At 70.3% G+C, this 219,958-nt stretch carries 221 protein-coding genes, 5 tRNA genes, 1 other RNA gene, 8 pseudogenes and 3 riboswitches (2 of these 238 cut by a window edge); of the genes and pseudogenes, 110 read left to right on the top strand and 125 right to left on the bottom strand.

The features are described 5' to 3' along the window. Nucleotides 1-468: the 3' portion of an acyl-CoA thioesterase gene (locus ACU6WZ_RS19100; RefSeq protein ID WP_447029261.1), read on the top strand. The gene continues 417 nt to the left of window position 1, outside the view; 468 of the gene's 885 nt are visible here — the last part of the coding sequence; the start codon falls outside the window, past its left edge; its stop codon occupies nucleotides 466-468. Between the two features lie 16 nt (nucleotides 469-484). On the opposite strand, the pseudogene ACU6WZ_RS19095 reads toward ACU6WZ_RS19100, so the two are convergent. The 9 genes and pseudogenes from ACU6WZ_RS19095 to ACU6WZ_RS19055 form a co-directional block, all read right to left on the bottom strand. Further along, nucleotides 485-691, bottom strand: a pseudogene (locus tag ACU6WZ_RS19095) (PIN domain-containing protein); the annotation flags it as partial. A 48-nt stretch (nucleotides 692-739) separates the two neighbouring features. After that, nucleotides 740-1,525 carry a phosphatase gene (locus ACU6WZ_RS19090; protein ID WP_447029260.1) on the bottom strand — a complete coding sequence of 262 codons (786 nt, stop codon included), beginning with the start codon at nucleotides 1,523-1,525 and terminating at the stop codon, nucleotides 740-742. Nucleotides 1,526-1,609: 84 nt separating this feature from the next. Then, a complete protein-coding gene (locus ACU6WZ_RS19085; RefSeq protein ID WP_447029259.1) occupies nucleotides 1,610-2,227 on the bottom strand; it encodes an SACE_7040 family transcriptional regulator in 618 nt (205 codons plus the stop codon). Nucleotides 2,228-2,342: 115 nt separating this feature from the next. Beyond that, entirely contained in the window at nucleotides 2,343-2,759 is a 417-nt protein-coding gene (locus ACU6WZ_RS19080; RefSeq protein WP_447029258.1) for an ATP-binding cassette domain-containing protein, read from the bottom strand. Continuing rightward, nucleotides 2,752-3,012 (bottom strand): hypothetical protein, encoded by a 261-nt coding sequence (locus ACU6WZ_RS19075; RefSeq protein WP_447029257.1) that lies wholly within the window; start codon nucleotides 3,010-3,012, stop codon nucleotides 2,752-2,754. Before ACU6WZ_RS19075 ends, ACU6WZ_RS19080 begins: the two co-directional genes overlap by 8 nt. Nucleotides 3,013-3,107: 95 nt before the next feature. After that, nucleotides 3,108-3,551, bottom strand: coding sequence for a hypothetical protein (locus tag ACU6WZ_RS19070; RefSeq protein WP_447029256.1), 444 nt, complete (start codon nucleotides 3,549-3,551; stop codon nucleotides 3,108-3,110). Between the two features lie 120 nt (nucleotides 3,552-3,671). After that, a complete protein-coding gene (locus ACU6WZ_RS19065; RefSeq protein WP_447034133.1) occupies nucleotides 3,672-3,878 on the bottom strand; it encodes a response regulator transcription factor in 207 nt (68 codons plus the stop codon). 279 nt (nucleotides 3,879-4,157) lie between these two features. Next, nucleotides 4,158-4,409, bottom strand: coding sequence for a hypothetical protein (locus ACU6WZ_RS19060; RefSeq protein ID WP_447029255.1), 252 nt, complete (start codon nucleotides 4,407-4,409; stop codon nucleotides 4,158-4,160). A gap of 434 nt (nucleotides 4,410-4,843) precedes the next feature. Beyond that, entirely contained in the window at nucleotides 4,844-6,022 is a 1,179-nt protein-coding gene (locus ACU6WZ_RS19055) for a DUF418 domain-containing protein (protein WP_447029254.1), read from the bottom strand. A gap of 169 nt (nucleotides 6,023-6,191) precedes the next feature. Here ACU6WZ_RS19055 and ACU6WZ_RS19050 point away from each other — a divergent pair, with 169 nt between their 5' ends. From ACU6WZ_RS19050 to ACU6WZ_RS18975, 16 genes are all read left to right on the top strand, one after another. Beyond that, nucleotides 6,192-7,808, top strand: coding sequence for a carboxyl transferase domain-containing protein (locus tag ACU6WZ_RS19050; protein WP_447029253.1), 1,617 nt, complete (start codon nucleotides 6,192-6,194; stop codon nucleotides 7,806-7,808). A 13-nt stretch (nucleotides 7,809-7,821) separates the two neighbouring features. Beyond that, nucleotides 7,822-10,062: an acetyl/propionyl/methylcrotonyl-CoA carboxylase subunit alpha gene (locus tag ACU6WZ_RS19045; protein ID WP_447034132.1), complete on the top strand. Its 2,241-nt coding sequence runs from the start codon at nucleotides 7,822-7,824 to the stop codon at nucleotides 10,060-10,062. Then, nucleotides 10,059-11,003: a hydroxymethylglutaryl-CoA lyase gene (locus ACU6WZ_RS19040; protein WP_447029252.1), complete on the top strand. Its 945-nt coding sequence runs from the start codon at nucleotides 10,059-10,061 to the stop codon at nucleotides 11,001-11,003. Before ACU6WZ_RS19045 ends, ACU6WZ_RS19040 begins: the two co-directional genes overlap by 4 nt. A 2-nt stretch (nucleotides 11,004-11,005) precedes the next feature. Next, complete coding sequence (locus ACU6WZ_RS19035) at nucleotides 11,006-12,166, top strand: acyl-CoA dehydrogenase family protein (RefSeq protein WP_447029251.1); 1,161 nt, start codon at nucleotides 11,006-11,008, stop codon at nucleotides 12,164-12,166. Between the two features lie 262 nt (nucleotides 12,167-12,428). Beyond that, entirely contained in the window at nucleotides 12,429-13,451 is a 1,023-nt protein-coding gene (locus ACU6WZ_RS19030) for an ABC transporter substrate-binding protein (RefSeq protein ID WP_447029250.1), read from the top strand. 103 nt (nucleotides 13,452-13,554) lie between these two features. Next, complete coding sequence (locus tag ACU6WZ_RS19025) at nucleotides 13,555-14,418, top strand: siderophore-interacting protein (RefSeq protein WP_447029249.1); 864 nt, start codon at nucleotides 13,555-13,557, stop codon at nucleotides 14,416-14,418. A 159-nt stretch (nucleotides 14,419-14,577) separates the two neighbouring features. Continuing rightward, nucleotides 14,578-16,047, top strand: coding sequence for a pyridoxal phosphate-dependent decarboxylase family protein (locus ACU6WZ_RS19020; protein WP_447029248.1), 1,470 nt, complete (start codon nucleotides 14,578-14,580; stop codon nucleotides 16,045-16,047). Continuing rightward, nucleotides 16,031-17,305: a lysine N(6)-hydroxylase/L-ornithine N(5)-oxygenase family protein gene (locus ACU6WZ_RS19015; RefSeq protein ID WP_447029247.1), complete on the top strand. Its 1,275-nt coding sequence runs from the start codon at nucleotides 16,031-16,033 to the stop codon at nucleotides 17,303-17,305. The genes ACU6WZ_RS19020 and ACU6WZ_RS19015 overlap by 17 nt, the downstream gene beginning before the upstream one ends. After that, complete coding sequence (locus tag ACU6WZ_RS19010; RefSeq protein WP_447029245.1) at nucleotides 17,302-17,877, top strand: GNAT family N-acetyltransferase; 576 nt, start codon at nucleotides 17,302-17,304, stop codon at nucleotides 17,875-17,877. The genes ACU6WZ_RS19015 and ACU6WZ_RS19010 overlap by 4 nt, the downstream gene beginning before the upstream one ends. A 56-nt stretch (nucleotides 17,878-17,933) precedes the next feature. Then, complete coding sequence (locus ACU6WZ_RS19005; RefSeq protein ID WP_447034130.1) at nucleotides 17,934-19,715, top strand: IucA/IucC family protein; 1,782 nt, start codon at nucleotides 17,934-17,936, stop codon at nucleotides 19,713-19,715. 338 nt (nucleotides 19,716-20,053) lie between these two features. Next, the gene (locus tag ACU6WZ_RS19000) at nucleotides 20,054-20,245 is read left to right on the top strand and encodes an SHOCT domain-containing protein (protein WP_447034129.1); all 192 of its coding nucleotides are present in this window, start codon (nucleotides 20,054-20,056) and stop codon (nucleotides 20,243-20,245) included. An 88-nt stretch (nucleotides 20,246-20,333) separates the two neighbouring features. Then, a complete protein-coding gene (locus ACU6WZ_RS18995; RefSeq protein WP_447034128.1) occupies nucleotides 20,334-20,615 on the top strand; it encodes a hypothetical protein in 282 nt (93 codons plus the stop codon). 48 nt (nucleotides 20,616-20,663) lie between these two features. After that, nucleotides 20,664-22,481 carry a glutamine--fructose-6-phosphate transaminase (isomerizing) gene (gene glmS / locus ACU6WZ_RS18990; protein WP_447029244.1) on the top strand — a complete coding sequence of 606 codons (1,818 nt, stop codon included), beginning with the start codon at nucleotides 20,664-20,666 and terminating at the stop codon, nucleotides 22,479-22,481. Nucleotides 22,482-23,020: 539 nt separating this feature from the next. Then, nucleotides 23,021-23,260 carry a hypothetical protein gene (locus tag ACU6WZ_RS18985; protein WP_447029243.1) on the top strand — a complete coding sequence of 80 codons (240 nt, stop codon included), beginning with the start codon at nucleotides 23,021-23,023 and terminating at the stop codon, nucleotides 23,258-23,260. Beyond that, nucleotides 23,257-23,784, top strand: coding sequence for a hypothetical protein (locus ACU6WZ_RS18980; protein ID WP_447029242.1), 528 nt, complete (start codon nucleotides 23,257-23,259; stop codon nucleotides 23,782-23,784). Before ACU6WZ_RS18985 ends, ACU6WZ_RS18980 begins: the two co-directional genes overlap by 4 nt. Before the next feature lie 11 nt (nucleotides 23,785-23,795). Then, nucleotides 23,796-23,966: a hypothetical protein gene (locus ACU6WZ_RS18975; protein ID WP_447029241.1), complete on the top strand. Its 171-nt coding sequence runs from the start codon at nucleotides 23,796-23,798 to the stop codon at nucleotides 23,964-23,966. Between the two features lie 591 nt (nucleotides 23,967-24,557). Here ACU6WZ_RS18975 and ACU6WZ_RS18970 read toward each other — a convergent pair. Further along, complete coding sequence (locus ACU6WZ_RS18970; RefSeq protein WP_447029240.1) at nucleotides 24,558-25,079, bottom strand: universal stress protein; 522 nt, start codon at nucleotides 25,077-25,079, stop codon at nucleotides 24,558-24,560. A gap of 845 nt (nucleotides 25,080-25,924) precedes the next feature. On the opposite strand from ACU6WZ_RS18970, the pseudogene ACU6WZ_RS18965 reads away from it, so the two are divergent. From ACU6WZ_RS18965 to ACU6WZ_RS18915, 11 genes and pseudogenes are all read left to right on the top strand, one after another. Further along, nucleotides 25,925-27,155, top strand: a pseudogene (locus tag ACU6WZ_RS18965) (helix-turn-helix domain-containing protein). A gap of 5 nt (nucleotides 27,156-27,160) precedes the next feature. Continuing rightward, nucleotides 27,161-27,763 (top strand): oligoribonuclease, encoded by a 603-nt coding sequence (gene orn / locus ACU6WZ_RS18960; protein WP_447029239.1) that lies wholly within the window; start codon nucleotides 27,161-27,163, stop codon nucleotides 27,761-27,763. A gap of 112 nt (nucleotides 27,764-27,875) precedes the next feature. Further along, nucleotides 27,876-27,948: transfer RNA gene (locus tag ACU6WZ_RS18955), tRNA-His, on the top strand. 614 nt (nucleotides 27,949-28,562) lie between these two features. Beyond that, complete coding sequence (locus ACU6WZ_RS18950) at nucleotides 28,563-29,075, top strand: hypothetical protein (protein WP_447029238.1); 513 nt, start codon at nucleotides 28,563-28,565, stop codon at nucleotides 29,073-29,075. 3 nt (nucleotides 29,076-29,078) lie between these two features. Beyond that, nucleotides 29,079-30,308, top strand: a complete 1,230-nt coding sequence (locus ACU6WZ_RS18945) for a poly-gamma-glutamate hydrolase family protein (protein WP_447029237.1) — start codon at nucleotides 29,079-29,081, stop codon at nucleotides 30,306-30,308. A 43-nt stretch (nucleotides 30,309-30,351) separates the two neighbouring features. Continuing rightward, entirely contained in the window at nucleotides 30,352-30,726 is a 375-nt protein-coding gene (locus ACU6WZ_RS18940) for a hypothetical protein (protein WP_447029236.1), read from the top strand. Between the two features lie 64 nt (nucleotides 30,727-30,790). Then, nucleotides 30,791-31,615, top strand: a complete 825-nt coding sequence (locus tag ACU6WZ_RS18935; RefSeq protein WP_447029235.1) for an N-acetylmuramoyl-L-alanine amidase — start codon at nucleotides 30,791-30,793, stop codon at nucleotides 31,613-31,615. A gap of 22 nt (nucleotides 31,616-31,637) precedes the next feature. Further along, nucleotides 31,638-31,862, top strand: a complete 225-nt coding sequence (locus ACU6WZ_RS18930; RefSeq protein ID WP_447029234.1) for a holin — start codon at nucleotides 31,638-31,640, stop codon at nucleotides 31,860-31,862. A gap of 26 nt (nucleotides 31,863-31,888) precedes the next feature. Next, nucleotides 31,889-32,200 (top strand): hypothetical protein, encoded by a 312-nt coding sequence (locus ACU6WZ_RS18925; RefSeq protein ID WP_447029233.1) that lies wholly within the window; start codon nucleotides 31,889-31,891, stop codon nucleotides 32,198-32,200. After that, nucleotides 32,197-33,009: a collagen-like domain-containing protein gene (locus ACU6WZ_RS18920; RefSeq protein ID WP_447029232.1), complete on the top strand. Its 813-nt coding sequence runs from the start codon at nucleotides 32,197-32,199 to the stop codon at nucleotides 33,007-33,009. Before ACU6WZ_RS18925 ends, ACU6WZ_RS18920 begins: the two co-directional genes overlap by 4 nt. Nucleotides 33,010-33,019: 10 nt before the next feature. Then, nucleotides 33,020-34,027, top strand: coding sequence for a hypothetical protein (locus ACU6WZ_RS18915; RefSeq protein WP_447029231.1), 1,008 nt, complete (start codon nucleotides 33,020-33,022; stop codon nucleotides 34,025-34,027). A gap of 56 nt (nucleotides 34,028-34,083) precedes the next feature. Here ACU6WZ_RS18915 and ACU6WZ_RS18910 read toward each other — a convergent pair whose 3' ends face one another. After that, a complete protein-coding gene (locus ACU6WZ_RS18910) occupies nucleotides 34,084-34,569 on the bottom strand; it encodes a hypothetical protein (RefSeq protein ID WP_447029230.1) in 486 nt (161 codons plus the stop codon). 9 nt (nucleotides 34,570-34,578) lie between these two features. Further along, on the bottom strand, nucleotides 34,579-36,030 hold the full coding sequence (locus ACU6WZ_RS18905) for an NsdA family TPR-like regulatory protein (RefSeq protein ID WP_447029229.1): 1,452 nt from the start codon (nucleotides 36,028-36,030) through the stop codon (nucleotides 34,579-34,581). A gap of 162 nt (nucleotides 36,031-36,192) precedes the next feature. Here ACU6WZ_RS18905 and ACU6WZ_RS18900 point away from each other — a divergent pair, with 162 nt between their 5' ends. After that, nucleotides 36,193-36,489, top strand: a complete 297-nt coding sequence (locus tag ACU6WZ_RS18900) for a hypothetical protein (protein WP_447029228.1) — start codon at nucleotides 36,193-36,195, stop codon at nucleotides 36,487-36,489. Nucleotides 36,490-36,786: 297 nt separating this feature from the next. Further along, complete coding sequence (locus tag ACU6WZ_RS18895; protein ID WP_447029227.1) at nucleotides 36,787-37,899, top strand: methyltransferase domain-containing protein; 1,113 nt, start codon at nucleotides 36,787-36,789, stop codon at nucleotides 37,897-37,899. A gap of 44 nt (nucleotides 37,900-37,943) precedes the next feature. On the opposite strand, the gene ACU6WZ_RS18890 is transcribed toward ACU6WZ_RS18895, so the two are convergent. After that, nucleotides 37,944-38,165: a helix-turn-helix domain-containing protein gene (locus ACU6WZ_RS18890; RefSeq protein WP_447029226.1), complete on the bottom strand. Its 222-nt coding sequence runs from the start codon at nucleotides 38,163-38,165 to the stop codon at nucleotides 37,944-37,946. A gap of 218 nt (nucleotides 38,166-38,383) precedes the next feature. Here ACU6WZ_RS18890 and ACU6WZ_RS18885 point away from each other — a divergent pair. The 5 genes and pseudogenes from ACU6WZ_RS18885 (at nucleotide 38,384) to ACU6WZ_RS18865 (ending at nucleotide 41,826) form a co-directional block, all read left to right on the top strand. Further along, nucleotides 38,384-39,734 (top strand): annotated as a pseudogene (locus ACU6WZ_RS18885) (DUF6879 family protein). After that, nucleotides 39,731-40,573 (top strand): helix-turn-helix domain-containing protein, encoded by an 843-nt coding sequence (locus ACU6WZ_RS18880; protein WP_447029225.1) that lies wholly within the window; start codon nucleotides 39,731-39,733, stop codon nucleotides 40,571-40,573. The pseudogene ACU6WZ_RS18885 and the gene ACU6WZ_RS18880 overlap by 4 nt, the downstream one beginning before the upstream one ends. Before the next feature lie 86 nt (nucleotides 40,574-40,659). Next, on the top strand, nucleotides 40,660-40,872 hold the full coding sequence (locus ACU6WZ_RS18875) for a hypothetical protein (protein ID WP_447029224.1): 213 nt from the start codon (nucleotides 40,660-40,662) through the stop codon (nucleotides 40,870-40,872). Continuing rightward, nucleotides 40,869-41,042 carry a hypothetical protein gene (locus ACU6WZ_RS18870; RefSeq protein ID WP_447029223.1) on the top strand — a complete coding sequence of 58 codons (174 nt, stop codon included), beginning with the start codon at nucleotides 40,869-40,871 and terminating at the stop codon, nucleotides 41,040-41,042. The genes ACU6WZ_RS18875 and ACU6WZ_RS18870 overlap by 4 nt, the downstream gene beginning before the upstream one ends. 319 nt (nucleotides 41,043-41,361) lie before the next feature. Next, entirely contained in the window at nucleotides 41,362-41,826 is a 465-nt protein-coding gene (locus ACU6WZ_RS18865; RefSeq protein WP_447029222.1) for a hypothetical protein, read from the top strand. Between the two features lie 51 nt (nucleotides 41,827-41,877). Here the strand turns inward: ACU6WZ_RS18865 and ACU6WZ_RS18860 are convergent, their stop codons facing one another. Next, nucleotides 41,878-42,930, bottom strand: coding sequence for a LacI family DNA-binding transcriptional regulator (locus ACU6WZ_RS18860; RefSeq protein ID WP_447029221.1), 1,053 nt, complete (start codon nucleotides 42,928-42,930; stop codon nucleotides 41,878-41,880). Between the two features lie 261 nt (nucleotides 42,931-43,191). On the opposite strand from ACU6WZ_RS18860, the gene ACU6WZ_RS18855 reads away from it, so the two are divergent. The 6 genes from ACU6WZ_RS18855 to ACU6WZ_RS18830 all read left to right on the top strand — a co-directional run bounded on the left by ACU6WZ_RS18855 (nucleotide 43,192) and on the right by ACU6WZ_RS18830 (nucleotide 49,063). Beyond that, a complete protein-coding gene (locus tag ACU6WZ_RS18855; RefSeq protein WP_447029220.1) occupies nucleotides 43,192-44,526 on the top strand; it encodes an ABC transporter substrate-binding protein in 1,335 nt (444 codons plus the stop codon). Beyond that, the gene (locus ACU6WZ_RS18850; protein WP_447029219.1) at nucleotides 44,526-45,620 is read left to right on the top strand and encodes a carbohydrate ABC transporter permease; all 1,095 of its coding nucleotides are present in this window, start codon (nucleotides 44,526-44,528) and stop codon (nucleotides 45,618-45,620) included. The genes ACU6WZ_RS18855 and ACU6WZ_RS18850 overlap by 1 nt, the downstream gene beginning before the upstream one ends. After that, nucleotides 45,617-46,543, top strand: coding sequence for a carbohydrate ABC transporter permease (locus ACU6WZ_RS18845; protein WP_447029218.1), 927 nt, complete (start codon nucleotides 45,617-45,619; stop codon nucleotides 46,541-46,543). The genes ACU6WZ_RS18850 and ACU6WZ_RS18845 overlap by 4 nt, the downstream gene beginning before the upstream one ends. Before the next feature lie 53 nt (nucleotides 46,544-46,596). Then, on the top strand, nucleotides 46,597-48,057 hold the full coding sequence (locus ACU6WZ_RS18840) for a glycoside hydrolase family 1 protein (RefSeq protein ID WP_447029217.1): 1,461 nt from the start codon (nucleotides 46,597-46,599) through the stop codon (nucleotides 48,055-48,057). Between the two features lie 91 nt (nucleotides 48,058-48,148). After that, nucleotides 48,149-48,517, top strand: coding sequence for a cupin domain-containing protein (locus ACU6WZ_RS18835; protein ID WP_447029216.1), 369 nt, complete (start codon nucleotides 48,149-48,151; stop codon nucleotides 48,515-48,517). Nucleotides 48,518-48,622: 105 nt separating this feature from the next. Beyond that, on the top strand, nucleotides 48,623-49,063 hold the full coding sequence (locus ACU6WZ_RS18830) for a CBS domain-containing protein (RefSeq protein ID WP_447034127.1): 441 nt from the start codon (nucleotides 48,623-48,625) through the stop codon (nucleotides 49,061-49,063). 36 nt (nucleotides 49,064-49,099) lie between these two features. On the opposite strand, the gene ACU6WZ_RS18825 is transcribed toward ACU6WZ_RS18830, so the two are convergent. From ACU6WZ_RS18825 to ACU6WZ_RS18815, 3 genes are all read right to left on the bottom strand, one after another. Continuing rightward, a complete protein-coding gene (locus ACU6WZ_RS18825; protein ID WP_447029215.1) occupies nucleotides 49,100-49,393 on the bottom strand; it encodes a DUF3303 family protein in 294 nt (97 codons plus the stop codon). A gap of 152 nt (nucleotides 49,394-49,545) precedes the next feature. Then, nucleotides 49,546-50,955, bottom strand: a complete 1,410-nt coding sequence (locus ACU6WZ_RS18820; RefSeq protein ID WP_447029214.1) for a HAMP domain-containing sensor histidine kinase — start codon at nucleotides 50,953-50,955, stop codon at nucleotides 49,546-49,548. Next, nucleotides 50,952-51,638 (bottom strand): response regulator transcription factor, encoded by a 687-nt coding sequence (locus ACU6WZ_RS18815; protein WP_447029212.1) that lies wholly within the window; start codon nucleotides 51,636-51,638, stop codon nucleotides 50,952-50,954. Before ACU6WZ_RS18815 ends, ACU6WZ_RS18820 begins: the two co-directional genes overlap by 4 nt. 68 nt (nucleotides 51,639-51,706) lie before the next feature. Between ACU6WZ_RS18815 and ACU6WZ_RS18810 the strand changes: the two genes are divergently transcribed. After that, nucleotides 51,707-52,303, top strand: coding sequence for a hypothetical protein (locus ACU6WZ_RS18810; protein ID WP_447029211.1), 597 nt, complete (start codon nucleotides 51,707-51,709; stop codon nucleotides 52,301-52,303). Nucleotides 52,304-52,364: 61 nt separating this feature from the next. Here ACU6WZ_RS18810 and ACU6WZ_RS18805 read toward each other — a convergent pair whose 3' ends face one another. Further along, a complete protein-coding gene (locus tag ACU6WZ_RS18805) occupies nucleotides 52,365-53,231 on the bottom strand; it encodes a spermidine synthase (protein WP_447029210.1) in 867 nt (288 codons plus the stop codon). Between the two features lie 402 nt (nucleotides 53,232-53,633). After that, nucleotides 53,634-54,119, bottom strand: coding sequence for a hypothetical protein (locus ACU6WZ_RS18800; RefSeq protein ID WP_447029209.1), 486 nt, complete (start codon nucleotides 54,117-54,119; stop codon nucleotides 53,634-53,636). A gap of 223 nt (nucleotides 54,120-54,342) precedes the next feature. Here ACU6WZ_RS18800 and ACU6WZ_RS18795 point away from each other — a divergent pair, with 223 nt between their 5' ends. Further along, entirely contained in the window at nucleotides 54,343-55,683 is a 1,341-nt protein-coding gene (locus ACU6WZ_RS18795) for an NsdA family TPR-like regulatory protein (RefSeq protein ID WP_447029208.1), read from the top strand. 85 nt (nucleotides 55,684-55,768) lie between these two features. On the opposite strand, the gene ACU6WZ_RS18790 is transcribed toward ACU6WZ_RS18795, so the two are convergent. Beyond that, a complete protein-coding gene (locus tag ACU6WZ_RS18790; protein ID WP_447029207.1) occupies nucleotides 55,769-56,365 on the bottom strand; it encodes a histidine phosphatase family protein in 597 nt (198 codons plus the stop codon). Nucleotides 56,366-56,568: 203 nt separating this feature from the next. On the opposite strand from ACU6WZ_RS18790, the gene ACU6WZ_RS18785 reads away from it, so the two are divergent. From ACU6WZ_RS18785 to ACU6WZ_RS18755, 7 genes are all read left to right on the top strand, one after another. Beyond that, on the top strand, nucleotides 56,569-57,501 hold the full coding sequence (locus tag ACU6WZ_RS18785) for a phosphatase PAP2 family protein (protein ID WP_447029206.1): 933 nt from the start codon (nucleotides 56,569-56,571) through the stop codon (nucleotides 57,499-57,501). After that, nucleotides 57,398-58,576 (top strand): hypothetical protein, encoded by a 1,179-nt coding sequence (locus ACU6WZ_RS18780; protein ID WP_447029205.1) that lies wholly within the window; start codon nucleotides 57,398-57,400, stop codon nucleotides 58,574-58,576. The genes ACU6WZ_RS18785 and ACU6WZ_RS18780 overlap by 104 nt, the downstream gene beginning before the upstream one ends. A 397-nt stretch (nucleotides 58,577-58,973) precedes the next feature. Continuing rightward, complete coding sequence (locus ACU6WZ_RS18775; protein WP_447029204.1) at nucleotides 58,974-60,575, top strand: hypothetical protein; 1,602 nt, start codon at nucleotides 58,974-58,976, stop codon at nucleotides 60,573-60,575. After that, nucleotides 60,572-61,927: an AAA domain-containing protein gene (locus ACU6WZ_RS18770; protein ID WP_447029202.1), complete on the top strand. Its 1,356-nt coding sequence runs from the start codon at nucleotides 60,572-60,574 to the stop codon at nucleotides 61,925-61,927. Before ACU6WZ_RS18775 ends, ACU6WZ_RS18770 begins: the two co-directional genes overlap by 4 nt. Nucleotides 61,928-62,215: 288 nt before the next feature. Then, nucleotides 62,216-62,557: a DUF8844 domain-containing protein gene (locus ACU6WZ_RS18765; RefSeq protein ID WP_447029201.1), complete on the top strand. Its 342-nt coding sequence runs from the start codon at nucleotides 62,216-62,218 to the stop codon at nucleotides 62,555-62,557. 178 nt (nucleotides 62,558-62,735) lie between these two features. Continuing rightward, on the top strand, nucleotides 62,736-63,389 hold the full coding sequence (locus ACU6WZ_RS18760; RefSeq protein ID WP_447029200.1) for a bifunctional DNA primase/polymerase: 654 nt from the start codon (nucleotides 62,736-62,738) through the stop codon (nucleotides 63,387-63,389). Next, nucleotides 63,380-63,453, top strand: a tRNA-Lys gene (locus ACU6WZ_RS18755). Before ACU6WZ_RS18760 ends, ACU6WZ_RS18755 begins: the two co-directional genes overlap by 10 nt. 66 nt (nucleotides 63,454-63,519) lie before the next feature. On the opposite strand, the gene ACU6WZ_RS18750 is transcribed toward ACU6WZ_RS18755, so the two are convergent. Beyond that, nucleotides 63,520-64,797 (bottom strand): M6 family metalloprotease domain-containing protein, encoded by a 1,278-nt coding sequence (locus tag ACU6WZ_RS18750; protein WP_447029199.1) that lies wholly within the window; start codon nucleotides 64,795-64,797, stop codon nucleotides 63,520-63,522. Nucleotides 64,798-65,236: 439 nt separating this feature from the next. Here ACU6WZ_RS18750 and ACU6WZ_RS18745 point away from each other — a divergent pair, with 439 nt between their 5' ends. Continuing rightward, a complete protein-coding gene (locus ACU6WZ_RS18745) occupies nucleotides 65,237-67,060 on the top strand; it encodes a putative bifunctional diguanylate cyclase/phosphodiesterase (protein ID WP_447029198.1) in 1,824 nt (607 codons plus the stop codon). A 53-nt stretch (nucleotides 67,061-67,113) separates the two neighbouring features. Here ACU6WZ_RS18745 and ACU6WZ_RS18740 read toward each other — a convergent pair whose 3' ends face one another. The 3 genes from ACU6WZ_RS18740 to ACU6WZ_RS18730 all read right to left on the bottom strand — a co-directional run bounded on the left by ACU6WZ_RS18740 (nucleotide 67,114) and on the right by ACU6WZ_RS18730 (nucleotide 70,109). Further along, nucleotides 67,114-68,175, bottom strand: a complete 1,062-nt coding sequence (locus tag ACU6WZ_RS18740) for an LLM class flavin-dependent oxidoreductase (protein ID WP_447029196.1) — start codon at nucleotides 68,173-68,175, stop codon at nucleotides 67,114-67,116. Nucleotides 68,176-68,523: 348 nt separating this feature from the next. After that, complete coding sequence (locus tag ACU6WZ_RS18735) at nucleotides 68,524-69,246, bottom strand: maleate cis-trans isomerase family protein (protein WP_447029195.1); 723 nt, start codon at nucleotides 69,244-69,246, stop codon at nucleotides 68,524-68,526. Further along, nucleotides 69,243-70,109 (bottom strand): maleate cis-trans isomerase family protein, encoded by an 867-nt coding sequence (locus ACU6WZ_RS18730; RefSeq protein ID WP_447034125.1) that lies wholly within the window; start codon nucleotides 70,107-70,109, stop codon nucleotides 69,243-69,245. Before ACU6WZ_RS18730 ends, ACU6WZ_RS18735 begins: the two co-directional genes overlap by 4 nt. 107 nt (nucleotides 70,110-70,216) lie before the next feature. Between ACU6WZ_RS18730 and ACU6WZ_RS18725 the strand changes: the two genes are divergently transcribed. After that, nucleotides 70,217-71,167 carry a D-2-hydroxyacid dehydrogenase gene (locus ACU6WZ_RS18725; protein WP_447029194.1) on the top strand — a complete coding sequence of 317 codons (951 nt, stop codon included), beginning with the start codon at nucleotides 70,217-70,219 and terminating at the stop codon, nucleotides 71,165-71,167. Then, a complete protein-coding gene (locus ACU6WZ_RS18720) occupies nucleotides 71,160-72,608 on the top strand; it encodes an amidase (protein ID WP_447029193.1) in 1,449 nt (482 codons plus the stop codon). The genes ACU6WZ_RS18725 and ACU6WZ_RS18720 overlap by 8 nt, the downstream gene beginning before the upstream one ends. A gap of 22 nt (nucleotides 72,609-72,630) precedes the next feature. On the opposite strand, the gene ACU6WZ_RS18715 is transcribed toward ACU6WZ_RS18720, so the two are convergent. Next, nucleotides 72,631-73,641 carry a helix-turn-helix domain-containing protein gene (locus tag ACU6WZ_RS18715; RefSeq protein WP_447029192.1) on the bottom strand — a complete coding sequence of 337 codons (1,011 nt, stop codon included), beginning with the start codon at nucleotides 73,639-73,641 and terminating at the stop codon, nucleotides 72,631-72,633. A gap of 421 nt (nucleotides 73,642-74,062) precedes the next feature. Between ACU6WZ_RS18715 and ACU6WZ_RS18710 the strand changes: the two genes are divergently transcribed. The 6 genes from ACU6WZ_RS18710 (at nucleotide 74,063) to ACU6WZ_RS18685 (ending at nucleotide 76,754) form a co-directional block, all read left to right on the top strand. Continuing rightward, complete coding sequence (locus ACU6WZ_RS18710; protein ID WP_447029191.1) at nucleotides 74,063-74,329, top strand: hypothetical protein; 267 nt, start codon at nucleotides 74,063-74,065, stop codon at nucleotides 74,327-74,329. Continuing rightward, complete coding sequence (locus ACU6WZ_RS18705) at nucleotides 74,310-74,822, top strand: DUF6879 family protein (protein WP_447029189.1); 513 nt, start codon at nucleotides 74,310-74,312, stop codon at nucleotides 74,820-74,822. The genes ACU6WZ_RS18710 and ACU6WZ_RS18705 overlap by 20 nt, the downstream gene beginning before the upstream one ends. Before the next feature lie 6 nt (nucleotides 74,823-74,828). Next, on the top strand, nucleotides 74,829-75,677 hold the full coding sequence (locus ACU6WZ_RS18700) for a helix-turn-helix domain-containing protein (protein ID WP_447029187.1): 849 nt from the start codon (nucleotides 74,829-74,831) through the stop codon (nucleotides 75,675-75,677). 89 nt (nucleotides 75,678-75,766) lie between these two features. After that, nucleotides 75,767-75,976: a hypothetical protein gene (locus ACU6WZ_RS18695; protein ID WP_447029186.1), complete on the top strand. Its 210-nt coding sequence runs from the start codon at nucleotides 75,767-75,769 to the stop codon at nucleotides 75,974-75,976. Next, nucleotides 75,973-76,239 (top strand): hypothetical protein, encoded by a 267-nt coding sequence (locus tag ACU6WZ_RS18690; RefSeq protein ID WP_447029184.1) that lies wholly within the window; start codon nucleotides 75,973-75,975, stop codon nucleotides 76,237-76,239. Before ACU6WZ_RS18695 ends, ACU6WZ_RS18690 begins: the two co-directional genes overlap by 4 nt. A gap of 101 nt (nucleotides 76,240-76,340) precedes the next feature. Next, on the top strand, nucleotides 76,341-76,754 hold the full coding sequence (locus ACU6WZ_RS18685) for an NUDIX hydrolase (protein ID WP_447029183.1): 414 nt from the start codon (nucleotides 76,341-76,343) through the stop codon (nucleotides 76,752-76,754). Nucleotides 76,755-76,889: 135 nt separating this feature from the next. Here ACU6WZ_RS18685 and ACU6WZ_RS18680 read toward each other — a convergent pair whose 3' ends face one another. Both ACU6WZ_RS18680 and ACU6WZ_RS18675 read right to left on the bottom strand, forming a co-directional pair. Further along, a complete protein-coding gene (locus tag ACU6WZ_RS18680) occupies nucleotides 76,890-77,465 on the bottom strand; it encodes a maleylpyruvate isomerase N-terminal domain-containing protein (RefSeq protein WP_447029182.1) in 576 nt (191 codons plus the stop codon). A 59-nt stretch (nucleotides 77,466-77,524) separates the two neighbouring features. Continuing rightward, complete coding sequence (locus ACU6WZ_RS18675) at nucleotides 77,525-78,409, bottom strand: NAD(P)-dependent oxidoreductase (protein ID WP_447029180.1); 885 nt, start codon at nucleotides 78,407-78,409, stop codon at nucleotides 77,525-77,527. A 148-nt stretch (nucleotides 78,410-78,557) separates the two neighbouring features. Here ACU6WZ_RS18675 and ACU6WZ_RS18670 point away from each other — a divergent pair, with 148 nt between their 5' ends. Further along, nucleotides 78,558-79,529 (top strand): GlxA family transcriptional regulator, encoded by a 972-nt coding sequence (locus ACU6WZ_RS18670; RefSeq protein ID WP_447034123.1) that lies wholly within the window; start codon nucleotides 78,558-78,560, stop codon nucleotides 79,527-79,529. Nucleotides 79,530-79,704: 175 nt separating this feature from the next. Here the strand turns inward: ACU6WZ_RS18670 and ACU6WZ_RS18665 are convergent, their stop codons facing one another. Further along, nucleotides 79,705-80,607: an alkylmercury lyase family protein gene (locus tag ACU6WZ_RS18665; RefSeq protein WP_447029178.1), complete on the bottom strand. Its 903-nt coding sequence runs from the start codon at nucleotides 80,605-80,607 to the stop codon at nucleotides 79,705-79,707. A gap of 64 nt (nucleotides 80,608-80,671) precedes the next feature. On the opposite strand from ACU6WZ_RS18665, the gene ACU6WZ_RS18660 reads away from it, so the two are divergent. Next, nucleotides 80,672-81,079 carry a heavy metal-responsive transcriptional regulator gene (locus tag ACU6WZ_RS18660; protein ID WP_447029177.1) on the top strand — a complete coding sequence of 136 codons (408 nt, stop codon included), beginning with the start codon at nucleotides 80,672-80,674 and terminating at the stop codon, nucleotides 81,077-81,079. On the opposite strand, the gene ACU6WZ_RS18655 is transcribed toward ACU6WZ_RS18660, so the two are convergent. Then, nucleotides 81,080-81,430, bottom strand: coding sequence for a VOC family protein (locus tag ACU6WZ_RS18655; protein ID WP_447029176.1), 351 nt, complete (start codon nucleotides 81,428-81,430; stop codon nucleotides 81,080-81,082). A gap of 97 nt (nucleotides 81,431-81,527) precedes the next feature. On the opposite strand from ACU6WZ_RS18655, the gene ACU6WZ_RS18650 reads away from it, so the two are divergent. Continuing rightward, complete coding sequence (locus ACU6WZ_RS18650; RefSeq protein WP_447029175.1) at nucleotides 81,528-81,734, top strand: hypothetical protein; 207 nt, start codon at nucleotides 81,528-81,530, stop codon at nucleotides 81,732-81,734. Nucleotides 81,735-81,796: 62 nt separating this feature from the next. Here ACU6WZ_RS18650 and ACU6WZ_RS18645 read toward each other — a convergent pair whose 3' ends face one another. After that, nucleotides 81,797-82,297 (bottom strand): DUF3830 family protein, encoded by a 501-nt coding sequence (locus tag ACU6WZ_RS18645; RefSeq protein WP_447029174.1) that lies wholly within the window; start codon nucleotides 82,295-82,297, stop codon nucleotides 81,797-81,799. A 105-nt stretch (nucleotides 82,298-82,402) separates the two neighbouring features. Here ACU6WZ_RS18645 and ehuB point away from each other — a divergent pair, with 105 nt between their 5' ends. The 6 genes from ehuB (at nucleotide 82,403) to ACU6WZ_RS18615 (ending at nucleotide 86,514) form a co-directional block, all read left to right on the top strand. After that, nucleotides 82,403-83,305, top strand: a complete 903-nt coding sequence (ehuB, locus tag ACU6WZ_RS18640) for an ectoine/hydroxyectoine ABC transporter substrate-binding protein EhuB (RefSeq protein WP_447029173.1) — start codon at nucleotides 82,403-82,405, stop codon at nucleotides 83,303-83,305. Further along, nucleotides 83,302-83,970, top strand: a complete 669-nt coding sequence (gene ehuC / locus ACU6WZ_RS18635; RefSeq protein ID WP_447029172.1) for an ectoine/hydroxyectoine ABC transporter permease subunit EhuC — start codon at nucleotides 83,302-83,304, stop codon at nucleotides 83,968-83,970. Before ehuB ends, ehuC begins: the two co-directional genes overlap by 4 nt. Continuing rightward, nucleotides 83,967-84,617, top strand: coding sequence for an ectoine/hydroxyectoine ABC transporter permease subunit EhuD (gene ehuD, locus ACU6WZ_RS18630; protein ID WP_447029170.1), 651 nt, complete (start codon nucleotides 83,967-83,969; stop codon nucleotides 84,615-84,617). The genes ehuC and ehuD overlap by 4 nt, the downstream gene beginning before the upstream one ends. Further along, nucleotides 84,607-85,389 (top strand): ectoine/hydroxyectoine ABC transporter ATP-binding protein EhuA, encoded by a 783-nt coding sequence (gene ehuA, locus ACU6WZ_RS18625; RefSeq protein WP_447029169.1) that lies wholly within the window; start codon nucleotides 84,607-84,609, stop codon nucleotides 85,387-85,389. The genes ehuD and ehuA overlap by 11 nt, the downstream gene beginning before the upstream one ends. A 210-nt stretch (nucleotides 85,390-85,599) precedes the next feature. Then, entirely contained in the window at nucleotides 85,600-86,358 is a 759-nt protein-coding gene (locus ACU6WZ_RS18620) for an IclR family transcriptional regulator (RefSeq protein WP_447029168.1), read from the top strand. Between the two features lie 82 nt (nucleotides 86,359-86,440). Beyond that, nucleotides 86,441-86,514: transfer RNA gene (locus ACU6WZ_RS18615), tRNA-Lys, on the top strand. Between the two features lie 58 nt (nucleotides 86,515-86,572). On the opposite strand, the gene ACU6WZ_RS18610 is transcribed toward ACU6WZ_RS18615, so the two are convergent. From ACU6WZ_RS18610 to ACU6WZ_RS18600, 3 genes and pseudogenes are all read right to left on the bottom strand, one after another. Then, on the bottom strand, nucleotides 86,573-87,166 hold the full coding sequence (locus tag ACU6WZ_RS18610) for a lytic polysaccharide monooxygenase auxiliary activity family 9 protein (RefSeq protein ID WP_447029167.1): 594 nt from the start codon (nucleotides 87,164-87,166) through the stop codon (nucleotides 86,573-86,575). A 224-nt stretch (nucleotides 87,167-87,390) separates the two neighbouring features. Next, the gene (locus tag ACU6WZ_RS18605) at nucleotides 87,391-89,190 is read right to left on the bottom strand and encodes an SPFH domain-containing protein (protein ID WP_447029165.1); all 1,800 of its coding nucleotides are present in this window, start codon (nucleotides 89,188-89,190) and stop codon (nucleotides 87,391-87,393) included. A gap of 23 nt (nucleotides 89,191-89,213) precedes the next feature. Next, a pseudogene (locus tag ACU6WZ_RS18600) lies at nucleotides 89,214-90,510 on the bottom strand (peptidoglycan-binding protein). A 214-nt stretch (nucleotides 90,511-90,724) separates the two neighbouring features. Here ACU6WZ_RS18600 and ACU6WZ_RS18595 point away from each other — a divergent pair. Next, a tRNA-Lys gene (locus ACU6WZ_RS18595) sits at nucleotides 90,725-90,798 on the top strand. A 134-nt stretch (nucleotides 90,799-90,932) separates the two neighbouring features. Here the strand turns inward: ACU6WZ_RS18595 and ACU6WZ_RS18590 are convergent. Continuing rightward, on the bottom strand, nucleotides 90,933-91,964 hold the full coding sequence (locus tag ACU6WZ_RS18590) for a glycoside hydrolase family 6 protein (RefSeq protein ID WP_447029164.1): 1,032 nt from the start codon (nucleotides 91,962-91,964) through the stop codon (nucleotides 90,933-90,935). Nucleotides 91,965-92,119: 155 nt separating this feature from the next. Then, nucleotides 92,120-92,292: riboswitch (cobalamin riboswitch) on the top strand. 34 nt (nucleotides 92,293-92,326) lie between these two features. Here ACU6WZ_RS18590 and ACU6WZ_RS18585 point away from each other — a divergent pair. Both ACU6WZ_RS18585 and ACU6WZ_RS18580 read left to right on the top strand, forming a co-directional pair. Next, complete coding sequence (locus ACU6WZ_RS18585) at nucleotides 92,327-92,545, top strand: CbtB domain-containing protein (RefSeq protein WP_447029163.1); 219 nt, start codon at nucleotides 92,327-92,329, stop codon at nucleotides 92,543-92,545. 16 nt (nucleotides 92,546-92,561) lie between these two features. Continuing rightward, nucleotides 92,562-93,371, top strand: coding sequence for a CbtA family protein (locus tag ACU6WZ_RS18580; RefSeq protein WP_447029162.1), 810 nt, complete (start codon nucleotides 92,562-92,564; stop codon nucleotides 93,369-93,371). Between the two features lie 216 nt (nucleotides 93,372-93,587). Here the strand turns inward: ACU6WZ_RS18580 and ACU6WZ_RS18575 are convergent, their stop codons facing one another. Then, on the bottom strand, nucleotides 93,588-94,331 hold the full coding sequence (locus ACU6WZ_RS18575; RefSeq protein ID WP_447029160.1) for a class F sortase: 744 nt from the start codon (nucleotides 94,329-94,331) through the stop codon (nucleotides 93,588-93,590). Between the two features lies 1 nt (nucleotide 94,332). Next, nucleotides 94,333-94,881 (bottom strand): hypothetical protein, encoded by a 549-nt coding sequence (locus tag ACU6WZ_RS18570; RefSeq protein ID WP_447029159.1) that lies wholly within the window; start codon nucleotides 94,879-94,881, stop codon nucleotides 94,333-94,335. 184 nt (nucleotides 94,882-95,065) lie between these two features. On the opposite strand from ACU6WZ_RS18570, the gene ACU6WZ_RS18565 reads away from it, so the two are divergent. After that, nucleotides 95,066-95,326, top strand: a complete 261-nt coding sequence (locus tag ACU6WZ_RS18565) for a type II toxin-antitoxin system Phd/YefM family antitoxin (RefSeq protein ID WP_447029158.1) — start codon at nucleotides 95,066-95,068, stop codon at nucleotides 95,324-95,326. After that, the gene (locus ACU6WZ_RS18560; RefSeq protein ID WP_447029156.1) at nucleotides 95,323-95,568 is read left to right on the top strand and encodes a type II toxin-antitoxin system RelE family toxin; all 246 of its coding nucleotides are present in this window, start codon (nucleotides 95,323-95,325) and stop codon (nucleotides 95,566-95,568) included. The genes ACU6WZ_RS18565 and ACU6WZ_RS18560 overlap by 4 nt, the downstream gene beginning before the upstream one ends. Nucleotides 95,569-95,816: 248 nt before the next feature. Here ACU6WZ_RS18560 and ACU6WZ_RS18555 read toward each other — a convergent pair whose 3' ends face one another. The 4 genes from ACU6WZ_RS18555 to ACU6WZ_RS18540 all read right to left on the bottom strand — a co-directional run bounded on the left by ACU6WZ_RS18555 (nucleotide 95,817) and on the right by ACU6WZ_RS18540 (nucleotide 97,815). Then, nucleotides 95,817-96,074, bottom strand: a complete 258-nt coding sequence (locus ACU6WZ_RS18555) for an HAD hydrolase-like protein (protein WP_447034122.1) — start codon at nucleotides 96,072-96,074, stop codon at nucleotides 95,817-95,819. 162 nt (nucleotides 96,075-96,236) lie between these two features. Next, a complete protein-coding gene (locus ACU6WZ_RS18550; RefSeq protein WP_447029155.1) occupies nucleotides 96,237-96,602 on the bottom strand; it encodes a hypothetical protein in 366 nt (121 codons plus the stop codon). A gap of 309 nt (nucleotides 96,603-96,911) precedes the next feature. Next, on the bottom strand, nucleotides 96,912-97,436 hold the full coding sequence (locus tag ACU6WZ_RS18545; protein WP_447029154.1) for a DUF6879 family protein: 525 nt from the start codon (nucleotides 97,434-97,436) through the stop codon (nucleotides 96,912-96,914). Further along, nucleotides 97,408-97,815, bottom strand: a complete 408-nt coding sequence (locus tag ACU6WZ_RS18540) for a hypothetical protein (protein WP_447029153.1) — start codon at nucleotides 97,813-97,815, stop codon at nucleotides 97,408-97,410. The genes ACU6WZ_RS18545 and ACU6WZ_RS18540 overlap by 29 nt, the downstream gene beginning before the upstream one ends. 205 nt (nucleotides 97,816-98,020) lie before the next feature. On the opposite strand from ACU6WZ_RS18540, the gene ACU6WZ_RS18535 reads away from it, so the two are divergent. The 5 genes from ACU6WZ_RS18535 to ACU6WZ_RS18515 all read left to right on the top strand — a co-directional run bounded on the left by ACU6WZ_RS18535 (nucleotide 98,021) and on the right by ACU6WZ_RS18515 (nucleotide 102,544). Next, nucleotides 98,021-98,374, top strand: coding sequence for a hypothetical protein (locus tag ACU6WZ_RS18535; protein ID WP_447029152.1), 354 nt, complete (start codon nucleotides 98,021-98,023; stop codon nucleotides 98,372-98,374). 366 nt (nucleotides 98,375-98,740) lie between these two features. Further along, nucleotides 98,741-99,268, top strand: coding sequence for a glycine-rich domain-containing protein (locus ACU6WZ_RS18530; RefSeq protein ID WP_447029151.1), 528 nt, complete (start codon nucleotides 98,741-98,743; stop codon nucleotides 99,266-99,268). A 205-nt stretch (nucleotides 99,269-99,473) separates the two neighbouring features. Beyond that, nucleotides 99,474-100,817, top strand: a complete 1,344-nt coding sequence (locus ACU6WZ_RS18525) for an IS4 family transposase (RefSeq protein ID WP_447028847.1) — start codon at nucleotides 99,474-99,476, stop codon at nucleotides 100,815-100,817. Between the two features lie 74 nt (nucleotides 100,818-100,891). Continuing rightward, complete coding sequence (locus tag ACU6WZ_RS18520; protein WP_447029150.1) at nucleotides 100,892-101,557, top strand: class I SAM-dependent methyltransferase; 666 nt, start codon at nucleotides 100,892-100,894, stop codon at nucleotides 101,555-101,557. A 207-nt stretch (nucleotides 101,558-101,764) separates the two neighbouring features. After that, nucleotides 101,765-102,544, top strand: coding sequence for an HAD-IIA family hydrolase (locus tag ACU6WZ_RS18515; RefSeq protein WP_447029149.1), 780 nt, complete (start codon nucleotides 101,765-101,767; stop codon nucleotides 102,542-102,544). A 79-nt stretch (nucleotides 102,545-102,623) separates the two neighbouring features. Here the strand turns inward: ACU6WZ_RS18515 and ACU6WZ_RS18510 are convergent, their stop codons facing one another. From ACU6WZ_RS18510 to ACU6WZ_RS18465, 10 genes and pseudogenes are all read right to left on the bottom strand, one after another. Then, nucleotides 102,624-104,162 (bottom strand): alkaline phosphatase family protein, encoded by a 1,539-nt coding sequence (locus ACU6WZ_RS18510; RefSeq protein WP_447029148.1) that lies wholly within the window; start codon nucleotides 104,160-104,162, stop codon nucleotides 102,624-102,626. Nucleotides 104,163-104,317: 155 nt separating this feature from the next. After that, nucleotides 104,318-105,445: a 2-aminoethylphosphonate ABC transporter substrate-binding protein gene (locus ACU6WZ_RS18505; protein WP_447034120.1), complete on the bottom strand. Its 1,128-nt coding sequence runs from the start codon at nucleotides 105,443-105,445 to the stop codon at nucleotides 104,318-104,320. Nucleotides 105,446-105,522: 77 nt separating this feature from the next. Continuing rightward, complete coding sequence (locus ACU6WZ_RS18500; RefSeq protein ID WP_447029147.1) at nucleotides 105,523-106,320, bottom strand: ABC transporter permease; 798 nt, start codon at nucleotides 106,318-106,320, stop codon at nucleotides 105,523-105,525. Continuing rightward, on the bottom strand, nucleotides 106,307-107,326 hold the full coding sequence (locus tag ACU6WZ_RS18495) for a 2-aminoethylphosphonate ABC transporter permease subunit (RefSeq protein ID WP_447029146.1): 1,020 nt from the start codon (nucleotides 107,324-107,326) through the stop codon (nucleotides 106,307-106,309). Before ACU6WZ_RS18495 ends, ACU6WZ_RS18500 begins: the two co-directional genes overlap by 14 nt. Then, a complete protein-coding gene (locus tag ACU6WZ_RS18490; RefSeq protein ID WP_447029145.1) occupies nucleotides 107,319-108,386 on the bottom strand; it encodes an ABC transporter ATP-binding protein in 1,068 nt (355 codons plus the stop codon). Before ACU6WZ_RS18490 ends, ACU6WZ_RS18495 begins: the two co-directional genes overlap by 8 nt. Then, nucleotides 108,383-109,120 carry a phosphonatase-like hydrolase gene (locus ACU6WZ_RS18485; protein WP_447029144.1) on the bottom strand — a complete coding sequence of 246 codons (738 nt, stop codon included), beginning with the start codon at nucleotides 109,118-109,120 and terminating at the stop codon, nucleotides 108,383-108,385. The genes ACU6WZ_RS18490 and ACU6WZ_RS18485 overlap by 4 nt, the downstream gene beginning before the upstream one ends. 5 nt (nucleotides 109,121-109,125) lie before the next feature. Further along, a complete protein-coding gene (locus ACU6WZ_RS18480; protein ID WP_447029143.1) occupies nucleotides 109,126-110,247 on the bottom strand; it encodes a TIGR03364 family FAD-dependent oxidoreductase in 1,122 nt (373 codons plus the stop codon). A gap of 158 nt (nucleotides 110,248-110,405) precedes the next feature. After that, nucleotides 110,406-111,211 (bottom strand): annotated as a pseudogene (locus ACU6WZ_RS18475) (GntR family transcriptional regulator). Between the two features lie 86 nt (nucleotides 111,212-111,297). Next, complete coding sequence (locus tag ACU6WZ_RS18470) at nucleotides 111,298-112,485, bottom strand: hypothetical protein (RefSeq protein ID WP_447029142.1); 1,188 nt, start codon at nucleotides 112,483-112,485, stop codon at nucleotides 111,298-111,300. A 119-nt stretch (nucleotides 112,486-112,604) separates the two neighbouring features. Further along, entirely contained in the window at nucleotides 112,605-113,768 is a 1,164-nt protein-coding gene (locus tag ACU6WZ_RS18465) for an ROK family transcriptional regulator (protein ID WP_447029141.1), read from the bottom strand. A gap of 56 nt (nucleotides 113,769-113,824) precedes the next feature. Between ACU6WZ_RS18465 and ACU6WZ_RS18460 the strand changes: the two genes are divergently transcribed. Both ACU6WZ_RS18460 and ACU6WZ_RS18455 read left to right on the top strand, forming a co-directional pair. Continuing rightward, nucleotides 113,825-114,961, top strand: a complete 1,137-nt coding sequence (locus ACU6WZ_RS18460) for a Gfo/Idh/MocA family oxidoreductase (RefSeq protein ID WP_447029140.1) — start codon at nucleotides 113,825-113,827, stop codon at nucleotides 114,959-114,961. Continuing rightward, nucleotides 114,958-115,422 (top strand): heme-degrading domain-containing protein, encoded by a 465-nt coding sequence (locus ACU6WZ_RS18455; protein ID WP_447029139.1) that lies wholly within the window; start codon nucleotides 114,958-114,960, stop codon nucleotides 115,420-115,422. The genes ACU6WZ_RS18460 and ACU6WZ_RS18455 overlap by 4 nt, the downstream gene beginning before the upstream one ends. 221 nt (nucleotides 115,423-115,643) lie before the next feature. Here the strand turns inward: ACU6WZ_RS18455 and ACU6WZ_RS18450 are convergent, their stop codons facing one another. From ACU6WZ_RS18450 to ACU6WZ_RS18435, 4 genes and pseudogenes are all read right to left on the bottom strand, one after another. Further along, nucleotides 115,644-116,504 carry a fumarylacetoacetate hydrolase family protein gene (locus ACU6WZ_RS18450; RefSeq protein ID WP_447029138.1) on the bottom strand — a complete coding sequence of 287 codons (861 nt, stop codon included), beginning with the start codon at nucleotides 116,502-116,504 and terminating at the stop codon, nucleotides 115,644-115,646. 126 nt (nucleotides 116,505-116,630) lie between these two features. After that, nucleotides 116,631-117,011, bottom strand: coding sequence for a nitrilase-related carbon-nitrogen hydrolase (locus ACU6WZ_RS18445; RefSeq protein ID WP_447029137.1), 381 nt, complete (start codon nucleotides 117,009-117,011; stop codon nucleotides 116,631-116,633). Between the two features lie 69 nt (nucleotides 117,012-117,080). After that, a pseudogene (locus ACU6WZ_RS18440) lies at nucleotides 117,081-117,269 on the bottom strand (hypothetical protein); the annotation flags it as partial. A gap of 6 nt (nucleotides 117,270-117,275) precedes the next feature. Next, nucleotides 117,276-117,860, bottom strand: a complete 585-nt coding sequence (locus tag ACU6WZ_RS18435) for a hypothetical protein (RefSeq protein WP_447029136.1) — start codon at nucleotides 117,858-117,860, stop codon at nucleotides 117,276-117,278. A 224-nt stretch (nucleotides 117,861-118,084) separates the two neighbouring features. Between ACU6WZ_RS18435 and ACU6WZ_RS18430 the strand changes: the two genes are divergently transcribed. Next, a complete protein-coding gene (locus ACU6WZ_RS18430) occupies nucleotides 118,085-119,101 on the top strand; it encodes an SEC-C metal-binding domain-containing protein (protein WP_447029135.1) in 1,017 nt (338 codons plus the stop codon). 105 nt (nucleotides 119,102-119,206) lie between these two features. After that, the gene (locus tag ACU6WZ_RS18425) at nucleotides 119,207-122,341 is read left to right on the top strand and encodes a DEAD/DEAH box helicase (protein ID WP_447029134.1); all 3,135 of its coding nucleotides are present in this window, start codon (nucleotides 119,207-119,209) and stop codon (nucleotides 122,339-122,341) included. Between the two features lie 486 nt (nucleotides 122,342-122,827). On the opposite strand, the gene istB is transcribed toward ACU6WZ_RS18425, so the two are convergent. Both istB and istA read right to left on the bottom strand, forming a co-directional pair. Beyond that, nucleotides 122,828-123,604 (bottom strand): IS21-like element helper ATPase IstB, encoded by a 777-nt coding sequence (gene istB, locus ACU6WZ_RS18420; protein ID WP_447028588.1) that lies wholly within the window; start codon nucleotides 123,602-123,604, stop codon nucleotides 122,828-122,830. Further along, nucleotides 123,604-125,193 carry an IS21 family transposase gene (istA, locus tag ACU6WZ_RS18415; RefSeq protein WP_447033763.1) on the bottom strand — a complete coding sequence of 530 codons (1,590 nt, stop codon included), beginning with the start codon at nucleotides 125,191-125,193 and terminating at the stop codon, nucleotides 123,604-123,606. Before istA ends, istB begins: the two co-directional genes overlap by 1 nt. A gap of 400 nt (nucleotides 125,194-125,593) precedes the next feature. Between istA and ACU6WZ_RS18410 the strand changes: the two genes are divergently transcribed. Further along, the gene (locus ACU6WZ_RS18410; RefSeq protein WP_447029133.1) at nucleotides 125,594-125,923 is read left to right on the top strand and encodes a GntR family transcriptional regulator; all 330 of its coding nucleotides are present in this window, start codon (nucleotides 125,594-125,596) and stop codon (nucleotides 125,921-125,923) included. A gap of 2 nt (nucleotides 125,924-125,925) precedes the next feature. On the opposite strand, the gene ACU6WZ_RS18405 is transcribed toward ACU6WZ_RS18410, so the two are convergent. The 5 genes from ACU6WZ_RS18405 to ACU6WZ_RS18385 form a co-directional block, all read right to left on the bottom strand. Next, a complete protein-coding gene (locus ACU6WZ_RS18405; RefSeq protein ID WP_447029132.1) occupies nucleotides 125,926-126,732 on the bottom strand; it encodes an aminoglycoside phosphotransferase in 807 nt (268 codons plus the stop codon). Nucleotides 126,733-126,812: 80 nt separating this feature from the next. Beyond that, nucleotides 126,813-126,983: a hypothetical protein gene (locus ACU6WZ_RS18400; protein ID WP_447029131.1), complete on the bottom strand. Its 171-nt coding sequence runs from the start codon at nucleotides 126,981-126,983 to the stop codon at nucleotides 126,813-126,815. Beyond that, nucleotides 126,980-128,098 carry a radical SAM protein gene (locus ACU6WZ_RS18395; RefSeq protein WP_447029130.1) on the bottom strand — a complete coding sequence of 373 codons (1,119 nt, stop codon included), beginning with the start codon at nucleotides 128,096-128,098 and terminating at the stop codon, nucleotides 126,980-126,982. The genes ACU6WZ_RS18400 and ACU6WZ_RS18395 overlap by 4 nt, the downstream gene beginning before the upstream one ends. 300 nt (nucleotides 128,099-128,398) lie before the next feature. After that, complete coding sequence (locus ACU6WZ_RS18390) at nucleotides 128,399-128,683, bottom strand: DUF7848 domain-containing protein (protein ID WP_447029129.1); 285 nt, start codon at nucleotides 128,681-128,683, stop codon at nucleotides 128,399-128,401. A 166-nt stretch (nucleotides 128,684-128,849) separates the two neighbouring features. Next, nucleotides 128,850-129,083: a hypothetical protein gene (locus tag ACU6WZ_RS18385; protein ID WP_447029128.1), complete on the bottom strand. Its 234-nt coding sequence runs from the start codon at nucleotides 129,081-129,083 to the stop codon at nucleotides 128,850-128,852. 139 nt (nucleotides 129,084-129,222) lie between these two features. On the opposite strand from ACU6WZ_RS18385, the gene ACU6WZ_RS18380 reads away from it, so the two are divergent. Together ACU6WZ_RS18380 and ACU6WZ_RS18375 are read left to right on the top strand one after the other, a co-directional pair. Then, nucleotides 129,223-130,044 carry a helix-turn-helix domain-containing protein gene (locus tag ACU6WZ_RS18380; RefSeq protein WP_447029127.1) on the top strand — a complete coding sequence of 274 codons (822 nt, stop codon included), beginning with the start codon at nucleotides 129,223-129,225 and terminating at the stop codon, nucleotides 130,042-130,044. Beyond that, nucleotides 130,041-130,253: a DUF397 domain-containing protein gene (locus tag ACU6WZ_RS18375; protein ID WP_447029126.1), complete on the top strand. Its 213-nt coding sequence runs from the start codon at nucleotides 130,041-130,043 to the stop codon at nucleotides 130,251-130,253. The genes ACU6WZ_RS18380 and ACU6WZ_RS18375 overlap by 4 nt, the downstream gene beginning before the upstream one ends. Nucleotides 130,254-130,722: 469 nt before the next feature. Here ACU6WZ_RS18375 and ACU6WZ_RS18370 read toward each other — a convergent pair whose 3' ends face one another. Next, nucleotides 130,723-132,141 carry a DUF445 domain-containing protein gene (locus ACU6WZ_RS18370; protein WP_447029125.1) on the bottom strand — a complete coding sequence of 473 codons (1,419 nt, stop codon included), beginning with the start codon at nucleotides 132,139-132,141 and terminating at the stop codon, nucleotides 130,723-130,725. Nucleotides 132,142-132,327: 186 nt separating this feature from the next. Between ACU6WZ_RS18370 and ACU6WZ_RS18365 the strand changes: the two genes are divergently transcribed. Then, nucleotides 132,328-133,614: an SGNH/GDSL hydrolase family protein gene (locus tag ACU6WZ_RS18365; protein WP_447029124.1), complete on the top strand. Its 1,287-nt coding sequence runs from the start codon at nucleotides 132,328-132,330 to the stop codon at nucleotides 133,612-133,614. A gap of 76 nt (nucleotides 133,615-133,690) precedes the next feature. Here ACU6WZ_RS18365 and ACU6WZ_RS18360 read toward each other — a convergent pair whose 3' ends face one another. Then, entirely contained in the window at nucleotides 133,691-134,389 is a 699-nt protein-coding gene (locus tag ACU6WZ_RS18360) for a DUF1707 SHOCT-like domain-containing protein (protein ID WP_447034119.1), read from the bottom strand. A gap of 114 nt (nucleotides 134,390-134,503) precedes the next feature. Next, nucleotides 134,504-134,992, bottom strand: coding sequence for a MarR family winged helix-turn-helix transcriptional regulator (locus tag ACU6WZ_RS18355; protein WP_447029123.1), 489 nt, complete (start codon nucleotides 134,990-134,992; stop codon nucleotides 134,504-134,506). 133 nt (nucleotides 134,993-135,125) lie between these two features. Between ACU6WZ_RS18355 and ACU6WZ_RS18350 the strand changes: the two genes are divergently transcribed. From ACU6WZ_RS18350 to ACU6WZ_RS18340, 3 genes are all read left to right on the top strand, one after another. Further along, nucleotides 135,126-135,782, top strand: a complete 657-nt coding sequence (locus ACU6WZ_RS18350; RefSeq protein ID WP_447029122.1) for a nitroreductase family protein — start codon at nucleotides 135,126-135,128, stop codon at nucleotides 135,780-135,782. A 48-nt stretch (nucleotides 135,783-135,830) separates the two neighbouring features. Continuing rightward, complete coding sequence (locus ACU6WZ_RS18345; protein WP_447029121.1) at nucleotides 135,831-136,709, top strand: EamA family transporter; 879 nt, start codon at nucleotides 135,831-135,833, stop codon at nucleotides 136,707-136,709. Nucleotides 136,710-136,874: 165 nt separating this feature from the next. Next, the gene (locus ACU6WZ_RS18340) at nucleotides 136,875-139,340 is read left to right on the top strand and encodes a transglycosylase domain-containing protein (protein ID WP_447029120.1); all 2,466 of its coding nucleotides are present in this window, start codon (nucleotides 136,875-136,877) and stop codon (nucleotides 139,338-139,340) included. A gap of 60 nt (nucleotides 139,341-139,400) precedes the next feature. On the opposite strand, the gene ACU6WZ_RS18335 is transcribed toward ACU6WZ_RS18340, so the two are convergent. From ACU6WZ_RS18335 to ACU6WZ_RS18325, 3 genes are all read right to left on the bottom strand, one after another. Next, a complete protein-coding gene (locus ACU6WZ_RS18335) occupies nucleotides 139,401-139,721 on the bottom strand; it encodes a DMT family transporter (RefSeq protein ID WP_447034118.1) in 321 nt (106 codons plus the stop codon). Nucleotides 139,722-139,769: 48 nt separating this feature from the next. Further along, nucleotides 139,770-139,837: riboswitch (guanidine-III (ykkC-III) riboswitch) on the bottom strand. 98 nt (nucleotides 139,838-139,935) lie between these two features. Then, nucleotides 139,936-140,232 carry a GroES family chaperonin gene (locus ACU6WZ_RS18330; RefSeq protein ID WP_447034117.1) on the bottom strand — a complete coding sequence of 99 codons (297 nt, stop codon included), beginning with the start codon at nucleotides 140,230-140,232 and terminating at the stop codon, nucleotides 139,936-139,938. 106 nt (nucleotides 140,233-140,338) lie between these two features. After that, on the bottom strand, nucleotides 140,339-140,659 hold the full coding sequence (locus ACU6WZ_RS18325; RefSeq protein ID WP_447029119.1) for a DUF3618 domain-containing protein: 321 nt from the start codon (nucleotides 140,657-140,659) through the stop codon (nucleotides 140,339-140,341). A 166-nt stretch (nucleotides 140,660-140,825) separates the two neighbouring features. Between ACU6WZ_RS18325 and bcp the strand changes: the two genes are divergently transcribed. The 5 genes from bcp (at nucleotide 140,826) to ACU6WZ_RS18300 (ending at nucleotide 144,628) form a co-directional block, all read left to right on the top strand. Then, nucleotides 140,826-141,293, top strand: coding sequence for a thioredoxin-dependent thiol peroxidase (gene bcp, locus ACU6WZ_RS18320; protein ID WP_447029118.1), 468 nt, complete (start codon nucleotides 140,826-140,828; stop codon nucleotides 141,291-141,293). 107 nt (nucleotides 141,294-141,400) lie between these two features. Then, on the top strand, nucleotides 141,401-142,885 hold the full coding sequence (gene proP, locus ACU6WZ_RS18315) for a glycine betaine/L-proline transporter ProP (protein WP_447029117.1): 1,485 nt from the start codon (nucleotides 141,401-141,403) through the stop codon (nucleotides 142,883-142,885). 130 nt (nucleotides 142,886-143,015) lie between these two features. Next, on the top strand, nucleotides 143,016-143,645 hold the full coding sequence (locus tag ACU6WZ_RS18310) for an HNH endonuclease signature motif containing protein (protein ID WP_447029116.1): 630 nt from the start codon (nucleotides 143,016-143,018) through the stop codon (nucleotides 143,643-143,645). Next, on the top strand, nucleotides 143,642-144,493 hold the full coding sequence (locus tag ACU6WZ_RS18305) for an HNH endonuclease signature motif containing protein (RefSeq protein ID WP_447029115.1): 852 nt from the start codon (nucleotides 143,642-143,644) through the stop codon (nucleotides 144,491-144,493). Before ACU6WZ_RS18310 ends, ACU6WZ_RS18305 begins: the two co-directional genes overlap by 4 nt. A 51-nt stretch (nucleotides 144,494-144,544) precedes the next feature. Further along, nucleotides 144,545-144,628: transfer RNA gene (locus tag ACU6WZ_RS18300), tRNA-Leu, on the top strand. A 42-nt stretch (nucleotides 144,629-144,670) separates the two neighbouring features. Here the strand turns inward: ACU6WZ_RS18300 and rdgB are convergent. From rdgB to ACU6WZ_RS18280, 4 genes are all read right to left on the bottom strand, one after another. Then, nucleotides 144,671-145,273 (bottom strand): RdgB/HAM1 family non-canonical purine NTP pyrophosphatase, encoded by a 603-nt coding sequence (rdgB, locus tag ACU6WZ_RS18295; RefSeq protein ID WP_447029114.1) that lies wholly within the window; start codon nucleotides 145,271-145,273, stop codon nucleotides 144,671-144,673. Between the two features lie 22 nt (nucleotides 145,274-145,295). After that, nucleotides 145,296-145,676, bottom strand: a complete 381-nt coding sequence (locus tag ACU6WZ_RS18290; RefSeq protein WP_447029113.1) for a hypothetical protein — start codon at nucleotides 145,674-145,676, stop codon at nucleotides 145,296-145,298. 172 nt (nucleotides 145,677-145,848) lie between these two features. Further along, nucleotides 145,849-146,586 carry a ribonuclease PH gene (gene rph, locus ACU6WZ_RS18285; RefSeq protein WP_447029112.1) on the bottom strand — a complete coding sequence of 246 codons (738 nt, stop codon included), beginning with the start codon at nucleotides 146,584-146,586 and terminating at the stop codon, nucleotides 145,849-145,851. A gap of 105 nt (nucleotides 146,587-146,691) precedes the next feature. Further along, nucleotides 146,692-146,925, bottom strand: coding sequence for a PTS sugar transporter subunit IIB (locus ACU6WZ_RS18280; RefSeq protein ID WP_447029111.1), 234 nt, complete (start codon nucleotides 146,923-146,925; stop codon nucleotides 146,692-146,694). Nucleotides 146,926-147,159: 234 nt separating this feature from the next. On the opposite strand from ACU6WZ_RS18280, the gene ACU6WZ_RS18275 reads away from it, so the two are divergent. Together ACU6WZ_RS18275 and ACU6WZ_RS18270 are read left to right on the top strand one after the other, a co-directional pair. Next, nucleotides 147,160-148,422, top strand: coding sequence for a PTS transporter subunit EIIC (locus ACU6WZ_RS18275; RefSeq protein WP_447029110.1), 1,263 nt, complete (start codon nucleotides 147,160-147,162; stop codon nucleotides 148,420-148,422). A 246-nt stretch (nucleotides 148,423-148,668) separates the two neighbouring features. Beyond that, entirely contained in the window at nucleotides 148,669-149,934 is a 1,266-nt protein-coding gene (locus tag ACU6WZ_RS18270; RefSeq protein WP_447029109.1) for a PTS transporter subunit EIIC, read from the top strand. 79 nt (nucleotides 149,935-150,013) lie between these two features. Here ACU6WZ_RS18270 and ACU6WZ_RS18265 read toward each other — a convergent pair whose 3' ends face one another. The 11 genes from ACU6WZ_RS18265 to clpS all read right to left on the bottom strand — a co-directional run bounded on the left by ACU6WZ_RS18265 (nucleotide 150,014) and on the right by clpS (nucleotide 158,818). Beyond that, on the bottom strand, nucleotides 150,014-150,766 hold the full coding sequence (locus ACU6WZ_RS18265; RefSeq protein WP_447029108.1) for an MBL fold metallo-hydrolase: 753 nt from the start codon (nucleotides 150,764-150,766) through the stop codon (nucleotides 150,014-150,016). Nucleotides 150,767-151,006: 240 nt separating this feature from the next. Beyond that, nucleotides 151,007-151,957: a PLP-dependent cysteine synthase family protein gene (locus tag ACU6WZ_RS18260; RefSeq protein ID WP_447029107.1), complete on the bottom strand. Its 951-nt coding sequence runs from the start codon at nucleotides 151,955-151,957 to the stop codon at nucleotides 151,007-151,009. Beyond that, on the bottom strand, nucleotides 151,957-152,244 hold the full coding sequence (locus ACU6WZ_RS18255; protein WP_447029106.1) for a MoaD/ThiS family protein: 288 nt from the start codon (nucleotides 152,242-152,244) through the stop codon (nucleotides 151,957-151,959). Before ACU6WZ_RS18255 ends, ACU6WZ_RS18260 begins: the two co-directional genes overlap by 1 nt. Nucleotides 152,245-152,347: 103 nt before the next feature. Continuing rightward, nucleotides 152,348-152,452 (bottom strand): putative leader peptide, encoded by a 105-nt coding sequence (locus tag ACU6WZ_RS18250; protein WP_447029105.1) that lies wholly within the window; start codon nucleotides 152,450-152,452, stop codon nucleotides 152,348-152,350. A 44-nt stretch (nucleotides 152,453-152,496) separates the two neighbouring features. Then, a complete protein-coding gene (locus ACU6WZ_RS18245; protein WP_447029104.1) occupies nucleotides 152,497-153,306 on the bottom strand; it encodes an ABC transporter ATP-binding protein in 810 nt (269 codons plus the stop codon). Continuing rightward, on the bottom strand, nucleotides 153,303-154,361 hold the full coding sequence (locus ACU6WZ_RS18240) for a FecCD family ABC transporter permease (protein WP_447029103.1): 1,059 nt from the start codon (nucleotides 154,359-154,361) through the stop codon (nucleotides 153,303-153,305). The genes ACU6WZ_RS18245 and ACU6WZ_RS18240 overlap by 4 nt, the downstream gene beginning before the upstream one ends. An 8-nt stretch (nucleotides 154,362-154,369) precedes the next feature. Further along, a complete protein-coding gene (locus ACU6WZ_RS18235; RefSeq protein WP_447029102.1) occupies nucleotides 154,370-155,356 on the bottom strand; it encodes an ABC transporter substrate-binding protein in 987 nt (328 codons plus the stop codon). A 61-nt stretch (nucleotides 155,357-155,417) separates the two neighbouring features. Beyond that, nucleotides 155,418-155,522, bottom strand: a riboswitch (cobalamin riboswitch). 115 nt (nucleotides 155,523-155,637) lie between these two features. Beyond that, the gene (locus ACU6WZ_RS18230; RefSeq protein ID WP_447029101.1) at nucleotides 155,638-156,057 is read right to left on the bottom strand and encodes a M67 family metallopeptidase; all 420 of its coding nucleotides are present in this window, start codon (nucleotides 156,055-156,057) and stop codon (nucleotides 155,638-155,640) included. Between the two features lie 78 nt (nucleotides 156,058-156,135). After that, the gene (locus tag ACU6WZ_RS18225) at nucleotides 156,136-157,563 is read right to left on the bottom strand and encodes an amino acid permease (RefSeq protein WP_447029100.1); all 1,428 of its coding nucleotides are present in this window, start codon (nucleotides 157,561-157,563) and stop codon (nucleotides 156,136-156,138) included. Between the two features lie 335 nt (nucleotides 157,564-157,898). Continuing rightward, nucleotides 157,899-158,504: a DUF2017 domain-containing protein gene (locus ACU6WZ_RS18220; protein WP_447029099.1), complete on the bottom strand. Its 606-nt coding sequence runs from the start codon at nucleotides 158,502-158,504 to the stop codon at nucleotides 157,899-157,901. Next, a complete protein-coding gene (gene clpS / locus ACU6WZ_RS18215; RefSeq protein WP_447029098.1) occupies nucleotides 158,504-158,818 on the bottom strand; it encodes an ATP-dependent Clp protease adapter ClpS in 315 nt (104 codons plus the stop codon). Before clpS ends, ACU6WZ_RS18220 begins: the two co-directional genes overlap by 1 nt. A gap of 100 nt (nucleotides 158,819-158,918) precedes the next feature. On the opposite strand from clpS, the gene ACU6WZ_RS18210 reads away from it, so the two are divergent. Both ACU6WZ_RS18210 and ACU6WZ_RS18205 read left to right on the top strand, forming a co-directional pair. Continuing rightward, nucleotides 158,919-160,250 (top strand): nicotinate phosphoribosyltransferase, encoded by a 1,332-nt coding sequence (locus ACU6WZ_RS18210; protein WP_447034115.1) that lies wholly within the window; start codon nucleotides 158,919-158,921, stop codon nucleotides 160,248-160,250. A 154-nt stretch (nucleotides 160,251-160,404) separates the two neighbouring features. Next, nucleotides 160,405-160,989: a nicotinamidase gene (locus tag ACU6WZ_RS18205; protein ID WP_447029097.1), complete on the top strand. Its 585-nt coding sequence runs from the start codon at nucleotides 160,405-160,407 to the stop codon at nucleotides 160,987-160,989. A 91-nt stretch (nucleotides 160,990-161,080) separates the two neighbouring features. Here the strand turns inward: ACU6WZ_RS18205 and ACU6WZ_RS18200 are convergent, their stop codons facing one another. Together ACU6WZ_RS18200 and ACU6WZ_RS18195 are read right to left on the bottom strand one after the other, a co-directional pair. Continuing rightward, nucleotides 161,081-161,407: a hypothetical protein gene (locus tag ACU6WZ_RS18200; protein ID WP_447029096.1), complete on the bottom strand. Its 327-nt coding sequence runs from the start codon at nucleotides 161,405-161,407 to the stop codon at nucleotides 161,081-161,083. A 142-nt stretch (nucleotides 161,408-161,549) separates the two neighbouring features. Beyond that, nucleotides 161,550-163,907: an immune inhibitor A domain-containing protein gene (locus ACU6WZ_RS18195; protein ID WP_447034113.1), complete on the bottom strand. Its 2,358-nt coding sequence runs from the start codon at nucleotides 163,905-163,907 to the stop codon at nucleotides 161,550-161,552. A gap of 429 nt (nucleotides 163,908-164,336) precedes the next feature. Between ACU6WZ_RS18195 and ACU6WZ_RS18190 the strand changes: the two genes are divergently transcribed. Next, nucleotides 164,337-164,639 (top strand): hypothetical protein, encoded by a 303-nt coding sequence (locus ACU6WZ_RS18190; RefSeq protein ID WP_447029095.1) that lies wholly within the window; start codon nucleotides 164,337-164,339, stop codon nucleotides 164,637-164,639. On the opposite strand, the gene ACU6WZ_RS18185 is transcribed toward ACU6WZ_RS18190, so the two are convergent. Further along, a complete protein-coding gene (locus ACU6WZ_RS18185; RefSeq protein WP_447029094.1) occupies nucleotides 164,628-165,377 on the bottom strand; it encodes an RDD family protein in 750 nt (249 codons plus the stop codon). The genes ACU6WZ_RS18190 and ACU6WZ_RS18185 overlap by 12 nt on opposite strands. 75 nt (nucleotides 165,378-165,452) lie before the next feature. Then, complete coding sequence (locus ACU6WZ_RS18180) at nucleotides 165,453-166,964, bottom strand: RDD family protein (RefSeq protein WP_447029093.1); 1,512 nt, start codon at nucleotides 166,962-166,964, stop codon at nucleotides 165,453-165,455. 262 nt (nucleotides 166,965-167,226) lie between these two features. On the opposite strand from ACU6WZ_RS18180, the gene ACU6WZ_RS18175 reads away from it, so the two are divergent. Beyond that, on the top strand, nucleotides 167,227-167,706 hold the full coding sequence (locus ACU6WZ_RS18175; RefSeq protein WP_447029092.1) for an SsgA family sporulation/cell division regulator: 480 nt from the start codon (nucleotides 167,227-167,229) through the stop codon (nucleotides 167,704-167,706). Nucleotide 167,707: 1 nt separating this feature from the next. On the opposite strand, the gene ACU6WZ_RS18170 is transcribed toward ACU6WZ_RS18175, so the two are convergent. The 5 genes from ACU6WZ_RS18170 to hppD form a co-directional block, all read right to left on the bottom strand. After that, a complete protein-coding gene (locus ACU6WZ_RS18170; RefSeq protein WP_447029091.1) occupies nucleotides 167,708-169,075 on the bottom strand; it encodes an FAD-binding oxidoreductase in 1,368 nt (455 codons plus the stop codon). A gap of 358 nt (nucleotides 169,076-169,433) precedes the next feature. Continuing rightward, nucleotides 169,434-170,021 carry a nitrile hydratase subunit alpha gene (locus ACU6WZ_RS18165; RefSeq protein ID WP_447029090.1) on the bottom strand — a complete coding sequence of 196 codons (588 nt, stop codon included), beginning with the start codon at nucleotides 170,019-170,021 and terminating at the stop codon, nucleotides 169,434-169,436. Beyond that, entirely contained in the window at nucleotides 170,018-170,299 is a 282-nt protein-coding gene (locus ACU6WZ_RS18160; protein ID WP_447029089.1) for an SH3-like domain-containing protein, read from the bottom strand. Before ACU6WZ_RS18160 ends, ACU6WZ_RS18165 begins: the two co-directional genes overlap by 4 nt. Beyond that, on the bottom strand, nucleotides 170,292-170,573 hold the full coding sequence (locus ACU6WZ_RS18155; protein WP_447029088.1) for a hypothetical protein: 282 nt from the start codon (nucleotides 170,571-170,573) through the stop codon (nucleotides 170,292-170,294). Before ACU6WZ_RS18155 ends, ACU6WZ_RS18160 begins: the two co-directional genes overlap by 8 nt. A 63-nt stretch (nucleotides 170,574-170,636) precedes the next feature. Then, nucleotides 170,637-171,785: a 4-hydroxyphenylpyruvate dioxygenase gene (gene hppD, locus ACU6WZ_RS18150; protein ID WP_447029087.1), complete on the bottom strand. Its 1,149-nt coding sequence runs from the start codon at nucleotides 171,783-171,785 to the stop codon at nucleotides 170,637-170,639. A 123-nt stretch (nucleotides 171,786-171,908) separates the two neighbouring features. Here hppD and ACU6WZ_RS18145 point away from each other — a divergent pair, with 123 nt between their 5' ends. From ACU6WZ_RS18145 to ACU6WZ_RS18130, 4 genes are all read left to right on the top strand, one after another. Then, nucleotides 171,909-172,391: an Lrp/AsnC family transcriptional regulator gene (locus ACU6WZ_RS18145; protein ID WP_447029086.1), complete on the top strand. Its 483-nt coding sequence runs from the start codon at nucleotides 171,909-171,911 to the stop codon at nucleotides 172,389-172,391. Nucleotides 172,392-172,494: 103 nt separating this feature from the next. After that, nucleotides 172,495-173,064, top strand: a complete 570-nt coding sequence (locus tag ACU6WZ_RS18140; protein ID WP_447029085.1) for an ArsR/SmtB family transcription factor — start codon at nucleotides 172,495-172,497, stop codon at nucleotides 173,062-173,064. A gap of 16 nt (nucleotides 173,065-173,080) precedes the next feature. After that, nucleotides 173,081-173,278 (top strand): hypothetical protein, encoded by a 198-nt coding sequence (locus tag ACU6WZ_RS18135; RefSeq protein ID WP_447029084.1) that lies wholly within the window; start codon nucleotides 173,081-173,083, stop codon nucleotides 173,276-173,278. Next, on the top strand, nucleotides 173,275-174,588 hold the full coding sequence (locus ACU6WZ_RS18130; protein WP_447029083.1) for an MFS transporter: 1,314 nt from the start codon (nucleotides 173,275-173,277) through the stop codon (nucleotides 174,586-174,588). Before ACU6WZ_RS18135 ends, ACU6WZ_RS18130 begins: the two co-directional genes overlap by 4 nt. Here the strand turns inward: ACU6WZ_RS18130 and ACU6WZ_RS18125 are convergent. The 14 genes and pseudogenes from ACU6WZ_RS18125 to ACU6WZ_RS18060 all read right to left on the bottom strand — a co-directional run bounded on the left by ACU6WZ_RS18125 (nucleotide 174,524) and on the right by ACU6WZ_RS18060 (nucleotide 187,860). After that, on the bottom strand, nucleotides 174,524-175,315 hold the full coding sequence (locus ACU6WZ_RS18125; protein WP_447029082.1) for a S16 family serine protease: 792 nt from the start codon (nucleotides 175,313-175,315) through the stop codon (nucleotides 174,524-174,526). The two genes, ACU6WZ_RS18130 and ACU6WZ_RS18125, sit on opposite strands and share 65 nt — an antisense overlap. A 68-nt stretch (nucleotides 175,316-175,383) precedes the next feature. Next, nucleotides 175,384-176,025, bottom strand: a complete 642-nt coding sequence (locus ACU6WZ_RS18120; protein WP_447029081.1) for an IclR family transcriptional regulator — start codon at nucleotides 176,023-176,025, stop codon at nucleotides 175,384-175,386. 244 nt (nucleotides 176,026-176,269) lie between these two features. Further along, complete coding sequence (locus ACU6WZ_RS18115; protein ID WP_447029080.1) at nucleotides 176,270-178,051, bottom strand: DEAD/DEAH box helicase; 1,782 nt, start codon at nucleotides 178,049-178,051, stop codon at nucleotides 176,270-176,272. A gap of 112 nt (nucleotides 178,052-178,163) precedes the next feature. Continuing rightward, nucleotides 178,164-178,547 carry a type II toxin-antitoxin system death-on-curing family toxin gene (locus ACU6WZ_RS18110; protein WP_447029079.1) on the bottom strand — a complete coding sequence of 128 codons (384 nt, stop codon included), beginning with the start codon at nucleotides 178,545-178,547 and terminating at the stop codon, nucleotides 178,164-178,166. Further along, nucleotides 178,548-178,745: an Arc family DNA-binding protein gene (locus ACU6WZ_RS18105; RefSeq protein ID WP_447034111.1), complete on the bottom strand. Its 198-nt coding sequence runs from the start codon at nucleotides 178,743-178,745 to the stop codon at nucleotides 178,548-178,550. Between the two features lie 47 nt (nucleotides 178,746-178,792). Beyond that, nucleotides 178,793-180,238, bottom strand: coding sequence for an MFS transporter (locus ACU6WZ_RS18100; RefSeq protein ID WP_447029078.1), 1,446 nt, complete (start codon nucleotides 180,236-180,238; stop codon nucleotides 178,793-178,795). Nucleotides 180,239-180,699: 461 nt separating this feature from the next. Continuing rightward, a complete protein-coding gene (locus tag ACU6WZ_RS18095; RefSeq protein WP_447029077.1) occupies nucleotides 180,700-183,030 on the bottom strand; it encodes a xanthine dehydrogenase family protein molybdopterin-binding subunit in 2,331 nt (776 codons plus the stop codon). Beyond that, a complete protein-coding gene (locus ACU6WZ_RS18090) occupies nucleotides 183,027-184,433 on the bottom strand; it encodes a (2Fe-2S)-binding protein (protein WP_447029076.1) in 1,407 nt (468 codons plus the stop codon). The genes ACU6WZ_RS18095 and ACU6WZ_RS18090 overlap by 4 nt, the downstream gene beginning before the upstream one ends. Beyond that, the gene (locus ACU6WZ_RS18085) at nucleotides 184,430-185,326 is read right to left on the bottom strand and encodes an FAD binding domain-containing protein (protein WP_447029075.1); all 897 of its coding nucleotides are present in this window, start codon (nucleotides 185,324-185,326) and stop codon (nucleotides 184,430-184,432) included. Before ACU6WZ_RS18085 ends, ACU6WZ_RS18090 begins: the two co-directional genes overlap by 4 nt. 310 nt (nucleotides 185,327-185,636) lie before the next feature. After that, nucleotides 185,637-186,005: pseudogene (locus tag ACU6WZ_RS18080) on the bottom strand (family 20 glycosylhydrolase); the annotation flags it as partial. A 20-nt stretch (nucleotides 186,006-186,025) separates the two neighbouring features. Continuing rightward, on the bottom strand, nucleotides 186,026-186,445 hold the full coding sequence (locus tag ACU6WZ_RS18075) for a zinc ribbon domain-containing protein (protein ID WP_514132732.1): 420 nt from the start codon (nucleotides 186,443-186,445) through the stop codon (nucleotides 186,026-186,028). A 45-nt stretch (nucleotides 186,446-186,490) separates the two neighbouring features. Then, nucleotides 186,491-186,733, bottom strand: a complete 243-nt coding sequence (locus tag ACU6WZ_RS18070; RefSeq protein ID WP_447034110.1) for a glycoside hydrolase family 20 zincin-like fold domain-containing protein — start codon at nucleotides 186,731-186,733, stop codon at nucleotides 186,491-186,493. Between the two features lie 227 nt (nucleotides 186,734-186,960). After that, nucleotides 186,961-187,269: a DUF3039 domain-containing protein gene (locus ACU6WZ_RS18065; RefSeq protein WP_447029074.1), complete on the bottom strand. Its 309-nt coding sequence runs from the start codon at nucleotides 187,267-187,269 to the stop codon at nucleotides 186,961-186,963. Nucleotides 187,270-187,299: 30 nt separating this feature from the next. Continuing rightward, nucleotides 187,300-187,860 carry a YqgE/AlgH family protein gene (locus tag ACU6WZ_RS18060; RefSeq protein WP_447034109.1) on the bottom strand — a complete coding sequence of 187 codons (561 nt, stop codon included), beginning with the start codon at nucleotides 187,858-187,860 and terminating at the stop codon, nucleotides 187,300-187,302. A gap of 253 nt (nucleotides 187,861-188,113) precedes the next feature. On the opposite strand from ACU6WZ_RS18060, the gene murA reads away from it, so the two are divergent. Continuing rightward, on the top strand, nucleotides 188,114-189,454 hold the full coding sequence (murA, locus tag ACU6WZ_RS18055) for a UDP-N-acetylglucosamine 1-carboxyvinyltransferase (protein WP_447029073.1): 1,341 nt from the start codon (nucleotides 188,114-188,116) through the stop codon (nucleotides 189,452-189,454). 132 nt (nucleotides 189,455-189,586) lie between these two features. On the opposite strand, the gene ACU6WZ_RS18050 is transcribed toward murA, so the two are convergent. The 11 genes from ACU6WZ_RS18050 to ACU6WZ_RS18000 form a co-directional block, all read right to left on the bottom strand. Then, complete coding sequence (locus ACU6WZ_RS18050; RefSeq protein ID WP_447029072.1) at nucleotides 189,587-189,748, bottom strand: hypothetical protein; 162 nt, start codon at nucleotides 189,746-189,748, stop codon at nucleotides 189,587-189,589. 202 nt (nucleotides 189,749-189,950) lie between these two features. Next, complete coding sequence (locus tag ACU6WZ_RS18045) at nucleotides 189,951-190,232, bottom strand: HU family DNA-binding protein (RefSeq protein ID WP_447029071.1); 282 nt, start codon at nucleotides 190,230-190,232, stop codon at nucleotides 189,951-189,953. A 335-nt stretch (nucleotides 190,233-190,567) separates the two neighbouring features. Then, the gene (locus tag ACU6WZ_RS18040) at nucleotides 190,568-192,001 is read right to left on the bottom strand and encodes an NAD-dependent malic enzyme (RefSeq protein ID WP_447029070.1); all 1,434 of its coding nucleotides are present in this window, start codon (nucleotides 191,999-192,001) and stop codon (nucleotides 190,568-190,570) included. A gap of 392 nt (nucleotides 192,002-192,393) precedes the next feature. Then, a complete protein-coding gene (locus ACU6WZ_RS18035) occupies nucleotides 192,394-194,802 on the bottom strand; it encodes a HelD family protein (RefSeq protein WP_447029069.1) in 2,409 nt (802 codons plus the stop codon). 128 nt (nucleotides 194,803-194,930) lie between these two features. After that, nucleotides 194,931-195,692 carry an anti-sigma factor family protein gene (locus ACU6WZ_RS18030; protein WP_447029068.1) on the bottom strand — a complete coding sequence of 254 codons (762 nt, stop codon included), beginning with the start codon at nucleotides 195,690-195,692 and terminating at the stop codon, nucleotides 194,931-194,933. Then, nucleotides 195,689-196,276, bottom strand: coding sequence for a sigma-70 family RNA polymerase sigma factor (locus ACU6WZ_RS18025; protein ID WP_447029067.1), 588 nt, complete (start codon nucleotides 196,274-196,276; stop codon nucleotides 195,689-195,691). Before ACU6WZ_RS18025 ends, ACU6WZ_RS18030 begins: the two co-directional genes overlap by 4 nt. A gap of 140 nt (nucleotides 196,277-196,416) precedes the next feature. Next, complete coding sequence (locus ACU6WZ_RS18020; protein ID WP_447029066.1) at nucleotides 196,417-196,974, bottom strand: CGNR zinc finger domain-containing protein; 558 nt, start codon at nucleotides 196,972-196,974, stop codon at nucleotides 196,417-196,419. 95 nt (nucleotides 196,975-197,069) lie between these two features. Next, nucleotides 197,070-197,618 carry a GNAT family N-acetyltransferase gene (locus ACU6WZ_RS18015; RefSeq protein ID WP_447029065.1) on the bottom strand — a complete coding sequence of 183 codons (549 nt, stop codon included), beginning with the start codon at nucleotides 197,616-197,618 and terminating at the stop codon, nucleotides 197,070-197,072. A 202-nt stretch (nucleotides 197,619-197,820) separates the two neighbouring features. Then, on the bottom strand, nucleotides 197,821-198,978 hold the full coding sequence (locus tag ACU6WZ_RS18010) for a uroporphyrinogen-III synthase (RefSeq protein WP_447029064.1): 1,158 nt from the start codon (nucleotides 198,976-198,978) through the stop codon (nucleotides 197,821-197,823). A gap of 100 nt (nucleotides 198,979-199,078) precedes the next feature. Further along, complete coding sequence (locus ACU6WZ_RS18005; RefSeq protein ID WP_447029063.1) at nucleotides 199,079-200,410, bottom strand: nitrate/nitrite transporter; 1,332 nt, start codon at nucleotides 200,408-200,410, stop codon at nucleotides 199,079-199,081. A gap of 105 nt (nucleotides 200,411-200,515) precedes the next feature. Beyond that, nucleotides 200,516-201,514 carry a LysR family transcriptional regulator gene (locus ACU6WZ_RS18000; protein WP_447029062.1) on the bottom strand — a complete coding sequence of 333 codons (999 nt, stop codon included), beginning with the start codon at nucleotides 201,512-201,514 and terminating at the stop codon, nucleotides 200,516-200,518. 121 nt (nucleotides 201,515-201,635) lie between these two features. Here ACU6WZ_RS18000 and ACU6WZ_RS17995 point away from each other — a divergent pair, with 121 nt between their 5' ends. Beyond that, a complete protein-coding gene (locus ACU6WZ_RS17995) occupies nucleotides 201,636-202,973 on the top strand; it encodes an MFS transporter (protein ID WP_447029061.1) in 1,338 nt (445 codons plus the stop codon). Between the two features lie 103 nt (nucleotides 202,974-203,076). On the opposite strand, the gene ssrA is transcribed toward ACU6WZ_RS17995, so the two are convergent. The 5 genes and pseudogenes from ssrA to ftsE form a co-directional block, all read right to left on the bottom strand. After that, nucleotides 203,077-203,447: a transfer-messenger RNA gene (ssrA, locus tag ACU6WZ_RS17990) on the bottom strand. 144 nt (nucleotides 203,448-203,591) lie between these two features. Further along, nucleotides 203,592-204,077, bottom strand: a complete 486-nt coding sequence (smpB, locus tag ACU6WZ_RS17985; protein ID WP_447029060.1) for an SsrA-binding protein SmpB — start codon at nucleotides 204,075-204,077, stop codon at nucleotides 203,592-203,594. A gap of 18 nt (nucleotides 204,078-204,095) precedes the next feature. Further along, nucleotides 204,096-205,286, bottom strand: a complete 1,191-nt coding sequence (locus tag ACU6WZ_RS17980; RefSeq protein ID WP_447029059.1) for a S41 family peptidase — start codon at nucleotides 205,284-205,286, stop codon at nucleotides 204,096-204,098. Between the two features lie 68 nt (nucleotides 205,287-205,354). Then, on the bottom strand, nucleotides 205,355-206,272 hold the full coding sequence (gene ftsX, locus ACU6WZ_RS17975) for a permease-like cell division protein FtsX (protein WP_447029058.1): 918 nt from the start codon (nucleotides 206,270-206,272) through the stop codon (nucleotides 205,355-205,357). Between the two features lie 9 nt (nucleotides 206,273-206,281). Then, nucleotides 206,282-206,970: pseudogene (gene ftsE, locus ACU6WZ_RS17970) on the bottom strand (cell division ATP-binding protein FtsE). Between the two features lie 271 nt (nucleotides 206,971-207,241). Between ftsE and ACU6WZ_RS17965 the strand changes: the two are divergent. Further along, complete coding sequence (locus tag ACU6WZ_RS17965) at nucleotides 207,242-207,433, top strand: hypothetical protein (RefSeq protein WP_447029057.1); 192 nt, start codon at nucleotides 207,242-207,244, stop codon at nucleotides 207,431-207,433. 164 nt (nucleotides 207,434-207,597) lie between these two features. Here ACU6WZ_RS17965 and ACU6WZ_RS17960 read toward each other — a convergent pair whose 3' ends face one another. The 4 genes from ACU6WZ_RS17960 to ACU6WZ_RS17945 all read right to left on the bottom strand — a co-directional run bounded on the left by ACU6WZ_RS17960 (nucleotide 207,598) and on the right by ACU6WZ_RS17945 (nucleotide 213,371). Beyond that, nucleotides 207,598-208,776, bottom strand: a complete 1,179-nt coding sequence (locus tag ACU6WZ_RS17960; RefSeq protein WP_447029056.1) for a hypothetical protein — start codon at nucleotides 208,774-208,776, stop codon at nucleotides 207,598-207,600. Between the two features lie 277 nt (nucleotides 208,777-209,053). Beyond that, on the bottom strand, nucleotides 209,054-210,160 hold the full coding sequence (gene prfB / locus ACU6WZ_RS17955; protein ID WP_447029055.1) for a peptide chain release factor 2: 1,107 nt from the start codon (nucleotides 210,158-210,160) through the stop codon (nucleotides 209,054-209,056). An 88-nt stretch (nucleotides 210,161-210,248) separates the two neighbouring features. Continuing rightward, entirely contained in the window at nucleotides 210,249-211,544 is a 1,296-nt protein-coding gene (locus ACU6WZ_RS17950) for a serine/threonine-protein kinase (protein WP_447029054.1), read from the bottom strand. Between the two features lie 135 nt (nucleotides 211,545-211,679). Further along, nucleotides 211,680-213,371, bottom strand: coding sequence for a serine/threonine-protein kinase (locus ACU6WZ_RS17945; protein WP_447029053.1), 1,692 nt, complete (start codon nucleotides 213,369-213,371; stop codon nucleotides 211,680-211,682). A 450-nt stretch (nucleotides 213,372-213,821) separates the two neighbouring features. Here ACU6WZ_RS17945 and ACU6WZ_RS17940 point away from each other — a divergent pair, with 450 nt between their 5' ends. The 3 genes from ACU6WZ_RS17940 to ACU6WZ_RS17930 all read left to right on the top strand — a co-directional run. Beyond that, the gene (locus ACU6WZ_RS17940) at nucleotides 213,822-217,322 is read left to right on the top strand and encodes an FtsK/SpoIIIE domain-containing protein (protein ID WP_447029052.1); all 3,501 of its coding nucleotides are present in this window, start codon (nucleotides 213,822-213,824) and stop codon (nucleotides 217,320-217,322) included. Nucleotides 217,323-217,557: 235 nt separating this feature from the next. Next, complete coding sequence (locus ACU6WZ_RS17935) at nucleotides 217,558-218,877, top strand: ABC transporter substrate-binding protein (protein ID WP_447034108.1); 1,320 nt, start codon at nucleotides 217,558-217,560, stop codon at nucleotides 218,875-218,877. A 4-nt stretch (nucleotides 218,878-218,881) separates the two neighbouring features. Next, nucleotides 218,882-219,958, top strand: partial view of a carbohydrate ABC transporter permease gene (locus ACU6WZ_RS17930; protein WP_447029051.1) — the 5' portion only. The gene runs 297 nt beyond the window's last position; 1,077 of the gene's 1,374 nt are visible here — the first part of the coding sequence; it begins with the start codon at nucleotides 218,882-218,884; its stop codon lies off the right edge, out of view.

Raw genomic sequence — 219,958 nt, 5'->3', positions numbered from 1 at the left:
TATACGGACAGCTTCATCGACTCAGGTGTGGTGGACCGGCTGCTCGAAGCGCGCGAGGCGGTCGATCTGCGGTACGTCGACGCGCCGCCGTACGGCAGCGTGGGCGAGGCGCGCGAGCCGCGCTCGCAGGTGTGGTTCCGTACGAACGGCGCACTCGACGACTACGCCGACGACCCGCTGCTGCACGTCTGCCTCGCCACGTACGTCTCCGACATGACGCTGCTCGACTCGGTGCTGCTGGCGCACGGGCGGGGCGGCTGGACGGTGGGCGACGTGGTCGGGGCCTCGCTCGACCACGCGATGTGGTTCCACCGGCCGTTCCGGGCGGACGAATGGCTGCTGTACGACCAGGACTCACCGTCGTCGTCGGGCGGCCGGGGGCTGGGCCAGGCCCGGATCTACACCCAGGACGGGCGCCTCGCGATCTCCGTCATCCAGGAGGGCGTGGTCCGCGTCCCGCGGGCCTGACCGGCGCGAGACCGGCTCACGAGGTGCCGGGAGGCGCCACCCACACCGTGGGCTGTCCGGTGACCCGGGCGACGGTCTCGAAGTCCGCGTCGGAGTGCAGCAGCCCGAGTCCGGCCAGTTCGGCGGTGGCCGCGACGAGCAGATCGACGGGACCGGCACTACGGTGCTCGCCGCGCTCGGTCAGCAGCCGCGGCACGGCCCGGGCGCGCCGGACGGCGTCGTCAACCCCGAGCCGCCCCACCGCCACGCCGCCACCACGCCGCCGCCCCGGTCAGGCCGTCGTCAGCCCCGCCGCATCCAGCAGATACGCCGCCATCGGGTCGTAGAAGCGCGGGTCGGTGACGTGGTCGTCGAGCGGGACGGTGACCTGGAGGGTGCCTTCCGCCTCCGCGATGAACAGCGCGGGGTCGTTGCAGTCGGCGTACCCGATCGAGTCGAGCCCGCGCTGACCCGCGCACCCGGCCCAGCCGTGGTCGGCGACGACCAGGTCGGGCTGCGGCCTGCCGTCCCGCTCCAGCGCGTCAAGGATCGCGGCCATCGGCTCGGGCGAGTGGGTGTGCCACAGGGTGGCGCCCCGCTCCAGCATGGCGACGTCGGCGAACTGGAACACCATGCCCTCGTCGGCGGTGAGCCCGCCAGGGATCCGGACGATCTCGCAGCCCGCGACGCGCAGCGCGTCGGCGGTCTGGCGGTGTACGTCGAGGAGCCCACCGGGGTGGCCGGTCGCGAACAGCACCCGCTCCCGGCCGGCGGCGGCCTTGCGCAGCCGGGCCGCCATGCGGTCCAGCGCGTCAACGGTCAGCTCGGGGTCGATGGTGTCCTGGCCACTGCGGTGCGCGGGGTCGTCGCTGACGCCGCAGCGCTCGGCCATGACGGCGAGCACGTCCTGCTCGTCGGTCCAGCGGTCACCGAGCTCCAGGCCGAGCCAGTAGTGACGGTCGCCGTTCGCGAGCTTGCGGTAGTGGGAGAGGTTGTTGTCCCGGGGCGTGGCGACGTCGCCGGCGATGCGGGTACGTACCAGGTGGTCGACGAGGGCGGCGCGGCTGGGTATCGGCATGGCACCCATTGTGCCGTTCGCCGCACGGGGCGCGCGGGGTGCCCGCTCCCTGGACTACTCCTCGGGGCGGAGCCCCGCGGTGGGTTACGCCGCCGCCAGCGCCCCGAACGCGCCGTGTGCCAGCCTCCGCAGCAACGCCTCCATCGCAGCCCGCCCCGGCAGCCCCGCACCGTACGACCCCAGGTGGGGCGTCGAGTTCAGCAGGCCGAACACCGCGTGCACCGCCGACCGCGCCTCCGCCTCCGGTACGTCCGGGTTCAGCTGGCGTACGACGGTGACCCACAGTTCGACGTACTGCCGCTGAAGCTGCCGGACCCGCTTGCGGTCGCTCTCACGCAGCCGGTCGAGTTCGCGGTCGTGGAGGGTGATCAGGGGCCGGTCGTCGAGGGCGAAGTCGATGTGGCCGTCGATCAGGGAGGCCAGGACCGCCTCCGGGCCGCGCGCCGGCTCCGCGTCCGCCGCCCGCCGGCGCCCGCCGTCGAGCAGCCGCTCGCTGATACCGACCAGCAGCTCCGCGAGCATCGCGTCCTTGCCGGGGAAGTGCCGGTAGAGGCCGGGGCCGCTTATGCCGACCGCGGCGCCTATCTCGTCGACGCCGACCCCGTGGAAGCCACGCTCGGCGAAGAGGCGGGCGGCCGCCTTGAGGATCTGCTCGCGCCTGGTCGGAGCCGCGACACGGGCGGCGGCAGCGTGGGTGCTCATGCGGTCATTCTAAACGGCCTCGTTAGCGGTCGTTAACCTGTACGACCTGGAGGGGGGCGGGCCGGACAGAAAGTGCCGGGCGCGCACTTCGGGGTGTGCGCGCCCGGCAGCTGGCTCATGCCGCGTCCCGCCTGCCGTAGACGCACGCCCCAGCCAGCCCGACCTGCCCGAGCATCTCGTCGACTCTGCTGTCGGGCACACCCGCACCGGCGGCCACCATCCGCAGATGTGCACGGACGGTGTGCTTGGGGTGCCCGGCGACGCCGCCGAGGACCACGCCGACGACGGAGGCCGGGGCTTTCCATTCGCGTAGCGACCGCCCGAGGAATTGCGTTTCACCGGACCCGGAAATGAGACCGAGCATCAGCCGGATGGTGGTTGTCTTGCCGGCGCCGTTGGCTCCGAGGAACCCGGTCACTCCACCGGACCGCAGAGTCAGCGATACCCCGTTCACCACCGGCCTGCCGCGGAGTGTCCGGCGCAGCCCAAGGGCCTCTACCGCACTAGAGGCGATGGCTCCAACTTCAGCCATGATTTGCCCAGAAGAAAGCACCCATGAGGATGAGAATTCCACATCCGACTACCGCTCCAATACCGGGGTTACGCCTTGTAGCGGCGGCCCGAACAAGCATGATCAGAGCGGGCACCCAGCCCACCGCATAAACGGTCCACGCGACACGCGAAACGGATGAGTCGTCCGTTTTGAACAATACCCAGGCCACCAGCACGAAGAGCGCGGGTGCGGCCCAAAGATTCCGTTCGATCGTTTCCTGACGTTCCGACATGAGTTCTCCTGAGCCGTGGGGAACGGCGGCCTCCCCACCCCACGCGAGAAGGCCGCCGTGCTGTTCTTCCGGTTGATCCGCCGAGCTTGGGCTGCTTAGACGCGGCTGGCCAGGTAGCTGATGACCTCGTCCAGGACGTACGCGGGAGCGGCCTTGATGGCCCACTTCAGCGGGTTGAAGTTGGAGAGGCTGCTCACCCACCGCTTGAACGCGGCCCGGCCCCTCTTTGCGGCCTTGATGGCCTGCCTTCCGTACCGGCTGTCGACGATCTTCTTGACGAGCTTCTTCGCCAGCGAGCTCATGCCCCTGACCTGGATCTCACCCTGGGCCACGTTTCCGGCAGCTGCCCCGGATTTGCTCTGGCTGGCCGACTTCACGGTGCCGAGGGCACCAACGTCACGGACCGCACCGGTCTGGGCGACCTGAACGGACGACACCGTCTGGCTCCGATGCTCCACTGCCGATGCCGCCGGGGCCGCGACACCGAGTGCAACTGCTGCCGTGAGCGCGGCAGCAGTTATGCGCATCTTGCTGTTCATCGACAAACCTCCTCATTGCCTGGGAGGAAGACCATTCAACGAGCGGTTCTTGAAAGGCCATTCCCCTACCGGTCGTTCCGGCTGGCAAGGAAGAGTCTTCAACTCTACAACCGCTGAACACTATTGGACCTTCGGGAGGTGTCCTGGAGGGCATTGCCCCGGAGGGCAGATGATCTCGTGGTGGGCATAGGCAAAGACAGCCGCTTCGAGCCGCGACGCGACGCCTATCTTGCCCATGATGTTCGTCAAGTGAGCTTTGGCTGTGCGCTCAGCTATGCCCAGTTTCCTGGCAATTTCCCGGTTCCCGGCCGCGCTACCCACCAGCATCAGCACCTCGCGCTCACGGCCCGTCAGCAAGACGACACCGCCGAGGTTCCCGGGCGCGGCTGGACCGCCACCCCCATTTGGTGAAACGTCAACTTCTTTTACGCATGCGTCAAGTGCATCTCGCGTGGTCAATGTGATTGCCTTCTCCCCGTGGAGACGCCGAGTAGGCGCCATTGAGGAGCGTACATCGATACCTTCGCGCGCGAGAAGGGAATCAGGCACTCAGTCCGGCCAACGAGACGGACAGGGAGGGAATTTCGGCCATTGAGCATTTCCGATCTACCCGATGGCCGATGGAGATTGCTTCTGGGCGATGGTGAGGAGTGCGTGGAGCAGGTCGGTGATGCGGTTGGGGCTGATGCGGACCAGATCCAGTACACGCCAGCATTTGAGGACGGTGAAGGCGTGCGCGGAGCTTGGCGTGTGCGGAGTTCGTTCGTGGCCGATGTGGCCCTCGCCTTTGGGGCGTGGTACCGGGGTGCGGATGGTCCCGCCGGATCCCAGGTAGCCCAGGTCGGCCAGGGTGTCCACGTCGGCGTCGGTGACGGCGGTGCTGATGCCGTCAGTGCGGGCGGCCGGCAGGTCGACGGTCGAGCCCGGCCGACCTGGCCGAGGTAGGCCAAATCGCCGTCCAGCTCAGTCAGTGCTTGAACGTTGACGCCGTGATCGTGGTGCTTGCCTCTGTAGTGCGGATCGTTGTTGGTCTCGGTCACCAGAGTCGTGAAGCGTCGATGCGGCAGCACGGCAGTCGCGGTGCGGCCGGGGAGGGTGCCCACGGGGCGCGCGGCGTAGGAGTCGAGTTGGGCAGCCCGAAGACCGCGTGAACGGAGGCTCGGGCATCGACCTCGGCAGTCGGGGGCTGCCGATGGCGGTGCCCATCTCGACATCCACACCGTGGAAGCCGCGATCTGCAGCCTCTTTGAGGATCTGCTCTCGCGGCAGGCCGGGGCCGCGGCACCGGCCGGCTAGCGGTCGCCATCCTCGCAGAAATGGGTGAAGGCCCGCAGCACCCGCTCGACGGGCCCGAGCCGGTACCGCCGCATCAGCCAGCCGCTGAGGGCGAGCTGCGCGGCATACAGGACGAGTGCGATGCAGACGGGTACAGCGATGCCCAGGCGTCCGTACAGGCCAAGCCCGTACCCGGTGAAGATCAGGGCCATCACGAGCGACTGGGTGAGGTAGTTGGTCAGCGCCATGCGCCCGGCGGGCGCGAAGACTTCGGCCACCCGTGCCCCGCTCGGCGAACCGAACCAGAGCAGCAGCCCGGCGGCGTACGCGGCACTGAGTGCCGGGGCCATGACGATGCCGGTCATCGCGGCGAGCGGTTCCCAGCGGGCGGAGAGCGGGCCCACCGCGCCAGCGGCTGAGAAGGCGGCGGCGGGCACGCCCACGCAGAGGCCGGTCGCGAGGATACGGCGCAGGCGGGCGCCATCGGCCCGGGTGAGCCACTGCCGCTTGCCGGCCGCGAGCCCCAGCAGGAAGGCGGCGACGACGAAGCCGCTCATGGTCAGCGAGGCGAGCCCGGCGAGCGGCAGCTGCTCCAGGTTCGCACCGACGACGTCGGCGAAGCCGCCACGGTAGGCGGCGGTGAGTTCGGCAGCCTCGGCGGCCGGCACGGCGTCCACGTCGGGGCCGGCCAGCGTCCCGAGCGCGCCGAACAGCAGCAGTAGCGAGCCGCAGATCCCCCAGATCCAGAGCGCGGCGCGGCACGCCCCTTCGGGGGTGGCCCGGCGGGCGGCAAAGAGGATCAGGCCGAGCAGGGCGTACGTCGTCAGGATGTCACCGATGTAGAGGAACACCAGGTGCAGGGCGCCGAGGACGAACAGCCCCAGCAGGCGCCGCATCGTCCGCGGCCCGAAGGGGGCGCCTGCGCGCTCGGCCGAGGCCGCCTGGAGGGTGAAGCTGTAGCCGAAGAGGAACGAGAAGAGCAGATAGAACTTGCCCTGCGCGAGGAACTCGACCAGCCACATGGCCACGGTGCTGGCGGCGTCGGGCGGACGGCCGCCCAGCAGGCCCTGAGGACCAGCCATGGTCAAGCTGTTGACGAGCAGGATGCCGAGGAGCGCGAAGCCGCGGAGGGCGTCCACCTCCAGGATGCGCTGTCGCAGCTGCGGCTGTATCGCCGTGTCTCGCAGTGTCGTCACAAGCTCCGCCCCCGTGTGTGGTCGGGTCAGATCCTGACATCCCTGGATCTTCGCCGCGTCATACCGAAGGACGAATCCACACCCCTGGACAGCGGAGTTAGCGGTCGTTAACCTGGAAGCGCGTTAACGCTCACTAACATCACATCGACCGGGCAAGGGGGCTCAGGAGATGCGGCAGGCACCGGTGCTGACCAGCACCGCCGATCCGGCAGCCGAGGCGTGGCGGGCCAACGAAGCGGCTCACAGCGAGCTCGTGGAAGGACTGCGAGGGCGGCTCGCGGCGGCCCGGCTCGGCGGCGGTGAGAAGGCCAGGGCCCGGCACACCGCCCGCGGCAAGCTCCTGCCCCGCGACCGGGTGGACACCCTCCTGGACCCGGGCTCCCCCTTCCTGGAGCTGGCTCCGCTGGCGGCCGAGGGGATGTACGGAGGCGCGGCCCCGGCCGCCGGAGTGATCGCCGGGATCGGGCGGGTGAGCGGCCGCGAGGTGGTGGTCGTCGCCAACGACGCCACGGTCAAGGGCGGCACGTACTACCCGATGACCGTCAAGAAGCACCTGCGCGCGCAGGAGGTGGCGCTGGAAAACCGCCTGCCGTGCGTGTATCTCGTGGACTCGGGTGGCGCCTTCCTGCCGATGCAGGACGAGGTCTTCCCCGACCGCGAGCACTTCGGCCGGATCTTCTACAACCAGGCCCGCATGTCGGGGGCCGGCATCCCGCAGATCGCCGCCGTCCTCGGCTCCTGCACGGCGGGCGGGGCGTATGTCCCGGCGATGAGCGACGAGGCCGTGATCGTGCGCAACCAGGGCACGATCTTCCTGGGCGGCCCGCCGCTGGTGAAGGCCGCGACGGGCGAGGTCGTGACGGCGGAGGAGTTGGGCGGCGGCGAGGTCCACTCCCGCACGTCGGGCGTCACCGACCACCTCGCCGAGGACGACGCGCACGCGCTGCGCATCGTGCGCAACATCGTCGCGACGCTCCCGGAGCGCGGCGCGCTGCCGTGGTCGGTCGAGCCGGTGGAGGAGCCGAAGGTCGATCCGGCCGGGCTGTACGGCGCGGTGCCGGTGGATTCCCGTACGCCCTACGACGTGCGGGAAGTCATCGCGCGTACGGTCGACGGCTCCCGGTTCCAGGAGTTCAAGGCGGAGTACGGCCAGACCCTGATCACCGGCTTCGCCCGCATCCACGGCCACCCCGTCGGAATCGTCGCGAACAACGGCATCCTGTTCTCCGAATCCGCCCAGAAGGGCGCGCACTTCATCGAGCTGTGCGACCAGCGCGGTATCCCGCTCCTCTTCCTGCAGAACATCTCGGGCTTCATGGTCGGCAGGGACTACGAGGCGGGCGGCATCGCCAAGCACGGCGCGAAGATGGTGACGGCGGTCGCGTGCACCCGCGTGCCGAAGCTGACGGTCGTCGTCGGCGGGTCGTACGGCGCGGGGAACTACTCGATGTGCGGCCGGGCGTACTCGCCCCGCTTCCTGTGGATGTGGCCGAACGCGAAGATCTCGGTGATGGGCGGCGAGCAGGCCGCTTCCGTGCTGGCGACCGTCAAGCGCGACCAGCTGAAAGGCCGGGGCGAGGAGTGGTCCGCAGCGGAGGAGGAGGCCTTCAAGGCCCCGGTCCGCGAGCAGTACGAAGCCCAGGGCAACGCCTACTACGCCACGGCGCGGCTGTGGGACGACGGGGTGATCGACCCGATGGACACCCGTCAGGTGGTGGGTCTGGCCCTGACGGCCTGCGCCAACGCACCGCTGACCGACCCCGCCTTCGGCGTCTTCCGGATGTGAGTGACAGATGACCATGTTCGACACAGTGCTGGTCGCCAACCGCGGCGAGATCGCGGTCCGCGTCATCCGCACGCTGCGGGAACTGGGCGTGCGCTCGGTGGCCGTGTTCAGCGACGCGGACGCGGACGCCCGTCATGTACGGGAGGCGGACACGGCGGTCCGCATCGGCCCGGCGGCGGCGTCCGAGAGCTATCTGCGCACCGACCGCCTGCTGGCGGCGGCGGCCCGTACGGGCGCTCAGGCCGTCCACCCGGGTTACGGCTTCCTCGCCGAGAACGCGGCCTTCGCGCAGGCGTGCGCGGACGCCGGGCTCGCCTTCATCGGCCCGCCCGCGTCCGCCATCGCGCTGATGGGAGACAAGATCCGGGCCAAGGAGACGGTGCGGGCGGCCGGCGTTCCCGTGGTGCCCGGCTCGTCCGGCAGCGGTCTGACCGACGACGAACTGGCCGCCGCCGCCCGCGAGATCGGCATGCCGGTGCTGCTGAAGCCCTCGGCGGGCGGCGGCGGCAAGGGAATGCGGCTCACCCGGGTCGAGTCGGCGCTGGCCGAGGAGATCGCGGCGGCGCGGCGCGAGGCGCGGGCGTCGTTCGGCGACGACACGCTGCTGGTGGAGCGGTGGATCGACCGCCCCCGGCACATCGAGATCCAGGTCCTGGCCGACGCCCACGGAAACGTGGTGCATCTGGGCGAGCGCGAGTGCTCCTTGCAACGCCGGCATCAGAAGATCGTCGAAGAGGCGCCCTCGGTCCTCCTCGACGAGCCGACCCGCGCGGCGATGGGCGAGGCGGCCGTGCAGGCGGCACGCTCCTGCGGCTACCGGGGCGCGGGCACGGTGGAGTTCATCGTCCCGGGCAACGACCCGGCCTCGTACTTCTTCATGGAGATGAACACCCGTCTCCAGGTCGAACACCCGGTGACCGAGTTCATCACCGGGCTCGACCTGGTGGAGTGGCAGCTGCGGGTCGCGGCCGGCGAGGAACTGCCGTTCACGCAGCAGGACATCGTCCTCACGGGGCACGCGGTCGAGGCGCGGATCTGCGCCGAGGACCCGGCTCGCGGCTTCCTCCCCTCGGGCGGCACGGTGCTCGCGCTGAACGAACCGCAGGGCGACGACGTGCGCACGGACTCCGGCCTCACCAAGGGCACGGAGGTCGGCAGCCTGTACGACCCGATGCTGTCCAAGGTCATCGCGTACGCCCCGGACCGGGCCACGGCGCTGCGCCGGCTGCGCGCGGCCCTCGCGGACACGGTCACCCTGGGCGTCGCGACCAACGCCGGTTTCCTGCGCCGGCTGCTGGCCCACCCCGATGTCGTGTCGGGCGCGCTGGACACGGGGCTGGTGGAGCGGGACGCGGACGGCCTGATTCCGCAGGGGGTCCCGCCGGAGGTGTACGCGGCCGCGGCGCTGCTGCGAGCCGGTGCGGCGGGGGGTGCTGCGGGCGCTGATGTAGGCGCCGATGTGGGTGCTGCCGCCGCTGGTCCCGCCGCGTCCGGCTGGGCGGACCCCTTCGCCGCCCGCACGGGCTGGCGCCTGGGCGGCACCCCCGCCTGGACGGTGCTCCACGCGCACGTACCGGGGCACGACCCGGTGGCCCTGCGACTGCGCACCACGGCGGCGGGACCTGAACTGCTGATCCCCGGCGCGCGACCGCCCCTCACGGACCCCTCCGCGGGCGTAGCCCTGCAGGCGGTCGCGCCGGGCGGGACACAGCAGCCGCCGCACGGCCCGGGGAAGCTGCCCGCTGCCCCTGCCCCAGGCCCTGCCGCTCCCCCGGCCCCTGACCCAGCTCCTGCCCCCGCCCCTGCCCCTGACCCAGGCCGAGACGAGCAACTGCCCGTCCGGGCCCGCATCGTCACCGTCGGCGCCGCCGCCGTGACCGTCGAACTCGCGGGTGTCACCCACACCTTCAGCCACGCCACCAGCCCCGCCGGGATGTGGCTCGGCCGGGACGGGGACGCCTGGCACGTGCAGGACCACGACCCCGTCGAGGCGGGTCTCAGTGGCGCCGCTCGCGGCGGCCTGGACACTCTGGCCGCCCCCATGCCCGGCACCGTGACCGTCGTCAAGGTGGCCGTCGGCGAGCGGGTCGAAGCAGGGCAGAGCCTGCTGGTCGTCGAGGCGATGAAGATGGAGCACGTCATCTCCGCCCCGCACGCCGGCACCGTCTCCGAACTCGACGTGACCCCGGGCACGACCGTCGCCATGGACCAGATCCTGGCCGTCGTCACCCCGGAGCCGGAGGAGGAAGCATGACGCTGCCCCTGCCCCTGCCCATGGCCGTACCGGCCCCCGGCCTCCCCGCCAGGGTCCGCATCCACGAGGTCGGCGCCCGCGACGGGCTGCAGAACGAGAAGACCGTCGTGGCGACCGAGGTGAAGGCGGAGTTCATCCACCGCCTCGCCGACGCCGGCCTGACCACCGTCGAGGCGACCAGCTTCGTGCACCCCAAGTGGGTGCCCCAACTGGCCGACGCCGAGACCCTGTTCCCGATGCTGAGTGATGTCGGCGCCGCGCTCCCGGTGCTCGTGCCGAACGACCGCGGGCTCGACCGCGCCCTCGCCCTCGGTGCGCGCCGCATCGCCGTGTTCGGAAGCGCGACCGAGACCTTCGCGAGCCGCAACCTCAACCGGACCGTCGACGAGTCACTCGCCATGTTCGAGCCGGTCGTCGCCCGCGCCCGGCAGGACAAAGTGCACGTGCGCGGCTACCTGTCGATGTGCTTCGGCGACCCCTGGGAGGGCCAGGTCCCACTCCACCAGGTGGTCAGGGTCGCCAAGGCCCTGATGGACCTCGGCTGCGACGAGCTGAGCCTCGGCGACACCATCGGCGTCGCCACCCCCGGCCACGTCCAGGCGCTGCTCGCCGCCCTGAACGAAGCCGGGGTCGCCACCTCCGCGATCGGTGTCCACTTCCACGACACCTACGGGCAGGCCCTCGCCAACACCCTCGCCGCGCTCCAGCACGGCGTCACCACCGTCGACGCGTCCGCGGGCGGCCTCGGCGGCTGCCCGTACGCGAAGAGCGCCACCGGAAACCTCGCCACCGAAGACCTCGTGTGGATGCTCGACGGCCTCGGTATCGAAACCGGGGTCGATCTCGGCCGCCTCACCGCCACCAGCGCTTGGATGGCCGACCGGCTGGGCCGCCCCAGCCCCTCCCGCACCGTGCGTGCCCTGTCCCACAAGGAGTCCTAGCCATGTCCCTCGACCACCGTCTGACAGCCGAACACGAAGAACTCCGCCGTACGGTCGAGGAGTTCGCCCACGACGTCGTCGCCCCCAAGATCGGCGACCTGTACGAGCGCCACGAGTTCCCGTACGAGATCGTCCGCGAGATGGGCCGGATGGGCCTCTTCGGCCTGCCGTTCCCCGAGGAGTACGGCGGCATGGGCGGCGACTACCTCGCCCTCGGCATCGCCCTCGAAGAGCTCGCCCGCGTCGACTCGTCGGTCGCGATCACCCTGGAAGCGGGGGTCTCGCTCGGCGCGATGCCCATCTTCCGCTTCGGCACGGAGGAGCAGAAGCGGGAGTGGCTGCCGCGCCTGTGCGCGGGCGAACTGCTGGGCGCTTTCGGCCTGACCGAGCCGGACTGCGGCTCGGACGCCGGCGGGACCCGCACCACGGCGGTCCGCGACGGCGACGATTGGGTGATCAACGGCTCCAAGTGCTTCATCACCAACTCCGGTACGGACATCACCGGCCTGGTCACGGTCACCGCCGTGACCGGCCGCAAGCCCGACGGCAAGCCGCAGATCTCCGCGATCATCGTCCCCTCCGGCACTCCGGGCTTCACCGTCGCCGCCCCGTACTCCAAGGTCGGCTGGAACGCGTCGGACACCCGCGAGCTGTCCTTCTCCGACGTGCGAGTGCCGGTCGGCAATCTGCTCGGCGAAGAAGGGCGCGGGTACGCCCAGTTCCTGCGCATCCTCGACGAGGGCCGCGTCGCCATCTCGGCGCTCGCGACGGGTCTGGCCCAGGGCTGCGTCGACGAGTCGGTGGCGTACGCGAAGGAGCGGCACACCTTCGGCCGGCCCATCGGCTCGAACCAGGCCATCCAGTTCAAGATCGCCGACATGGAGATGCGGGCCCACATGGCCCGCATCGGCTGGCGCGACGCGGCGTCACGCCTGGTTCAGGGCGAGCCGTTCAAGAAGGAGGCCGCCGTCGCGAAGCTCTACTCCTCCACGGTCGCGGTCGACAACGCCCGCGAGGCCACCCAGATCCACGGCGGTTACGGCTTCATGAACGAGTACCCGGTGGCGAGGATGTGGCGCGACTCCAAGATCCTGGAGATCGGCGAGGGCACAAGTGAGGTGCAGCGCATGCTGATCGCTCGTGAACTCGGGCTGACGGACTAGAACGGACCGGAAAGGGCTAGAACGGGCTAGAACCGGACCGGCGCCCAGCGAGGCGGGGCGCCTGCCGTGGGCCAGCGGGGGCCTGCACCCCTGTGGGCGCGCGCCTGTTGGCCATCCGCCGGGGGCCTGCCGGGCTTCCGCCGGGCGTGCGCACGGCGCTCTGCGCGGCGACCATCCTCTGGACTTCGTGTGAGGTTAGGCTAACCTATCCTCGACTTGTCCCGTGGTGGTCTCAGCCGCACGTACGAAAGCAGACACCGTCATGCCTCACGCCCGAGCTTCCCACCTCTCCCGCCGCAGCCTGCTGGCCGTGGGCGGCGCCATCGGCATCGGCGCCGCCCTGACCGCCTGCGGCGACACCTCCGCGAAGAGCGAGGAGAAGTCGGCCGGGAAGTCGGGCCCGTGGTCCTTCAAGGACGACCGCGGCAAGCTGGTCAAGACCCCTGCCACCCCCAAGAACATCGTCGCCTTCACCGGAACCGCCGCCGCGCTCCACGACTTCGGCGTCGAGGTCAAGGGTGTGTTCGGCCCGACCAAGACCGCTGACGGCAAGGCCGACGTGCAGGCCGGTGACCTGGACGTCAACAAGGTCAAGATCCTCGGCAACGTCTACGACAAGTTCAACGTCGAGGCCTACGTCGCCCTCGACCCCGACGTGCTGATCACGGCGATGTGGGAGAAGGACAAGCTCTGGTACGTGCCGGAGGCGTCCAGCGCCAAGATCGTCAAGGTCGCCCCGACCGTCGCCCTGTGGGCCGCGCAGACCACGATCCCCAAGGCGATCCAGCGCCACGCCGACCTCGCGAAGTCCCTCGGCGCCGACATCTCGACCAAGAAGGTCACCGAAGACAAGGCCCGCTTCGAGAAGGCCGCCGAGCGCCTGCGCCAGGCCGCCAAGGCCAACCCGAAGGTCAAGGTCATGATCGGCTCCGCGAGCCCCGACATCTTCTACGTCTCGCTCGCCAAGATGTCCGCGGACACGCTCTACTTCCAGGAGTTGGGCGTGAAGTTCGTCGAGCCGAAGGTCGACGCGGCCGGCTTCTTCGAGAGCCTCAGCTGGGAGAACGTCGACAAGTACCAGGCCGACATCATCATGATGGACAACCGGACCGGCACCCTCCAGCCGGCCGACCTCAAGGACAAGCCGACCTGGAAGCGGCTGCCCGCCGTCAAGGCCGGCCAGATCACCCCGCGCACCACGGAGCCGATCTACTCCTACGACAAGTGCGCGCCGATCCTCGAAGAGCTCGCCGAGGCCATCGAGAAGGCCAAGAAGGTCGCCTGACCCAGGCCCAGCCGCCCCGAGCCCAGCGGCCCGAGCCCCAGGCCCAGCCGTCCCACCCCCGGCACAGCCCTTCCACCAGCCCATCACGGCCAGGAGGCCCCGCGTGACCGCGACAGCCGCCGAACCCACCACCGTCCCGTTCCGCTTCTTCGGCCTGACGGTCGTTCGGACGCGGCGGCTCAGCACGTCTCTGGTCAGGGTGACCTTCGGAGGCGAGGACCTGCTGGGCTTCGCCTCCGGGGGCCGGGACCAGAGCCTGTCGCTCTTCCTGCCGCACCCCGGGCAGCCGGAGCCGGTGCTGCCGCCGGAGACCGCGCCCGACTGGTTCGCCGCGTACCGGGCGCTGCCCGACGACGTACGGGCCGTCATGCGCTCGTACACCGTGCGCCAGCAGCGCCGGGGTGACGACGGGGCGAGCGAGGTCGACATCGACTTCGCGCTCCACGAGGACGGCGGCCCTGCCTGCCGCTGGGCGGGCGGGGCGGCTCCCGGCGACCGGGTCGTGGTCCTCGGTCCGGCCGTCGAGGACAACACCGCCGTGCGTTTCCGTCCGCCCGAGGACACCGACTGGGTCCTGATGTGGGCCGACGAAACGGCACTGCCCGCCGCCGCGGCGGCCCTGGAGTGGCTGCCTGCCGGGACCAGGGCGAAGGTGTGGATCGAGGTCGAGCACCCCGACGACCGGCTGGCCCTCACCACCGCCGCCGACGCGGACATCACGTGGCTGGTACGGGCCCAGGGCGCGCCGAGCGCGCTCGACGCCGTACGGGCCGTGCCGGCGGCGGAGTTGCCCGAGGGCACGCCGTACGCCTGGATCGCCGGTGAGTCGTCGAGCGTGAAGGCCCTGCGCCGCCACCTCGTCCAGGAGCGGAGGTTCGACCGCAGGCGCGTCACATTCGTCGGCTACTGGCGGCGCGGGCTGAGCGAAGAGCAGCTGCGCGAGCGGGCGGACGAGGACGAGGCGTAGCGAGAACCGGCCAAAAGCGCCGAACAGCCGTGCTCCGTGGGGGGGCGAGGGTTCATCCCGAACATAAGTTAGGTTAGGCTAACCTTACTTATGCATCGCGCCCTCGCCCCCTCTCCTGTCCTGAGGCGTGATGAATTCCCGTACCCGGGAGGACAGTTCATGCGCTCACACCTGCTCAATGACACCACCGCCGAGCGGTACCGCCGGACCGCCACAGCAGCGGTCGAGCGGGTGGCGGACAAACTCGCCGCGACGAGAAGGCCCTTCACCGGGATCACCCCCGAGCAGCTCGCCCCCAGATTCGACGCGATCGACCTCGACCGGCCGCTCGGCGACACCGCCGCCGCCCTGGACGAGCTGGAATCCGTCTATCTGCGGGACGCCGTCTACTTCCACCACCCGCGCTATCTCGCGCACCTCAACTGCCCGGTCGTCATACCGGCCGTCGCCGCCGAGGCCGTCCTCTCCGCCGTCAACTCCTCCCTGGACACCTGGGACCAGAGCGCGGGCGCCACCCTCATCGAGCGCCGCCTCATCGACTGGACGGCCGGCCGCATCGGCTTCAGCACCAGCAGCACCACCACCGTGAACACCACGCCCGCCGACGGCGTCTTCACCAGCGGTGGCTCCCAGTCCAACCTCCAGGCACTGCTGCTGGCCCGCGAGGAGGCCAAGGCCGAGAACACCGCCCAACTGCGGATCTTCGCCTCCGAGTGCGGCCACTTCAGCGTCCAGAAGTCCGCGAAACTCCTCGGCCTGGGCCCCGAGGCCGTCGTGTCGATCCCCTGCGACCACGACAAGCGCATGCAGACCGTGGCCCTCGCCCGTGAGCTGGCCCGCTGCCAGAGCGAGGGCCTGGTCCCGATGGCCGTCGTCGCCACCGCCGGCACCACCGACTTCGGCTCCATCGACCCGCTCCCCGAGATCGCCGAGCTGTGCGAGCTCTACGGCGTCTGGATGCACGTCGACGCTGCGTACGGCTGCGGCCTGCTCGCCTCCCGCACCCGCCGCCACCTCCTGGACGGCGTCGAGCACGCCGACTCCGTGACCGTGGACTACCACAAGTCCTTCTTCCAGCCGGTGAGTTCGAGCGCCCTGCTGGTCCGCGACGGCGCCACGCTGCGCCACGCGACGTACCACGCCGAATACCTGAACCCGCGCCGGATGGCCGAGGAGCGCATCCCCAACCAGGTCGACAAGTCCCTCCAGACCACCCGCCGCTTCGACGCGCTCAAGCTGTGGATGACCCTGCGGACCATGGGCGCCGACGGCGTCGGGGAGCTCTTCGACGAGGTGTGCGACCTCGCCGCCGACGGCTGGCAGCTGCTCGCCGGCGACCCGCGCTATGACGTGGTCACCGCGCCCACGCTCTCCACGCTCGTCTTCCGCTACATCCCGGCCGACGCCACCAGCCCCGCCGTGATCGACCGGGCCAACCTCTACGCCCGCAAGGCGCTGTTCGCCTCCGGTGACGCCGTGGTGGCCGGGACCAAGGTCGGCGGCAAGCACTACCTGAAGTTCACCCTGCTCAATCCCGAGACGACGCTGACCGACATCGCGGCTGTCCTCGACCTCATCGCCGGCCACGCCGAGCAGTACCTGGGAGAGTCTCTTGTCCACGCCTCGTGAGCCGTACGACTTCATCGGTATCGGGCTCGGTCCGTTCAACCTCGGTCTGGCCTGCCTGACCGAGCCGATCGACGAGCTGAGCGGTCTCTTCCTGGAGGCGAAGCCGGACTTCGAGTGGCACTCGGGCATGTTCCTCGAAGGCGCCCACCTCCAGACGCCGTTCATGTCGGACCTGGTCACCATGGCCGACCCGACCTCGCCGTACTCCTTCCTCAACTACCTGAAGGAGTCCGGGCGGCTCTACGCCTTCTACATCCGTGAGAACTTCTATCCGCTGCGGACCGAGTACAACGACTACTGCCGCTGGGCCGCCGCGAAGCTCAGCAACGTCCGCTTCAACCAGAGCGTCGCCTCCGTCACGTACGACGCCGTGGCCGAGCTGTACGAGGTACGCACCCAGGACGCGGTGCACCACGCCCGCCACCTGGTCCTCGGCACCGGAACACCGCCGTACATCCCGGCGGCCTGCCAGGGAATCGGCGGCGACCTGATCCACAACTCCCGCTACCTGACGAGCAAGGAAGCGCTCCAGGCCAAGGAGTCGATCACTCTGGTCGGCAGCGGGCAGAGCGCCGCGGAGATCTACTACGACCTCCTCTCGGAGATCGACGTACACGGCTACCGGCTCAACTGGGTCACCCGCTCGCCGCGCTTCTTCCCGCTGGAGTACACCAAGCTCACGCTGGAGATGACCTCTCCGGAGTACGTCGACTACTTCCACGCGCTCCCCGAGGCGACCCGCTACCGCCTGGAGTCCCAGCAGAAGAACCTCTTCAAGGGCATCGACTCCGAGCTGATCGACTCCATCTTCGACCTGCTCTACCAGAAGAACCTCAAGGGCCCGGTCTCCACCAGGCTCATCACGAACTCCTCGCTCAACACCGCGCGTTACGACGCGGGCAGCGCGACGTATACCCTCGGACTGCACCAGGACGAGCAGGGCAAGGACTTCGAGCTGACCACCGAGGGCCTGATTCTCGCCACCGGCTACCGCTACCGCACACCCGCCTTCCTGGAGAGTGTGAGCGACCGGATCCGATGGGACGGACAGGGCCGCTACGACGTGGCCCGCAACTACAGCATCGACATCACCGGCCGGGGCGTCTTCGTCCAGAACGCCGCCGTCCACACCCACAGCATCACCTCGCCCGACCTGGGCATGGGCGCGTACCGCAACGCGTACATCATCGGTGAGCTGCTGGGCGCCGAGTACTACCCGGTCGAAAAGGCCATCGCTTTCCAGGAGTTCGCAATATGAGCAGCACCGGCAACACGAACAGCGCAGGCAGCACGAGCAGCAACGCCTTCACGGTCCGTCCCCTCGACCCGTTCGCCGACGCCGAGCTGGTGCACGGCTGGGTCACGCACCCCAAGGCCGCGTTCTGGCTGATGCAGGAGGCGACGCTGCCCGACGTCGAGCGCGAGTACATGGCGATCGCCGCGGCCGATCACCACGACGCCTTCATCGGGCTGTACGAGGGCGAGCCGGCCTTCCTCATGGAGCGTTACGACCCGGCCCACGTCGAGCTGGTCGGGCTGTACGACCCCGAGCCCGGCGATGTCGGCATGCACTTCCTGGTCGCGCCGACCGACACGCCCGTGCACGGTTTCACCCGCTCCGTGATCACCGCCGTGATGCGGGAGCTGTTCGCGGACCCGGCGACCCGGCGCGTGGTCGTCGAGCCCGACGTACGCAATGACGCCGTCCACCGCCTCAACGAGGCCGTCGGCTTCGAGATCGTGGAGAAGATCGCCAAGCCGGAGAAGGACGCGTATCTCAGCGTCTGCACGCGCGAGCAGTTCACCGCAGCCCTGGGAGCCGCCCTGTGACCGCCGCCGAAGCCAGCGCCGCCGAAGCGAACACCACAGAGGCGAACGCAGCAGAGATGGCCGCCGCCGAAGCCGTCTCCCACCTCTCCCCCGAGCGCTGGGCCGAGGCCGGCCGTCTTCTCGTCCGCAAGGCGCTCGCCGAGTTCTCGCACGAACGCCTGCTGAGCCCCGAGCCGCTGGGCGACGACCGGTATCGGGTCCTCAGCGACGACGGCGCCACCGAGTACCGCTTCGCCGCCCGCCGCCACGCGCTCGACCACTGGCAGGTCTTCGCCGAGTCCATCAGCCGCCACCGCCACGGCTCCGAAATCCCCCTCGACGCCCTCGAGTTCTTCATCGAGCTACGCGGCGCGCTCGGCCTGAGCGCGGAGATCCTGCCCGTCTACCTGGAGGAGATCAGCTCCACCCTCTCCGGTACGGCGTACAAACTGACCAAGCCGCCCGTCACCGCCGCCGCCCTAACCCGCGCCGGTTTCCAGGCCGTCGAGACCGGCATGACCGAGGGCCACCCCTGCTTCGTCGCCAACAACGGCCGCCTTGGCTTCGGCGTCGACGAGTACCGGGCGTACGCCCCCGAGGCCGCCACCCCCGTCCGGCTGATCTGGCTGGCCGCCCGCCGCGACCACGCCACGTTCACCGCCGGCGCCGGGCTCGACTACGAGAGCTTCGTACGCGAGGAGCTGGGCGACGCGGTCATCGACCGGTTCGCGGCCACCCTGACCGGGCTCGGCCTGGACCTGGCCGACTACTACCTGATCCCGGTGCACCCCTGGCAGTGGTGGAACAAGCTGTCCGTCACCTTCGCCGCCGAGGTCGCCCAGCGCCGCCTCGTCTGCCTGGGGGCCGGCGACGACCGCTACCTCGCGCAGCAGTCGATACGTACCTTCTTCAACACCAGCGACCCGGCCAAGCACTACGTCAAGACGGCCCTGTCGGTCATCAACATGGGCTTCATGCGCGGGCTCTCCGCCACCTACATGGAGGCCACGCCCGCCATCAACGACTGGCTGGCCGGACTGATCGCGAGCGACGAGACCTTCCGGGCGACCGGCCTGACGATCATCCGCGAGCGAGCGGCCATCGGCTACCACCACCGTCAGTACGAGGCGGCCACCGCCAAGGGTTCCCCGTACCTCAAAATGCTCGCCGCCCTCTGGCGCGAGAGCCCCGTGCCGTCCCTGGCGCCCGGCGAGCGCCTCGCCACCATGGCGTCGCTGCTGCACACCGACCACGAAGGCAACTCCTTCGCCGGCGCCCTGATCGCCGAATCGGGCCTCGAACCCGCGCACTGGCTGCGGGGCTACCTCGACGCGTACCTGACGCCGCTGCTGCACAGCTTCTACGCGTACGACCTGGTCTTCATGCCGCACGGCGAGAACGTCATCCTCGCCCTGGAGGACGGTGTCGTCACCCGGGCGGTCTTCAAGGACATCGCGGAGGAGATCGCCGTGATGGACGCGGACGCGGTGCTGCCGCCGGCCGTCGAACGCATCCGGGCGGACGTGCCGGAGGACATGAAACTGCTGTCGATCTTCACCGACGTCTTCGACTGCTTCTTCCGCTTCCTCGGCGCGACGCTCGTCACCGACGGCGTCCTCGACGAGGCGACCTTCTGGCAGGCGGTCGCCGACTGTGTGGCCGAGTACCAGGAGGCCACGCCTCAGCTCGCGGACAAGTTCAAGCAGTACGACATGTTCGCGCCCGAGTTCTCGCTGTCCTGCCTCAACCGGCTCCAGCTGCGCAACAACAAGCAGATGGTCGACCTCCAGGACCCGGCGGGCGCGCTCCAGCTCGTCGGCACCCTCACCAACCCGATCGCGCGCTACGCACGCGCCTGACCAGCCGCACTCGCGGGCGGGCGCCCGTGTCCAAGGCCCTCACGGCGCCCGCCGGCACCGCCGCCACCGCCGGCACCGGCCGCACCGACCGCGCCGACCGCCTCCTAGGGGGTGTCTGACAATTCCCCGTGGGTCAAGGAGCGGCGTCCGGTGCGTGCGATCGCAAGGCGCCGGACAGTCCTCGTAGCGGAGCTACCAGGGCTTTTCGGCAACGCTGCGAGCGTGCGTGCCGGACGCCGCGACGCCGCGGGGACTTGATCAGACACCCCCTAGCCCTTCGGCCAGGGCACCTTCGCCGACCGGTGGTAGTCGATCCCCAGGGCCGACAGCCGGGGCCCCTGGGCCGCCAGCCGCACCTTGTACGTGTCCCGTCCCCAGCCCCGGCCCCGGCCCCCGCCCCAGCGGCCGGCGGTGACGACCACGACGCGCTGCTGCGCAGACTGCGGGAACTCGGCGCGCTCCGGGACGACGGAATCCTGGACGACGACGAGTTCAGCGCCGCCAAGCAGGCCATCCCCAAGCGTCTCTGACCTGGACTTTCGTTTCTACGGTTGAAATCCTGCCCGATTACGGGCAGATTTCTTGCGTACGACCCGAATCCCACGCAGTATCTACCGGGTGCTGGAACGCCGCCCGTCGTCGCCGTACGACGACCTCGTCGACCATCTGGTCCGCAGCACCGCGCTCCCGCGCGGTGAAGCCGCCCGGGTGGTGCTCGACGTGCTGGCGTACTTCGACGAGACGGCCGAGGATTTCGTGCGCCGCCGCCACCGTGAGCTGCAGTCGCGCGGCCTGGTGAACGCGGAGATCTTCGAGCGGATCGCGGCCGAGCTGCCGCACCGCGCCGTGGCGCCGCCGGAGCTCACGCTCCGCCAGCTGCGCCGCATCGTCTACGGCTGAGCACACACGGCTGAGCACACACGCTACGACTCGAGGGACAGAGACTTTATGTGCGGAATCGTCGGTTACATCGGCAAGCGTGACGTCGCCCCGTTGCTGCTGGAAGGCCTGCAGCGGCTGGAGTACCGCGGCTACGACTCGGCGGGCATCGTCATCACGAGCCCCAAGTCGAGCGGCCTGAAGATGGTCAAGGCCAAGGGCCGCGTCCGCGACCTGGAGGCCAAGGTGCCCAAGCGGTTCGCCGGCACCACCGGCATCGCCCACACCCGCTGGGCCACCCACGGCGCGCCGAGCGACGAGAACGCCCACCCGCACCTGGACGCCGAGAGCAAGGTCGCCGTCGTCCACAACGGCATCATCGACAATGCCACCGAGCTGCGCGCCAAGCTGGTCGCCGACGGCGTCGAGTTCCTCTCCGAGACCGACACAGAGGTCCTGGTCCACCTCGTGGCCCGCTCCCAGGCCGAGACGCTGGAGGAGAAGGTCCGCGAGGCGCTGCGCCACGTCGAGGGCACGTACGGCGTCGCGGTCATGCACGCCGACTTCTCGGACCGCATCGTGGTCGCCCGCAACGGCTCCCCGGTCGTCCTCGGCATCGGCGAGAAGGAGATGTTCGTCGCCTCCGACATCGCGGCGCTCGTCTCCCACACCCGCCAGATCGTCACCCTCGAAGACGGCGAGATGGCCACCCTCAAGGCCGACGACTTCCGTACGTACACCACCGAGGGCTCCCGTACGACGGCCACGCCGACCACAGTGGAGTGGGAGGCCGAGTCGTACGACATGGGCGGCCACGACACGTACATGCACAAGGAGATCTCCGAGCAGGCCGACGCCGTGGACCGCGTGCTGCGCGGCCGCATCGACGACCGGTTCTCCACCGTGCACCTGGGCGGCCTGAACCTGGACGCCCGCGAGGCGCGCGGCATCCGCCGCGTCAAGATCCTCGGCTGCGGTACGTCGTACCACGCGGGCATGATCGGCGCGCAGCTCATCGAGGAGCTGGCCCGTATCCCCGCCGACGCCGAGCCGGCGTCCGAGTTCCGCTACCGCAACCCGGTCGTGGACCCGGACACCCTCTACGTCGCGGTCTCGCAGTCCGGTGAGACGTACGACGTGCTCGCCGCCGTGCAGGAGCTCAAGCGCAAGGGCGCCCGCGTCCTCGGCGTGGTCAACGTCGTCGGCTCGGCGATCGCCCGCGAGGCCGACGGCGGCATGTACGTACACGCCGGGCCCGAGGTCTGCGTGGTCTCCACCAAGTGCTTCACCAACACGGTCGTCGCCTTCGCGCTGCTCGCCCTGCACCTGGGCCGTATCCGCGACCTGTCGGTGGCGGACGGCAAGCGCCTGATCGGCGGCCTGCGCAAGCTGCCCGCGCAGATCGCGGAAATCCTTGAGGGCGAGGACGACATCAAGAAGCTCGCCGAGGAGTACGCGGGTGCCCAGTCGATGATGTTCATCGGGCGGGTCCGCGGCTACCCGGTGGCGCTGGAGGCCTCCCTCAAACTGAAGGAGATCTCCTACATCCACGCCGAGGCCTACCCGGCCTCCGAGCTCAAGCACGGCCCGCTGGCGCTGATCGAGCCGGCGCTGCCGACGGTCGCGATCGTGCCCGACGACGACCTGCTGGAGAAGAACCGCGCGGCGCTGGAGGAGATCAAGGCGCGCAGCGGCCGGATCCTGGCGGTCGCGCACCGCGAGCAGGAAAAGGCCGATCACACCATTGTGGTCCCGAAGAACGAGACGGAGCTGGACCCGATCCTCATGGGCATCCCGCTCCAACTCTTCGCCTACCACACGGCCTTGGCCATGGGGCGTGACATCGACAAGCCGCGCAACCTCGCCAAGTCCGTGACCGTCGAGTAGGCACAAGCGTCGAGTAGGCACAGCCGCAGCACCACCACAGGGGCGGTCCCCACCCGGGGACCGCCCTGCCGTATGCCTTGCTGATACGGGGGTCCGAGTTTGGCGCCTGCGATCCGGCTGCGGTTGGTGGTCCAGTTGCGGCGGGCGCTGGGCGAGGTGACGGACGCGGCGCCGGACGGCGGGATGACCGCGGCGAGGGCGGAACTGGGGGCTGCGACAGATCGGCGCTGAGGCGGCCTGCCGCACGAGAAGGCCTGTTACCCGCTCGCCCAGGCATCGGACGAGTCGGCTCCCACTCGACCGTCCTCGGCTATTTGGCCGGGCCGGATGACGCCTGCACAACACCCGGACGACTGAACCTCATATCTTCCTCAAATGACGTGCCCACTCCACGCAAGTGTCCCTATATTGATCATGCACGAAACGAAACAGCGCGCAGCAGACACTCTTTGACTGACCATCAGAGAGCCCGCGCTGGGCTGGTTATCCAGCGGAGCTTGTATCGCGCTCGGTACTCAAGGGGAGAAGTATCTTGTTCAATGCACGTCGACGAAGCGCGTAGAACTGCAGCCAGTGTCGTGGTGACCTCATCGGCGCTCATGGTTGCGCTGATGCCCACGGCTCAAGCTGCCGAAGTAGCGCCGAACAAGGCTGTTTCGGCAGCTTTGAAGCGTCACGGCAACGGCACATGGACGCAGGCTGATGTCGCTCTCATCCGCTCCATTCCGGAGCTCGCAGCGGTGGTGGAAGACCCCACCAAGCCAGCTGAGATTCTATGAAGGAAGCAGAATTCAGCGCGAACGGCCAGGCCGTCTCACCTATGAACGGCAAGCCTCTCTCGGTCGAGGAGCTGGCGGAAATCAAGCCGCCCAGCCACTTGAGCGGAGAACCCAAGCCGGATGAAGTAACCCTCCCCGCCGAAGATGCCGGACCCAACACCATCACACCGTTCATCACCGGCGGCAAGTGGAAGATGACCCACGTCACACACACCCACCGCAGCTACAGTGGCTCGGTCATCTACAAGTACCAGACGTGGGCGGAGTTCAACTACGGCGGAGGCAAAGTGCGCGCCTGGCGCTTCCGCGACGATGACATCACTAACGCGAGTGATATCGTCAACGTCGATAATCGACTCATCGTCAATTCAAAGACAGCAACGCCCGCCTCTTCTGCCACTTCGAAGATGAAGCGGAAGGTCGAGCTTTGCGTCATGAAGTACGGCTGCTACGCGACCATGTATCCGTACGCTTACACTACCGTCAAGGGCACGGGGAAGACTAGCTTCACCAGCGGCGTCTAAGGGAGCCTCAGATGAGTTCACTCGTCGGTAAAATCATCCTCATCGTTGTTTTGTTCGTGGCCTTTTTGTTGATCTTCGGCGCTCAAGTCGGACAGATCGAACTGGCCATCTGGGGGGCAGCTCTTGTCGCATCCATTACGGTTGCGGCCCGAATGCACAAGCGGCAAAACGCAAGCAGTTAGTCCGACCTCCAACTTCGGCGAGCTGAACTCAATCTGAAGTACTTCTGTCGCCCACTCATACATGTCCTGTCCAGGGCGACAGCTTGGGGTCCTCTCCACGAGGGGTGGAGAGGGCCTTTTCTTTGTGCTGGCCCTGGTCTGCATCAGCCCGAACCGCATCACCGACCTGCTGTACGCATAACGGCGTTTGAGGGCGGCAAAAGCCCCCGCGACAGGCGCGCGGGCTTTTGCGCGCGCTGAGTTGGCCCGTTTCTCTTGGCCGTTGTGTCCCTTGCTCTTGGGACCGCGGACCGGGGTGCCGACGTAGCCCAGGTCGGCCAGGGTCTTGATGTCGGCGTCGGTGACGGCGGTGACGATGCCATCGGCCCGCGCGGCCAGCAGGCGGGTGGTAGAACACGGCCTGGCCGTCCCCGCCGATCAGCGCGACGCCCCCGGCCGGGCGGCTTCAGCGCCCTCGCGTACATGGGAGTGCGCGACCACACCCCTGTCTGTGGGATCTCCTCGGCTCCTCCTCGCGGCTGGCCGCCGCCGGGCTGGTGGCGCGGAACCAGGGCGCCCTGCACGCGGCGGTCGCCGCCGAAGGGCGGCGGATCAGGGAATGACGATCACGGGCCGTTGCGCGCGCCGGGCCAGCCGGCCCGCCACCGAGCCGAAGATCCGCCCCACGATGCCGTGCGTGGAGCCGACCACGATCGCGTCGGCCGCGTACTCCTTGCCGACTTCCTCCAGCTCGTGACAGATGTCGCCGCCACGCTCGACGAGGATCCAGGGGACGTCGCACAGATAGTCCGCACAGGCGAGCTCCAGCCCGAGCACCTCGGTGCGGTGATCCGGTACGTCGACGAAGACGGGGGGCTCGCAGCCGGCCCAGACCGTGGTCGGCAGCCGGTTGGCGACGTGGACGATGATCAGGCCGGAGCCCGACCGCACGGCCATGCCGATGGCGTACGACAGCGCCCGCTCACTGGAGGTGGAGCCGTCGAAGCCGACGACCACGCCATGCTGGAAAGCGGGATCGCAGGAATGGCGTGTTTGTTCCGCCGCTCGGAGGTCGTCCAGGGGATCGGCGACCTGTTTGCGGTCCGCGGGTTCGGGGGTTTCGTGACCGGCCATGGGTGTCTCGGCGAAGAAATCCTCTGGGGAGGGACGCTGTCAAAAAGCGATGCGGTGGCAATTGGCGGTGAAGCTGTGTCCGGGAATCTTCTTCCCAAGCCCATACCCCCAAGGGTACGGCGACAACTCCTCTCCTGCCCAGAGCCCGCCGCACCTCACGCGGCGTTGCAGGGAGCATGCCCGAGCGAAGCCCGTAAGCAATGCCGGATGCCCCATACAGGCGTCTTGTGAACGGCCCTGAGTGACCGGGTCACTCCTCCCGGTGACTCCGCACGCGAGTCGACCGTCAGGTACCCCGGCGCGCGCCGCGCTCGTGAGAAGCCCCGCCGCCCCGGGGGCTTCGACCGCCTCCGCCCGCACCCGAAGCCCCCGGGGCCACCGGGGGACACCAGGGCGCACCAGGAAACACAGCGGGAGATCCCGCCCGGCGCCGGCGCTGGGCGGGCGCCGCACACCCGGGAAGCGACCGAGGAGTGGACACCTCGCACACCCGCACCCGTATATTTTCAGCCAACTTCACGCCACTCCGCAACCGTTGGCGGAACGGCCCCGCAACCCCCGTACACCTAGGCATGAAAGGACCGTTTCCGGGCGCCGCACCCTACGGGGACGGGCCACGAACGGAAGGCGCACTTCCCCGCAAGGCCCTTGCGTGGAACGCTTCGCGATCGAAAGCTTCGCGCCAAGTTGCCTTGTCGACATAGTGCCGAATGCCGAAGTTGTCACGCCGGCGCCACCGGACACAGTAGATTCGATCATGGGTATATACGGCGGGGGAATCATGTCGGACCGAGGGGAAACGTGCAGGACCGAGAGGACGCGAACACCAAGGGGGGCTTAGCGTCATGAGCCAGGACTCCACTGCCGTACCGGAGACCGCACGCAAGCTGTCCGGACGCCGCCGCCGGGAGATCGTCGCAGTACTGCTCTTCAGCGGCGGCCCCATCTTCGAAAGCTCCATCCCACTCTCTGTGTTCGGCATTGACCGGCAGGACGCAGGAGTGCCCCGTTACCGGCTGCTGGTGTGCGCCGGCGAGGACGGACCACTGCGCACCACCGGAGGGCTGGAACTGACCGCCCCCCTACGGCCTGGAGGCGATGAGCAGAGCGGGCACCGTCGTCGTACCGGCATGGCGGTCCATCACCTCGCCACCGCCGCCGGAAGCGCTGGACGCCCTGCGCCGCGCCCACGAGGAGGGCGCCCGCATCGTCGGGCTGTGCACCGGCGCCTTCGTGCTGGCCGCCGCCGGGCTGCTCGACGGCCGGCCGGCCACCACTCACTGGATGTACGCGCCGACGCTCGCCAAGCGCTACCCGTCGGTGCACGTCGACCCGCGCGAGCTGTTCGTCGACGACGGCGACGTCCTGACGTCGGCGGGCACCGCGGCCGGAATCGACCTGTGCCTGCACATCGTGCGCACCGACCACGGGGCCGAGGCAGCCGGGGCCCTCGCCCGCAGGCTGGTCGTGCCACCGCGCCGCAGCGGCGGGCAGGAGCGCTATCTCGACCGGTCTTTACCCGAGGAGATCGGCGCCGACCCGCTGGCCGAGGTCGTCGCCTGGGCACTGGAGCACCTCCACGAGCAGTTCGACGTGGAGACCCTGGCGGCTCGCGCCTACATGAGCCGGCGCACCTTCGACCGCAGGTTCCGCTCGCTCACCGGGAGCGCTCCCCTGCAGTGGCTGATCACTCAGCGGGTGCTCCAGGCGCAGCGGCTGCTGGAGACGTCGGATTACTCGGTCGACGAGGTCGCGGGCCGCTGCGGCTTCCGCTCGCCGGTCGCGCTGCGCGGGCATTTCCGGCGCCAGCTCGGCTCGTCCCCGGCCGCGTACCGGGCGGCGTACCGGGCCAGGCGTCCGCAGAGCGAAATCCACGCGGTGCCCGGCGGGGGCGGCGGGGCGGGCGCGGCGCCGGACCTGGTGCCCGCACAGTCCCGGCGCGCGGCGGCGGCGAGCAGCCCACCGGGGCCCGGTGCGACCGCGTCCGCGGAGCGTGATCCGGGCAAGCCGAGCTCCGACGTCTGGACGCCCGGCCGACCGAGGCTGCCCGGCCAGCGGGAACGCCCCGTAGGGTGACACACATGAACGACCGTATGGTGTGGATCGACTGCGAGATGACCGGGCTCTCGCTGACGGACGACGCACTTATCGAGGTGGCCGCACTGGTCACCGACTCGGAGCTGAACGTGCTCGGCGAAGGGGTGGACATCGTGATCCGCCCGCCGGACGCGGCCCTGGAGACCATGCCCGAGGTGGTGCGGCAGATGCACACCGCCTCGGGTCTCCTCGACGAACTGGCCGGCGGCACGACGCTGGCCGACGCCGAGGAGCAGGTCATGGCGTACGTACGGGAACACGTCAAGGAGCCCGGCAGGGCCCCGCTGTGCGGAAACTCGGTCGGCACCGACCGCGGATTCCTGCTGCGTGACATGTCGACGCTGGAGGCCTACCTCCATTACCGGATCGTGGACGTCTCGTCGGTCAAGGAGCTGGCGCGGCGGTGGTTCCCCCGGGCGTACTTCAACAGCCCGGACAAGAACGGCAACCACCGGGCACTGGCCGACATCCGTGACTCCATCACCGAGCTGCGGTATTACCGGGAGGCGGTCTTCGTGCCGCAGCCGGGACCGGACTCCGACACGGCGAAGAAGATCGCCGCGAAACACGTCCAGCCGACCGGCTGAGCTGCTCCTGAGCACCCCCTGAGCAGTCACGGAGGCCCGGATCAAACCGGGCGCGAGCACCCTCCGGGACCCTGTACACTTTTTCTCAGCCGGTCGGAAACGACCGGCCGCGGTGGGTGTAGCTCAGTTGGTAGAGCACCTGGTTGTGGTCCAGGTGGCCGCGGGTTCAAGTCCCGTCACTCACCCTGAACGATCAAGCCCTGACCTGTAAAAACGGGTCAGGGCTTCTTCGCGTCCCAGGGCATTGCCAAACCGTGGCCAAACCGCACCCCAGAAACCGCCAGCCTCGAAATGCTGTCCCGACCCGGTGACCCGAACCCGCTGACGATCGTCCAGTTCGCGATCCGCGTGCAGGAGCACCAAGAGACGGCCGACCACTGGATCGACACGATCCTCCGCTCCGCCGGGTACAGCCCCGCAACGTTCGGGCGCGGCGGCGACGTACCGATCACCGCAACCGAGGCCACGGCGAAACAGGGCCAGTCGATGACCACCCGCGGCAAGAAAGTGCTCCGGTGGCGACCGAACCTCTCCGACAGCCTGGCCGCGCTCCTCGCCACCGACCAGCGCGTTTTCGGTACCAAGATCACAGTGCAGCGGCCAGCCGTCGAGTTCGGAGACTCGGTGACCGAACCCCGCTCACCCTGGCCACGACCGTGGAGACCTTCAGCCGGGCCGGGGCCATGTCGGTGCAGACGATGGTGCAGGCCGTGCACCCGGACTGGGACGAGGCGCGGTGTGTTGCTGAGGCAGACCGGATTCTGACGGAGACCGGCCGCAAGATGCCGGATCCGATCCGATGCAGATGGGGGCGCTGAAGGCACCGCACCTCATCGACGCGGTGCTGCGGCTGCGCGAGGGTGACCTTCTACGCATCCTGAACCCCCCGATCTGGGTCGGTGCCGACACCTTGGATCTGATCGTGCAGGGGTACAGCGAGGAAATCGGCGTACGCACCTGGGAGATCACCCTCAACTGTTCGCCGGCCATCCCGTGGGTGGTGGGGGTTGTCGGCGATCCGGTCCTTGGGCGCGCGGACACTGACGGGTCCGAACTCACGGCATCGGTCGCGGCCAGCACGACCTTCCTGACGGTGGCGTCCACGGTCGGGCCTGAGTGGACCGCTGACCTCACCGACCTGCCTCTGGACGTGCGCGTGGGCGGGGAGATCATGACGGTCACGAACATCACCGGGGCGCGCGGCGACCGCTTCGAGCGGTCCGTCACCGGCGGCTGGGGCGTATCGACCTCCGGGCACGCGTGGACGACCACCGGCGGATCTGCTGCCGACTACTCCGTACAAGGGGGGTGACCGATGCCGGACCTGTACGCCAACTACGCCGCCCTGGCCGCCGCTGAAACCGAGGGTGTCGACTACTCCCGGACCGCGAGCACCCCCACCGGGGCGACCTGGGCGGCCATCGCCATTCACGGCGGAGGCATCGAAAGCGGCTCCGGTGAGATGGCACGCGAAGTCTCAGCCGGTGGGAGCACGATGGCGTTCTACGAGTTCGCCGGGCTCAAGACCAGCGGCAACACTGATCTGCACCTCACGTCGACGAACTTTGACGAACCGCAGGGCGTCGCCCTCGTCGCCAGTGTCCGCCGCTGCCTCTCCTTCCACGGCTACGTCGGCACCACCGGGGTCGCAGAGACCGCGATCGGCGGGCTGGACACCGCCCTGGTCACCAGCGTCACCACCGCCCTCCAAGCCGCCGGATTCCAGGTGGTCACAGCCCCGTCAGAGATCTCGGGCACCGACCCCGCGAACATCTGCAACGAAACCCTCACAGGCGCGGGCGTACAACTGGAGCTGTCGCGAGCCCAGCGCGACCGCTTCTTTCCCGGTGGCGACACCACACGGGCGGTCCGCGAATCCGGTGCGCGCACAGACGCGTTCTACCGATACGCCTCCGCGATCCGAGCCGCGTACCTCGGCCGCGGCCTGATCTCCCAGGGCTCAGTCAACGCGTCCCGGTACACGCTTGTGCCGGCGCCGTCCGGGGATGTGGACATCAGCGCGACGATAGCCACCAACACTCTGGCCAGCGGCGGTTCCCAGTTCCTCAGCCTCGTCGGCCGGTACACGGACACCAGCAACGCCTACCTGGCCCGGCTGGAGTTCGCCACCGCGCAAGCTGTGTCTTTGACCGTCCGCAAGCGCCTCGCGGGCACAGAGACATCCCTCGCAGGCGGCACCGTCACCGGCCTCACCCACGGCATCAACACCCGTATCGCGATCCGGCTCCAGATTCTCGGCAGCACCCTACGGGCGAAAGCATGGCTGGCATCCGCCCCCGAGCCACCAACCTGGCACGTAGAGACGACCGACAGCAGTCTCACCGGGGCCGGGCAGGTCGGCACACGCGCAATCCTGTCCAGCGCCTACACCGGAACCCTGCCCGCAGTCGCATCGTGGGCGGACTTCACGCTACGGGGAAGCCCGCAGACCATACAGGTCATCCGGTCCGTCAACAGGATCGTCAAGGCCCACCCAGCAGGCGCGGACGTGCGCCTGGCCCAGCCCACCATCGTCGCCCTGTAGGGCCAGATAGAGGAGGTGCGCCATCACAGCCTGGCTCGCTGGTATGCGGATCACCACCGGACGGCTGCTCGCCGACACACCGACCGTCACCACTGCCGGCCTCGACGCTGCTGCAGGATTCTCCGTGACTGATTTCCGGGGGGCGCGCAGCGGCAACGTGATCGTCCTCGACATGTACGTGCAGCGCACCGGGGCGGCCCTCGTCCTGACCTCCGGGAACCTGGCGGACACCCTGATCTGTACGGCGCCCGCCGGGTGGAGGCCCACGCAGGGCACGATCAGCAGCGCATGGGACGACGGGATCGTCGATGGCGGATTCGTCATCGGCACCGATGGGCTGTGCACCCTGCGCACCGCGTCCGGAGACATCGCCACCAGCCGAAACCTTCGCCTCCACATCAGCTTCATCGTCGAGTGACCAGCCCCGCCCCGCCTGCCCCGCGCCTGACGGCCCGGGGCTTTTCTCATGCCCTGGAGGGCTCATGCGCTTCGTTTCCCGTGCCCAGTGGGGTGCGCCCACCACGTCCTCCGCGGCGGCCATGCCGTCAGCCCGAGGGGTGAAATTCCACTACCTCGGCACCGACTACACATCCCGCCCGCACGACCAGTGCGACGACTACGTGCGCAGCATCCGCGCCTCCCACCTCGCGAACAAAGCCGAAAACTACGCCGACATCGCGTACAACCTCCTCGTCTGCGAGCACGGCCACGTCTACGAGGGACGCGGCGCCCACAAGCGCTCAGGCGCCAACGGCACCAGCGAACTCAACCGCATGGATTACGCGGTGTGCGCACTCCTCGCGAAGAAGGGTGGCGGCCTCGACGAGCCCCCTGAGGCGATGCTCGAAGGGCTCGACGACGCCCGCCAGTACCTGCGCGAGCGCGGGGCCGGCGCCTGGGTGGGCGGTCACCGCGACGGGCACCCGACCACGTGCCCGGGTGACGTCCTGTACGACTGGGTGAAGCGCGGAGCACCGCGCCCGTCCGGGGCCACGGGGCCGCCGCCCCCGCCGCCTGCCGGGGTCAAGAAGCCCGTGGTGGACCTGTCCAAGCTCATCGCCGCGGCCAAGGCCGATCCTCCGCGGCGCGGTACGCCGATCTCGTACTACGGGGTGAAGACGGTGGAGTCCGCGCTCGTCGCTGAGGGCCTCCTCGCCCGCGAGGTCGCTGACGGGCATTACGGCACGGCCACGATCACCGCGTGGCAGCGCCGCTGCGGCTACACGGGCAAGGACGCCGACGGTCTGCCCGGCTCCGAGTCCCTCAAGAAGCTGGCCGCGAAGCGCGGCTTCACCGTCACCGCGTGACCTCACCGAAGGAGATTCCCCCATGGCTGCACCCGTAGAGAAGAAGGTGTCCGTCGCCACCGTTGCGGCGTACCTCGGCAGCACTGGCCTGCTGGCCGTGCTTACCGCGCTCCAGGGCGACGCTGGCCTCGTCGACCCGCTGCCGGACCCCATGGAGCCGTTCGCTCTCTCGCTGATCCCGGCGGCCATCACGTTCGTGTCGGCCTGGGCGGCGCGGCACACGCACCTCGGGCCGTCCTCCGTCTGATCGACCACACCCCGGGAGGCACTCGCGTGGACACTGCGACGCTCGGCGCCGTCGGAACCATCGTCGTCGGGCTCGCAGCGGCCACCGCCGCATGGATCGGGCAACGCGGGTCCGCCCGCGCCACCCACCAAGGCGCCGTCATGACCGGCTACGGCGGACTAGTCAACGAACTGCAAGAGGAACACGCCGACCTACGCGAAAAATTGACGGCCGCCTACGCCGAACTCGCAGGCGAGCGAGCCGACAAGGCCGCACTGCAAACCCAGATCGCCACGCTACAGGCGGAGATCGCCGAGCGAGACCGACGGATCGCCGACCTAGGAGGGCCCACGCCGTGACGACCCGCACCCGGCGCCACCGCACACAGGGCGTCCTCGCCCGCAGCTGGCGACAGCTCGCCATCGCCGCGGTCCTCGCAGTCCTGTCCGGGGCCGTGGTCCTGGTGTGGCTACGGATCGACGCAGAGGCGCAGCGAACGGAGCAGGTGGCCGCGGAGGCGGACCGGCGAGGCGACGCCGAGGCGCGGAGGACGCAGCGGGTCGCGGCGGAGGCGGACCGGCGCGGCGACGCGGTGAGCACCTTGGCCGGGGACGTGCGGGTCCTGCGGGCGCAGATTCAGGCGAAGGGCGGCACGCCGGCGGTGCCGGATCCGGCGCGCGCGGTCGAAGACTTGACGGACCGGGTCGAAGTTCCGGTGCCGATACCGGGGCCGAAGGGGGATCAGGGCTCGCCTGGTAAGCCTGGTCGTGACGGCTCGGACGGCTCGGACGGCTCGGACGGGGCGGAGGGGCCGGACGGGTCGCCGGGCGGTGATGGCGTACCTGGCAAGCCGGGCGGCGACGGGGCACCAGGCACGCCCGGTGACGCCGGACCAGCCGGACCGGAGGGACCCGCTGGACCAGAAGGACCGGCCGGACCAGAGGGACCGCGGGGACCGGCTGGCGACAGAGGAGCGCAGGGCGAAAAGGGCGAGCAGGGCGAACGCGGCCGCGACGGTCAGACCTGCCCCGACGGGTACAGCCTCCAGCCCCCGCCCGACGACCCCGACGCGCTGGTGTGCCGCCGCGACGGAGCCCCACCGCCGGACGAGCCTGACCCCGCACCGCCGACCGCGTTCGGTCTGCCTGCCGACAGACGACGACTGTAGGAGCACCCCCATGCCGTTCCCTCCTGGTGTCCAGACGGTCACCCTCACTGGTCATCAGACCCTCGCGGATGGCGACGGGGTGCTGCTGCCGGTCCGGATTCGCCCCGCCCCGGCGCGCGTGGTCTCTGCCACGCACGGCGTCATCGTCAGAAATGACGAGCCAGTCGTCGTCATCCCCGATGCCGACGGTCAGTGGACTGTCACGCTCCTCGCGACGAACGCGACCGGCTGCACTCCGACAGGGTGGACGTACCACGTCGGGTCGGGAAGCACCGGCTGGCACATCTCGCTCCCGGCGTCGCTCGGTACGGTCGACCTGTCCGCACTCATCCAGGCAGGAGCCGACGAGGGCGACTACGTCCTCGTGCCCGGTCCGCCGGGCCCCGCTGGTCCGGCAGGCGCCACGGGGGGCACCGGCCCAACCGGAGCGACGGGGCCAACCGGGGCCACGGGACCTCAGCCGCCCCTCGGCGCGGCCGGGGCGGGCTCCACGGTCGCGCTCCGCTCCGACGACCCCACCACCACCAATGCCCGCACCCCGACCGCGCACAAGACGTCGCACGCCACCGGCGGTGGCGACGCCCTCACCCCGGCGGACATCGGAGCGCTTACCCAAGCCCTCGCCGATGTCCGGTACCTCCTCCAGGCCGGCGGGACGGTATCCGGCACACTCACGGTGAACGTGGCCACCTCGACCACGGCCGCAGTGGGCGGCGGCGTCACGGGCGACGCCTTCGACCGATGGCGGATGACCGCCGACGGAAGGCTCGCAGTCGGCCCCGGAACGGCGGCCAGGGACACGCTCCTGTACCGCGACGGCGTCAACTCGCTCCGCACCGAAGGGGCGTTCGTCGTCGGTGGAGACCTCAAGCACCTCGGCACCAAGGTCGGCTTCAACGGAGCGACGGCTGTCACTAAGCCCACCGTCACCGGGAGCAAGGGCGGGAATGCGGCCCTCGGTTCGCTGATCACGGCGCTGGCCGCCCTGGGCCTGATTACCGACAGCACCACGGCGTGACCACAGTCCCCCTGTCTGGCCTCCGGGCCAGGCAGGGGGCTTCTTTGCGTCCGGGGTCACGCTCGGCGTGCTGCCCCATCCGGCCACACCACATCCACCGGCAGCCCGGCGGCACGGGCCCCCTCGACAGTGTCGGCTGTGCCCCCGCCCTTCCCCGAGGGCGGAGTCCCGTCCCACACCGCGACCAGCCGATCGGCGCGCGTCAGCAGCTCGGCGTTCGCAGCCTCGTACGCCGCCCGGTTCGCTGTCTCGTACGGCAGCGTCACCACCTCAACGGCCGCCTCGACGAGGTGGTCGAAGACCGGCGCGTGCCCCGGTTTCACCTTCGCGGCCCGGTAGTCCTGCGAGGGGATCACCACCACCAGGCGCCCACCGAGCGCGACGACTTCCTCCGCGAACAGGGAGTCGGCCCCCGCAGCGATGCACGACACTCCAGTCAGATCCGCACCGTACGCAGCCAGCAGGCCCCGCAGCGCCGCCCGCACGAGGGGGACGCTCTCTCCGGTCAGATCCATGTGCCCGGTCACAGCGAGCGCCGCCATGCGCCCTCCTCAGCTCGACAGCAAGTCGCGGATACTATCTCGCGCTTCCCAGACAGGGCGCGACACCTGGTGCCCCACGGTGTACGGGTAAAGGTGCCCAAGCTGCGCCCGGACCCGACCCGACTGGGTGCACCGCGCGGCAGCGACCGCACGGTGCGTCTCCTCCGCTCCTCCGCTGACATCGCCGACGAGGAAGTGGCACTCGGCGAGGCCGATCCGGTCGAGCGCGTGGGAGCGGCCAGCCTCTGCGCCGCGCGAGGAAAGCGCCGCTCGGATCTCAGCGGCGGCCTGGTCCGCATGCTGCCGGGGGTTCTGCCGGGCGAGGTCGAGGAGCCGACCGCCAGTGACCCCGGCCAGCTCGGCCTCGTCGAAATAGGCGATCCAGTACGGCTCGGCCTCGGCAGGACCCGCGTCAGCGAGGGCTTCGGCCGCCTTCATGGTGGCCCGCTTGAATCCGGCGGTGCGCCCCTGCGCGGCGTACGCCCACGCCTCACGGGTGTGGAGCATGGCCCGGACGCGGGGGCCGATCGAGTCGCGGGCGCCTTCCTGGGCGAGCTGGATGAGCTGAAGCGCGTCATCGGGGCGGTCGCGGTAGAGCATCTGCCGGGCCATCCCGGCGAGGACGTTGGCGCCGAGCACCTGGTCTCCGCCCGCATGCGCGGACCGCAGGGCGAGCCGGTAGTACTCCTGTGCCCGACGGTGCAGGCCCGAGTCCCACGCCATGGTCGCCGCGGTCCCGGCGAGCTGCCCCATGATCCGGTAGAGGCGCGTCTCGATCTCGGGTGCCTGGTGGTCGTCGAGCGCGCCAGCCACTTCGGCGAGCTGTCCGAGCACCGCTTTGCGGCGGAGTCCGCCGCCGTACTGGTGGTCCCACTGGCGGAACGCGCGGGCGGTCGTCTCCAGTTCGTCTATCTCGCGGAGTCCGAGACGACCACGGCGCGCGGGAGCGGGCAGCCCGGCAGCCGGCTGGAGCCAGCCCTCCAGGGAGTCGAGTAGCGCGGCGCCGGTCACTGCCGCTCCGGCCAGGGCGCGTGTGATCGCGCGGCGGTCCATCACGAGATCGCTCCTCGTCAGGTCTGCGGCCAGGTCGGTGGTGGCATCCGGTCGCCACGGGACCTCGCTGGCTGCTGGGCGAGCGCCCGGCGACTCTGGCGGGTGCTGTGTCTGCTGTTGATGCTCCCAGGGGCGCGGAGCGAGCCCGAGCAGGCCGCCCGGGATGCGGAGGCCGTCGGCGATCCGACGCACCACGTCGAAGCTGGTGACGCGCTGGCTGCCGCTGATGATCGTGGACACCTTGCCGGGGGTGAGCTGGCAGGCGGACGCGATGCGGTTCTGGGAGAGCCCGCCCCACTTTTTGATCAGGGCGAAAGCGGCGGCGAAGTCGTGCTCAATGAGTGCTGCCCGTACGTCTGCTCTGTCGAGTACGTCGGAGGCGAGCGGGCCGGGGGTGATGGCATCCATGGGGGCCGACTTCCGGAGCGATCCTATGCACGCGTGGGCGCCTTACTGGAGCAGAAACGAGTGTATTACCGGCTCGGTAACCCCCGCTGGTCATCCCGCAGTTGCGTGTCCCGGACGACACTATGGGCAACGGCAACCGGCTACGACGGGGGATGACCCACCGTGAGAACAGCAGCAGCGGCAGCGTTACCGCCCGTAGAGACGCTGTCCCAGCGCCAGCAGCGGGGCATGGACTGCGTCTGGTGCGGCATCACCCTGACTCCGCGCACGGCCCTCGACCTCGGCCCGCAACCGCTCCGCATCCTCGACCACGCCACCCACTGGTACCCGCGCGCCTGCGTGTCCCGCTGCGGCGCGTACCGGGCACTGCTGGCACACACCGCCGGATGCCCCCGCTGCCTCGACGGGTGCCCGACCGGGGACCGGCTGCGGCAAGCAGAACGCGAGGCACAGCGATGACACAGTGCCCCATGGGCAACCACGCGTTCCCTGTCGAGGACGACGACCGCGCCCACTGCGACGAGCACGGGGTCACCCTGCTCTGGCGCGGCGACCCCATCACCGAGAACGACCTCGGACGCCGGCCACCGGCCCGACCGAAACAACCGACACCAAGGAGCATCATGAGCGAGCAGCCACGCATGACTGATTCCGGAAAGCACGGCGGCGCCCCGTCCGATAAGCCGTGGACGCCGCCACCGTCGCCGCCGTCCCCCGATGGCAGCGGCCCTGGCAAGTACACCCCCGGGAGCTGATGTGACGACCGCCCACCAGGGCGGGCACGCCGCGCTCGTAGAGACCCTCTACGAGCGCGGCCTGCTCGACGAGACATGGCGCGCAGTCTGGCACGCAGTACCCCGCGAACCGTTCATCCCCCAGCAGGCGTGGCGCCAAGGCCCCGCGGACTGTGAGCCGCTCACCACAGACGCTGAGCGCCTCGCCCTGATTCACTCGGACGAACCGGTCGTCATCCAGCTCGACGACGGACGACCGGGCGGCCCTGGCATCGCAACGTCGTCCAACAGTCAGCCCTCAATGGTCGCGCGCATGTTGCGGCTGCTGCTCGTCGAGGACGGCCACCGCGTGCTGGAGATCGGGACGGCGTCCGGGTACGTTGCCGCGCTCCTCTCCCGACGACTCGGGGATCCCTACGTCTACAGCGTGGAGATCGACGACGGTCTCGCGCACCACGCTGCTGATGCCCTGCGTGCCGCCGGGCATCAGCCGAACCTCGCATGTGCGGACGGCGAATGGGGCTGGCCGACCGAGGCACCGTTCGACCGAATCATCGCCACGTGCGCGCTGAGGCAGATTCCGCACCAGTTGGTACAGCAACTGCGCCCGGACGGTGTCATCGTCGCGCCCGCGGTCCGGGACTTTTGGAGCGGTGCGGTGGTTCAGCTCACCGCCGACGGCCAGGGCTCAGCCGCGGGCCGGTTCCAGGGTGGTGCGTCGTACATGCCGATGCGCTCACACCGTCCACCGGCCGGCGCGGCGGTGGACGGTTCGACCGCCCGGCAGACCGCCTCGGACCTCGATCCGTCCGAGCTGCTGACGCTCGGGTTCGCGCTGTACGCGGGCACGCGCCTGCCTGGTGTCCGCATGTGGCACGCGGGGAGCGATCGTGTGCAGGTGTGGTTGCAGGACCAAGACGGATCGGCAGCCACGGCCGCCACAGGCGAGGACGCGTGGGAGTACGGTTCGCGCGACCTGTGGCAGGAGGTCCAGCGGGTGCACCAGGAGTACGTCGCGCTCGGCTGTCCCAAGTCGAGCGACCTCGGGCTGACGGTGACTGCCCGGGGCCAACGGGTGTGGCTCCATCGCCCGGAGCGGATCATCGAGGCTGCCCCAGAGCGCGTTACCGCTTGAAAGACCGCCCCGGCTGGCGTTCCTCCGCAGTGGCCGGCCGGGGCTCACCGTACTAGGTCGGCGAGGGGTACCCCGATCGCGTCGGCGATGAGGAGCAGCGAGTCGAGCAGCACGGATGCGTGGCCCTGTTCGATGCGGTTGTACGTCGCCCGGTCCATGCCGGCCTGCGCGGCTACGGCCTCTTGCGTCAGGTTTGCGTGGAGTCGCGCTGCGCGGATCTGGTCCCCGATGGCCCGGCGGCGGGTGAGCACCCAGGCGGGCAGCATATCGGAGCGTGGCACCTGTCAACGCTCACGGGTTCATGATCGAAAATATGTAGGGTCAGCCCTACATTATTTGATCTTGACTCACGTCGGGTATCCACCCAGTCCCCCAGTCGGCCCTCCCCGCACTCCCCCAGGCTGCGGCGGAGTGGCCGCTAGGCCCCCGGCCCTTGCGGTCGGGGGCCTAGCCATGTTCCCGTGCCATTGCCCGTGCGCTGCGGATGGGGCGCTTTGCACTCACCCGGGCGCCCCCCAGGAGTGATCGCGGGAGAGGGTTTGGCCATGGCCAAACCGACGCCTGTTCACCCTCCCCGAGCGTCACCGAAAAGGGCGCCTATCGCCCGTTTTTCAGCATCACCGCAGGTCACAGCAGGGTCAAATATCAGGTTCAAGTCCCGTCACTCACCCTGAACGATCAAGCCCTGACCTGCGAAAACAGGTCAGAGCTTCTTCGCGTCCCGAACTTGGGAACACGACGGGAACACAGCCCCCACGCCAGTCGTATCGTGGAGATCACCGACCCCGGCGCGCGGGACCTCGCGGACCGGCTCGTCGGTGCCCGGACGACTACAGCCTGCAGCCCCAGGGATGCCCCTGACGCCCTGGCGTGCCGCGCGAGGGGGCATTCCGAGCCCTCCCGACTCCGGACAGCTCGCAGTCGCCTGCACACGATTCGCATGAGCAGCAACGCCCCCTGTTCTTCCTTCGGGGAGGGCAGGGGGCGTCTTTCGTGCCCGCCACCCAGCCCCTGCGCGGGCAATCTGCCGCAATCCGCAGGCAGCATCCCGCTATTCCGTCGCATCCTGGTTCCCCAACCAGCCACCCCGGAGGGCCACATGACGCTCAGGTTCATCGGCACCACCAGCGACGACGGAGACTGCCCGACCCTGTACGAAGTAGAGGCCACCAGGGACATCCTCGTCCAAGGCGAGCGCGTGACCGACCCCGAACACCTGGCCAAGCTTCGCGACGTCAAGAACTCCGAGACCTTCGTCATCGTGCCACGCGACCTGCTCACCCGCTTCGCCCCACGCAGCGAGCCCGCCGACATGGTCCGGTTCGCCGAAGTAGCCCACCTGTTCCGCGACTTCTCGCACACCGCGTGGCGACTGGAGACCCGTCGCTCCTATGCCTCCGACCGCACCAGCCCCAAACGGCAACGCTGGCAGGCAGGAGAAGACATCACCGCTGAGCCGTTCGACGACAACCAACGTCCGCGAGCAGCATGCGCAAGGGAAGCGCTTCGAACGCGTCCGCCTGGTCGACGACCCGCCCACCGAGGGGCAACGGTTCCTCCTCGCCAGCGGGCTCGGCAACGTCGAAGCGGGCGAGGACATCCGCAACCTCACACGGGCGAACGCCGAACGATACGGCCTACCGGACTTCGACTTCTGGCTGTTCGACTCCCGCATCCTGGTGCGGTTCGTCTTCGACGAGGAAGACACCACTCTCGGCGTCATCGTCAGCGAAGACCCCGCTGAAGTCCTCGCCGCATGTCAGGCACGCGACACGGCTTGGCACCACGCGATCCGTACCGCCGACTTCCAGACGCAGGTACGTTCCACCATGTGAGCACAGACTTTCAGAACGCCCGTGTCGCCCTCGGCGCGCGGCTTCGCGAGCTGCGCGCCGAAGCAGGCCTCGATGGCAAGGGCATCGCTGCCGTACTGGACTGGCAGCGCTCCAAGGTGTCACGCCTGGAGACCGGCAAGCAGACGGCTACTGCGGATGATCTGACTGACTGGGCTGCCGCGGTTGGCCGGCCGGACCTCGCGGGGGAGCTGAAGGGCCGCCTGTCGGGGATGGAAACGAAGTACCGTTCGTGGCGACGGCAGTTGGCTGGGGGGCACCGGGCGCGGCAAGAGCTCGCGATCGCGGAGACCAAGGCGACGCAGACGATCCGGGGCGTCGAGGTCGCGCGCATCCCGGGCCTGTTCCAGACGGCCGAGTACGCCCGGCACACCTTCGAGGCGAACGCCGAATTCCGGCAGCTCACGAACGACGTCGAGGACGCGGTGCGGACCCGCATCCGCCGTCAGGAGGCGCTGTATGAGCGCGGCCGACGGTTCCGGTTCCTGATATGGGAGGGCGCCCTGTACGTGCGGACCTGCCCACCGGGGGTGCACGCGGCCCAGCTTGACCGCCTGGTGAGCCTGATCGGCCTCGACACGGTGGAGCTCGGCATCGTGCCCCTCGGTGCGCAGCTTCGCCGTACGCCCGCTCACGGTTTCTGGATCTACGATCAGCGGCTGGTCATCGTCGAGACGATCAACACGGAGATGTGGCTCGACGACGAGGACTCGATCCGGCTGTACGAGCGGGCATGGGACTGGCTCGCCGAGGCTGCGGTGTACGGGGCGCAGGCGCATCGTCTGATCGGCCGGGCGCGGGCCTCGCTCGACGTCACGTAAGCAACCCGCGCCAACCGGGCGGTGGGCGCACGCAATCCCGCACAATCGGCCTGCAATTGCGCTGCAGCGCTCCGTACGGTCCGGGCATGGACCCAGCAACCCGCCCCTCGGGGGCATCCGATGCGGGACCGTCCGACTGGTGCGACTGGCACAAGGGACCGTCCGGCACGGCCAAGCACGTCCAGTCCGTCGACCGCCCGTCCGGCTCGCCCTTCGCTCTGTACGCCTGCGCGCCGTGCCGCGAGCAGCGCGGCCTCACCGCCGTCGAACAGCCCGCTACTCCGGTGCGCGCGTCATGAGCCGCGCGACGGCAGAAGCCGTACGCCCCGCCGGGCTCTCCATCTGCTGGGAGCCGAAGCCCGATACCCCGGTCCGCTGCTGCACCATCCAGGACCCCCAGCACGACGGTGACCACTTCCACGAGTACCCGGGCGCCTCCTGGTCCCGCGATGTGGGCGAGAAGCGGTGACCGCCTCCAGCAAGCTGGACAGCGCCGCCTACACGACCGGGGTCTGCCGGATCGGTGAACACAAGATGTGCCACGGCAACGAGGACATCAAGGCGGGCGGGCAGATCGCATTCCGACTCCGCTGCGCGTGCACATGCCACAGGCGCCCGCAGGCGACGCCCTGAAAGAGGGACCGGTGAGGGCTCGGACGGCCAGGAAGGTAACCCGTCGTCGGGCTGCGGTGACAACGGCTGCTACACCACCGCGTAGCAAACAGCAGTGAAGGCGGCCCCGCGCTGGGAGACTTCGGGCCGGGCCGCCTCTCGCGAAGGAGAGAGCGATGGCAAAGACCGTGACGGGCGCCGGCCGCGTGAGCGTGTTCCCGCTGCTGCACATCTGGCCGGACACCTGGGGCGTCGTCGCCTACACGACGAGCGGGCACTTCGGGGACACCGCGATCATCGGCTGTATCCCCATCGCAGACGTACCGGACGTGCACGTGATGGACGTGGCCGCCCGTCACGCCGCCGACCACGCCCGCCGGGCGCACACCGAATGGGCCATGTGCACGGGCTGGAGTTCCCGTGTGGTGCCCAAGCCGCGGACCCTGGACCTGCGCGGCACCCCGTGGTCGCTGGAGCTGGAGGAGACCAGCGAGCTGGAGTCCGCCGTGTACGGGCACCGGAGTCTGAGAGTCGGCCACTTCACGCTGACCAGCGCTGACCACAAAACGGCGGACGAGCATCTGATGAGTCAGGCCCGCAGCGTGCTGCCCGCTCGTGCCGGCGCGCTCGTCACTGCCTGACGAGGACCACTGGAACCCAAGGAGAACCGGCCAGGGCTCCTCCGTACCCGCTCATGACGACGCGCGGGTCACCAGTCGGGTGGGGAGCACGATCTGGCGGGGGGCGAGGGCCCGGGAGGTCGTGGAGCCGGCGGCGGCGATCTCCGCGAGCAGCACCCGGGTCATCTCCCGGCCCATCTCCTCGATGGGCCAGTGGACGCTGGTCAGGGGCGGGTCCATGCGGTGGGCGATCGCCGAGTCGTCGAAGCCGACGAGCGCCACGTCGCCGGGGACGCTGCGGCCCCGCTCGCGCAGGACCTGGCGGGCGCCCGCCGCCATGACGTCGGAGGCGGCGAAGACGGCGTCCAGGTCCGGGCGGCGGTCCAGGAGGGCGGTCATCGCCAGGCGGCCGCCCTCTTCGGTGAAGTCGGCGGGGGCGATCAACAGCTCGTCCGCGCCGAGGCCGGCCTCGGCCAGGGCCCTCCGGTAGCCGTCGAGGCGGCACTGGGCGCCGTACACGTCGAGGAGTCCGGTGATCGTCCCTATGGTGCGCCGGCCCCGCGCTATGAGGTGGGAGACGGCGCCGCGCGCTCCCGCCACGTTGTTCGCGTCGACCCAGGCGAGCGGCTCGTGCTCGGAGCGGCGGCCGCTGAGCACGGCGGGTATGCCCAGCTGGACCAGCAGCTCGGGGAGCGGGTCGTCGGCGTGTACGGAGACCAGCAGCACGCCGTCGACCCGGTTGCCTGCCAGGTAGCGGGCGAGGCGGCTGCGTTCACGGTCGTTGCCGACGATGGTGAGCAGCAGTTGCATCTCGGTGTTGTCCAGGGCGGCGCCTACGCCCCGCACGATGTCGGAGAAGTACGGCTCGGCGAAGAAACGGGACTCGACCTCGGGGACGACGAGCGCGATGGCGTCGGTGCGGTTGGCGGCGAGGGCGCGGGCCGCGCGGTTGGGTACGTACCCCAGCTCGTCGACTGCTGCCTCGACGGCTGCGCGGGTCTCCCGGCTGACCTTCGGGGAGCCGTTGACGACCCGGGAGACGGTGCCCCGGCCGACGCCCGCCCGTGCCGCCACTTCCTCAAGGGTCGGCCGCCCACCGCTGCGGCCTCTGATTCCACGAGTCACCCTGCCCCGACCTCCCCATATCGTGCGCCGTCCGGCGCTGCGCAATATCTCATAGCGGTCCCGGACCGCAAATCCTGCCGTCCGGCGCCTTGACACCCCCGCAAGGAGCCGCGAACCTTCAACACATCACACATGGGAGCGCTCCCACACTACCTGCTCCGTTCACATCCCGCACGTTCCCCGCCCGGGCCGCAGCATCAACTTGCCTGCTTAGCAGCCAAGTTGGCCGGGGTCGGCACGTCAGGGCACAAGGAGGACGCAATGCGCACCAGCATCCGAAGGCCTCAACGGGCGGTCGTCGCCGTCGCGGTGGTCGCACTCGGCGCCGGGCTGCTCGGCGGATGTGCCGAGGACGGCGACGAGACGGGCGGCGGCTCACCCGGCGGTACGAAGGACACCAAGGGCAGAACCACGATCCGGATCGGCACGTTCGGCGTATTCGGCTACAAACAGGCCGGGCTCTACGACGAGTACATGAAGCTCAACCCCAAGATCGCCATCCAGGAGGACGTGACCGAGCGCGTCGACACGTACTACCCGGAGCTGCTGACGCACCTCGCGGCCAACAGTGGCCTCCAGGACATCCAGGCCATAGAGGTCGGGAACATCAACGAGATCGCCACGAAGCAGGCCGACAAGTTCGAGGACCTGTCGAAGGCCGCCGGCGTCGACAAGTCGAAGTGGCTGGACTGGAAGTGGTCGCAGGCGACCACCAAGGACGGCAGGACCGTCGCGCTCGGCACCGACATCGGGCCCATGGGCATGTGTTACCGCAAGGACCTGTTCAAGAAGGCCGGGCTGCCGACCGACCGCGAAGCCGTGGGCAAGCTGTGGGCCGGCGACTGGCAGAAGTACGTCGACGCAGGCAAGGACTACAAGGCGAACGGCCCGAGCGGCACCACCTTCACCGACTCGGCGGCCGGTCTCTTCGCCGCCGTCAACAACGGCTACGCGGAGCGCTTCTACAACGCCAGGGGCGAGCTGATCTACAAGGACAGCCCGGCCGTGAAGACCGCCTGGGACCTGGCCATGCAGGCCGCCGAGGGAGGGCTGACCGGCAAGCTCAAGCAGTTCGACAAGGCCTGGGACCAGGCGTACGCCAACGGCACCTTCGCCACCGTCTCCTGCCCGCCGTGGATGCTCGGCTACATCAAGGAGAAGGCGGGGGCGGCGGGCGAGGACAAGTGGGACGTCGCGGCCGCCCCGAAGCCCGCCAACTGGGGCGGCTCGTTCATCGGCGTGCCCAAGGGCGGCAAGAACGCGGCGGAGGCGGTCAAGCTCGCGGCCTGGCTGACGGCGCCCGAACAGCAGGCGAAGCTCTTCGACAAGCAGGCGAGCTTCCCGTCCACCCCGCCGGCGTACGACATGCGGGCGGTGTCGGGGGCGAAGAATCCTTACTTCGGCGACGCGCCCACCGGGAAGCTGTTCGCCGAGGCGGCCCGTGGCATCCCGACGCTCGTCCTGGGGCCGAAGGACCAGCAGATCGGTACCGCTTTCGGTGATGTCGGCATCCTCCAGGTGGAGCAGCAGGGCAAGAGCCCGGGCGAGGGCTGGAAGGCGGCCCTGAAGGAGATCGACAACGCGGTGGACGGCTGATGCGTCCGTACACCGGCCAGGAGGCCGCGTCCCCTTCGGCGGGGGACGCGGGGGACGCGGCCGGACTGCCTGATGACGCAGCCGGACTCCCCGGGGACCCGGCCGGCCGCGCCACTGGGGCGCACCCGGACCGGCCGGGGGTGCTGCGGCGGCCGGTGGAGGCAGGCGGCGGCCGGCGCCGGGCGTGGCGGAGCAGGCGCTACCGCTGGGACACGAAGTACAGCCCGTACGCCTTCGTCGCACCCTTCTTCCTCTTCTTCGCCGCCTTCGGGCTCTTCCCGCTCCTCTACACGGGCTGGTCGTCGCTGCACAGCGTCGAGCTGACCTCGCCCGACGACATGCGGTGGGTCGGGCTGCGCAACTACACCCGTCTGCTGCAGGACGAGTTCTTCTGGAACGCGCTGCGCAACACCTTCACCATCGGGATCCTCTCGACGGTGCCGCAGCTGGTGATGGCGCTGGGCATCGCCCATCTGCTCAACTACCGGCTGCGCGCATCGGGCTTCTTCCGGGTGGCGATCCTGACGCCGTACGCCACCTCGGTGGCGGCCGCGACGCTCGTCTTCGTGCTCCTCTTCGGGCGCGACTACGGGATGATCAACTGGGCGCTGGACGCGGTCGGGCTCGGGAAGGTCGACTGGCAGAGCGGGACACTGTCGTCGCAGATCGCGGTGTCGACGATCGTGATCTGGCGGTGGACCGGCTACAACGCGCTGATCTATCTGGCGGCGATGCAGGCCGTACCGAACGATCTGTACGAGTCGGCGGCGCTCGACGGGGCCACGCGCTGGCAGCAGTTCATCCACGTGACCATTCCGTCGCTGCGCCCGACGATCCTCTTCACGGTCGTCGTCTCGACGATCGGCGCGACCCAGCTCTTCGGGGAGCCGTTGCTGTTCGGCGGGGCGGGCGGGCAGAAGGGCGGCGCGTCGCACCAGTTCCAGACGCTCGGGCTCTATCTGTACGAGCAGGGCTGGTTCAACTTCCACCTCGGGCGGGCCTCGGCGATCGCCTGGGCGATGTTCCTGATCCTGCTGATCGTCGCGGGGATCAACCTGCTGGTCGTCCGTCGGCTGAGAAGGGGCGAGAAATGACGTCGAACTCGTCGCCACTGCGGGAGCGTTCACGGGTGCGTTCGCGGGTGCGTTCGCCGGGGCGTTCATCGCCGGGGCGTTCGCGTGCGCGTTCGCGGGCCGGACGGCACCTGCACGGTGGTCCGCTCACCTACGCCGTGCTGGTCGTCTTCACCGCCGGGTCGCTCTTCCCTCTCGTATGGACAGCGATCGCGGCCTCCCGCAACAACACCCGGCTGTCGCAGACACCGCCCCCGTTCTGGTTCGGCGGGAACCTCTTCAAGAACCTCCAGACGGCGTGGACGGACGCCAACATGGGGCTCGCCCTGCTCAATACGACGGTGGTCGCCGGGACCATCGCGCTCGGCACGGTGCTGTTCTCCACCCTCGCCGGTTTCGCCTTCGCGAAGCTGCGGTTCCGGCTCAAGAACGTACTGATGCTGCTGGTCGTCGCCACGATGATGGTGCCGCCGCAGCTCAGCGTCGTACCGCTGTTCATGACGGTCGCCGAGCTGGAGTGGACCAACCAGCTCCAGGCCGTCATCCTGCCCACGCTGGTGTCCGCCTTCGGGGTCTTCTTCATGCGCCAGTACCTGGTGCAGGCGCTCCCGAGCGAGCTGGTGGAGGCGGCGCGGGTCGACGGCGCGAGCAGCCTGCGGATCGTCTGGCACATCGTCTTCCCGGCCGCGCGGCCGGCGATGGCGGTGCTCGGCATGCTCACCTTCGTGGCCGCCTGGAACGACTTCTTCTGGCCGATCATCGCCCTGACCCAGGAGAACCCGACCGTGCAGGTGGCCCTCGCCAACCTCGGCCAGGGCTTCGTCCCCGACCAGTCGGTCATCATGGCCGGCGCGCTCCTCGGCACGCTGCCGCTGCTGCTGGCCTTCGTGCTCTTCGGGAAGCAGATCGTGGGCGGCATCATGCAGGGCGCCGTCAAGGGCTGAGCTGGCCGACCTGGCCGACCTACCTCCTTCTCTCGTGAATCAGGAGCACTTCCATGTCTCGTACGACCGAGAGCTTTCCGCCCGGATTCCTCTGGGGCACCGCGACCGCCGCGTATCAGATCGAAGGCGCGGCGGCGGAGGACGGCCGCACGCCGTCGATCTGGGACACCTTCAGCCGTACGCCCGGCAAGGTGCTCGGCGGCGACACGGGTGACGTGGCCGTCGACCACTACCACCGCATGCGGGACGACGTACGGATGATGGCGGACCTCGGCCTGGGCGCGTACCGCTTCTCGGTGTCCTGGCCGCGGGTGCAGCCGACCGGGCGGGGCGCGGCCTCCGCGCGCGGCCTGGACTTCTACCGCGCGCTCACCGACGAGCTGCTGGCGGCCGGTATCGAGCCGAGCCTGACCCTGTACCACTGGGACCTGCCGCAGGAGCTGGAGACCCCGGGCGTCGGCGGCTCCGCCGCGTGCGGCGGCTGGCCGGAGCGGGAGACGGCGTACCGCTTCGCGGAGTACGCGGGCCTGGTCGCCAAGGCGCTCGGCGACCGCGTCTCGCTGTGGACGACGCTCAACGAGCCGTGGTGCAGTGCGTTCCTGGGGTACGGCTCGGGGGTGCACGCACCGGGCCGTACCGACCCTGTGGCCGCGCTGCGCGCCGCGCATCACCTGAACCTGGGCCACGGCCTGGCGACGCAGGCGCTGCGTGCGGCGCTGCCGGCTGGCGCGCGGGTCGGCGTAAGCCTCAACCCGAGCGCGGTGCGGCCGCTGACGCAGTCGCCGGGGGACGCGGACGCGGTACGCCGTATCGACGCGCTCGCCAACCGGATCTTCACCGGCCCGATGCTGACCGGGGCGTACCCGGCCGACCTCCTCGCGGACACCGCGCACCTGACCGACTGGTCGTTCGTCCGGGCGGGCGACGCGCAGACGGTGGCGCAGCCGCTCGATGTGCTGGGCATCAACTACTACGCCCCGGCGGTCGTCTCGTCGGCGGACGGCGTCCCGTCCGCCGACGAAACCGCCGCGCGCCGCGACGGTCACGGCGCGAGCGACCACTCCCCCTGGCCGGGTGCGGAGTCGGTGGTCTTCCACCAGCCGCCGGGCGAACTGACCGCGATGGACTGGTCGGTGGACCCGACGGGCCTGTACGACTTGCTGATGCGGTACACCCGCGAGGCCCCCGGAATCGCGCTGATGATCACGGAGAACGGCGCGGCGTACGACGACAAGCCCGGCCCCGACGGCACCGTCCACGACCCGGACCGGATCCGCTACCTGCACGGCCACCTGTCGGCGGTGCGGCGGGCGATGCGGGACGGGGCGGACGTGCGGGGCTACTTCCTGTGGTCGCTGATGGACAACTTCGAGTGGTCGTACGGCTACAGCAAGCGCTTCGGCGCGGTGTACGTCGACTACGAGACGCAGCGACGCACACCGAAGTCGAGCGCGCGGTGGTACGAGCGGGTGGCGCGGACGGGGGTGCTGCCGTACCCGATGCTGGACGAGTGACCACGCCACGAGCTGCCCGGCGAGGCGGCGCGGCGTAGTCTGGAAACGGCCTCGGGGATCGCTCGTTACCCGCCACGGGAGGCGGATGATCATGACATCGCTCGTACACAAGAACTTCGATTCCGCAGATGAGACCCGTCCCTTCGAGGACAGCAAGGGCAGGCTCGACCTGATCACCACCGACCGCGGCCCGGTGGGCCGTGCGGTCTTCGAGCCGGGCTGGCAGTGGTCCAAGCACGTCAAGTCCATCGCTGGAACCGACAGCTGTGAGGCCGCCCACGCCGGTTACATCGTGAGCGGCCGGATGAAGATCGTCATGGACGACGGCGAGACGGGTGAAGTGGGACCGGGCGACTTCATCTCCATCGCGCCCGGCCACGACGCGTGGGTGCTGGGCGACGAGGCCTGCGTGACTCTCGACTGGGTCGGATTCGGGGACTACGCCGTGCCCGGCAAATGATCCCGTGGCCGCCGAGGGGCGGCGATGAGCCATCCGTGTTGTGATCGAGGGAGGAACAGCTACGCCCCCAGCACCCCAGCGCGGGAGGATCCCCCCATCATGGCTATGAACAAGCAGCTCAAGGCCCGCGAGATCATGACCGGCGGAGTGACCTGTGTCGGTGCGCATCAGTCGCTGTTCGAGGCGGCGAAGATGATGCGCGAACTCAACGTCGGGTGCCTGCCCATCTGCGGTGACGACAACCGGCTCACCGGTCTGATCACCGATCGGGACATCGTCGTCAACTGTTGCGCCGAGGGCGTCGACCCCGCATCGGTGCAGGCCGGGACGATGGCCGGGCAGGTGCATTGGATCGATGCCGACGCGGACGCCGACGCGGCGTTGGAGACGATGGAGACGCATCAGATCAAGCGCCTCCCGGTGATCGACGTCGTCGGCGGCCACCGCCTCGTCGGCATGATCACCGAGGCCAACCTCGCGAAGAACCTCAGCGACGAGCAGATCGCGGAGTTCGCCGCGCGGGTCTACGCGACTGCGGTGGCGTAGACGGGCGCGACGGGCGTCACGGGGTGCTCCGGGCGCTCAGTCCTGCAGCGCCGCCAGGCCCTTGCGGAGTTCTTCCGGGTTCATCACCGGAAACAGCTCGAGCTTCGCGCCGAGCTCCCGGAAGAACGGCTCCGCGATGGACGGCATCTGGGAGCTGTCTTTCATGTCGAAGACGAAGGTGCAGGCGCGGCCTCCTTCGGAGGGCCCGAAGTAGGCCGCCTCCGGCTTCAGCCGTTCCATCATCGACTCCATGATCTTCGGCAGTCTGCCGCTCGTGATCGCCTCGGACGAGGTGTTGGTGTCCATGACCGCTCGCAGCATGACTCTCATCGGGTTCTCTCCTCGCGCGCACCACGACCTGCGCGGCCCTGCCGCGCACGCTGAAGCCGGGTGACGTCCCGCTCAGCCTCGCCTCGGCATCCGTGGGCAGCAACCTGTCGCGGTCCGTCCGGGCAAGCGGCGCGGGCAAGCGGCGCACCCCGTCAGGTGTTCAGGCCGGCTTTCGGCCGGGGCCCGGGGCCCCGTTTGCGCCGGCCCAGCCGGTGGCCGTTCTGGCGGCCTGCCGGTCGTCGGGCGTCGAGCGCGATCCAGATGCGGACCTCCGTACCGCCGAGCACGGAACGCCCGATGCGTACGTCGCCGCCCGTCGACTCCGCCACCCGCCGCACGATGTCCAGGCCGAGGCCCGTGGACCCGTCCCTGCCGCCGCTGTTGCCGCGTACGAGGGCCGCCTTCGGGTCCACGATGCCGGGGCCCGCGTCGGAGACCAGGACGATCACGGCGTCGTCCGCGTTGTGGACGTCCACGGAGAAGGCCGTGGTGACCGGTGTGTGGCGGAAGACGTTGCCGAGCAGCGCGTCGAGGGCCGCCGCCAGCTCGGGTCTGGCGACGGGGATGCGGACCGGGCGGTCGACGCCCGCCAGGCGTACCTTGCGGCCCTCGTCCTCCGCGAGCGCCGACCAGAAGTCCATCCGCTCCCGTACGACCTCGGACACGTCGCAACCCGCGCCGGGCCCCGGGACCGCCTGGGTCTGCGAGCGCTGGTCGCGCGCGGTGCGGATGATCGTGTCGACCTCGCGTTCCAACTGCTCGACCGCCGCCCTGGTCTGGTCGGCGGCCGGCCCCTCGCCCAGCGAAGCGGCGTTCAGGCGCAGCACCGTCAGCGGGGTGCGCAGGCGGTGGGAGAGGTCGGCGGCCAGTTCGCGTTCGTTGGTGAGCAGCTGGACGACCTGGTCCGCCATGGAGTTGAAGGCGACGGCGGCGGAGCGCAGTTCGGTCGGCCCCTCCTCCGGGACGCGCACCCCCAGCCGCCCCTCCCCCAGGTCGTGCGCCGCGCCCGCGAGCCGCTGAGCGGGCTTGACCATGCGTACGCCGAGCCGGTCCGCGACCGCCACCGAGCCCACGATCAGGGCGATGCCGACGCCCGCGAGGACCAGCCAGGCCGTCGCCACCCCGTTGCTGACGTCGTCCTCGGGCACGAACACCTCGACGACGGCGATCTGCCCGCCGGCGATCGCGGTGGGCTGGAGCAGCGCGAACCCGCCGGGCACCTCCGAGATCGAGGCGCGGCCGATCCGCCGGGTCGTCTCCAGGTCCTGCGGGGTGGCCCGGCGCTGCCCGATCTCCAGCGGCCCGCCGCCGTCGGCGGACGCCGGTACGTGCACGGCCATCCGGCCCGCGATACCGACCTCGGTGGTCTGCACGGCCCGGTCGAGCGAGTCGCGGTCGGTGGCGATGGAAAGGGTGGGGCCGATGGTCGCGGCCCAGCGTTCGGCGTTGGAGAAGGCCCGGTCCCTGGCCATTTCCTTGATGACGAGCCCGAGCGGTACGGCGAAGGCCACCACCACCATCGCGGTCACGGCCAGGCTCACCTTGACCAGCGCCCATCTCATCGCGGCGGTTCCAGCTTCACCCCGACGCCCCGCAGGGTGTGCAGGTAGCGCGGGCTGGCGGCCGTCTCGCCGAGCTTGCGGCGCAGCCAGGACAGGTGGACGTCGATGGTCTGGTCGTCGCCGTAACTCTGCTGCCAGACCTCGGCGAGCAGCTCCTTGCGCGCCACGACGACGCCGGGCCGCCCCGCGAGGAACGCCAGCAGGTCGAACTCGCGTCGGGTCAGGTCCAGCGCCCCGCCGTCCAGCTCGGCCTGCCGGCGCAGCGGGTCGACGGTCAGCCCGCCGACCCGCAGCACCCGCGACGGCGGCTCGGCGCCGGAGGCGCGGGAGCGGCGCAGCACGGCGGCCATCCGGGCGGAGAGGTGTTCGACCGAGAAGGGCTTGATGAGGTAGTCGTCGGCGCCGTCGTTGAGCAGCCGTACGATCTCGGCCTCGTCGTCGCGCGCGGTGGCGATGATCACGGGTACGTCGGTGATGCCGCGCAGCATCTTCAGCGCCTCCGACCCGTCCAGATCGGGCAGACCGAGGTCGAGGACGACCACGTCGAAGCGGATATGGGCGACCTCGCGCAACGCCTCCAGCGCCGTACCGACGCTGCGCACCGTGTGGGCGGCCTCGGTCAGGTGACGGATGAGGGCGGAGCGCACGAACTGGTCGTCCTCGACCACGAGCACACTTGCCATGGGCGGCACGCTACGCCATCCGGAGGACGGCGGGCTCTTGGAGACAGCCCCGCCCCGCGTGGGGCACTATGGCCGGGATGCAACGAGGATTCGTACACACCATCGCCTGGTCGCTCGCCACCGGCGCGGCGGTCACGCTGTCGTGGTGGGGCGTCCACACGGTCATGAGCGGTACGGCGTACGACCCTCCGAAGGCCCTTCCGATCCCCTCCGACCTGCCCGCGCGCGGCACCACCGCACAGGGCCCGAAGCCGCGGTCGTCCGCCACCGGCCCCGCGCGGAAGAAGCCGTCCGCCGCTTCGCCGACCCGTTCCGCTTCCCCGTCGGACGCCGGGAAGGGCGGGGACAGCGCGTCCCCGGGCCGTACGCCGTCCAAGCCTCCCAAGGCGCCCCGCAGCCCCTCGGGCGCGGGCGGCGCAGCGACAGGGCGGGCGGGCGCGGCGGGGACGGTGAAGAGTTACGGCACCGGCGGCGGCCGGGCCACGTTCGACCTGGGCAAGAGCTCGGCGACGCTGGTGTCGGCCACCCCGGCCACGGGCTGGTCGATGCAGGTGTGGACGACGCCCACCTGGATCCGGGTGGAGTTCACCTCGGGCACGGCGAAGGTGTCGGTGTTCTGCACCTGGCACGACCACGCGCCGTCGGTGGAGATCGTCGATTCCTGAGAAGCGGGCTCGGCCCGCTATCTGAGCCTGCTCGGCCCGCTAGCTGAGTTTGCTCGGCCCGCTACTCGAAGACCGAAGCCGGCGGCTGCGGCGAAGCCGTGGCCGCCGCGTCGGTGACGGCCGCCGCGCCGCCGGTGAAGTCGGCCAGCTCCCGGCCGTGTTCGACCCGGCCAGGGTGCGGGTCGGTGGCCACGCGGCGGGTCCAGTCGGCGACGGGCAGCGTACGGTCCGACGCCAGCAGCACCGCGTTGCCGAAGCGCCGGCCGCGCAGCACGGCCGGGTCGGCGGCCAGCGCGAGGCCGGACCACACGGCGGCGGCGGTGGCGATCTGGCCGCGCAGGTAGGCCAGGGGCGGGCCGTCGGCGAGGTTCGCGGCATAGAAACCGCCGGGCTTCAGCACACGGCGTACGTCGCCCAGGAACTCGGCGCTGGTCAGGTGCGCCGGAGTGCGCGCCCCGCTGAACACGTCGGCGATCACCAGGTCCGCCCAGCCGTCCGCGACCTTGGCGAGCCCGGCGCGGGCGTCGAGCGACCGCACGCGGATCCGCGCGCCGGCGTCCAGCGGCAGTTCCCTGCGCACCAGTTGGACCAGCGGCGCGTCCACTTCCACGATCTGCTGGGTGGAGCGGGGCCGGGTGGCGGCGACGTAGCGGGCCAGGGTGAAGGCGCCACCGCCCAGGTGCACGACGTGCACGGGCTGTCCCGGCGGGGCGGTGAGGTCGACGAGGTGGCCGAGCCTGCGCTGGTACGCGAAGTCGAGGTGGGCGGGATCGTCGAGGTCCACGTGGGACTGCGGGGCGCCATCGATGAGCAGGGTCCGGGCGCGCGGGCGGTCCGGGTCGGGTATCAGCTCGGCGAGCCCGCCGTCGACCTGCTCGACGACCGGCTCGGGGGCGGCGCGCTCACGCCGCTTGTTCTTCTTTGCCACGCAACCAGTATCGGCCTTCGCGGCTGGGGAGTGTTTTAGAAGTAGCGTCGTCCGCCCGGAGGGCGGGTCTCACGTGGTCTGGTGCGTGCGGTCGCAAGGCGCCGGGATGGTCTCGTAGCGGAGCTACTAGGGCATTTCGGCAACGCGGCGAACGTGCGCGCCAGGCCGCGCGAGACAGACGGGACTTCTAACGGCCTGGTGCGCGATAGGGGGCGGATCAGCCCGCGGCGTCGGATGCGGTGCATCGCAAGGCGGCGGAGCGTCCTCATAGCGGAGCTATTAGGGCGTCTCACCAACGCGGCGAGGTGCCGTAGCCGGCGTCGCGGGCCCGTCCCCTATCGCGCACCAGGCCGTAAAACACGACCTGGGGCGGCGCAGACGTTGAGCCCGGCGTCACCGGGCTCAGCGGACACGGTCGGCCGCTTCGATCAGCCGGGCGGCCTCTCCCAGGGCGGCTCTGAGCACGTCCGGATCGGTGACCGCGCCCGTGTGGGTGGGCGGCAGGAGCCAGCCGGAGCCGCCGACGGGCGGCTCGGGGACGGCGGGCGGCGCGCCGGCCGGCACGTCGGCGGGGATCCGCAGCCCGCGCCCCGAGGTCTGCGTACAGGCGCTGCCCGGCAGGTCCCAGGCGTCGGCGGTGCCTGGCGGCACCAGGAAGCCGAGGGTGTCACAGGGGCCGTCGTGCAGGACAGGGCCGACGGCGGGCGCGGAGGCCGAGGCGCGGCGGATGATGTCCACCGCTTCGAGGCCCTGGCGCACCGGGACGGTCACCAGGTCGCACGGTTCGGGGGCGAGCGGGGGTGGGGCCAGGGCAGCGCTGGCTTCCTGGGTGGGCCTGTGCCGCGCCGTGGTCCGCGAGCCGCTGATCTCCATACCGGCCTCCAACATGGGAACCCCTCCTCGCTCGAGTGGGAGCCGCGCTCCCTCTCCTCATGCTTCAACGCGCGGCGCTGTCAAGGGCTACGGCGCCGCGCCGCCGCAAAGGATGGCAGTTCATGGCAGATCGTGGGAGAGATATCCCGTTTGTATCGAAACTCCGCGTGTTCGAGTCGTCACAGCCGGTACGTTCGTGCTCCGCCGGAGCACGCGAACCTCGCGGGAGGCCTTGGCCATGACGAACACCGACTTCCGCCGCCTGCGAGGGGCTCGTTCACCGGCCGAATTCGCCGCCGCCGTACGCAGGGCGGCGCGTGAGATCGGTGAACACGTGGCCTGCGACGCGCGCTACATCGGGCGCGTCGAGGCCGGCGAGATCCGCTGCCCCAACTACGCGTACGAGCGGGTCTTCCTGTACATGTTCCCCGGCCTGACGCTGTCGGACCTGGGCTTCTCGGACCGCGAAACGGTACGTGGCAGGGGGGCACGCGCCACCACGACCCCAAGCGCCACCAGGCCCCCAAGCGGCATCACGATCCCAAGCACCAGCGACGAGGAGAGCGACGTGCTGCGTCGCGCGTTCATGACCGGCGGCACCACCACCGTGGCGGCCGCATCCCTGGGGTTCGGCGCTGCGACGCCGAGCGCTTCCGACGTCGTACGCCGACGGATCGGTGACGCGGAGGTCAGCGCCGTGGAGGACGCCGTCCGCCAGATCCGGCTGCTCGACGACCGGCACGGCGCCGACGGCCTCTACCGGCGGGCCGCACAGCCGCTGCGTACCGCGTACGCCCTGCTCGACGCCAGTACGACGTCCCGCAGATCGACGGCCGACCGGCTGCACAGCGGCGCCGGTGAACTCGCCCTGTCCGTGGGCTGGCTGGCGCACGACTCGGGCCGTTTCGACGACGCCCGCTCGCACTACGCGGAGGCACTCGCCACCGCCCGGGCGTCCGACGACCCGGCGCTGGAGGCCCACGCGTTCAGCAACTCGGCGTTCCTGGCCCGCGACACGGGCCGGCCGCGTGAGGCGGTGCGGGCGGCCCAGGCCGGGCAGCGGGCGGCGCGCGACCTCGGTTCGCCGCGACTGTTGTCGCTGCTCACGCTGCGGGAGGGGGGCGGCTGGGCGGGGCTCGGCGACCGTACGGGCTGCGAACAGGCCCTGATCCGCGCAAAGTCGCTCTTCGCCCGCGGCGCGGCCGACGCCGACCCGGAGTGGATGAGCTTCTTCGGCGAGGCGGAGCTGGCGGGGCTGGAGGCGCAGTGCTGGTCGGCGCTGGGCGACTGGGCGCGAGCGGCCCGCCACGCGCGGCGCGCGGCGGCGCTCCAGGACCCGCACTTCACCCGGAACCTGGCCCTCTACAGCGCGGAGCTCGCCGACGACCTGGCCAGGGCCGGCGCGCCGGACGAGGCGGCGGCGGCGGGGCAGCAGGTGCTGGATCTGCTGGAGCAGGTCCAGTCCTCCCGTATCCAGACGATGCTCACCGCGACGGCCCGCGTCATGACGCCGCACAGCCGGTCGCCTTCGGTGGCGCCGTTCCTGACCCGGCACGCGAACGCGGCACGCGGCGCGTAGCCACCGCCGGGGCTCCGCGTAGCCACCACCCCGGCTCGGCGCAACCGCAATCGGGCCTCGGCGCAGCCGCGATCGGGGGCGCCGGTCAGCCCGCGAGGTGGCCGACGTCGTTCCAGCGCTCGATCGCCGGGTCGCCGTACGCCCACCCGAGGACCGACAGCGACGTCGGGTCGAGCCGGATCCGGGCGCCGAACGAGACGTCCTGCCCGATCCAGCGCGCGCCCAGCGCCCGCAGGATGTGCCCGTGCGCGAAGACCAGCACATCGCGGTCGGCGGAGCGCGCCCACGCGATGACCTCGTCCGCACGGTCGGACAGCTGCGCGAGCGTCTCGCCGTCCGGCACCCCGTCGCGCCAGATGAACCAGTCGGGCTGCCCGGCCTTGATCTCGGGGGGCGCCATGCCCTCGTACGCCCCGTAGTCCCACTCCATCAGCGCGTCCCACTCCTCGGCCCGGTCGCCGAACCCGGCGAGCGCACAGGTCTCGCTCGCCCGCACCAGCGGGCTGGTGCGCACCGCGACACCGGGGAGCCCGTCGAGCGGCGCCCTGTGCAGGCGTTCGCCGAGCAGCTTCGCGCCGCGCCGGCCCTCGTCGAGCAGCGGGATATCGGTCCTGCCGGTGTGCTTGCCGGACAGCGACCATGCGGTCTGTCCGTGCCGGGCCAGCAGGATGCGCGGTTCCATGACGAATCTCCCTGAAGCGTGCGAAGGGCGCCGTCCCGCCTGCGGAACGGGCCGCCGTGACCATCATCGCGCACAGGGCGCGCGAGCAACCTCCCGGGCGATCCGAACGTCCCACTACTCGCGCACGTGACGCGCACGCGTGCTTCACTCACACACCACTCACGCACCACTCACACACAACCAAACCTTTGGAGAGCGTTCGAATGCAGGCCACCACGGACCGCTCCAGACCCCGCTGGTGGCCCGAGCTGCTGCTGCTCGTGATCGTGTACGGCGCGTACACCGGCGGGCGGCTGCTGGTGCGCGGGGACGAATCGACGGCCGTCGAGCACGGTCTGGCCCTCCTGCGGGTCGAGAAGCTGCTGCATCTAAACGCCGAGCACCCCCTGAACCGGCTCTTCACCGAGCACGCCTGGCTCGGCATACCCGCCGACTTCGCGTACGCCACGCTGCACTACCTCGTCACTCCGGCGATCCTTATCTGGCTTTTCCGCCGGCGCCCCCTGCGCTACCGGGCCGCGCGCACCTGGCTGATGCTCTCGACGCTCCTCGGACTTGTCGGCTTCACGCTGATGCCGACGTGCCCGCCCCGGCTCCTCGAAGCCAGGCACGGATTCGTCGACACGATGGCGCAGTACAGCGCGCACGGCTGGTGGGGCGGGGAGGCCAGTGCGCCGCGCGGTCTCGGCGGGATGACCAACCAGTACGCGGCCATGCCGAGCCTGCATGTGGGCTGGGCGCTGTGGTGCGGGGTGATCCTGTGGCGCCACGGGCGTACGCCGCTGTGGAAGTGCCTCGGGGTCGGGTACCCGCTGGTGACCACTTTCGTGGTGATGGGCACGGCCAACCACTACTTGCTCGACGCGCTCGCCGGCGCCGCCGTCATGGCGCTCGGAGCGCTGCTGACCAGGCCGTTCCTGCGGCTGGCCGACCGGGCCCTGGTGCGCGTCGCGCCGGTGCGGGGCAGCGCCGGTAGGCCGAGGTCCGTCGTTGTCGCCGGCGTTGTCAGTGCCGGATGCGAGACTTCTCCGGGTGAGCGAATCCCTGGGCAGCGGACCCGAGCCGACACCCCCGCGGGTGCCTCCGCAGGCGACAGCGCCGAAGCCGGCGAGGACACTCCGGCAGCGGCTCGCTGAGCTGCGCGGCCCCTCGGTCGCGCCCCAGCCGCTGGACGCGCGCGCCCTGGCGGCGCTCGCCGCGAACCCCGGCTGCAAGCGGCGCGCGCTGCTGGACGGCGCAGGGGTGAACAAGGCGGCGCTGGCCGCGGCGCTCGGCTCACCCTCGGCGTTCGGGCAGTCCCAGTTCGCCTTCATGCGGGGCAATGCCTTCGAGGCCCGAGTCAAGGGCGACGGCGGTACGGAGCTGATGCGGCTGCTGTACGCACGTATGGGCGGCGGCTGCGAGCCGCCCGTGCCCGGCGAGACCCTGACGCCCGACCTCTCGGCGGCCGGACCCGAGGGCCGGGCCGCGCGTACGGCGCTGTCGCTGCGCGAGGCGACGGCCGCCGGCGTGTGGACGCTGCTCGACCATCCGATGCTGGCGCTGGAGGTGGCGGGCTCACCGGCGTACCTGGAGCCGGACGCGGTGGTGGTGGGCCCCGACGGCCGCTGGACGGTCGTCGAGATCAAGTCCTTCCCGATGATCGACGACTCGGCCGACGCGGCGAAGGTCGGCGCCGCGGCCCGCCAGGCGGCAGTGTACGTACTGGCGCTGGAGAGGGTCGCGGCGAAGACGGCGGGCGCGGATGTCGCGCACTCCGTGCTGCTGGTCTGCCCCAAGGACTTCTCAAACCTTCCGGCGGCGTCGGTCGTCGACGTACGCAAGCAGCGGTCGGTGACCCGGCGGCAGCTGGAGCGGCTGACGCGCATCGAGGACCTGACGGCGGCGCTCCCGGCCGGCACGACGTTCGACGTCGAGCGCGGGGTGGACGAGCTGACGGCGGCGGTCGAGGCGGCGTACGCGCCGGACTGCCTGGCCGCGTGCGAACTGGCTTTCCACTGCCGTGGGAAAGCGCGGGCGGGCGGCGCGGTGGAGGCGCTGGGGCGCAGCGTGCGGGGGGAGCTGGGCGGGCTGACGACGGTCGACGCGGTGCTGGCGGCGGCGGAGGGCGCGGCGGGCGACCCCGCCGACCCCACGGTGGCCGCGCTGCGCCGGGCGTCGGCGTTGCGCTCGGAGGCGCTGGCGCTGGCCCTCGCGGAGCCCCGGTGCTGACGCCGGGCGCCGGGCGGGCGCGGGTACAGGTGCGGGTGCGGTCGCGGTCGCGGGTGCCTGCGGCGCTGCCTCCGACCCGCCCCTTCCCCGCTGCGACTGCGGCTGCGACTGCGACTGCGACTGCGACTGCGACTGCGACGCTGTGCGGCTCCGCCGCATGGGGGGCCCGCCCCGGGCCCCGCTCCTCAAACGCCGGAGAGGCTGGACGGTTGCCGCACGGCGAAATCCTGCGCCTGCACCATCCAGCCCTGCACCGTCCAGCCCGTCGAGGGGGCCCCTCCATGGGGGAGCTTGCGGACACGCCGGGAGGGCGTCCGGGGGACGGGGGGCCTGCCCCCCGCTTCGGGAAGAGGCGGGTAGGGGAACAGTCCCCCGCCGCACGGAAGGTCGCCGCCGCATGTCGCTGATCACCACCCTCGCCCGTCTCGACGCCGTACGCACGGGCCGCGCCCACCCCCTGACCACCGTCCGCCACCGACACCTGTCCGACCACCCCATGGTGATCGTCCCGCTGACCACCGCCGGCGAGGCCGGCGCCCCGCTCGGCGCGCTCGTCGGTACCGACCGCGGCGCCCCACGGCTGCTCGCCGTCACACAGCCCCGCGACCGCGACCTGCGGTTCGCGTTCCTCGCCGCGCTGGCCGAAGAGGTCCTGCCGTACCTCGACGGGTACGCCGACGACACCGAGGTGGCCGAGCGCGCCGAGAGTGACCCCGCGACCGGCAAGCGGGTCAAGGTCGAGGTCGAACTGTGCCGGGACGCACCGCAGTTGATCGTCCCCAGCCGGGCCGGCGTCGAGTACGTCAGGCTGCTCGGCCGCTCGACGCGCTTTCGGCGCACCGCCGAGCAGGACCCCGACACCCCCTACCCCGCGCCCCCGCACATCCCGCTGCTCGGCCGCTGGCTGACCCACTTCGGCGAGCGGGCCCGCGTCCCGGGGTCCTCGTTGCTGCTCGCGGCGACCGACCTGCTGAGCCGGCACTGGGCGACCGGGCAGTCCAGCCTGGAGGACCAGCACCTGGGCGCCCTGCTCGCCTGGATCGCCCCGGGTGACGCATCCAGCGACTGCGGCGCGAAGGCCGCGCTCCGCGCCGAGCTGGACCGGGACACACAGGGGCAGTTGGTGTGCCCACCGGCCGGCCCCGCCACCGACCCGGCGTTCGACAACAAGCTGCTGGCACCCGCCATCGACCGCCACGACCGGGCCCGCAAGGCGCTGGCCGCCGCCGAGGACGGCCTGGCCGCCGACGCCCACCTCGGCGAACTGACCGCCGCCGAACAGCACATCCGGGAGCTGCTGGCCCGGCAGATGCGACCGACCTGGGACGCCGTGTGGCGCGGCCTGGACCTGCTGCGGGAGCTGCCCGAGGGGGCCAGGGCCACGGACCGCTGGACGCGCGACCGCTGGTCGTACACGAGCCACCGCGACCGCCTGCTCGCCGGTGAGCCGCCGCAGCCCCGGCGTGACGACGCCGTGACCGCCGCCCGCAAGCTCGCCTCCCGCGAGAGCGCGCAGGCCCAGCTGGAGGCGCAGGAAGCCCTGGACGATCCGTTGGTGATGGCCGGGCGCCGACTGGCGGGCGAGGCGTTCACCAGCGAAGTCCTGGACGTGGTGATGACCATGAGCGAGGGCAAACGGCCGAGCCCCCGCCCCCTGGTGACCGTACGCACGGACGACGCCCCGCACCTCGGTGAGCGCACCAAGGTCTACCGCTCGCTGGACGGCAGACCGCAGACCGCAGAGTTCGTGCGCTGCGAACCCGAGCCCGGCGTCCTGGTGCTGCGGGTGACCGACAAGATGGGGCGCGGCAAGGAACCGGCGCCCGGCTCCGTGCCGGAGAAGGGCGAGCGGGTGTGCTGGACGCTCTTCGAGCACGACCAGCGCGGCGGCCCGCAGCTCCCCGACCCCGAGGCGACGCCCTGGACCCATGGCGGCCCGCCGGGCGCGTCGGCCGAGGACGCCCGCCCCGACCCCGTCACCCCGGAGGACCTGCTGTGAACCACCCCGCCGCCGGGGCGCGGACCGCGTTCGACCCCGGCACAGAGGCCGCCCGCGCGACCGCGGCGATCCTGCACGACACGCTGCACGGCGCCCACCGCGGCGTCGTCGTGGACTCCCCGCCGGGCGCCGGCAAGTCGACCCTGGTGGTGCGCGCCGCGCTCGAACTGGCCGCGGTGGGAAGCCCGTTGATGGTCGTCGCCCAGACCAACGCCCAGGTCGACGACCTCGTGCTGCGGCTCGCCGAGAAGGAGCCGGACCTCCCCGTCGGCCGCCTGCACAGCAACGACACCGACCCGTACGACAAGGCCCTGGACGACCTCGGCAACGTACGGAAGTCGGCGAAGGCGGCCGACCTGGCGGGCCTGGGCGTGGTCATCTCGACGGCCGCGAAGTGGGCGCACGTGAAGACCACGGACCCGTGGTCGCACGCGATCGTCGACGAGGCGTACCAGATGCGGTCGGACGCGCTGCTGGCCGTGGCGGGGCTCTTCGAGCGCGCGCTGTTCGTGGGCGACCCGGGGCAGCTCGACCCGTTCTCGATCGTCGGCGCCGACCAGTGGGCCGGGCTGTCGTACGACCCGTCCGCCAGCGCGGTGTCGACGCTGCTCGCGCACAACCCCGAGCTGCCGCAGCACCGCCTGCCGGTGTCCTGGCGGCTCCCGGCCTCGGCAGCGCCGCTGGTCTCCGACGCGTTCTACCCGTACACGCCCTTTCGCAGCGGTACGGGCCACGGCGACCGGCGGCTGACGTTCGGCGTCCCCTCCGACGGCTCGGGCCCGGACCGGGTGCTGGACGAGGCCGCGGATTCGGGCTGGGGCCTGCTGGAGCTGCCGGCCCGGCACACCCCGCGCACGGACCCGGAGGCGGTACGGGCGGTCGCCCAGGTCGTACGCCGCCTGCTGGACCGGGGCGGCGCGGCCGTCAGCGAGCGCTCCCCCGACCCGGTCCCGCTGACGGCGGACCGCATCGCGGTCGGCACCGCCCACCGCGACCAGGCGGCGGCGGTACGGTCGGCGCTGGCCGGGCTCGGGGTCACGGGCGTCGCGGTCGACACGGCCAACCGCCTCCAGGGGCGCGAGTTCGACGTGACGGTGGTGCTCCACCCGCTGTCGGGCCGCCCGGACGCCACGGCGTTCCACCTGGAGACGGGCCGCCTGTGCGTGCTCGCCTCACGTCACCGGCACGCTTGCGTCGTGGTGTGCCGGGAGGGCGTGGCCCAGCTCCTCGACGAACACCCCTCGACGGAGCCGGTGCAGCTGGGCGTGACGATGAAGTTCCCCGACGGCTGGGAGGCGAACCACGCGGTCCTGGCCCACCTGTCGGAACACCGCGTCCCGTACCAGCCGTGAGCCCGCGGGTGACAAGCCGCCCGGCAGACCCGAACGCCGGACGGAGTCCGGCACGCCGCCGGAGGCGGCCGATTGCTGCAGCCCCGACGGCTGGGAGGCGAACCACGCGGTCCTGGCCCACCTGTCGGAACACCGCGTCCCGCACCAGCCGTGAGGCGGAGGCCGCGAGGCCCCGGCTTCGGACCCGGCTTCGGACCCGCCGGGCCGGGGCCGGAGGCCTACTTGCGGTGACGGGGACAATAGACGGTGGCCATCGAGCACACGTGGCCAGGAGAGGAAGGACCCACCATGGCGGAACCCGAGCGCACCGAGCCGCGGCTGCGCCCCGCGCCGCTGCTCTTCGAGCCTTCGGAGGCAGCCGCCGACCCCGAGCACTTCTTCGACCTGGAGTCGATGGAAGACCCCGCCGAGCTGCTGGAACGTGCCACGGAGCTGACCCTGGCGTTCCGGACCGCGACCGACCGGGCCGTCGAGTACCAGGCCGTCGCCGCCGCCCAGCTGGCCGACCCGAAGCGCTTCGACCGGCTGTCGGTGGCGGACATCGCGCAGCGCGCGGACTGGACCGAGGACTACGCCAAGAAGATGGTCGAGTTCGGGCGCGACCTGCTGCGCGGCCCGAAGAACCCGTAACGGCCTGATCCGCCCCCTATCGCGCACCAGGCCGTAAGCCCGCACCCGTGAGCCCGCACCCGTAAGTCACGGGCTCTTGGCATATGTCCGGCGGGCAAGATACTCCCTCCCCGCCCCCGCGTCCCCATTTCCGCAAACCTCCGAAAACGGATATCCCCGGGCGGGTAGTTCTGGTTCCATGACCGCCTGGAAGCGAGACCCCGCCCCCTCCGAGATCCAGCGCAACGCCCCCGCCCAGGTCACCCCCGCAGGCGCGGCCTGGCTCGTGTCAGCGGCGGCGTACCCGCGCAGCACTCTCTCGCTCTGGGAGGCCCGCCCCACCGCCCCCGGTGTGCTGCCGTGCGGGACCGCGTTCGACGTCGTGAACGTCCCCGCGATCTTCGGGCGCCGGATGCTCGACCGGTTATGGGCGGACGGGCCCGGCACCGGCCCGGTCGCCACCCATCGCGGCCGCATGCTGCTGTTCACCAGCCCCGGCACCGCCTGCCGACTGCCGTCCCTGCTCGAATGGGAGGAGTGGGGCAGCGCGGCGAGGACCGACGAGGCGGGGCGGCAGCGAGCGATGCCGCCGGTGCTGTGCCACGGTTCGGGCGACGCCGTGACCGTTCCCCCGCTGAGCGCCCCGGCCGGCGCCCCGGCCGCTCCCACCGGCGCGGGGCCGCGCTGGCTGGTCGCCCCCGACGTACGCCATCCGTGGCTGCCGGGGCCCGATGCGATGCTCTGGGCGTGCGTACGGGCGGCCCGCCCGGCGCCCTCCGCAGAGCCCCCGATATCGATTTTTCCTCGCGCCGATCAGGGTGCTAAGGTCTACGACGTCAGCAGGCGCCGCTAGCTCAGTTGGTTAGAGCAGCTGACTCTTAATCAGCGGGTCCGGGGTTCGAGTCCCTGGCGGCGCACAGACGGGAAGAGCCCCTCGCGGAAGCGGGGGGTTTTTTCGTGCGTGCAGACGAAGGCCTAAGGCGCTACCCCGTGAACCCCACGCCCGGCGTGATGCGTACCGTCCACGCCCCCGACTCGGTACGGTCCGCCACCTCCACTCGCGTGCCCTCCCCCGGCACCGTGAACGTCTCGCCCTCGCGCACCGGCGCGTCCGCCAGCGGGGGATACACCGAACGCTCCCAGCACGCGTCGGTGTCCGGGTGGGCGTCCACCACCTCGACCGGCCCGCCGCCCGAGGGCGGCCCGTTGCGCACCCGGTAGATCAGCACCCCCTCCGTGCACAGCGCCCGGTCGTTGCCGGCCGCGCCGCGTGCCTCGACGGCGATGACGCTGCCCTCCCCGGTCCGTACGACAGCGAGCCGCGTACCGCCCTTGTGGCCGCGGGTCCGCTCCGCCGCCAGCGGTTCCAGCGTGAGCCGGGTCTCGCCCACCCCCGACACGCAGGCCACCTCCGCCCGGTCGAGCCAGCCGAGCTTCCACTTGTGCCAGCCGAAAAGCTCGGGCGCGAGTCCGAACTGGCTTCCCATGACGTCCCAGTCGCCGACGTGCGTGTCCCAGTCGCCCTTGCCGTCGACCGGCCGGTGGTAAAGGTCCGGCAGGTCGAAGACATGGCCGGTCTCGTGGGCCAGCACATTGCGGTCGGGCGGGTGCTGCTCGAAGACCGTGACGATGCGGCGGATGGGGTGGCCGTCGGCGCGCAGCGGCTGGTCGAAGTTGACGACCTTCGTCGCGTCCGAGTCGACTCCGGGGGCGTCCGGGTCGGCGACGAGGTAGACGATGTCGTGCTGCGCGAAGTCGACCCGGGAATCCGCCGCGGCCACCGCGTCACGCAGATACGCCGAGCGCCGTCCGGGGTCCCAGTCGCGCTCTATGCCGTACGCCGTGGAGTCGTGCGGCATGTCCACCCAGTCGGGCTGGGGGTGCGGCCGCAGGTCGAATCTCCCGTACGACGCGCGCCGGAAGAAGTCGCTGGTGGCGGGGAAGTAGTCGGCCGCGAGCTGGTCGGGGGTGGTCATGGGCGGCGAGTCGGGGAAGGACAGAAAGATCATGACCGCGTCGAGGGTGCGAAGGGGGCGCGGGTACGCCTGGTTCCAGGTGTCGAGGCCGAGGGAGTGGTGCGCGGCCGTACGGGTCAGCACACAGGGCCCGCCGCTGCTCTGCGCGGCGATGGCCGGGCCCGCGACGAAGGAGGTCGCGGCGAGCGCCGCGAGGGAGGTGAACGCGGCCGCCGCACTGCGCAGGCGCTGGCGCCGGCGTGGCGGGGACCGGTCGACTCCCCCGGGTGTCTGCTGACGGACCACGTCGACCTCCGGGGACGGAAATACGGGGCAGCCCACCTACATTGCTGTGTTTTGACTGGGTATGCCCTGTTCCGGTGCCCCACTCGGGTGACGGCCCCGCCACCACCGTGACCCGCACGCGCCCGGCGCGTCATCGGTGAAATTTGAGTGGAGCCTCCACCGTCCGACGTCGAGACGACACTCCGGTGAGATCACAGAAAGTCACAAAAGATCACCTGGGCAACATTGCTAGGCGCATCCGTGCAGAAACGATCGTTCGCGGGCTCCGGGTGCCCGGCTTCACTGTGGCGTAGCTGGATCGGCCGTCCCGTCAGCCTCTATGATCGGCACACTTTCCCTGCACGCACCGTGGGGAGTCCGCCCCGGGCGGTGGCCGCCTCCACCCCGCCGACGCCCCCGACGACATCTGTACGCGATCAATGCACTGCGGGAGCGAGCGGTGAGCGGAACCTACGAGGGACCCGGTTCAGCCCCCCACCCCAACCGGCCGCCCGTCACACAACGTCACCTCGTGGGCCTCTCGGCGTCCGACGAACGTGACTGCCGGGCCGCCTTCCAGGCCGCGCACCTGCCCATGGCCGTCATCGACCGCGAGGGCCTCGTCGTCTCCGCCAACCACTCGCTCGCCGGCCTTCTCGGTTCGGACCCGTCCCAGCTGCACGACCGGGCCGCGGCCGACCTCCTCGACCTGGCCGCCGACGCCGCCGGCTCCCGTGCGTACAGCGATCTGCTCTCCGGCCGTCACTCCCACTTCGACTGCACCCGCAGGCTCAAGCACGCCGACGGGAGGTCGCTGTGGGCGGAGGTCACCATCACGCCGGTGCCGGACAGCGGCACGCTGCTGCTGTCGGTCGCGGACATCAGCGACCGGCGCGAGCTCGAGGCGAAACTGCGCCACCTCCAGATGCACGACCCGGTGACCCGGCTGCCCAACCGCACGCTGTTCTTCGAGCGGCTCACGACCGCGCTGGAGCACGCGCATGGGGCGTACGACGGCATCGACGAGGCCGGCACCGGCCGGATCGGCGTGTGCTACTTGGACCTCGACGGGTTCAAGGCCGTCAACGACACCCTCGGCCACCGCGTCGGCGACCGGCTGCTGACGGCCGTCGCCGACCGGCTGACCCTGTGCGCCGACAGCTACGGATACGCGCGGGCCGGCAGCCACCTGGTCGCGCGCCTCGGCGGCGACGAGTTCGCCCTGCTCGTCGAGGACTCCACCGGTACGGAACAGCTCGCCGACCTCGCCCAGGCCGTGCTGACCACGCTCCAGAAGCCCTTCGACCTCTGCGGCCAGCGCCTCGCCGTCTCCGCGTCGATCGGGGTCGTCGAGCGGGCGGCCGCCGGGACGACGGCGACCGGGCTGATGCAGGCCGCGGACACGACGCTGTACTGGGCGAAGGCCGACGGCAAGGCCCGCTGGACCCTCTTCGACCCCGAGCGCAACGCCCACCGCATGACCCGCCAGGCCCTGTCCAGCACGCTGCGCCCGGCCGTCGAGCGCGGCGAGTTCCGGCTGGAGTACCAGCCGCTGGTGGAGCTGGAGGGCGGGGGCGTGCGGGGGGTGGAGGCGCTGGTGCGCTGGGAGCACCCGCAGTTCGGCACGCTCACGCCGAATCGGTTCATCTCCATCGCCGAGGACGACGGTTCGATCATCCAGCTGGGCCGGTGGGTGCTGCGTACGGCGTGCCGGCAGGCCAGACAGTGGCAGATCGCGCACCCGAACACCCCGCCGATCTTCGTCAGCGTCAACGTCGCCGTACGTCAGGTGTGGGACTCCGACCTGGTCACGGACGTGGCGCAGATCCTCGCCGAGACGGGGCTGGCACCGAACCTGCTCCAGCTGGAGCTGACCGAGTCCGCGGTGATGGGGTCGGCCGGGCGGCCGCTGCAGGCGTTGCAGGCGCTGAGCGACATGGGCGTGCAGATCGCCATCGACGACTTCGGCACCGGCTACTCGAACCTCGCCTACCTGAGCCGGCTGCCCGTGTCGGTCCTCAAGCTGGACGGGTCGTTCGTCCGGGGCTTCCAGTACGACGAGGGCGGGCACCCCAACCCCGCCGACGAAACGATCGTCGAGGCCCTGGTCCAGCTCGCACACCGGCTGGGGCTCACCGTCACCGCGGAGTGCGTGGAGACGACCGGACAGGCCGCGCGACTGCGCCGGATCGGCTGCGACACGGGCCAGGGATGGCTGTACTCGCGGGCGGTGGCCCCGGAGCGGATCGCCGAGATGATCGCCGTCAGCCCACAGCGGGTCTGACGGCGGCCACCGGGAGCGTGCTCAGGGCCGGGCAGACCGTACGCGTCGGGTGCTCAGCCGCGGGGAAGACCGTACGCGTCGGCGATGAGCTCGTACGAACGCAGCCGGGCGTCGCCGCCGTGCGCGTTGGCCGTGATCATCAGCTCGTCGGCGCCGGTCCGCTTGGCCAGGTCGTCGAGGCCGGAACGGACCTCGTCGGCGGTGCCGTGGACGACGTTGCCGAGCCAGCCGTCGACGAACTCCCGCTCCAGATCGCTGAAGCGGTACGCCTCGGCCTCCTCCGGCGTCGGTATCAGCCCCGGCCGCCCGGTGCGCAGCCGGACCATCGACAGCGCGCCGGTGAGCACCTGACGGCGGGCCTCGCGCTCGTCGTCCGAGGCGAGCGCCGAGACACCGATCAGGGCGTACGGGGCGTCGAGTACGGCGGAGGGCCGGAACGACTCGCGGTAGAGGTCGAGCGCCGGAATGGTGTTCTGCGCCGAGAAGTGATGGGCGAACGCGAACGGCAGGCCGAGCGTGGCGGCGAGCCGCGCGCTGAACCCGGACGAGCCGAGCAGCCAGATGGGCGGCCGGCCCGAAGGCCCCTGGACGGGGCCGGGAACGGCGTGGATACGGGCGTAGGGGTGCCCGTCGGGGAAGTCGTCGTCGAGGAAGCGGGTCAGCTCGGCGAGCTGCTGCGGGAACTCGTCGGCGCCTTCCCGCAAGCGGTCGCTGCGCCGCAGCGCGGCGGCGGTCGCGCCGTCCGTGCCGGGCGCCCGGCCCAGCCCGAGGTCGACCCGGCCGGGGGCGAACGCCTCCAGCGTGCCGAACTGTTCGGCGATGACCAGCGGCGCGTGGTTGGGCAGCATGACCCCGCCGGAGCCGAGCCGGATGCGGTCGGTGCGGGCGGCGATGTGGGCGAGGATCACGGCCGGCGAGGAGCTGGCGACGCCGGGCATCGAGTGGTGCTCGGCGACCCAGTACCGGTGGAAACCGCGACTCTCGGCCTGGCGCGCGATCTCGACGCCGGTGCGCAGGGCCTCGGTGGCGGTGTGCCCGCTGCCGACCGTCGCCAGATCGAGTACGGACAGGGGTACGGGCGCGCTCCCGATCGCCGTGCCTCGGATGTCGTCCACCGGTGTGCCCTCCTGAGTGCGGTACGTCTTCCTGCGAGGCCAACAGGAGGGTGGCTCCGGTTATTCCTCCGGTGGGCGGGTGGGTCGGCAGCGCCTGCGGCGGGGGCCGGTGGGGCGGCGCCCGCGGCGGGCATTCCCCGACCGCCTCTCCCCTTCCGCCCCTTCCCGAAGCCGGGGCTCCGCACCCGTGGCCGTACAGTCCAGCCCCTCCGGCGTTTGAGGAGCGGGGCCCGGGGCGGAGCCCGGAGCGGGGCCCGGAGCGGGGCCCGGGGCGGAGCGCCGCACGCGGCGAAGCCGCACCATGTCACAGCGGGAAGGGACGGGTCGGGGAAAGCCCGCAGGGGCCACCTACCCCCGGCCCGCGAAGAGCGCCCCCAGCCCCCTGCCCCGCACCCGCTCGCGCCCGGCGATCCGCAGCCCCTCCCACACCGTCACCTGGTTCGCCGTGAGCACCGGCTTGCCCAGCGCCTCCTCCAGCTCCGCCACGTACGCCGCCGTGTGCAGCGCCGTATCCGGCAGCAGGACCGCGTCCGCGTCCGGGTGGTCGCCCGCGCGGGCCAGCGCCAGCACCTCCTGGCGGCCCCACGTACCGACCTCCGCGGCCGTGATGACGCCGCTGCCGCGCGCCGCGACGACCTCGATGTCCGCCGCCTTCAGGAAGTCGGTGAAGTACGCCGCCACGTCCTCGGGGTACGTAGCCGCCACCGCGACCCGGGCCGCGCCCACCTCCCGTACCGCGTGGGCGAAGGCGAACGACGTACTCGACGCGGGCAGGCCGGCCGCCCGCGCGAGGCCCGCCACCTGGTCGTGCGCGCCGTCCCAGCCGAAGACGAAGCTGCCGCTCGTGCACGCCCACACCACCGCTTCCGCCCCCGCGAGCCGCAGCTCCTCCATGCCGGCCGCGAGACGGGCGGGCGCGCCCATCTCCAGCAGCGCGTCCACGCGGTGTGCGTCCTCGCCGATGTCGGTGTGGACGACGGACAGCCGTACGTCGCCGCCGAGGAGCATTTCGATCCGCGGGTAGTCGTCCTCCGCGGAGTGTCCCGGGTAGAGAAATCCGACCGCTGTCATGACCATCCCTCCTGCCCCTCGGGGTGCGCCTGAGGCTGTGGTTGTGCTTGTGCTTGTGACGGAGACGGTGAAGGTGAAGGTGAAGGTGACTGCTCCTCGAACGACGGCTGCGACCGTCGTGTCCGCGCCGCCTCATCAATGAGCAGCCGCTGGTACGGCCCCACCGCGCACGCCCCGATCCGCCGCAGCGCCGACCACACGGTGACCTGGTTCGCCGACAGCACCGGCATCCGCAACTCCGCCTCCAACTGCGGGATCACGTCGTACGTCGGCAGGTTCGTGCAGCTGATGAAGAGACAGTCGGCCGACCCGACCACCGCCTGTCTCGCCATGTCCACCACATCCCGGTAGGGGACCTTCCAGATGTGCCGCGTCAGTCCGAGGAAAGCGCGCCCTGTGACGGCCGTCCCGGCCTCGGCCAGATAGTCCTCCAGCGCACTCGTCACGGACTCGGTGTACGGGGTGACCAGCGCGATCCGCCGCGCCCCCAGCGCGGCCAGCGCGTCGAGCAGCGCACCCGACGTGGTGACCGCGGGCAGCTCGCCGGCCCGCGTCATCGCCTCGCATATGGCGCGTTCCCCGGCCACCCCGCCGACGAAACTCCCCGAGGTGCACGCGTACGCGACGACTTCGGGCGCGACCGCCGTCAGCGACCGCACCGCCTCGCCGAGCGTCTCGTGCTCGCTGACGAGCCGGGCCAGGTCGAGGCTGACCTCGACGGGGACGTAGGGAGTACGGGTCAGGTGCAGCGAGATCTCGTCGGGCACCCAGCGCCAGAGCTCCCGGTCCAGCGCGAAGTCGAAGGGGGCCACGACGCCTACGCCGCGTTGTGGCCTTGGTCCACCGAGGAAGGAGATGTCCAATGCGGCCCCCAAGTACGTGTGTTGACGACCGTGGATTCGGGTGCGAGCGTGGTCAATCCGTACAACTCATCCGTACAACTCAGACGTGTCGAAACGGTTTCGCATCCATGTCAGAAGAGACCCTTCTCGTGCTCGACGCCGATCCCCCGCCCCGCCTCGGGCGGCTGACCGGACGTGCCCGCATCCTGCACGGTGACGAGAACACGCTCGCCCGTCAACTCCCGCTCGCCGACGTATTGTTGGTGTGGGACTTCACCTCCGACGCGGTCCGCCGCGCCTGGCCCGGCGAAGGCCCGAGGCCACGCTGGGTGCACACCGCCAGCGCAGGCGTCGACCACCTGCTCTGCCCGGAGCTCGTGGCCTCCGACACGGTGGTGACCAACGCCCGAGGCATCTTCGACCTGCCCATCGCGGAGTACGTGTCGGGCCTGGTCATCGCGCTGGCCAAGGATCTGCCCGGCACGCTGGAGCTCCAGCGGCAGCGTCGCTGGCGCCACCGCGAGACGCGGCGCGTCGCGGGCAGCCGGGCGGTGGTCGTCGGCTCCGGGCCGATCGGGCGGGAGACCGTACGCCTCCTGAAGGCCCTCGGTGTGATCACGGCGCTGGTCGGCCGCACCGCGCGCCCCGGCGTGCACGGTGCGCAGGACCTGACCCCGCTGCTCGCGCGCGCCGACTGGGTGGTGTGCGCGGCGCCGCTGACGGACACGACACGCGGGATGTTCGACGCGGCGGCGTTCGACGCCATGCAGCCGTCGGCGCACTTCATCAATGTGGGGCGCGGGCAGCTCGTCGTCGAGAACGCCCTGGTCGCGGCGTTGGAGAAGCGGTGGATCGCGGGCGCGGCGCTCGACGTGTTCGGCGCGGAACCGCTGCCGCAGGACAGCCCGCTGTGGGACGTTCCCGGTCTGATCGTGTCGCCGCACATGAGCGGCGACACGATCGGCTGGCGCGACGACCTGGGCACCCAGTTCGTCGACCTGTACGAACAATGGGCCGCCGGAAAGCCACTGACGAACGTGGTGGACAAGAAACGTGGGTACGTCCCCACCCATGACTGAACCGACCGAGCCGACCGCCCAGACGCCCCTGACCCCCGCGACCTCTCTGACCTCTCTGACCGCGCGTCAACTCATCGCCGGTTACGAGGCGGGCGACTTCTCCCCCGTCGACGCGACCCGCGCCGCCCTGGCCCGTATCGAGGCCACGGAGCCCCGGGTCAACGCGTTCGTCCGGGTCGACACCGAGGCCGCGCTCGCGCGGGCGGAGGCATCTGCCGAGCGGTGGCGCCGGGGAGAGCCGCAGGGCCTGGTCGACGGCGTCCCGGTGTCGGTGAAGGACCTGTTGCTGCTGCGCGACGGTCCGACCCTGCGCGGCTCCAGGACCGTACCGGCCCAGGGGCCGTGGGACGAGGACGCGCCGTCGGTGGCGCGACTGCGCGAGCACGGCGCGGTGTTCCTCGGCAAGACGACCACGCCGGAGTTCGGCTGGAAGGGCGTGACGGACTCCCCGCTGACCGGCGTGACGGGCAATCCGTACGACCCGTCCCGCACGGCCGGCGGCTCCAGCGGCGGCAGCGCGGCGGCGGTGGCGCTCGGCGCGGGGCCGCTGTCGCTCGGCACGGACGGGGGCGGGTCGGTCCGTATCCCGGCGTCCTTCTGCGGGATCTTCGGCCTGAAGCCGACGTACGGCCGGATCCCCCTCTACCCGTCCAGCCCCTTCGGCACCCTCGCGCACGCCGGCCCGATGACGCGGGACGCGGCGGACGCGGCGCTGCTGATGGACGTCGTCAGCGGCCCCGACTGGCGCGACTGGTCCCAACTGGCGCCCGGCGGCAGCATGACGGCGGCCCTGGACGGGGGCGTGAAGGGCCTGCGGGTGGCGTACTCACCGTCGTTCGGAGGTCAGGTGGCGGTACGCCCCGACGTGGCGGCGGCGGTGCGTGCGGCGGCGGAAAAGCTGGCCGAGCTGGGCGCGTACGTCGAGGAGGCCGACCCCGACTTCGCCGACCCGGTCGACGCCTTCCACACTCTCTGGTTCAGCGGCGCGGCGCGCGTGGTCCAGCACCTCGGCAAGGCCCAGCGCGACCTGCTCGACCCGGGGCTGCGCGAGATCTGCGCGGTGGGCGCCCGCTATTCCGCGCTGGACTACCTGGCGGCCGTCGACGCCCGCATGGAGCTGGGCCGCCGCATGGGCCGCTTCCACGCGACGTACGACGTGCTGCTGACACCGACCCTGCCCCTGACCGCGTTCGAGGCGGGCGCCGAAGCCCCCAAGTCGGCGGCCCACCGCCGCTGGACGGCCTGGACCCCGTTCACGTACCCATTCAACCTGACGCAGCAGCCGGCGGCGACGATGCCGTGCGGCCTGGACGCCGCCGGCCTCCCCATCGGCGTCCAACTGGTCGCCGCCCGCCACCAGGACGCCCTAGTCCTGCGCACGGCACACGCCCTGTACGGCGCGGGCCTGGCGGCGACAACCGGCCCCCCGTCACTGCCGTGACACCGCCGACTGAAAGGGAGGGTCACGCTGTCAGGGCGGGGAGAAGGCGTGGCCCTCCGCTCACTTCGGCGGCCGCCGTGCGGCAATCGTGGCAGCGGTCGTCCGCTTCGGGAGACCGGAAGGCGCGTTCGCAGCCGTCGCAGGTACGGAGCGGTGCCGGGACGAAGGCCGTGGCGGGGTAGAGCGAGCGGCCCGGCGGGGGTTTGGGCAGGTGCAGAGGCAGGAGCGCGGCCAGCCGGTGGCCGACGAACCCGGCGGGATACGCGATCCCCTCCACCGGCAACCGCTCCAGAATCGCCCGGCGTACGTCCGTGACACTGAGGTCGCGCTCCAGCCAGGCCGCGACAGCCGGAACGAGCCGGTGCACATCCCACCGCGCGAGCCTGAGCCGCGGATCAGCGGCACGCAGCCCGGCGAGGAGGTCGGTGGCTGCGCCGCGGATCTCGGACGTGAGCTCGGACTTGGGTACGGGAAGCGCGAGCCGAGCGCTGGGCGCCGCGCTGGACACGATCGTCCTGGGTACGTCCACGAAGCCCGGCACCGGATCCGGATCCGCACCGGCAGCGGCCGCAGCAACCGGCAGCGGGTCAGACGCGGGCGCCCGCTCCTCCGCCTGCGCCGTGCTCGTCGGCTCGGGCTCACCGGCGAGGTCCGCGTCAGCGTACGCGGCCCGCAAGACCGCCCCCGGATTGTCGTAGAACACCGTCCGCGTCACAAACCTCCCGCCCTCGGCCCGCTCCCTGATCCGCGCGAGGTACCTGTGCGCCACCAACTCCCGCAGCGCCGCGGCGATTCGCACCTCGCCCTCGGCGAACCTCATCGCCAGCTCCTTGATGCCGATCCGCACCCCGTCCGGCAGCGACTGGATGTGCGTGGCCAGGCCGATCGCCGTCAGCGACATCGCGGGATGCTGGGCGAGGTGGTTGCCGACCACGGTGAAGCGCTCCGTGTGCCGGAACTTGACGTGGCGTACCCCGGCGGCGGAACCGCCGGACCGCGAGCGCGCGGGCGCGCTAAGGTTCTTCTCAGCCATGGGGAAGGTTTCGCTTCCTGAGTGGTGAGGCCCCGGTCGGGATGCCAGTCCCGGCCAGGGGCCGTCAGAGTCTGTGGAGTTGTCTGCAGGGCAGACACTAGCCCGCCAACTCACCCACTTCACACCAGAATTCGCGCATTCACCCGTGCGAGTGACGAAGCCGCATGGGGTCGGGGTCGGGTCGGGCAGGGATCCTTTCTCTCAAGTTGTTAAGTGTTTTACGTCGCGGACCACGAGGTCGCGGACCACCGGGTCGCGACATTCACGATCCGGCCGAATCGGACATTCAACCCAGCGAAAGCGGTCCCCCTCGGTTGATATCGGGGGCTTTCGTCGTGACTGACAGGCGCTCTTGACGGACTCCATCGGGCGGGTCATGGTCGTGCAATCAGGTGCAATTGGATCGACGCAGGGAGAGGCCATGCGCTTGCGTTTCCTGGGGATCATCCCGAACACCCCGGACACCGACTCACCGACTATCTGGCTTGATGAGGAGTCGGGTGATCTGCTGATCCAGTCCTACAAGGCCAAGGAGGACGAGGTGAAGGCGTGTCAGGAGTTCGGCTCGATTCCCGGTCACTCCACCGATGTCCCGGATCACGAGACGATCATTCGGCTCCCCAGGGTCATGCGGAAGTACCTGCCCCCTCACGACAGCGAGCAGAGCGATGTCGAACCCCGTACTTGAGGGGCTGGCGAAGGCCCAGCGCTCCGCTGTCCACTTGGAGATGCGCGACGCCTACCAGCCGAGCGATCCCGAGTTCATCGCGTGGCAGAACGGCAAGCGCCTTGACCCCGCCGACCGGTCGTCGTGGTGGCGTCCGTTCCTCGACGTGGTGGTTGAGACAACCGGGCGGGGAGTCGAGATGCGGCGGGCACGGATCGTTTCGGAACCCGTGACGGACTACATCAAGTACGAGTACGACGTGACGTTCCCGAACGCGGCGGCGGGTGAACTGATCCGTTGGCTGCCCAGGCGCAAAGCGGCCGACATTGCGCTTCCAGGTACTGACCTGTGGATGTTTGATGGGTCGTCAGTACTGTTCACCTACTTCTCTGGAACTGGAGAGGTGGTTGACCGGGAGTGGCGTACCGAACCGGACGTCGTGGATCTGGTCAGTACGGCCTTTGCAACGGTGTGGGAACGGGCGACCCCCCACAGGGATTACAAGCCGGTCTGACGCACCATGCCAGTCACAGGATCATCAAGCGTCCAGCAGGCCCGGCAGGTCCTTGCCAACCGCCTACGGGAGTTGTGCAAGGACGCGGGGTTGGACGGCAAGGACCTTGCCGCGGCGTGCGGCTGGCACCCTTCCAAGGTGTCCCGGATCTCCACCGCGAAGACCGCGCCATCCGCCGATGACATTCGCGCGTGGTGCGGAGCCTGCCGCGCTGAGGACCAGACAGAGGACCTGATTGCCTCCCTGCGGGCCGTCGAAGGCATGTGGGTGTCGTGGCGTCGGATGGAGCGTGCGGGGCTGCGGCGTGCCCAGGAAGCCCGCTTGCCGCTGTACGAGCGCACCCGCTGGTTCCGGGCTTACTCACCGGGTCTGGTTCCCGGGCTGGTCCAGACGCACGGGTACACGGAAGACGTGCTGCGTGCCGTCCAGCGGAGGCGGGTGCAGATCGATGACGTGGCGGATGCCGTAGCCGCACGCATGGAACGTCAGCGAGTCGTGCACGAAGGGCAACGGCGCTTCGCGTTCCTGGTTGAGGAGTCGGTGTTGAGCAACGGGCTTGGCGACGCCGACACACAGGCTGAGCAGCTGAATCACTTGCTGAGCGTCGCCGCACTGCCCAACGTCAGCGTCGGCGTGATCCCCACGCGCCTTGGCCGGGCACGGATGCCGGTAGAGGGCTTCTGGATCTTCGACAAGGCACAGGTCAACGTGGAGCTTGTCTCTGGTTATCTCACGATCACGCAGCCCAGCGAGGTAGCCATGTACGCCGACACGTTCACCACGCTGGCCGACATGGCGGTCTACGGAGCGAAGGCCCGCGCGCTGATCGGTAAGGCCCTTGACTCGCTCACGTAATCCGCGCGCAATCGCCTGCAATCTGCTGTGAGTCGGGAGCCGTGGGTTCCTAGCTTTGTCGTCATCAGGACGACGCTAGGGGTGCACCGATGACCAACCCAACCACGTATTCGGGCTTGCCCGTTGAGCTGCCGCTGAGACTCGAAGCCGACCCGCCTCCCGCAGTGAACTGCGATGTGTGTCAGGCACTCAGCGAAGAGCGCCGTGAGGCACGGGCCAAGGGCGACATGTCCAGGGTCTCGGACGTGAACGTGGAGATCCGGCAGCACCCGCACAAGAAGAGGCGGCAGAGCGCGTGATCCCCATGGCTCAGTACAAGAGCGCACGAGCTGAGGCGGACCACATCGCGGGGCTCGTCCGTGCCGCCCTGATCCGGGCCGGGCTCTCGGAGGACGACGCGTCGCGGGTGCGCGGTCTGGTGACCGGCAGCGGGGGCGCGTACGTGGAAGTGGGTACGTTCCGCGACGGCGCGGCTATCAAGCTGCTCGAAGCCCTACCGCCGGCGCGGGTCGCTCCCGAGGACTCCGACGACTGCCCGAAGCTCCCCGCCGAGAGCTTCTGATCTTCCAAGCCCCACCTGTGCGCGCCCCCGTGCCCAGAAACGCGGTGACCCGCTTCATCCCCCGTCGATACGATCTTCCCACCCATCCTGGAGGAGCAGACGTGACGCAGCAGAACGCGGAGGAGCGGCCGGGGATCGCCGCGGCCATTGTCGTCCACGAGGGGCGTGTGCTCATGGTGCGCCGCCGGGTCAGTGAGGGGCAGCTCTCCTGGCAGTTCCCGGCCGGTGAGGTCGAGCCCGGCGAGTCCCGCGAGGACGCCGCAGTGCGGGAGACCCAGGAGGAGACCGGCCTGGACGTGGACGCCGTGAAGCTGCTCGGCGAGCGGATCCACCCGAAGACGGACCGGTCGATGTCGTACACGGCCTGCGAGGTGGTACGCGGTACCGCCTATGTCGCGGACACGGAGGAGCTGGCCGAGGTCGCCTGGGTCGCCCATGGCGAGATCCCGCAGTACGTGCCGTACGGGCTGTTCGAGCCTGTGCAGGACTACCTCGACGCGGCCCTGCCTGCCTGAGTTGGCCCCAGAGCCCAGGAGCATGCGCCCAGAGGGACGCGTCGTTGTTGTCGAGGCCGGGGTAGCCGCCACTAACTTTCGGGGGTCAGAATTCTCACTCCGGCGCTGTGCTCCTCGTTGGTCGTCGCGGGCGGGTTAGCGCACCGTTCCATCCCACTGCCAGTCCGCGCGCCGGGGCAGCCCGGGAAGCGGGATGCGGCCCGTACACCACAGCAATGTGTCGGACGGGCCGTGCCCTGATTGAGCATCGGGGAAGAGTCGGGCGAGGACGGCTGAGCTGAGGACGTCGGGCGGGGCCCAGGAGAGATTGAGGGCGCGGGTGATGTCGTAGGTGTGGACGGCCAGTTCGGTGATTCCCATGGCGGCGAATCCGGTGGCGTCGGAGTGACCCCAGGGGTGCCAGGCGCGTGCGCCAACGGTCGTGTCGCGGACGGTGGAGGTGAGGAGGGAAGCCGCGATACGGAGACCCCCCAGACAGGCGGGGACAGGGGCCTGGGGGTCGAGTGAGGCGAAGAGGGTGACATAGCGGTCGTCGGGCCGGGAGATGAGCAGGCCGGTGTAGCCGGTCAGGCCGAGCGCGAGATGGTCGAGAGTTTGGCGGCAGGTCCAGTCGAGGTCGCGGGCGGGGCGTGACCAGTCCTGGTCGGCTCCCTTGAGGAGGGCGGCCAGGCAGTCGTCGGTGGCGGTCGACAGCAGGTCCGTCCATGGCACGGAGGTAGGGGGAGGGACGGGGTCCGATGTGCAATGAGTGACGGCTGTTGGTGTCGTGGTCACTTGTCGCCCGCCGGGTTCTTCAGTACCTCAATCACGCTCGCGTAGCTGTCGGAGCCGTGGCCTGCGGCCTTGGCCCGCTGCATGGCGGCCTTCAGGAGCTCGGGCAGGGCGTTGTCGATGCCTCGGGACGCTGCGGCGTGGATGAGATGGTCGATGGCCGCGATCTGTACGTCGACGGTGGCGTCGTCGCCCGGGTAGCGGCCGGCGTCCACCTGCGGCGCGTACGTGGTCAGGAACCCGGCCACTGCGGTCAGCCAGCGGATCGCGATGGGGGTGAAGGCCGTGGCCTCTGTCTTCTCCGCGGCGACCAGCGCGGTGCCGTGCAGCCAGCCGGTCATGGTGGACCACATCAGGCCGAGCAGGGCGGCGTCGTACAGGGAGGCCAGGCCAGGGTCGGTGCCCAGGTGCAGGGGGTCCCCCAGGGCCGCCAGGGTCGGACGGTGGGCCTCGAAGACGGCGTGCGAACCGCTGTACAGGAACATCATCTTGGAGCTGCCCACGCCGGGCGGGGTGGTCATGATCGCGCCGTCGAGGTAGTCGGCGCCGTGGGATCGGGCCCACGCAACGGCCTCGTGCGCCTGCTCAGGGGAGCCGGAGGTGAGGTTGACCAGGGCCTTGCCCGCGAGGGAGCCGGCGACGGGGTTGAGGACGGTGTACAGCGCCTTGTAGTCGAGTACGCAGGCGATGGCGAGCGGGCTCGCTGCGATCGCCTCCTCAGGAGTCGAGGCCAGGCGGGCGCCCCGGTCGACCAGTGACCGGGCCTTGCGCGCCGAACGGTTCCACACGGTGGTCGGGTGGCCGCGGTCCAGCAACGCGGCGGCCAGCGCCGAGCCCATCGAGCCCAATCCGATGACGGTTACAGCCTGGCGGTCAGCATTCATGCCACAACTCCCTGTACGTCCGCACATGGCGGTTGATCACGTACGGACCACGCTCGCAGCGTGCGACGGCCGGGAACAGTGACACTGATGACCGCCACCACCAAATTCCTGCCATATCCTTCGGGGCATGAGCGCTGGTTCTGTCGCCGTGGTCGTGACCGAGGAGATCGGGGTCCCCTCATGGGACCTCTACGAGTTGAGCATCCCTTGCACCGTCTTCGGGAAGCCGCAGCCTGATCTGGCCGACCCCTGGTACGACCTGCGGTTGTGCGGAACCGGAGAGCGGCCGCAGGACGGCGCACCGGCCGACACCGCGCTCGCGCTGCGGACCCGCTACGGGCTCGACGACCTTGTGGGTGCCGACACGGTCATCGTGCCCTCGGTGCCCGACGCCTGCGTCGACGAGGGTAGGCCGCTGCCACTGGCGCTGATCACGGCCCTGCGCCGCGCCTACGACGCAGGTGCCCGCATGGTCTCCCTGTGCACCGGCGCCTTCGCACTGGCCGAGGCGGGGCTGCTCGACGGACGTCGGGCCACCGCCCACTGGATGCACACCGCTCAACTGGCCGAGCGTTACCCGAAAGTACAAGTCGACGACTCGGTGCTGTACGTGGACGACGGTGATGTGCTCACCAGCGCCGGGCTGACCGCTGGACTCGACCTCTGCCTCCATCTGGTGCGCCGCGACCTCGGCGCGCACGTCGCCAACCAGCTGGCGCGCCGGATGGTGGTGCCCGCCCACCGGCCGGGCGGCCAGGCGCAGTTCATCGAGCTGTCCGTGCCGACCACCGACGACAAGGGCCTGGGCCCCGTACTGGACTGGGCCCGGAACCACCTGGACCAACCGCTGACGGTCGAAGGCCTGGCGCAGCAGGCCGCGATGAGCCCCCGGACGTTCTACCGGCGGCTTCAGGCAGCCACCGGGACAACTCCACTTCAGTGGCTGCTCAACCAGCGCCTGGGACGGGCGCAGATCCTGCTGGAATCGACAGATCTCCCGGTCGAGAAGGTCGGGGAGCTGAGTGGACTCGGCACGGCCAACAACTTGCGCCACCACTTCCTCAAACAGATCGGAGTATCGCCGAGCGACTACCGACGGGCCTTTCCCCGGACGATCTAACGCCCCGGTGAGGGCGAGGGAGGCGCCAGGAAGAGCCGTCACTCGCCCTCGCGCGAGTCCGCTCCTTCCAGGACTCGCCGGGTGCCGCTGAACAGCGGGAGACAGGGGCCAGCACCACAAACCCGATCCTCGGCCTACGCCACTTCCGGCATCCATCGCGGTGCCGGTCCGGGCGTCACCGCAGGAGGGGTCCGAAGATGTCTCGGGCCAGGGTGGTCGCCGCCTTCTGGTCGAGGATCGTGGCGGTCAGGGTCGGGTGCGCGGTGATCCAGGCTCGGGCGCTGTCGGGGGAGGTGAAGAAGTTGATCGTGGTGCAGCAGGTGTCGATGGAGCGGCCCGGCGCATCGGAAGCGGCGTACACCACGACAGCGTCCGCGGGGGTGAACAGGGCCTCGGTCTCATTCACCGCCGCGTATACGGGCCGGCCCGTGTGCGGGTCGATCGAGGCGATGCTGGTGTCGGCGTCCAGCATCGCCGCCATCCCCAGCGCGTCGATGGCGCACATCGCGTAGACGGTGACGTCGCCGAGGCGCACCACGTGATCGGTGGGCGTCGGTGAGAAGGGGTACGCGGCCACCAGATCTCCGCCGTCGACCGCGATGAGATCGGTCTCGGCCAGCCTCGCCAGCGCCTCTGCGGGATCCAGGCCGAAGGGCGCCGCGACCGCCGCGAGTTCCGCCGCTGAGGGGGCGGCTCCCGTGGCGGCGAAGTGGCGCAGGATGTGCCGGTACACCTCGCGCAGCCCGTCCGGCAGGTCGGCGGCGCGATACGGGCGGTCGGCGCGGACCGGACCGCCATCGCCGCCGCCTACGCCTACGCCGACGACGCCAATGACGGCATGCCGCAGGGCCGCGCGGATCGCTTCGGCCGTCGGTACGTCGAGGCGGCACGACTGTGCTTCGCCCGCGCTGGCGCGCATCACGTCCACGCCGTCCACCAGCACCGAAGGGGACGGGTGGTCCCCGACCTTCTCGACGACCGTCAGGGGCAGTCCCAGCTCGGCGAGGCAGGCGCGCAGAAGGTCCCGGGTGGGGGCGAGGTTCGGGCAGTCCGGCACGGAAAGAAGTTCAACGATCATGTTCTAACGCTGCACCCTGGAGCGCGCTTCAGGGTCAAGCCGGGCCGCCTGCCACACTGGGTTCATGCGCATCGGAGAGGTGGCCGCCGCGTCCGGCGTGACGGTGGAGACGCTGCGGTATTACGAACGACGCGGGTTGCTCACCGCGCCCGCCCGGCTGAGTTCCGGATACCGCCAGTACGATCCGGGCGCGGTTCACGCGGTCCGCTTCGTCAAGCACGCTCAGGACCTCGGCTTCACCCTGACCGACATCCACAGCCTGCTGCGCCTGGCGGAAGGCGGCCCGGACAACTGTGAAGACGTGCGCGATCTCGCCCAGGTGAAGATCGACGAGGTGACCGCCAAGGTCGACCGGCTCACGGCGATCCGCAGCGCGCTTGAGCAACTGGTCAGCACCTGCGACCTGCCCAGGACGGACCGGGTGTGCCCGATCCTGGCCGACATGGACCCGGCGGGCCGAACGGTGCGCTGATCAGAGCTCGTGGGCTCTTGCGTGGCGGGGCTCGTAGAGACCGAGGTCGCCGCCACCGGGCAGCTTCAGAACGGTCATCAGGCCCCAGCCCTCGTCACTGACCGGCTGCGTGAACTGCACGCCCTTCGCGGTCAGCTCCTCGACAGTGGCCTTGACGTCGTCGCACATCAGGAAGAACTCGTGCGCCTCGCGACCCTCGGTGGGGTGCACGGCGACCTCGGCCGGCGGCAGCTTGAAGATCAGCCACCCGTCGCCCGCGTCGATGTGCGGATACCCGAGCACATCACGGAAGAACGCTCGGTCCGCTTCCGCGTTCCGGCTGTAGATCACCACGTGAGCACCATTGATCATGCGGCACACCTTAATGACAACAGGCTGAGGTCCCCCGGGGCGCGCCCGAACCGGCGCGCGGGCAAGATGGCTGGGCTAGGACAGGCAGGGAGGCAGCATGACAGCGGGTGCTTACCCGGCGGACACCCCGCCGTCCTGGACGGAGTTGTTCGACGCGAATTCTCCCGAGGTCCGGCAACTGGCGCGGGACGCGCGGAGCGTCGTACGTGCGGCGATCCCCGACGCCGCTGAGGAGGTCGACGGCGCGGCCAGGATGATCGGCTACACGTGCCTGCCGGGCACGTACAAGGGCCTCGGGCTCTGACCCCGGCATGAATGCCGGACGACGTGCGTCCGGCAATCGGTTTTTGCCGGTCCAGACACCCCCTACGCCCGGCGGAAGCTCAGCGTTTCGCCGAGCGCGCCCGCGCGCCACAGGTCCTGGCAGGCCTCCGCCATGCGGTCCAGGCCGTCGACGACCGTGCCCCAGACGATGCCGGGGACCCAGCCCATGTCGCCGTTGAGCAGCAGGTTGTTGCGTTCGTAGAAGAGAGCGAGGTCTACGACGCCCTGGCCGGCCCGGAGTGCGGGTTTGGGGCCGTAGCCGTGGGAGGACGTGCCCAACTGGGTGTCGGAGAAGGCGAAGTAGCACAGGTCGCCGGGGATGGGCGTGACGGTGGGGTTCTCCAGGGGCGGCTCCTGCGCGGCGAAGGGCGGAACCAGGGCGTAGATCTCGTTGCGGGCGTACTTCGCGTGGTAGACGTCCCCGCCCAGCGGCAGCGCCTGCCACACCGCCTCGCAGGTGACGGGGGCCAGGTCGTCCAGGAGTTTCGCCGTGCAGCTCACACCGCGCTTGTCGAGCGATACGTCCACGAATCGGTCGGTCATGCCCCCATGGTCCCCATGGCCTTCACATGGTCAAGACCGCATCACCCTGATAACGGGCTTGAATTGACCGGCATACCTCGGCCGGAGTCGGGTAGCGGCGCGCCCATGCCTTCACCACCAGGGAACCACTCAGCAAAGACGACTAGACATCCCATAGCCCGCCGCTCCCTCCTGCTCGGCACCGCCGCGCTGGGCGTCGCGGGGGCGCTCGGAGCGGCGGGTTGCAGCAGGAGTCCGTCGGGGGACACGCTCGCCCGGCTGAAATCGCAGGGAACCGTCCGGCTCGGGATCGCCGGCGAGGCGCCGTACGGGTACATCGACGACCAGGGCGCCTTCACCGGCGAGGCGGTGGAACTCGCCAAGGTGATCTTCAAGCGGCTGGGCGTGCCCGATGTGCAGCCCTCGCCGACCGATTTCTCGTCCTTGATACCGGGCCTGCAGTCGCAGCAGTTCGATGTGGTCTCCGCCGGGATGTACATCAACAAGGAACGCTGCGCGCAGGTGCTCTTCGCGGATCCCGAGTACCAGATGCTGGACTCGTTCATCGTGCGCAAGGGCAACCCGAAGAACCTCACGTCGTACCAGGACGTGGTGAAGGCCGACGCCAAGATGGCCACCGGCGCCGGCTACGCCGAGATCGAGTACGCCGTCGAGGCCGGCGTCCCTCGCGAGGAGATCGCGATCTACCAGGACCCGGTGGCGGGCCTGAACGCCGTGGAGTCCGGCCGCGTAGACGTCTTCGCGGGCACCGCGCTCACCGGCCGCGGCGTGGTGAAGAAGAGCACCAGGGCCGAGGCCACCAAGCCGTTCGCTCCGCTCGTGGACGGCAAGAAGAAGGCGGACGGCGGCGGTTTCGCGTTCCGCCTCGGCGACGGCGATCTGCGTGACGCCTTCAACGTGGAGATCCACAAGATGAAGAAGAGTGGCGAACTCTTCCGGATCCTCCAGCCGTTCGGCTTCACCAAGGCCGAAATGACCACGATGACCGCAGAGGAGCTGTGCAAATGACAGCCGGACTGTGGACCAACTGGATTCTCCCCGGGATCTGGATCACCATTCAGCTCACCGTGTACAGCGCCGCCCTGGCCACCGCCGTGGCCTTCGGTATCGGCATGGCCCGCACGCACCGCTCGCGCCTCGTCCGCTTCCTGGCGGGCTTCTACACCGAGGTCTTCCGCGGCACGTCCGCCCTGGTGCTGATGTTCTGGCTGTTCTTCGTGATGCCGGGCCTCCTCGGCTGGGCGCTCGTCCCCATGTGGGCGGCCGTCCTCGCGCTGGGACTGTCCTACGGGGCGTACGGCGCCGAGGTCGTGCGCGGCGCGCTGAACTCGGTGACCCCGGCGCAGCGTGAGGCGGGCGTCGCGCTCAGCTTCACCCCCTGGCAGCGGATGCGGCTGATCATGCTGCCGCAGGCGGTGCCCGAGATGATCCCGCCGTTCAACAACCTGCTGATCGAGCTGCTCAAGGGCACCGCCCTGGTGTCGCTGCTCGGCGTGGCGGACACGTCGTTCTCCGCTTACCTGGTGCGCCTGGCCACCCAGGAGAGCGTCGAGATCTACACGGTGACCCTGCTGATCTACTTCGTGCTCGCCTTCGTCCTCACCCGGGGCATGCGGGCGCTGGAGCGCAAGTCCAAGGCCGGTATCGGGATCACCGTCGGAGGGACGCGATGAACAACTGGGACTGGTCCGCCGTCGCGGACTTCATGCCGGCGTTCTGGGACGGCGTGCTCGTCACGCTCCAGGTCCTGGTGCTCGGCTCACTGATGTCGTTCACGCTCGGGCTCGTGTGGGCGATCGGCTACCGCGGGCCGCGCTGGGTCCGCTGGCCGGTGAACATCGTCACCGAGTTCATCCGCAACACCCCGCTGCTGGTGCAGCTGTTCTTCTTCTTCTTCGTGCTGCCGGAGTTCGGCGTGCAGTACTCGGCGCTGACCACGGGCACCCTCGCGATCGGGCTGCACTACTCGACGTACACCGCGCAGGTCTACCGGGCCGGCATCGACGCCGTACCAATCGGGCAGTGGGAAGCCGCCACGGCGCTCAGCCTGCCCGTCTCCCGTACCTGGTTCGCGGTGATCCTGCCGCAGGCGATCCGGCGGATCGTGCCCGCGCTGGGCAACTACGTGATCTCGATGCTGAAGGACACTCCGCTGCTCATCGCCATCGGCGTACTGGAGATGCTCCAGCAAGCCCGGCTGGCGAGCGCGCAGACGTTCCAGTACGCCGAGCCGCTGACCGTCGTCGGTGTCGCCTTCATCCTCATCGCCTACCCGGCCTCTCTTCTCATGCGAACCCTGGAGCGTCGTCTTGTCCGCTGACACCCCGTCCCAGTCCCAGTCCGGTGAGTCCCAGTCCGGTGAGCTGATCCGCTTCGACAACGTCACCAAGCGGTTCGGCGACAACACGGTCCTCGACAACCTCTGCTTTTCGGTGCAGCCGGGCAAGCACGTGACCCTGATCGGTCCTTCGGGGTCCGGGAAGACGACGATCCTGCGGCTGCTGATGACGCTGGTGAAGCCCGACGAGGGCACGATCCATGTCAACGGCGGCCGGCTGTTCCCGGCGGACGAGAAGGAGGTCCGCGAGGTCCGCAAGAACATCGGCATGGTGTTCCAGCAGTTCAACCTCTTCCCCAACATGAGCGTCCTGCGCAATGTCACCGAGGCCCCGGTCCGGGTGCTGGGCATGTCGAAAGACGAGGCCGCCGAGCGCGCCAAGGGCCTGCTGGACCTGGTCGGTCTCGGCGACAAGCAGGACGCCAAGCCGAACCAGCTCTCCGGCGGGCAGCAGCAGCGGGTGGCCATCGCGCGGGCCCTGGCGATGCGGCCGCAGGTGCTGCTGCTGGACGAGGTGACGTCGGCGCTGGACCCGGAGCTGGTGGCCGGGGTCCTCGACGTACTGCGCGACATCGCCCGTACGACCGACATCACCATGCTCTGCGTGACCCACGAGATGAACTTCGCCCGGGACATCTCGGACGATGTCCTGATGTTCGACGAGGGCCGGGTCATCGAGTCCGGGTCGCCAGAAAAGATCTTCAGCGATCCGGTTCACGACCGTACTCGCGAGTTCCTCGGCGCGGTGCTCTGAGACGACGCTGAGACGGTTCAGAGAGGGTTCATGACGGCTCGGAGAGACGCTGATCCGCCAGGATCATGACTGCGGCATATGCCACAGTCGCGCGCCCCAGCGCACAGGACTGGGGCGCGCCGTCAATCTCGTCAACACCTTTCCCGCAAGCGGCTCTTGGCGGCTATCGTGGAACAGATGCAAGCGGTCACAACCTGGTAGGGGGAAACCGTGGCACTGAAGCCGGAGCCGACGGCGCCGTTCCACTCGGTGCAGTACGCCCTGCGTGTGCTGGAGACGGTCTCCAAGCACGCGAGCGGGGTGACCGACGTACAGATAGCCCGCGAGACAGGTCTTCCGCCCGCCCATCTGACCTCGCTGCTGTTCATGCTGCGCCGCGAGGGTTACGTCGAGCAGGTCACGGACGGGTCGTACAACGTCGGCGACTCGCTCATCCTGCTCGGTTCCGGGGCGACCCGGCGCGAGGCGCTCCAGGCGAAGCTCCGGCAGACGCTCCACCAGCTGCGCGACTCGGTCGGGGCGGCGGTCTACATCAGCCGGTACATCGACGGCGAGATCCGGATCACGCGGGTCGCCGACGGTCCGCTGACACCGGCGGTCAACGAGTGGGTGGACTTCAGGTCCGCGGGTCACGCGAGCGCGATCGGCAAGTGCCTGCTGACCCAGCTCGACCAGAACGGGCGCCGCGACCATCTCTCACGCCACAAGACCGCACGGCTCACCTCGAAGACGATCACCAACGAGCGGGTCCTCTTCTCCACGCTGGACAGTCAGCCGGCCACGGTGCCGGTGCTCGACCTCCAGGAGTACGCCGTGGGCACCGTGTGCGCGGCCGTGCCGCTGACCGCCGGGTCGGCGGTGGGCTGCCTGGCGCTGTCCCTGCCCGTCGAGCACGCCCACCGGCTGCGCGCGGCGGCGGACACCCTGAACCGGCGGGCGGCGCCGGTGGCGCTGTCGCTGGCCCTGTGAGCGGCGGGTCCGGGGCCTGTGCGGGGCCGGACCGGGGCTGGTGCGGGGCACCCCTTCGGACCAGGTACTATTTACGAGTCAAGCGCCGCTAGCTCAGTTGGTTAGAGCAGCTGACTCTTAATCAGCGGGTCCGGGGTTCGAGTCCCTGGCGGCGCACCTGACGAAAAGACCCTCGTGGAAGCGAGGGTCTTTTCGCGCGTCACAGGCGCCGGAATCAGAACCTGACGTCCGAGCAGGCGTAGAACGCGTTGGTGGTGTCCGCCACACTCCAGACGGCGAGGATGATGTGCCGCCCGGTCTTCTGGGTCGGCATCGCGCCCTGGTGGGTCAGGGTGGCGGGCGGCTGCTGACCGCCGTACGGAACGGTCATGAACGGCTGCGATTCCAGGGCCGCGCGGGTGAGCGGCTTGCTGGAGTCCCAGCCGTTCTTGGTGATGTAGTACCGGAAGTCGGTCGTCCGGTACCGGGCGGTGAACTGCCACCGGAAGCCGTACCCCTGCCCCGCGGACACCGAGGTGGCGGGCCAGCCGGTGCCTCCCCGCGGGTCGTCGAGCTGGGCGAATCCTCCGTTGCCGCCGGCACAGATCTTGCCGTCGGCCGGTCCGGAGGCGGGGAAACCCTTGGGACCCTCGACGCTCTGGGGTTCGTACTGGATGTTCCCGCAGCCGGTCACCGTGCCGTTGGCACAGAGCTTCTGCCGGCTGATCGGGGAGTCGGTGTAGCCGTGGCTGGTTGCACTGCCGGTGCCGAGGAAGGACACACCGGCGACTGCGAGGCCGACCAGAGCTGCTCCTGCCTTCTTTCGCATGCTTGGCTCCAGGAGAACGTGGGGGAAGTTCTGTGAGCTGTGCTGCGCGCGCGATCTGCGGTCTAGACCAAGTTCCAATGTATGGACGAGAGTTGGCCATGTCGAGGGGTCCAGACCAATCACGAAAGAAGTTTTCCCTACGCACCCTTACGAGCTCCTACGCTCCCTTTACGCCACCTTCGCCCGCCACCTCCGCCCGCCACCTCCGCGCCGCCGGGCTGCCTTCACACCTCCCCCACGCGTCCGGTGTAGAAGGCCACCGTCAGGTCCTTGACGAGTGTCTGGCGCTCGCAGTCGTCCAGCTCCACGAGCCCGCGCGTGGTCAGGCGGGTCACCGTGTCGTCCACCGCGTCCACCACCGACGTCAGGACGCTGTCCCGGTGCTGCGCGTCGAGCGCCGCGACCCGCGTGCGCTGCATCGCCGCCGCGAGCTCCGGTGCGTACTCGATCCGTGTCGGCTGGGCCGAGAACACATCGATGCCGACCGGGGCGGCCTCCGCCGCCAGCATCCGGGTCAGCGCGTCGCCGACCGCCTCCGCGTCGCGCAGCGTCGGCGTCTCGTCGTGGAACGCGTCGGCCGGCAGCTGGGAGAGCACCCGGGCCATCGCGGCCTCGACCTGTTCGCGCAGGTACGTCGTGTGGTCCTCGACGGCGAGCATCGCCCGTGCGGTGTCCCTGATCCGCCACACCACCAGGACGACGACCCGCAGCGCCACGCCGTTGGCGTCGACGGCGGACAGCGGCTCACTGCGCCAGTGCCGAAGCCGTACGTCGACGCGCCGGCGCAGCAGCAGCGGGCTCACCCACACCAGGCCGCAGCGCCGCACGCTCCCCCGGTAGTCGCCGCACAGCGAGAGCACCCACGCGTACCCGACCCGCCCGCGGGCCAGGCCGCCGTACGCGAAGACCATCACCGTCACCAGCAGGGCAAGCAGCGCCCAGATCCAGAGCGGAATGCCGTTGTACGGGCGCGGGGGCAGCCCCAGCATGTCGGCGGCCGGGGCCGGCACGGCCCCCGTCCACCAGACCAGACCCACGCCCACCGCGAGCGCCGCCGTTCCGACGGCGAGGGCCGCCCAGCCGGGCAGCACCGGGCCGGGCCGTTCGGCGAGCCGCGGGTCGGCGGGCGCGGCCGGACGCGCGGACCGTACCCGCACGGGGCGGGACGCCACGGCGGGCGGCCGCAGGGCGGCCCGCCTGCGGACACGAGGCTGATCACCGGCTCCCGGCGTGCGCCCGAGGACGGCGGCACCCGGCGGGAGCGTCAGGGCGGTGGGGCCGGTGTCGTCGCGGAAGAGGAGGTGCACCGGGATCTCGGTGGTGGACTCGTTCCTGATGACGGGCGCCCGCCGGTCGACGTCCTCCGCCACCCCGAATGCCCCGTTCCGGCGTACGCCCAACTGGGCGGCCACGGGCACCCCGACGACGAACTCGCGCGCCGCCGGCTCGCGAAACGCCGACCAGAGGGCCGACATGGCCGACCCGAGCGCCGACCCGAGCGCCGATCCGAGTGGCGCCCCAGAGGCCGACTCGGCCGCCGCCTCCGGCCCGCCGGGCTCGGCCCCTCCGAGTACCGGCACGGGCCTACCGGGCCCGAACCGGCCGGGCTCCGACTCGCCTGACCTGGTTTCACCTGACACCGACTCCTCGGGCCCGAACTCCTCGGGCCCGAACTCGCCGGGTGCGGGCTTGCCGGGCGCGGGCTTGCCGGGCGGCGGCTCGGAGGGAGCCGTCTCGCGGGTCACCGCGGGCCCGCCGGATGCGAGCCCGGCAGGTGCCGACTCCTGGGAGGTCGGCTCCTGGGACGCCGGCTCGATGGGAGCGGGGAACGGGTCGTGAGGGGTGGCGGTTTCGGGTGCGGGTGGGATGGGAGCTTCGGGTGCGGTGGGGGCGGATTCGCCGGGGTTGGGGTGGTCGGCTTTGGCGAGAGCCGGGGCGGGCGCCTCAGGGGCTGACGCCTCTGGGGCGGGCGCCTCCGGGGAGGGGTCCGCCGGGGTCGGGGTCGTTGAAGTGGTTGATGTCATCGGTGCCTCCGTCATGGCCTCCGTCAAGCGAAGAGCCGCTGCCAGGTCCGTGGGCCGGGGTAGCCGTCGGCCGCCGTGCCGCGCCAGCCCTGGGCCCGCTGGAACGCTTCGACGTTGCGCCGGTCCGCCTCGCTCCAGCGCGGGCCCGGCCCCGACGCGTAGTGCTTGCCGAAGCCCTTCTTCACCAGTTGCTTGCCGAGCTTGTGTACGTACGAGTTGGACTGCCCGGGTCTGAAGTGCTCCCGGCCGGGGAACGCGGTGCCGGCCGGGCTGCCTGTACCGCCTCCGCTGCCGCCGCCGCCCTGGATGTCCTTGCCCTGGTTGCGGACGAGCAGCTGCCATGTCCGCGATCCCGGCAGCCCGTCCGCGTCCGGGCCACGCCAGCCCTGGGCGCGCTGGAACGCCTGGGTGGCGCGGCGGTCCGCGTCGCCCCAGCGCGGGCCGGGGCCCTCGCGGTAGTACCGCTTGGCGCCCCGGCCGACGAGCATCCGCCCGAGCCGGGTGACGTGCGCGTTGTCCGCCCCTGGCCCGAAGGACCTCGCTCCCGGGTACACCGTCGCACCGGGCGTACCGGGCGATCCACCCGCGCTGATCGCCTTGTAGCGGTAGGCGATGTAGCGCCCCGAGTTGCTCCAGTACGCGTACGGCGTCGCCTGGGCGCGGGTCTGCGGGCGGGCTTGCTCGTAGGCGACGAAGTGGGTGCGCGCCGGGGTCGTCCAGTCGCCGAAGATCGTGACGTGCGAGTTCTTCACGGGGGCGGCCGGATTGTGGAAGAGCAGCATGTCGCCGGGCTGCAGCTCGTCCTTGGTGATGCGCACCCCGTACTCGGCGAGGCTCCCCGTCCATTCGTTGCCCGCGAGGTTCCAGGCCATCGAGACGAAGCCGGAGCAGTCCTGCCGGTACCCGTCCGACCAGTACTTCTCCATGCTGTACGGAACCTTCGCGTCCACCCAGCGCCTCGCCCGGTCGATGATGTCGGCCCTGGTCGTGGTGCGCAGGGGCGGCGTGGCGGACGGGCTCGGGCCGCCGTGCAGCGGGCCGACGCCGCCCTGCGGTGTCGCCGGCTCCGGGTCGCGGTCGGCCCCGGTCCTGGCGGGCGCGTGCCCGGGGGCGGTGCCCGCCAGGACCGGGGCCGCCCCCGCCGCCGAGGACCACGCCCGCGGCGGTGGCCAGCACCAGCGCACGGCGGGCTCCGCGCGCCCCGGGGTGCCCGCCGCACACCACCGGCAGGCCGGACACCGCCGCCCGGCGTTCCTTCACGCAGCCCGCGCAGCCGCAGTCGGCCGCGGGCTCGAACTCCTCGAACACCGGCATCGTCATGCGTTCCCCTCCCGTGGTTGTGATGAGGTCGGTGAGGTGAGGTCTGTGCTGTGCTGTGCTGTGCTGTGCTGTGCTGTGCTGTGCTCAGGTGACAGTGTTTCAACTGTCCGGACATCATGCATGTTGACTGTCCAAATGGTAATTTATCGGACAGTACGCGGCGTGGCCGGTCGAAGCACCCACGCCTGTCGGGTAAAGTTCACCGGGTCAGCAGGCGCCGCTAGCTCAGTTGGTTAGAGCAGCTGACTCTTAATCAGCGGGTCCGGGGTTCGAGTCCCTGGCGGCGCACGCATCACCGAAGCCCCCTCACCGAAAGTGAGGGGGCTTCGGTACTTTCCGGACATCGGCAACGCAGCGGGCAGCAGCGACGTCGAGGGGGCCACCCGACCCAGGTGGCCCCCTCTCCCCGTACGGCGCTGCTGCTACTCCGCGTTACGGGCCAGCTCGAGCGCGTACTCCGGGTACCACTCGCCGGCCTTCGGGCCGCCCTTGCAGTCGCCGTCCGACTCGCCGGGACGCTTGATCCACAGGTACGCGTCGACCAGCTCGTCGCCGGTCTTGGTGGTCGGCTTCTCACCGAGCGCGCGGCCCGGCGGATTGCACCAGTTCTCCTTGGGGTCGCCCTCGGTGTACGCACCCTTGCCGTTGCGGCTGGTGTCGATGACGAAGGGCTTGTTGCCGACCTTCACCGAGAGCGTCTTGCCGAACTCCTTGCTCACCTCGGTGGTCTGGAAGTTGGAGACGTTCGCCGAGAAGCCGTCCGCGTCCGCGATGCCCGCCCGCTGGAGCGGCTCGAAGAGCGAATCGGGCGACTTCCAGCCCGCGTTCCCCGCGTCCAGGTACACCTTGGCCTTCGGCAGCTGCTTCAGCCGCTTGATGGCGCCCTTGAGGAGGTCGTACCGCTCCGCGTGGAACTCCTCCGGCGCGCAGCCGTCGACGAGGTGGAGCACCGCGTCCGGCTCCAGGATCACGGTCGCCGGGCGGTCGCCGATGCCCTTGGCGATGCCCTCGACCCAGGCCCGGTAGGCGTTGCCGTCGGCGGCGCCGCCCTTCGAGAACTGCCCGCAGTCGCGGTGCGGAATGTTGTAGAGGACGAGCAGTGCGTCACGGTCGGCCCGCTCGGCCGCCTCCGTGTACCCCTTGGTCTGCGCCTCGGCGTTCTCCGCGGCGAGCCACTCGCCGGTCGGCTGCTCGGCGATCTTCCTGATCAGGGCGGCCTTCTCGTCGTCGCCCTCATCGGCGTACGCCGCGACCTGCTTGGCGGCGGTGCCTTCCGGATTGACCCAGTACGGGTCGCTGCCCTTCGGCTGCTGCCTCATCTGCGGCTGCTCGGTCTCGCCGCCGCCACCACCGCCGGAACCCGAACAGCCCGCCACCAGCAGCGCGGCCCCGACAGCCCCCACCACGGACATCCGGATCCGACTTCGCTCACGGCCGCTGCAACTGCCGTACATGCAATCCCCCTTGGCAACACCCATGTGTGATGAGGCCCCCGGCCGCAGCCGCGCCCCTCCCCGGACACAACTGGTCCAAACCATCCTGGCACACCGGTCCCCCTTACAGGGGGCGTGGGCTTCGGGTCCGCCGGACAGGCCCTGGGGGCCTGTTGACAGTGTTCGGCCAGGCTGGGACTCTCGGCATGACAACTCCACACATCGAGGCGACGGTGAGCAGGAACCCGGTGCGATTCCGGGACGGTCCCGCCACTGTGACCATGGGAAGGCCCCGCACGACGGGGCGCCCGTACGGAAGTCAGGAACTGACCCGTCGTCCTCCTGCCATGGGGCGTGGAAACCCCAGAAGGAGGCCCACCGGTATGTCCCTGCACACCGCGCAGCACACCGACACCGCGTCGGTCGCGTCCGCCGCGACCAGCACCCGCGACTGGTTGATCATGGCTGCGGCCGCGATCGTGGCACTGATCGCTCTCTACGCGGTCTTCATGGACAACGGCACGGTCGTCGCCGCGACCGGCGACTACCTGCACGAGTTCTCGCACGACGGCCGGCACCTCTTCGGTGCCCCCTGCCACTGATCGGGGCCGTACGTCCATGTCTGTTTCCGTACTCCCCCTGCTCGGACGCGGCCTCGCGGCGGGCGGGGTGGCCGGCCTTGCCGCCGGGCTCTTCTCGCTGCTCCTCGCCGAGCCCCTGATGGACCGCGCGATCCGCCTCGAAGAGGCGCGTTCCGCCGAGGCGCACGCGCATGAGGCGGCCGGGGCGGCCGTCGCACATCACGAGGAACTGTTCTCCCGCTCCACCCAGCACGCCGGTCTGGTGGTGACGGCGGTGATCGCCGGTCTCGCCCTCGGTATCCTCTTCGCCCTCGCGTACGCGCTGGTGCACCGGCGCTCCGGGCTCGGCGAACGGCCGTGGCAGCGCGCCATGGGCTTCGCCGCGGCCGCCTTCCTGGCGGTCTCACTACTGCCGGGGCTGCGCTACCCGGCCAACCCGCCGGGCGTCGGCGACGCCGGGACGGTCGAGAACCGGCAGGCGCTGTGGCTGGCCTCCGTCGTCATCGGCGTGCTGGGGATGATGCTGGCCCGGCAGGTGTACGTACGCCTTGCCGACCGATCGCTGCCGCTGCGCCAGATCGCGGTGGGCGGTGCCGTGGTGGCGACGCTCGTGGTGCTGTTCGCGCTGCCGGGGAATCCGGACGAGGTGCCGGTGGCGGCGACGCTGCTGTGGGACTTCCGGATGCTGTCGGTCGCTTCCCAGGCGTTGCTCTGGGCGGTGTTCGGGGTGGTGTTCGGCGGGCTTGGCCTGCGGGCGGCGCGGCGGGCGCGGGCCGGTGCGGGTGCGAGTGCCGGTGCGGGTGCGGGTGCGGGTGCGGGTGCGGTGGGGGCGCCTGCGGCGGGCTAGGGCCTGTCCGGTGGATCAGGGTCGGGCAGGTCGCGGCGTCTGGTGCGGTGCATCGCAAGGCACCGGAGCGCCCTGATAGCGGAGCTATTCGGGTGTTTCGGCAACGCCGCGAGGCGCCGCACCAGACGCCGCGGCCCCGGCGATGATCCGCCGGACAGGCCCTAGTCCCCTACCCGCCCCTTCCCACAACCGGGGCTCCGCCCCGGACCCCGGTCCTCAAACGCCGGACAGGCTGGGGGTTTCGGCGCCCCCGGCGGGGATGTCGGCGGGCCCAGCGGCGGACGGACCTGACTGCGGGGGCAGTTCGTTCGTCAGGTAGGCCGAGACCACGACGTTCGCCGTGTAGGTCTTCGCCTTCTTGTCGTACGTGCCCCCGCAGGTGATCAGCCGCAGCTCCGCCCGGTCCTTCTGGCGCGGCCCGTATACCTTCTGCGGGTCGAAGCGTTCGCGGGTGAAGACCTGGACGTCGTCGATGGTGAACTCCAGACGTTCCCCGCCGGCCCCCGTCACCCGTACCTTCTGGCCGGGGCGGGTGGAGCTCAGGCCGTAGAACACGGCCGGTTTGCTCTCCGTGTCGACGTGGCCGACGAGCAGGGCGACTCCCGCCGCCCCCGGCCTGGTGCCGCTGCCGTACCAGCCGACCGTGGCGGGACGGCTGTAGGGCGGCGGATCCACGGCGCCCGATGTGTCGAGGCCCCGGGCGATCACGGGGGCCGCGACCCCTATGGCCGGGACGTCGACGCGCTGCGGCGACGCGCCCGCGAGCGGGGCGTGCGCCGGCGGTAGCGGTACGCCCTGGGGGCGGCCCACCGCGGCCACGTCTCCGGTGGTCGGCGCCGAACTGCCGCCGGGGCCCTCCGGCAGGTTCCGGCCCCACAGCCACAGCCCGAGCACCACCAGTGCCCAGGCAACGCCCGTCATCAGCCTGCCGTTGCCGGCCGGCCGGTCCTCGGCGGACATGTCAGTCCGAGTCCGTGCGACGGCGGCGTACGCTCCGGTAGGCCACGGCGACCGCCGCGACACCCGCCAGTACGAGACCGATCACGGTGTGCGGGGTCCCCGGCCCGTCCTCCTCGGCCGCCGCCATCTGCGCCGTACCACCGCCACCCGCGCGCACCGGCGCCGTGGGCGTCGGGTGGTGGGTCGGCTTGTTGTGGTGGATGACGGTCACCGTGCCGCTGGCCTTGCCGCGGCCGTTCTTGCACTTGACCCAGATCTCGTAGTCCTTTGCCTTCGCGTCCGAGCGGATGTGGGCCTGCGCGAAGAGACCGCCGTCGGCGGCGGGGTTGAAGTACGCGGGCGAGGAGAACGCGTCCGAGGTGCCGGTGGCCTGGTCGCCCCGGCAGACGTGGACCCGCAGATCCACCTCCCCGCCCGGCGCGATGGCGCTCGGGGTGACGGTGAGCCGTCCCTCGTATCCGTAGTCGTTGTCGGCGTGCGCGCCGGCAGCGGGCGCGATGACCGCTGCCGCCGCCACACCGGCACACAGAGCGAGCTGAAGTGAGCGCATAGTAAACCTCCTGGTACTCCGAAGATTCACCGTCACGCTCTTTTTCGCATCCCCAGCGGCGTGTCGCTGCGCCGTACGGGCGCATCTACGCGCCAGTGCGCTTCAGCCCCTCTCGCACTCGGCCGTACGCACCTGCGTCCCGTGTGCCCCCACGGTCTGTGCTCACTTCTGTAAGCTGGTGTGCATGACGGAGACCACTTACTCGATCGTCGAAGCCCGCGCCCGGCTCGGTGCCATCGCCCGCCAGGTCAGCGCTACCCGCGAGCAGGTTGCCATCACCGACCACGGACACACCATCGCGATACTGGTCAGCCCCGCCGACGCCCTGGAGCTTCAGGAGATGCGGGCACTGGCCGCCTACCGTGCGCGGCAAGGCCGCGGCGAGTCGGCCGGCGTGCCGCACGACGAAGCGTTCCGCCGCATCTTCGGCGGAGACGAGGCATGACGTATCAGGTCATCTGGGAGCCCGAGGCCCTCGCCCAAGTGGAGCAGTTCGCCAAGGACGACCCGCAGGGGGTGCGGCAGGTCTTCACAGCAGTCGACCATCTCGCTGACGATCCCCGGCCCGAGGGCGCGTTCGGCAGCACCGACCTGCTACGGATCCATATCGGGATCTACCGCGTCCTGTACGAGATCAGCGACCAGCAGGTCCGCATCAGCGTGATCCACCTCGGCCGCCTGCGCTGAGCATCGCCGAAGGGGCGGATCTCCGACAGCACGGAAGCGGCCCTCTCGATGGCGCTGGGCACGTGCACCCGCGAGGACATCGACACCACCACGGCCAGGCGATTTCTCCGACGGGACCCTCAGCACACGACCTGGTTCGAGGTCGCGGCTTCCCCCGTTCGCCCGTCTGCACGCCGACGGCAGGGCCTGGGGGCACGGGCGCAGCACCCGGCCGCCGCCCACCGGGTAGGCAGCGGTGCGGTGGGGCGTCAGATACGGTCGACCAGGTCGGCGATCGAATCGACGACGGTGGACGGGCGGAACGGGTAGCGGTCGACGTCCGCCGGGCGCGTGAGGCCGGTCAGGACCAGGAACGTCTCCAGGCCCGCCAGGACATCCGTGTCCATCCGGTCGCCGATCATCGCGCTGGTCTCGGAGTGCGCGCCGATGGCGTTGAGTCCGGTCCGCATCATCAGCGGGTTCGGCTTGCCCGCGAAGTACGGGTCCTTGCCGGTCGCCTTGGTGATCAGCGCCGCCACGGCCCCGGTGGCGGGCAGTGGGCCCTCCCTGCTCGGCCCGGTCTCGTCCGGGTTGGCGCAGATGAAGCGGGACCGGCGTTGACGCAACAAGGGCCCCCGTGAAGCGGGCTTGGGTTCTAGGAGTTGTCGCGTACGGGGGCCTCTCCGTGCCTACTTCACAGCGTCCTCGACGGCCTTGAAGATGTCCGCGTCGGTCTCCTTCTGCCAGTCCGGGAGATCTTGCCAGTCCGCCACGTAGCCGGGCTTTGGCCCCTCGAAGTGTTTGAACATCTGAGCCGTCCAGCATGTCGCGACGAAGCGGCTCTTCTGCTCTCGCGACAGCCGGGCGGCGTTGCCGGCGCTCAGGGCGAGGAACTGGGCGACCTGTTCGTACACGGCGCCTGCGGCCGTGCGCTCCCACTCGGGAGTGTCCTCCCACGGGGTGACGTACCCGGCCTTCGGCTCGCCAGGGAAGTGCTTCCTCACCCCAGCGATCCATGCCTCACGGAAGATCCGTGCGCCCTTGCTCTCGGACATGCCATCAGGGTGCCGATCTCGGCGTTCAGGCCTCGGAGTCTAGGGGCGACGTACCCCGACTTGGACATGCGGGCCACAGTCCAATGGCCTCGCTTGCGTACCGGATGACCTGTTCCCCGTCCCTGCGCTTCGCGCCGATCGCGGCAAGATCAGCTAGTACCGCGCCCCGGCGCCGGAATGAGTGCCCGGCGGCAAGCGGCTCCTGGTCGACATGCCCGGCCGCTCGAGAACCCCGCATCCTTACGGAATCCGCGAAGCCGGGCACCCAGCGCCTCTCGTGCTTCTTGTGCTTGGTTGCTCACTGATGGGTCAGGGCTTGTACTCGGCGTGTGGAATGGCGATGGCCCAGAGAAGGTCGCGCAGGTGGATGCACTCGGCCACGGCGTCAGAGTCCTCGACGACTTCCGCCCCGAGCACTCGGCCTTCGGGGTCGAAGTGGCCCACGGCGAGAAGACGATCGTCGTACAGCCACCAGTCGTTCCCCTGCGCGGGGAAGGTGACGCCTTCGGGCAGCATGTGCCGCGGCAGCCAGCGGATGTCCTCGCCAGTCTCGATGTTGAGATGAGTAAGCGAGTACTCCCAGGTGACGTACCGGCTGTGCGGCTCGGTGACCACGCGAACGCGACGGATTGTCTTGCCTTCGCCCGTGACGCGCTTCATCAGCGCCTTCCAGTCGTCGAGCCAGGCGTAGTCGTCGGACTCACCCCTCTGCCAGCGGGCATACGGCGTGTTCTCGACGGGCGACCCGTAGTCGTCCCTCAGCTCCAGGTGGAAGGCGTCTCGTTCGAACTGGTTGAACAGCTCGTCACGCTGCGCGGGAGTGATCAGGTCCACTGTCTTCCTCCAGTAGGGCCGTGATCGAGGACTTGGGGACCTCGATGCAGGTCTCATAGTCGGGCATGCGCATCTGGCTCAGGGCTTCAGCGTCGTGCATCTCCGGGCCCTGCAGGACGCACGTTCCCTGTTCGGTGACGAGCATGATCGGGGCGTCGAACTTCTTGATCTCGCGGGACCCTTGGCCGTCCTTGGTCAAGTGCTCGAACAGCTCGGTCGGCACCTCGATGACCGTCTGTCCCGCCGGCACGTCGAGCTGCAGGAGCAAGTCGTTCGCGTACACCCTCCAACCTTGGATGACGTAGGTGTCCTGGTCACTGGCGTACAGGGTGGGGCTGTCTCCTGGGGTGGAGTTCTTACCGAGGAACCGTAGCTGCATGGCTCGTCTCCCATCCGCTGCCTTGCGCCGGATTGCGCGACAGACGATGTTCGCGAGGTCGTTCGCGGCCGTCAATCGGCTTGCTGCAAACTCGCGCAATCTGCTTGGGACTTGCGCCTCCTCCGCTCTACGTTCGTCAACGAACCCGAGCAACCGAGGAACCCGCCACTCAGGCGCTACCGAGGGGAGATGTGTGGTGTCCACCGTGAGCCAGGAAACCGGCACAGGCGTCGATACTCCCGTTGACGTGGAGCTGATCTCAGAGTCCATCGACCTCGCTTCGGAGATGGGGTTGAGCACGCCGACTCGCGAGGCCATCGACACCAGGACAGCTGAACTCGTCGGTCACCTGAACCTTCTCCTCGGCGAGGATCTGGGAACGGCCGACCCCGAGGTCAGGGAGCTGTTCCGCCAGGGGTACCGGCTGCTGGACCTCAAGACGCGCCCCTCACAGTCCACCCCGAGCTTCTCCGCGTTCTCCTACATGGGCGCCGTGACCCAGTTGACGGGACGGCTGCTGTGGATCTACGTCGACAGGGCCGGGGCTGATGACTCGTGAGTCCCAAGGCGCAACAGGTCGCTTACGTCCTGGCGCTCCTCGCCGTGATGGCCGCTCTGGCGGTCGCCATCGCGACGAGCCCGAACGCCGAGACCGGCGCTCGCTCGGCTGGCGTCAGTGGGTCCTTCAGGGCCTCATAATCACCGCCACTTCGGCGTTAGGCGTCGCGTACTACTGCGACACCACCGCTCGATGATCTTCCGCCCCCGAGTGTCCACCGCACCGGCTCCCCGCATGTGCACCAACCTCGGGGGCGGAGATAAAACGCCCACCCCGGCCAGCCGTTCCCCCGAAGAAGCACAGGTCGGGCCTGGGTGGGTCAGCTGGTGCAGTGCACCATCACTCTGACCAAGAGGAGACCGCACAATGAGCACAGCCACTCTCACCCGCACCCGCGACCCCCGCGAGCTGCTGAACGCCCTCGCCTCCCGCGTGCCACAGCTCATTACCGGCGACGAGCCGACGATCTGGGACCGCGAGATCGCCCTCCTCACCCGCGACAACCCGATCATGACGACCGCCACGGCCGAGCGCCTCCTCGAGCAGGCCGTTGCCTACATGATCACCGCCATGGAGCGGCCCGGCGTCGACATGGGCGTTGGCTACACGGTCGACCAGGCCGTACACGCGATCATCCTCGACACGCCGCTCATGTTCGCCTTCTGTGACGTACAACGGCGGCGTATACAAGCACCACGCCCCTCTGATCCGGCGGCGCTGCGACGGCCTGGTCATGGCTACCGCGCGGCTCCTCGCGGACAACGGCTTCACGGTCGACGGGGAGCTGTGGGCCAAGGACGAGGCCACGTGCTCGCCCTGCGACAGCAAGGTGCCCGACAGCCACTGAGCCGGCGCACCGGTAAAGTGCCTGCCCCCGCCCGGCCCTTCCCGTAGCGCAATGCCGGGAAGCTTGGCTTGATCATCTCGTGTGCGGGCGCTGGATGCAGCGAAGCTCCTGTAGAACGAGCGATCTACCACGATCGACTTGTTCGGAACAGGAGCTTCGTTGTCTGGGGAGTCTGGCATAGAGGGGTCGTCGCGTGCGAGCGCGGGACAGACGGGGCAGCTGGGTGTGTTGCGCCAGGTTGTGACACGGCGGATGGTCACGGATGTGCTGGCGGCTTCCGGCCGCGGGGACCGGCGTAGTGACGGCAAACTCTGCGCGGTGACGTGTGTGTTCTTCGTGCTCGCGTTGACGCTGTTCCCGAGAGACGGCTACCGGTCGGTGCTGTCGAAGCTGGCCGGTGGGACGGCGCGGCTGGCCGCGCGGGGCCAGCTGGTCTCCTCCTCGGCGCTGCGGCAGCGCCGCGTCACGCTGGGCCCGGAGCCGTTCCGGTTACTGTTCGAGCGGATCGCCGGGCCGGTCGGCACGGTCGCGATGCCGGGGGTGTTCTGGCGGGGGCTTCGGCTGGCCTCGGTGGACGGCACGTTTCTCGAGGTCGCCGACACCGCGGTGAACGCGGTGTTCGGCCGGACCCGCAATCAGCGGCGGATCGCCGCGTTCCCCCAGGTCCGCCTGGTCGCGCTGATCGAGTGCGGGACCCGGGCGCTGCTCGGGGTGGCGTTCGACATCCGCCGGGTCTGTGAGCAGGACCTGACACGGCGCCTGCTGGACCGGATGCGCCCCGGGATGCTGGTCCTGGCCGACCGGGGATTCCCGGGCTGGCTGCTGTGGGTCGATGCCGCCGCCGGCGGGGCGGATCTGTTGTGGCGGATCTCGGCGGCGGTGCGGCTGGTCCCCGACGAGGTCCTGCCCGACGGCTCCTGGCTCGCGACCCGGCACGCGCACAAGAACATCACGAAAGCCCTGGCGGGGCGGCCCCGGTCGGTACGGATCCGGGTGATCGAGATGGTGGTCGTCATCGAGGCCGCCGACGGGTCACGACGCCATGAGCCCTACCGGCTCATCACCACCTTGCTCGACCCTGCGGCCTTCCCCGCCGGTGAACTGGCCGCACTGTATTCCCAGCGGTGGGAATCCGAGCTCGAATTCCGGGACTTGAAGATCACTCAGCGCGGGGCACGCGCCGTCCTGAGATCGAAGACACCCGCGCTGGTCAACCAGGAGATCTGGGCGTATCTCGTCACCCACCAGGCGATCCGCCGCACGATCAGTTCCACCGCCGCCGGCCACGGGCTCGATGCCGACCGGCTCTCCTTCACTGTCGCCCTGACCGTCGCCCGGGACACCGTGATCCGCACCACGGCGCGGATCGGCACCCACCTCGCCGAGATGACCACGTCGCTGCTGGCGAACCTGCGATCGGCCGAGCGACGCCTGCGGGTCTGCCCCCGGACCGTGAAACGCCCCAGCTCCATCTTCCCCTCGAAACCCGCCGGGCCGGCCAGCCGCAGCACAAAAATCACCGGATACGGGATCGAAATCATCCCACTCGACACAACCCCGCCGACCACCGCGGAGCCCGACAGCCACACGAGATGATCAAGCCAAGCTTCCCGGCATTGTCCCGTAGCGGGGGCAGGCGCATTCCCCAACAGCACTACCAAGGAACTGAGTTGCCAGTACCTCACGACATCCCGGCAGAGCGTGAACTCTGGAATGCCTTCGCCACGAGCGCGCTCAAGGACCCCTCGAACACCGACCCCGTCTTCCGCTGGACCCAGTACAAGGGGCACGGACCAGGACCCGAACTCCTCGGCTCGCCCAACAGCGTGCTGGAAATCGGCTGCGGGACCGGCAGAGCACTGGCCCACCTTGGGCAGCAGGGGGTGAAGACGAGGGGCGTGGACCTCTCCCCCGTCGCAATCGAGCACAACACCCAGCGGTGGGGTCCCCTGGGGTGCGAGTTCGTGTGCGCGGAAGTCCTGGAGTACCTCACCGCGGATGAGGCGACCTACGACGCCGTGTACTCGAATTTCGGCGCCGCCTGGTTCACCGATCCGTCCCGCCTCTTCCCCCTGGTGGCCGCATGCCTGAACCCCGGCGGCCGGTTCGTGTTCTCCCAGCCCCCAGCGATCCCCGGTGCCTACGGCCCGCAGGGCATGTATAAGGGCGGCTTCGCCGGTCGGAAAATGTTCACCTACCGGTACAGCTATAAGCCCGAGGTCTGGGTGCGCCACCTGACCCGCGCCGGATTCCGGGACGCCGAGGTGCGCATCCTCGACGCCCCGACTCCAGACCACATCGAGACCCTGATCGCCACGGCGGCAGTCGCCGACTAACCCGCTGGCCTGCTGGCGTCGGCTCGCTTCGTCGGCCCCCTTGCGGGCGGCGAGGCCGGTGCTCGCGGCCGTCTCTGGCGTAAACCGGTCACTGATTAACGGACACCCATAACGGTCCAGGGCGGGACGATCGGCGTCCGTCCGAGTGCTGTTCGGTATGGCATGATCGGCAAGCCGAGTCACTTCATATGGCAGGAGTTCGCACCCATGGCAGAGCGCAAGCCCATCGAATCGTGGCTCACCGACATGGACGGCGTGCTCATGCACGAGGGCGTGCCCATCCCTGGCGCAGACGCCTTCCTGAAGAAGCTGCGCGAGTCCGGCAAGCCCTTCCTGGTCCTGACGAACAACTCGATCTACACCGCGCGGGACCTTCACGCCCGACTGACGCGCATCGGCCTGGACGTGCCGGTCGAGAATATCTGGACGTCCGCCCTGGCGACTGCGAAGTTCTTGGACAACCAGCACCCCGGCGGGACCGCCTACGTCATTGGCGAGGCCGGGCTGACCACGGCTCTGCACGACATCGGGTACATCCTCACCGACCACGAACCCGATTTCGTGATCTTGGGCGAAACGCGGACCTACTCCTTCGAGGCCATGACGAAGGCCGTTCGCCTGATCAACAACGGCGCTCGGTTCATCGCGACCAACCCCGACGAGACCGGCCCGTCCGCCGAGGGTGCGCTTCCGGCTACTGGCGCGGTGGCCGCGCTGATCACGAAGGCGACCGGCAAGAAGCCTTACTTCGTGGGCAAGCCCAACCCGCTGATGATGCGTACGGGCCTGAACACGATCGGGGCGCACTCGGAGTCCTCGGCCATGATCGGCGATCGGATGGACACCGACGTGCTCGCCGGGCTGGAAGCCGGCATGGAAACCTTCCTGGTGCTCACGGGGCTGACGGGCCGAGGTGACATCGACCGCTACCCGTACCGCCCGACCACGGTCGTGGACTCGATCGCGGACCTCGTCGACCGCGTTTGATCTGGGCGAACGCTGGGGGCGAACGTTGGGGGCGCCGGACCACACCGTCCGAGCGCCCCCCAATTGCCGGTCGGTCTAATCAGCTCGCGGTGACCTTCACCCCGTCGATCACCCAGTACCAGTTGTTGGACCCCGTGTAGCGGAAGCGGAAGCTGACGCTGGTGGCGCCGGCGGGGACGTTCAGGGTCACGGACTGGGGCTGCGAGATCACGTCCGAGGTGTACGTCTTGACCGCGACCGGCGTGGCGCCGTTCCAGGAGGCGAAGATCTCGGCCTTCTGGCTGCCTTCCTGGCGGTAGAGCGTGGTGAAGTCGAGCTTCGCGGTGGCCTTGCCGCCCACGGAGTACGCCGGGGTGACGAGCGTCGAGTCGTACGTACCGGAGAAGGACTTGTCGGCCCACTCGTCGGAGTCGGCGACCGCGAAGACGCCCCGCGAGCGGACGTTGAGCTCGCGGGACTGGTCGCGTTGGGTGCGGCTCCAGAACTCGTCGGTGGCGAAGGACCAGCCGCGCCACTCGGTCATGCCGCCGGTGCCCATCGCCGAGTTGATGACCGACCAGCCGCTGGGCGCGGTGTGTGTGAAGCCGAGGACTTCGGCGGGGATGCCGGTCTCGTCGACGCGGCCCGAGAGGGAGGAGTTCAGAGCGTCGAAGGGGTCCGACGAGCGCTCCTGGATCGGCTTGCCGTCCAGGCGCCAGGCCGGGTCGGGGTTGATGCCGAGTTGCTTGAAGACGGTGGCCGCCACGTCGACGAGGCGGGTGTCGACGGGGCGTGCGCCGGCCGCTATGCCGGGACCCTGGGCGAGGACGAACGTACGCCGCTCCTCGATGGAGCTGCCGCCGTGGCCGCCCGCGTCGACGTGGCCGTGGTCGGTGGTGACGATGACGGTCCAGCGCTCGGTGGAGTAGGACGGGCGGGCCTTGATGGCGGCGAGCAGGCGCCCGACGTAGGCGTCCTGGACGTCGATCGCTTCGAGGTAGTTCGGGCTGGCGGCGCCGGAGTTGTGGCCGACGATGTCGGTCTGGCCGAAGTAGACGAAGAGCACGTCCGGGTTCTGGTTGCGCAGGATCGACTCGGTGTCGGCGGCGATGGTGGCGTCGTGGCCGGTGTAACCGTCGGCGTCGCCGTCGAGTACGAGCTTGGCGTCGGCGCCGGGGGTGACCGTCCCCTGGGCGTCCAGCGGCTTCCAGTCGACCGCGGCGTACGTGGACAGCTCCGGACGCACCTGGGCGAGGCGGGCCAGGAAGCCCGGATACGTGGCGTAGTTCTTGCCGGCGAAGGAGTTGTCCTTGACGCCGTGCTTGTCGGGCCAGACGCCGGTGGAGATCGTCGACCAGCCGGGGCCCGAGGAGGTGGCGGCCATCGGGTTGGCGTACAGCAGCGAGGTGCCGTATGTGCCGTTCGCCATCAGGGACTTGAGGTGCGGGGCCTTGGCCGCGGTGATGCGGTCGTGGCGCAGGCCGTCCATGCCGACGACGAGCACCTTGTCCATGCTGGTGCCGTTCGGGAGGGTGGGTGCGGCGGCGTGGGCGGGGGCGGCGGCCAGGGGGACGGCGACGACGGTGGCCGCGGCGGCGGTACCGGCGAGCACGGAGCGGCGGGAGATTCCTCGGGACACGTGATCCTCCAACGGAAGCGGGGGCTGGGGCGGGGGAGAGCGACGGTGAGCGCGCGAGAGGGTCTGGACCAGACCCGTTATCTTTGCGAGACAACGGTGACCGGTCCAGACCCTCTCAGTTCACCTTGGCCGAACCCTGGCCGGACGGTTACCGATCAGCTTCCAGTTGCCGACTTCCAGGCGTCGATGTACTCGTCGAGGTTGGTGGAGATGTCGTTCCAGTCCGGCTCGAAGATCTCGACTCCCTCGATGAGCTTGTTCAGCTCGGCGGCGTTGGCGTCGGTCGCCTTGATGTCGGTGCGGGCCGGGAAGCCGCCGCCGACCTCGCTGACCTGCTTCTGCGCGCCCTCGGCGAGCATGAAGTCGAGGAGCTTCTTGCCGTTCTCGGTGTGCGGGGCCTTGTTGACCAGGCCGGCGGCGTAGGGCAGCGCGAAGGTGGTCGGCTTGCCGCCGTCCTTCGCCGGGAACCAGATGCGGAGGTTCGGCATGGACCTGGACTGCGCGAAGTTCATCTGTACGTCGCCGTTGGCGACCAGGATCTCGCCCTTGTCGACCTTGGGGGCGAGCTTGGAGGTCGAGGAGGACGGGCCGACGTTGTTGGCCTGGAGCTTCTTCAGGTAGGCCATCGCCGGCTCCTTGCCGCCGAAGTCGTGCATGGCCTTGATGACCACGGCGGTGCCGTCGCCGGCGACGCCGGGCGTGGAGTACTGGAGCTTGTCCTTGTACGAGGAGTCCAGCAGGTCTTCCCACGTCTTGGGGGCGTCCGCCGCCGCGAGTTCCTTCTTGTTCTGGATGAAGCCGAAGTAGTTGTTGACGACCGAGGTCCACTTGCCGTCGGCGGCCTTGTTGCCGTCGGCGACCTTGTTGCCGTCGGCGACCTTGTTGCCGTCGGCGACCTTGTTGCCGTCGGCGACCTTGTCGGCACCCTTGGGCGCGTACTTCTGCAGCAGTCCCTTTTCGTCGGCCTGCTGGATGAACGGCGGCAGGGTGACCATGACATCGGCCTGGGTGTTCGACTTCTCGCGGGCGGCGCGCTGCACCATCTCGCCGGAGCCGCCCTCGACGTACTTGACCTTGATGCCGGTCTTCTTCTCGAAGTCCTTGAAGACCTGGTCGTACCAGCCGTCGCCGTTCTCGCCCTTGAGGCCGTCGGCGCTGTAGACGGTGACGATCTTCTCGTCGGAGGCTGCGGAAGTGCCGCCGCAGGCGGTGAGGGTCGCGGCGAGGGCGAGGCTGCCGGTGACGGCGGCGATCGGCTTGATCTTGATGAGGTTGCGGTCCATCACGTCTTGCATCTCCTTGGGGAGGCTGTGTCAGGGAGGCTGTGTCAGGGAGGGAGGGCGTGTGGCAGGAGGTCGTGTCAGCGGAATGCGGCCTTGGTGCGGATGCGGGACACCGCGAGGAGCACGAGCAGCGTCGTACCCATGAGGACCACGGCGACGGCCGATCCGGTGAACAGGGAGCCACGGTCGGTGGCGGTGAAGATCCGGACCGGGAGCGGCATCCAGTCGGGCGGGTAGAGCATCATCGTGGCGCTCAGCTCGCCCATGGACAGCGCGAAGCAGAGCCCGGCGGCCGCGTTGAGGGACGGCAGCAGGAGCGGGAGCTTCACCTTCCACAGGACGTACGAGGGGCGGGCGCCGAGGGAGGCGGCTGCCTGCTCGTAGGCCGGATCCAGACGCAGGATGGCGGCCGAAACCGACTGGTAGGCAAACGCCGTGACAAGAACGGTGTGCGCGAGGATCACGATCCAGCGCGTTCCGTTCAGGAGCATCGGCGGCTGGCTGAACGCGACGAGGACGGCGAGGCCGACGACCACCGAGGGCACGGCGACCGGCAGCATGAACAGGGCGTCCAGGATTCGCTTTCCCCGGTTCTTCAGCGCGGCGGCGCTCAGCGCCGCCCAGCTGCCGACGCTCAGCGCGAGAACGCTGGCGGTCAGCGCGGTGACCAGGCTGGTGGTGAGTGCCTGGAGGGATTCACCGCGTACGGCGGAGGCGTAGTTCCGGGTGGTGGGGCCTGACGGGAAGGCGCCGGACCAGTTGGTGGACAGGGATGCGGCCAGGATGACCAGGAGGGGCAGGGCGAAGAGGGGGACGAAGAGCACGAGGAAGACGCCCCAAGTCGCCCACTTTCCCGTACGGCTATGCACCAACACGTCGGCTCACCACCCGGTAGAGGCTGTAGAGACCCACGGAGATCGCGATGTTGACGACGGCGACGACGCAGGCCGCGGGGTAGTCGGATTCGAGGATCGCCTTGCTGTAGACGAGCATCGGCAGGGTCGTGACGCCCTTCGCCCCGGTGAAGAGCACGATGCCGAACTCGTTGAGGCACATGACGAGGACCAGGGATCCGCCGGCCGCAAGGGCCGGCAGCGCCTCGGGGAGGATCACCTGCCGGACGATGCGGGCGGGCCTGGCGCCCAGCGACGACGCGACCTCCAGCTGTGCGGTGTCGAGCTGCGAGAACGCGGCGAGCAGGGGCCGCATCACGAAGGGCGTGAAGTACGTGATCTCGGCGAGGAGCACGCCCCACGGGGTGGTGAGGAAGTGGAAGGGGCCCTCGGCGGCGCCGGTGACGTCCGTCCACAGGCCGTTGGCCATCCCGACCGTGCCGTAGATGAACAGCAGGGCGAGGGTGATCAGGAAGGACGGGAAGGACAGGAAGACGTCGATGAACTTCGCGACCGCCTTGCCGCCGGGGAAGGGCACGAAGGCGATGACGAGGGCGAGTACGAACCCGAGGGCCAGGCACCCTACGGTCGATCCGACGGCGAGCCACACCGTGGTGGACAGTGCCTCGCGGAAGGCCTCGGAGGCGAACACCTCGGCGTACGGCTCGACGGAGGTGCCGCCCTCGTCGGGGGTGAACGACTGCTGGAGGACGAGGGCCAGCGGGTAGAGGAAGAACAGCGCGAGCACGCCGACGGGCGGCAGCGCCCAGACCCACCGCGGCACTGCGCGGGTTGGGCGCGGCGCGGGGGGCGGCCCGGGTGCGTTGCCCTGAGCCTGAGCGGGCTGGCCGGTGGTCGCATGCCCTGTGGTCGTATGCCCGGCGCTTGTGGTGTGCGCGGGCGTGGCGGCGGGGACGGGGGCTGCGAGGGGGCCGGCGGCCGGGCTCGGGCCGGTGGCGCTCAGGTGGGACGGATTCGCGCTAGCCATGGGTCACCCCCGCCCCCAGCAGCACCGCGTCGTCGGACGCGAAGTGCACCGTGACCTCGGCGCCCAGCTCCGGCGTCTCGCGCAGCTCGCGCAGGTCCGCCTTCAGCCGGTGGCCGGCCACGTCGACGTACAGCCGGTGGGTGGAGCCGCGCCACTGGACCTCGGCGATGGTGCCGCGCAGGGCGTTGGGGCCCTCGCCGAGGCCGACGAGGTGCGGGCGTACGCACACCGTGGCCGTCGCCCCGCTCGCCGCGCCGCCGGTGGCGATCCTCAGCGGCGTACCGGCGAAGGAGACGCCGTCGGCGCCGGGGCCGACGGTGACCGGCAGCAGGTTCGCGTTGCCGACGAAGGACGCGGTGAACTCCGTCGTGGGGCGGCGGTACAGCTGCTGCGGGGTGCCGCAGTCCTGGAGCCGGGCCTTGTCCATGACGGCGATACGGTCCGCGAGGGTCAGCGCCTCGACCTGGTCGTGGGTGACGTACAGGATCGACACGTCGGGCAACTCGCGGTGCAGGCGGGCGAGTTCGGTCAGCATGCCGGACCTGAGCTGCGCGTCGAGCGCGGACAGCGGCTCGTCGAGGAGCAGCACGCGTGGCCGGATGGCGAGTGCGCGGGCGATGGCGACGCGCTGCTGCTGGCCGCCGGACAGCTCGCGCGGATGGCGCTTGGCGTACGCCGCCATGCCCGTCATCTCCAGCGCCTCGGCGACCCACCCCGGTATCTCGGACTTGGGGGCCTTCTGCGCTTTGAGGCCGAACGCCACGTTGTCCTCGACGCGCAGATGCGGGAAGAGCGCGTACTGCTGGACGACCATTCCGATGCCGCGTCGGTGCGGCGGGAGCCTGGTCACGTCGCGGTCGCCGATGAGGACCCGCCCGGATGCGGGCTGGACGAAGCCGGCGACGGCGCGCAGGGCGGTGGTCTTGCCGGAACCGGAGGGGCCGAGCAGGGCCATGACCTCGCCGGGCTCGACGGTCAGGTCGAGCGAGTCCAGGACGGTGTTCTCACCGTGCCTCCCGTACGCGACCGAGACGCTGTCGAAGCGTATGCCGCTGGTCATCGCCCCTCCCCCGCCAGCAGGTCGGGCAGCTCCCCGACGGAGCCGAGGACGTGCGTGGCGCCGTGGGCGAGGAGCCGGTCGCGGTCGTGCGCGCCGGTCAGGACGCCGGCGACGACGCTCGCGCCGGAGCGGACGCCGCTGAGCATGTCGTACGACGTGTCGCCGGCCACCGCGATCTCCCGCACCCCGTCGGCCGCCCCGGTGCGCAGCAGCGCGGCGAGCACCATGTCCGGGTACGGACGGCCGCGGCCGCCGGCGTCGGCCGGGCAGAGCGTCAGCTCGACCAGGTCCTGCCAGCCGAGGGCGGCGAGGATCGCGTCCTGGGTGACGCGGGCGAACCCGGTGGTCAGAACCACCCGGCGGCCCTGCGCGCGCAGTTCCTCGATGGCTTCGCGGGCACCGGGGACTGGCGCGACGTGGCCGGCGTCGACGAGGCCGGCGTACGCCTCCTCGAAGGCGGTGTTGGCGAGCTGGGCCTTTGCCTCGCCGTCGTCGCCGCTGAAGAGGTGGCGGAAGACGGAGATCTTGGACTCGCCCATGGTGGCGCGTACGTAGTCGAGCTTCTCGGCATGATCGGCCGAGCCCGGCTCGACGCCGAGGCGCTGGGCGGCGGCGGAGAAGGCCTGCTCGACGAGGCCGCCGTCGGCGACGGTGGTGCCGGCCATGTCGAGCACGACCAGCTTGATCGTGGGAGTCCCGGGCGTCGCCGGTGTCGTCTGCGTCGTCTGCGTCATCGTGGTCACCAGTTCAGTTCGTCGGCGGTCGTTTCTGCGATGGCCGGGGAGCACGTCATTCCGCGTCCGCCGGGCCCGGTCACCAGCCACACGCCTTCGCGCACCTGCTGGCGGTGCACGACGCGGCTTGTGTCGGTGCACTGCGCGTACACACCCGCCCAGCGGTGCCGGACCTTCGGCAGCGGCCGGCCGAGGAAGGACTCGGCGACCCGGGCGACGTGGTCGTACGGCTCCTCGACGACGTCGAAGGCGAAGGGGTGCTCGTACTCGTGGGTGTCGCCGATGGTCAGTCCGCCGCCCCGGCGCTGGACCATGAGCAGCTGCATCTTGTGCGCGGCTGCGGCCGGCTCCTGGGCCTGCCCGGTGTTGAGTGCGTTGAGTGCGTCGCCGGCGTAGGCGGGGTAGTAGCGGAAGCTGTCGGCGTCGGCGACGGAGGTGGTGAGGGCCTCACCGAGGGGTTCGGTCTGCATCATCTGGAGGCGGACGCGGCGGACGGGCAGGTCGGGTACGAGCTCCTTGACGAGCCCGCCGAGCCAGGCGCCCGTACAGAGGACGACCACATCGCCGGTGTGCACGTCGCCGTGGTCGTCGCGGACGGCGTTCTCGCCGATGACTTCCCGCACCTCGCGGCCGGGGACGAAGGTGTAGCGGCCGGACTTCAGCAGTGCCTGCTTGAGCGCGAGCTGGCCGGTCCGGGGCTCCACGGCGGCGTCGCGCTCGCACCACAGAGCGGCGTCGAAATCGCCGCGCAGGGCGGGGTTGACGGCGCGGGCTTCGGCGGCGGTCAGCAGCTTGTAGCCGCGGGCGGGCGCGTCGGCGCGGGCCACGGCGGCCTCGGCGACGGCCAGCTCCAGGTCGCCGCGGACGGGCGTCAGCGAGCCGATGGCCCGGAAGCCCAGCTCGGGGACGCGCGCCCCGATGCCCTCCCACAGCTCGCGGGCGCGCAGGGCGGTGTCCAGCTCCTCACCGCCCGCTCGGCCGCTGACCCATATCTGGCCGAAGTTGCGCAGGCTCGCGCCGCGGGCTTCGGTCTCTCGCTCGATCTGGACGACCTCGTGGCCGCGTTCCACTGCGTGCCAGGCGTGCATGGTTCCCACCACGCCGGCTCCTACGACTATGACTCTCACGCCGTTCACGCTCCTGGGAGTGGGTGACCCGAACCAATCCACATGGCGACGTCCCGGTGAACAGCCCCGCAATCTTGGCCCAGACCTGTTATCGTTTCGTTACTAAACTGCCCCGGTTTGCCCGCAACTGCCACCCCTCCCCGTGCGCTGCCCGCGCTCTACCCGCGCCCTTCCAGCCGCACCGTGAAGCTGAACCTGTCCCCCCGGAACAGCGTCCGCACCCGCTCCAGCGGTCGGCCCGCGAGGTCCCGCGACACCCGGTGGATCAGCAGCATCGGAAGCGCCGGCGGCGTACCGATCAGGAGCGCTTCCCGGGGAGTGGCGAGCACCGTCTCGATGCGCTCGTCCGCGCTGCCGAAGGTCACCCCGACGCGGTCGGAGAGGTAGGCGTAGAAGGACGAGTCCGGCTCGAAGTCGAGGTCGAGGCGCGGGACACGGGAGACGGCGACGTACGTACTCTCGACGCCCACCCGCTCGTCGTCCGCGAGCAGTACCCGTTCCATGTGCCACAGCGGCTCACCCGCCTCGATCCCCACGTCGGGCGCGAGCGCGGCGGGGCACGGCACCCGGTCGAGGCCGACGAGATTGCGGCCCGGTCGCCGGTCCTGGCGGCGTACGCCCTCGGTGTAGCTCGCCAGCGCGAGCGGCTGCTCCAGCTTCGGCCCGGCGACGACCGTGCCGCGCCCCTGGCGTCGGATGCGCCCCTCCAGGAGCAGCTCGCGCAGGGCCTGGCGTACGGTCTCGCGGGACACCTCGTAGCGTACGGCGAGGTCGCGTTCGGTGGGCAGCAGCCGTTCTCGCCCAACTGGTCGAGCAGGGCCGCGACATGCGCTTTGACGGCGTAGTACTTGGGTACGCGGCCGTGCTCCGGAATGCCGGATCGGACCGGTGCGCCGGGGATCTGGTCGTGGGCGTTCGGGTAGTCCTTCGGGTAATCCACCCATGGATGTTCCCAGATGACCATGAACGCGGGTCTCCGCCCGCGCTGCCTTACGGCCTGGTGCGCGATAGGGGACGGGCCCGCGACGCCGGCTATCGCGCACCAGGCCGTTAGCGCTGCGGCCCGCGCCCGCGCACGCGCCCACCCCTGCGCGCTCCGACGACGAGGGCGGTGCCGCTGAGCAGCATGGCACCGGCGACGGCCGCGAGAACGGCCTCGCGGTCCGGGCCGGTTCGGGCGAGGGCGGGGGGCGGCTCGGCGGGGTCGCCGGGCGGGGGGCGGTGCGATCCGTCGGCGGGGCGGTCGGGGTCGGAGCCGGTGGGCGCGTCGGGGGCCGTGGACGGGGCGGGTGCTGTGGACGGGGCGGGTGCTGTGGACGGGGCGGGGGCCGTGGACGGGGCGGGTGCTGTGGGCGGGGCGGGTGCTGTGGGCGGGGCGGTGGGGGGCCCTGTGCCGGTGCTCTCGTCCAGGCGGGGGTCGGTATCCGCACCCGTATCCGTATCCGTACCGCTGTCCGAATCAGGGTCCCCGTCGGCGTCCGGCGTCACGTCCGGGTCGACATCCGGCTCCACGTCGGCGTCCGAGTCGGCATCGGCGTCGGCATCGGCGTCGGCGTCGGCATCGGCATCGGCATCGGCGTCGGCATCGGCATCGGCGTCGGCGTCGGCGTCGGCGTCGATGACTGTGAACCGGTAGCCGTTCGACTCACCGACCCACTCACCGTCGTCCGCCTGTCGCTGGACGACCGCGGCGTTGGCGACGGCCCGGGTGGGAGCCGTACCGGAGTCGAAGGCGAGGCGCACGTTCACGGTGAGAGTGCGGTCGCCGATGACAGTGAAGCCCGGGAAGCGGGGGAAGTCGCCCGCGAGAACACCGATGTGCTCGTCTTCGTCGGTCGTTTCGAGGGGTACGGCGATCCATCGCCCGGTGCCGTCGTCGAACTCCAACTTCACGTCGTCCGCCCGCAGTTCCCGCCCCTGCCCGCGTCCTCGGTCCACGAGGACGACGACCGGGTGGATGTTGTGACAGGTCTTGTCCGTGGTGTTGGTCAGCTCCAGCGACCAGTGCGCCGCCGGGCCGCCCGGCGCGTAGTTGCCGGGGCCGCCGCGCAGGCGGGTGGTGAGGGGGAAGTCGGCGGAGTCGGCGTCACCGCAGGACGGCTCCTGTTCGGCGGGAGCGCCCGGATCGGCCGACGCGCCGCCCGCACCGGCCTGGGCGCCGGCCTGGGAACTGACCGCCGGCGCGGCAGCCAGCACGGCTGCCGCGGCTCCGAGAGTGAGGGCTCGGCGCACTCGCATGAGAGGAGGCCTTTACGAGTCGGGTACGGACCGGGGTCCCCCAGTCACCAGTCATACGGACCGTGACGCTGCCACGCCCACACACCCACTCATGACCGCCACGACGCACGCGCACCCATTTAATCTGAATAATCCTCCCAACGGCCCACTCCGCCGGGGAACACCACGTCCGCGTGGCCGAAGAGCGGCGCCAGGACCAGTTGCGCCGCGCCGTCCGCGACGGTGCGGGCGTCGCCCGACACCGCTGCGACCGGTACGGCGGGGCCGCCGCCGTCGCGACGCCGGGCCGGCTCCGCGAGTACCGCGCCCACGCCTCGTACGAACACGTCCTCCGCCGCGGCGACGACGCGCCCCCCGAGCAGCACCCGGTCGATGTCGAGCAGCCCGACGAGATTCGCGGCGCCGGTTCCCAGCACGCGCGCCGCCTCCGCCATGTCGCCCCGCGCGATGGCGGCGAGGCAAAGCGCCTCCACGCAGCCACGTCCGCCGCAGGGGCACGGGGGGCCGTCCAGCTGGAGGGTCTGGTGCCCGAACTCGCCCGCCCCGGTGCGCGCCCCCCGGTACAGCGCCCCACCGAGCACGAGCCCGGCGCCGAGTCCGGTCCCGAGGTGGAGGTACGCGAAGGAGTCGCCGGCGATACGAGCCCGGAGGGTCAGCCCCAGGGCGGCCGCGTTCGTGTCCTTGTCCACGACGACGGGCAGCGCGAGCCGCGCCGCCAGCACATCGCGCAACGCGAACCCGTCCCACTGCGGAAACCCGGTCACCCGGCGCAGCACCCCCCGCCGGTGATCCAGCGGCCCCGGCACGGCGACCCCGGCCCCGAGTACGCGCCCCGCACCGGGGGCCTGACCGGGGGCCCGGGAGATCGCCCCCAGCGCGGCGACCAACCGCACCACCCCCTCGACCACCACCCCCGCGCCCGCCCCGAAGTCCTGCTCCGCCCGCCGCACCGCGACGGTCTCCCCCGCCAGGTCCACCAGGACGGCCGTCACCTCGTCGCGGTCCAGGTGCACCCCGACCGCGTACCCCGCCTCCGGAACCAGCCGCAGCACCGTCCGCGGCTTGCCGCCCGTCGACGCGCGCCGGCCCGCCTCCTCGGCCAGCCCCTCCGTCCGCAGCCGCGCGGTGATCTTGCTGACGGCCTGCGGCGTGAGCTCGGTGCGTTCGGCGAGCTCCAGGCGGCTGATGCCGGCCTCGCCCGCCGTGCGCAGCAGGTCGAGCACCAGCGCCGCGTTGTGGCTGCGCAGCGCCGGGAGATTCGCGCCCGTATTACTCCTGTTCACGCGCCCATTGTCCACCGCGCTTGCACTTTGGCAACAGCGTTGTTTAAGTGGGAGTCATGACTGGCACCGGCACCCACGCCCCCCTGCGCGTCGGACTCGTGGGCTACGGCCTCGCAGGCTCCGTCTTCCACGCCCCGCTCATCGCCGCGACCGACGGCCTCGTACTCGACACGGTCGTCACCTCGAATCCGGAACGGCGGGAGCGGGCCCGCGCCGAGTTCCCCGGCGTCCGCTTCGCGGCCTCGCCCGACGAGCTGTGGGGGGCGCGCGCCGACGAACTCGACCTGATCGTGATCGCCTCGCCCAACAAGACCCACGTCCCGCTCGCGACCGCCGCCCTGAACGCGGGCCTGCCGGTCGTCGTGGACAAGCCGGTCGCCGGCACGGCCGCCGATGCGCGCGAACTCGCCGCGCTGGCCGCCGGGCGCGGCCTGACGCTCTCCGTCTTCCAGAACCGCCGCTGGGACAACGACTTCCTCACCCTCAAGCACCTGATCGACGCCGGTGAGCTGGGCGACGTACAGCGCTTCGAGTCGCGCTTCGAGCGGTGGCGCCCGCAGCCGAAGGGCGGCTGGCGCGAGTCGGGCGACCCGGCGGAGATCGGCGGGCTGCTGTACGACCTCGGCAGCCATGTTGTAGACCAGGCGCTGGTCCTCTTCGGCCCGGCGACGCGGGTGTACGCCGAATCGGACGTACGCCGCCCGGGCGCGGAGGCCGACGACGACACCTTCATCGCGATCACGCACGTCGGCGGGGTCCGTTCGCACCTCTACGTGAGCGCGACCACCGCCCAGCTCGGCCCCCGCTTTCGCGTGCTGGGTTCGCGCGCGGGATACGTGAAGTACGGCCTGGACCCCCAGGAGGCCGCCCTGCGCGAGGGCCGGCGCCCGGCTGCGGGCGCGGACGGGAACTGGGGCGAGGAGCCGGAGGCGGCGTGGGGCCGCCTGGGCGCGGGCGAGTCCCCGCTGACGGGCGGCGGCAGCCCGGTACCGACGCTGCCGGGTGCCTACCCGGCGTACTACGCGGCGGTCGCCACCGCCGTACGCGAGGGCACGGCCCCGCCGGTCACCGCCGAGCAGGCGGCCGCGACGCTCGACGTACTGGAGGCGGCGCGCCGCTCGGCCCGCGAGGGCGTGGCGGTGGATGTGGTCGGGGCCGGGGCCGGGGCCGGGGCCGGGGAGAGCGCGTCATGACCGACGAGCCCACCACCGCCGAACTGATCGCGCAAGAGCGACGCCTGACGCTCCACCACTTCACCTACGACGACGCCTGGACGCTCGGCGGCATCCTGGTCGAGCTGGCCCGCGCCCGCCAGGCGCCGGTGGCCATCGACATCCGGCGCGGGGCGCAGCAGCTGTTCCACTGCGCGCTGCCGGGGTCGAGCGCGGACAACGACGCGTGGATCGACCGCAAGCGGCGCGTGGTCGAGCGGTACGCGGAAAGCTCGTACCTGGTCGGGACGCGCTTTCGCGCCAAGGGGACAACGTTCGAGGCGTCGTCGCGCCTGGACCCGGACGTGTACGCGGCGCACGGCGGGGCGTTCCCGATCACGGTCGAGGGCGCGGGCGTCATCGGCACGGTGACGGTCTCCGGCCTTCCCCAGGCGGAGGACCACGCCCTGGTGGTCGAAGCGCTGGAACGCCTGGCGTCGTAACCCCAGGGTGTACGGCCTGCGGCCGAGCGTCCTCAAACGCCGGACGGGGCTGGATTGCCCCACCCTGCGCAGTCACCGGAGAACCGAGGCAGAGCCCCGCCGACCGCCCGAACAACCCACCCCCGGGCCACCAATCCAGCCCGTCCGGCGTTTGAGGACCGGGGTTGGGGGCGGAGCCCCCACGCGCCCCGCACCACGCGCCCCGCACCCCGCACCCCCCGCTACGCGCCCTTGAGCACCTGCCGCTGACGCCCGAGCCCGTCAATCTCCAGCTCCACCACATCCCCCGCCCGCAGATACGGCTTCGGCTCCGCCTGCCCCATGGCAACCCCCGCCGGCGTACCCGTATTGATCACGTCACCCGGGTACAGCGCCATGAACTGGCTGACGTACCGCACCACTTCCCCCACCGGGAAGATCTGCTCCGCAGTCGTGCCGTCCTGCTTCAGCTCGCCGTTGACCCACAGCTTCAGGCCCAGCGCCTGCGGGTCCGCGACCTTGTCGGCCGTCACGAGCCACGGCCCCAACGGGTTGAACGTCTCGCAGTTCTTGCCCTTGTCCCACGTACCGCCGCGCTCGATCTGGAACTCCCGCTCGGAGACGTCGTGCGCGACCGCGTACCCCGCGACATGGGCGAGGCCGTCCTCGGCCGAGTCCAGGTACCGGGCGGTACGGCCGATCACGACGGCCAGCTCGACCTCCCAGTCGGTCTTGCTACTGCCGCGCGGCACGAGCACGGTGTCGTCCGGCCCGACCACCGTGTCCGGCGCCTTGAAGAAGATGATCGGCTCGTCCGGTATCGCCGCGCCCGTCTCGGCCGCATGGTCGTGGTAGTTCAGCCCGATGCACACGATCTTGCCGATACGGGCAAGCGGCGGCCCGATGCGGGTCCCGGCCGCGTCGTCGATCACCGGCAGCTCACCGGCGGCGGCAGCCGCCCGTACCCGGCCGAGGGCAGCCTCGTCGGCGAGCAGCGCGCCGTCGATGTCCGCGACAAGGCCCGACAGATCCCTCAGGGTCCCGTCCTGGTCGAGCAGCGCCGGTCGTTCGCCTCCCACCGTCCCTACACGCAGCAGCTTCATGGTCAGTCTCCTCTGGTCGAGTGTCGCGCCCGCGGCCCCGGCCGATGGGTGCGGCCATCGGAGGATTGGCTGATCCTCCAAGGTCTTGGCCCGGTCCGCAAGGCATGCTCACGGAGTGGGCAGCGATCACCCGCCGACGAACCCGTGCGCCCGCAGGAACCGCGGCGCGGCCTCGTCCGCCGTCCGGTAGAGCTTGCGATGGGTGTGCACGACCGCTCCGCCGGAGAGGTAGGCGGCGGAGTTGTACCTGCGCAGACGGCCGTCCTCGTGGAAACCGGCCAGGACATCCGGGCCGAGACCGGACAGGGCCGCGAGGCGCGGGTCGTCGGCGCTGATCGACTCGTCGCCGCCGACACCGCCGAGGTCGTAGCCGTGCAGGCTGAGTTCGGGAAAGACGACCAGGTCGGCGTAGTCCTCCGCGGCCATGCGGACGGCCTTGTGAGCCGTCTCGAAGTCGGCCTCCACCTTGCCCAGCTCGCAGTCGGTCTGCGCCAGTGCGATGCGCATTCGCCCTACCTCTCTCCACAGTGCGCGAGGCGTGTCGCCGCGGCCGCCGGCCTTTCGTGAGCTGCGGTTCTACGGGGTCGAGGGGCGGTTCGCAAGCGGCGTTGCTTCACCGGCAACTGTCAGGTCCCGGTAGAGGCAGGCCCGCTCGACGGCGCTCCAGGTCATGCTGGTGACGACGTACAGCGCCGCGGCCAGCGGTACGACCGCCACCGTGATCAGCGTCGCGAACGACATCAGCGGCATCACCTTGGCCATGGACTCCGACTATCCGACGACCGACACAGTCGTCCCGACGGAGGCGAACGTCCAGATCGCCCCGCCGTCGTCGGCACGCGCCCGGATGCCACCGGTCTTGGTGCCGGCCGAGGGCTCCGGGGACGATCCGTCCACGGCGTTGGAGAAGGCGATGGAGATGCCGTCCTTGATGGCGAAGTAGACGACGTTCTCGATCGTCACCCCGTCCGACCCCGTGCCGCCCTCCCGCCGGAACCCGACCGTGTACGACCCCTCGGCCGGGTTCACCGTGCCGGGCCAGACGGTGAAGGTCCGGCGCAGGCCGTCGGAGGCGTCGACGAGCCAGACCCGCTTCTGCCCGACCGAGTACACGACACGCCTGCCCTCGCCCGACCCGGCGGGAACCGGCGTCTGCGGCTTCTCGCTCGGCGCGGCCGACTCGGCCCCCGATTCGGACTCGCGCGCACCCGAAGGCGAGGAGTCCCGCGAAGTGTCGGCCGCCTTCCTCGGCGGGGCCGACCGTTCCGCCTGTACAGCCACGACGGCGACGATCGCCAGAGCGATCACAGTCAGAGCGGTGACCCAGCTCCACGAGGGCAGCCGACGGGCTTGCACGGGGGCGATTCTCCTCAACTCTTGCACCGGAAGGGGCGCCGCGGCCCAGCAGCCGGCACAAGGCTTGCACTACTCAGAAAGTGTGAGCATCGTACTCCCACCCGCAAGGCGACCGCGGAGCCGGCATCCCCCCGTAGCCCCCATCGCAAACGACGGACGAGCCCACACCCGCGATCGAGCCGCGCTCTCTCACCGGCACCCCGTACAGCAGTACGGTGTGGACCATGCGCCCCGACACGCCTGCCGATCACGCCGATCACACCGCCGAAGCCGAGCGTCTGCTGCGCGCCGCAGCGCAGTTCCCCGAGGACCAGGAACCCCTGTACCTTCAAGCCGCCGCCCACCTGGAGCTGGCAGGCGACCGCGCCCGCGCGGCCACGCTCTACGACCAGCTGCTGGCGAAGCCCCTGGACACCCCGTTCCTCACCAAAGCCCTCAAAGCGGCCAACCTGTGGGAGTACGGCCACGAGGCGGAGGCACGCGCGATCATCGACGGCATCCGCGCCGCGGCCCCGCGCGAAGCAGCCCCGTGGGAGGTCATCGCGGAGGCCCTCGAATCCCACGACGAGCTCCAGGCCTCCCACGACGCCTTCACCACCGCGGTGACCCTCCTCATCGACCCGTCCGAGGAGATCCCGTACGCCGCCCTGTCCCTCCTGACCGGCCGCCATCGCGTACGCCGCATGCTGGGCCTGCCGCACGACGACTGGGACGCGATGGCGGACCGCGCCCACGCCGGCACGATCGCCCTGGACGAGCTGCACGACCCGAACCGGCTGTGGGCGCTCGGCTCCTCGGACCCGGCCGAACTCCAGGCAGAGATCACGCGCCTGCGCGCCGAACTGGGCACGTACCGCACCGCGCTGTCCCGCCCCTTCCCGGTGGCGATGCTGCACTGGCCGGAGGACGAGCTGCGCGAACTCCTCACGGATTACCCCTCCCTCACCTCGGACTACCCGACCCCCGCCGCGCACCTGGACTCCATCGAGGCATCCCTGCGGGACCTGTCCGCCACGGGCACCCAGAACCTGGGCATCGTCCGCGGCACGGTCCCCTCCTACGAGGCGTTCGCCGCGTCGGAGCAGTCCTCCCCCGCCGACGCCTCCCTCCTCCCCCAGTACGCCACCACCCTCGCCGCCCGAGGCCGAGCCACCCCCTGGCCCCCACCCCGCAACGCCCCCTGCTGGTGCGGCTCGACCACCCCCTACCGCGACTGCCACGGATTGCCCGACCCATCCTGAGAGCGAGCAACGTAAGGCAGCGGTTGGACGGCCCTCCGGCTCTAGGCTCCGTTGTCGGTGGCACCTGCTACTACTCAAAGGTCGACTCAGCAGGAGGGCCACAGCGTGACCGAAGCCATCAGCGCGTCTCAGCAAGCCACGGGAATCTACGAGCAGTTGGTTACGCTGCGGCTCACCCAACGGCTTCAGGACCTCGAAGTCAGAGGGCTGCATGCAATCGACGGCCAGGTCGGGCCCGAGTCAGCGCCACACGTGCTCGCGCGGCACGTGGCTGACACCGTCCGCCGAGTGCTGCAAGACCTCCCGGCTGACGAGCGTGTCCACGCTGCCAACCACATCCTTGAGTCGCTGAACACGCTTGAGGGGGCCCAGGAGTGGGTTGATCTGATCGCGGATGGACCACGCCAACTGCTCGCCATCGCAGAGCAGGAAGCCCCCGGCGTCTACGCCATCAGGCCCGCTACCCCGCTCTCCGAGACTGCGCTGATCACCAATTCCCCCGAGGACCCCAATCTCGGATTCGAACTCCGCGCCGAGCTCGCCACTGCGGACCGAGTCGATCTACTCTGTGCCTTTGTGAAGTGGCACGGTCTGCGGGTCCTGGAGCAATCGCTCAGGTCAGCCCGCGACCGAGGCGTACGCATCCGCCTGATCACCACGACCTACATCGGCGCCACCGAGCGCCGCGCACTCGACCGACTCGTTCGTGAGTTCAACGCCGAGGTGAAGGTCAACTACGAGCTTCGTTCCACCCGCCTCCACGCCAAGGCGTGGCTCTTCCGCCGCGAGAGCGGCTACGACACGGCCTATGTCGGCAGCTCCAATCTATCTAAGGCCGCCCTCCTTGACGGCCTGGAGTGGAACGTCCGCCTTTCGTCCGTAGCAACCCCCGCCGTGATGAGGAAGTTTGAGGCAACCTTCGACTCCTACTGGAGCGAGCCTGCCTTCGAGAAGTACGACCCTGATCACGACGCCCAACGCCTGGACGAAGCCCTGATGCAGGCTGGCGGAACGGGGAATCACGCGCGCCGCACTCTCACTCTCTCCGGCCTAGAGGTCCGTCCACATCCCTACCAGCGCGACATGCTTGAGCGGCTTGAAGTCGAGCGTACGGTCCATGACCGGCACCGCAATCTGCTCGTCGCGGCGACCGGCACCGGAAAAACGGTGATGGCTGCTCTGGACTACAAGCAGCTCCGCCGAAAGCTTGGGCGTGATCTCCGGCTGCTCTTCGTGGCTCACCGCAAGGAGATCCTGGAGCAGTCTTTGCGTACCTACCAAGACGTGCTGGTTGACGCGAACTTCGGGGAACTCCTCGTCGGTGGCGAGATCCCGGACACCTGGACGCATGTGTTCGCCAGCGTCCAGTCCCTCAATGCCCGCAAGCTGGACCGGCTCTCCCCCGACCACTTCGACGTCATCGTGATCGACGAGTTCCACCACGGAACCTCACCGACCTACCGCAAGATCCTGGACCACTTCCTACCTCAGGAACTGCTGGGCCTGACGGCCACGCCTGAGCGCATGGACGGTCTCAACATCCAGGACGAGTTCTTCGACGGTCGTATCGCTGCCGAGATGCGCCTGTGGGAAGCCCTGGAGAACGAGCTCCTCAGCCCGTTTCACTACTTCGGCGTCACCGACAACACCGATATGAGTGCGATCACTTGGAAGCGGGGGGCGTACGACGCCACAGCGCTCAGCAACCTCTTCACTGGCAACGACGCCCGCGCCCGGCTCGTCGTACAGGCCGTACGGGACAAGGTCACCGACCCGGGAACCATGAGGGCACTCGGCTTCTGCGTCTCCGTGGCACACGCCCATTTCATGGCCGACTTCTTCCGGCGGGCTGGCCTCAACGCCGTGGCACTCTCCGGCGAAACACCCAGCGCAGAGCGCAAGTCCGCACTGGACGAGCTGCGAGCCGGCACGCTCCAAGTGATCTTCTCCGTTGACCTGTTCAATGAGGGGCTCGACGTCCCGGACGTCGATACCTTGCTCCTGCTCCGCCCAACCTCCAGCGCTACCGTGTTCCTTCAGCAGCTCGGCCGAGGGCTCCGCCGTAGCGAAGGCAAGGCCGTACTCACAGTCCTGGACTTCATCGGACAGCACCGCAAGGAGTTCCGGTTCGAGGAACAATTCCGGGCACTGACTAACCTCACTCGCAACCGACTGCTCGCGAACGTCGAGCACGACTTCCCACAACTGCCCTCCGGGTGCCAGATCATCCTTGAGTCCAAGGCCAAGGAACTGATCATCGAGAACATCCGCAGCCAGATCAGCATCAACGTCACCCAGCTCGCCCGCGAGGTGGCTACCTACGGGGAGCCTCGCCTCGCCGAGTACCTCAAGGAGAGCGGCCGAGAGGTCAAGGAGCTCTATCGCGGCAACGGCAACTCCTGGACGGGCCTCCTCCGCCGAGCCAAGCTCCTCACCTCACTCGTGCCGGAAGGCGAAGAAGCCCTTCTGAAGCGGGTCTCAGCGTTCCTCCACATCGACGACCCGCTCCGCGCGACGAGCTACTCACGGCTACTCACCGACGAAGCTCCGACGTACGACGAGCTGAGCGAGCAAGACCAGGCCTTCGCCCGCATGTTCTTCTTCTCGCTCTGGCCGCTCGGCGGCGACTTCGCCAGCTACCAGGATGGCTACGACACGCTGCGCCCCCAGGTGGCATTCCGCAGCGAACTCCGCCAGGTCCTCGCCCACGTTCTCGACCAGGTGGACCACGTCGCCATCCCCTTGCTCGGGGACCATGCCGGCTTGCCGTTGAGCGTTCATGCGTCGTACAGCCGCGAGGAGATCCTCCCAGCCTTGGGCCAGTCATTCATCGGCGGCTTTATGCCCGCCCACTTCCGCGAAGGCGTCAGGTGGTGCGAGAGCATCCAGACCGACGCGCTGCTGATCACACTTGAGAAGGACGAGAAGGACTTCTCCCCGGAGACCCGATACAAGGACTACGCGATGAGCGACAGCTTCTTCCACTGGGAGTCACAGAATCAGACCTCAGAGACCTCCCCGACCGGCCTCCGCTACCAGACCCACAAGGAGAACGGCTCCCACGTCCTCCTCTTCGTCCGCCGCTACAAGAAGACAGACACCGGCGGCCCCCAGCCCTGGATGCTGCTCGGCTCTGCCCAATACGTTGAGCACAGGGGAAGCAAGCCGATGGCCATTACTTGGAAACTTGAACGTGAGCTCCCCGCTGACGTACTGACCTACTCAGCGATCACAGCCTGATTCGCTGGAGCCCTGGCACCTGTGTCGGAATTGCCACGTGCACTAGACGGTCGGGTCCATCTACTTTTTATCCAGGACCTCATCCACCTTCTTGAACCCTTTGAGGACTTCCTTCACCGTAAGCAGCTCCAAACTCGGATCACTTTGGATCGTGTGTCGGGAACGACGCCGCCCCGCCCGGAGCAGCGTCCGGACGGGGCAGCGCGTCGGTAGCGCGTCAGCCGCGAAGCGGTGGGTCAATCTCTGCCGGGAGGGGGCCGGGAGGGGGCCGGGAGTGAGGCGGGGCGCGCAGTCCGGGCAGGCGTACGGCGTCACCCCGGGGCCGCTCGCACGCTCGATGTAGCGCACGGCAACAGGGGCGAGCGTCAGACGCTCGCAGCGGCAGCAAGCAGTGGCGCTCATGCTCCCACCGCCACCCTGTGGACGATCACGTAATTCCCCGGGCTCAGCGTCACGTAATTCCCCAGGTCCTGGCCTCGTCCATGTCTACTTGATCGAGGGCTTGTTTGTCTTGTCGGTGACGCCTGCGCGGGGCCGCTTGTTGGGGCGGTAGCTGGGACCGTTCATGATCACCTGATGGCTGGTGTTGATGAGCCGGTCCAGGAGGGACTCGGCGACGACGGGGTTGGGGAAGAGCGGATACCAGTCGCTCGGCGCCCTGTTGCTGGTCAGGATCAGCGACCGGCCCTGCCGCTCGGAGACCAGCTCGTAGAGGTCGTCGGCCTGGGCCGCGGTCAGCTGGCGCATCGCGAAGTCGTCCAGGATGAGCACGTCGGGCCGTACCAGTTCGCGCAGTCGGCGGTCCCAGGTGCGGTCCGCGTGGCCGCCGGCCAGGTCGGCCAGAACCCGGCTGGTCTTGGCGAAGCGGACGTTGGCGCCCTGGCGGATCGCCATATGTCCGAGTGCCTGGGCGACGTGTGTCTTCCCAACGCCGACCGGCCCGAACAAAATTACGGACTCGCCGGTGTGCAGCCAGCGCAGTGCCGCAAGGTCGCGGACCTGGGCCGCGGGTATCTTCGGGGAGGCCGCGAAGTCGAACTCCTCCAAGGTGACCTGCTGCTCGAACTTCGCCCGGGTCAGGCGCCGTTGGAAGGCGACGGTCTCCCGGCGGGTGATCTCGTCCTGGCAGAGGATCTGGAGGAACTCCAGGTGGCCGAGCTCGCCGCCGTGGGCCTGCGAGAGGCGGGCGTCGAGAGTTTCCAGCATGCCCGAGAGCTTCAGCGCGCGAAGCGCGTCCCGCAGGGCGGTGTCCATGATGCTCATCACGCCACTCCTTCTTCGTGACGGTGGTCATCACGGTCGTCGTTCGTCATGTCGGGGGGTGTCGCGGTCGCGAAGAGCCGCTGAGGTCCGTGCAGGAAGGCGGCGGCTCCGCCATCGCCGGAGGATTCGGGGGCCGGCTCGGTCTCGGTGCCGGCGACGAGGATGCCCTTGATCGTGCGATAGGACGGGTCGCCGACCAGGGTCGCCTTGGCGCAGGCGGCCTCCAGCCTGCCCTCGCCGTACTTCTTGCGCAGGCCGAGGATCCCCTGGGCGGCGCGGAGCCGATAGAGCGCGTTGACCTCCAGCAGCCCATCGACCACCTCGCGGCAGGCCGTGCCGACCTGCGCGGACTGGGTCCGGCACCAGGTCGGGGTCCGCATGTGGAAAGCGATCTTCTCCGGCGGGTAGTCGCTGGCATGGGTGCGCTTGCCCTGCTCAAGTGCCCCGTGGGTCTTGACCAGTTCGCCGTCGTGGAAGACCTGCACGAAGGTCGCGGTCGAGCGGACGTCGACCCGCTTGCCCATCAGTTTCCACGGCACCGAGTAGAGGGTGCGGCCGGCCTTGATGTGAATGTCCGGGCCGACGGTGGCCGTCGACCACTTCGCGAGCACGAACGGGGTCTTCGGCAGCGGCAGCAGCGTGGACGCCTCGACGGCCTCGAAAACCGAGGCCGGGGCGGCCCCGCCCAGCGGGCGGCACTGCCGCTGACCGGCGACTTCGGTGCACCACCGGATGGCCTCGGCCTGCATCTGCTCGAGCGAGAAGAACTCCCGGCCCCGCCACCAGGAATCACGTATATAGGGCATAGGGCGCTCGACGCGCGGTTTATCTTTTGGCTTCAGAGCGCGGGCTGGATCTACCAACGCACCGTAATGGGCCGCGAGTTCGGCATACGCTTTGTTGATTTTAGGGTCGTAGAGGTCGGGCTTGTCCACCCCGGTCTTCAGGTTGTCGGGCACCAGCCGCTGCGGGACGCCGCCGAAGAATCTGAAGGCTTCGACGTGGGATTCGGTCCAGGAGTGCTGGTCCAGGTGGATCACCGGGCGGACGAACATGTGCCGCGAGCACGGCAGCACCATCACGAACGCCCAGATCCGGTGCCGCTTCCCGCTCCGCGGGTTGATCCACTGGCCAAGGAAGCCGTAGTCGATCTGAGCCTCCAGCCCCGGCTCGATCTCGTCGCGCAGGACCGTGACCTGAGAGCGACGGGTCTCCTCGGGCAGCGTCGCCGATATCCACCGCCGAAGCGACGACACCGAAACCACCAACTCGTTCTCGTCCCGCAGCCGTTGGTGGATCGTGGCGACGGTCACCGTCCCCAGCAGGCTCTTGATGTAATCACGGTGCTTGTCGATCTCGGGCCAGGTCACCTGCCGCAACCGGGCATCGGCGAGCTCGGGGAACCAGCCCTTGATCAGAGAGGCCCAGTCCTCCGCGGCCATCGCCGCCCCGCCCGGGGCCATCCCGGCGGCCTCCGCCGGGGCCAGGTACTTCCTGATCGTCTTGCGGTCCAGTCCCAGCGACGCGGCCAGCTCGCTCTTGGAGCGGCCCGCGTACCAGTGGACATAGATCTCGGTCACATCGACCACGTTGAACGTTCTCCTTGCCATCGTGCGCTTCCCTCGACCTCGAACCACTGATCGAGGAAGCGTCCGTCATCTCGACGGCCAGGACCACTACCCGCTGCGTCCGTCGTCCCCATGGGGAATTACGTGACCGCGGGGGTGGGGAATTACGTGACGCGGAACCCGCCTCACCTGGGGAATTTCGTGATCGCTCACACACCCGGACCGTACGACCGTCGGGGCAAACGCGCACCCCGTGAATCGTGGCCGGGCCTACATCTATCCCGCGTAGTGCCCAGCGGCGTTCCGCCTGCGCACGGCGCTCTGGATCGTCCGGCCGCTTCCGGGGCAGGGCCATGACGTAGGGGCGTACCGGGTCGGCCGTATTCCACGAACGGCCGCTTCTCCGCCGCCTCGCGGGCCAGTGCCGGTATATGTACAGATCGCCGGGGTGCTGCGCGCCCGCATCCAGCGTGGCGACTGGCAGCCGCTGCGCCCGCTGCCGGGTGAACAGCGCCTCGCCGACGAGTTTGGCGTCGCGCGCATGACCGCACGGAAAGCCGTCCGCGTCCTGGCCGACGAGGGCGCGGTGTTCGTCGTCCCCCAGCGCGGCGCGTTCGTCTCCGCCCCACAGGGCGGTTGCAAGTTCCGGGATCGCGTAGATTGTCCGCGCCAAGCCAGTCCGGCGACGAGAGGGCATAGCAAAGAGCCCCGCCCGCCACGGGGGAACGACGGACGGACGGGGCAGCCTTGAGGCTAGACGTTCTGCCGGTACCGCGCCCAACGACGAGCCGCGTTGAACATGCGCGCCGTCCACGGGTCCGGGTCGTCTCCAGCGATTTCTTCCCACACGTTCGATGTGGCTTGGGCAAAAGCTGCGATGCCTTGAGCCGGGGCCGTGCGCCATGCGGGAACCCTGCCCGCCCATTGCTCCGCCGACGTTGGGTCGTGGCCTCCGTCCGACATGAGCCACACGACCCAATACCCGGCGTCCAGCCATGCGGCTCCGCGTGTTGCCCATGCCCAATCAACGAGATGCGCCGTGTCGTCAACAAGCACGTTGGCATGGTTGAGGTCTGTGTGTAGCAGCGAGTTGCCCGCGAAGTAGTCGAGATCTGGCGTCCTGGCTGCGTAATGCTCCAGGCGTTGTTCAGCGAGTCGAAGCTCAATATCCGGGCAGTCGACTTCCCCGAGCCGGCACAGCAGGTCGGCAACCTTCGGCAGGTCAGGCGAGTCCGGCGAGTAGTCTGCGTGATGGCCTTCTAGGGCTTCGAAACCCAAGAGATCCCATCCGGATTCTTCGATGTGCCAGAGCAGCGCGGGGGCAATACCGGCGAGGAAGAGGTTTACCTCAGCTTCCCGGCGCTGTGTCCATACGCGCTTATGGTCGGCGCGTAGCCCCTTGATGAAGAAAGCGCCGGACTCAGCGAATACCCGGGCCCCAATCTCGCTATTGAAGCCTTGACTTGCAGGCTCGATCTTGAGCATCGGCCCTGTCTGCTCTTCGATGGCAGCGAGAACGGGAGACGGCAGATCTTCGAAGGCGATTCGTGTTGTTGCCACGGTTCCTCACACTCTCACACGACGGGCCGCGCGGGCCCCACGAACGTATGAACGCCGTGACGCCCGCGCGGGATACGCGCTTACCGATACGGGTTGTCGTCGTTACAGCCGGGTACCGTGCCCTCGGTCAGCGCCTCCACGTCATCAACGATGACCACGCCGACGGGCTCAGGGCTCGCTGCGGCAAGGGAGCCCAATTCGGTCGGCACTACCACCCGTCGGGGTGTGATCTCTACGGCTACTGCGGTCATGCTGCATCTCCGTTTCCGTGTTGACAGTAGGTTTCCAGTGGTGCCTTCGCTTCCTGGTAAGCCTTCGCGAGCGGCCGGCACACTCGGCAGGTAGCCGAGAGCTGACAGCCGCTACAGCCACCGGAGCGAAGCATTTGGGCATCTGCGATAGCAGGCAGACGCAAGAGGCCATCCAGCCCCTCAGTCATCAAATTGACTGGATTCTCTCGGCCGACTTTGCACATGGTTGCGAATCCATGGGGGTCCACATGAAAGAACGCGTGCCCAGCCGGACAGCCCTTGAATACCGTGGACTTGTCCAGGAATCCCGGCGCTTGTGCGGCAAGCGGTTCGGGGTTGCCGTCATACGTGGGCGAGATGTTCGCGTATTCCGTGAACGTCGCGGCGTACCGTTCTCCCATGGCGCGCATGGCGTCCACTTCATGCGCGTTGTGCTTTGTGATGATCAACGCGAGTTCGAGCGAAACCCCGGCTTCTTGAGCGGCCCTGAGACCCTTCCGTAAGAGTTCAAATGCGCCCGGCTTTCGCGTCAGCGAATCGAAGCTCTCTGCGGACGCGCCGTAAAGTGAAACAGTCACCTTGTGCGGTGGCATAGAGGAAAGGAGGTCGATCGTTTCCGGGCGATGCAGTCGAGACCCGTTAGTGAGAATCTCGATCATCATTCCCATGCCGTAAGCCTGCCGGTAGGCGTGGCCGAAGTCCTGGTCAATGGTGGGCTCACCGCCCGTGAACTGAAGCCACAGAACGCCCGCGTCACGCAACATGGCAAGTAGACGGTTTTTCTCACCTCGGGATATACCAGAAAACTTGCGCTCAGCGAGATAGCAGTGCTCGCAATTGAAGTTGCAGCCTTTGTTGATCTCGTAGGTGGCGCGGCTGTAGTTCTGCCGGGTGATGGGGCGGACAAGGATAGTGCCCTTGCTGGACTGCTCGGAGAGTTCCAGTCCCCACGCCTGCCGCGCTGCGTCGGCAAGCCACGGCGGAACCGGCCTGCCCTCAGATGCCGCCCCCGACAATTCACGGTACATAGCGCGCGGAATCTGCATCCCCTTGCGCGCACCGGGACGCACAATGACGAACTTGTCATGCTGCGGGCTGGCAATAACTTGGTGCATGTGTCCTCCGCTGTCGTTGTGGACGCGCTCCAGTCGCCGTGCTGTCTGTCCGCCGACCAGGGCGGGAGCTTGACCCGCTCCCCTGCCAGGGGTTTCATGGAATAGGGAGAGCCACGGTCAGGGCATCCCCGGCAGGGGGCTTCAGGCGGTACTTCCGCCTACACACCGGGCTACCTCACGGCGGTAGCTGCCGGGTCACAGCGAGGGCGATCACGGCCAAGAGGCCGCTAACGCTGCTGATCATGAGGATCCCGCCCCAGAAGGCGCCGTCAGCCGTCACCTTCCAGCCTCGTAAGCGCTTCATGCATGTACCCGCGCGACGCGCGCCGGTTGCAGCTCGATCGGAAGACCGTCCTGGGGCTCCATGACCGCGTAGTCCGCGAAGTTCCGGCGATAGCGCACGTGCCGCGTCTCCTGAGTGTGCTGACGCTGCCATTCCTCGACCTCGGCAGGATGGTGCCTGACGCCGGACTCGGCACCGCACTCGGATTCGTTCCCCGAGACGCAACGCGCCGCGTACTCCGGCTCTGCCATCGCGTCCTGCACGATCGAGAAGGCGACGTATCGAAAGGTTCGCCGGCTCATGTGCGGTGCTCCTGCCGCTGATGCTGACGCATCAACACATTGACGTCAGTCTCCTTGCTCCCGTCGAACTCGGCGCGCGCGTCCTCGCGCCGCTCGGCAAGCTCAGCGCACGCCGCACAGCCGGGAATGGGAACGGGCGGACGGCTCGTGTCATAGCTCGGCGCACTCACGGCGTCCGCCCGGCACGGTTGTTAGCCGCCTTCACTCCGGCGCTCATTCGTTCCGCCGGCGTGGCCGGACGGATCTGCTTCGGGTCGGCCTTCCACTCGCAGCCCACGCCCACGGGGCGCAGGATCGCGTACGGACCGGCCTTGTCCCGGTACTCCCCTACCTTGCGCGCCACCGGGTCGTAGACGAGTGCCCCGCGCTCCGGGGGCCGTTCCTCCGCCTGCCGTGCCATAACCACTCCGTAAGCCTTGGTGTCCGCCCTCTTTCAGGCGGCCAATCACGTTGTGTATGAACAGCGTTGCCCTCCGCGCGTAGGCTCGACAGGGGGGCAGCGTTGACAACACCCACAGTCAATTGGAGGGGGTGCACGAATGGCATATGCCGATGAGCTTGACCCTTCGGCTTCCGTTCTTTCGTTCTATGCGACCGATCTTCGGCGGCGCCGCGAAGAGGCGGGTATCTCACAGCGAGAGCTAGCGAAGCGAGTCCACATCGCGCCGTCGCTGCTGAACAAGATCGAAGCGGCCAAGCGGCTCCCATCACGGGAGTTGTCCCAGGTCTGCGACGAGACGTTCGGCACGGTCGACCACTTCCAACGGCTGTGGCCACTCGTCATCAAGTACGCGTATCCGTCCTGGTTCCGGCCGTTCGTCGAACTCGAAGAGGCGGCGACAATCATCCGGTCCTTCCAAGTACAGGTGATGCCAGGACTTCTGCAGACTGAGGACTACGCGCGGGCAGTGCTCTCGGCTGGTCGGCCTGACGCTGACCGTGTCGACGAGTTGGTTACCGCGCGCATGGAGCGGCAACGAATCTTGACGCGAGACGCACCGCCCGAGCTGTGGGTAGTCCTTGATGAGAACGTGTTACGTCGGTGCATGGGCAGTCCAGAGACGATGCGGGCCCAGCTTGAGCGCTTGGTCACTGCTGCCCAGACGCCGAGCAACGTCGTTCAGGTGGTGCCGTACGACGGCGGCGCCCATGCAGGAGTTGGCGGTCCGTTTGCCGCCCTTACGCTGGACGAAGGTCCGGACGTGGTCTACGTAGACGGCTTCCTGCAAGGGCAGATCCTTGCGCAACCGGCAGACATCAAGGAAGCTGCCCGCGCCTATGATCTGCTCAGGGCGGTTGCTCTGTCTCCTGACCAGTCAATCGGCCTGATCACTGACGCCATGAAGGAACTGAAACCATGATCAGCGCAAGCAGCCTGCCCGGCGCGGTATGGCGCAAGTCCAGCTACAGCAGCAACAACGGGGGCGACTGCCTCGAAGTCGCCGAAAACCTCCCTGGCGTCGTACCTGTCCGTGACTCCAAGGACCCGCACGGCCCGGCGCTCGTCTTCGAGGCATCGGCGTGGTCATCCTTCGTCTCCGCCGCCCGAGGCGGAGACTTCGGCGCCTGAGCCCAGACCCCGAGTGAGCGGCCCTCGCCAACGGCGGGGGCCGCTGTCATGACGGCACACGGAGCAGTGCCCGAGCGCCGCAACGCCGTGACCTGCTGCGACTGACACTGCGTGACGTTGCTCCTAGCGAGACTTGACAGACGCCGAGTACGGCCCGACCGGGCTTCCCCCACGCGGCGGAGGCCAGACAGCACTCTTGGCTCGGCTGCGACGGGCAGTGCGCAGTGCCGACGGGTCTCGCAGGTAAGGGCGGTCTGGCCCTGCATCCGTCAGTGCCCCGCGAGGGGAGAGTGCCTACGTCGGGCGGTTAGGCGGAGGCGGGGGTGATTACCGGCGCGGCTGAACAAGCGTGGGGCGCGGTACGTACTAACCGGCAACTCCCCCACATGCTGGGCGCGTGACCTACTCGACAGGCGGTCACGCGCCCAGCGCGTGCGCGTACGCGTACACGAGAACCCGACGCGGTCGCCTACCCGCTCACCGCCTGCGACACCGTGTAGATCAGCAGCCCCGCCAGCGCGCCCACCACCGTGCCGTTGATGCGGATGAACTGCAGGTCCCGGCCGATGTGGGCCTCGATCTTCTTCGACGTCTGTTCCGCGTCCCAGCCCGCCACCGTGTCGCTGATCAGGGAGGTGATCTCGCCGCGGTACGTCGTCACCACGTACACCGCCGCGTCCTCCACCCACCCCTCCAGCTTTCCCTGCAGCCGCCCGTCCGTCGCCAGCCGCGTGCCCAGCGAGAGCAGCGAAGCCCTTACGCGCAGGCGCAGTTCGCTCTGCTCGTCCTCCGCCGCCGAAATGATCATGGTGCGTACGGACGCCCAGGCCGACGCGATCACGTCCTGCACCTCACCCCGCCCCAGGACCTCCGACTTCATCCGCTCGACCCTCGCCCGCGTGTCGGTGTCCGACTGGAGGTCGGAGGCGAAATCGGTGAGGAAGCGGTCGATCGCGCCGCGCGCCGGGTGGTGCGGCATGTCTCGCATCTCGGAGATGAAACGCAGCAGTTCCTTGTAGACCCGGTCGCCGACCTTCCGGTCCACGAAGCGCGGCGTCCAGCCCGGCGCCCCGCCCTGAACGGCCTCCATCACCGAGTCCCCGTGCAGCACCAGCCAGTCGTGTGCGCGGCCGCAGATCAGGTCGACGGCCCGGTGGTGCGCGCCGTCGTCGACGACCTTGTCCAGCGCCTTGCCGATCCCCGGCGCGATCTCGGCCGCGTCCGCGCGCCGCGTGATGGCCTCGCCGACGACCGCCTGCACGTCGGAGTCGCGCAGGACGGTGAGGGCGCCGCGCAGGGCCGTGGACAGTTCCTCGGTCACCCGGTCCGCGTGGGCCGGTTCCGCGAGCCAGGTGCCGACCCGACCGCCGATTCCGATGGCGTGCAGGCGGGTGCGTACGACGTCCTCGGAGAGGAAGTTCTCGCCGACGAACGAGCCCAGCGTGGTGCCCAGCTGGTCCTTTTTCGTCGGGATGATAGCGGTGTGCGGGATGGGCAGGCCCATGGGACGCTTGAAGAGAGCGGTCACGGCGAACCAGTCCGCGAGCGCGCCCACCATGCCGGCCTCGGCCGCCGCCGCGACATACGCCGGCCAGCCGTCGATGCCCGAGTTCTCCGCCCAGGTCGCCAGTACGTAGATCAGGGCGACCAGCAGCAGCAGCCCCGTCGCCGTCGCCTTCATGCGGCGTACGCCCTGCCGCTTCTCCTCGTCGGCCGCGCTGTAAGCGAACGGAGGCCGCGATGCGGGCGACGAGACCGGAGACGACGACACCTGGGCCGACGGGCCGGGAGAGCCAGCAGAGGCGGCAGAAGGCGCGGAAGGTGGTGCCGAGTGGGCAGAATCACCTTCGCCCGACATGCCGTCAGTTTCCCTTTTCTTACGATCCATCCGCTCCACCTGTCCGTTTTGCCCGCACCATCTCGTACGTATTTTCCCTGCCTGACCTACTCCTGGAACGCATGAGGAGTTCCCGGCGTCTGTCAGTCCGGTGCAATGGCGCATCATGGAGTGAGACCGTCCGGAGCCCCGGCCTCCCAGCCCCAAGCTCCCCGCGCCCGAGGAGACACACCGAGCATGGCCAAGCGCAACGGTTATGCCTTGCTCGCCGCGCTCGCAGTGATAGTGGTCCTCATCTCGGGGGCCATCTTCACCACAGCGACGCTCGGCGGCACCGACGACACCACCCAGGCCCAGCCCCGTACGCCACTGCGCTCGGCGGCCCCCGCCACCTCCGGTTCCTGGATCGGCACCTGGTCCACGGCGCCCGTCTTCGCCGAACCGGGCACGCAGCAAGGCTTTCCCGGGCGTTCCATCCGTAACGTCGTACACACCAGCATCGGCGGCACCGGCGCCCGCATCACCCTCTCCAACGTCTTCGGCACCCAGCCGCTGCGCATCACGCACGCGTCGATCGCCGTCGCCGAAACCCCCGGCGCCCCGACCGCCGCGACCGGCACCATGCGCCGCCTGACCTTCGCCGGCGCCCCCTCGGTCGTGATCCCGCCCGGCGGACAGGTCGTCAGCGACTCGGCCCAGCTGACAGTTCCGTACGACGCGGACCTGCTCGTCACCACCTACTCCCCCACCCCCAGCGGCCCGGTCACCTACCACCCCCGGGCGCGCCAGACGTCGTACGTCGCGGACGGCGACCGTACGGAGGAGTCCCTCGGCACCGTCTACACCGGGCAGACGCCGTACTGGCGTTACCTCACCGGCGTCGATGTGCTGAGCGGCCGGGCGCAGGGCGCGGTCGTCGTCATCGGCGACTCCATCACCGACGGCGTCACGTCCACGGCCGGCGCGAACCGCCGCTGGCCCGACGTCCTCGCCGACCGCCTCGACGGGCGTTACGGCGTCCTCAACGCGGGCATCAGCGGCAACCGTCTGCTCAAGGACGGTGGCGGCCAGAGCGCCCTCACGCGCTTCGACCGTGACGTGCTGTCGCGCTCCGGTGTGAAGGCCGTCGTCATCGTGCTCGGCATCAACGACATCCTGCGGACCCCGCACGAGACGAACGCGGCGCGCATCACCGGCGCGATGGAGCAACTGGCGCGCCAGGCGCGGACCCGCGGACTGCGGGTCGTGGGCGCCACGCTGATGCCGTTCGGTGGAACCCGGTCGTTCAGCCCGCAGCTGGAAGCGGTGCGCGACACCGTGAACGAGGCGGTCCGTACGCGCGGCATCTTCGACGCCGTCGTCGACTTCGACCAGGCCCTGCGCGACCCCTACGCCCCCGACCGGCTGCTCCCGGCGTACGACTCGGGCGACCACCTGCACCCGAGCGACGCGGGCTACCAGCGGATGGGCGAGGTGTTCGACCTGGCCAGCCTGAGCAGGAGCGCGGACGCGGCCGGCGCGTGAGGGGTGCGGGGACCGAGTGAGGGGTACTGGGACCGCGTGACGGGTACGGGAGGCCCGGCCGGCCGGTGAGCAGGGCTCAGCCCAGCTCCTTGCGGCCGGCTCCCCCCTCCCCCTCCCCCCGGGCCTTCTTCTCCAGCTTCTGCTGCCTGCGCGCCTCCTTCAGGCGCTGCTTCTCCGCGCGCGTGACCTTGCGTTCCACGCCCACCCCGCCCATCAGGGCGAACCCGGTGACCCGCACCCGCGGCGAGTCGGGCGCCACCGGCTCGTCCGTCTCCCCGGTCAGATCGCCGAATCCGCCCATGAAGCCGATGCCGTTGACGTGCACGTCCAGGCCCGGCGGGACCGTGACCTGCACGCCCCCCATGATCGTGAAGCAGCGGATCACGATGTCGCGGTCCTCGAAACGCGCCTCGCGCAGGTCGATCTCGCCGCCGCCCATCATCGCGAACGCCGTGAACCTCTGACCCACCGTCCAGGTTCCCTTGCGGCTGAACCCGCCCCAGAACGCGAACGCGCCCCGCGACGTCGCCGGGCCGCCGATCCGGGCCGGCGGCCAGGAGGCCGACGTACGCGAAGAGTCCACGGCGGCGACGGGAGCGGCCGAGCCGCCCGGCGCCGGAAGGTCACGGACCAGCGGTTCCAGCTCCCCGTACGTCCGCGCCCGGTAGACCGCGTCCAGGCGCTGGTCGAACTCCTCCATGTCCAGCCGCCCCTCGGCAACCGCGTCGCGCAGCACCTCGGCGACTCTTTCGCGCTCCGCGTCGGAGGCTCGCATTTCCGGGAATCCACTGGTCATGCCCATCACACTAGTCAACGCGCCGTCCCCGTCCCAGTGTTCAGGGTCCCAGTGTGTTCACAGCGCCGACCGGTTCGCGTACGTCGTCCGGGGTCAGCGGCTGTCCCCGAGGGAGACGAGCAGAATACGCAGGACCCGGTTCAGTTCCTCGCAGTCCCCGCTGTCCAGGCCGGCGAGGATTCTCCGCTCGTTGCGGACGTGTCCTTCCACGGTGCTGTCGACGAGATCGCGCCCTTTGTCGGTGAGCATGATGTGGATGCTGCGGCGGTCACCGGGCACGGCCTCGCGGATGACGAGACCTTGCGCTGCCAGCCGGTCCACCCGGTTGGTGAGGGCGGCGGAGCTGATCATGACACTGGCTGCGAGCTCCTTGGGGGTCAGGGGCCGGCCGCTGCGGCGGAGCGTGGCGAGGACGTCGAACTCCCAGGTCTCCATGGAGTGCTCGGAGAAGTACTGACCGACCTGGGCGCTGACGAGCCGCGAGAGCCGCAGGAGTCGCCCTACCGCGCCCATGGCTTCGAGGTCGAGGTCAGAGCGTTGGGCAGCCCACTGGTCGAGGAAGTGGTCGACCGAGTCGCGCATGAGCGTTCCCTCACCTTCGTTGGATTCGATTGGTTCACTGATTTATTGGTTCGATGTGGAACTGTTTGACATGAGCCTAAGTCAGGATTATTTTTTCGATGTCAGATAGTTCCACATCGAAAGGTTTCTCTCCGTGAGTAACGCAGCCGCAGATCAGTCCAGCGTGGCGGACGTCATCCGTTCGCGTCGCAGCATCCGCCACTACCGGCCGGACCCGGTCCCCGCCCCGCTCCTGCGCGAGCTGACCGACCTGGCCCTGGAGGCGCCGTCGAGCTACAACCTTCAGGCTCGCTCCATCGTCACGGTCACCGGCGAGCAGAGACTCAAAGCACTCACGGAAGCCACCGGAGGCCAGCCGCACCCGCGGGAGGCACCGGTGATGCTGGTGTTCGTGGCCGAGTCGGCAGCCCTCCACGAGGACCGCAGCGACGTGTGGGACGCAGCCCGCGGTAGCGGGGCGTGGTCCGAGAGTTTCGCCGCCGCCTTGCCCGGGGACGCCCGACTCTTCCAGGAGGGTCTGCGGACACGCGGGTTGGAGCGCGAGTACGCGGTCAAAGACACAATGATCGCCGCCTCGTTCCTCATGATCGCGGCTGCGGCCGCAGGGCTGGCCACGAGTCCGATGAACGGCTGGGACGAGGGCCAGGTCAAGAAGGCCATCGGTATCGCCGGCCGCGACGACCTGCACATCGCCTTGCTCATGCCGCTGGGCTATCCCGCCGAGACCCGGCTCCATCCCGGCCGCCGGGACCGCGCGCTGACCTGCTTCAGCGAGACCTACGGCCGATGACCGCTGCCATCGGTACCACCGACTCCGGATCCAGGAAATGACAACCCAATGACAACCCGACGGCTGGCAACCACCTCCGCACTGACCGCCCTGGCGCCGGCGGTGTGGGGCTCGACCTACCTGATCACCACCGAGTTCCTGCCGCCCGACCGGCCCCTGCTCGCTTCCACCATGCGTGCCCTGCCGGCCGGGCTGATCCTCCTGCTGCTGACCCGGGTGCTGCCCAAGGGCATCTGGTGGGGCCGGGCCGCCGCCCTGGGTGTGCTGAACATCGGCGCCTTCTTCTACTGCCTCTTCCTCGCCGCGTATCACCTGCCCGGCGGCGTGGCGGCTCTGGTCATGACCATCCAGCCGATGATCGTGCTGCTGCTGGGCCCGCTCCTGCTCAACGAAAAGATCAAGCCGATCCACGTCGGCGCCTGTGTGCTCGCCGTCGCCGGCGTCGCCCTGCTGGTCCTCCGGCCGCAGGCAGACATGGACGCCATCGGCGTACTCGCGGGCCTTCTCGGCGCACTGTCCATGGCCTGCGGCATCGTACTAACCAAGCGATGGGGCCGCCCCGAAGGCGTCTCGCTCCTGACGTTCACCGGCTGGCAGCTCAGCGTTGGCGGCCTGGTCCTCGTACCGGTCATGCTGGCCAGCGAGCCTCTGCCGGACCACCTGACCTGGGGGAACATCGGCGGCTTCGCCTACCTGAGCATCATCGGCGCACTGATCGCCTACGTCCTGTGGTTCGACGGACTCGCGCGCCTGCCCGCGCTGGCCGCCTCGTTCCTTTCGTTCGCCTCACCCCTGTGCGCGACCGTTCTCGGCTACCTCTTCCTGGACCAGGCCCTGCGGCCTCTCCAACTCCTGGGCGCGGCCGCCGTCGTAGGAGCCGTCGTCCTGGCGCAGCGCCGTACGAAGCACCAAAGCCCCCGACCGTAGCCCAATGGGGTCAGCACCCGCAGGCATTTATGGCTGGGGATCGGAGGTCCGGCCCGCGCGGGCGTGCAGTATGGGTGTACGTGGGCGTACCAGGTGAATCGCCCGATACGACACTGTTATGCCGGAGCGTGAACCTCTGGCACCGCCCAGGGAGTCCCAACAGACATGAGCGACGAGCCACAGCAGCCCCAGGGCTGGGCACCCCGGGACCCCTCGGCCCCCGGCGGCCCGGGCAAGAAAGCCAAGAACGCCAAGAGCGGCGGGAGCGGCGGGAGCGGCGGGAGCGGCAAGAACCAGAGCGGAAAGGCCAAGGCGGCCCGCCCCAAGCGCACCGGCCTGCGCCGCCTCGTCCCCACCTGGCGCATGCTCCTCGGCACCTTCCTGTTGCTGACCCTGCTTCTGTGCGGCGCGTTCGTCGCCGGCTACAACCTCGTCGAGATCCCGCCCGCCAACAGCGCCGCCACCGCGCAGAGCAACGTCTACCTGTACGCCGACGGCAGCCAGCTCGCCCGCGACGGCGAAGTCAACCGCGAGAACGTGACGCTCGCCCAGGTCCCCAAGACCGTCCAGCACGCCGTACTGGCCGCCGAGGACCGCGACTTCCACTCCGAGCGGGCCATCGACCCGCAGGCGATGATCCGCGCCGCCTGGAACACCGCCACGGGCAAGGGCAAACAGTCCGGCTCCACCATCACCCAGCAGTACGTGAAGAACTACTACCTCCGCCAGGAACAGACCATCACCCGCAAGGTGAAGGAGTTCTTCATCTCGATCAAGCTCGACCGCGAAGAGAGCAAGAACGACATCTTCGAGGGGTACCTCAACACCAGCTACTTCGGCCGCAACGCCTACGGCATCCAGGCCGCCGCCCAGGCGTACTACGGCAAGGACGTCGACGACATCGACGCCCCCCAGGGCGCCTATCTCGCCTCGCTCCTCAACGCCCCCAACGCGTACGACACCGCCGCACACCCCGAGAACCGGCCGAGCGCCCTGGCCCGCTGGAACTACGTACTCGACGGCATGGTGCAGGAGACGTGGCTGAGCCCCACCGCTCGCGCCGCGGCCAGTTTCCCCGCCCCGCGCGAGGCCAGGCCGGCGTCCGGGCTCTCGGGACAGCGCGGCTACATCGTGCAGGCCGTCGAGGACCACCTCACCAGCAACAAGATCATCAACGAGGACACGCTGGCCACCGGCGGCTACCGCATCACCACCACCCTGGACAAGGACAGGCAGAACGCCATCGCCGAAGCCGTCGACGACAAGGTGACATCCCAGCTCAGCGACGACCGCGAGGCCGACCGCAACGTGCGCGTCGGCGGCGCCTCCATCGAACCGGCGAGCGGCAAGGTCGTCGCCATGTACGGCGGCATCGACTACACGAAGCAGTACGTCAACAACGCGACGCGCCGCGACTACCAAGTCGGCTCCACCTTCAAGCCGTTCGTCTTCACCTCCGCCGTCGAGAACGACTCCACCACGCAGAGCGGCGAGCGGATCACCCCCAACACCTACTACGACGGCACCAACAAACGGCCGGTGCAGGGCCCCAGCGGGCCAACCGACTACTCACCCGCGAACGAGGACGACGTGTCGTACGGCCAGGTCACCGTCCGCACCGCCACCGACAAGTCCGTCAACGCGGTGTACGCCCAGATGGCGCAGGACGTCGGCCCCGCCGACGTCAAGGAGACCGCCGTCGCCCTCGGCCTGCCCGCGAACACCCCCAGCCTCGACGCCTACCCGTCGATCGCGCTCGGGGTCGCCACCGCCAGCGTCCTGGACATGACCGAGGCGTACGCGACGCTGGCCAACCACGGGGAGCGCAGCGCGTACACCATCGTCGAGAAGATCACCAAGGACGGCCAGAACGTCGCCCTGCCCAAGCCCGACACCGGGGCCGCCGGTCAGAGCGTCACCCGGGAGGCCGCCGACACCACGACGTCCGTGCTGCGCAGCGTCGTGGACGGCGGCACCGGCACGGCCGCCCAGTCCGCGGGCCGCCCCGCCGCCGGCAAGACCGGCACCGCGGAAGAGGACAAGGCTGCGTGGTTCGCCGGGTACACCCCCGAGCTGGCGACGGTCGTCGCGGTGATGGGCCAGGACCCCGGCACAGGCGTCCAGAAACCGCTGTACGGAGCGCTCGGGCTGGCCCGCATCAACGGCGGCGGGGCGCCGGCCGAGATCTGGGGCCAGTACACGGCAGCGGCGCTCGAGGGAACGGCTGTGCGGGACTTCAACCTCCAGGTGGAGGCGGGGGCGGACGAGCCGGCCTCTCCGCCGCCCGGCGAGGCGGACCCCGACGCGGACCCGGACCAGGACCCGGACGCAGACCCGGACACCGGCGAGCCCGACCCCTCGGAGCCGGGCGCCGGATCGGCCGAACCCACCCCGGGCGCCAGCGAGACGCCCGCCCCCTCGGGGGACGACACCGACGGCCTCACCACCCCAGGAGAAACGACGGACACGGGCGGTACGGATACGGGCACAGGTACGGATACGGGCGCGGGCGGCCCCCGCAGCGCGAACGGACCCACCCGGGGTGGCGCGGACGCGGGCACCGCGACGGACGGAGCCGCCGGCCTCCCCACAGCCGGCCTCCTGGGCGGCCCCAGAGCCGACCCCCGCTGACCCCGGCGGGGACCGCTTCCCGACCCAATAACGCCCGGCCAACGCCCGGCCAACGCCCGGCTAATGCCCGGACGTCGCCTTCAGCCCCACCACGGCCACCAGCAGGAGACACACAAAGAAGATCCGCGCAGCAGTCGCCGGCTCACCCAGCGCCACCATGCCCACCACAGCCGCACCCGCCGCGCCGATACCGACCCACACGCCGTACGCCGTACCGATCGGCAGCGTTTTCGCCGCGTGCGACAACAGCAGCATGCTCGCCACGATCCCCGCACCCGTGAACACACTGGGCCACAGCCTCGTGAAACCGTCGGTGTACTTCATCCCGATCGACCAGCCGACCTCAAGCAGACCAGCGACAATCAGCAGAACCCAAGCCATGACGGACAGCACCTCCGAAAGCGAAACGCGAAAACAGCGATACATCGGGATGCGTCGTCTTTGCGTCCAACCCGGTACGGCGCGTCTCGTCGGGGGTGCTTCCAACATAGCAAAGGCACCACGAAGGGCAGCCGAAAGGGCCGGTGACCATGGTCACCGGCCCTTTCGGCCACCCCGCGCAGCCACAGACAGCGCGGGCCGGCGATCTGGAGCTCTAGAGATACAGGCCCGTCGAATCCTCCGACACCCGCTCCGAAGCCACCGCGTGCAGATCCCGCTCCCGCATCAGGACATACCCCACGCCCCGCACCTCGACCTCCGCCCGGTCCTCCGGGTCGTACAGCACCCGGTCACCCGGCACCACGGTCCGTACGTTCTGGCCGACCGCGACCACCTCCGCCCAGGCCAGCCGCTTACCGACCGCGGCGGTCGCCGGGATCAGGATGCCGCCGCCCGAGCGCCGCTCGCCCTCCGGCGTGTCCGACCTGACGAGCACCCGGTCGTGCAGCATCCGGATGGGCAGTTTGTCGTGCGCGGGATTCTGATTGTCGTGCCTGGGATTCTGGCTCACGGCCCCGAACCTACCTGCCCGCACCCGCCCACCCGGAACCGGTGGGTCAGCCCCGCCTGCGGCGCGTCGACACGGCAAGCAGCCCCACAAGACCGACCGCCACCAGCACCACCGGAACCAGCCGCTCCAGGCGCGGCGCGCCCTCGTCCGACACGAACTTCGCCTTCACACCGGACACACCCCGGTTCACCGCGACGAACGCCCGCCCGGCGGTCTTGTCGACCGTGGACACGACCTTCGCCTTCGCGTCACCGACCATCGTCTTCGGGTGCAGCCGCACCCCGATCTCGTCCAGCGTCACAGCCAGCTGGTCACGCCGGCTCTTGATGTCCGCCTCGATCTGGGCAGGGCTCCTGGCATCCGACACTGCGCTGCCTCCGTGCTAGTGGGCCGAATCCGGCATCGGGTAGTCGTACGTCGCTACCTCGACAGTCTGTCAGCTCGGGCCGCAATGCACCCCACGGCACCCCCATTACGCTCAGAGGCGCAGTCCCGAATCCCGAACGCCTCTTATCCCACCCGAGGAGACCTTGATGAGCGAGCGACTCAAGCCCGGCGATACCGCCCCCGCCTTCACCCTGCCCGACGCCGACGGCTCCGAGGTCTCCCTCGCCGCCCACCAGGGCCGCAAAGTCATCGTCTACTTCTACCCGGCCGCCCTCACCCCCGGCTGCACCAAACAGGCCTGCGACTTCACCGACAACCTCGAACTGCTGGCCGGCGCCGGATACGACGTCATCGGCGTCTCCCCCGACAAGCCGGAGAAGCTCGCGAAGTTCCGCGAGCAGGAGAACCTCAAGGTGACCCTGGTCGGCGACCCGGCCAAGGAAGTCATCACGGCGTACGGCGCCTTCGGCGAGAAGAAGCTCTACGGCAAGACCGTGACCGGCGTGATCCGCTCCACAGTCGTCGTCGGCGAGGACGGCAAGGTGGAGCACGCCTTCTACAACGTCAAGGCCACCGGCCACGTAGCAAAGATCATCAAGGACCTCGGACTCTGAGGAACTGTGACCAAGGTCCCGCAACTCGGGACCTTGGTTTGCGACCGTGAAATGCAGGCACACGTTCCACTTGGACGTCGTAACCCCGTCCGAGAGAGGAACCCGCCATGGCGGCCACCGGCCCCGACCAGGTGGCCGATCCCGAAGCGATCAAGCGCCACCGCATGCTCTTCCGCGCCATCAAGAGGCGGCAGAACCCGCCGCTGCGCCGCTCCGACATCACCGTCACCGATGACGCAGCGGTCAAGCGGGCAGTCAAAGCGGCCTCGCTCGGCAACGCCATGGAATGGTTCGACTTCGGCATCTACAGCTACCTGGCCGTGACGATCGGCCGGGTGTTCTTCCCGTCCGGGAACGACACGGTGCAGCTCCTCTCCTCCTTCGCGACCTTCGCCGTCGCGTTCCTCGTACGACCCATCGGCGGCATGGTCTTCGGACCCATGGGTGACAAGGTCGGCCGCAAGAAGGTCCTCGCGCTGACGATGATCCTCATGGCGATCGGCACCCTCGCCATCGGCCTCATCCCCTCCTACGCCACCATCGGCTTCTGGGCACCGGTCCTGCTGATCCTCTTCCGCCTGGTGCAGGGCTTCTCCACCGGCGGCGCGTCCACCTTCATCGCCGAGTACGCCCCCGACAAGCGCCGCGGCTTCTTCGGCAGCTTCCTCGAATTCGGCACCCTGGCCGGCTACATCGGCGCCGCCGGACTCGTCACCGCCCTCACGGCCTTCCTCGGCTCCGACACCATGGACGCCTGGGGCTGGCGCATCCCGTTCCTCGTCGCCGGCCCGCTCGGCCTTGTCGGCCTCTACCTGCGGCTGAAGCTCGACGAGACCCCCGCCTTCCAGAAACTCGAAGCCGGTAACGCCCGCGTCTCCAAAGCCGCCGACGCGGTCGAAGCCACCGCCAAGGGCGACCTCGCGAAGATCTTCCGGCAGTACTGGCCGACGCTCATCCTGTGCATCGCCCTGGTCGGCGCGTACAACGTCACCGACTACATGCTGCTCTCGTACATGCCGACATACCTCTCGGACGAACTCGGCTACAGCGAGACGCACGGCCTGCTCATCCTGCTCGCCGTCATGGCCTTCCTGATGCTGATCATCACTCAGGTCGGCCGCCTCAGCGACCACTTCGGCCGCAAGCCGCTGCTGATGGCGGGCATGCTGGGCTTCTTCTTCCTCTCGCTCCCGTCCTTCCTGCTCATCAAGCAGGGCAGCGTCCCCGCGATCGTCGCGGGCATGCTGATGCTCGGCCTGTCCCTGGTCTGCCTGCTCGGCACCATGTCGGCGGCGCTCCCGGCGCTCTTCCCGACGAACGTCCGCTATGGCTCGCTGTCGGTGGGCTACAACCTCTCGGCGTCCCTCTTCGGCGGCACGACGCCGCTGGTCATCACCGGCCTGATCAGCCTCACCGGCAACAACCTGATGCCGGCGTACTACGCGATGGCGGCGGCGTTGATCGGCGTCATAGCCGTGGCCTGCATGAAGGAGACGGCCCAGCAGCCGCTGGCGGGCTCCCCACCGTCGGTGGAAACGGCGGAGGAGGCCGAAGAACTGGTCTCGGCCCAAACCCCGGCCCCCAAGTTCTGACCCCTCGCTCCCGCGAACGGCCCGTACCGCCTGAAAGCGGTACGGGCTGTTCCGCATTTCGGACGTGACCATCCGATAACCGGTTCGTTACTCCGTATGAGGCTGCGAACAGGCCGGATGCGGAGAGATGATGGCGCCAGCCAGGTACACCCACGAGCTGCTGGAAGAGGCAGCACGCGAGACGACGCACTTCGACGAAGCGGTGCGTTGGTGCGGCGGGACGCCGACACTGGGGAGCAGACGCTACATCCGGGCCAGGATGGCGAAGGCGGGCATCGACGTGTCGCACTTCACCGACACGCGTGTGCGTCACACCGAGGCAAGGCTGCGCGAACTGGTTGCGTGCTCCAAGAGCGTGGCCGAGGTGGTACGCCGACTGGGAATCAGCCCGGTCGGCGGCAACCAGGCCCACATCGGCCGCCGGATAGCCGCCCTGAAGATCGACACCTCACACTTCGTGCGCGCACCGCGGGGGCGCCCCAAGGGCTCCCTTGGCGCCACCCTGACCCTCGGGTCCCCGTCAGACGGCAGGATTCCGGGCCATCGTCTGCGCCGGGAACTGGTCCGGACCGGGCTGCGGGAGTCATGCGCCATGTGCGGCACCGGCACCGAGTGGAACGGCAAACCGCTCCGGCTTGAGGTGGACCACGTCAATGGCACGTGGTGGGACAACCGGCCGGACAACCTCCGGTTCCTGTGCCCCAACTGCCACGCCATCACGGACACTTACCGAGGCCGTAAGCGGAGGCCAGCAGCGTGAGCTACCGGAACAAGTACCCTCGAGACCTGCTGACACGAACCGCCGCAGCCTCCACCAGCCTCGTCGACCTGATGCGCCGGGTGGGCGCCCCTCTGGGAAGCGGACCACGCCGCTATCTACGGGATCGGCTCACCCACTACGGCATCGACACGTCCCACTTCGTCGAGGAACCCCTGCCGGAACGTGAACGTCGTTTCTACACGAAGGAGCGCCTGGCGGAAGCAGCGGCCAACTCTCGCAGCATCCGGGAGGTCATCGAGTTCATGGGCTTCCCGCCTAGTGACAGCCCCTATGCCTACATCAAGAAAAAGCTCGATCGCCTTGGGATCGAAACCGCGCACTTCACCAGCGGACGCACGCACAATGCACCGCTCCTACCTCTAGAAGAGCTGTCCGCCGCGGTCTCCGCGTCGGAGAGCATCGCCGGCGTTCTGAGACTCCTCGGCCGATCAAACGGTGGGTCCGATCGTGCGAGCGTGAAGCGGAGCATCGAGCTGTACGGCCTCTCGACCACGCACTTCACCGGACAGTCGCACTGTCTCGGTGCGCGCTCCCCCTACCGCAAATCGGCGGCAGAGCTCCTCCAGCGGCTTGAATCAGGTGCTCCGCGCACAAAGACCTCTCTCCTGCGGAGGGCGCTGGACGAGATCGGGGTACCCCAGGTGTGTGATGCATGCGGCGTTGGTGCCACCTGGCAGGGCAGGCACTTGGTCTTGGAGATCGATCACATCAACGGGGACCGAATCGACAATCGGCGCGAGAACCTGCGCTACGCATGCCCCAATTGCCATACCCAAACGGCCACCTGGTGCCGAGGCCGTCGAGGTAGACTGCCGACGGCCGCGTAGCGGTGACCCGTGTCCGTCGCGTCATCGGCCTTGTAGGCTATTGAGCGGCTGGCGGCCGTGTCGTAACTGGCAGCCGAGTTGCGTTTAGATCGCAATGGGAGAAATCCCGTGTGGGTTCGAGTCCCACCGGCCGCACCGAGCGAAGGGCCACCCGGTTGGGTGGCCCTTCGGCGTTGGTCAGCCCAGCAGCTCCCGTACCACCGGGACCAGCGCCCGGAAGGCCTGGCCTCGGTGGCTGATGGCGTTCTTCTCGGACGGGGTCAGTTCCGCGCAGGTGCGGGATTCGCCGGTGGGCTGAAGGATCGGGTCGTAGCCGAAGCCGTTGGTGCCGGTGGGGGTGCGGCGGAGGGTGCCGGTGAGGCGGCCTTCGACCACGCGTTCCGTGCCGTCGGGCAATGCCAGGGCCGCCGCGCAGGCGAAGTGGGCCGTGCGGTGCGGGGCCTCGATGTCCGAGAGCTGGGCCAGCAGGAGGTGGAGGTTCGCCTCGTCGTTGCCGTGCGTGCCGGCCCAGCGGGCGGAGAAGATGCCGGGGGCGCCGCCCAGTACGTCGACCGCGAGGCCGGAGTCGTCGGCCACTGCCGGGAGGCCGGTGGCCTGCGCCATGGCGTGGGCCTTGAGCAGGGCGTTCTCGGCGAAGGTGACGCCGGTTTCCTTGACGTCGGGGATCTCGGGGTACGCGTCCGCTCCGACGAGGTCGTGGGTGAGGCCGGCGTCGGCGAGGATCGCGTGCAGCTCGGTGATTTTCCCGGCGTTGCGGGTGGCGAGGATCAGGCGGGTCATGCCCCCAGTATCTACGGGCGGTTCAGGGGGTGCAGACCTTGCCGATCTCGGTGGCGGCGTCGGTGACCGGCTGGATGTCCGGGGTCTCGTCGCCGTTCTTGGCGGCGGTACGGACGTTGTCGACGGCGGTGTTGAGGTCGTCGACGGCCTTGGAGAGGTCGGCGTTGTCGGTGGTGTCGTTGAGGTTCGACAGTTCCTTGTCGATGGAGTCGAGCGCCTCGGTGAGCTGGGTGGGGTCGTCCGCCGCCGTGGATACCGCCCTGGAGAGCTTGTCGACGCTGGTGGCGATGGCGTCGGCGGTCCGGGCGCAGTCCAGTGCCTTGTCGAGGGCTCCGCAGCCGACAAGGCCGGTGGTGAGTGTGGCGGCTGTGGTGACGGCGATGGCTATGCGGCGAAAGCGCATGGAGCGGGTCCTCCCCCGGGAGACTGCGGACGTGCGGGTGTGGGTGGCGCGGACGTGCGAGTGGCGCGGACGGGCGGGCGCGTGGACGGGCGTACGGGTTCGGGCCGTACGCCCGTGCCGTCATAGACGCCGGAGCGGCGCGCGCGGTTGCTCAGGGTCAGGCGGATGCGGTTCAGGCGGACGCGGTGGCGTCGAGTGCCTTGGTCTGGAGCGCGGTGAGGTCGGCGCAGCCGCCGGTGGCAAGGTCGAGGAGGGCGTTGAGTTCCTTGCGGTCGAACGGCTCGGCCTCGGCGGTGCCCTGGACTTCGACGAAGCGTCCGTCGCCGGTGCAGACGACGTTCATGTCGGTGTCGGCGCGGACGTCTTCCTCGTAGCAGAGGTCGAGGAGGGGAACGCCGTCGACGATGCCGACGCTGACGGCGGCGACGGTGCCGGTGAGCGGCTGGCGGCCGGCCTTGACGATCTTCTTGCCCTGGGCCCAGGTGACGGCGTCGGCGAGGGCGACGTAGGCGCCGGTGATGGCGGCGGTGCGGGTGCCGCCGTCGGCCTGGAGGACGTCGCAGTCCAGGACGATGGTGTTCTCGCCGAGGGCCTTGTAGTCGATGACGGCGCGCAGCGAACGGCCGATGAGGCGGCTGATCTCGTGGGTGCGGCCGCCGATCTTGCCGCGTACGGATTCGCGGTCGCCGCGGGTGTTGGTGGAGCGGGGCAGCATCGAGTATTCGGAGGTGACCCAGCCTTCGCCGCTGCCCTTGCGCCAGCGGGGGACGCCTTCGGTGACGGAGGCGGTGCAGAAGACTTTGGTGTCGCCGAAGGAGATGAGGACGGAGCCTTCGGCGTGCTTGCTCCATCCGCGTTCGATGGTGACCGGGCGGAGCTGTTCGGGGGTGCGGCCGTCGATTCGAGACATGGGGTGGAGCCTAGCGGCACATGCGTGAGGGGCCCGTTCCGGTGTGGAATCGGGCCCCTCACGGGTGAATCAACGTGTGCGTCACGGGTGTGCGTGAGGGACGCCCTACATCATGTCTTCGATGTCGGCGGCGATCGGGTCGGCGTCGGTGCCGATGACGACCTGGATCGCGGTGCCCATCTTGACGACGCCGTGGGCGCCGGCGGCCTTGAGGGCGGCTTCGTCGACCTTGCTGGGGTCGAGGACCTCGGTGCGCAGGCGAGTGATGCAGCCTTCGATTTCCTCGATGTTCTCGATACCGCCGAGCCCGGCGACGATCTTCTCAGCCTTGCTGGCCATGTCTTTGCTCCCTGTGGTCCTTGGCGCGCTGTGCAGGGGGTCGGCACGGCGCTTTGACACGGTAACTCACGGTTGGCCCAGCTTCACGGGCGAGTGACTGTCCCGTGGCGAATGATGGCGACCACCGGTGCCCTGTCTTCCGGCCGGGCTCCGGATCGTACGGCGACTGGTCTACACCACCACGCGACGTCTGCCAAAACGCCCGCCAAGACCGCCAGCTCCGGGAGGACGCCGATGAGTTCCAACAGTGCGGCCGCGCCACAGCGGAAGTGGTGGAACGGTCTGTTCCAGGGGCTCCAGAAGATCGGCCGCAGTCTGCAGCTTCCGGTGGCGGTGCTGCCGGCGGCGGGGCTGCTGGTCAGCCTGGGCAGCCTGTTCTCGGCGTATCTGCACGGTGACTTCTGGGACCGGACGTCCAAGGTCCTGCTGATGGGCGGTACGTCGATCCTGGACGGCAAGTTCGGCCTGCCGTTGCTGTTCTGCATCGGGGTGGCGATCGGTTTCGCGAAGAAGGCGGACGGTTCCACGGCGCTCGCCGCGGTGGTGGGGTTCCTCGTCTACTTCAATGTGCTGAAGGCCTTTCCGCGCGCGGGGACGGTCACGGAGGAGCTGCCGGACGGCATGCCGCAGGATCCCGGGGTGCTGGGCGGGATCCTGATCGGGCTGCTCACCGCCGTCGTGTGGCAGCGTTTTCATCGTACGAAGCTGGTGGACTGGCTGGGTTTCTTCAACGGCCGGCGGCTGGTGCCGATCATGATGGCGTTTCTGTGTGTCGTCCTCGGCGTGCTCTTCGGGTTGCTGTGGGAGCCGGTGGGTGATGCGCTGACGTGGTTCTCGAAGCAGCTGATCGGGCTGGGCTCCTGGGGTGCGGGCATCTTCGGGGTGGCGAACCGGTTGTTGATTCCGATCGGCATGCACCAGTTCCTGAACACGTTCTTCTGGTTCCAGGCGGGTGAGTTCTCGAAGCCGGACGGCACGGTCGTACGGGGTGACCTGACGCGCTTCTTCGCCGAGGACCCGACGGCGGGCCAGTTCATGTCGGGCTTCTTCCCGATCATGATGTTCGGCCTGCCGGCGGCGGCCCTGGCGATCGCGCACTGTGCCCGGCCGGAGCGCCGCAAGGAAGTGACCGGGCTGATGGTGTCGGTCGCTCTCACGTCGTTCGTGACGGGCGTGACCGAGCCGCTGGAGTTCTCGTTCATGTTCGCGGCCCCGCTGCTGTACGGCCTGCACGCCCTGCTGACGGGTGCGTCGATGGCGATCACCTGGGCGCTGGGGGTGCATGCGGGGTTCAGCTTCTCGGCGGGTCTGATCGACTACGTCGTCAACTGGCATCTCGGCACCAAGCCATGGCTGATCATTCCGATCGGGCTGGGCTTCGCGGTCCTGTACTACGTGCTGTTCCGCTTCCTGATCTCGAAGTTCAACATTCCGACGCCGGGGCGCGAGCCGGAGGAGCTGGAGGTGGCGGCCGAACGGGACGCGACGAAGCCGTAGCGAGGGGGAATGGGCTGGGCCGGGAGTCCGGGAGCCGGGTCCGGGAGCCTTTGGCCGTACGTGGGCGGGTGTGTTCTGGAGCACGGAATTCGCGGGTTCCTTATCCGTCCTTCACCGTGCTAAAACTGGTCTACACCACTGAGTGGTGTAGACCACGCGCCTCACCGCGTGCCCCCCGAGTGCCCCCGGAGACGCCGCCGTCCCCCTCGATCTCCCCTGGCGGCGCCTTGCCCCATGGAGGAATTGATGTCTACGGACAGCGCCGCCCCCGCGGCTGCCAAGAAGAAGGGCGCCGGCGCGATGGCTGTCATGCAGCGCATCGGCCGCAGCCTCATGCTGCCGGTCGCCGTGCTGCCGGCCGCCGCACTCCTGGTCCGTTTCGGCCAGGGCGACATGCTCGGCAAGGAGTCGTTCCCCGGTTTCATCACCAAGCTCGCCAGTTACATGGCGGCCGGTGGCGGCGCGATCCTGGACAACATGCCGCTGCTGTTCGCGGTCGGCATCGCGATCGGCTTCGCCAAGAAGTCGGACGGCTCGACCGCGCTCGCGGCCGTCACCGGTTACCTGGTCTTCCAGAAGGTGCTCGCCACCTTCACGGACGCCAACCTGCCGAAGGTCGCCGCCGTCGTGGACGGCAAGATCGTCATGAATGAGGCCCCGGTGAACGCCGGTGTGCTCGGCGGTGTGGTCATGGGCGTCGTCGTCGCCCTGCTCTACCAGAAGTTCTACCGGACCAAGCTGCCCGACTGGGCCGGCTTCTTCGGCGGCCGCCGCCTCGTCCCGATCCTGTCCGCCTTCGCGGGCCTGGTCGTCGGCATCGTCTTCGGCCTGATCTGGCCGGTGCTCGGCACCGGCCTGCACAACTTCGGTGAGTGGCTCGTCGGCTCCGGCGCCGTCGGCGCGGGTATCTTCGGCGTCGCCAACCGTGCGCTGATCCCGATCGGCATGCACCATCTGCTGAACTCCTTCCCGTGGTTCCAGGCCGGTGAGTACAACGGGAAGCACGGCGACATCGCCCGCTTCCTGGAGGGCGACCCGAGCGCCGGACAGTTCATGACCGGCTTCTTCCCGATCATGATGTTCGCCCTCCCGGCGGCCTGCCTCGCCATCGTGCACTGCGCCCGTCCCGAGCGCCGCAAGGTCGTCGGCGGCATGATGTTCTCGCTCGCGCTCACGTCGTTCGTGACCGGTGTGACGGAGCCGATCGAGTTCACGTTCATGTTCATCGCCCCGGTGCTGTACGGGATCCACGCGGTGCTGACCGGCGTCTCGATGGCGCTGACGTGGGCGCTGGGGATGAAGGACGGCTTCGGCTTCTCGGCCGGACTGGTCGACTTCGTGCTCAACCTGGGCATCGCGTCCAACCCGTGGGGTCTGGCGCTGGTCGGCCTGTGCTTCGCGGCGCTCTACTACGTCGTGTTCCGGTTCGCGATCACGAAGTTCAACCTGCCCACGCCGGGCCGTGAGTCCGACGAGGAGCTCGCGGAGCTCCAGAAGGCCGAGGCGAAGTAACCCCGGTAGTGCCTACGCGAGGGGCCCCCGGACCGCGGTGCCGTCCGGGGGCCCCTCGCTGCGCGCCGGGTCGGGTGCGTCAGATCTCGTACTCCGCGCCCGCCACCGCAAGCTCCGTCGGGCCGTCGTACACCGCGCGGGCGTCGCGCAGGGTGACGTCCGCGTCGGTCCAGGGCGGGATGTGGGTGAGGACCAGCCGGCCCACGCCCGCCCGCCCGGCGTGCATGCCGGCCTCGCGGCCGTTCAGGTGGAGGCCCGGGATGTCCTCCTTGCCGTATGTGAAGGACGCCTCGCACAGGAACAGGTCGACCCCGTGGGCGAGTTCGTCCAGCGCCGGGCATACGCCGGTGTCGCCGGAGTACGCGAGCGACCTGCCGCCGTGTTCGACGCGGATGCCGTACGTCTCGACCGGATGGGCGACCTTCTCCGTGCGCACGGAGAAGGGGCCGATCTCGAACGAGCCCGGCTTGAGCGTGTGGAAGTCGAAGACCTCGGCCATCGACTTGTCGGTCGGGGTGTCGGCGTACGCCGTGGTCAGGCGCTGCTCGGTGCCTTCGGGGCCGTACACGGGGATGGCGGGGGGCCGTCCGCCGTCGTGCCGGTAGTAGCGCGCGACGAAGTAACCGCACATGTCTATGCAGTGGTCCGCGTGCAGATGGCTGAGGAATACGGCGTCGATGTCGTAGAGACCGACGTGGCGCTGCAGCTCGCCGAGGGCGCCGTTGCCCAGGTCGAGAAGCAGCCGGAAGCCGTCGGCCTCGACGAGGTAGCTCGAGCAGGCCGATTCCGCGGACGGGAACGACCCTGAGCAGCCGACGACGGTGAGCTTCATGGAGCGTGAACCTCCGTAACAGGGACGGGGAGGGTTCGTGCGAGTAGGTCCGTCGAGCGTAAGGCGCGACGGAGCCGGTCGCTCCTTGATGGCGGGGCGTTGTGGGGGAACTCACCTGCGGTGTCACCGGTTCGGGGGGCGCGAACGGCGCTCCGCCCCGGACCCCGGTCCCCCCAACGGATCGCCGGACGGGCTGGATGTTACGGCCAGGCCGTCCGGCGGTCGTGGACAGACGCGGGGCTACGCCCAGAGCTGGCCCTGCAGGGTTTCGATGGCGGCCTCTGTGGTGGGGGCGGTGTAGACGCCCGTCGAGAGGTACTTCCAGCCGCCGTCGGCGACGACGAACACGATGTCCGCGCTCTCGCCCGCCTTGACCGCCTTGCGGCCCACCCCGATCGCGGCGTGCAGTGCCGCGCCTGTGGAGACGCCCGCGAAGATGCCCTCCTGCTGGAGGAGCTCGCGGGTGCGGGTGACCGCGTCGGCCGAGCCGACGGAGAAGCGGGTGGTGAGGACGGAGGCGTCGTACAGCTCGGGAACGAAGCCCTCGTCGAGGTTGCGCAGGCCGTAGACCAGGTCGTCGTAGCGCGGCTCGGCTGCGACGATCTTGATGTCGGGCTTGTTCTCGCGCAGGTAGCGGCCTACACCCATCAGGGTGCCGGTGGTGCCGAGGCCCGCGACGAAGTGGGTGACGGACGGGAGGTCGGTGAGGATCTCCGGGCCGGTGGTGGCGTAGTGGGCGCCCGCGTTGTCCGGGTTGCCGTACTGGTAGAGCATCACCCAGTCCGGGTGCTCCGCGGCGAGGCCCTTGGCGACCCGTACGGCGGTGTTGGAGCCGCCGGCCGCCGGGGACGAGATGATTTCCGCTCCCCACATGGTGAGCAGGTCGCGCCGTTCCTGGGAGGTGTTCTCGGGCATGACGCAGACGATGCGGTAGCCCTTGAGGCGGGCCGCCATCGCCAGGGAGATGCCGGTGTTTCCGCTGGTCGGTTCCAGGATGGTGCAGCCGGGGGTGAGCCGACCGTCCTTCTCGGCCTGCTCGACCATGTGGAGCGCGGGGCGGTCCTTGATCGAGCCGGTGGGGTTGCGGTCCTCCAGCTTCGCCCAGATTCGGACGTCGTCGGAGGGCGACAGCCGCGGGAGGCGGACGAGCGGCGTGTTGCCGACGGCCGCCAGCGGGGAGTCGTACCGCATCAGACCATGCCGCCGGCGACGGCCGGGAGGATGGTGACGCTGTCGCCGTCGGCGAGCTTGGTGGAGATGCCGTCGAGGAAGCGGACGTCCTCGTCGTTGAGGTAGACGTTCACGAAGCGGCGCAGCTGGTCTCCGTTCGCCTGGTCGACGATGCGCTCCCGGATGCCGGTGTGGCGGGCGTCGAGGTCGGTGAACAGGTCGCCGATGGTGGCGCCGATGCCTTCGACGGCCTTCGCTCCGTCGGTGTAGGTGCGGAGGATGGTCGGGATGCGGACCTCGATGGCCATGGCTTTCGACTCCTGTCAGGAGGGTGGCGTCGGTGGCGTGAAGGGGGCGCGCGGCGTTTCGTCCCTCGCGCGGGGGCAGGCGTGGCTGGTGGAGCCGGTGGGCTCAGGCCGTACAGATCGCGCTGGCGAGCCGGCACAGGTCGACGTGCAGGCGCGCTACGAGCAGCACGGTGCTCGGCGTCGTCTCGTTCACGTCGTGGGCAACCATGCGGTCATCGTATAGATTCCCGGGCCCCCCTCAGGCATGTGATCTCACATGGTGGGCGAAGGGCGTTCGAGGGATGGACGCGAGGGGTCGGGTGGGAGGTAGGTAACGGTCGGTGCGCCGGTCGTCGGGTGAGTGCCGACGTGTGCGGTGACTCCGTAGACCGTGCGCAGGAGGGTGGCGGTGAGGACTTCTGCCGGGGTGCCGGAGGCGACGACGCGGCCGCCGTCGAGGACGTAGATGCGGTCGCAGTAGTACGCGGCGAGGTTCAGGTCGTGCAGGGCGAGCAGGTTGGTGGTGCCCAGGGCGCGGACGAGGCCGAGGATGTCCAGCTGGTGGCGGATGTCCAGGTGGTTGGTGGGTTCGTCGAGTACGACGAGGTCCGGTTGCTGGACCAGGGCTCGCGCCATCAGGGCGCGTTGGCGTTCGCCGCCGGACAGGGAGGGGTAGGCACGGGGTGCGAGGTCGGCGATGCCGACCCGGGTGAGCGCCGCCTGTACGAGTTCGGCGTCGGCCTGGTTGTCCTGTTCCCAGAAGCGTTTGTGCGGGGAGCGGCCCATGGCGACGATCTCGCGGACGGTCAGTTCGAAGGGTGCCTGGCCGTCCTGCGGGACGGTGGCGATGCGGCGGGCGCGGGCGGCCGGGCCCATGGCGTGCACGTCGTTGCCGTCGAGGAGTACGCGGCCGTGGGTGGGGCGCAGGGTCCCGTACACGCAGCGCAGGAGGGTCGTCTTGCCGCTGCCGTTGGGGCCGACGAGGCCGACCGTCTCGCCGGGGGCGGCGGTCAGGTGGATGTCGTCGACGAGTTGGCGTCCCGCGATGCCGTACGAGACGCCTTCCGCGGTGAGGGTGGTCATGCGGGGGCTCCTTCGGGGCGGCGGCGGAGCATCCAGAGGAAGAAGGGGCCGCCGGTGAGCGCGGTGAGCACGCCGACGGGGATGTCCTGGGGTGCGGCGACGGTACGGGCGGCCAGGTCGGCCACGACGAGGAAGAGCGCGCCGCCGAGTGCGGCGACGGGCAGCAGTGCGCGGTGTCCGGCGCCGACGGCCATGCGGGCGGCGTGCGGGGCCATGAGGCCGATGAAGCCGATGGCGCCGCTGACGGCGACGAGTACGCCGGTGAGCAGGGAGGCGAGGACGAAGACGGCGGCGCGGAAGCGGCCGGTGTCGAGGCCGAGGACGGTGGCGCCCTCCTCCCCGATCAGGAGCAGGTCGAGGGGGCGGGCGAGGGTGACGAGGAGGGCGGTGCCGGCGGCGAGGACGGCGGTGGGCAGGGGGAGGGTGTCCCAGCGGGCGCTGCCGAGGCCGCCGAGGGTCCAGTGGAGGACTTCCTTGAGGTGGTCGGCGCGGGCCGAGGTGACCATGATCAGGCTGGTGAGGGCGGACAGGATGTAAGAGACGGCGACTCCGGCGAGGATGAGGCGGCCGGTGGTCATGGTGGCGCCGGAGCGGGCGAGCCCGTATACGAGGACGAGCGAGCCGAGCGCCCCGGCGAAGGCGGCGAGGGGGACGGTGACGGTGGTGGCGATGCCCGCGCCGATGCCGAGGACGATGACGCCGACCGCGCCGACGGACGCGCCGGAGGAGATGCCGAGGAGGAAGGGGTCGGCGAGCGGGTTGCGGACGAGGGCCTGCAGGACGGTGCCGATGACGGCGAGCCCGGCGCCGACGACGGCGCCGAGCAGGACGCGGGGCAGCCGCACGTCGAGGACGATCGTGCGCTGCGGGCTGGGGGGCGCGGTGCCGGTGACGATGTCGAGGACCTGGCCGGTGGGGATGCGTACGGATCCGAGGGCGAGGCCCGCGATCGCCGCCCCGGCGAGCAGGGCGGCGAGCACGGCGAGTACGACGGGTACGGCAGGTGCACCACCGTGGCGGAGCCGCCCGCGTGGGGCGGGGGTTCGGCTGCTCACGGCCTGCGCTACTTCTTCAGCTCGGGGTGGATCTGGCGTGCGAGGGTGTCGACGGCGGCGGGGGCGCGGACGCCGAGGACCATGTCGGACAGGGGCAGGACGGCGAAGCGCTTGTTCTTGACGGCGGGGATGCCGGCGAGGACGGGGTCGTCGAGGAGGCGCTTCTTCTTCTGTTCGACGGTGACGGAGCCGTAGTCGAGGATGACGATGGTCTCGGGGCGGCGGTCGACGAGGTCTTCCCAGGAGACGTCGGTGAACGGCTTGGGTAGGTGTCCGAAGACGTTCTTGCCGCCCGCGCGTGTGATCATCTCGTCGCCGATGCCGGCGCCTCCGACAGTGGACGCGCTCTGGTCGCCGCCGTCGTAGACGAAGACGGAGACGGGGTCGACGCCCTTGAGCTTCTTCACGGTGGCGGCGTTGCCGGCCTTGGCGTCGGCGATCCAGCGCTGGGCGCGGTCGCGCACGCCGAAGGTGCGGCCGACTTCACCGATCTCCCGGTAGAGGGCGTCCATGGACGTCTTGTCCTTGGCGCAGTACTCCATGTTGAGGCGGGAGCTGATGCCGGACTTCTTCAGCGTCTCGCGGCTGCGGCCGTCGCCTGCGGAGAACGCGGAGGCGTAACCGCCGTACACGAAGTCGGGGTTGGCGGCGAGCAGCTTCTCGTACGAGGGGTACTCCTTGGCCAGCACCGGCGTGGCCTTGTACTCCTTCGCGTACTTGGGCAGCACCTGGTCGTCGAGGTAGGCGGTGCCGACGAGGGAGCGGGCGAGGCCGAGTTCCAGCATGACTTCGGTGACGTGCTGGTTCATGGTGACGACGCGCTCGGGGGGCGCCTGGTAGGTCGTCTTCACACCGCAGTTGGTGACGGTGTACGGGAAGCCGGGCGCCGACTTCGCCACGGGGTCGGTGTGGTCCGCGGCGGTGGTGCAGGCGCTGAGGGGGAGCAGGGCGGCGGCGATGAGCGCGCGGCGGGAACGCCGGGTACGGCTGGACACGGTGGTGCCTCCTCCGGGGGATTTCCTCGTCCCCTGGTCGGTGGTGCGGGAGGCGGCAGGTCAGTTCCTGGCTTCCAGGCGTGGCTCGACGAGCATGGCCTGGTCACAGTGGCGGGACCGTGCCGGATTCGCACCGGCTTCCTGGGTCCTGCCGCCCGGGTCGGCACAGTGTCCCATCAGCGCGCGGGCCGCCCTCACTTGGGCCGGGTGGGGGCGGCGGCCGGCGAGGGCGCGGTGGGCGAGGACGCGGCGGACGCCGTGGGCGCGGGCGCACCAGGCCGTTACGCCTCTTCGACCTTGACGTCTTCCTCCGTGATCACACCGTCCACGATGCGGTACGAGCGGAACTGGAAGGGGCCGGCGTCGTCGGTGTCGGCGGTCGAGACGAGGACGTAGTGGGCGCCGGGTTCGTTGGCGTAGCTGATGTCGGTGCGCGACGGGTAGGCCTCGGTCGCGGTGTGCGAGTGGTAGATGATCACGGGCTCTTCGTCCCGGTCGTCCATGTCGCGGTAGAGCCCCAGCAGGTCGGTGGAGTCGAACTCGTAGAACGTGGGCGAGCGGGCCGCGTTCAGCATGGGAATGAAGCGCTCGGGGCGCCCGGCTCCGGCCGGTCCTGCGACCACGCCGCAGGCCTCGTCGGGGTGGTCGGCGCGAGCGTGCGCGACGATCTGGTCGTACAGGGCCTGGGAAAGGGTCAGCATGGGCCCAGGATAAGCAGACGGCCCCGTCCGTACCGAGGGGTGGTACGGACGGGACCGGATGCTGGACGCAGGGCGGGGTCAGGCCTTGGGGCCGACGGTCTGCGTGGTGTCGCGCTTCTTGATGACCAGCCAGGAGACGCCGAGCAGCAGCGCCCACAGCGGCGCGCAGTACAGCGAGATCCGGGCGTCCTTGTCGATGCCCATCATCACGATGACCATCCCGATGAAGGCGAGCGCGAACCAGCTGGTGTACGGCGCTCCCGGGGCGCGGAAGGACGACTTCGGCAGTTCGCCGCGGTCGGACTTGGCGCGGTAGCGGATCTGGCTGACCAGGATCATGATCCAGGCCCACATGCCGGAGATGGTGGCGAAGGAGACGACGTAGTTGAACGCCTCGCCCGGCCACTGGTAGTTGATCCAGACGCCGACCATCATCAGCGCGGCCGAGAAGGTGGTGCCGACCAGCGGCAGGCCGTTCTTCGTCAGCTTGGTGAAGGCCTTCGGGCCCTGACCGTTGAGCGCGAGGTCACGCAGCATGCGGCCGGTGGAGTACATGCCCGAGTTGCAGGAGGACAGGGCGGCGGTGAGTACGACGAAGTTCACGATCGCCGCGCCGACGCCGAGACCCATCTCCTCGAAGGCCTTCACGAAGGGCGAGACGCCCGGCTTGAAAGTGCTCCACGGGACGACGGAAAGGATCATGATGAGCGCGCCGACGTAGAATACGGCGATGCGCCACGGCACGGTGTTGATGGCCTTGGGCAGGACGGTCTTCGGGTCCTTGGACTCGCCTGCGGTCACACCGACCAGCTCGACGGCGAGGAAGGCGAACATCACGATCTGCAGGGTCATCAGCGTGCCGCCGATGCCCTCGGGGAAGAAGCCGCCGTCGTTCCACAGGTTGGCCACGGTCGCGGTGTCGCCGGCGTCGGAGAAGCCGATCGTGAGGACACCGGCGCAGATGAGGATCATGCCGATGATCGCGGTGACCTTGACCATCGAGAACCAGAACTCCAGCTCACCGAAGAGCTTCACGGAGATCAGGTTGGCGCCGTAGAGGATGAGGGTGAAGACCAGGGCGGAGAGCCACTGGGGGATGTCCCACCAGTACGTCATGTAGGTGGCGGCCGCGGTGACCTCGGTGATGCCGGTGACGACCCAGAAGAGCCAGTACGTCCAGCCGGTCACGAATCCGGCGAAGGGGCCGACGAACTCGCGGGCGTACTCCGCGAAGGAGCCCGAGACAGGGCGGTACATGAGCAGTTCGCCCAGCGCCCGCATGATGAAGAAGATGACCAGGCCCGCGATGGCGTAGGCCAGGATGAGGCTGGGTCCGGCGCGGTCGATGGCCTTGCCGGCGCCGAGGAAGAGGCCGGTGCCGATGGCGCCGCCGATCGCGATCATCTGGATCTGACGGGCACCGAGTGCGCGCTGGTAACCCTCGCCGGACGTCGGGCCTTCGGCCTCACTGCCGTCGTGCTTGTTGTCGACCTGCACTGAGGTCATGGTGTGTCGCGCCTTTCTCCATGCCGACCCGGCCTTGAGCGGCTCGGATCGACTGTGACGATCCTTTGAGGGGAGAAACCCCGGGATGTGGATGGAGTGCGTACCGGCGGTCAGCCGGTGTCAGCGCCCCCGGGGACAGGGGTGGCGTCCCCGGGCGGTCGTGAAGATTTATCACGGCCGAGGCGGTGATCCACTGCGCCCAATGTGGCGCACGGCACAGGAAGAATGGGACAAAAGCCGCCTAGGGCGGCAAAGGAATGCGCTGCGGTAATGCGATCGTTATCCGGATTTGAGTGTCCGTTGAGCGAACGCTTTGATCGACATGTCCCGACAGGTCAGGGCATAAGCGCTTCGACGAGGCTCTCCTGGAGCGCACCCAGCCACAGGTAGGCCATCAGCATCGGCTTGCGCGGGTCGGAGTCCGGCAGCCGGTACAGCTCGCCGTTCTCGTCCTCGTCGGTGACCTCCAGGCGGGTGCCGATGGTCAGCCGCAGATCGTTGAGTGTGCCGAGCCAGCGCCGGCAGTCGTCTTCGTCCAGCTTCAGTACGGCGCCGCCGCCCTCACCGGTGGCGGACAGCGCGTCGAGGCGGCGTACGACGGCCAGGGCGTCCTCGCGCTTGCGCTCGCGCAGGTCGTTCTCCGTGAAACGCCTGAACTCCGCAGAATTCGCCCGTACTTCCTGCTTGTCCTCGGTCTCCGGCCCCGCCTGCGGGTCGCCGTACGCGTCAGGGAAGAGCCGCGCCAGCGCCGGATCGGACGGCGCCTCGCTCGGGCCCTCGGCGAACAGCGCGGCCAGCGGATCCTCGCCTGCGGCGGGCTGCTCGCCGGGTCCGACCAGCTCCAGCAGCTGTACGGCCAGGCTGCGCAGTATCGAGATCTCGACCTCGTCGAGCGCGACGGCCACGCCGCCGCCCGGAATCTCCTCGAAGAGCCCGGCCATCAGCCGCGGTCCTGTGTCAGCGTCGCCCAGAGCCCGTAGCCGTGCATCGCCTGCACGTCGCGCTCCATCTCCTCGCGGCTGCCGCTGGAGACGACGGCGCGGCCCTTGTGGTGGACGTCGAGCATCAGCTTGTGCGCCTTGTCCTTGGAGTAGCCGAAGTAGCTCTGGAAGACATACGCGACATAACTCATGAGATTGACCGGGTCGTTGTGGACCAGCGTCACCCAGGGAACGTCGGGTTCGGGGACGGCGGAGGTTTCCTCGGCCGATTCGGGGCGTTCGATCTCTGCGGGAGCCGTACTCACTTGTCCCATGGTGCCACCCGGCAGGGGCCGTCGCACAAACGGCCCGTAGAAATCGTCACTCTGACGAGATTGGCGGTAGCATTTTGCCATGACCACTGCGCTTCTTGCCATGAACACTGCGGACCTTGGGCTGCCTGTGAACGTGCCGTCGACCGCGCTCTTCACCGACCAGTACGAGTTCACGATGCTGCAGGCCGCCCTCGCGGCGGGCACGGCCGACCGACGCTCCGTCTTCGAGGTCTTCACCCGCAGACTGCCCGAGGGGCGCAGGTACGGCGTGGTGGCGGGCACCGGGCGGGTCCTGGACGCCGTGGAGAACTTCCGTTTCGACGCGGATGTGCTCGGTTTCCTGCGGGAGCACTCGGTCGTCGACGAGCCGACACTGAAATGGCTCGCCTCGTACCGCTTCACGGGTGACATCTGGGGTTATCCGGAGGGCGAGGTGTACTTCCCGGGTTCGCCGATCCTGCGGGTCGAGGGCAGCTTCGCGGAGTGCGTGCTGCTGGAGACCGTGATCCTCTCCATCCTCAACCACGACTCCGCCATCGCCGCCGCCGCCTCCCGGATGGCCGCGGCCGCGGGCGGGCGACCCCTGATCGAGATGGGTGCCCGGCGCACGCACGAGCTGTCCGCCGTGGCGTCGGCGCGGGCGGCGTACGTCGGCGGCTTCACCTCGACGTCGGACCTCGCGGCGGGCTTCCGCTACGGCATCCCCACCGTCGGCACCAGCGCGCACGCCTTCACCCTGCTGCACGACAGCGAGCGGGACGCCTTCACCGCGCAGGTCGCCTCGCTCGGCAGCGGTACGACGCTGCTGGTCGACACCTACGACGTCGCCGAGGCGGTCCGTACCGCCGTCGAGGTGGCCGGGACGGGGCTGGGGGCGGTCCGTATCGACTCGGGCGACCTGCTGCTCGTCGCGCACCGGGTGCGCCAGCAGCTGGACGATCTCGGCGCCACCGGGACCAGGATCACGGTCACGAGCGACCTCGACGAGTACGCCATCGCCTCGCTGGCGGCGGCGCCGGTGGACGCGTACGGCGTGGGCACGCAGCTGGTGACCGGCAGCGGGCATCCCACGTGCTCCATGGTCTACAAGCTGGTCGCCAGGGCCGCCTCGGCGGACCCGAAGGCGCCGCTGATGCCGGTGGCGAAGAAGTCGACGGGCGGCAAGACGTCGATCGGCGGCCGCAAGTGGGCGGCGCGCCGGCCGGACGCGTACGGGGTGGCGGAGGCGGAGGTCGTCGGCACCGGCGCCGTACCGGCCGAGCTGGCGGGGCGGCAGCTGCTGGTCGAACTGGTCAAGGGCGGCGCGGTCGTGGCCCGGGAGCCGCTGGACGACGCGCGCGAGCGGCACATCGCGGCGCGGGGGGCGCTGCCGATGTCGGCGGTGCAGCTGTCGCGGGGGGAGCAGGTGATCCCCACCGAGTACGTGCAATAGGGCAGGGGAAAGCGGGCGCTCTCCCACGAGTGCGCCGAAGTCTCTACTCTCGAACCATCACTCTCGAACCATCGTCAGGCACCGATCCGCTGTCGAACCGATCACCGACCCGCCGTCGAAACCGCCACCGATCCACCACCGAAGGGCATCCGCCATGCACCGCGCCTTGATCGTCGTCGACGTTCAGAACGACTTCTGTGAGGGCGGCAGCCTCGCGGTGACGGGCGGTGCCGAGGTCGCCGCCGCCATCACGGACCTGATCGGCGAGGCCCCGGCCGGCTACCGCCACGTGGTGGCGACCCGCGATCACCATGTAGACCCCGGCGACCACTTCTCGGCCAGCCCGGACTACGTCGACTCCTGGCCGGTGCACTGCGTCGCCGGTACGGAGGGTGTCGGCTTCCACCCGAACTTCGCTCCGGCCGTCGCCTCGGGCGCTATCGCAGCGGTCTTCGACAAGGGCGCGTACGCGGCGGCGTACAGCGGCTTCGAGGGTGCCGACGAGAACGGCGTCACCCTGGCGGACTGGCTGCGGGAGCGCGGGGTGACCGAGGTCGACGTGGTCGGCCTGGCCACGGACCACTGCGTGCGGGCGACCGCGCTGGACGCGGCGCGGGAGGGGTTCACGACGCAGGTGCTGCTGGATCTGACGGCGGGGGTCTCGGCGGCCACGACGGAGCGGGCGCTGGAGGAGTTGCGGGCGGCGGGCGTGGAACTGTCGGGCAAGCCGGTGGTCTGAGGGCGTGGGGCGCCTGCGGCGGGCTTGTGCCCAGCTCCGCCCCGCCCCCGCCCCCGCGCAGTCCCGCGCCGCCCCCGTCCCGGTGGTGGCGTCACGCCGCCCGGCGGACCGGGCTGAGCAGGGCCCGTATCGGGTGCCACAGCTCCGCACCCTGCTCCGGCGCTCCGCGCCACAGGAGGCCGTCCGGGTGATGCAGTACGGCCGTGATCTCGTCCAGGGTGGGCGGGTGGGCGTTGCCCCGCAGGTACACCGCCCGCAGCCCCAGGTTCCGCAGCCGCGTCAGCGCGCGGGCCCGGTTCGCCGAGTGGACCAGGACGCGGACCTGATGGCCATCGGCCACCGGAGTGGCCGGGCTGGGCAGGGTGAGGGCGACCACCACGCTGCCCCCTGGGAGCCGTACGAAACCGCCACCGGACATGCCTATCAATCCCCCATGAGACGTCGCGTCAATAAGAGCTTGGCAAGAGGCATCTAAACGTGAACGGCCGCCGCCCGCTAGAGGGCGACGGCCGATCATGCTCTGACCTGCAGCCTTACCAATTTTTGGAGGAGGGGCCGAGTTACTTGGCCGAACGACCGACCTTCACCGTGATCGTCGAGCCACTCTTCGGCTCACCGACGATCGAGATCCTGGTGTTGGTGTCAGTGACCTTCACACCACCGGTCGGGTTCTCCTTGTACCAGTACGTCCCCTTGCGGTCGTCGAAGACCGAGACGCCCTTCTGCGACTTCAGCTTCAGCGGCACGTCCGCGTTGTGCAGCGTGAAGCCGTCCGTGCGGTACCGGCTGAAGGACGCGTCGTACGTCTGGATCTTGTTCCGCAGGAGCTTGCCGTCCGCCCACTTCAGCGGCTTGGCGTGCGCGTCCACCGGCAGGATCAGGCCCTCGCCCGGGTGGGCGCTGGTGTTGTTGTCCTTCTGCGAGGTGTCCCACTGCCAGACCATCAGGCCGTTCTGGTAGGGGTAGTGCTCGACCCAGCTCGGCCGGGTGGTGGCGAAGCCGAAGTTGTACGGGCCGGCCTTGAGCGTCTTGTCGTACGACACGTACTGGCGGTTCTCGGCCAGGTAGTACTGGTCGTAGTCCTCCGTGAAGGACCCGCCGATCCGGCTGAAGCCCTTCGCGGTCCAGCCGGCGTCGTCGCCCTCGGCGTTGTCCGTGAACAGCGGCTTGCCGTCCGCGGTCACCGTGATCGCGTCGGCCGCGAAGCCCTTGCCGCCCGCACCGCCGTCCGTCTGGTAGCGGAAGCGCAGGTCGGCCTTCTTGCCGGCGTACGCGTCCAGCGGGAAGGCCAGCTTCTTGTACGCGCCGCCCACGCCCGTCAGGCCCGGCTTGTCGGCGGCGTCGCGAGGCAGCGCCTTGCCGTCGGCGGTGCCGTCGAGCGCGTTCCACGTCCGGCCGGCGTCGGTCGAGACCTCGGCGTACAGCCAGTCGTAGTTCGCCTCGATGTCCCACCAGCCCTGCAGGGCCAGCTCGGCCTTCGCCTTGCCGGTGAGGTCGACGGAGCGGGTCAGGGTGTTCTTGAGGTCGTCACCCATCCCGCTCCACCACTGCTTGGAGCCCTCGGCGGGCTTCACGACGGAGGTGGTGACGGCCTTCTTCGGCAGCTCGACGACCAGGGCCTGCGGGTTCTTGGTGTTGTACGCCGCAACGCCCAGCTTGTGCGTCGACTTCGTCGCGGCCTTCGCCTTGTCGTAGTCGAGCCAGCCCAGCTGGAGCTTGTCCCAGGCGGTCATGTCGCCGGGCAGGTCTCCGATCTCGTTCTTGCCCGTGCCGAGCCAGGAACCGGCCGACATCAGCGACCAGAAACCGACGCCGTTCTCGCCGCCGCCACTGGTGTCGTACAGGTCGGGCAGACCCAGGTCGTGGCCGTACTCGTGGGCGAAGACGCCGAGGCCGCCGTTCTCCGGCTGCATGGTGTAGTCGCCGACCCAGATGCCGGTCTTGCCGATCTGGGCGCCGCCGGACGGGTTGCCCGCGGGGCCGGTCCGGCCGGCGTCCGTGCCGTACGCGTACCAGCGGTGCGCCCACAGGGCGTTCTCGCCCTCGGCGCCGCCGCCCGCGGACTCGTCCTCGCCGGCGTGGACGATCTGGAAGTGGTCGATGTAGCCGTCGGGCTCGTTGAAGTTGCCGTCGGTGTCGAAGTCGTAGCGGTCCCACTGGTCGTAACCGGCGAGCTGCGACTTGATCTGCGCGTCGGTCCTGCCCTTGGCCTTCTGGTCGGCGGCCCAGGCGCTCACGCCGTCGCGGACGGTGTCCCACACGTTGGCGCAGTTGCTGTCGCCGCAGTAGTTGGAGCCGTAACGGGCCTCGTTGTAGTCGACCTTCACCCAGTCGGAGACTTCGCCGGCGACCGAGTAGCGGCCGGACGACGTCTTCTCGTAGTACGTCTTGAGGGACTGCTTGCCCTTGCCCTCACCGAAGTACAGGTCCTGGAAGTGCTTGCGGTTGTAGTCCGCCTGCCACGCCGTCGAGTTGTCCTCGGCGCGGTCGGGCTCGGCGATCGCGTTGTGCGCCGGCCCGGCTTCGCCGCCGTACTTCTTGACGGGCGGCTTGGGTCCTTCGCCGTCCGGGTCGAACATGGTGGTGTCGTCGACCTTGTCGCCGAACTCCACCAGGATCGTGAAGATCTTGTCGGTCTTCTCCCGGCCCAGCTCGACGTACTTCTTGTCGTCGAGCTTGACGACCTTGGACGCGCCGCGCTGCTGCACGGTGGCGTCACCGGCTATGACCTGTTCGAGCGCCGCCTTGCGCTGCTGCTCCTGCTGCTTGCTGAACGGCCCTTCGAGGTCGTGCTCGACATGGCCCTTGGCGGGCGCCGGGTCACGACGCTCGATGCCCGGCGCGTTCTGTGCGCCCGGCCGCTTGTCGTCGGCCTGGGCGGTGGCGAATGCGGATGCCGTGGCGGCGGTCGTGGTCATGGCCACTGCTACGGCGACGGCTCTGAGCCGCCCTCTGCTGATGGTCACTTGATGATGTCCTCCCCCGCGGCCGCGTCAGCACGGAAGAGGGTGAGGGGTTTCCGAACGCGGCGCGCGTCTCAAGTGACGACATTCGACCGGAGTTGCCGAAGAAAAGACAGATCTTGACTTGAGGCGCTCAAGTGCACTATGTAGGAGGCGAGTTTCGGATATCGGACGCCCGCGGTCGGCCTGAACGCGAAATGACTCCGTGCGCCCCCGATGCACCAGCACCGTGGGTCAGGTCACGCTTACTTCGGACTCGGCCGGGGCACTCACGCACGTAGGGTCGCGGCCAGCGCGACCCCGTGATCCGGTGACCCGGTGGCTCAGCCGGTCCGGTGATCCGCTCAGAGGCCCCCTATTGCTGCTCCGAGGACGGATATCGCCATGCCGCGTCCGACTGCCGCACAGTTCGCATACGGTTCCGCCGCCGTCGTCGTCTCGACCCTCGCCATGCTGCTGCTTTCACGGACGGCTTCCGGCATCGGCATCGCCATCGTCGCTCTCGCCGCGCTCGCCCTCGGCGTACTGGTCGCGCTCATCGTGGCCACGCCGAAGACGGCGCACACGGTTCTACGTACGAACCCTGCGGCCGTCTCCGAAGCGGAGCGCACCGCGCACTCGGCGCACTCCGCCCGGCAGCCCACCCGCGCGCACTCGGCGGTCGGCGGGCACTCGCTACGTCGCTGAGACCACGACTGTCTTGGCTGCCTTGTCGTGCAGGCCCTGCTTGTACGGCTTGTCGACCAGAATCATCACCAGGATGATCAGCCACCACAGGCAGAAGCAGCAGATCAGAGCGGGCACCCACAGGACGACGGCGCGCATCAGCGACGCCCCGGTCTCCGGGACCATGCCGCTGTTGAGCATCGCGACGCGCAGGTGCATCAGGCGTTTGCCCACGGTCTGGCCGGTCTTGGCCGTCATGTACGTGTCGTAGCCGATGTAGACGGCCATGGTGATGAGCTGCCACACGAGCGCCTTGCCGCCGCTCATCTGGGTGGAGATCTCGTCCCAGTCGTCGCCGCTGTAGCTGTCGTACATACCGAGCAGCCAGCCGAGCAGACCGAGCGGGATGGCGATGATCAGTACGTCGACGATGCGGGCCGCGATGCGTTTGCCCGTGGGGGCGAGGGGCGGCATCCCGGCCAGCGGGTCAGCGGCGCCACCGCTGTAGGGCGGGGGCGGAGCCCCGTACGGGCCGCCGCCGGAGCCGGGGGCGCCGGACCCTGGGCCGCCTTGACCGGGGCCGCCCTGACCCGGGCCGCCTTGACCCGGGCCCCCTTCGCCGCCGTAGGGCGAGCCTCCGTAGGGGGAGCCGCCGCCGGAGGGGGGTGGCGGCGGGGTCGACGGCGGCGGATCGTGCGGCTTCTTGGCGAACGGGTCGTCATCGGGCGGTGGGCCGGGCGGCGGCTGATCGGTGCTCATAACGGCAGTCGACCGCGCCCGCGCGCTGCCCGCATCCGGTCGAGTGCCGTTCGGGGGACAGCGGCGTACCCGCCCCTAATCCCCCGCCACGAACGTCCGCGCCGCCTTGTCGTGCCAGCACTGCCGCCATGGCCGGTCGAACACGCACCACACAGCGTTGACAACGCCGATGCCCAGCACACCCAGCACCCCGTACAGCAGCCACCGCCGCAGCGCCGCCCCGAAGGCCGGCGGCTCGTGCGCCTCGATGTCCCGCACCTGCAGGCCGCACAGCTTCTTTCCGAGCGTCCGGCCCCACTTGGCGGTCGGCAGCGCCTCGTAGACCACGCCGAGGACCAGGTACGCGCCGAGCACGGCGCCGAAGTACCCGGCGGTGGTCCCGTCGAGCAGCCATACGGTCACGGTCTCGCCGGAGAGCTTCGCCGCCTCGACCTTGTCGTCGATGTGCGCGAGGGCCGCCGTCACGAGCGGCACGGCGGCGGCGCCCACCGCTCCGCCGAGAACGGCCGTGTCGATCAGACGGGCGGCCAGCCGCCGGCCGAGGCCACCGGGGCGGGCGGCCGCCTGGGCCTGGGCGGCCTGCAGGAACGGGTCGCTGACCGGCGGCTTCCAGGGGACGACGGGCTGCGCGGCCGCCTCCTGCTGATCGGGCTGCGCCAGCTGGTGCACCTGCTGCGCCCACGAGGCGGCGCCACCGCCGGGTCCGGCGGCGACAGGCGGCTGCGCGGCCGACGCCGGTGCGGGTTCCGGGGCAGGGGCGGGGGCCTGTACTGGGGCCGGTGCCGGGGCGGGGGCCTGGCCTTGGGAGGCGGTACGGCCCTGGCCCAGGGCGGTGGCCTGGCTCTGGGCGGGCTGCGCGGGGTCCTGACCCTGATCCTGGGCGGGCGGCTGCGTACGGCCCGGGACCTGGGAGCGGGGCGCCCCCGGGGTCATCGTCCTGATCGCCATGGTGCCGTCCGCCTGCGCCGTACGCGCGGACTGCGCCGCACGGCCGCCCACCGCCCTGATGGTGACGGTGCCTTCGGCGGGCGGGGGCGTACTGCCGGGAGTACGCATACCCGGCAGCGCACCCCCGCTGGGGTCGGCGCCCGCCGGAAGCTGCGGAGACTGCGGAGCGGCCGCGCCCGTACTGCGGGGGTCCCCCGTACCGGCGCCGCGGGGGGCGCTGCCCGCGTCGGACCCGGAACCCGAGCCGGCGGCGGTTTCGGCGGCCGGGGCGGGCGACCCCCAGGAGACGCGGCGGTCGCGGTCACCGCCGAACCCCGTCTGGCGGGACGTGTCCGCCTGCCAGGCGGACGCCGGCTCGGGGGAGTTGCCGTGCAGATGGGCGCCCTCGGGCTCCTCGTCGAAGAAGACAGGACCGGTCTCCTCCACGGACGCAACCGGTGTGGGAGCGGCGGTCGCGGCGGCAGCGGCAGCCGCTCCCGCGCCGGCCGGTGCCGACCCGTCATCGGGCGGGGCGGGACGGCTGGTCCCGGGAACCCATGCGGCCCCGTTCCAGAACCGGACATATCCGGGGATGGAAGGATCGGGATAGTAGCCAGGGGTGGGGCTGCTGTCGCCGTTGGCCGGGGTGGGGGCGCTCATCACCGTGTCCCGTATCTAGTCGATGCCTCGTATATCGAGGTCCACATCTATCAGACCCGCGCAACGCACTGGGCCGCTCCCGGTGGAAGCACTCCTTTCCGGTCATCCCCGGAAGCCCCGCGAAGCCTTCGGAGTCATCGGCGAAGTCATCGGCGAAAGTCATCGGCGAAAGTCGCGTAATGAACCACCGGGAAGTGCCTCTCTCCCTGCGTACCGGAAGAAGAAGAACCGTACGCCCGCCCTTCGGAGAGGAAGACCCCCCATGGAGTCCGTGTTGGAACGCGAACTGGAGCTCAACCTGGTGCTGTCGCCCGAGCGCAGCATCCCCGTCCCGGCCCGGCTGGCCTACCGCACGGCTGATCCGTACGCCGTGCACGTCATCTTTCACATCGGCTCGGACTCGCCCGTCCACTGGACGTTCGCCCGCGAGCTGCTCGTCGAGGGCGTGTTCCGGCCCTGCGGACACGGGGACGTACGGATCTGGCCGACCAAGGTCGACGCCCGCAGCATGATCTGCCTGGCCCTGACCTCACCCGACGGCGACGCCATCCTGGAGGCCCCGTCCGCCGCGGTGTCGGCCTGGCTGGAGCGGACGCTGCGGGCGGTGCCGCCGGGCACGGAGGCGGACAGGCTCGGCCTCGACGACGCGCTCGCCGAACTGCTGGCCCCCACCCCGGCCGACGACCTGTGGCAGCGGGAGCCTTGGCCGTCGGACGAGTCACAGGACGGCGGTGAGGGGTGAGTCAGAACAGTTTTCCAGGGTTGAGGAGCCCCAGCGGGTCGAAGGCCTCCTTGACCGAGCGCTGCAACTCCATTCCCACCGGGCCGAGTTCGCGGGCGAGCCATTCCTTCTTGAGCAGGCCGACTCCGTGCTCGCCGGTGATCGTGCCGCCGAGTTCCAGGCCGAGGGCCATGATCTCGTCGAACGACGCGCGGGCGCGGCGCGACTCGTCCTCGTCCGCGTGGTCGAAGCAGACGACGGGGTGGGTGTTGCCGTCGCCGGCGTGCGCGCAGACGCCGATGGTGAGGTCGTACTTCTCCGCGATGGCGGCGGTGCCCTCCAGCATGGCGCCGAGCGCGGAGCGGGGCACGCAGACGTCGTCGATCATCGTCGCCGGCTTCACCGCTTCGAGTGCGGTCAGCGACATCCGCCGGGCGGCGAGGAGGAGTTCGGACTCGGCGGCGTCCTCGGCGGGCACGACCTCGGTAGCGCCGGCCGCCTCGCACAGCGCCCCCACGGCGGCGAGGTCGGCGGCGGGGTCCGCAGTGTCGAAGGCGGCGAGGAGCAGGGCCTCGGTGGACTCCGGAAGGCCCATGTTGGCCATCGCGTTGACGGCGCGCAGGGTCGTACGGTCCATGAGCTCCAGCAGCGACGGCGCGTGACCGCGCGCCATGATCTCGCAGACGGCCTCGCAGGCGGCGGCCGCTGACGGGAACTCGGCGGCGAGCGCGAGCTGCGCGGGCGGGCTGGGCTTCAGCGCCAGGACCGCTTTGACAACGATGCCAAGGCTGCCTTCCGAGCCGACGAAGAGGCGGGTCAGGTCGTAGCCCGCGACGCCCTTGGCCGTGCGCCGGCCCGTGGTGAGGAGGCGGCCGTCCGCCAGTACGACGTCCAGGCCCAGGACGTACTCCGCCGTCACTCCGTACTTCACGCAGCACAGGCCGCCGGAGGCCGTGCCGATGTTCCCGCCGATCGTGCACGTCTCCCAGCTCGACGGGTCGGGCGGGTAGTAGAGGCCCTGCTCGGCGACGGCGCGCGAGATCACCGCGTTGACGACGCCCGGCTCGACGACCGCGATCCGGTCGACCGGGCTGATCTCCAGGATGCGGTCCATCCTGACGAGCGACAGCACGATGCAGCCGTCGGTCGCGTTCGCGCCGCCGGACAGCCCGGTGCGGGCACCCTGCGGTACGACCGGCACGCGCAGCGCGGTCGCGGTCCGCATCACGTGCTGCACCTGCTCGACCGTGCGCGGCAGCACGACGACGGCCGATGCGCCCGCTTGGCAGAATCCGGCCGTGTCGTGGGCGTACGACGCCATGACATCGGGGTCCGTGATCATGACCTCGGCGGGGAGTCCCGCCCGCAGCTGTTCGAGAAGATCGCTCATACTTCCAGCGTGGCACTCGGGGCCACCGGTGGGAAGCGGTGTGCGATCGTCGGCCGCCGCGGAATCCGCCCCGGCAGCCCGGAGCCTTGGCGCAACTTGCGGCCGTCCGGCGCTTGAGGACCGGGGTCCGGGGCGGAACCGCGGGACGGGACGGGGCGGGGCGGGGTGGGGTGGGGCGGGGTGGGGCGGGGTGGGGCAAGGGCGCGGGCACTGGGGTCGGTGCCGTGACGGGACGTCTCCTCGGGTGCCGAACGTGCGGCCGAACCGGATCGCAAAGCCAGAACTGTGTTCGACACCCTGCGGGGAGCGACCCGCCACGACCCCTCCCGCCACAGTGCGGGGCGGGGCGGGGCGGGGCCTACAGCGCCGCCGTTCCGATCAGCGCGTTGCGGGTGACCCGCGCGGTCAACGCGGCCTCGTCCAGCGCTTCCGTGCCCGCCGGGCGCCGCGGAAGGACCATGTAGCGCGTCTCGGACGTGGAGTCCCATACGGTGACGGCGACATCGGCCGGCAGGATCAGGCCGAACTCCGCCAGGACCGCACGGGGCTCGCGCACCACGCGAGAGCGGTACGCCTCGCTCTTGTACCAGCCGGGGGACGGCCCGAGGAGCCGGACGGGGTAGCAGGAGCAGAGTGTGCACACGACGACGTTGTGGGTGTCGTCCGTGTTCTCGACCACCCGCAGCCGCTGCGGCTGCACCCCGCCGGCGGACAGCCCGAGTTCGGTGACGGCGGTGGTCGCGTCGGACAGCAGCCGCTCCCGGAAGCCGGGGTCCGCCCACGCACGGGCGACCACGCGGGCACCCCCGGCGACGGAGGCCCCCGTAAGGAACGCGTCGATGGCTTCGTCGACGGCGGTGGCGGTCACGACGCCGCGTTGCTCCAGGAGCGTTTCCAGGCGTCGGACCTGGCGGGAGATCAAGGCGTCGGAGTGGGTCCCGGTCACGGCTGGTCGTCCTCCAGATAGCTCTCGGACAGGTCGAGTACGACGCTGTGGTCACCCTCGCCCCACAGGTCCCGGGCCGCGAACCGTACGGCGTACACCTGCTCGACCGGACCGTCCGTGCGTCCTTGTGAGCGGATGTCGGCGAGCGGGGCGTGCCCCTCGGGCTCCACGACGGTGCCGCGCTTGCCGCGGGCGTATCGCGGGAGGCGGGTGTGGTGCGGCGGGTCGTGGTGGACGGTGCGGACCCGCGTTCCGGGGGCGTAGCGGTCGTCAGTCATCGAGGTCGCCCGCCGCGAGCACGCTCTTGCGCTCCAGGAGCGTGCGGATGGCGAAGAACCACCGTTCGTAGTACGACGCGGCGAGGTACGCCTGGGGCGGCATCGATTCGACGGCGTCGCGGAACTCGTCCAGGTTGTAGACCTTCTGGGCGATCAGCGCGCCGTTCAAGGCGAAGACGCGCGCCTCCCAGTCCGCGTGGAAGGGCTCCGTGTCGTCGGTGGTGTCGATGGGCCCGAAGCCCTGCATTCCGCCGACGTCGTTCATCCTGGCCATGCGGAGCAGCTTAAGGGCTGGGGCGCCCGGCAGAGTGGGAAGTTCCGGGCGCCCCTGTGGTGATCAGAGGTTGCCGCGCTTCTCCTGCTCGCGCTCGATCGCTTCGAAGAGCGCCTTGAAGTTGCCCTTGCCGAAGCCCATCGAGCCGTGGCGCTCGATCATCTCGAAGAAGACGGTCGGGCGGTCCTGGACCGGCTTGGTGAAGATCTGCAGCAGGTAGCCGTCCTCGTCGCGGTCGACGAGGATCTTCAGCTCGCGCAGGGTCTCGACGGGGACGCGGGTCTCGCCGGCCCACTCGCCGAGCGTGTCGTAGTACGAGTCGGGGGTGTCGAGGAACTGGACGCCGCCGGCGCGCATCGAGCGGACTGTGGCGACGATGTCGTTGGTGGCGAGCGCGATGTGCTGGACGCCCGCGCCCCCGTAGAACTCCAGGTACTCGTCGATCTGCGACTTCTTCTTCGCGATCGCCGGCTCGTTGATCGGGAACTTCACCTTCAGGGTGCCGTCCGCGACGACCTTCGACATGAGCGCGGAGTACTCGGTGGCGATGTCGTCGCCCACGAACTCCTTCATGTTGGTGAAGCCCATGACCTTGTTGTAGAAGCCGACCCACTCGTTCATCCGGCCGAGCTCGACGTTGCCCACGCAGTGGTCGATCGCCTGGAAGGTGCGCTTGGCCGGGGGCTCGACGATCGGGTTCGCGGTGACGAAGCCGGGGAGGTACGGGCCGTCGTAGCGGGAGCGGTCGACGAGGGTGTGGCGGGTCTCGCCGTACGTCGCGATGGCGGCCAGGACGACGACCCCGTGGTCGTCCTTGACCTCGTGCGGCTCCTCGATGCCGCGGGCGCCGTGCTCGACGGCGTAGGCGTACGCGGCGCGGGCGTCCGGCACCTCGATGGCGAGGTCGACGACGCCGTCGCCGTGCTCGGCGACGTGGTCGGCCAGGAAGCGGCCGCGGTCGGTGGAGGGCTTGATGACGGAGGTGAAGACGAAGCGCGCGCCGCCGTTGGCCAGGACGTAACTCGCGGTCTCACGGCTGCCGTTCTCCGGTCCGGAGTAGGCGACGAGCTTCATGCCGAAGGCCGTGGAGTAGTAGTGCGCGGCCTGCTTGGCGTTGCCGACGGCGAATACGACCGCGTCCATTCCCTTGACCGGGAAGGGATCGGCCTCGCGCGCGGTGCTGGGAGTGGTGTGCTGCGTGGTCTCAGTCATGGCGGCAGCGTCTCTCCGTATCGCAAGCTGCGCAATAGTTCGCGGAATCAGTGGGCATTTTGCACAGCGGGAGGGGAGACTGGGGAGGCTATCTGTACAGGATGACCAGGGAGGCGGGCGGGCATGACGACCGGTGGTGGAATCGACGAACTCGACGGGCGGCTCATCGTGCTGCTGGCGCGCGAGCCGAGGATCGGGATGCTGGAGGCCTCGCGGCGGCTGGGGGTGGCGCGCGGGACCGCGCAGGCGCGGATGGACCGGTTGCAGGCCCAGGGGGTGATCCGCGGGTTCGGGCCGGACGTCGATCCCGGCGCGCTCGGCTATCCGGTGACGGCGTTCGCGACGCTGGAGATCAAGCAGGGGCAGGGCGCGGACGTACGGGCCCACCTGGCCACGGTGCCCGAGGTGCTTGAGCTGCACACCACGACGGGGCACGGCGACATGCTCTGCCGGCTGGTGGCCCGCTCCAACGCGGACCTGCAACGGGTGATCGACCGGGTGGTGGGGTTCAAGGGAATCGTGCGGGCGTCGACAGCGATCGTCATGGAGAACCCGGTGCCCTTGCGGATCATTCCACTGGTGGAGCAGGCGTCTGGGGCTTCCTGAGACCGGGCGGGGAGGGCAGGAGCGGAGGGGGCTGGAAGGGGTCCAAAGGAGTGTGTGCAAAGAAGTGCTTGCAACGCTTCCTTTGCAAGTCTAGAGTGGCCGCATGCCCGAAGAGCCCAACTCCCGCAAGCTGGACGCCCGTTCTCTGCGCGGCCTGGCGCACCCCCTGCGGATCCGCCTCCTCGCCTCCCTCCGTCACGACGGCCCCGCCACCGCCTCCCAGCTCGCGGAGCGCCTGCACGAGTCCAGCGGCGCCACCAGCTACCACCTGCGCCAGCTCGCCGTACACGGCTTCGTCGAGGACGACCCCGGGCGCGGCAAGGGGCGCGAGCGGTGGTGGAAGGCCGCGCAGCAGGGGACGGAGTTCAGCCGGGACCTGCACCACAGCCCGGATCCGTCGGTCCGGGGAGCGGCCGACCTCTTCCTCCACGAGATCGCGAACAGCCACACCCAGGAGCTGAGCACCTGGCTCAGCGTGTCGAGGGATTGGCCCGAGGAATGGGCCGGCAGCTCGGAAATGAGCGACTACACGCTGCAGCTCACCGCCGAGCAGCTGGGCGAGCTGAACCACAGGGTGCACGACCTCATCAACAGCTATCAGGGGCTCGCCGCCGAGGGCTCCGCCCAGGTCCGGCTGCACCTGCACTCGTTCCCCCGCCGCCCCACGGACTGAGAGAGGAACTCGCGCCGTGCACAGCGACGTACACCTTCAGCTCCACCACCTGCGCGCCACCGAACTCCACCGGCAGGCCGCCGCGTACGCTCGCGACCGCCGCCCCCGCCCCGCGCCGGCGGTCCCGCTGCGTGCCCGGCTCGGCTGGATCATGGTCGAGGTGGGCCTGCGGCTCGCCCAGCAGCCCCCGGCGCGGCGGGCCCGCGTCGTATGACGCCGAAGGGGCGCCGGAAGCCGTTCGCGGCGGTCCTGGCCGCGAACGCCGTTTCCATCGCCGGTACGTCACTCACCATGATCGGCGTCCCGTGGTTCGTGCTGGAGACCACGGGCAGCGCGGGCCGGGCCGGTGTAGTCGCGTTCTGCGCGACGCTGCCGGTCGTCGTCTCCGCCCTCGTCGGCGGCCCGGTCATCGACCGGATCGGGCGCCGCCGCGTCTCCGTCGCCTCCGACGTGGTGTGCGGTCTCGCCGTCGGGGCGATCCCGCTGCTGCACTACGCCGGGGCGCTGGAATTCTGGATGCTGTGCGCCCTGATGGCCCTCGGCGGCCTCGCGCACACCCCCGGCATGACCGCCCGTTCCGTCCTCGTCCCAGACCTCGCCGCCCACGCGGGCACCACCCTCCCCCGCGCCGCCAGCCTCTTCGAGGGCGTCTCGCGCGGGGCCCGCATGGCCGGCGCCGCGCTCGCCGGGGTGCTCATCGCGCTGCTCGGCGCGGAGGCGGTGCTGCTGCTCGACGCGCTGACGTTCGCGGCGTCGGCCCTGCTCGTCGCGGCGGGGGTCAGGGGCGTACGGGCGGCCGAGCCGCAGAAGTCCGCGCCCCCGGTGTCGTTCAGGACGTACCGCACCGAACTGCGCGAGGGATATGTCTTCCTCGCGCGCAACCGGCTGCTGCTGGCCATGGTGCTTATGGTGATGCTCACCAACGGGCTGGACCAGGGCTGGAGTTCGGTCCTGCTGCCCGTTCACGCCAAGGACAGCCTGGGCGGCGCCACCGCCCTTGGATTCCTCGCCGCGATCTTCGGTGGGGCCGCGCTGCTGGGAGCGCTGTTGTACGGGGCGGTCGGTGAGCGCTTCGGACGCCGGGCCGTGTTCACCGTGGCGTTCCTGCTGTGCGGGCTGCCGCGCTTCACCGTCGCCGCGCTGGTGGACGGGTTCGCGGCGCTGGCCCTGACCATGGCGGCGGGCGGCCTGGCCGCCGGGATGCTCAACCCGATCCTGACGACGACGACGTTCGAGCGCGTACCGCAGGAGCTGCGCAGCCGTGTCGGCGGTGTGGCCACCGCGGGCTGCGAGCTGGCCATGCCGATGGGCGGGCTGGCGGCCGGGCTGCTGGTGCAGGAGACGGGGCTCGTGACGGCGCTGCTCATATTCGGCGGAACGTACTTCCTGGCGACCCTCAGCCCGTTGGTCTTCCCGTCCTGGCGCACGATGGACGCAGGGCCACTGGCCGGGGATCAGGTCAGCAGCTCGGGACCTTCCCGCTTTTCCGCTCCAGCGCCACCAGCGCCCCCACCGCGCCCTTGAGCGTCGTGACGGGCACCAGGCGCAGCCCGGACGGGAGTTCGGCCTGCGCCTGGGCACACTCGTTCTCGGGTACGAGGAAGACCGTCGCGCCGTCGCGCCGGGCGGCCTGCGTCTTCAGGGGTACGCCGCCGACCGCGCCCACCTTGCCGTCCGGGGTGATCGTGCCCGTACCGGCGATGACGCGGCCGCCGGTGAGGTCGCCGCCCGAGCCGTTGCCGTCCAGCTTGTCGACGATGCCCAGCGAGAACAGGAGCCCGGCGCTGGGGCCGCCGACGTCGGCGAGGTTGAGGTCGACCTTCAGGTCGTCCGGGTTCTTGCCGAGGTAGTCCAGGGCCGCGTCGACGGCGGTGTTCTGCGACTGGACCATCTCCTCGACGTTGTTCTTCTCGATCTCCTGGTCGGTGTCCCCTGCCGGGTAGACCGCCTCCTTGGGCATGACGGCCCGGTCGGTCCTGAACCACGCGTCCGTGACCTGCCCGAGGTCGATGTCGACGGACGGACCCGTGGCGACGATCGTCGTCATGCGCAGCTGGCCGCTGGTCTCCCGGACCGGCGTCCCGGTGATCGTGATCACCGGCTTGCCCTTGTCGTCACCCAGGACGTTCGCGGTGCTGCCGGGCTGCGCGACGACGTACGGCAGCGGCGCGAACGCGGCCACGGCGAGGAGCGCGAGCACGGGGGCTGCGCACAGGGCGAGGACACGGGGCCGGGAGAGACGTGAGAGCACGCCCCCAATCTAACCGGCGCACACTCCCCTGCCGCCTTCACCCACCCGCCCTCGCCCACCCGCCGCGCTCACCTCAGGGCTTCAGCCACCTCCCGCGCCGCGTCGACCACCCGCGGCCCCACCCGCTCCGGCACGGAGTCGGCGAGCATGACCACGCCCACGCTGCCCTCCAGGCCCGTCACCCCGACCAGCGGGGCGGCCGCGCCGCTCGCCCCGGCCTCCAGCTCGCCGTGGGTGAGGGTGAATCCCTGGTCGGCGAGGGCCCCCTGGCGCGCGGCGAGGATGGCCCGGCCCGCCGCCCCGCGGTCCAGTGGGTGCCGGAACCCCGTGCGGTACGCCACGTGGTAGTCGGTCCACGTCGGCTCGACCACCGCGACCGCGAGCGCCTCGGCGCCGTCGACCAGCGTCAGGTGCGCGGTGGCGCCTATGTCCTCGGCGAGCGAACGCAGCGCGGGCAGGGCTGCTTCCCGTACGAGCGGATGGACCTGGCGGCCCAGCCTGAGCACGCCGAGGCCGACGCGGGCCCGCCCGCCGAGGTCGCGGCGGACGAGCGCGTGCTGCTCCAGCGTGGCGAGCAGCCGGTAGACGACGGTGCGATTGACACCGAGCTTGTTGGACAACTCGGTGACGGTCAGGCCGTGGTCGGTGTCGGCGAGCAGTTTGAGGACACGTAGTCCCCGGTCGAGCGTCTGGGAGGTCTCCGCGGTCACGACGCCCTCTCTGTGGTGAGTGCCGCGGCCGTCTCACGCGTTGCGGCACCGGTCCCTTCGGCGTCGCGCGCAGAGGCCGCCGGCGGGCCATGGCACCGGCTGCGCTCCGCGGCGGCTCTGCCACGGGGCGTGTGCGTTGCGGGAAAGGTAGCGATCGTCTCCGCTCAGCGGAAGACCTCGTCCAGAATCCGGGCACGGAAGGAGAATTGATCCCGGTAGAGCACAATGCGCCGAAGCTACCGTTTCACCGCATTCGGGTAGCCCACTCCTGAACCTTCTTGATCCGCTCCTGGAGCTGGCCGGCCGTCGCCTCGGCGCTCGGCGGCCCGCCGCACACCCTGCGCAGCTCGGTGTGGATCACACCGTGCGGCTTGCCGGTCTGGTGGACGTACGCACCGACCATCGTGTTGAGCGACTTGCGAAGTTCCAGCAGCTGCTTGTGCGTTACCACAGGCCGCGATTCGGCGGGCTTCTCCAGCAGGTCGGCCTCCTGGGCCGGCTTCTGGCGGCTGTGCGCGATCTGCCGGGTCTGCCGCTTCTGGAGCAGCAGCTGCACCTGGTCGGGTTCCAGCAGTCCGGGGATGCCGAGATAGTCCTGCTCCTCCTCGCTGCCGGGGTGGGCCTGCATGCCGAACTCGGCGCCGTCGTAGAGCACCCGGTCGAAGACCGCGTCCGATTCGAGGGCCTCGAAGGGCAGCTGGTCCTCGGTCTCCTCGTCCTCCAGCTTCTCCGCGTCAGCGAGGAGCTTGTCCTCCTCGGCGAACGGGTTCTCCTCGTCGCTGCCCTTCTTGGGCTTGTCGAGGACGTGGTCCCGCTCGACCTCCATCTCGTTGGCGAAGTCGAGCAGCATCGGGATGGTGGGAACGAACACCGACGCGGTCTCGCCCCGCCTGCGCGATCGCACGAAACGCCCGACCGCCTGGGCGAAGAAGAGCGGCGTGGAAATGGTCGTGGCGTACACGCCGACCGCCAGCCTCGGTACGTCGACGCCTTCCGACACCATCCGGACTGCGACCATCCACCGCGACTGGTCCGCGCTGAACTGGTCGATCTTCTTCGAGGCGGCCTTCTCGTCGGACAGTACGACGGTCGGCCGGTCGCCGGTGATCTTCTTCAGGATCTTGGCGTACTCGCGCGCGGTGTCCTGGTCGGAAGCGATGACGAGCCCGCCGGCGTCCGGGATCCCCTTGCGTACCTCGGTCAGCCGGGTGTCGGCGGCGGCCAGCACGTTGGGGATCCACTCGCCGGTCGGGGCGAGCGCGGTGCGCCAGGCCTGACCGATGGCGTCCTTGGTCATCGGCTCGCCGAGCCGGGCGGCGATCTCGTCACCGGCCTTGGTGCGCCACCGCATGTTGCCGCTGTAGGAGAGGAAGATGACGGGCCGGACGACGCCGTCGGCGAGGGCGTTGCCGTAGCCATACGTGTAGTCGGCCGACGAACGCCGGATTCCGTCGTTGCCTTCCTCGTACGCGACGAACGGAATCGGGTTGGTGTCGGACCGGAACGGCGTACCGGTGAGAGCCAGCCGCCTGGTCGCCGGGTCGAACGCCTCCTGGCAGGCCTCGCCCCAGGACTTCGAGTCGCCGGCGTGGTGGATCTCGTCGAGGATCACCAGCGTCTTGCGCTGCTCGCAGCGGTTGCGGTGGAGCATCGGCCGTACGCCGACACCGGCGTAGGTGACGGCGACGCCGTGGTACTCCCGGCTGAGCGGCCCCGCGCTGTAGTCGGGGTCGAGCTTGATCCCTACCCGGGCCGCGGCCTCCGCCCACTGCTTTTTCAGGTGCTCGGTCGGCGCGACGACGGTGATCTGCTGCACGACATGGTGATGCAGCAGCCACGAGGCGAGCGTCAGCGCGAACGTCGTCTTGCCCGCGCCGGGCGTCGCGACCGCGAGGAAGTCGCGCGGCTGGTCCTGGAGATACCGCTCCAGGGCAGCCTCCTGCCAGGCACGCAGCTTGCTGGCGGTGCCCCAGGGGGCGCGGCCGGGGAAGGCGGGCGAGAGGTGGTGGGAGGCGGTAGTAGTCACGGTCTCCGGTTCGGGGCTCTCGGGGGTACGTACGACAACCGGGCCACCCTACCGGTGGCCCGGTTGCACCGCCGCGAGAAAGCCGTGTCGCCGTCCCGAGGTGGGATACGCCTCACATCGCTTCGCGCAGACCCCGCAGGCGTCGAGCGATCTGGCCGACGTCTTCGAGGTTCCCAGTGGCGACCTCGATGACGAGCTTGTACGACTCGTCCTGGTCGACATCGACCATTTCAGTCCCGTTGAAGTCGAGGAACACGACCGTCGACATCCACGCCATGCGCTTGTTGCCGTCCACCAGTGGATGGTTGATCGCAAGAGACTGAAGCAACGCGGCCGCCTTCTCGAAGAGATCCGTGTACGCCTCGACGCCGAACATCTGTGACTGCGGCCGGTGCACCGCCGAGCTGAGCAGCCCTAGGTCACGCACCGCGACCTGCTGCCCCTCACACGCGAGCTCGGCCAGGTCCAGAACCTCCTGGACGGTCAGGTACTTCACCTATTCCCCCAGCCGTCGCAGCAGGTCAGCATGGTTCAGCGCGTACTTGGCACCGAGTCGGCGGACGGTCTCCCGGTCCGATTCCTGTTCCAGGTACCTGTCGATCGCCTGAAGCACTATGGCGTGCATGCTGCGGCCCTCCTGCTCCGCGCGGAGCTTGAGGGCTTCCTGCTGATCGTCTCGGAGACGCAGATTCATAGCCATACCGAAAAGGTACCACTAATGGGGCCATCGTGGTACCTAGGTCACCCTTCCGGAGCCACCCGCAACCTGGTCGCCACCCAAGCCCCCGCCAGCGCCACCCCCGCCATCGGCAGGAACACCGCCGCGAAGGCCGCCGGGTGGGAGCCATCGGCGCCCGCCACGCTGTGGGCACCGACCGCCCCTCCCCCCAGCGCGGCGAACACCGCACCGCCGATCGCCAGCAGCATCACATTCGACAGCCCGTCCGAAATCTGAAGGGCGGCGGAGTTGCTGCCGGCCTCCTCCGGCGCCGACAACTTCAGCAGCAGCACACTGGTCGAGGCGATGACGGTACCCATCCCGAAGCAGCCCACCCCCCACGCGACCGCGACCACCCACACCGGAACGGCGGCGATCAGCACGCTGGGCGCCGCCGCGATGGCCGCGGCCACCAGCACCATGCCACCGACCGCCATCCGCTCCCGGTACGGCTCCATCCGCGGCCGGGACTGTACGTACGACCCCAGCGCCCACGTCGCCCCGCCCACCGCCAGCGACAGCCCGGCCAGTGTCGGGGACAGCCCGCGCTGGGTGACCAGCATCAGCGGTACGAACGACTCCGCCGCGATGAACGACCCGGCGGCGATCCCCCGCAGCAGCACCACCGAGGGCAGCCCCCGCCCCGCCCGGTACGTCCCGCGCGGCAGCAGCCCAAGAACCGACGGCACCAGCAGCGCCGCGCCCACCCCAGCCGGGAGCAGCGAAAGCCACCTCAGCTCCTGCCCGGCGTACTGGAGCAGCCCCGCCCCCATCGAAATCCCGAGCGCGAGCCGGATCCGCCGCCGGTCGAACCCAGCAACGGGCGCCCCGGGGCCGGCGGGCCCTGCCGCCATCCGACGGATCGCCGGCAGTGCGAGGACCAGCGGGAAGACAACCAGGACAGGAATCCCGACGAACACCCAGCGCCACCCGAGCTGTTCGGTGACGGTCCCGGACACCAGCGGCCCCACCACCCAGCTCGCCGCGAACGCGGCCAGGATCGCGGGCTGCAGCCGCGCGGGATAAGCGCGGCTCACAACAACGTACAAGGCAACGATCACCAGCCCGCCCCCCAGCCCCTGGACGGCCCGCCCGAGCACGAACATCCCCATCACCTCCGCCGTCCCGGAGAGCAACAGCCCAGCCCCGAAGGCGGAAATACCGGTGGCGAGCGGCGCGAGCGGCCCACTGCGGTCGGCCCACTGCCCGGACAGGACCATGGCGAAGAGGCTGGTGGTGAAGTACGCGGAAAAAGCGAAGGCATACAGCGGGATGCCGCCCAGTTCACGAGCGGCCACCGGCATGGCCGTCCCCACAGCGGTCGCCTCGAACGCAATCAGCAGCACCACAGCGATAATCCCGACACTGAGCGCACGATGACTCCCGCCGAGAACGCCCCCGCTCTCCTCCACCGGTACAGCAGCGTCGTCAACAACCTCAGCAACTTCGCGCGGTTCCAGGGCGGTCATTGCCCCAGAGTAAGGGCCATGGCACACAATGACCCCTGTCCCTGGACGCCCCCGCACTCGTCCTTTGGTCCTACGACCACCACACCCACCCCACTCACTCCCACCCCACTCCCACCCCACTCCCACCACGCGCACCAGCACCCACGCCGGCACCCGCACAGGCACCCCACCGACGGCCCCCAGGCACCGACGGCCACCCCCGGCACCGATGCCCCCCGGCTCCGACGGAGGCGGGGCCCCCGGCTCCGAGAGAGGGGGGTGCCAGCTCCGGTGGACGCCGCCTCGCACTCCACGGTGCCAGGAGGGGACGTGCCGGGGCGCTCCCCGCAGGGCGTCGAACGCAACCACCGAGCAACAATCCACGATGCCCGAACGTTCGGCGCCCGAGGAGACGCCCCGACACGTCACCGACCCCACGGCCCCGCAAACGCGCCCCAGGCCCCCGCCCCCCGTCGCCCCAGCTAAACCCCGGTGACCGCCACCGCCGCCTGAGGCCGAATCGGCAGCCGGTTGACCGGCCGCCCCGTCGCCGCCCGAACCGCAGACGCGACCGCCGCCGGCGAGGTAACCACCGGAACCGCGCTCGCCGGCTTCGCCCCGAACGGCGCGACCACGTCACGCTCCTCCACCAGCTTCACGATCCGCACATCCGGCGCGTCCAGCGCCGTAGGCAGCGCGTAGTGGGTCAGATCCGGATGGCGCACGAGCCCCCGCGGCGTCCGCAGGTTCTCCGTGAGCGCCGCACCCACCCCCTGCGTGACACCCGCCTCGATACGGGTCGCCAACTGGGCCGGGTTCAGCACGCGCCCCACGTCCTGGGCCACCGCCATCTCCACCACCCGGATCGACCCCAGCTCGATGTCGACGTCCACGATCGCCCGGATCGCGCAGAACGCGAGCCCGACGAACGCGTCACCCTGCCCGGTGTCGTCCAGCGGCTCCGTCGGATGGGGCCGACACTGGGCCGTGGCCCACAGTTCCTTGCCGTCCATCGCCTCGGCGACGGTCGTCGAGAGCACCCCGTCGTACGACGTGATCTTCCCGTCGGCGATCTGGAGCAGCTCCGTGGACATCCCGAACTTGTGGGCCAGCGGCTGCAGAAGCTGCGTCCGCACCATCTTCGCCGCCCGCTCGACCGCCCCGCCCGACACCCACGTGTGCCGCCCGTGCGTCGCCGGCCCGGCCGGGGGCTGGTCGGTGTCCACCGACGCCACGTGGACCTCTTCGACGCCCAGCGTCTCCTGGACGATCTGCCGGGCCAGCGTGGAGAAACCCTGACCGGTCTCCACCGCCGCGCACATCACGGTGGCCACCGAGCCATGGACCTTCACGGTCGCCGTGGACACCTCGTCCGCGCCCTCCGCCCCCAGCATGTGCACCATGCCCACCGCATAACCGACCCCCCGGCGCACCGCACTCGGCTCACCGGCCCCCTCCGGCCCGCCCGGCAGCAGCCAGTCGTCCCGCGGGGTGTCCTTGGGCAGGGCGGGCAGCGGGAAGTCCCGTACGGCGCGCAGCAGTTCGGCGACCGGCGCCGGGCAGGTCACCGTCTGCCCGGTGGGCAGCAGGTCACCCGTCGCCAGTACGTTGCGCAACCGCAGCTCCGCCGGGTCGATGCCCAGCTTCGCCGCGAGCTTGTCCATCTGCCCCTCGTACGCCGCGCACACCTGAAGCGCGCCCTCGCCCCGCACATGACCGGACGGCGGGTTGTTCGTACGGACCGCCCAGCCCTCGATGAAGGCGTGCGGCACGACGTACGGACCGCAGGCGAACGAAACCGCCGCCGCGAGCGACTCGGACGAGGCGTCGGCGTACGCGCCCGCGTCCAGCAGAATCTGCGCCTCCACCTTGACCAGGCGGCCCTCCGCGTCCGCGTGGTGGCGGTAGCGCAGCAGGGTGGGGTGGCGGTGGGCGTGGCCGAGGAAGGACTCCTCACGGGTCGCCGCGAGCTTCACCGGGCAGCCGGTCTTGAGCGCCAGCAGGCCGAGCGGGATCTGGAAACTGCCGTCCTCGCGGTCGCCGGTGGCTCCGGGGACGCCGGTGACGACGACCTTGACGCGCTCCTGCGCCAGGCCGAAGCAGGCGGCCGCGCGGTCCCGGTCGGTGTGCGGGTCGGTCGACGCCGTGTAGATCTCCACGCCGCCGTCCGGGCGGGGAACGGCGAGTCCGGCCTCTGCCCCGACGGGGGCGGGGTCCTGCCGGCCGATGCGGTACAGGCCCTCGACGATGACCTCGCCCGCCGTCTCCGGGTCCCCGAAGCTCAGCGGGATGTGGCGGATCAGGTTGCCGTCGGGGTGCAGCGGCTCGGCGGCGAAGGCCTGCTCCGGGTCGGTGACCGGCTCCAGGATCTCGTACTCGACGGCGATGGCGGCCGCGGCGAGGCGGGCCGTGTCGGGGTGGTCGGCGGCGACCGCGGCGATCGCCTCGCCGTGGTGGCGGACCAGGTCGGACGCGAAGACGGGGCGGTCGGCGACGAGGCGGCCGTGCGCCGGGTCGCCCGGCACGTCGGCGTGGGTCACCACGGCCCGTACGCCGGGCATCTCGGACGCCGCGGAGGTGTCGACCGAGACGATACGGGCGTGGGCGTGCGGGGAGCGCAGCACGGCCGCCCACAGCAGGCCCTCGGCCCACAGGTCGGCCGCGTACGGGAAGGTGCCCTCGGTCTTCGCGCGCGCGTCGGCCGACGGGAGGGAGGCGCCGAGGCCGTGGGCGGGCGGCTCGGGCCGGGTGAGGCCGTCACCGGCCGCCGGGGTGCCGCCGGCGGGGGTAGCGGTGGCCGCGTCGTTGCTCACGCCATGCCTCCGTCGTGCGGGTGGGGCTGCTGGACACTGCCCGCGCCGGGCGGCGCCTGGTGCGGGATGCGGGCCTCTTCGGCGGCCGCGGTCGCCGCGCGCTCGGCGACGACGTCGCGGACCGCTTCGAGCACTCCGCGGTAGCCGGAGCAGCGGCACAGGTTGCCGCACAGGGCCTGGCGGGTCTCCAGCTCGCTCGGGGCGTGGTTGCCTTCGAGCAGGTCGTGGACGGTCATGGCCATGCCGGGTACGCAGAATCCGCACTGCACGGCGCCGCAGTGGGCGAGGGCCCGCTGGACATCGGAGGGTTCGCCGTCGGTGGCGAGGCCTTCGACCGTACGAACCTCGCTGCCGGCGGTGGTGGCGGCGGGAACCAGGCAGGAGGCGACGAGGCGGCCGTCGACCTGGACGGCGCAGGCGCCGCACTCGCCCTGGGAGCAGCCGTCCTTGGCGCCGGCCAGACCCAGGCGCTCGCGCAGGACGTAGAGGAGGGACTCGCCGATCCATGCCTCGGTGACGGGTCGATCGGTGCCGTTCACCCGCAGGACGTAGGTGGCGTGGGGATGGTCGCTGTGGGCGGCCCGGGGGTCGGCGTCCGCGGGCTCCGCCTCCGGGGCGGGCGCCGGCACGTCGGCGTCCGGGTCCGGCTCCGGGGCCGGGTCCGGCTCCGGGGCCGGGTCCGGCTCCGGGTCCGGAGCGGCGGAGCTCTGCTCCGGACCCCGGTCCTCGAACTCCCCCACGGCCTCCGGGGCATGGGCGGGGCCCCCACGACGGGCTGAGGGCGCCTCCCCGGCTGCGGTCGGCTCAGAGTACGGCTCCGGCGCCCGCTGCTCCGGCTCCGGCTCCCACGGCGCTCGGGCGCCCCCCGGCAGGGTGTGGCCCGCTTCGGGGGCGTCGGCCCAGGGGGCCGCCGCGCCGCCGGGGAGGGTTGCCGGGCGGTGGGGGGCGGTCCACTGGGCGGCCAGGGCTGAGGTGGTGAACTCGCCGGAATCGTCCGGGAGGTCGCCGTTCGCCACCGGGATCGTCCACTGGCCGGTGAGTTCCGAACCCGCCGTGGGTGCGGGCGCGGCGTCGTAGCTCCACTCGCCGGCTGCGGTTGCGGCGGCTTCGGGCGCGGCGTCCGGAACGGGCCAGCGCGTCACGCCCGGCGCCGACTCCACAGCCCACGTCCCGGTGGCGCCGGGGTCGGTCGCCGCGCCGGGGGTCATGGTGATCTGCGGCGGTACGTAGTCGTGGCCGGGCGCGGCCAGCGGATCGCCGGAGCCACCGAAGTCCGTCAGGCCCTCGGGCAGCTCCACGAAGGCGGTGGCGTCCGCGTCGTACTCACCGGCCTGCGGCAGCGGCCGCCAGCCACCGGGATACGGGGGCCCCGGCGGCGTCCCGGGGTTCTCGTTCTCGCTCACGACAGTGCCCTCCCCAGCGCTCGTCGGGCCAGCGCGGCGACCGTGCGCCGCAAGTGCAGTAGGGCGGGCGGCAGCGGGTCCGGCCGGCTCCCGTCCTCAGCCGGGGCCGGGTCCGGGATGCAGGCGGCCGCGACGTACTCGCCGAACGCCGTGCACGCCTCCGGGGCCAGCTTGCGGGCCGCGTCCCACTCGATCAGCGAGGCGATCCAGCGCTCGGCGTCCAGCGGCCGCAGCGGCATCGGCGCGATGGCGCCCACCGCGCACCGCACCTCGCGCCTGGCCGGGTCGAGGACCAGGGCGAGCGAAGCGGTCGCGCGGCCGGGGCCGGTGCGTCCGGTGGCTTTGAAGAAGACCTGCGGGGCGTGCAGCAGCGGTACCCGTACGAAGCCGATCAACTCGCCGGCGCCGAGCATCTCCCGGCCGGCCAGCAGATGCGAGACCGGGATCTCGCGGCGTGCGCCGCCGGGTCCCGCGATGACCAGCGTCGCTTCCAGCGCGGCCAGTACGGGCAGGGAGTCGCCGGTCGGAGCGCCGGTCACGACGTTGCCGCCGAGCGTGCCGGCGTTACGGATCTGGGGCGGGCCCGCGGCGCGCGCGGCCGCCGCGAGCGCCGGGATGAGGGCCGCGAAGTCGGGCCGTCCCATCCGGGCGTGCGTGAGGCCGGCGCCGAGCAGGGCGTGCCCGTCCTGGTACTGCCAGCCGCGGATCTCGCTGATCCGGCCGAGCCCGACCAGGGCAGCGGGGCGCAACTGACCGGAGTTCACTGCCGCCATCAGGTCCGTACCGCCCGCGACGGGCACGGCGGCGGGCATGGCGGTCAGCGCCGCCACGGCCTCGTCGAGCGAGGACGGCAGCGTCACGGACTGCGCCGTCTGCGGTGCGTGCGTGGTCAACCCAGCTGCCCCTTCCCGGTGTCCCGGCTGTCCCGTCTGCTGCGCCGTACGGTACGTGCTCACAGCCCGGACGTGGCAACTCTGGCACATCTTGTGAACCGGCCGACGCGAGGGTCGGCCGGGCACCCGCGGGGACTCCCTCGTCCCCCTGCAGGGCATTAGTCCGGTTTCGCACTTCCTTGGCGGTGCGCGCTGATTGGCACTCTTCTGCGACCCTTGCGTGACCCTTGTGCGACTTACGACTTTTGCCGAGCGAAGGTCTCCACGGTGCCAGGCCCGGCTCGGCGCGGCACGCAGCTTCCCCTCAGGCTCACACGTTTGGGGGTGTCCCCTCGATCGGACGTCCGAGACCGGCCGCGTTCCCGTCGGGGGCCGGGCGCTGCTGCCAGGGCAACGGGCCGCCCGGTGGCCGGTAGTCGACGCCGAGGGCGTCAAGTCGTCGGTAGTGGCTCGCCATTCGCGTCTCGAAGCCGGAGAAGTCGCGCTCGGCGGGCGCCGGCAGGTCCGACCAGGCGACCTCGGCGAAGGCCGCCAGCCGCGGGAACGTCTGGTAGTCGACGCGGCCCTGGTTCTCCATCACCTCGGTCCAGACGTTGGCCTGGGTGCCGAGTACGTGCCGCGCCTCCTCCGGTGTGAGCTGCTGCGGCACGGGCTCGAAGCGTTGAAGTGTTCTCCTGGCTGAGGCCGGGAGATTCCTGCCTACCTTGCGGTGGCGGGTTTGACGCGGCGGGCGCGCCTGACGACTGCCCTCCCGGCAGCCGGGACGAGCGCGAGGCCCATCCGGTACAGGTGCAAGACGTTCCGGGACGCGTTGTGGTCGACGCTCCCTTCCCAGCCGCACTCGGGGTTCTTGCACACGAACACGGCCTGTGACTCCCGGCTGCCGGGTGTGGTGAACCCACAGGCCGAGCAGCGCTGGGAGGTGCCGGGGGCGGGGACCTTGTGCAGGGTGCCGCCGCGCTGGGCGGTCTTGTACGTCAGCATCGTCACGGCCCGTCCCCATGCCTGCTGGCTGATGGCACGGTTCAGGCCGGACTTCTGGGCGACGTTCTTCCCCGGCTGGTCGATGGTGCCCTTGGCGGACTTGACCATGTTCGTGATGGTGAGTGCTTCGACCACGACCGTGCCGTACTTCCCGGCGATGGCGGTGGTGGTCTTGTGCTGTCACCAAGTACGGGCGCCGGTCGGTCTGAGGACGAGGTAGCCGTCCACTACGAGGCGATAGCCCTCCGGGCCGAATTCCTGCTCGACCTCGGGGTCGATGCGCAGCTCGATGCGGTTGCCGGCCCGCGTGCTGTCCGTACCGGGCGCCAGCGGCAGCCCGGTGGCGGCGCCGACCGTCGCGCGCAGCCAGCGGGCGGTGCCCTCCGTGCCGGGTTGCGCGAAGAGGACGGTGTCGGGGCCCAGGGGGTAGTGGCCCTTGGCGGGGGCGCCCAGGCGGCAGCTCCGGGAGCCGGTACCAGATCGAGCACGGCGTAGTCCTTACCAACGACCAACGACCAGCGTGAATGGCGTGAATCGCGTACGGAGGAGGAGGGCGGCCGGAGAGCAGCGCGGCCCCCGCGGCACGCCGCTGCGCACTGCGGGGGCCGGCCCCGGAACCTGCGTACCGCTACTTCTTGCCTACTACCTGCCTACTTCTTGCCGCTGTTGTCCTTGCCGCCCTTGCCCTTGTCCTTGTCGCCGCCGGCGCCGAGATCCTCGAAGATCTCCTTGCACATGGGGCAGACCGGGTACTTCTTCGGGTCACGGCCGGGGACCCAGACCTTGCCGCACAGCGCGACGACGGGCGTGCCCTCGAGCGCGCTCGCCATGATCTTGTCCTTCTGGACGTAATGGGCGTACCGCTCGTGGTCTCCGTCGCCGCGCGAGGTCTGCGGCGTCGGCTCGACGAGGGTCCCCGTACCTGCCCCGCGCTCGGGCTCGGGCTCAAGAGTGCTCATGACGTCCAAGGGTACTCACCCCGGGCCCGTTCAGTTCAGACTCGGGTCGTCCGGGTACGTCGCGATCATCGCCAGTTCGCTGCGCTGCCTGCGCAGGACCGCCCGCCACAGGGTCTCCGGTTCGGGGGACGACACGTCGCCGGGTTCCGACTCGACGACGAACCAGGCGCCGCCCTCCAGTTCGCCCTCCAGCTGGCCCGGGCCCCAGCCCGCGTACCCCGCGAAGATCCGCAGCGAGCCGAGGGCGGCGGCGAGGAGTTCCGGCGGGGCGTCCAGGTCGACCAGGCCGATCGCGCCGTGCACCCGGCGCCAGCCGAGGGGTCCTTCGTCGCCGGGGATCACCGCCACGCCGAGCGCCGAGTCGAGCGAGACCGGGCCGCCCTGGAAGACGACGTCGGGAACCCCCGCCAGGGTCGCCCACGGCAGCAGAACGTCACCGACGCCGACCGGCGTCGGCCGGTTGAGGACCAGCCCGAGCGAGCCCTCCTCGTCGTGGTCGATGAGGAGCACCACCGCGCGCGCGAAGTTCGGGTCCACCAGCGCCGGGGTCGCCACCAGCAGCCGCCCTGTGAGCGAGGACACCTCCGTCATGCGGGACATGATCCCGCACATCGGCGCTCCGGGGGGAGCGGACGGCACTGTTCAAGGGTGCGCAGCTCAGGGCGCACCGCAGCAGCGGGAGCGCGCGCCCGCGGAACGTAACACTCCGCAGAGATGAGCCTGCGGAGCGTGTTGTGTCTGATTCATGACATACACGGGGCCCCCTCGGCCTTACGGGACAGGGGCACTCGCCCCTTACTCTTTTCTCTGGCCCCCTGTCCGACAACTCCGGAACGCGAGATCCATGACCGGCACTGACGATGTACTGCTTGTCCACGGCGGCACCCCGCTCGAGGGCGAGATCCGCGTCCGCGGCGCCAAGAACCTGGTGCCGAAGGCGATGGTCGCCGCGCTCCTCGGCAGCGGCCCCAGCCGCCTGCGCAACGTGCCCGACATCCGTGACGTGCGCGTCGTACGGGGACTGCTCCAGCTGCACGGCGTGACGGTGCGCCCCGGCGAGGAACCGGGCGAGCTGATCCTCGACCCGTCGCACGTCGAGTCCGCCAACGTCGCCGACATCGACGCCCACGCGGGCTCCTCGCGCATCCCGATCCTGTTCTGCGGCCCGCTGCTGCACCGGCTCGGCCACGCGTTCATCCCGGGCCTCGGCGGCTGCGACATCGGCGGCCGGCCCATCGACTTCCACTTCGAGGTGCTCCGCCAGTTCGGCGCGACCATCGAGAAGCGGGCGGACGGCCAGTACCTGGAGGCCCCGCAGCGGCTGCGCGGCTGCAAGATCCGGCTGCCCTACCCGTCGGTCGGCTCGACCGAGCAGGTGCTGCTGACGGCCGTGCTGGCCGAGGGCGTCACCGAGCTGTCGAACGCCGCCGTGGAGCCGGAGATCGAGGACCTCATCTGCGTACTGCAGAAGATGGGCGCGATCATCTCCATGGACACCGACCGGACCATCCAGATCACCGGTGTGGACGCGCTCGGCGGCTACAACCACCGCGCGCTCCCGGACCGCCTGGAGGCGGCCTCCTGGGCGTCGGCGGCGCTCGCTACCGAGGGCAACATCTACGTGCGCGGCGCCCAGCAGCGCTCGATGATGACGTTCCTGAACACGTTCCGCCGGGTGGGCGGCGCGTTCGAGATCGACGACGAGGGCATCCGCTTCTGGCACCCGGGCGGCCCGCTCAACGCGATCGCCCTGGAGACGGACGTGCACCCCGGTTTCCAGACCGACTGGCAGCAGCCGCTGGTCGTGGCACTGACGCAGGCTTCGGGGCTGTCCATCGTCCACGAGACGGTGTACGAGTCCCGCCTGGGCTTCACCTCCGCGCTGAACCAGATGGGCGCGCACATCCAGCTCTACCGCGAGTGCCTCGGCGGCTCCGACTGCCGCTTCGGCCAGCGCAACTTCCTGCACTCGGCGGTCGTCAGCGGCCCCACGAAGCTCCAGGGCGCCGACCTGGTCATCCCCGACCTGCGTGGCGGCTTCTCGTACCTGATCGCGGCCCTGGCGGCCCAGGGCACGTCCCGGGTGCACGGCATCGACCTGATCAACCGCGGCTACGAGAACTTCCTGGAGAAGCTCGTCGAGCTCGGCGCGAAGGTCGAGCTGCCGGGCGGCGCGCTCGTCTGACGGCTCAGCACGTACGCCGAAGGGGCGGCCACCCGGATCATCGGGTGGCCGCCCCTTCGGCGTACGTTGCGTGCGTGCGCAGTACGTGTGTGCGTGCGCAGTACGTGTGTGCGTGGGTCGTGCGTGCGCTCGTCAGTCCTCGTCGGCGGACGTGGAGGACGTCTGCGAGACCTTGCCGTCCGCGCCGGACGAGAGCGGACCCGTACCGAGGCTCGCCGCGAGCGTCGCCGTCAGCAGCGCGGCGCCCACGAGGAAGAGGAATCGGCTCGGGCGGTTCGGATTCACTTCGCGCACGGTTCACTCCCGGTCAACTGAGTCGGACCAGAAGCTCCTGACCACTTTCCGGAAAAGCAAACCTCCCGGGCGGAAAATATTCCCGGTCGCCGGAAGGAGTGCGCGAGCTGCGGCTGCGCGAGCAGGGCCGCGCGAACGCCGATGGGGGCGGCCGCCCGGCGTGTTCCGGGTGGTCGCCCCCATCGGTTCTGCCTTGGGGGTGTTACTTGCCCTTGGCGGCTTCCTTGAGCTTGGAGCCCGCGGAGACCTTCACGCTGTAGCCGGCCGGGATCTGGATCGGGTCGCCGGTCTGCGGGTTACGAGCGGTGCGAGCGGCACGGTGGGTGCGCTCGAAGGTCAGGAAGCCGGGGATGGTGACCTTCTCGTCGCCCTTGGCGACGACCTCACCGATGGTCTCGGCGAGAGCGGCCAGCACGGCGTCGGCGTCCTTGCGGGTCACGTCGGCGCGGTCGGCCAGGGCGGCCACCAGCTCACTGCGGTTCATGTTTGTACTCCCGTGTTCTTCTTGCCTGTAAGGCGTGAGATCGAAGCCGATGCTGCCAGGGCCCTCGGACAGTCCCCGGACCCGGGTCTGTCGTCAGACCCTCGCGCCCAAATACGCATCCTGCCCCCACACGCGGCGGGAAAGCCAATCCGGCACTCTCCGGAGTCACACGAAAAGCGCCGCTGCTTCGCGTTGGTGACGCTCCGTCCGCTGCCGGAAGCGGACCGCATGGACCTGCCGGGGTCTGCGGGCTCGCTGCCCGCCACCCTAGAGGGGCCCGCAATCCCCCGCGACCCGCGACGCGCCGGGTGGGTGCCGCGGGTCGCGGCGCGGGGTCAGAGGGAAGTGGAACCCGTCACAGCGGCCCCGGCCGCCTTGGCGGCGCTGCGCACGGCTCCGGCGACCGCGCCCGCCACCTTGTCGTTGAAGACGGACGGGATGATGTAGTTCGCGTTGAGCTCGTCCTCGGTGACGACGTCGGCGAGGGCGGCCGCGGCCGCCAGCATCATCTCCGTGTTGACGGTCCGTGAGTGGGCGTCCAGCAGGCCACGGAACACACCGGGGAAGACCAGCACGTTGTTGATCTGGTTCGGGAAGTCCGAGCGACCGGTGGCCACGACTGCCGCCGTCTGACGGGCGATCGCCGGGTCGACCTCGGGGTCCGGGTTGGCGAGAGCGAACACGATCGCACCGTCCGCCATGGCCGCCACGTCTTCTCCGCCCAGCACGTTCGGAGCCGATACGCCGATGAACACGTCCGCGTCGACCACGGCCTCCTTGAGGGTGCCGGTGACGCCCTCCGGGTTGGTGTTGTCGGCGACCCAGCGCAGCGGTGACTCGGGGGCGGCGGCCACCAGGTCCTCACGGCCCGCGTGCACCACGCCGTGAATGTCGGCGACCACCGCGTGCTTGACGCCCGCGGCGATCAGCAGCTTGAGGATGGCCGTACCGGCCGCTCCGGCGCCGGACATGACGACCCGTACGTCACCGATCGACTTCCCGACCACCCGCAGCGCGTTGGTGAGCGAGGCCAGCACCACAATGGCGGTGCCGTGCTGGTCGTCGTGGAAGACGGGGATGTCGAGGGCCTCGCGCAGGCGTGCCTCGATCTCGAAGCAGCGGGGCGCGGAGATGTCTTCGAGGTTGATGCCCGCGAAGCCGGGGGCGATAGCGCGGACGATCGCGACGATTTCATCGGTGTTCTGGGTGTCCAGGCAGATCGGCCAGGCGTCGATGCCGGCGAAGCGCTTGAACAGGGCGGCCTTGCCCTCCATGACCGGCAGTGCGGCCATCGGGCCGATGTTGCCGAGGCCGAGCACCGCGGAGCCGTCCGTCACCACCGCGACGGAGTTGCGCTTGATGGTGAGGCGGCGGGCGTCCTCGGGGTTCTCGGCGATCGCCATGCAGACCCGCGCCACGCCCGGGGTGTAGATCATCGAGAGGTCGTCACGGTTGCGGATGGGGTGCTTGGACGCCATCTCGATCTTGCCGCCGAGGTGCATCAGGAACGTACGGTCGGAGACCTTGCCCAGCAGGACACCGTCGATGTCGCGCAGTCCTTCGACGATCTCGTCGGCGTGCGCGGTCGAGCTCGCCGCGATCGTGACGTCGATCCGCAGCTTCTCGTGACCGGAGGCCGTCACGTCGAGGCCGGTCACCGACCCGCCGGAGGACTCCACGGCCGTGGTGAGCTGGCTGACCGCGGTCCCGCTCGCGGGAACCTCCAGCCGGACCGTCATCGAGTACGAGACGCTGGGCGCCGTTGCCATGACCGGATTCCTCTGCTTTCCCTAGCTTCTTTGCCAACGCCGCCGCGACTGTTGCCCGGCAACGCAATCCGATGGTCGCACCTACCTGCTGGTAGCAGGTAATGCGGGCATTTTGTTATCGGACACCGTGTTTTCGGAAACTGTTTTCCACCATACGAGAAGTGCAGGGGAAACAGAAGAGGTCCGCGCCACCCGTGGGGCGACGCGGACCTCTTCTGTACGTACATACGACAACAAGCGCTAGGTGGCACCGGCCCGCCATGCTCGCCTCGCGGCAAGTGGTCGCTCTAAGCGACGAAGGTTGGGCCCGGGGGCTTGGATCGAGCCGGTGCCAACACCAGGCTAACAAACCACTCCGGGAAGTGACTCCCTCTCGGCGCCTTGACCGCGGATCAATCGCTGAGCAGCGCCGGAACCCCGGTCGCGGCGTCCGGCTTGTCGCGGTCCGCCGACACGATCGTGAGCTGCTGCGTCGCACGCGTCAGCGCCACGTACAGCACGCGCAGGCCCGCCGGTGACTCCTCGGCGATCTCGCCTGGCGACACCACGACGGTCGCGTCGTACTCCAGCCCCTTAGCCTCCAGGCTGCCGAGCGCCACCACCCGCTCACCCAGCGGCGCGAGCCACCTGCCGGCCTGGGCGCGCCGGTTCATGGCCACGACCACGCCGACCGTGCCGTCCACGCGGTCCAGCAGGCGCTGGGCCTCCTCGCGGACGGTCCGGGCGAGGTCCTTGTCCCGTACTGCGCGAAAGCGCGGCTCGACGCCCGTGGAACGGACGGCGGCCGGCGACTCCATGCCGGGCATGGCCAGCGCCAGGACCTTCGCCGCCAGGGCGGCGATCTCCGCGGGGTTGCGGTAGTTCACGGTGAGCGTGAAGCGGCGGCGCGGGCGGGCGCCGAGCGCCTCGTCGCGGGCCTCGGCCGCCTCCTGGGGGTCGGACCAGGACGACTGGGCCGCGTCCCCGACGATCGTCCAGGTCGCGTGCCGGCCGCGGCGGCCCACCATCCGCCACTGCATGGGGGTGAGGTCCTGCGCCTCGTCGACGATGACGTGCGCGTACTCGGTGCGCTCCTGCGCGAGACGCTCGGCCCGCTCGCGCTGCGACTCCTCGCGCTGCGGCATCAGCTCCTCCAGGCCGCTGAGCTGGTCCAGCGGGTCGTACTCGCGCTTCCTCCTCGGCTGGGCCGGGGTGCCGAGCAGCATCTGGAGCTCGTCGAGCAGCGCCACGTCGTGCACGGACAGCGGGCCCGTGCCGTCCGCGTCCAGGCGCCCCAGCGAGCGCGCCAGCCGGCGGGTCTCGCGCGGGTTCAGGACCCGGCGGGCCCAGCGGCCCAGGCGCCTGTCGTCGGCCATGGCGGCCAGTACCCGGCGGGGGGTGAGCTCCGGCCACCAGGCGGCGAGGAAGTCGATGAACTCCGGCTCGGTCGAGATGTCCTCGTCGAAGCCGGAGCGCAGCTCGGCCTGCAGCTCGGCGTCGGTGTATCTGCCGCGGCCGCTGGACTTCGACCACAGGGCGTCCAGCAGCAGCTTGCGGGCGCGCGGGCGCAGCAGGTTGACGGGGGCCGTGCCACCCAGGACGTCGTGCCGGATGCGGCGCAGCTCCTCGGCGTCCAGCTCGACGCGCTGCCCGAAGGCGATGACCCGCAAGCGGCCGGGCGGCCCGGCCTGCGCGGGCTCCTCCTCGCCCGCACCGAACGCCAGCTGACCGTCCTCGGCGGGAGCGGCCGGGTCGGGCGCCGCGTCCAGGGCGCCGCGCGCGGCGCTCCGCAGCACCTTGAGCATGCGCGAGGAGCCCTTGATGCGGGCGATGCCCGGTTCGTCGTACGTCGACGCCTCCGCGCCGTCGACGAGCGAGCCGACCGCGCGGATCGCGACCTGACCCTCCTCGCCGAGCGACGGCAGCACGCCCTCGGTGTACGCGACGAGCAGCGGTGTCGGCGATACGACGAGGATGCCGCCGGCGTAGCGCCTGCGGTCCTGGTAGAGCAGGTACGCGGCGCGGTGCAGCGCCACCGCCGTCTTGCCGGTGCCGGGGCCGCCGGAGACCTCGGTGACCGAGGCCGCGGGGGCGCGGATCACCAGGTCCTGCTCAGCCTGGATCGACGACACGATGTCGCGCATGGTGTGGCTGCGGGCCTGCCCCAGCGCGGCCATCAGCGCGCCGTCGCCGATGACGGGCAGCGGAGCGCCGTCGATGGTGGCCGTCAGCTCCGGGCGCATCAGGTCGTCCTCGACGCCGAGCACCTTGCGGCCCTTGGAGCGGATGACCCGGCGGCGTACGACACGTCCCGGGTCCTTGGGCGTGGAGCGGTAGAACGGCGCGGCGGCCGGCGCGCGCCAGTCGATCACCAGCGGCGAGTAGTCGGAGTCGAGTACGCCGATGCGCCCGATGTGCAGGGTTTCGGCGATGTCGGCGGCGAGGTCGGGGCGTACCGCGTCGTCGGCCGCCTCCACCGACGTGTACGCCCCGTCGGGGCCCTTCTGGCCGTCCTTGCCGCGGAGCAGGTCGATGCGTCCGAAGAGGAAGTCCTCGAATTCGTTGTTGAGCCGGTTGAGATGGATCCCGGCGCGGAAAACCTGCGCGTCGCGCTCGGCGAGCGCGCCGGGCGTGCCGACCTGGCCGCGCTGGGCGGCGTCGTTCATGAGGAATTCCGCCTCGTGGATCTTCTCCTCCAGACGGCGGTACACCTGATCCAGATGATCCTGTTCCACACCGATTTCACGTGTCCGTGCCGACTCCTGTGAGGAGGAGTCGGCGACGGAGTTCACGGAATCGACAGCGGCATCCTGCGCGGCCACCGGGGCCCCCTTCTGACGTGCTGCGAGCAGCCGTCAACCGTACGCGAAGGGGGGCGGTCAGCGCACCTGTCCGCAGCGGCGCAATGGGGGGATCTGCCAGGATCTGTCAGGCTTCGAGCTCTGCCATGTCAGGCTTCGAGCTCTACCAGGCGCTCTCCGTCCAGGGTGCGGACCTCGAAGCGGTCGATCTCGTCACGGTTCATCGCCGCGCCGCCGTGGACGTACAGCGGGTTCTTCGCGGCCTTGTTCGCGCTGTCCGGGATGCCGTATCCCCACGTGGGGACGGCCCAGGTGGTCACCGTCTCCTCCTTGCCGTCCTTGGAGACGGCGATGAGGCTGCACTTCAGCGGGCCCTTGACGTTCTTGAGCTCAAGCACCGTGTGGGTGCCCCATGCCTTGCTCTCCATGCCGACCGTGGCGCTGACGTCGGTGGTGGAGTCGGTCGCGACGACCTTCTCCTCCATGTGGTTGAAGAAGGCGTCCTCGGCCGGGCTGGTGGGGTGGGCTCCCGCGACGTTCGGTCCGCCGGTGTCGTCGCCGGAGGTCGCCACGACGGCGACCGTGGGGCCGCCGACCACCAGGACCGCGGCTGCCGCCACCAGGTAGAAACCGCGTCGCCTGCGCTGCGCGCGGCCCGCAGCCACCTGGTCGGTGAGCCGGGTCAGGAGCTGCGGACCTGGTTCCGCTTCGGTCCGTGTCCTCGGCGGGCCCGGGTACTCGGCCAGGGCCGCCATCATGGGCTCCATACCGGCGAGGCCGTCGAGCTGGGCCGCGCAGTACTCGCAGTAGGCCAGGTGGGCCTCGAAGGCGGTGGCGTCCGTGTCGTCCAGGATGCCGAGCACGTAGGCGCCGACGGCGTCATGCTCGGAGTGCCGGTCTTGCGTGGTCATGCCGTCACCCCTCGTTCCTCCAGCGCGAGCTTCATCGAGCGCAGTGCGTAGAAGACCCGGGACCTGACGGTCCCGCTGGGTATGCCAAGCACTTCGGCCGCCTCGTTGACCGTACGTCCTCTGAAATACGTCTCGACAAGTGCTTCCCGGTGGGCGGGAGTCAAATCGTCGAGCGCGTCGGAGAGCGTCATGAGCCACAACGCCTTGTCTATCTCGTCCTCCGCGGGCATGACCTCCAGCGGCGACGGGTCGACTTCCTGCGGCCGGGACTGCCGGCTGCGATGGTTGTCGATGACGATGCGCCTAGCGACCGTCACCAGCCAGGGGCGGACGGAGCCGGTCGCCCGGTTGAGCTGACCGGCGTTCTTCCAGGCACGGATCAACGTCTCCTGTACGACGTCCTCGGCGCGCTGGCGGTCTCCTGCGACGAGGCGCAGTACGTAGGCGAGCAGGGGTCCGGCATGTTCGCGGTAGAGCGCGCGCATCAACTCCTCGTCGGGAGTAGGTCTTTCGGCGCGCGGCCGCTGGCTCCTATGTCGAGCCCTGTGCTGACGGTCTTCGGCCACGGCCGCATCTTCGCGCACCCGAACCTCCTGGTCGAGACCCTGTGTGGCTCCCTCTCCCCTCTCTACGTGACCGGGAGCGGATTGACTCAACGCGATTCAGATTTCTTTCGGGCGCGGGTTTCGTTCGGGCGCGGGTTTCGTTCGGGCGCGGGTCCTGTTCAGGTGCGGGCCTGTGCTGTGCGGCGGCGGTGGCGTGCCACGCGTTCCCGGTTGCCGCAGGTCTCGCTGGAGCACCAGCGCCTGCGGCTGCCCCGGGACGTATCGAGGTACAGGCGCGGGCAGTTGTCGCCCGCACACTGGCGCAGGCGGGCGCGCGCGGTGGCGTCGGTCAGCAGGTCCACCGTGTCGCGGGCTACGGCCGCCAGCAGTGCGGTGCACTGGGGGGCGCCGCTGAGCGCCCTGGTCCACGCGCCGTCCGGGGTACGGACCGCCCTGACGGCGGGCGGGGCGGTGGCGGCCAGGGCGTTGACGCGGGCCAGGGGGCGGGGGGCGGGGCGGTCGGCGAGTTCGGCGCGCAGCAATTCGTCGATGTCCGCGCGTACTTCGGTGAAGTGGCGCAGCCAGTTGTCGTTGACGCCGTCGAGCGCGGCCGTCCGGGGTACGAGCCCTGCGCCCAGCAGCCATTCGCGGAGGCGTCCGGGGTGGGGCAGCTGCTCGGTGGGGTACGCCGCTGTCGCCACCAGGTCCAGACAGATCCGTCCGGAATCGAACCGCATGCGCGTGTCACCGCCTCGGTGGTCAGGTCAGGTCAACGGTGGTGCGTGCCGTTGCCCTCCAGAGTGCCCGGCGGCGCGGGCTGCCGGAAGCCCCGCTACCGGGCGGTGTGGTCCGGGGGTGCGTTGTGCAGGATGCGCTGGAAGAGCTGGTGGTCGCGCCACTCGTTGTTGATGTGGAGGTAGCGCGGGGCGATGCCGATCTCCTCGAAGCCGGCCTTGGCGAGGACGCGTTGGGAAGCGGCGTTGGCGAGGACCGTGCCGGCCTCCACGCGGTGCAGGCCGAGGCCGTCACGGGCGGCGCGGCACACCTCGACGACCGCGGCGGTGGCGAGGCCGCGGCCGGTGTGGGCTTCGCCGATCCAGTAGCCGAGGTTGGCGCTGCGGAAGGGGCCGAGGACAATGTTGGTGAGAGTGATCGCGCCTATGACGGCTCCGGCTTCGGTGAGGAGCCAGGGGACGGCCCTGTCTGTGGCCGCCAGCCTTTCGGCCTGGGCCTCGGGCGTGTAGAAGGCGTCGGGGCGGTACGGCTCCCAGGGGCGCATGTACGCACGGTTGCGGGCGAGCGCTTCGGCGACCGCGATGGCGTCGGCGGCGGTAGCGGGGCGCAGCACTACGCCGTCTGCGATGGGCCGGGTTTCTCTCATCCCCGTACGCTAACCGGCCCCACCGCCGGGGTCGTGGGGTCGGTGCCGCGCCGGGCCGTCTCCTCGGGTGCCGAACGTGCAGCCAAACCGGATCGCAAAGCCAGGACGGCCTGCGGGGAGCGACCCGTCACGCCCGGGTCGTTGAAGTGCCGAGCGCGGGCTGCCGGTTGGCTGTGCGGCTCCTGCGGTCGGGCGGGAGCGGTTACGTCGTTGCGTACTTCGTGTCCGCTGAGGCGTCCAGGGCCAGGCGGTAGCCGCGTTTGACCACGGTCTGGATGAGGTTCGGCGCGCCCAGGGACGTGCGCAGGCGGGCCATCGCCGTTTCGACCGCGTGCTCGTCGCGGCCGGAGCCCGGCAGCGTGCGGAGCAGGTCCGCGCGGGAGACGACCCAGCCGGGGCGGTGGGCCAGGGCTCGGAGGAGGGCCATGCCCGCGGGCGGGACCGGGCGCAGCTCGTCGTCGAGCAGGACCGCGTGGCCGCGGAGCTGCACCGAGCGGCCGGCCACCGGCAGGGTGCGGGCCCGGGCGGGAAGCTCGCGGCAGACGAGCTGGACGAGCGGGCCGAGGCGGAAGCGTTCGGGTTGCACCGTGTCGATGCCGGCCGCCTGCAGCGGCAGGGCGGTGACCGGCCCGACGCAGGCCGCTAGTACGTCGTGGCGCAGGGTCGTCAGCAGGGCGGGGAGCAGCCCGCGTTCCTCGGCCCGGGAGAGGAGGGACGCGGCTGCCGGGGCGCTGGTGAAGCTCAGCGCGTCGACGCCGCGGCCGATCGTCGCGTCGAGCAGGCGGTCGAGCGGGGCGATGTCCTCCGGCGGCATCCAGCGGTAGACCGGTACGCCGACGACTTCCGCCCCGGCGGCCCGCAGCGCCTCGACGAATCCGGGCAGCGGTTCGCCGTGCAGCTGGATCGCGACGCGCCGGCCGGCCACCCCTTCGGCGAGGAGGCGGTCCAGGACCTCGGCCATGGACTCCGAGGCGGGCGACCACTCCTCGGTGAGACCCGCCGCCCGGATCGCGCCCTTGACCTTGGGGCCGCGGGCCAGGAGTTCGACGCCGCGCAGGCGGGCGACGAGCGCTTCGCCCAGGCCCCAGCCGTCGGCGGCCTCGACCCAGCCCCGGAAGCCGATGGCCGTGGTGGCGATCACCACGTCGGGGGCCTGGTCGACGAGTTGCTTCGTGGTGGCGAGAAGTTCGCTGTCGTCGGCCAGCGGGACGATCCGCAGGGCGGGCGCGTGGAGTACCGCCGCGCCGCGCCGCGTCAGCAGCGTGCCCAGCTCGTCGGCCCGGCGGGCGGCGGTCACGCCGACGGTGAAGCCCGCCAAGGGGCCCTTCTCCGATGCCTGCTCGGCGCTCTTCACGGACATCGCGTACCCGGCTTTCTGGTGGTGCGGAGGGCCGAGCCTGTCAACAGCACATGACAGGCTCGGTTCCGGCGTATTTCCCGGCCGTTACGGCACCGGACACCTACACCTCGGCATAGGCGAGCTGCGGCTTCGCCGGCGCGGCGGCCGGTCGTCGAAGGTATACCGCCCAGGTGAGAGCGAAGCAGACCGCGTAGAAGGCGAGGAAGGCGGTGAAGGCCGCCGTGCCCGTGCCCGCCGTCTGGAAGGACTGGCGGAACGCGAGGTTGATCGCCAGGCCGCCGAGCGCGCCCACCGCGCCGATCAGCCCCATGGACGCCCCGGACAGCCGTCGCCCGTACGCCGCCGCCGCCTCCCCCGTCATGCCCTTGGCCAGCGCCTTCGCCTGGAAGATCGCGGGGATCATCTTGTACGTCGAGCCGTTGCCGAGGCCGGTGAGGACGAAGAGGGCGATGAAGCCGGTGAGGAAGACGGGGAGGGAGGTGATCAGGGAGGCGTAGATGACCGTGGCGGTCGCCGCCGCCATCGCGGCGAAGTTCCACAGCGTGATGCGGGCGCCGCCGAAGCGGTCGGCGAGGGAGCCGCCCAGGGGGCGGATCAGGGAGCCGAGGAGCGGGCCGATGAAGGTGAGCGAGGCCGCCTGGAGCGGCGTACGGCCGAACTGCGTCTGCAGGACCAGGCCGAAGGCGAAGCTGTAGCCGATGAAGGAGCCGAAGGTGCCGACGTACAGGAAGGACATGATCCAGGTGTGCGGATCGCGGACCGCCGCCTTCGCCGCCCCGGTGTCGTTGCGTACGGGCGCCAGGTTGTCCATGCGCAGCGCGGCGCAGACGGCCGCGGCGAGGATCAGCGGGATGTACGCGGCGAGCAGCACGCGGGGGTGGTTGGCGCCGGCCGTGGCGATGACGAGCAGGCCTGCGAGCTGCACGACGGGTACGCCGATGTTGCCGCCGCCCGCGTTGAGGCCGAGCGCCCAGCCCTTCTTGCGCAGCGGGAAGAAGGAGTTGATGTTCGTCATGGAGGAGGCGAAGTTGCCGCCGCCGACTCCGGTGAGCGCCGCGACCACCATGAAGGTCGTGTAGGAGGTGCCCGGCTCCATCACGGCGTACGCCGCGCCGGTGGGCAGCAGGAGCATCAGCGCGCTGATGACGGTCCAGTTGCGGCCGCCGAAGCGGGCCACGGCGAAGGTGTACGGGATCCGGGCCAGCGCGCCGACCAGGGTGGCCGCGGCGATCAGGAAGAACTTGCCGGCCGGGTCGATGCCGTACTGCGGCCCCATGAAGAGCACCATCACCGACCACAGGCTCCAGATGGAGAACCCGATGTGCTCGGAGAGTACGGAGAAGAGCAGATTGCGGCGGGCGATCCGCTCCCCCGACTGCTTCCAGAAGGTGTCGTCCTCCGGGTCCCACTGTTCGATCCACCGGCCAGCCATGACGCGCCTCCACAGGTATCGGGTCGTGGAGGCGACGCTAGGGACGGCGGATTTCAGGCCCGTGCCGCGAGGTGACCGGCGCGCAACCTTGCTCTCACCCGGCGCTCAGCGCTGGTGTGAGCGCCCCGGTTTGCGGGATGAGGTGTTGTTGAGCATCAGTGACATATCGGCCTCCGGCAACCAGCTGTCCGCAGGCACTCTGAGCCACCCGTTCCGCTCGGCGAGGGTGTCGATCACCCCGTTCAGGATGTCAAGCCCCTTATGGCGGAGCCCTTTTCTCCACACAAGTGAGATGGGCGACAGTGGTACGGGGTCGATGATCGGCCGCAGCGCCATGCCGGGCACCTCGATGAATTCGGTACTGGCCAGTACGGACCAGCCCCGCTTGCGTACCACCCGGACGAACTCCTGCGCGCCGTCGATCTCCGGAAACGGCGCCGCCACCTCGATGCCCCGCCGGGCGAAGAGCCGTACGGCGAGATCGGTCCACTCCGCGGTGGCCGGATTGCCCGCTCCCGCGTACAGCACCTCCCCGTCGAGCGCGTCGAGTGGCACCGCTTCCAGCGCCGCCAGCGGGTGGTCGTCGGCGAGCAGTACGGCCATCCGCTCGAAGCGCACCGGCCGGTGCTCCAGTTGGTCGAGCACCGCCGGATCCAGACCGGCCAGCCTGCCCGACGACACGTCCAGCCCGCCGCTCAGGAGCGCGGCCGCGGCGCCGGTGAGCCCGCTCAGGAAGCGTGCGACGAAGTCCACGTCGGGCGCCGCCGCGCGGGCCTCCTCCAGCACCTGGTAGGTGGTCCCGACCGGCGCACCGACGTCCACCAGCAGCGGGCGTTCCTCGTGCGCCCAGGCGGCGCCCATCTCGTCGTACGCCGCCAGCACGCGCCGCGCGTACGGCAGCAGCCGCCGGCCGTCCGGTGTCAGCGCCACGCTGCGGGTCGACCGCAGGAACAGCTCGGCGCCCAACTCCCGCTCCAGCCGCCGGACATCCCGGCTGAGCGCCTGCTGGGCCACGAAGAGCCGGGCGGCGGCCCGGGTGAAGTGGAGATCCTCCGCGACGGCGGCGAAGGCGCGCAGCAGGCGGGGTTCGATGTCATGGGGCACCCGGTGAACTTACGGCCTGATCCGCCCCCCTATCGCGCACCAGGCCGTTACAAGCGATGTGCGTGAATCGACGCTCAGAAGGTGTTGGACCGCGGGTGGGGGCCGCCCCGAAGCTTGATCCATGCCCGTCCACGAAACCCACGCCCCCGCTCCCGGCCCCTTCCTGGCCCTCTCCGGCGACGTACTGATAGCCGCGGAACGGCCCCGTTACGCGTACGAACCCCCGCGCCGCAGGTCCCCCTACCGCCGCCTCTTCGCCACCCCGGGCGCCCGGGCCTTCACGGCGGGCAATCTGCTCGCCCGGCTGCCCATGGGCATGTTCAGCGTGAGCGCGGTGCTGATGATCGCCGGTTCCCGCGGGTCGTACGCCCTGGCGGGCGCCGTCACCGCTACCGGCCTCGCCGCCACCGCCTTGGTGGCGCCCTGGACCGCGCGGCTCGTCGACCGCCACGGCCAGGCGCGCGTCGCGGTCCCCGCCACGGCCGTCGCCGTACTCGGCTCGCTCGCCCTGCTGCTGTGCGTGCGTTACGGCGCACCCGACTGGACGCTCTTCGCCGCTTACGCCGCGACCGCCACCACCCCCAACACCGGGGGCATGTCCCGCGCCCGCTGGGCCCACCTGCACCGGGACGACCCGGCGTCCCGGCATACCGCGAACTCCTTCGAGCAGGCCGCCGACGAGCTGTGCTTCATGCTCGGCCCGGTGGTAGCGGCGTTCCTGTGCACGGCGCTCTTTCCCGAGGCCGGCACGCTGACCGGCGCGGTCCTGCTGATGACCGGCGTACTGATCTTCGCCGCCCAGCGCGCCACGGAACCCCCGGCCGCCGGCCGTGCCACGGCCGTCCGCTCCCCGCTGCGCCTGCCCGGCGTACCGGCCCTGCTGGCCGTCTTCCTCGCCACGGGCGTGGTCTTCGGCTCCATGGAGGTCGTCACCCTCGCCTTCGCCGACGCCGAGGGGCACGGCGCCGCTGCGGGTGCGGTTCTCGGCCTGCAAGCGGCGGGATCGTGCGTGGCGGGCCTGCTGTACGGGGCGGCTCGCCCGGCGGCGAATCCGCGCCGCCGCCTCGTCCTGTGCCTGACGGCGATGACGGCCCTGATGACGCTGCCGCTGCTCGCGGCCTCGACCGGCTCGCTGGCGATGGTGGCCGGTGCGCTGCTGCTCGCGGGGGCGGCGACGGCCCCGACGATGGTCACCGGTATGACGCTGGTCCAACGGGTCGTTCCGTCCGCGCAGCTGAACGAGGGCATGACGCTGGCTGTGACGGCGATCCTGGCCGGGATCGCCGGCGGCGCGGCGACCGGGGGATGGCTGGCGGAACACGCGACCCCGGCCATCGGCTACGCGACGCCGGTCGCGGCGGCTGCCCTGGCCCTGCTCCTGGCAGCGGCCCACTACGCGGCTGCGCCGCGAGCGGGGCGCTGCCCCGCAGCCCGCCCCGCAATCGCCGGGGTGGCTTGACGTGCCCGCACCCACTGGGGGCGGAGCCACAGTTCGGGCAGGGGCGGGTACGACGAAGGCCCCGCTGTCATCAAGACAGCGGGGCCTACGCCTCACATGGGAATTGTGGAGATGGCGGGAATCGAACCCGCGTCCAACGGTGCAGAAACAGGGCTTCTCCGAGTGCAGTCCGCTGCGATTTTCTCGGCCCCGGAGATCACGCGGACAAGTCTCCGACGGGCTCAGTCACTGTTTGGTTTCCCACCCGATCCCGTGACCGGACCGAGTGGTTTAGTTCCCTTGATGATGCCAGGATCCGGGTCGGGAACACCCCCGGGCTGACACTTCGCTAAGTCGCTACTTAGGCAGCGAGGGCGAAGGAATCGCGCTTGGAATCGGCGATTATTGGTTGCGACATATGGTTAACGAGATCATTGCCGCTTCCTCGACTCGCTTCCCCTGCCTCGACATCCGCTGTCGAAACCGATCATCCCCATGTTGTTTTTTCAAAGGTGGGGCGCTGTGCACCCCGGCGCACCCCGTGAGGTGCATGACCCACTGTACGTGACCGGCGCGGGACGTTGCCAGCGCATTACTGCCGGGCCACCCACTGCTCGTGCAGATCCGGCCCCGCTCCCGTCAGATCCGACCCCGCTCCCGCCGCTTCACCGCCGAGATCGCCCGGTTCGTCTCCCGCAGGTCCTGCTTCTCGCGGAGCGTCTGCCGCTTGTCGTACTCCTTCTTGCCCTTGGCCAGCGCGATCTCGATCTTGGCCCGGCCGTCCTTGAAGTACATCGCGAGCGGCACGATCGTGTGACCGCTCTCCTGCAACTTGCTCTGCAGCTTGTCGATCTCCACCCGGTTCAGCAGCAGCTTGCGCTTGCGGCGCGCGGAGTGGTTGGTCCAGGTCCCCTGCGAGTACTCGGGTACGTGCACGTTGTGCAGCCACGCCTCGCCGCCGTCGAGCTGCACGAAGCCGTCCACCAGCGAGGCGCGCCCCTGGCGGAGGGACTTCACCTCGGTGCCGGTGAGGACCATGCCTGCTTCGTATGTGTCGATGATGAGGTAGTCGTGCCGCGCCTTCTTGTTCTGCGCGATCAGCTTGCGCCCTTTTTCCTTAGCCATAGTGCGACCATTTTCGCACTACGACCCTCCCCCGAGGCCACTCAATACCGTCCGGGCCCGTTCCTCGGCCCGCTCGCTCACCGCGAGGTCCGGGCTGATGCCCCTGCCGTCGACGCTGCGGCCCGCAGGAGTGCGGTAGTGCCCCACGGTCAGCTCCGCCACCGAACCGTCCGGCAGCCGGCTCGGCATCTGCACCGAGCCCTTCCCGAACGTCCGCGCTCCCACGGTGACCACCCGCCCACGGTCCTGGAGCGCGCCCGTGACCAGCTCGGCGGCGCTCATCGTGCCGCCGTCGACGAGCGCCACGACGGGCCGCTCGGTGTCCCCGCCCGGCTCCGCGTAGAGCGCCCGCTGCTCGCCCCGCATGTCGTACGTCGCCACCAGGCCGCCGTCGAGGAAGGCGGACGCTGCGGTGACCGCCTCGGTCACCAGGCCCCCGCCGTTGCCCCGCAGGTCGAGGAGTACGCCGTGGTCCTCGGGCACCGCGCGTACCGCCTCGCGCACCTGCTCGCCCGAGCCCTTGGTGAAGGACGCCACCTTGATGAGCGTGGCGCGGCCCCGGAGCCGCTCGACGGTGACGGGCTCGGTGCTCAGCCGGGCGCGGCGGACCGTCTCGGTCCATTCGCGCGCCCCGCGTCCCAGGCCGAGCTCGACGGAGCTGCCCGCCTCCGGCGCGCCCTCCCCGCGCAGCAGCCGTACGACCTCGGTGACGGGCCGCTTTCCCACGCGGCGGCCGTCGATCGTACGGAGCCGGTCGCCCGCTCTGATTCCGGCGCGGTCGGCAGGGCCACCGGGCTGCACCCTGGCCACCTCGATCCGGCCGCGCCCGGCGCGCTCGGCCCACAGTCCGACGCCGGTGTACTCGCCGTCGAGTGCCTGCGCGAACTTCTCGTACTCGCCCCGGTCGTAGACCGCGTCCCACCGGTCCCCGCTGCGGCTGACGACCTCCTCGGCCGCCTCCTTGCCCGACTTCCCGTCGGCCATCGCTTCGGCGGCGGCGTCCGCGACGGCCTGCCGGTCGGCCTTGCGGCCGGCTCCGGGCTCCGACTCGGGCACCACTGAACGGGCGGCCGGGACGGTGGACTTGCTCACGTCGCGCTGCCAGGAGTCGGTGACCGCGGCGGCGCCCAGGACGGTCGCGAAAACCAATGTCAGGGCGGCCCCGCGGCGGACACCGCGAGGCTGGGAGGAGTCTTCCGGGCCTGGCATGGCGCAGAGTCTAGGACAAACGAAGGGCGCCGCACGGCCGGTTGACCGTACGGCGCCAGGGGCTCATGTCACACCTTGAGGTACTTGCGCAGTGCCACGAAGCCCGCCAGCGCGGGCATCAGCAGGGCGATCGCGAGCACCAGCGGCAGCTTGGCCAGCACGGCGTCCCAGCCGATGAAGTTGACGAGGGTCAGCTTGTCGGCGAGGGCCAGGCCGTGGTCGATCAGGAAGTACCGGCCGACAAGCAGCATTCCGCAAGCGACAACTCCGCCGATCAGCCCCGCGAACGCGGCCTCCATGATGAACGGCATCTGGATGTAGAAGCTCGACGCGCCGACCAGCCGCATGATGCCCGTTTCACGCCGTCGGCTGAACGCGGACACCCGCACCGTGTTGACGATCAGCATCAGCGCGATGACGAGCATCAGGGCCATCACGCAGAGCGCGGCCACATTCATGCCGTTCATCAACTCGAAGAGGTTGTCCAGAATGCCGCGTTGGTCCTGGACGGACTGCACGCCGTCCCGGCCGGCGAACGCGGTGGCGACCACCTTGTACTTCTCCGGGTCCTTGAGCTTGACCCGGTACGACTCCTGCATCTGGTCCGGGGTGATGGTGTCGGCCATCGAGGAGTCCCCGAACTGCTCCTTGTAGTGCTTGAACGCGTCGTCGGCCGACTCGTAGGTGACCGTCTTGACGACGTCCATCTTCTCCAGATCGGCCTCGACCTGCTTCTTCTGCTCGGTGGTGACCGCCCCCTTGGCACACTTGGGGATGGTCTCCGCGTCGTTCTTGTTGCAGAAGAAGATGGAGACGTTGACCTTGTCGTACCAGAAGCCCTTCATCGTGCTCACCTGCTCGCGCATCAGCAGAGCGCCGCCGAAGAGGGCGAGGGAGAGAGCGACGGAGATGACCACCGCGAAGGTCATGGTGAGATTCCGGCGGAGACCGACGCCGATCTCCGACAGGACGAACTGGGCGCGCATGGCGTCCTTTCAGTGCTGGTAGCCGTAGACGCCGCGAGACTGGTCGCGCACGAGGCGGCCCTTCTCGAGTTCGATGACGCGCTTGCGCATCTGGTCGACGATCTGCTGGTCGTGGGTCGCCATCACCACAGTCGTGCCGGTGCGGTTGATGCGGTCCAGCAGCTTCATGATGCCGACGGAGGTCTGCGGGTCGAGGTTGCCGGTCGGCTCGTCGGCGATCAGCAGCATCGGGCGGTTGACGAACGCCCGCGCGATGGCCACGCGCTGCTGCTCACCGCCGGACAGTTCGCCGGGCATCCGGTCTTCCTTGCCGCCGAGTCCGACCAGATCGAGGACCTGGGGTACGGACTTGCGGATCTCGCCGCGCGACTTGCCGATGACTTCCTGCGCGAACGCGACGTTCTCCCCGACGGTCTTGTTGGGGAGCAGGCGGAAGTCCTGGAACACGGTGCCGAGCTGGCGCCGCATCTGGGGCACTTTCCAGTTGGACAGGCGCGCGAGGTCCTTGCCCAGGACGTGCACCATGCCGTGGCTGGCGCGCTCCTCGCGCAGCAGCAGCCGCAGGAAGGTGACTTGCCGGAGCCGGAAGAGCCCACGAGGAAGACGAATTCGCCCTTCGCGACCTCCAGGGAAACATCCCTGAGGGCGGGGCGGCTTTGCTTCGGGTAGGTCTTGGAGACGTTGTCGAATCGGATCACGGGTGCACCACGGTCGCCGGGAGTAGGTGAGCGTGACCATACGCGACGCGGGCAGGCACGCGCAGTCGGCGTCCGGTGATGGGCGTTTTATCACGGATCTGTGACCGGCTTCGAGCGTGTACGGCGGGGTGTAGGCGGCCGCCTTCCGGTGGGGCGCGCCGGAATGTGCCGAAGCTGGCACAGTGGAGGGGGGAACCGTCGCGTTCCCCTGAGCGTTGGCCGGATAGTACGTACGTACATGCGGCTCGGCCGCGCGGGAGGAGGAAAGCGCATGACCTATGACCGACTGGTGTGCGCGAACTGCGCGGCCCCCGTCAATCAGGGCCGTTGCCCGGTGTGCCGGGCGAACCGGGAGCGGCTGCAGCAGGAGGGCCCCCTGGGAGGGCTGAGCCCCGCGATGCTGGTGGCCCTGGCGGCGCTGCTGGTGGCGGCGATGGCGCTGCTGGCATACCAGACCGCGTAGCCCCTGACCGGGCGCCTGCGCACGCCTGCGGGCGGCCCTGTGCCGCTCCCGCCGCCTCCGGGGCCCCTGAGGGCCCGGACAAGGCCGAAGAACCCAGAAGACGGGCCCGCAGCGCTCGTGCGCTGCGGGCCCGTCTTCTGTGCCTACGCGATTGCCTATGCGATTCAGGCGACCGTACGGCCGGCCGCGAGACGCGGCAGCATGCGGAAGCCGATGCCACCGGCGATCATCGTCGCCGCACCGATCAGCAGGAACGAGGTCTCGGCGGCGCCCGTCTCAGCGAGCTCCTCCTTGGCCTTGCCCTGCTCCACCGGCTTGGAGCCGACGCTGTCGGTGTCGGTGTTGTCCTCGCACTCGGCGCCGTTCACGTCGAGGGTGCAGGTGCCGGCGTCACCGTCGCCGGAGCCGCCGACGGTGTTGGCCTCGTCGCCGCCGCCGGCGTCGCCGCCGCCGGCGTCGCCGCCACCGGTGTTGCCGCTGCCGCCGGTGTTGCCGCCGCCGTCCGTGGTGCCACCGGTCGCGGAGCCACCGCCGGTCGCCGTGCCACCGCCGGTCGCCGTGCCACCGCCGGTCGCCGTGCCACCGCCGGTCGCGGTGCCACCGCCGGTGCCACCACCCGTCGCCGTGCCGCCACCGGTCGCGGTGCTACCGCCGGTCGCCGTGCTACCACCGGTCGCCGTGCTACCACCGGTCGCCGTGCCGCCACCGGTCGCCGTGCCACCAGTCGCAGTGCCACCACCAGTCGTCGTGCTACCACCGGCCGCCGCACCGCCGGTCGCGGTGCCGCCACCGGTCGCCGTGCTACCACCGGTGGTCGTGCCACCAGTCGCAGTGCCACCGCCAGTCGCCGTGCCGCCGGTCGCCGTGCCACCACCGGTCGCCGTGCTACCGCCGGTCGCGGTGCTACCGCCGGTCGAGGCGCTACCACCGGTCGAGGCGCTACCACCGGTCGAGGCGCTACCGCCGGTCGAGGCGCCACCGGTCGAGGCGCTACCGCCGGTCGAAGCGCCACCGGTCGAGGCGCTACCGCCGGTCGAAGCGCCACCGGTCGAGGCGCTACCGCCGGTCGAAGCGCCACCGGTCGAGGCGCTACCGCCGGTCGAAGCGCCATTAGTCGTACCGCCCTCGACGCCACCGTCGACACCGCCGGCCGCGGTGGAACCGCCGTCGGCCGCCCCGAAACCGGCCACGTTCGCGTCGACGTCGGCGCTCGCGCCGAGCCCACCGAGGCCGACATCGATGTTGACGGCCTGGGCGGCGCCTGCGGCGGTCAGTGAAGCACCGGCGGCGATTACCGCTCCGGCAGCTATGCGCGCAACGCGGATCCGCGTCTTCTTGGTCATCTGGTTGCTACCCCCAGTAGCTGAAATCGTCAGTGGAGCAGCGCCAGGGGCGACAGACACTGGGGGTGTAATTTTTTCCCCCGGTCACACACGCCCCAGAAATACGCGTGCCGCGCGTTAGCTTTCCCACTTTTAAAAGGAGCGTCAAGGTCGTTGGGGGCGCGATGTCCGGTATGCAGTCACTTGCCCGTCGTACGGGAATGCGAATGTGACGCAAACGGCAACTGCCGCCTCAAGGGCGGCAGTTACGGAAGATACTGTGTCGACAAAGCGAGTTCTACTTCTCCTGCTGCTTGCGCCAGCGAATTCCGGCTTCCAGGAAGCCGTCGATCTCGCCGTCGAGTACCGACTGCGGGTTGCCGACCTCGAACTCCGTACGCAGGTCCTTGACCATCTGGTACGGGTGCAGGACGTACGAACGCATCTGATTTCCCCAGGAGTTGCCGCCGTCGCCCTTGAGCGAGTCCATCAGCGCCTGCTCCTCCTGGCGGCGGCGCTCAAGGAGCTTGGCCTGGAGGACGTTCATGGCGCTCGCCTTGTTCTGGATCTGGGAGCGCTCGTTCTGGCAGGAGACGACGATGCCGGTCGGAATGTGCGTCAGACGGACCGCGGAGTCCGTGGTGTTGACGCCCTGGCCGCCGGGGCCCGACGCGCGGTAGACGTCCACGCGCAGCTCGGTATCGTCGATCTCGACGTGGTCGGTCTGCTCGACGACCGGCAGCACCTCAACGCCGGCGAAGGACGTCTGACGGCGGCCCTGGTTGTCGAACGGCGAGATGCGGACCAGGCGGTGGGTGCCCTGCTCCACGGAGAGCGTGCCGTAGGCGTACGGGGCCTTGACGACGAAGGTGGTCGACTTGATGCCGGCCTCTTCCGCGTAGGACGTCTCGTAGACCTCGGTGGAGTGGCCGTGGCGCTCCGCCCAGCGCAGGTACATGCGCTGCAGGCGCTCGGCGAAGTCGGACGCGTCGACCCCGCCGGCCTCCGCGCGGATGTTGACCAGGGCCTGGCGCTCGTCGTACTCGCCGGACAGGAGGGTGCGTACCTCCATCTCGTCCAGCGCCTTGCGGACGGACGTCAGCTCGGTCTCCGCCTCCGCGAGGGTGTCGGCGTCGTCCTCGCCCTCGGCGAGCTCGAAGAGGACGGCCAGGTCGTCGATCCGGCTGCGGAGCGCCTGGGTCTTGCGGAGCTCGGCCTGGAGGTGGGAGAGCTTGCTCGTGATCTTCTGCGCGGCCTCCGGGTCGTCCCACAGGGACGGGGCCGCGGCCTGCTCCTCGAGCACGGCGATATCGGTCCTCATCTTGTCGAGGTCCAGGACGGCCTCGATCGACCCCATGGTCGAGGAGAGGGACTTGAGCTCTTCGGATACATCGACGACTGCCACGGGTCCAGCGTAACGGCTGGGCGGCCGTACGTTCCCCTCGCCCGGCGCCGCGGCCTTCCCGCCGGGCCGCGGGCCGCCGCGGGCGGGCTCAGGGCTGGGCCGGGGACGACCGCCCGGTCTCCTGGGGGGTGGTCGGGTCCTGGGCGTCGCCCGACACCGCGAGCCAGCCGCCGACCCCTATCGCGGCGGCCACCAGAACCGCCGCACCGCCGAGCAGGAGCCGGCGCCGGCGTACGGTGCCCGACTTGTGCCGGGCCGAGCCGGGGCGGCGCTGCCCGGCGGCCCGGGGGGCGCGGGCGGTGCCGCGCGCGCCGCCCGCGAGTTCGTCGGGGGCGGGGACGCGCATGCTCGTGTGGGTGTCGCGGTTGGAGTCCGGGGCCGAACCCGGCACCAGCGGCACCGCGCCGCGCCGGCGGGGCGGGTCGGTGGCCGCCCGGGGCCGGGACGGGTCGTCGTACGCCGTGTCGGTACGCGCGGTGTCCGTACGCGTCGCCTCCGCCCCGTCCGCTCCGCCGGCGCCGTCCTCTTCGTACGGTTCGTCGACGTCCAGCGGCGGCATCCCGGCGAGGAGGGGCAGCTGGTCACGGAGCCTGGCCGACAGCTCTCCGGCGCGCAGGCGCGACGCGGGGGCCTTCGCCAGGCACTGGACGAGGAGCTGCCACAGTTCCTCGGGGATGCCGGGGAGCGGGACCACGCTCTCGGTCACATGGCGGCGCAGTACGGCGCCGGGGTGGCCCCCGCCGAATGGTGTGAAGCCGGCCAGGAGTTCGTACAGCACGGTCGCCAGCGCGTAGATGTCCACGGCGGCGCGCGGCGGGAGGCCTTCGACGATCTCGGGGGCGAGGTAGTCCGGCGTACCGATGATCTTCGTCGCGCGGGTGCGGCGCGGGGTGTCGATGAGCTTGGCGACGCCGAAGTCGGTCAGCAGCGCGGGGTGCGCGCCGCCGGGGCCGAGCGGGCCCTCCATGTCGAGCAGGATGTTCTCCGGCTTGACGTCGCGGTGGACGACGCCGGCCGCGTGCGCCGCCGCCAGGCCGTCCGCGACGTCCGCGGCGATCGCGACGGCCGCCTCGGGCGCGAGACGGCGCTCACGGTCGAGGCGGGTGCGGAGGTCCGTACCGCGTACGAGGTCCATGACGAGCGCCAGGTCGTTGCCGTCGACCACCAGGTCGCGGACCGCGACGACGCGGGGGTGGTCGAGTCCGAGCAGCGCGGTGCGCTCCTGAACGAAGCGCCCCACCAGCTCCTGGTCCGACGCGAGGTCCTCGCGCAGGAGCTTGATCGCGACAGGCCCCTCGGGTCCCTCGCCGAGCCACACCGTGCCGGCACTGCCCCGCCCCAGGATCTGGTGGGCCGTGTACCGGCTGCCGATTTTCCGTGCCAAGACTGCTCCCGAGACGTCCACTGACGGTTGCCCTGAGGCTACGCGGGTGCGGGGGCGTCCTGGCGCCCGTATGGCGCCAACCTCGACTTCTGGGGGCGAAATCCACCCCCAGAAGTCGACAAATCAATGCCGTCGTCAGTTCTTGGGGGCCGAGCTGCCAAGATCCGTGAAGAACTTCGTGACGCTGTCGATCACGTCACCGAGCTCCCCGAAGAAGCTCTGGGTCGAGCCGACCCACTGCTGGAGCGGGGTCAGCTCCCAGATCATCCAGGCGGCCACGAACAGCAGGACGAGCGTGAACAGGCAGCCCTTGAGGCACCCGAGGCCGGGGATCCGCATCGGGTTGGCGCTGCGCCGGCGCGGCTCGCGCGGCGGGCGCGGAGCCGGTTGCGCGGGCTGCTGCGGCGGGGCGTAGCGCTGCTGCGGGGGCGGGGCCTGGGGCTGACGATGCTGCGGCGGGGGCGGGGGGGCGTACCGCTGCGGCTGGTGTTGCTGCTGGTGCTGCGGGGGCTGCTGGTACTGCGGGGGCTGCTGGTACTGCGGGGGCTGCTGCTGGGGCCGCTGCTGGTGCTGCGGCTGGCGCTGGGGGCGGCGGCGCAGCGGGTCCTGGCTCGGGTCGAGGTACTGGGCCTGGGTCTGCTCGTTGCGGTCGCGGGCCGCGCGCAGCTGGTTCTGCCAGGGGTGCGGTTCCTCGGGGCCGGGCCCTCCCGGTGTCCCGGGCGGTCCCTGCGGTAGGGGCTGCATGACGGCGGTGGGGTCGGCGGCGGGCCCGTTGCCCTGCCCGCCGTGACCGCCTCGCGGTGCGCCCGTCGACGGCATGACGCTGGTCGCCCCCGCCGGGTCGTACGACCCCGCGTTGCTCGGCAGGACCTGGGTCGGGTCGGCGGCGCCCGGGGTGGCGGGGACCGTCGCGGGCGAAGGGTCGGGCGCCAGCAGCGCGCCGACCCCCATGGCGGCCTCGACCTGCGCGGACGACGCGTGTACGCCGACGCCGGACGCGACGGTGCGCAGCGCACGGGCGAGGTTCTCGGCGCTGGGCCGCTCGTCCGGTTCCTTGCGCAGGCAGCGCTCGATGACCGTCCACAGCGGCTCGGGGACGGTGGTGGGGCGGCGGGGCTCCTCGCTGAGGTGGCGGTGAAGCACCTCAAGCGCCGAACCGCCCGCGAACGGGGGCCGGCCGGTGACCAGCTCGTACATCAGGATGCCCGCGCCGTAGATGTCGACGGCGGACGTCTGCGGGCGGCCCTCGGCCGATTCCGGGGCGACGTACGCCGGCGTACCCACGAATTCATGGGTGCGGGTCAGGCCGGGTGAGTCGGCGAGGCGCGCGATGCCGAAGTCGGTGAGCATCGGGTGCATCTGGCCGTCGCGCTCGTCGAGCAGGACGTTCGCCGGCTTGAGGTCGCGGTGGACGACGCCGTCTGCGTGGCTGGCGGCGAGCGCGTCGGCGATCTGGGCGGTGAGCAGCGAGGCGGCGACGGGCGAGAGGGGCCCGTTGTCGCGGAGGTAACGGTGCAGGTCGGGGCCGTCGATCAGGTCCATGACCAGGGCGAGCAGGTCGCCCTCGACGACGAGGTCGCGGGTCCGCACGATGTTGGGGTGCGTCAGACGCAGAAGTACGGAGCGTTCGCGCAGGAAGCGCATCACCACGTCCGCGTCGTTCGCGAGCTCCTCCTTGAGGACCTTGATCGCGACGGTCTCGCCCGGCTGGCCGGCCACGGCCGCCTCGGCGCCCGCGGTCTCGCGCTGGCGGGCCCGCCAGACGGTGCCCGTGGCGCCGCGTCCGAGCGGCTCCTCGAGCAAATATTTGCTGCCTACCGGCCGCACGTCATGCGCTCCCTGCTGCTCGGTCTTGCGTCGTTCGACGTTGCTCTGCGTCGCTCTGCGTTGCTCTGTGCCGTCCCGGGCGCCCTGCCCCGAGGTTGCGACCCACTGTAATGCCGACCGCCTGTCGCTGAACGGGCAGCGAGCGGGCCCCGTTCTGTGGGAAGACGCATAACGTCGTACGGAGGGTTGCCGAACGTGCGTACCGCTTGCGTCATCGGCGTTCTCAACCTGGCACTTTTGCGTCCACAGCCGACCATTCAAGATCACTTGAAGGTGGGTGCCGGGCGTGTTGTCAGTGGCGGGTGCGAGGATGCCTACAGCACGGACTCCGGGGTCGGGAGCCCCGAGTCCCGTGCCGACCTGTACCGGACGACGCGTCGGTGCCGGCTGGGGGGAATCACAGGGCGGATCCCCTGCCGGACACCTCGCGCAGAAGGGACCGCTGACGCGATGCAGATCCGGCTGACCGTCCTCGCGCCGCGCAGCGGCCAGAGTGCGCGTGGTGCGCGCGACACGCATGGTGCGCATGGTGCGCGCGGTGATTCGGCGGGGCCGCCCGCACCGCCCGGCGCCGGGGCCGCCCCCGGTCGCGTCTGCGACGTGCTCGTCACCGCTCCTGCGGGGACCGCGCTGGCCGCGGTCGTCTCCGGCCTGGCCGCAGCCGTTTCCGGCCCCGGCTCGGGTCAGGAGACCACCGGCGCCGTGGTGGTCCATGCCGGGCGGGAGCGGCTCGACCCGCAGCGCTGCGCGCTCGGCGAGCCGCCGCTGGTGGACGGAGCGGTGCTCTCCCTTTACGCCCCCGCTCCCGGCAGCGAGGCCGAGGCGGGCACGGGGTCCGGGGAGTCACCGGCCCAGCTGCACGTCGTGGCAGGGCCCGACGCCGGAGGCGTGCACCTGCTGCACGGCGGCCAGGTCCGTATCGGCCGCTCCTCGGACGCGGACGTCCCGCTGGACGACCCCGACGTGTCACGGCTGCACTGCGCGGTGACGCTGGCGGAGGACGGCGGGGTGACCGTGGTCGACCTCGGTTCGACCAACGGCACGGCGCTCGACGGCGAGGACCTCACGGAGCGCCCGGTCCGCCTCGCACCCGGCGCGCTGCTCCGCCTGGGCGAATCGGCCCTGCGCCTGACCGCCGGCGAGCGCCCTCCCACCCTGCCGACAGCCCCGGACGGGGAGGGCCACCTGCGGGTGACCCGCCGGACGGCACCGGACGCTCAGGCACCGGCCTCCACAGCCCCGTACCTCTCCCCCCGAGCCGCCGCGCCCCCCGCCGGCCGCCGCGTCTCGGGCCGCGCAACCCCTGCCGCTCACGCTCCGACGCCCCCGGCCCGGCCGGGCCCGTACGACCCGCCCCGCACCGCGGCCGGCAGCGCCACCGCCGCCTACGGCTCCGGCCCGGCCGACGACGCCAGCCACCACCCGCACGGCGCTGAGGCAGCAAGCCCCGGCAGCGCCCACCCCGGCGCCGGGCCTGCCGACTCCGGGCACGGGGATCCGGTCGGCTCGGGGCAGCCCGGGCCGCGCGCGGCCCGTGGCGTCACCGAGGAGGGCCGCGCCGACCTGGGCCGCACCGAGGATGGCCCGGCCGACCTGGGACACGCCGAGGACGGCCGCGCCGAGGGGCATGGCGTCCCGCCCCGGCGGCGGGGCGGGATAGGGGCCTGGGCCCGGCGGCTCGCCGGGGGGCGGGGGGAGGCCGTCGAGGAGTACGCCCCCGCCGAGGCAACCCCGGTCGGGCGGCCGCCCGCCGACGCCACCCGCTACGCCCCGCGCCCTTCCGGTGCGCCCGTGCCCGACGCCTGGCCCGATCCCGCGGCCCTGCTGCTTACCGCGCTCGGCCCCGGCCCCCGGCTGTGGGAGCGCGCCCCGGACCACCCCGAAGCGCTCGTGCTGCGGCTGGGCACCGCCGACCGGACCGCACCGGGCGGCGGACGCCCGCTGCCCGCCGTACCGGTCACCGTGGGCCTGCGCGAGGTCGGCTCGCTGGGTCTCGCCGGGCCTCGCGCCCGGCTGGCCGGGCTCGCCAGGTCGGCCGTCGCCCAGCTCACCGCGCTGCACTCCCCCACCGACCTTGAAATCGTCCTGATCAGCACAGACCGGTCGAGGGCGCTAGAAGAGCGCACCGCCGAATGGGCCTGGCTAGGCTGGCTGCCGCACCTGCGGCCCGCCCACGGCCAGGACTGCCGGCTGCTCCTCGCCTACGACCGGGACCAGGGGGCAGCCCGTATCGCCGAGCTGATGCGGCGCATGGACGAAGAGCTCCACGGCGACAACGGCGATACCTACGGCGACACCCGCCGCGGCCCCACCCCCGGGACGCACGACGGGCCGCACACGGTCGTCGTCGTCGACGGCGATCCGGGTTCGGCCGCGCTCCGCGACGCCACCGCCCGGCTCGCCCGGAGGGGGGCCGCGGCCGGCATCCACCTGCTGTGCCTGGCCGAGACCGCCGCGGCGTCGCCGCTCTCCCCGGTCACGGCGACGTACGAGGCAGCCTGCGCGGTGTCGCCCGCGTTCCGCGAGTGTGGGGCGGCCGCCCTGCTCAGCGGCGATGTCGCCACCGCGCTGCGTCTGCTGCGCACCGCGGGCGGCGAGCCCGCGGGGCACGGCACGCTCGCCACCGTTGACGCGGTGTCCGGCGCCTGGGCGGAGCGCTTCGCGCGGGCGCTCGCCCCGTTGCGCACCGACGCGCACTCCACCGGCTCGCACTCCACCTCGGGAGCAGCCGGCCGGCCCGGCACCGGCCGCACCGCCCGCGCGGGCCGGGCCACCGCCCTGCCGCCGTCCACCCGCCTGCTGGACGAGCTGGGCCTGGCCAGGGCCACCCCCGCCTCCCTGCTGGCCCGTTGGGCCGCCGCCGACGACGCCGGCCAGGCGCCCGGCGCCACCCGGGCATGGGCGGTGCTGGGCGCAGGCCCGCACGGTCCGCTCTGCGTCGACCTGGCCGCCGAGGGCCCCCATCTGCTCATCGAGGGACCGCCGGGCAGCGGCCGCACCGAGCTGCTGCGTTCCGTCGCGGCGTCACTGGCCGCCGCCGCCCGCCCCGACCGTCTGGGGCTCGTCCTCGTGGACGGCGCCGGTGGTGAACGCAGCGAGGGTCTGCGCGCCTGCACCGAACTGCCGCACGTCTCCACGCACCTGGTCGCCTCCGATCCCCTGCGCATGCGGGAGTTCGCCCAGGCGCTCGGCGCCGAGCTGAAGCGGCGCCACGAGCTGCTCGGCAGCCTCGGCTTCGCACAGTGGCACACGCACCGCGAAGTCTCGGGCCGGCTGATCAACCAACGTCCGCCCACCGCCGCCGAGCAGCGCGGTGACCTGGACCCGCACCCCAGCGGCACCCTGCGCCTGCGCACCACCGACCGCACCAACGACTCCCGCCACCGGCAGGCCCGCCCCGACACCGAGCCATCGCCGCTGCCCCGCCTCGTCGTGCTCGTCGACGACCTCGACGCCCTGGTCGCCCCCTCCCTCGGCAGTACGGGCCGCCCCGCGGCCGGTTCGGTCGTACGGGCCCTGGAAGCGGTCGCCAGGGAGGGCGAGCGGCTCGGCGTACACCTGGTGGCGACATCGGGCCGGCCGGACCGTACGGCGGACACCGAGCTGGCCCGCGGGGCCCGGCTGCGCGTCGCACTGGACGCCCCACCCTCGGCGCCGGACCCCGAGGAGCCCGCCCCCGGGCGGGGCAGGCTGCGGCACGCGGACGGCGTCGATACGCCGTTCCAGGGCGGCCGGGTCACCGGCCGCATCCCGCGCACGGCGACGCTGCGCCCCACCGTCGTGCCGCTGGAGTGGGAGCGGATGGGGGACCCGCCGGCCCGCCGCCCGGTCCGTGAACTGGGCAACGGTCCAACGGACTTGGCGCTCCTGGCCAGCGCCCTGGACCGTGCGGCGCGCACCGTCGACGCGACGCAGTCACTGCCGCCCCTCGGTATCCCCCGGAATGTCTGACCGTACGTCACGAGCCGATCACGATCACCTAGTTGACACGCAAGGCGCTATTGCGGGCCACGACCGCCCCGGCGTAGGACTGACCCACGGGACAGCTGGACCGGCATCGGCGCCACCCCTCTCCGAGGGCTGCGCCGAGCGCACGGCGCACAGGAGAGACGGGGCAGTAATGCGCACAACTCCTCGCACCAACAGAGGATTCAAGGGCCGGCGGCCCCGAAGGGCCGCCCTGGCGATGATCGCCGCGAGCACGCTGGCCCTCACCGCCTGCGGCGGTGACAAGGACAAGGACACCGACGAGGGGACGGGCGGGAGCTCCAAGGAACCCGCGGCCGCCTCGGTGAAGCTCCCCAAGCTCAGCGGCGAGGAGGTTCAGGTCGCCGCGGTCTGGACGGGCCCCGAGCAGGAGAACTTCACCAAGGTCCTCGACGAGTTCGAGAAGCGCACGGGCGCGAAGGTCACCTTCGTCCCGGCGCAGGACCCGATCGTCAACTTCCTCGGTACGAAGATCGCGGGCGGCTCGCCGCCGGACGTGGCGATGCTGCCGCAGGTCGGCGCGCTCACGCAGGCCGTCCAGCGCAAGTGGGCCAAGCCGGTCGACTCGGCGACGCAGGCCCAGCTGGACAAGAACTACTCGCAGGGCTGGAAGGACATCGGCGCTGTCGACGGCACCCAGTACGGCGTGTACTTCAAGGCGGCCAACAAGTCCCTGGTCTGGTACAACACCCAGGCCTTCGCGGACGCGGGCGCCGAGGAGCCGAAGACCTGGAAGGACTTCCTCACCACCGCCGAAACCATCTCCGCATCCGGTGTCACGCCGGTGTCGGTGGGCGGCGCGGACGGCTGGACCCTCACCGACTGGTTCGAGAACATCTACCTCTCGCAGGCGGGTCCGGAGAAGTACGACCAGCTCGCCGCACACGAGATCAAGTGGACGGACCCGTCCGTGAAGGACGCGCTGACCACGCTCGCCGAGCTGTTCGGCAAGAAGGAGCTCATCGCGGGCGGCCAGGACGGTGCGCTGCAGACCGAGTTCCCGGCATCCGTCACCCAGACCTTCGCCGCGGAGCCCAAGGCCGCGATGGTCTTCGAGGGCGACTTCGTCTCGATCAACATCGCGCAGACCAAGGCGAAGATCGGCACCGACGCCAAGGTCTTCCCGTTCCCGGCGGTGGGCGACGAGTCCCCCGTGGTGACGGGCGGTGACGCGGCGGTGGCGCTCAAGGACAGCAAGGGCGCCAAGGCCCTGATGACCTTCCTGGCGTCCACCGACGCCGCGAAGATCTGGGCGTCGGCGGGCGGGTTCGTATCGCCCAACAAGTCGCTGGACGTGGCGGCGTACCCCAACGATGTGCAGCGTGACATCGCCAAGGCGCTGATCGCGGCGGGCGACGACTTCCGCTTCGACATGTCGGACCAGGCCCCGCAGTCGTTCGGCGGCACCCCCGGCAAGGGCGAGTGGAAGGCGCTTCAGGACTTCCTGAAGAACCCGAAGGACATCGCGGGGACCCAGCAGCAGCTGGAGTCCGACGCGGCCAAGGCGTTCAAGAGCTGACGCGGTGACGTCAGCGAACGCGGGGGGCGCCGCGCAGACGCCGTCGCCCCCCGCCGGCGGGTCGCCCCCCGCCGGCACCCGCACGCGCAAGAGCGTGACCGGGACGCGCAGAGCGCTGGCGGCGGGCTTCCTGCTGCCCGCGCTGCTGCTGCTCGGCGCGCTCGTGGTGTACCCGATCGGGTACTCCGTCTACCGGAGCTTCTTCGACAAGGCGGGCGACAGCTTCGCCGGCCTCGACAACTTCGTCACGCTCTTCACCGACGACACCATTCTGACCGCGGTCAAGAACAACGCGATCTGGGTGATCGTCGCCCCGGCGGTGTCCACCGCGCTCGGCCTGATCTTCGCGGTACTCACCGAACGCATCCGCTGGGGCACCGCGTTCAAGCTGCTGGTCTTCATGCCGATGGCGATCTCTATGCTCGCCGCCGGCATCATCTTCCGGCTGGTGTACGAGCAGAACCCGGAGCGCGGGGTCGCCAACGCCGTCGCGGTGAGCGTCCACGACACCTTCTCCGATTCGGCCGGTTTCCCCAAGGCGCGCCCGCTTCCGGTGCATCCGCTCAAGGCGGACGGCGGCGGGGCCTTCGTCACCAAGGAGCCGGTCCGGGCGGGCGAACCGGTCCTGCTGCCGCTGATCGGCGTACCACCGGCGAAGATGCCGGGCGACGCGCGGATCGCCGCGCCCGCCAAGACCGAGCCGGACAGGGTGACCGGCACCGCGTGGCTGGACTTCACGAAGGGCGGCGGCGGCAAGCCCAACACCGTCGACCCCAAGGAGTTCGGCCTCAAGGGCATCACGGTCGAGGCGGTCAAGGACGGCAAGGTGGTCGACTCCGCCAAGGCCGGCGCCGACGGCACGTTCACGTTGTCCGCGAAGGCGGACGGCGCCGAACTGCGCCTGCCCGCGTCCAACTTCCGGGAGCCCTACAACGGCGTCGACTGGCTCGGCCCGAGCCTGGTGACCCCCGCCATCATCGGGAGTTACGTCTGGATGTGGGCGGGCTTCGCCATGGTCCTGATCGCGGCCGGGCTCGCCGGCCTGCCGCGCGAACTCCTGGAGGCGGCGCGGGTCGACGGC

The sequence above is a fragment of the Streptomyces hypolithicus genome, from assembly GCF_052934925.1.
This window is presented reverse-complemented; position numbering and strand designations above follow the sequence as displayed.

Excerpts from the sequence above, each read along its gene's own strand:
- ACU6WZ_RS19090 (WP_447029260.1), bottom strand. The coding sequence starts at position 1,525 with ATGCCGATACCCAGCCGCGCCGCCCTCGTCGACCACCTGGTACGTACC.
- ACU6WZ_RS19085 (WP_447029259.1), bottom strand. The coding sequence starts at position 2,227 with ATGAGCACCCACGCTGCCGCCGCCCGTGTCGCGGCTCCGACCAGGCGC.
- ACU6WZ_RS19080 (WP_447029258.1), bottom strand. The coding sequence starts at position 2,759 with ATGGCTGAAGTTGGAGCCATCGCCTCTAGTGCGGTAGAGGCCCTTGGG.
- ACU6WZ_RS19075 (WP_447029257.1), bottom strand. The coding sequence starts at position 3,012 with ATGTCGGAACGTCAGGAAACGATCGAACGGAATCTTTGGGCCGCACCC.
- ACU6WZ_RS19070 (WP_447029256.1), bottom strand. The coding sequence starts at position 3,551 with ATGAACAGCAAGATGCGCATAACTGCTGCCGCGCTCACGGCAGCAGTT.
- ACU6WZ_RS19065 (WP_447034133.1), bottom strand. The coding sequence starts at position 3,878 with ATGCTGGTGGGTAGCGCGGCCGGGAACCGGGAAATTGCCAGGAAACTG.
- ACU6WZ_RS19050 (WP_447029253.1), top strand. The coding sequence starts at position 6,192 with ATGCGGCAGGCACCGGTGCTGACCAGCACCGCCGATCCGGCAGCCGAG.
- ACU6WZ_RS19045 (WP_447034132.1), top strand. The coding sequence starts at position 7,822 with ATGTTCGACACAGTGCTGGTCGCCAACCGCGGCGAGATCGCGGTCCGC.
- ACU6WZ_RS19040 (WP_447029252.1), top strand. The coding sequence starts at position 10,059 with ATGACGCTGCCCCTGCCCCTGCCCATGGCCGTACCGGCCCCCGGCCTC.
- ACU6WZ_RS19035 (WP_447029251.1), top strand. The coding sequence starts at position 11,006 with ATGTCCCTCGACCACCGTCTGACAGCCGAACACGAAGAACTCCGCCGT.
- ACU6WZ_RS19030 (WP_447029250.1), top strand. The coding sequence starts at position 12,429 with ATGCCTCACGCCCGAGCTTCCCACCTCTCCCGCCGCAGCCTGCTGGCC.
- ACU6WZ_RS19020 (WP_447029248.1), top strand. The coding sequence starts at position 14,578 with ATGCGCTCACACCTGCTCAATGACACCACCGCCGAGCGGTACCGCCGG.
- ACU6WZ_RS19010 (WP_447029245.1), top strand. The coding sequence starts at position 17,302 with ATGAGCAGCACCGGCAACACGAACAGCGCAGGCAGCACGAGCAGCAAC.
- ACU6WZ_RS19005 (WP_447034130.1), top strand. The coding sequence starts at position 17,934 with ATGGCCGCCGCCGAAGCCGTCTCCCACCTCTCCCCCGAGCGCTGGGCC.
- glmS (WP_447029244.1), top strand. The coding sequence starts at position 20,664 with ATGTGCGGAATCGTCGGTTACATCGGCAAGCGTGACGTCGCCCCGTTG.
- ACU6WZ_RS18985 (WP_447029243.1), top strand. The coding sequence starts at position 23,021 with ATGCACGTCGACGAAGCGCGTAGAACTGCAGCCAGTGTCGTGGTGACC.
- ACU6WZ_RS18980 (WP_447029242.1), top strand. The coding sequence starts at position 23,257 with ATGAAGGAAGCAGAATTCAGCGCGAACGGCCAGGCCGTCTCACCTATG.
- ACU6WZ_RS18975 (WP_447029241.1), top strand. The coding sequence starts at position 23,796 with ATGAGTTCACTCGTCGGTAAAATCATCCTCATCGTTGTTTTGTTCGTG.
- ACU6WZ_RS18970 (WP_447029240.1), bottom strand. The coding sequence starts at position 25,079 with ATGGCCGGTCACGAAACCCCCGAACCCGCGGACCGCAAACAGGTCGCC.
- orn (WP_447029239.1), top strand. The coding sequence starts at position 27,161 with ATGAACGACCGTATGGTGTGGATCGACTGCGAGATGACCGGGCTCTCG.
- ACU6WZ_RS18950 (WP_447029238.1), top strand. The coding sequence starts at position 28,563 with ATGCAGATGGGGGCGCTGAAGGCACCGCACCTCATCGACGCGGTGCTG.
- ACU6WZ_RS18945 (WP_447029237.1), top strand. The coding sequence starts at position 29,079 with ATGCCGGACCTGTACGCCAACTACGCCGCCCTGGCCGCCGCTGAAACC.
- ACU6WZ_RS18940 (WP_447029236.1), top strand. The coding sequence starts at position 30,352 with ATGCGGATCACCACCGGACGGCTGCTCGCCGACACACCGACCGTCACC.
- ACU6WZ_RS18935 (WP_447029235.1), top strand. The coding sequence starts at position 30,791 with ATGCGCTTCGTTTCCCGTGCCCAGTGGGGTGCGCCCACCACGTCCTCC.
- ACU6WZ_RS18930 (WP_447029234.1), top strand. The coding sequence starts at position 31,638 with ATGGCTGCACCCGTAGAGAAGAAGGTGTCCGTCGCCACCGTTGCGGCG.
- ACU6WZ_RS18915 (WP_447029231.1), top strand. The coding sequence starts at position 33,020 with ATGCCGTTCCCTCCTGGTGTCCAGACGGTCACCCTCACTGGTCATCAG.
- ACU6WZ_RS18910 (WP_447029230.1), bottom strand. The coding sequence starts at position 34,569 with ATGGCGGCGCTCGCTGTGACCGGGCACATGGATCTGACCGGAGAGAGC.
- ACU6WZ_RS18905 (WP_447029229.1), bottom strand. The coding sequence starts at position 36,030 with ATGGATGCCATCACCCCCGGCCCGCTCGCCTCCGACGTACTCGACAGA.
- ACU6WZ_RS18890 (WP_447029226.1), bottom strand. The coding sequence starts at position 38,165 with ATGCTGCCCGCCTGGGTGCTCACCCGCCGCCGGGCCATCGGGGACCAG.
- ACU6WZ_RS18875 (WP_447029224.1), top strand. The coding sequence starts at position 40,660 with ATGGACCCAGCAACCCGCCCCTCGGGGGCATCCGATGCGGGACCGTCC.
- ACU6WZ_RS18870 (WP_447029223.1), top strand. The coding sequence starts at position 40,869 with ATGAGCCGCGCGACGGCAGAAGCCGTACGCCCCGCCGGGCTCTCCATC.
- ACU6WZ_RS18865 (WP_447029222.1), top strand. The coding sequence starts at position 41,362 with ATGGCAAAGACCGTGACGGGCGCCGGCCGCGTGAGCGTGTTCCCGCTG.
- ACU6WZ_RS18855 (WP_447029220.1), top strand. The coding sequence starts at position 43,192 with ATGCGCACCAGCATCCGAAGGCCTCAACGGGCGGTCGTCGCCGTCGCG.
- ACU6WZ_RS18850 (WP_447029219.1), top strand. The coding sequence starts at position 44,526 with ATGCGTCCGTACACCGGCCAGGAGGCCGCGTCCCCTTCGGCGGGGGAC.
- ACU6WZ_RS18845 (WP_447029218.1), top strand. The coding sequence starts at position 45,617 with ATGACGTCGAACTCGTCGCCACTGCGGGAGCGTTCACGGGTGCGTTCG.
- ACU6WZ_RS18840 (WP_447029217.1), top strand. The coding sequence starts at position 46,597 with ATGTCTCGTACGACCGAGAGCTTTCCGCCCGGATTCCTCTGGGGCACC.
- ACU6WZ_RS18835 (WP_447029216.1), top strand. The coding sequence starts at position 48,149 with ATGACATCGCTCGTACACAAGAACTTCGATTCCGCAGATGAGACCCGT.
- ACU6WZ_RS18830 (WP_447034127.1), top strand. The coding sequence starts at position 48,623 with ATGAACAAGCAGCTCAAGGCCCGCGAGATCATGACCGGCGGAGTGACC.
- ACU6WZ_RS18825 (WP_447029215.1), bottom strand. The coding sequence starts at position 49,393 with ATGAGAGTCATGCTGCGAGCGGTCATGGACACCAACACCTCGTCCGAG.
- ACU6WZ_RS18820 (WP_447029214.1), bottom strand. The coding sequence starts at position 50,955 with ATGAGATGGGCGCTGGTCAAGGTGAGCCTGGCCGTGACCGCGATGGTG.
- ACU6WZ_RS18815 (WP_447029212.1), bottom strand. The coding sequence starts at position 51,638 with ATGGCAAGTGTGCTCGTGGTCGAGGACGACCAGTTCGTGCGCTCCGCC.
- ACU6WZ_RS18810 (WP_447029211.1), top strand. The coding sequence starts at position 51,707 with ATGGCCGGGATGCAACGAGGATTCGTACACACCATCGCCTGGTCGCTC.
- ACU6WZ_RS18800 (WP_447029209.1), bottom strand. The coding sequence starts at position 54,119 with ATGTTGGAGGCCGGTATGGAGATCAGCGGCTCGCGGACCACGGCGCGG.
- ACU6WZ_RS18795 (WP_447029208.1), top strand. The coding sequence starts at position 54,343 with ATGACGAACACCGACTTCCGCCGCCTGCGAGGGGCTCGTTCACCGGCC.
- ACU6WZ_RS18790 (WP_447029207.1), bottom strand. The coding sequence starts at position 56,365 with ATGGAACCGCGCATCCTGCTGGCCCGGCACGGACAGACCGCATGGTCG.
- ACU6WZ_RS18785 (WP_447029206.1), top strand. The coding sequence starts at position 56,569 with ATGCAGGCCACCACGGACCGCTCCAGACCCCGCTGGTGGCCCGAGCTG.
- ACU6WZ_RS18775 (WP_447029204.1), top strand. The coding sequence starts at position 58,974 with ATGTCGCTGATCACCACCCTCGCCCGTCTCGACGCCGTACGCACGGGC.
- ACU6WZ_RS18765 (WP_447029201.1), top strand. The coding sequence starts at position 62,216 with ATGGCGGAACCCGAGCGCACCGAGCCGCGGCTGCGCCCCGCGCCGCTG.
- ACU6WZ_RS18760 (WP_447029200.1), top strand. The coding sequence starts at position 62,736 with ATGACCGCCTGGAAGCGAGACCCCGCCCCCTCCGAGATCCAGCGCAAC.
- ACU6WZ_RS18735 (WP_447029195.1), bottom strand. The coding sequence starts at position 69,246 with ATGACAGCGGTCGGATTTCTCTACCCGGGACACTCCGCGGAGGACGAC.
- ACU6WZ_RS18725 (WP_447029194.1), top strand. The coding sequence starts at position 70,217 with ATGTCAGAAGAGACCCTTCTCGTGCTCGACGCCGATCCCCCGCCCCGC.
- ACU6WZ_RS18720 (WP_447029193.1), top strand. The coding sequence starts at position 71,160 with ATGACTGAACCGACCGAGCCGACCGCCCAGACGCCCCTGACCCCCGCG.
- ACU6WZ_RS18715 (WP_447029192.1), bottom strand. The coding sequence starts at position 73,641 with ATGGCTGAGAAGAACCTTAGCGCGCCCGCGCGCTCGCGGTCCGGCGGT.
- ACU6WZ_RS18710 (WP_447029191.1), top strand. The coding sequence starts at position 74,063 with ATGCGCTTGCGTTTCCTGGGGATCATCCCGAACACCCCGGACACCGAC.
- ACU6WZ_RS18705 (WP_447029189.1), top strand. The coding sequence starts at position 74,310 with ATGTCGAACCCCGTACTTGAGGGGCTGGCGAAGGCCCAGCGCTCCGCT.
- ACU6WZ_RS18700 (WP_447029187.1), top strand. The coding sequence starts at position 74,829 with ATGCCAGTCACAGGATCATCAAGCGTCCAGCAGGCCCGGCAGGTCCTT.
- ACU6WZ_RS18695 (WP_447029186.1), top strand. The coding sequence starts at position 75,767 with ATGACCAACCCAACCACGTATTCGGGCTTGCCCGTTGAGCTGCCGCTG.
- ACU6WZ_RS18675 (WP_447029180.1), bottom strand. The coding sequence starts at position 78,409 with ATGAATGCTGACCGCCAGGCTGTAACCGTCATCGGATTGGGCTCGATG.
- ACU6WZ_RS18665 (WP_447029178.1), bottom strand. The coding sequence starts at position 80,607 with ATGATCGTTGAACTTCTTTCCGTGCCGGACTGCCCGAACCTCGCCCCC.
- ACU6WZ_RS18660 (WP_447029177.1), top strand. The coding sequence starts at position 80,672 with ATGCGCATCGGAGAGGTGGCCGCCGCGTCCGGCGTGACGGTGGAGACG.
- ACU6WZ_RS18655 (WP_447029176.1), bottom strand. The coding sequence starts at position 81,430 with ATGATCAATGGTGCTCACGTGGTGATCTACAGCCGGAACGCGGAAGCG.
- ACU6WZ_RS18650 (WP_447029175.1), top strand. The coding sequence starts at position 81,528 with ATGACAGCGGGTGCTTACCCGGCGGACACCCCGCCGTCCTGGACGGAG.
- ACU6WZ_RS18645 (WP_447029174.1), bottom strand. The coding sequence starts at position 82,297 with ATGACCGACCGATTCGTGGACGTATCGCTCGACAAGCGCGGTGTGAGC.
- ehuB (WP_447029173.1), top strand. The coding sequence starts at position 82,403 with ATGCCTTCACCACCAGGGAACCACTCAGCAAAGACGACTAGACATCCC.
- ehuC (WP_447029172.1), top strand. The coding sequence starts at position 83,302 with ATGACAGCCGGACTGTGGACCAACTGGATTCTCCCCGGGATCTGGATC.
- ehuD (WP_447029170.1), top strand. The coding sequence starts at position 83,967 with ATGAACAACTGGGACTGGTCCGCCGTCGCGGACTTCATGCCGGCGTTC.
- ACU6WZ_RS18610 (WP_447029167.1), bottom strand. The coding sequence starts at position 87,166 with ATGCGAAAGAAGGCAGGAGCAGCTCTGGTCGGCCTCGCAGTCGCCGGT.
- ACU6WZ_RS18605 (WP_447029165.1), bottom strand. The coding sequence starts at position 89,190 with ATGACATCAACCACTTCAACGACCCCGACCCCGGCGGACCCCTCCCCG.
- ACU6WZ_RS18590 (WP_447029164.1), bottom strand. The coding sequence starts at position 91,964 with ATGTACGGCAGTTGCAGCGGCCGTGAGCGAAGTCGGATCCGGATGTCC.
- ACU6WZ_RS18585 (WP_447029163.1), top strand. The coding sequence starts at position 92,327 with ATGTCCCTGCACACCGCGCAGCACACCGACACCGCGTCGGTCGCGTCC.
- ACU6WZ_RS18580 (WP_447029162.1), top strand. The coding sequence starts at position 92,562 with ATGTCTGTTTCCGTACTCCCCCTGCTCGGACGCGGCCTCGCGGCGGGC.
- ACU6WZ_RS18575 (WP_447029160.1), bottom strand. The coding sequence starts at position 94,331 with ATGTCCGCCGAGGACCGGCCGGCCGGCAACGGCAGGCTGATGACGGGC.
- ACU6WZ_RS18570 (WP_447029159.1), bottom strand. The coding sequence starts at position 94,881 with ATGCGCTCACTTCAGCTCGCTCTGTGTGCCGGTGTGGCGGCGGCAGCG.
- ACU6WZ_RS18565 (WP_447029158.1), top strand. The coding sequence starts at position 95,066 with ATGACGGAGACCACTTACTCGATCGTCGAAGCCCGCGCCCGGCTCGGT.
- ACU6WZ_RS18560 (WP_447029156.1), top strand. The coding sequence starts at position 95,323 with ATGACGTATCAGGTCATCTGGGAGCCCGAGGCCCTCGCCCAAGTGGAG.
- ACU6WZ_RS18550 (WP_447029155.1), bottom strand. The coding sequence starts at position 96,602 with ATGTCCGAGAGCAAGGGCGCACGGATCTTCCGTGAGGCATGGATCGCT.
- ACU6WZ_RS18540 (WP_447029153.1), bottom strand. The coding sequence starts at position 97,815 with ATGCAGCTACGGTTCCTCGGTAAGAACTCCACCCCAGGAGACAGCCCC.
- ACU6WZ_RS18530 (WP_447029151.1), top strand. The coding sequence starts at position 98,741 with ATGAGCACAGCCACTCTCACCCGCACCCGCGACCCCCGCGAGCTGCTG.
- ACU6WZ_RS18525 (WP_447028847.1), top strand. The coding sequence starts at position 99,474 with ATGGTCACGGATGTGCTGGCGGCTTCCGGCCGCGGGGACCGGCGTAGT.
- ACU6WZ_RS18515 (WP_447029149.1), top strand. The coding sequence starts at position 101,765 with ATGGCAGAGCGCAAGCCCATCGAATCGTGGCTCACCGACATGGACGGC.
- ACU6WZ_RS18505 (WP_447034120.1), bottom strand. The coding sequence starts at position 105,445 with ATGGACCGCAACCTCATCAAGATCAAGCCGATCGCCGCCGTCACCGGC.
- ACU6WZ_RS18495 (WP_447029146.1), bottom strand. The coding sequence starts at position 107,326 with ATGGCTAGCGCGAATCCGTCCCACCTGAGCGCCACCGGCCCGAGCCCG.
- ACU6WZ_RS18490 (WP_447029145.1), bottom strand. The coding sequence starts at position 108,386 with ATGACCAGCGGCATACGCTTCGACAGCGTCTCGGTCGCGTACGGGAGG.
- ACU6WZ_RS18485 (WP_447029144.1), bottom strand. The coding sequence starts at position 109,120 with ATGACGCAGACGACGCAGACGACACCGGCGACGCCCGGGACTCCCACG.
- ACU6WZ_RS18470 (WP_447029142.1), bottom strand. The coding sequence starts at position 112,485 with ATGCGAGTGCGCCGAGCCCTCACTCTCGGAGCCGCGGCAGCCGTGCTG.
- ACU6WZ_RS18460 (WP_447029140.1), top strand. The coding sequence starts at position 113,825 with ATGACTGGCACCGGCACCCACGCCCCCCTGCGCGTCGGACTCGTGGGC.
- ACU6WZ_RS18455 (WP_447029139.1), top strand. The coding sequence starts at position 114,958 with ATGACCGACGAGCCCACCACCGCCGAACTGATCGCGCAAGAGCGACGC.
- ACU6WZ_RS18450 (WP_447029138.1), bottom strand. The coding sequence starts at position 116,504 with ATGAAGCTGCTGCGTGTAGGGACGGTGGGAGGCGAACGACCGGCGCTG.
- ACU6WZ_RS18445 (WP_447029137.1), bottom strand. The coding sequence starts at position 117,011 with ATGCGCATCGCACTGGCGCAGACCGACTGCGAGCTGGGCAAGGTGGAG.
- ACU6WZ_RS18430 (WP_447029135.1), top strand. The coding sequence starts at position 118,085 with ATGCGCCCCGACACGCCTGCCGATCACGCCGATCACACCGCCGAAGCC.
- istB (WP_447028588.1), bottom strand. The coding sequence starts at position 123,604 with ATGAGCATCATGGACACCGCCCTGCGGGACGCGCTTCGCGCGCTGAAG.
- ACU6WZ_RS18400 (WP_447029131.1), bottom strand. The coding sequence starts at position 126,983 with ATGACCGCAGTAGCCGTAGAGATCACACCCCGACGGGTGGTAGTGCCG.
- ACU6WZ_RS18395 (WP_447029130.1), bottom strand. The coding sequence starts at position 128,098 with ATGCACCAAGTTATTGCCAGCCCGCAGCATGACAAGTTCGTCATTGTG.
- ACU6WZ_RS18390 (WP_447029129.1), bottom strand. The coding sequence starts at position 128,683 with ATGAGCCGGCGAACCTTTCGATACGTCGCCTTCTCGATCGTGCAGGAC.
- ACU6WZ_RS18385 (WP_447029128.1), bottom strand. The coding sequence starts at position 129,083 with ATGGCACGGCAGGCGGAGGAACGGCCCCCGGAGCGCGGGGCACTCGTC.
- ACU6WZ_RS18380 (WP_447029127.1), top strand. The coding sequence starts at position 129,223 with ATGGCATATGCCGATGAGCTTGACCCTTCGGCTTCCGTTCTTTCGTTC.
- ACU6WZ_RS18375 (WP_447029126.1), top strand. The coding sequence starts at position 130,041 with ATGATCAGCGCAAGCAGCCTGCCCGGCGCGGTATGGCGCAAGTCCAGC.
- ACU6WZ_RS18370 (WP_447029125.1), bottom strand. The coding sequence starts at position 132,141 with ATGGATCGTAAGAAAAGGGAAACTGACGGCATGTCGGGCGAAGGTGAT.
- ACU6WZ_RS18365 (WP_447029124.1), top strand. The coding sequence starts at position 132,328 with ATGGCCAAGCGCAACGGTTATGCCTTGCTCGCCGCGCTCGCAGTGATA.
- ACU6WZ_RS18360 (WP_447034119.1), bottom strand. The coding sequence starts at position 134,389 with ATGCGAGCCTCCGACGCGGAGCGCGAAAGAGTCGCCGAGGTGCTGCGC.
- ACU6WZ_RS18355 (WP_447029123.1), bottom strand. The coding sequence starts at position 134,992 with ATGCGCGACTCGGTCGACCACTTCCTCGACCAGTGGGCTGCCCAACGC.
- ACU6WZ_RS18345 (WP_447029121.1), top strand. The coding sequence starts at position 135,831 with ATGACAACCCGACGGCTGGCAACCACCTCCGCACTGACCGCCCTGGCG.
- ACU6WZ_RS18340 (WP_447029120.1), top strand. The coding sequence starts at position 136,875 with ATGAGCGACGAGCCACAGCAGCCCCAGGGCTGGGCACCCCGGGACCCC.
- ACU6WZ_RS18335 (WP_447034118.1), bottom strand. The coding sequence starts at position 139,721 with ATGGCTTGGGTTCTGCTGATTGTCGCTGGTCTGCTTGAGGTCGGCTGG.
- ACU6WZ_RS18330 (WP_447034117.1), bottom strand. The coding sequence starts at position 140,232 with ATGCTGCACGACCGGGTGCTCGTCAGGTCGGACACGCCGGAGGGCGAG.
- bcp (WP_447029118.1), top strand. The coding sequence starts at position 140,826 with ATGAGCGAGCGACTCAAGCCCGGCGATACCGCCCCCGCCTTCACCCTG.
- proP (WP_447029117.1), top strand. The coding sequence starts at position 141,401 with ATGGCGGCCACCGGCCCCGACCAGGTGGCCGATCCCGAAGCGATCAAG.
- ACU6WZ_RS18310 (WP_447029116.1), top strand. The coding sequence starts at position 143,016 with ATGGCGCCAGCCAGGTACACCCACGAGCTGCTGGAAGAGGCAGCACGC.
- rdgB (WP_447029114.1), bottom strand. The coding sequence starts at position 145,273 with ATGACCCGCCTGATCCTCGCCACCCGCAACGCCGGGAAAATCACCGAG.
- ACU6WZ_RS18290 (WP_447029113.1), bottom strand. The coding sequence starts at position 145,676 with ATGCGCTTTCGCCGCATAGCCATCGCCGTCACCACAGCCGCCACACTC.
- rph (WP_447029112.1), bottom strand. The coding sequence starts at position 146,586 with ATGTCTCGAATCGACGGCCGCACCCCCGAACAGCTCCGCCCGGTCACC.
- ACU6WZ_RS18280 (WP_447029111.1), bottom strand. The coding sequence starts at position 146,925 with ATGGCCAGCAAGGCTGAGAAGATCGTCGCCGGGCTCGGCGGTATCGAG.
- ACU6WZ_RS18275 (WP_447029110.1), top strand. The coding sequence starts at position 147,160 with ATGAGTTCCAACAGTGCGGCCGCGCCACAGCGGAAGTGGTGGAACGGT.
- ACU6WZ_RS18270 (WP_447029109.1), top strand. The coding sequence starts at position 148,669 with ATGTCTACGGACAGCGCCGCCCCCGCGGCTGCCAAGAAGAAGGGCGCC.
- ACU6WZ_RS18265 (WP_447029108.1), bottom strand. The coding sequence starts at position 150,766 with ATGAAGCTCACCGTCGTCGGCTGCTCAGGGTCGTTCCCGTCCGCGGAA.
- ACU6WZ_RS18260 (WP_447029107.1), bottom strand. The coding sequence starts at position 151,957 with ATGCGGTACGACTCCCCGCTGGCGGCCGTCGGCAACACGCCGCTCGTC.
- ACU6WZ_RS18255 (WP_447029106.1), bottom strand. The coding sequence starts at position 152,244 with ATGGCCATCGAGGTCCGCATCCCGACCATCCTCCGCACCTACACCGAC.
- ACU6WZ_RS18250 (WP_447029105.1), bottom strand. The coding sequence starts at position 152,452 with ATGGTTGCCCACGACGTGAACGAGACGACGCCGAGCACCGTGCTGCTC.
- ACU6WZ_RS18245 (WP_447029104.1), bottom strand. The coding sequence starts at position 153,306 with ATGACCACCCTCACCGCGGAAGGCGTCTCGTACGGCATCGCGGGACGC.
- ACU6WZ_RS18230 (WP_447029101.1), bottom strand. The coding sequence starts at position 156,057 with ATGCTGACCCTTTCCCAGGCCCTGTACGACCAGATCGTCGCGCACGCT.
- ACU6WZ_RS18225 (WP_447029100.1), bottom strand. The coding sequence starts at position 157,563 with ATGACCTCAGTGCAGGTCGACAACAAGCACGACGGCAGTGAGGCCGAA.
- ACU6WZ_RS18220 (WP_447029099.1), bottom strand. The coding sequence starts at position 158,504 with ATGGCCGGGCTCTTCGAGGAGATTCCGGGCGGCGGCGTGGCCGTCGCG.
- clpS (WP_447029098.1), bottom strand. The coding sequence starts at position 158,818 with ATGGGACAAGTGAGTACGGCTCCCGCAGAGATCGAACGCCCCGAATCG.
- ACU6WZ_RS18210 (WP_447034115.1), top strand. The coding sequence starts at position 158,919 with ATGAACACTGCGGACCTTGGGCTGCCTGTGAACGTGCCGTCGACCGCG.
- ACU6WZ_RS18205 (WP_447029097.1), top strand. The coding sequence starts at position 160,405 with ATGCACCGCGCCTTGATCGTCGTCGACGTTCAGAACGACTTCTGTGAG.
- ACU6WZ_RS18200 (WP_447029096.1), bottom strand. The coding sequence starts at position 161,407 with ATGTCCGGTGGCGGTTTCGTACGGCTCCCAGGGGGCAGCGTGGTGGTC.
- ACU6WZ_RS18195 (WP_447034113.1), bottom strand. The coding sequence starts at position 163,907 with ATGACCACGACCGCCGCCACGGCATCCGCATTCGCCACCGCCCAGGCC.
- ACU6WZ_RS18190 (WP_447029095.1), top strand. The coding sequence starts at position 164,337 with ATGCCGCGTCCGACTGCCGCACAGTTCGCATACGGTTCCGCCGCCGTC.
- ACU6WZ_RS18185 (WP_447029094.1), bottom strand. The coding sequence starts at position 165,377 with ATGAGCACCGATCAGCCGCCGCCCGGCCCACCGCCCGATGACGACCCG.
- ACU6WZ_RS18180 (WP_447029093.1), bottom strand. The coding sequence starts at position 166,964 with ATGAGCGCCCCCACCCCGGCCAACGGCGACAGCAGCCCCACCCCTGGC.
- ACU6WZ_RS18175 (WP_447029092.1), top strand. The coding sequence starts at position 167,227 with ATGGAGTCCGTGTTGGAACGCGAACTGGAGCTCAACCTGGTGCTGTCG.
- ACU6WZ_RS18170 (WP_447029091.1), bottom strand. The coding sequence starts at position 169,075 with ATGAGCGATCTTCTCGAACAGCTGCGGGCGGGACTCCCCGCCGAGGTC.
- ACU6WZ_RS18160 (WP_447029089.1), bottom strand. The coding sequence starts at position 170,299 with ATGACTGACGACCGCTACGCCCCCGGAACGCGGGTCCGCACCGTCCAC.
- ACU6WZ_RS18155 (WP_447029088.1), bottom strand. The coding sequence starts at position 170,573 with ATGGCCAGGATGAACGACGTCGGCGGAATGCAGGGCTTCGGGCCCATC.
- hppD (WP_447029087.1), bottom strand. The coding sequence starts at position 171,785 with ATGACTGAGACCACGCAGCACACCACTCCCAGCACCGCGCGCGAGGCC.
- ACU6WZ_RS18145 (WP_447029086.1), top strand. The coding sequence starts at position 171,909 with ATGACGACCGGTGGTGGAATCGACGAACTCGACGGGCGGCTCATCGTG.
- ACU6WZ_RS18140 (WP_447029085.1), top strand. The coding sequence starts at position 172,495 with ATGCCCGAAGAGCCCAACTCCCGCAAGCTGGACGCCCGTTCTCTGCGC.
- ACU6WZ_RS18130 (WP_447029083.1), top strand. The coding sequence starts at position 173,275 with ATGACGCCGAAGGGGCGCCGGAAGCCGTTCGCGGCGGTCCTGGCCGCG.
- ACU6WZ_RS18105 (WP_447034111.1), bottom strand. The coding sequence starts at position 178,745 with ATGAATCTGCGTCTCCGAGACGATCAGCAGGAAGCCCTCAAGCTCCGC.
- ACU6WZ_RS18100 (WP_447029078.1), bottom strand. The coding sequence starts at position 180,238 with ATGACCGCCCTGGAACCGCGCGAAGTTGCTGAGGTTGTTGACGACGCT.
- ACU6WZ_RS18065 (WP_447029074.1), bottom strand. The coding sequence starts at position 187,269 with ATGAGCACTCTTGAGCCCGAGCCCGAGCGCGGGGCAGGTACGGGGACC.
- ACU6WZ_RS18060 (WP_447034109.1), bottom strand. The coding sequence starts at position 187,860 with ATGACGGAGGTGTCCTCGCTCACAGGGCGGCTGCTGGTGGCGACCCCG.
- murA (WP_447029073.1), top strand. The coding sequence starts at position 188,114 with ATGACCGGCACTGACGATGTACTGCTTGTCCACGGCGGCACCCCGCTC.
- ACU6WZ_RS18045 (WP_447029071.1), bottom strand. The coding sequence starts at position 190,232 with ATGAACCGCAGTGAGCTGGTGGCCGCCCTGGCCGACCGCGCCGACGTG.
- ACU6WZ_RS18040 (WP_447029070.1), bottom strand. The coding sequence starts at position 192,001 with ATGGCAACGGCGCCCAGCGTCTCGTACTCGATGACGGTCCGGCTGGAG.
- ACU6WZ_RS18030 (WP_447029068.1), bottom strand. The coding sequence starts at position 195,692 with ATGACCACGCAAGACCGGCACTCCGAGCATGACGCCGTCGGCGCCTAC.
- ACU6WZ_RS18020 (WP_447029066.1), bottom strand. The coding sequence starts at position 196,974 with ATGCGGTTCGATTCCGGACGGATCTGTCTGGACCTGGTGGCGACAGCG.
- ACU6WZ_RS18015 (WP_447029065.1), bottom strand. The coding sequence starts at position 197,618 with ATGAGAGAAACCCGGCCCATCGCAGACGGCGTAGTGCTGCGCCCCGCT.
- ACU6WZ_RS18010 (WP_447029064.1), bottom strand. The coding sequence starts at position 198,978 with ATGTCCGTGAAGAGCGCCGAGCAGGCATCGGAGAAGGGCCCCTTGGCG.
- ACU6WZ_RS18005 (WP_447029063.1), bottom strand. The coding sequence starts at position 200,410 with ATGGCTGGCCGGTGGATCGAACAGTGGGACCCGGAGGACGACACCTTC.
- ACU6WZ_RS17995 (WP_447029061.1), top strand. The coding sequence starts at position 201,636 with ATGCCCGTCCACGAAACCCACGCCCCCGCTCCCGGCCCCTTCCTGGCC.
- smpB (WP_447029060.1), bottom strand. The coding sequence starts at position 204,077 with ATGGCTAAGGAAAAAGGGCGCAAGCTGATCGCGCAGAACAAGAAGGCG.
- ACU6WZ_RS17980 (WP_447029059.1), bottom strand. The coding sequence starts at position 205,286 with ATGCCAGGCCCGGAAGACTCCTCCCAGCCTCGCGGTGTCCGCCGCGGG.
- ftsX (WP_447029058.1), bottom strand. The coding sequence starts at position 206,272 with ATGCGCGCCCAGTTCGTCCTGTCGGAGATCGGCGTCGGTCTCCGCCGG.
- ACU6WZ_RS17965 (WP_447029057.1), top strand. The coding sequence starts at position 207,242 with ATGACCTATGACCGACTGGTGTGCGCGAACTGCGCGGCCCCCGTCAAT.
- ACU6WZ_RS17960 (WP_447029056.1), bottom strand. The coding sequence starts at position 208,776 with ATGACCAAGAAGACGCGGATCCGCGTTGCGCGCATAGCTGCCGGAGCG.
- ACU6WZ_RS17940 (WP_447029052.1), top strand. The coding sequence starts at position 213,822 with ATGCAGATCCGGCTGACCGTCCTCGCGCCGCGCAGCGGCCAGAGTGCG.
- ACU6WZ_RS17935 (WP_447034108.1), top strand. The coding sequence starts at position 217,558 with ATGATCGCCGCGAGCACGCTGGCCCTCACCGCCTGCGGCGGTGACAAG.